We start from the raw sequence: 224,974 nt of genomic DNA on the forward strand, positions 1-224,974 counted from the left end.
CAGGGAATTCGACACTCCGGTGCCGGCGGCCGACGAGGTGCTGGTGCGGGTGCACGCGGCCTCGGTCAACGCCTACGACTGGCACCTGATGCACGGCGACCCGAAGATCGCCCGTCTGGCCTTCGGGCTCTCCAGGCCGAGGGCCAGGATCCGGGGCCGGGACTTCGCCGGCCGCGTGGAAGCCGTGGGCAGCGGGGTCGTGGGGCTCGAACCCGGCGACGAGGTGTTCGGGGAGGCCGACGGCGCCTTCGCGGAGTTCGTGTGCGCCAAGGACTCCATGGTGGGCCCGAAGCCGGCCGACCTGACCTTCGAGCAGGCGGCCGCGATACCCCTGGCGGGGAACACCGCCCTGATCGGACTGCGGGACGTGGGCCGGGTGCAGCGGGGCCAGACGGTCCTGGTCAACGGCGCGTCGGGCGGGGTGGGCACGTTCGCCGTGCAGCTCGCCAAGGCGTACGGCGCCGAGGTGACCGCGGTGTGCAGCACGAGGAACGTGGACCTGGTCCGCTCACTCGGCGCCGATCACGTCATCGACTACACGCGCGAGGACTTCACCCGGAGCGGCCGACGCTACGACGTCGTACTGGACCTGGTGGGCAACCACTCGCTGGCCGCGTTCCGGCGTGCGGTCACTCCCACCGGCACCCTCGTGCTGTCCGGCGGCGGCGTGTACGAGGGCGGCAGCGTCGTCGGACCGATGGGGCTCTTCTTCAAGAGGCGGCTGGCGGCGCCGTTCACCCGCCAGCGGCTGCGCGAACTCCCGGCCAGGCAGAGCAGGGCGAACCTCGCGGCGCTGCGCGAACTCGCCGAGTCCGGGAAGATCGCCCCGGCCATCGAGCGGACGTATCCGCTGAGCGAGGCGGCCGAGGCGATCCGGTACGTGGAGGTGGAGCACGCGCGCGCGAAGGTCGTCGTCACCGTGTGACGAGCCGACGAACCGGCGCGGAGCGGCCGGTACTACGTCTTCGCGTACTCCCTCGCCATCACTTCTTCGCGTACTCCCTCGCCGTCTGTCCCTGGAAGTCGTAGAGCACGACCTGCTCGTCACCCACGACCCAGGCGTCATGCCCGGGCGAGCAGACGAAGACGTCTCCGGGGCCGACTTCCTGTTCGCCGCCCTCATCCATGCGGATGTGCAGACGGCCCTGGAGCATGTAGCAGTTGTGGTGCATCTGACAGCTCTCGGTGCCCGCGATCGGGCCCACGGACTCCGTCCAGCGCCAGCCGGGCTCGAAGGTCGCCACAGCGAAGTCGAGATCCGTCATGTGGACGGCTTCGAGGTGGCCGCGGGGGAAATCACGGCGCTCGTCGGGCTTTTCGAGCGGCTTCACTTCCAACACCATGACGCGCTCCCTTCCGGCCGCGGCTCACCGCGGCCTGGGCCGGTCTCCCCGGCGGCCCTGGGCATCGCCGTCGGCGGTCCGGCCCCCTACCACTCCATCGTCCGCCCGTCCATCCGTGGCCGCCAATCGGGGAACGCCCGCTCAGGCCCGCTTCCCGCAAAGTTCGGCGAAGCGCTCGGCGTCGACGTTGCCGCCGGAGACGATCACGCCGACCCGGCGCGGCAGCGCACCCGCCCGGCCGGTGAGCAGGGCGGCCAGCGGGGTGGCCCCGCTCGGCTCGACGACGATCTTCAGGCGTTCGAACGCGAACCGCATCGCGTCCCGGATCTCGTCGTCGCCGACCAGCGCGATCTCGTCGACGAGCCGCCGGTTCACGGAGAAGGTCAGCTCCCCGGGTGTGTGCAGGGCCTGCCCGTCGGCGATGGTGTACGGCACCGGGATGCTGATGCGCCGCCCCGCTTCCAGGGACCGCTTGGTGTCGTCGCCGGCCTCCGGCTCGACGCCGATCATCCGGATGTCCGGGTGCAGGCCCTTGGCCACCGTGGAGCTGCCGGCGATCAGTCCGCCGCCCCCGACCGGCGCGATGAGGGCGCCCAACTCCCCTACCTCTTCGAGCAGTTCGAGGGCGGCGGTGCCCTGACCCGCGATGACATGCGGGTGCTCGTAGGGCGGGATGAGGGCGAGGCCGCGCTCGGCGGCCAGGGCCTCGCCGATCGCGACGCGATCGCCGGTGTAGCGGTCGTAGGTGACGATCTCGGCGCCGTAGCCGAGGGTCGCCGCCCGCTTCGACGGCGGGGCGTCCACGGGCATGACGATCACCGCGGTGGTGCCGAGCTCCCGGGCGGCCAGGGCGACGGCCTGGGCGTGGTTACCGGAGGAGTAGGCGGCGATTCCGCGGGCGAGCTGCTCCGGCGTCAGCCGCGAGGCCGCGTTGTAGGCGCCGCGGAACTTGAAGGCGCCGACGCGCTGGAAGTTCTCGCACTTGAGGAAGACCTCGGCACCGACGAGTTCGTCGAGGGTGCGCGAGCGCAGCACCGGCGTGCGGTGCGCGACACTCCTGAGCCGCGCGGCGGCATCACGGACGTCGTCGAGGGTGACCGGCGGGGTGGTGGTCGTCACGCGTGTCCTCCAGGGGATGTCTCGTCGGTGACTGTGCGATCGGTCGCACGGTGGGTCGCGCCGTCCGGCGCTCGATCGGCCGCGCCGTCTGCCGCCGCCCGGTCCGTCGCCGTCCGGGCATCGGTTCGCGCCTGCGACAGATAGCTGTAGGCGGACGCGCGGGAGATGCCGAGCCGTGCCGCGACCTGTTCGATCGCGCGCCGCACGCCGAAGACGCCCCTCTCGTCCAGGCCACGGAACAGCTCCAGGCGCTGCGCGCGGTCGAGAGCGGCCCAGCTGCCGTTCTGCCGGAGCCGGTGGGCGTCGAGGATGGCCTCGACGACGGAGTCGATGTCGTTGCCGAAGGTGGTGACCGGCACGTCGGCCGGGGTGCCGCCGATGCCGGCGAGGGCGCCGAGCAGGGCGTGGGTGTCGGCGACGGCGGTGACGTCGAGGTTGACGCAGAGGGCGCCGAACACGGTGCCCGTGGAGTCCCGCAGCACCATGGTGGACGCCTTGACCAGCTTGCCGTTACGGGTCCGGGTGACGTAGTTCAGCTCATCGCCGGCCCCGTCGCCGCGCGCGACGATCCGCATGCCGATCTCGCTCATCGCCCCGCCCACGGCCCGCCCGGTCACCGAACCGGCCACGGCGACCACGGACTTCTCCGGCCGCCGATAGTCGTGCAGGACCACCTCGCACATCGGCCCGAACGTGGCCGCGAGCCCGTCGACGACCGGCGCCAGCGCGGCGACGATCGCGTCCCGCTCGGATTCCAGGGCCTGTTCGGCCGCCATCACGCACTCCCCGTCCGCCCTCGACACCGCCCTCTGTCCATCGAGCGACTTCTAGACTACATGTCCAGAATCTGTACTGACAGTCCAGAAACGCGCCACCCGCGATCATCGGAGCCTCCCGCCGAAGAGTGCCGCACGGATCTTGACGAGCGGCGTGATGTTACCGGTAACATCACGCTCCATGACAGCAGTGCCGCCGGCACCCCCGCATCCCCGGGCGGTCCGGGTCTTCAGCCCCGCCGCCGTGGTCGCCTCCTGTGTGGGCTTCATCCTCATGGGCGCCCTCCAGGCCCTGTACGGCCCCGCGATTCCCGCTTTCCGCGAGGAGTTCGGCCTGTCCCCGTCGGCGGCCGGCCTCGGGCTGAGCGCGCACTTCGTCGGTGGGGTGGCCGGCGTGCTGCTCTTCGACCGGCTCTACGGCCGGATCGGCAACCGGCGGATCCTGGGCGCCTCGTATCTGCTGATGGCCGTCGGCGCGGCCGGCTTGGCGCTGGCGCCGAACTGGCCGACCGCCCTGGTCATGGCCCTGCTGGCCGGGATCGGGTTCGGCGGTATCGACTACGGCCTCAATCAGCTGTTCGCCGTCGGCTTCGGCCACCGCTCGACCGCCATGCTCAACATCCTCCACGCCCACTTCGGCATCGGCGCGATCCTCGGCCCGGCCCTGATCGCCGTGGTCGGCGCCGCGCACTACCCGGCCGTCTTCCTCGGCTTCGCGCTGGCCAACCTGCCGCTGCTGCTGTGCCTGCGCGGCGTGCGCGACCGGGCGCCGCAGCCGTCCGAGGCGGCCGGCGAGTCGAACGGCGGCCAGGTACTGGCTCGCAGTCTCGGCTCCGTACTCGCCGTGTTCATCGCCCTGTACGTCCTGCACGTCGGCATCGAGGCCGGTGTCGGCGGCTGGGAGCCGACCCATCTGGAGACCGTCGGCCACAGCGCCGGATTCGCCGCGACCGCGACGTCCGTGTTCTGGCTGATGATGACCGTCGGCCGCTTCCTGGTCGCCCCGATCGCGCTGCGTTTCTCGGCCCAAGCCATCATCACGGTCTCGTGCGCGGGCATGACGGTGTGCCTGCTGCTCGCCGCGGTCCCGGCACTGGCCCCGTACGCGTACGCAGGTGTCGGCCTGTTCATCGCGCCGATCTTCCCGACCGGGCTGCCGTGGCTCAACCGGGCGGCCCCGCAGGCCCGCAGAGCGGGAGCGGTGGTCATCGCCGCCTCCATGGCCGGCGGGGTGGTGGCGGGCCCGGCGTTGGGCAAGGCCATCGAGTGGTCCGGGATCCGCGCGGTCCCGCTCCTGCTGTCCGGTGTCTCGGCCCTGTGCCTGGCCGCCACGCTCTGGCTGATCCGCAGTACCCGAACTCGTTGAACCCGCTGCGCACTTCATGGTGAAGGGAAGCTTCCGTATGTCCGCTCTGACGACGTCACCCGACGGTTTTCTGCTGCACGGCGAGCCGTGGCGGATCATCTCCGGCGCCATGCACTACTTCCGGATCCACCCCGACCAGTGGGCCGACCGACTGCGCAAGGCCCGCCTCATGGGACTCAACTCGGTGGAGACGTACGTACCGTGGAACCTCCACCAGCCCGATCCGGACGGCCCGCTCGTCCTCGACGGCTTCCTCGACCTGCCCCGCTATCTGCGCCTGGCCCGCGACGAGGGCCTGCACGTCCTGCTGCGACCGGGTCCGTTCATCTGCGCCGAGTGGGACGACGGCGGTCTGCCGGCGTGGCTGGTCGCCGACCACGACATCCGGCTGCGCACCAGCGACCCGCGTTTCACCGAGGCCATCGACCGCTATCTCGACGCGCTGCTGCCCCCGCTGCTGCCGTACATGGCCGCGGCGGGCGGTCCGGTGATCGCCGTGCAGGTGGAGAACGAGTACGGGGCCTACGGCGACGACTCCGCCTACCTCAAGCACCTCGAACAGGCCTTCCGCTCCCGGGGCGTCGAGGAGCTGCTCTTCACGTGCGACCAGGCCAACCCCGAGCACCTGGCGGCCGGCGGCCTGCCCGGTGTCCTGGCGACGGCCACCTTCGGCAGCCGGGTCGCCCAGAACCTGGCGGAGCTGCGCAGGCACCAGCCCGAGGGCCCCCTGATGTGCGCGGAGTTCTGGATCGGGTGGTTCGACCACTGGGGCGGGCCCCACCATGTGCGCGACGCCGCCGACGCCGCCGCCGACCTGGACCGTCTGCTGTTCGCGGGCGCCTCGGTCAACATCTACATGTTCCACGGCGGCACCAACTTCGGCTTCACCAACGGCGCCAACCACAAGCACGCCTACGAGCCCACCGTCACATCCTACGACTACGACGCGGCCCTCACCGAGTGCGGCGACCCCGGCCCCAAGTACCACGCCTTCCGCGAGGTCATCGCCCGCCACGCGCCGGTACCCGCCGAGCCCGCGCCCACCCCCGCGCCCAAACTCCCGGTCACCACAGTGGAGTTGGACCGCCGGGCCGCGCTCCTCCCCCACGCGTCCGCCCTCGCCGAGCCGGTCCGCACCGACGACCCGGCCACGATGAACGAGCTGGACGTGCAGACCGGTTACGCCCTCTACCGCACCACCTTCGAGGCGGCGGGTGACGGCCTGCTGCACTTCGCGGGCGGTGTCGGCGACCGCGCCCAGGTCTTCGTCGACGGCGCCCCCGTCGGCGTCCTCGAACGCGAACGCCAGGACGAGACCCTCCCCGTACGCGTCCCGCGCCCCGGCGCCACGCTAGAGGTGCTCGTCGAGAACATGGGCGGCGTCAACTACGGTCCCCGCATCGGCGCTCCCAAGGGCCTCCTCGGCCCTGTCTCCTTCCACGGCACGGCGCTGCGCGGCTGGGACTGCCACCCGCTGCCCCTCGACACCCTGGACGCCGTGCGGTTCGAGCCGTCCGAGGCGACCACGGCCGCCGAACCCGCCTTCCACCACGGCACCTTCGACGTCGACAGCCCGGCGGACACCTTCCTCGCCCTGCCGGGCTGGACCAAGGGCCAGGCCTGGATCAACGGCTTCCACCTCGGCCGCTACTGGAACCGGGGCCCGCAGCACACCCTGTACGTCCCCGCCCCGGTCCTGCGCCCGGGCACGAACGACCTCGTCGTCCTGGAACTGCACGCCACCACCGCCACCCGCGTCCAGCTCACGGACACCGCCGACCTCGGACCGGAGAACACGTGGTGACCCGCCCGCACCGCCTGCGCATCCCCACACCCGCCGCTCCCCCGCTGACGGGTCACCTCCCGTTCGCCGACGCGCCCGGCGTCACCGACCCGGTCGAGGTGACCAGCCGCTGGCTCACCCGCGGCGGCCGCCCCTGGTTCCCGGTCTCCGGCGAGTTCCACTACTCCCGCTACCGGGCCGGGGAGTGGGAGGAGGAACTGCTGAAGATGAAGGCGGGCGGCGTGACCGCCGTGGCCTCCTACGTCATCTGGATCCACCACGAGGAGATCGAGGGCCGCGTCCGCTTCGACGGCGACCGCGACCTGCGCCGCTTCGCCGAACTGTGCGCCCGCCACGGCCTGGACTTCATCCCGCGCATCGGCCCCTGGTCCCACGCGGAGGTCCGCAACGGCGGCCTGCCCGACTGGCTGTCGGCCCGCGACTGCACACCTCGCACCGACGACCCGGCGTACCTGGAGCCGGTGCGCGGCTGGTTCGCGGCCGTCGCCGAGCAGCTGCGCGGCCTCGACCGCGGCCACGGCGGCCCGATCATCGCGATCCAGATCGAGAACGAGCTCTACGACCAGCCCGGCCACCTGCGGACGTTGAAGCGCCTCGCCCAGGAGGCCGGCCTGAGCGCACCGGTGTGGACGTCGACCGCGTGGGGCGGCGTCCAGCTCCCGGGCGACGAACTGCTCCCGCTGTACGGCGGCTACTGCGAGGCCTTCTGGACCGAGGCGGACGGCGGCTGGCCCGACACCTGCCGCAAGCACTTCTTCTTCACCCACCAGCGGGACGACGAGGGCATCGGCGCCGATCTGCGGCCGGCCACCGTCCGGGGCGGCGCTCCGGACGCCTTCGCGGGCCGATTCCCCTGGGCCACCTGTGAGTTGGGCGGCGGCATGGCGGTGGCCTACCACCGGCGGCCGCGTGTGGACGCCGCCGACATCGGCGCGCTCGGGCTCACCAAGATCGGCTGCGGCTCGGTGTGGCAGGGCTACTACATGTTCCACGGCGGCACGAATCCGGCCGGGGAGCTGACCCCACTCCAGGAGTCCCACGCCACGGGCTACCCCAACGACCTGCCCGTCCTGACGTACGACTTCCAGGCACCGCTCGGCGAGTACGGCCAGTACCGCCCCTCGTACGACGAACTACGCCTCCAGCACCTGCTGTTGGCGGACTTCGGCCACCTCATCGCCCCGATGGAGTCCGTGCTGCCGCAGGACCGGCCTGAGGGCCAGTACGACCGGGACACGCTGCGCTGGGCGGTGCGCGCGGACGGCACCTCGGGCTTTCTGTTCGTCAACAACCACCAGCCGCACGAGCCCCTGCCCGACCGCCCGGACACCTCGTTCACGGTCGAATTCCCGGGCGAGGCAGGGACGTTGACGCTGCCCAGCTCGCCGGTGTCGGTGCCCGCGGGCGCCTACTTCTGCTGGCCGTTGCGGCTCGACGTCGCGGGTGTGCGGCTGGAGTGGGCGACCGCGCAACCGGTGTGCACGGTCGGCTCGGGCGGCCGTTCGCTCCTGGTGCTGGCCGCCACCGACGGCATCGCGCCCGAACTCGCCCTGGACGCGGGCACGGTGAAGTCGGTGAGGGCGCCGTCCGGGCAGGTCGCCGAGGCCGACGGGCGGATCCTGGTGACCGGGCTGCGGCCCGGCACCGACGCGCTGGCCGAGGTGGAGGCGGTGGACGGCCGGCGGGTCGGTCTGCTGGTGCTGGACGCGGCGACGGCTCGTACCGTCTACCGGGGCGAGGCGTGGGGCGCCGAGCGGCTGGTGCTGTGCGCGGACGGAGTCGTCTTCGACCGCGACGAGGTACGGGTCCACAGCACTGCGGTACGGCCGTCGTTCGCCGTGCTGCCCGCGCCGGAACATGCGCTGGTGGTCGACGGTCGGACGGTGGCCGGCGAGGCGGACGGGGTGTTCGTCCGCTACACCGTCGGGGGCGGCGGCGTGGAGGGTGAGGGCTGCGCGGTGCCGGCCGCCCTCGTCCGGCCCGCCGGTCCGGCGCCCGAGCCCTCGACGGGCGTGCTGAAGCGGGCGAGCGTGCCCGCCGACAAGTACTTCGACACGGTGGCCACCGAGTACCGCGTCGACGTACCGGAGGACCTCCCGGCGGGGGCCGTGCTGCGGCTGCACTGGAGCGGGGACGTGGGGCGGGCGTACGTGGGGAACGCCCTGGTCGCCGACCAGTTCTTCTCGGGGCGGGTCTGGGACATCGGGCGGCTCCCGACGGGAGCGGTGCTGCGGGTGCGGATCCTCCCGCTGCACCCCGACGCCAGGGTGGACGTGCCGCAGGACGCCAGGGAGGCGGCGCGGACGGCTGCCGTGACACGTGCCGAGTGGATCAGCAGCCGGACGTGGGCGGTCCGGTCTGCGGCCTGAGCCGCGCCCGTCCAGAGTCTCGCCCCGCGGGCCTGCCTATGCTGGGGGTCTGCCGGGGCGGGACACCACCGCCGTGCCGACGTCGAGGAAACAGCCATCATGACCCGCAGCTCCGCCGACGGCACCGCTCCGAGGGGGCGCAGCAGACGGAACTTCGCGGGCTCGCGTCCGGTGATGGACGACGTGGCCAGGCTGGCCGGTGTCTCCAAGCAGACCGTCTCGCGCGTCCTCAACGACCATCCGTCGGTGCGGCCCGAGACCCGCGAGACGGTTCTGGCGGCCATGCGGACGCTGGGCTACCGGCCGAGCCGCAGTGCCAGGTCGCTGGCCAGCGGGAAGACCCGGATGCTCGGCGTGATCTCCTTCGACGCCGCCCGCTATGGTCCCGCCTCCATCCTCACCGCGATCAACACCGCGGCCCAGGAGGCCGGTTACCTGCTGAGCTCGATCGCGCTGGACACCGCCGAGCCCGACACCGTGGTCGAGGCGGTGAACCGGCTGTCGGCCGAGGGCGCGGACGGCGTGCTCGCCATCGCGCCGCAGCTGTGGGCGGGCAAGGCACTGGCGGACACCCGCCTCGACACCCCGCTGGTCGTGCTGGAGAACGGCCTCGACGCCGACACCCAGCAGGTCACCGGCGACTCCCGGACCGGCGCCCGCAAGGCCACGGAACATCTGCTGGGGCTCGGCCACCGCACCGTCTGGCACCTCGCGGGCCCGACCGGCTGGACCTCCGCCGACTACCGCACGGGCAGTTGGCAGGCGTGTCTGGAGGCGGCCGGCGCCGAGGTCCCGGCCCCGCTGATCGGCGACTGGAGCGCCGACTCCGGCTACGAGCTGGGCCGACAGCTGGCCCGGCGCCCGGACGTCACGGCCGTGTTCGCCTCCAACGACCAGATGGCCCTCGGCCTGCTGCACGCCCTGCACGAAGCCGGGCGCTCGGTACCCGACGACGTCAGCGTGGTGGGCTACGACGACATCCCCGAGGCCGCGCACTTCCTGCCCCCGCTGACGACCGTACGCACGGACTTCGCCGAGATCGGCACGCGTTCGCTGCGCCTGCTGCTGGAGCGGCTCGACGGCTCCGCCGAGCCGCTCCGGGTCGACTCCCTGGTCCCGGTGGACCTCGTGATCCGTCGCAGCAGCGGCCCGGCGCCGGGGCACTGACGGGCCTCCTCCGACAGCGCCCGGACGCCAACGGCTCTCTGCCCCCCCCCCGACGGGGGCCCTCTCACCTCCGGCGGCGGCCGGAATTCCCCTGCGGCCGGCGGTCGCTGCGACTGATCCAAAGGAGCCGACCAACACCGACGCTCGTCAGCCGGCGCCTCCGCCGGTCGCGTCGGTCGCCGCCCGCTGCCAGGCCGCCTCGCGCAGCAGGCGCAGGCCGTTCAGGCCGACGAGGACCGTGGAGCCCTCGTGGCCCGCGACGCCGAGCGGCAGCGGAAGGGTGCCGACCAGGTCCCAGGTGACGAGGCCGGCGATGAACACACCGGCGATGACGAGGTTCTGCACGACCAGCTTCCGGGCCCGGCGGGAGAGGGCGACGGTGGCGGGGACGGCGGCGAGTTCGTCGCGGACGATCACCGCGTCGGCGGTCTCCAGGGCGAGGTCGGAGCCCGCCCGGCCCATGGCGACGCCGACATGGGCGGCGGCCAGGGCGGGAGCGTCGTTGACGCCGTCCCCGACGACCATCACCTTGCGGCCCGCGCCCTCCCACTCCTTGACCGCGCCCGTCTTGTCCTGCGGCAGCAGCCCGGCCCGCACGTCCTCGATGCCGGCCTCGGCGGCCAGACGGGCGGCGGCCCTGGGGTTGTCGCCGGTGAGCAGCACCGGGGCGGTGCCGGTGAGTGCGGTGAGGGAGGCGACGGTGGCGGCGGCGTCGGGACGCAGCCGGTCCGCGATGCCGAGCACTCCGGCGGGGGCACCGTCGACGACCACGAGGACGGCGGTACGGCCGGACTGTTCCAGCTCCTCGGCGAGCGCGGCGACCGGGCTGCCGTCGCCGTCGACGGCGTCGAGCAGGCGGGCCGGGGCACCCACCTCGACCGTGCGCCCCGCGACGAGGGCCCGTACCCCGACGCCGGGCGTGGAGGCGAAGTCCTGCGCGGTGGGCAGCTCCAGTCGGCGCTCCTGGGCCGCGGCCACGACGGCCCGGGCCAGCGGGTGTTCGCTGGGGTGCTCGGCGGCCGCGGCGAGCGTCAGCAACGCCTCCTCGTCCAGCCCGCATCCGGGCAGCGGCCGTACGTCGGTGACGCGCGGCGTGCCCTCGGTGAGGGTTCCGGTCTTGTCCAGCGCGACGGCGTCGACCTGGCCGAGGCGTTCCATCGCCACCGCCGACTTCACCAGGACGCCGTGCCGGCCGGCGTTGGCGATGGCCGACAGCAGGGGCGGCATGGTGGCCAGGACCACCGCGCACGGCGAGGCCACGATCATGAACGTCATGGCACGCAGCAGCGCGTCGGAGAACGCCTCGCCGAAGGCGAGCGGGACACCGAACACGGCGAGCGTCGCGGCCACCATGCCCAGCGAGTAGCGCTGTTCGACCTTCTCGATGAACAGCTGGGTGGGGGCCTTCGTCTCGGACGCCTCCTGCACCATCCGCACGATCCGGGCGATCACGGAGTCGGAGGCATCGCGTTCGACGCGGACGCGCAGCGCGCCGGTGCCGTTGAGGGTGCCGGCGAACACCTCGTCGCCGGGCGCCTTCGCCGCGGGGAGCGGTTCGCCGGTGATGGTCGCCTGGTCCACCTCACTGGCGCCGTCCAGCACGCGGCCGTCGGCTCCGACGCGCTCGCCGGGCCGCACGAGGACGGTGTCGCCGACCGCCAACTCCTCGACGGGGACGGTCTGTTCGGTGCCGTCGGGGCCGATGCGGGTGGCGGTGGCGGGGGCGAGGTCGAGCAGTCCGCGTACCGAGTCTGCGGTGCGGGCGGTGGCGAGCGCCTCCAGGGCGCCCGAGGTCGCGAAGATGACGATCAGCAGGGCGCCGTCCATCACCTGCCCGATCGAGGCGGCGCCGAGCGCGGCGACGACCATCAGCAGATCGACGTCGAGGGTCTTGTCCTTGAGCGCCTTGAGCCCCTCCCAGCCCGGCTCCCAGCCGCCGGTGACGTACGACAGCGCGTACAGCGGCCCCCAGGTCCAGGCGGGTGCTCCGGCGAACTGCAGGGGCAGCGCGAGCAGGAACAGCACGGTGGCCGCGGCGGCCCAGCGGACCTCGGGCAGCGCGAGGAGCCGCGTACGCCGCCGGGGGACGGTGCCGGGCCGTGCGGACACGGCTCGGTCGGCCGAGGGCGAGGTGAGCGTGGAAGTCATGCAGGGCACGATACAGGAATAGATGAAGACCCCTTCATGTCTTCATATCGAGAGCCCGAAAGCGCAGGACCTCATGTCAGACAGCGGCTCGCGCGGCTCCCCACCGCCGTGCCCGGTACCTTCCCACCGCCCTGCACAAGAGGTAGATCGTGAACGAGATCGTGGTGACGTACGGGCTGATGGGGACGCTGCTGCCCAGGGCCAGCAGGATTCCGCCCTCGATCGAGGCCACCGCGAACACCACGCTCAGCGTCGGCAGAAGCACCGGTGAGGCCGTGATCCGGGCCGCGGCGGCCGCGGGCGTGACGACCAGGGTGAGGACCAGCAACGCCCCGACGATCTGCACGGACAGCGCGACCGCGAGCCCCAGCACGATCATGAAGGCGAACGACAGCCCTCGTACGGGCACCCCCCGTGCCTCGGCCACTTCCGGGTCGGCGCTGGCGAAGGCGAGCGGCCGCCACATGACCGCCAGCGCCACCAGCACCACGGCCGAGGTGCCGAGCAGCCAGGACATCTGCGGGGTGTCGACGGCGACGATCTGCCCGGTGAGCAGGCCGAACTTGTTCGCCGCCCGCCCCTTGTACAGGGCGAGGAAGAGCACACCCAGGCCGAGGCCGAACGGCATGATGATGCCGATCACCGAGTTGCGGTCCCGGGCACGCGAACCGAGCAGGCCGATGGCTCCGGCCGCGATCAGGGAACCGACGATCGAGCCGGCCACGATGTTCGCGTCCAGCAGCAGCGCGGCCGAGGCACCGGCGAACGACAGCTCGCTGATCCCGTGCACCGCGAACGGCAGGTCCCGCATGATCACGAAGACCCCCACCAGACCGCCGACCAGGCCGAGCGCGACGCCGGCGATCAGGGAGTTGCGGACCAGGGCGAGCAGTTCGCCGTAGTTGTCGAAGTCGAAGATCTGCCGCCAGATCCCGTCGGCGAGGTTCATGACCGTACTCCGTGCTGCTGTTCGGGGTGATGCGGCGGCCGCGCCACCTCGTCGGGCGCGCCCACGACCGTGATCCGGTCCCGGACGCGGATGACGTCGACCGGCGTGACGTACAGCTGCGACAGCGCCTCGGAGGTCAGCACCTCGTCGGGTGTGCCGACCCGGAATCCGCCGCGGGCGAGGTACAGCACGCGGTCCACCAGCCCAAGCACGGGGTTGATCTCGTGGGTCACGAAGACCACCGCCGTGCCGTGGGAGCGGCGCCGGGCGTCCACCAGTTCCGTCACGGCCCGCTGGTGGTGCAGGTCGAGGGAGAGCAGTGGCTCGTCGCACAACAGGATGCGGGGGTCGGTGGCCAGTGCCTGTCCGATGCGTACGCGCTGGCGTTCGCCGCCGGAGAGCAGGCCGACGGGGACGTCCGCGTACGCGGTGGCGCCGACCGAGGCGAGGATCTCGTCCACGCGGCGGCGTACGGCGCCGGTGCGCAGCCGGGGTCCGAAGCCGTGCCCGTCGATGCCGAAGCGGACCAGGTCCCGGGCGCGCAGCATGGCGTGTGCGGACAGGGTTCCCTGCTGGGGGACGTAGCCGATGTGCCGGCTGCCGGACCGGGGCGGACGGCCCAGGACCGTCAGCGTGCCGGCCGACAGCCGGCGCCCGCCCAGCAGGGCGCGTACGAGGCTGGTCTTGCCCGATCCGTTGGGGCCGAGCACGGCCAGGAACTCCCCCGGCCGTACGTCGAGATCGAGGTCCCGCCACAGCACGCGTTCGCCGTAGGAGAGGGCCGCCGCGCGCAGGCTGATCACCGCTGTGTCCGTGCGCGGGTCAAAGGGGCCGGGGCGCCTCACTTGGCCAGCGCGTTCGCGAGGGCGTCGACGTTGGCGGTCATCCAGCCGAGGTAGTCCTCGCCCTTGGGCAGGGTCTCCGTCACGGGGACGACCGGAATCCCGGCCGCCTTGGCCGCCTGCTCGGCCTTCTCGGTCTGCGGGCCGGAGGTCTGTTCGTTGTAGACCAGCGCCTTGACCTTCTTGCCGGTGAACAGCGCCAAGGTGTCCCGCAGGGTCCTCGCGGAGACGTCGTCGCCTTCTTCGATGGCTTCGCTGAACGCGGCGGGCGTCGCGTTCTTCAGTCCGCTCGCCTCGATCATGTACAGCGGCACGGGCTCGGTGATGGCCACGGCCTCGCCGCCGTGGTCGGCCTTGATCTCGGCTTCCTTCTGCTCCAGGGGCTTCAGCTTCTCCTCGAAGTCCTTGGCGTGCTTGGTGAAGGTGGCGGCGTCGTCCGGGTCGGCCTTGGCCAGGGCGGTGGCGATGCGGTCGGCGAGCTTGGCGACCGTGGGGAAGTCGTACCAGACATGCTCGTTGAGCTCCCCGCCCGCCGGGGCGCCCTTGCCGGAGACCTTGACCGCGTTGATCACCTGGGCGGACGAGTTGCCGCCCGTCTTCAGCATGCGGTCGATGAAGTCGTCGTAGCCGCCGCCGTTCTCGATGACGACCTTCGCCTTGGACAGCGCCAACTGGTTCTGGGTGTTGGCCTCGTAGGAGTGCGGGTCCTGGTCGGGGTCGCTGATGATCGAGGTGACCGCCACCTTCCCGCCGCCTATCCGCTCGGCGATGCTCCCGTAGACGTCCGTCGAGGCCACCACCGGGATCACGGAGGCCGCGGCGGGGCTCTGCGCGGCGCCGGTGCCGCTTGTGGAGTCCGACGAACTGCCGCAGCCCGCCAGGAGGATCAGGCAGGCGCCGGTCATCACCGGGGCGAGACGTCGGGACGAGAACGCGGGCATGGATACCTCCGGGGCACGGCGAATGGTCCGCCGAGCTCCGTCCGTCCCGGCTTCGGCCCCACGCTAGATGAAAACGGATGTCAAAAGCGCCTCTCGGGCGTCCGCAGGAGCAACCCTTACCGAGAACTCACCTATGCCCTGCTCCGCTCAGGGGGCGGGGACCTCGTCCAGGAGCTGGGGCCCGTTGTTGCGGACGCTGTTCACGGCGGGAGAGACGGGGCGGGCATCCAGGTGGCCGTCTGCCGGTGGGGTGAGCAGGGTGCGCAGGTCGTCGGTGGCCCGGTGACGGGGGTCGAGCCAGGCGTCGTAGTGGTCGGGGGTGAGCGCGAGGGGCATACGGGGGTGGATGCGGCCTGCGGCGTCGGTGGCCTCGGTGGTGATGATGGTGCAGGTCAGCAGCCAGGCGGCCGGGTCGTCGGAGTTCTTGATCTCCGGATCGCGCCAGAACTCGTACAGACCCGCCAGCGCCATCACCTCGCCGTCCTGCGGGTGGATGAAGTAGGGCTGCTTGCGGACCTTGCCCGACGTCCGGTCCTTGACCTCGTCCCACTCGTAGAAGCCGTCGGCCGGCAGCAGGCAGCGGCGTTCGGCGAACGCGCGGCGGAAGGCGGGCTTCTCGTGCACCGTTTCCACCCGGGCGTTGATCAACCGCGCGCCGATCTTCACGTCCTTCGCCCACGAGGGCACCAGTCCCCAGCGCAGGGGCCGCAGCCGGCGCCGGGGCGGCTCGTCCTCGGCGGCGCCGCGTGGCGTGCGCTCCAGGACGGCCCACACCTCGTCGGTCGGGGCCACGTTCCAGCTGGGCGCGAGGGTTTCCTCCGGATGCCAGTCGGACACCTGGAACAGCTGGGCGAGGTCCTGAGGGCTGCGGGTGGAGGCGTAGCGGCCGCACATACTGCCACTGTGCCGCATGGGAGAGGGGGCCGCGCTCCGGCTCGTCATCCCTCCACGCCGGTCGCGGTGTGCGCGGCGCCGACGGGCTTGGACTCCGGGGAGCCGCGCTGGCGCAGGTAGATCGACAGGACGACCATCGACGCGACCGCCAGCAGCTCGGACTGCCAGTTCTGCAGGGTGCGGTTCCAGAAGTCGGCGCAGGTGAGGTACTGGGCCCAGGTGACCGGGGCCTGCAGGCCGCGCAGTTGCTCTTCGTTGTAGGCGGCCGTGCCGGTGACGGACTGGGCGAGCCAGGACATCAGGAACACCGCCCCCATCACCAGGCCCAGGGACCGCGAGTACACCGCCAGCCGCCAGCCACGGGCACGTGCCCAGCGTGGGGCGTCGGCGGGGGCGTGCTCCCCCACGAGCTGGTCCTCGTCGGACTCCGGGCCTGCCCTGTCCAGTTCCTTGGACTCCGGGGAGCCGCGCTGGAGGAGCCAGACGGTGACGAAGATGTAGAGGAAGAACTGCAGGTACTCGGACTGCCAGTTCTCCGTCACGTCGACGGCGAAGTCCGACGAGGTGAGGTAGGAGCCGATGCCGATGGGCTCCATTCCGTCGCTGACCAGCCGGTTGTTGAAGTCGGCGTGACCCGCGATCGTCTGTCCGAACAGGCTCAGCAGGAAACCGGTGCCGAAGGCGAGGCTCAGGCCGTTCTCACGCAGAAAGCGACGCATGGCGTGGTCACCTCCCGCCGGCCTGTCCTGCCGCCCTCTCCCGTCGTCCCTCTCCGGTCTTCCTCTCCCGTCGTCATCGGTGCGTCAGCCCCACCGTCATGAAGTAGGCCAGTCCGCCGATCACGCAGACCAGGCACAGGGTGAACATGGTCCGCACCGGCCCTCACCCACCCTTGACCTGGCAGTCGTACGGCTGCTCCGGACGGGGCGTGCATCCGGCGGCGGTCACCTTCCAGCCGGCCGAGAAATGGGCCAGGAACAGCGTGTCGTCGGCGAGGACCACCCGGGCCTGATCGCCGTACACGTCCACTTTCCGCACCACGTCACCGGCCGGCAGCTGTTCCTGGGTCACCGCCCGGTCGCACGGCGTCCGCTCGGACTTCTCCAGTTCCTCGAGGGTGCGGGGCGCCAGCAGAGCGCACGCCTGTCCGCCGTCCCCCTGTCGCAACGCGTCCGTGAATCCGGTGGCGGCCGCGGCGGCGTCCTCGCCGCGTCCGCCCGGAGCGCCGCAGCCGGTGCTCACGGCGAGCGCGGCGAGCAGAGCGCCGCGGCACCATCTGCTGATCGACATCGCGCATCGCTTCCGCTCACGTCCGGACCTCTGTGGCGTGGAGGACCAGCGTCAGCGACGCGCTGACGGCCCGCACGGTGAGGGGTTCCGGACGGGTGACCGTCAGCGGAGGACCACCGTGCGCCTGCCCAGGACGAACACCCTGCCTTGGCAGTGCCAGCAGACCGCTCGGGCCAGTGCCGCCGACTCCGCGTCGCGGCCGATGGCCGCGAGGTCCTCGGGGGTGTGGCTGTGGTCGACGTCGATGACCTCCTGGGCGATGATCGGGCCCTCGTCGAGATCGGCCGTGACGTAGTGCGCTGTCGCCCCGACGAGCTTGACGCCGCGCTCGTGCGCCTGGTGGTACGGCTTGGCGCCCTTGAAGCTCGGCAGGAACGAGTGGTGGATGTTGATCATCCGGCCGGACAGGCGCCCGCACATGTCGTCGGAGAGCACCTGCATGTACCGCGCCAGCACGACCAGGTCGACGTCGAAGGAGTCGACGATCTCCAGCAGTCGCGCTTCGGCCTCCGGTTTGGTCGCGGCGGTGACCGGCACGTGGAAGAACGGGATGCCGTGCCAGGCGACGAGTTCCTCGTGGTCGCGGTGGTTGGAGACCACCGCCACCACGTCGATGGGCAGGTCGCCGCTGCGCGTGCGGAAGAGCAGATCGTTCAGGCAGTGCCCGTAGCGCGACACCATGACCAGGACCCGGCGCCGGGTGCTCACCGGTTCCAGATGCCACCGCATGGCGAAGGGCTCGGCCACGGCGGCGAAGTCGCGGCGCAGGGTCTGGGTGATGTCCTCGCCGCCGAGGGTGGCGAAGCGCACCCGCATGAAGAAGTGGCCGACGCGGCGGTCGCCGAACTGCTGGTTGTCGATGATGTCGCAGCCGTGCTCGACCAGGTACCGCGAGACGGCATGGACGATGCCGGGAGCCTCGGGACAGTCGACGGTGAGCACGTGCTCGACCTGCGCCGCGGCGGGGCCGTCGGCGGGCGGGTGAGCGGGGGACGCGGCGGGAGCCGGGATCTGAGTCATGGTGTGAGCAATCGACGACGTTGACGGCGAGGCCGCTGCGGCCTCCTTGCAGGTGCCCTCGGCGGGGGCGTCACGCTCGGCCCCCGTCAGGGCACCTCCGGGCCCCGGTACTCGCTCATCGCGTCGATGAGCCAGCGCGCCAGGTAGTCGGCGAACGAGGACCGTGGGAACAGCCGGTAGGTGGGCGTGTCGTCGGCCTGCCAGAGCAGTACGGCGATGGGCCCCACCGTGGTCGAGACGGCCTGGCCGGGTGCGAAGGACCGCGGATGCAGGTCCAGCGGGCAGCCCTTCTCCAGCACCTGCCGGGCGGCCGGGCCGCTCAGCTCCAGCGTGGTGCGGTTCGCGGAGACGTCCACGACCGAGCCCGGGTCGCCGTCGAGCGCCTCTCGCAACTCGTCGGTCACCGCGGCCACTTCGGCCTGGGACAGCACGAGCCACTCGTCCGGGCCGAGCCACAGGACCGTGTGGGGGCCGAACGAGGTGGTCTGGCCGCACCGCCCGGGGAGCGGCGCTCGCAGCACCTTCGCGATGCGGTCGGCCGCTTCGGAAGCTGGGTCGGCCCGGAGGTCGACCATGGTGAGGAACGGCCACTCGGTCAGCGCGACGCCGCGCGCGCCGGTGACGGCGGCGGCGCGCATCCGCTCTTCCATGTGCGCCAACGGGCTCACCCGTGCGTCGATCGTCGGCTCAGCCATCGCGCTTGGTCCCTTCGGGGTCGTAGAGGACGAAGTCGGTCACCTCGACGGGCACCAGTTCCTCGCCCACCGGGGCGAGCAGGGTCTGGCCCTTCCGTGTCTGCCCGTCGGCGACGAGGGCGAGGGCGAAGGGGCGGCCGAGGGCCGGACTGTGGTAGCTGGAGGTGACGTGGCCGAGCATCGGCACGGGCACCGTCTGCAAGTCGGCGTCGGGCGCGACGAGTTGGGTGCCCTCGGGCAGCCGGGTCGTGCGGTCGCTCGGCAGCAGGCCGACCAGTTGCTTGCGGTCGGTGCGGGCGGTGTCGGCGCGGGAGTAGGACCGCTTGCCGACGAAGTCCTTCGCCTTGGAGACCACCCAGGACATGCCCGCGTCCTGCGGGGTGACGGTGTCGTCGGTGTCCTGGCCGACGATGATGTAGCCCTTCTCGGCCCGCAGCACGTGCATGGTCTCGGTGCCGTACGGGGTGATGCCGTACGGCTGTCCGGCCTGCCACACCTGCTCCCAGACGGTCAGGCCGTACCAGGCGGAGACGTTGATCTCGTAGGCGAGTTCGCCGGAGAAGGAGATCCGGCAGATGCGGGCCGGGATGCCGGAGGCCAGGGTGGTCTCGCGGAAGGCCATGAAGGGGAACGCCTCGGCGGACAGGTCGACGTCGGGGGCGAGCCGGGCGACGACCTCGCGCGACTTGGGGCCGACGACGGCGATCGTCGTCCACTGCTCGGTCACCGAGGTGCAGTGCACGTCGAGTTCGGGCCACTCGGTCTGCAGCCACTCCTCCAGCCAGTCCAGCACTCCGGCGGCGCCGCCGGTCGTGGTGGTCATGAAGTAGCGGTTGTCGTCGAGGCGGAGGGTCACACCGTCGTCGAAGATCATGCCGTCCGGCTTGCACATGACGCCGTAGCGGGCCATGCCGGGCTTGAGCTTCTTGAAGGCGTTGGTGTAGATGCGGTCGAGGAACTCGCCCGCGTCCGCGCCCCAGATCTCGATCTTGCCGAGGGTGGAGGCGTCCATGAACGCCACCCCTTCGCGGGCCGCCCTGCACTCGCGGGCCACGGCCGTGTCCATGTCCTCACCGGGCTGGGGGAAGTACCAGGGGCGCTTCCACTGTCCGACGTCCTCGAACAACGCCCCGTGCGCGACATGCCAGCTGTGGAGGGAGGTGGTGCGCTCCGGGTCGAACAGCTCGCCGCGCTCCCGTCCGGCCAGGGCGGCGAAGGCCACGGGCGTGTACGGCGCCCGGTAGGCCGTGGTGCCGATCTCGCCGGGCGCCCCGCCCGCGCCGAGCGCCTCGGCGATCACGCCGATCGCGTTGACGCCGGAGGTCTTGCCCTGGTCGTTGGCCGTGCCGAGCGAGGTGTAGCGCTTGACGTGCTCGACGCCGCGCATGCCGGCGCCGGTGGAGCGCCGGACGTCGGCGACGGTGACATCGCGTTGCAGGTCGACGAAGTGGGTGTCCCAGGTGCCGGGTTCGCCGTCGGGGGCGGGGACCAGCCAGAGGGCACGCGCCGGGCCCGCGGACCGGACATCGCCGGGCGAGGGTACGGGCACCGGGAACCCGGCGTCGGTCGCGGCCCGCGCACCGGCCCGCGCTCCCTCGGCCAGGCAGCCGTCGAGGTCGTAGGTCCCCCGGGCCGCACCGACGACCTGCTGGTCGCGTACGGCGCCATCGGGCACGAAGGCGACCAGCTCCTCGTCCCAGCGCAGCCGCCCCTGACGCTGGCTGTGCAGGTGGACCACCGGGCTCCAGCCGCCCGAGACGGCGAGCAGGTCGCAGTCGAGCGACTGTGGAGCGCCGGTGAGTTGACCGTCGGCGTCGAGGGCCTGGACGGCGACGCCGGTGAGCCTGCGGTCCCCCGCGGTGTCGACCACCGCACTGCCGGTCAGGACCCGCACCCCGGTCGCCACCGCCACTTCGGCGGCCCGGTGGGACAGCTCGGGGCGTGCGTCCACGACCGCGGCGATGTCGATGCCGGCGGCGTGCAGGTCGGCGACCGTGTCGTAGGCGCTGTCGTTGGTGGTGGCGACCACGGCCCGGGAGCCCGGCGCCACGGCGTACCGGTTGAGGTAGGTGTGGACTGCCGCGGCGAGCATGACCCCGGGCCGGTCGTTGCCGGCGAAGGTCAGCGGACGCTCGTGCGCGCCGGTCGCCAGGACGACCTGGCGGGCCCGGATGTGCCACAGCCGCTGGCGCGAGACGCCTTCGGGGGCGTCGGGGGAACAGTCCCACCACCTCCTCGGCGTGGGCGGGCAGGGACCAGGCCCGGCGGGGCCCGACCGCGGCACGTGCGCCGGGCTGTACGCGGTAGGTCCGCCAGATGCGGTTCACCGTGCTCTGGCTCAGACCGGTCTCGGCGGCCATCGAACGCGTCGACCAGCATTGCCTCGCACCCGACGGCGGTGGGGTCAGGGTGCGGACCAGGACGTGCGCCACGGTGTCGTCGTCGGCCGTGGGAGGCCGCCCGGGCCGGGGCTGCTCGTCCAGGCCGTCCAGCCGCTCGGCGAGGAAGCGGGCGCGCCACTTGCCGACCATGTCCCGGGACACCCCGAGACGCCCGGCCACGGCCGTGTTCGTGGGCTCGTCCGCGCACGCCAGCACGATGCGCGCCCGCAGGGCCCGGGCCTGGGAGCAGGTGCGGCTGCGGGACCAGGACAGGAGCGTGGCCCGTTCGTCCTCGGTGAGGACCACGGCGTCGCGGACGGGCAATGACGGTCGGGAGCCCGGCAGTTCGGGTTTCAGTCCTCGCGCGGCTCGTAGTCGAACCAGTCGAAGTGGACGGTTCCGGCCGAGGCGTACATGCCGATCACCCGGCCGGTGAAGCCGCCGGCGACCTCGGTGGACAGGTAGCGGCCGTCGAGCGCCGCCAGCTCGACGAACGTGCCCTGCGCATCCTCCACGCCGAGGGTGACGGTGTCCGGTCCCTGGCGCGCGTCGGTGACCTGCCGAGTGGCGGCCATCTCGATCCTGAGCACCAGCGGTCCGGCGGCCGTGGGGTGGGATGCCACCACTGATCGCAGGGGGCCGATGCGGGCGAGGACCCGCACCTGGCCGGGCGTCGCCTCGATCTCGTAGTGGTGCTGCTCGTCGAGTCGGACGGCCACGCCGCCGCTTCCTTCGGCCGGGTCGACCAGAACCCGTGTGCGGCAGGAGAGATGCTGCTGGCGGCGACCGACGAACGTGACGTCGGGATCGTCGAGCGACTCCCCTCGGGCGCGCAGGCTCAGCCAGCCGGACCGTTCCTTCGTGGTGCAGCTCTGCGCGGGCCGGGAGCGGGGCGAGATCCAGCCGGGGCCGAGTTCACTGAGGTCGAAGTCGTCCCGGACCGGCACGACGGCAGGCTCTCGCAGCGGCCATGGGGGCGCTGCCATCGCGGATGCGACCTCGCCGACGACCGGCCAGTCGTCGACCCAGGTCACCGGAGCCAGGAAGGTCTCCCGGCCGAGTACGTGCCAGCCCGGCGTGCCGCCCCGCGGTCGGACTCCGAGGAACACCATCCACCACGAACCGTCCGGCCCCTGCACCAGGTCCCCGTGGCCGGTGTTCTGGATGGGGTTGTCGGTGCCCCGGTGGGTCAGGACCGGGTTGGCCGGGCAGGGCTCGAACGGCCCGCCCGGCGTGCGGCCGCGGGCGATCGAGACGCCGTGGCACCGCTCGGTGCCGCCCTCGGCGATGAGCAGGTACCAGTAGTCGCCGATGTGGTACAGGTGCGGAGCCTCCGGGGCCTTGGCTCCGGGAGCGCCGGACCACAGCCGCCGTGGCTCACCGAGGGTCTGCCCGGTGTGGGGATCGATGCGGACCTGGCTGACTCCCGCGACGGTGCACCAGCAGTTGCCGTCGTCGTCCCAGGCGAGATCCGGGTCGATGCCGTGCACGCCGGGCAGCCTGATCGGATCGGACCAGGGGCCGGCCGGGTCGGTGGCCGTGAACAGCACATTGCCGTCGCCGCTCACGTTCGTGACGATCAGCCAGAAGCGGCCGTCGTGGTAGCGCAGGGTGGGTGCGTAGAGCCCGCCGGAGGAGTTGGTGTCGGGCGGCAGGCGCAGTTGACCCGGCCGGTCGAGGGCGTTGCCGATCTGGGTCCAGTGCACCAGGTCCCGGCTGTGGAAGACGGGCACGCCGGGGAAGTATTCGAAGCTGGAGCACGCGAGGTAGTACTCCTCGCCCGCCCGGCAGATGCTCGGATCCGGGTAGAAGCCCGGGATCACGGGGTTGTTGATGGTGGCGCCCGTCTCGGGCCTTCTCGACATCCTCATCGAGTCCTTTCACTGGTTGCCGGAGGTTTGCGGTGTGCGTGGCGGGAATTCGGATGGTTTCCGGCGGAGGCCTGCGACAGCCCCCACCCCGGTCCGTGGCCTCGCGAATCCTTCCCGTACGGAACGGCCTGGACACGCCGGAGAGCGCCACGGCACCGGCGCTGGGCGCCCAACGGTTGGGTGTGGAGCACAGGTTCGCTCCTCTCCCCGGCGGCGACTGCGCGCTCGCCGAGCGAGGGCCGGCTAGTTCTCCCGTGCCCACGGCCGCAGCTTCTCCGGGTTGCGGACCGCCCAGATGCGGGTGACGAGCCCGTCCGAGACGTCGAACGAGGCCACGGTCATGACGACGCCGGCCCGCTGGGCGACCAGACCCGGCACACCGTTGACCGACCGCTCCAGGAGTTCGAGTCCCGGAGCCTTGTCGGCGATGGCGACCATGTAATGGGCGATGCGCGCGCCGCCCTCGACCGGGCGCAGGACGGCACCGACCATGCCGCCGCCGTCGGCGGTCATCACGGCGGCCGGGTCGAGGAGACCGACGAGGGTGGCGATGTCCTTGGTCTCCCACGCCTCTTTGACGTGCCTCACCATGTCGGCCCGGCCGGTCGCCGTCACCGGATCACGCGCGACGCTCACCCGCCGCCGGGCGGAGGCCGCCAGCTGCTTGCAGGCGGCTGGAGTCCGGCCGAGGATCTCGGCGATCTCGGCGAACGGGTACCGGAAGACGTCGTGCAGGACGAACGCCACCCGCTCGGCGGGCGTCATCGACTCCAGGACGACGAGGAACGCCATGGACACCGACTCGTCCAGCACGATCTGGTCGGCGGGGTCCACAGGGCCGGTGGGGCCGGCGCCGCCCGCGTGGTCCCACTCGGTGCGGTCGGGCAGCGGCTCGGGCAGCCACGCGCCGACATAGCGTTCACGGCGGGCCCGCGCCGAGCCGAGCAGGTCCAGGCAGATGCGGCTGGTCACCGTCGTCAGCCAGGCGCCGGGAGACAGGATCTCCTCCTGCCGGCTGCGGGGCAGCGCGTACCAGCGTGCGTAGGCGTCCTGTACGGCGTCCTCGGCCTCGGTCACGGAACCGAGCAACCGGTAAGCGACATTGATCAGTTGGCGTTGCTCGCCGGCTATCTCATCCGTGCCGGCCCCGACAGTCCCCATGCTTCCGGCCGCCCCCTCGCCTTACCTTTCGCAGGCCCGCGTCGTCGGGCTGGTGAGACCTTATCGATCTACTGCCCGAATACGGGAAAAGGGGACCGTGACATGGCCACTCAGGTGACAGCGACGGCGAACGCACAGCGCAGCGCCTCCCTCCTGCGGATCGCGATCGCCCTGCAGACCCTGACCATCTTCCTTCAGGCGGTCTCCGCCGGACTGCTGCTGACCTCGTCGTACGGGGAGATGCTGCACAGTGTCGGCGCCCGGGTGATGTACGGGGCGTCGATGCTGTACGTGCTCGCGGCGGTGCTGGCGTGGAAGCCGGGCGGCGGCTCGCCCCGGCCCGTCTGGCACGCGTCGGGTTTCCTCGCGCTCGCCTCGGTCCAGGTCGTGGTCGGCATCGCGCACGTACCGTCGGTCCATCTCCCCCTGGGCGTCCTGATGTTCGGCCTGAGCGTGCTGGCGCTGGCCCGGCGCTGAGGTCGGATGAGGGGGTCGCCGGGGTCAACCTGCACGAGCACGTACAGCGCATGTCATATATGGCGTACGAGATGCCCGACTGAGCGTACGCGCAGGCTCCGAGAGCGTCGGACGCCGCCCCGGCCGCCCCCAACTGCCGTACGCGGCAACCGCATTCCTCAGCGGCCACCACCGACGAATCGCAGCGCGCGGTGTTGACGGTTGCCTCGGACGGTTCTACGTTGCGACGCCATACGACGTACTTCATACGCCATATATGACATGCGCCCTTGAGTCATCCGCCCCACGCTCGATGTCAGGAGGCTTGCATGACCGGCACTCAGGTGCGTCCGCGCCCGGAGGAGGCGCCGGGCGACGGGCGGCGCTCCGCGAGTGCGCAGGAGGCCGACCGGGCACGCAGGCGGCGGCGACGCAGAGAGGCGCTCGCCGCGTACCTCTTCCTGACGCCGTGGTTCGGCGGGCTGCTGTTCATCACCGCGGGGCCGCTGCTGGCGTCTCTCTATCTGTCGTTCACGGACTACAGCCTCATCGGCGGCTCGGACTGGATCGGCCTGGACAACTACACCCGGATGTTCAGCGACGACCCGCGGTTCCTGAAGGCGTTGCGAAACACCACGATCTATGTCTTCGTCTCGGTGCCCCTGCAACTGGCCTTCGCGCTGCTGCTGGCGCTGGTGCTGGACCGGGGTGTGCGTGGCCTCGCCGTCTACCGCTCGGTGTACTACCTGCCCTCGCTGCTCGGCAGCAGCGTGGCCATCGCGATCCTGTGGCGGAAGGTCTTCGGGGACGACGGCCTCTTCAACCACTTCCTCGGTCTGTTCGGCGTCGACGGGCACAGCTGGATCGGCGACCCGTCCACCGCGCTGGGCACGCTCATCGTGCTGAACGTGTGGACCTTCGGCTCACCCATGGTGATCTTCCTGGCCGGGCTGCGGCAGATCCCGGTCAGCTACTACGAGGCGGCCGGAATCGACGGAGCGGGCAAGGTGCGGCAGTTCTTCCACATCACGATGCCGCTGCTGACCCCCGTCATCTTCTTCAACCTGATTCTGCAACTGATCGGCGCCTTCCAGTCCTTCACCCAGGCGTTCGTGGTCAGCGGCGGAAACGGAAGTCCCTCGGACTCGACGCTCTTCTACACGATGTACGTGTACACCAAGGGCTTCAACTCCTTCGAAATGGGCTACGCCTCGGCGATGGCCTGGTTCTTGGTCATCATCATCGCCTGCCTGACCGCACTGAACTTCCTGATGTCGAAGTATTGGGTGTTCTACGGTGACAACTGAGGTGAAAACCGAAAAGGCCTCCCCGGCCGGGCTGAACGACACGCTGCTGGCCAGGGCATTGCTCGCGCTTCGGGGGAAGAAGCTCCTGATCCACCTCGGCCTGATCCTCTTCGGCCTGGTGATGCTCTATCCGCTGCTGTGGATGGTCTCCAGCTCCCTCAAACCGGAGGGGCTCATCTTCCGCGAGCAGGGACTGATTCCCAGCAGTGTCACGGGAGAGAACTTCACCGACGGCTGGAACGCGCTCAGCAGCCCCTTCAGCCACTACCTGGTCAACTCACTGATCATCACGGGCGGCGCCGTACTGGGGAACCTGGCCGCCTGCTCGCTGGCCGCGTACGCCTTCGCGCGCATGGAGTTCCCGCTGAAGCGCTTGTGGTTCGCGCTCATGCTGGGCTCCATCATGCTGCCCCTGCAGGTGGTGATCGTCCCGCAGTACATCCTCTTCAAGCAGCTGGACTGGATCAACACGTTCTACCCGCTGATCGTCCCGAAGTTCCTCGCCACCGACGCCTTCTTCGTCTTCCTGATGGTGCAGTTCATCCGGACACTGCCGCGCGACCTGGACGAGGCCGCGCGGATCGACGGGGCCGGCCACTGGCGCATCTTCAGCCGGATCATCATGCCGCTGTCACTGCCGGCACTGGCCACCACCGCCATCTTCACTTTCATCTGGACCTGGAACGACTTCCTCAGCCAGCTGATCTTCCTGACCGATCCGGACAAGCACACCGCGCCGGTGGCCCTGCGCACCTTCCTCGACTCGTCGGGCCAATCCGCCTGGGGGCCGATGTTCGCGATGTCGGTGCTCTCCCTCGGCCCCATCTTCGGTTTCTTCCTGGCGGGCCAGAAATACCTGGTCCGCGGGGTCGCCGTCACCGGCCTGAAATAGCCCAGCAATTCCGCACCCGGCAATTCCGCACCCGCTGATTCCGCCCACCCGGTACGCACCGAAGGAGAGATTCCCGTGCTTCATCGAAAGAGGACGGCAAGACTCTGCGCGGCACTCGCGGCCACCGGCGCCCTGACCGCCACCGCCGCCTGCGGAGGCGACTCGGGGTCCGGCGACGACGGCAAGGTCACGCTCAAGGTCAGCTGGTGGGGTGAGGCCAGCCGCCACAAGATCACTGAGCAGGCCATCGACGTCTTCGAGAAGCAGAATCCGGACATCACGGTGAAGTCGTCGTACTCCGACTGGACTTCCTACTACGACCAGTTGACCACCAAGGTGGCCGCCGGGGACGCCCCGGACGTCTTCGCCATCGAGATCCGCAAGCTCGGCGAGTTCGCCCGCAAGAACACGCTCGCCGATCTGAAAGGGCTCGTGAACACCGGTGATCTCGATCCGAAGCTGCTCGCCAGCGGCGCCGTGGAGGACACCCAGTACGCCATCCCCACCGGCGCCAACGCCTGGGCCTTGATGGCCAACACCTCCGTCTTCGAGAAGGCGGGGGTGAGCCTGCCCGATGACGCGTCCTGGACCTGGAAGGACTACGAGGACGTCAGCAGCCGACTCACCAAGGCGGGCGGCAGCGGCATCCACGGCACCCAGATCAACTTCAACGACGCCTACCTGACCGCCTTCGCTTCCCAGCGCGGCGAATCGCTCTACGACAACGGCAAGATAGGCGTCTCGGCCGGCACCCTCGCCGACTGGTACCAGCTCAACGTGGACATGATCAAGAGCAAGGGCTCCCCCGACGCCGCCCTCAGCAACGAGCTGGACGCCAACAGCATCGAGCAGTCCCTCATCGGCACCAACAAGGGCGGCATGGGGATGTTCTGGACCAACCAGCTCAGCGCCGCCAGCGTCGCCTCCGGCGAGAAGATCGAGCTGCTGCAGATGCCGCAGGCACCGGGGGCGTCGAGCAGCGGCATGTTCCTCCAGCCGGCGATGTTCTGGGCCGCCAGTGCGCACAGCGAGCAGCGGCAGGCGGCCGGCAAGCTCATCGACTTCCTCGTCAACGACCCGCGGGCCGGCAAGATCCTGGGCAGCGACCGTGGCCTGCCGATGAACAGCAAGGTCCTCGACGAGATCCGGAGCGACCTGCCCGCGGCCGACCAGGCGTCGCTCGACTTCGTCGACAAGGTCCGCGACCGGCTGGCCGACCCGCCCTCGGCCTATCCGGACGGTGCCGCCGACATCCCGGACATGCTGAAGCGCTACGGCCAGGACGTCATCTCCGGCAACAAGACCCCGCAGGACGCCGCCGAGGGGTTCCTGGAGGAGGCGAACAGCACGCTCGGCTGAGCGCCCCGCACCGCTGACGCCCGGCGTACGTGGCGTGAACCGCCTGAACCCGAAGACCCGCGTTTGAGGAGCCGCCTGTGGAATCGCCTGTGGAATCGTCCGGGAAACGCCGCTACGCCGTCGTCGGGCTCGGCCACCGCGCGCAGATGTACGTCGACGCGCTGCTCGGTGACTGGAGCGACACCGGAGAGATCGTCGCGCTGTGCGACGTCAACCGGACCCGGATGGACTTCTACAACCAGCGCATCGCCGCGACGGGCCGCAGGCCCGTGCCGTGCTTCGGCCCGGACGGCTTCACCGCGATGCTGGAGGGTGCCGACGCGGTGGTGGTGACCTCTGTGGACGCCACCCACGCCCACTATGTGTGCGCCGCCCTCGACGCCGGGGTGGACGTCGTGGTGGAGAAGCCGCTCACCACCGACGCGGCGGGCTGCGCGGCGATCGCGGCCGCGGCCGAGCGCAGCACCGCCCGGACCATCGTCACCTTCAACTACCGCTATTCGCCGAGGAATACGGCGCTGCGGCGACTCCTCGCCGACGGCGCCGTCGGCGAGGTGACCTCCGTCCACTTCGAGTGGGTGCTGGACACGCTCCACGGCGCGGACTACTTCCGGCGCTGGCATCGGGACCGGGCCCGCTCCGGCGGGCTGCTGGTGCACAAGTCCACCCACCACTTCGACCTGGTGAACTGGTGGCTGGACGCCGATCCCGAACTGGTCTTCGCCCAGGCGGACCTGCTCTTCTACGGCAGTGAGAACGCCCGCGGACGAGGCCTGGGTCCGCGGCCGGCGCGCGGCACCGGCGCGCCCTCGGCCGCCACCGACCCCTTCCTGCTGGACATGTCCCGCGACGAACGGCTCGCGCGGCTCTACCTCGACGCCGAGCACGAGGACGGCTACCGGCGGGACCAGGACGTGTTCGGGGACGGAGTGACCATCGACGACACCATGGCGGTGCTGGTCCGCTACGACAACCGCGCGATGCTGACCTACTCGCTGCACGCCCACGCACCCTTCGAGGGGTACCGCGTGGCGGTGAACGGCACCGAGGGCCGGGCCGAGTTGGAGGTCTGCGAACGCGCCTGGACGCCGCCACACGCCGCCGTCGACCCCTCGGCGCGGGACAAGGAGCACGCCGAAGGAGCGTGGGAACGACTCACCCTGCAACGGCACTGGTCCCCGCGTGAGGAGATCACCCTGGAGGGCGAAGGCGACGGCGGCGGACATGGCGGCGGGGACCGGCTGCTCCTCGACGACGTCTTCCGCGGCCCCGCCCGGGACCCCCTGGGTCGGCAGGCGGGATACCGCGACGGCATCCGCAGCGTGCTCGTGGGCGTCGCGGCGAGCACCTCGGCCGCCACTCACCGACCGGTGAGGCTGGTGGAGAACGGCACCCGCCTCGGATGACCGCCCGATGCCGCCCCCGAGCCCTGGGAGCTGTTGCCGCATGAATGCGTCCCTGCCCGGCCCCACACCGGCCGTTCCCATCCCCTCCCGGACCCAGTTCGTCCTCGAACACCTGACGCAGGCCATCCTCACCGGCCAGCTGCCGCCGGGACAGCCGCTGGTCGAGATCGAGCTGGCCGGGCGGTTCGGGGTGTCCAAGACGCCCGTACGCGAAGCGCTCAAGACGCTGGCCGGACGCGGCCTGGTGGTGATGAGCGAGTTCAAGGGCGCGGCAGTGCGCGCGGTGGACGCGACCATGGCGCGCTCCGTCTACGACGTACGGCTGATGCTCGAACCTGAGGCACTGCGCCGCAGCACGCTCGCGCATTCGGGATTCGCCGGCGCCCAGGAGGCCCTGGACCGCGCCGACGCCGCCGAGGACCGGGCCGAGCGCTCCCTGGCCAACCGCGATTTCCACCGCGCGCTCTATCACCCCTGCGGCAACCCGCTCCTGGTACGCATGCTGGACGACCTGCGCGACCAGGCGGCACTGGTCTCCGTGGTGGCCTGGGAGTCCACCCCGAGCTGGGAGCGGGAGGCGGAGGAGCATCGGCGGATCCTCGCCCGCGCACTGGAGGGCGACGCGAGCGGCGCCGCGCATCTGCTGTACGACCACATCGCGGAGTTCGTACGCCGCGCCTTCCCGCAATCCGCGACGGGAGAGGGGCGGGAGCCGGACATCGCAGCCCGGCCTGACGCGATCGGCCGGTAGGGGGCCGTACGGAGGGGCGCCGCACCAGCCCGGCCCCAACCGGACGGCCGCACCGTGCAATCGCCCGCAGGGTGAACGAAATTGGAGCGGGCTCTACGTTCCGCCGCCCCCTCCTGCCCACGGCACTGACCCGCCTGGTGGCAACTCATCAGCTACTCATCAACACCTCATCAACAAGGATGACTTCGCTCCGCACAGGCAACGCACAGCACCCGTTCCGCCTCATCCTCTTCGACGGGGGACCACCGTACGGAACGAAGGGAAGCGATGTGCGCACGAGAAACGCTGGACGAGTGGTGCTCGCCCTCACCACGACGGGAGCGGTGCTGACACCTCCGGCGCTCGCATACGCGGCGGAGCCGCCGCGCGTCGACCTGAGGGCGGACGTCAACCGCGACGGGCGGATCGACCTCACCGGCGGCACCGACGCGGCCGGCGAGGACACCTGGTCCGTCGCGCGGGGAGCGGTCTTCCTGCCCAACATCGACGACGACAGCAAGCGATGCCCGACCACCGGCCCGGGCGGCCGCCCGCTCTCCGACGCCGCACTGGCCGTCTGCAACGACGCCTCCGACAAGAAGGTCAACGGCAGGGCCGACGCCGCCGACCTGGCCCGGGTGCGCTCGGCACCGATGCGGAAGCTGCCCTCCGACGCCAAGGGCAGTGTCAAGGTCACCAAGGGCGCCGCGCAGACCAGGGTCTTCGTCAAGCAGAACGGCGCCTGGAAGCCGGTGACTTCGCAGACCCGGCTGACGCGGGCCGAGCTGCGCGCCGGCGTCGAGTTCGGCGTCGAGGGCAAGGACGTGATCCGCGACAGCGCGAAATGGGACGGCCGCACGGCGATCCGCCTGGAAGTGACCTCGTCCGCCGGCACCGCCTCCGACACCGTCACCCTGCGCGCGGCCCCGCTGCTCACCCACCACGCCCTGCAGAACACGCAGCAGTTGCTGGTCACCAAGGTCGGCGGCAGCGACCCCTGGGCCAAGCTCCAGCGAAAGTTCGTCAAGGACCTGGAGAAGGAGGCCCAGCAGGCCGGCATCACCAAGCCGCTGGTGACGTTCGAGAAGTACGGCGACGTCTGGGCCCAGGACTTCGTCGAGCCGGCCTACCTCAACATGACCGGCGCGGACGGCAAGCAGCGGACGATGCGCGTCATGCTGCGCTCCGCCCAGGACCGCGAGGCCGGGCGCGAGCTCTACGAGAAGCTGCGCGGACCGAACATCGGTGTCGTCCAGGCCAAGGGCCGCGACATGCAGGGCTGGGAGACCCTGAACTCCTACGGCAACCTGGAGACCATCCCGCCCCACGTGCACAACGGCAAGTCGTTCCCGGCCGGCCGGATCATCATGGGAGAGCGCAGGGACGGCAGCGGAGTGCGCCCCTCGAAGGAGATACGCACGCTGCTGAAATCCCAGGGCCTGCAGGACCCGCTCCTGCTGGACACCTCATGGCTGCACGTGGGGCACGTCGACGAGTTCGTGCAGTTCCTGCCCGCCGACACCCCGCGCGGCTGGCGGATCGGCGTCGCCGACCCCGAGGCCGGACTGCAGCTCCTGCGCGACGCACGGCAGGGCGGCCACGGCGCGACCAAGATGTTCTCCGTCCCGGGCCTCGACGGAGTACAGGCCCCCACGGAAACCGTCGACCAGGCCCTCGCCTCCCGCCACCTGGTGGCCGACAACGAGATGGCCGACAGGAAGATCGCGGCCAACCTGGAGATCCTGAAGCGGGAGACGGGCGTCACCGACGAGGAGATCGTCCGGGTGCCCGCCCTGTACACACGGGGCATCGACAGCGGCGACGGGGGGACCCGTGTGCCGCTGCTCCGCCGTCTCGGCGGCAGCGCCGCCCCGGAGGCCGCCGAGAAGCACGGTCAGCAGCGGTTCCTCGACCGCGCCGACGAGCCGGCCGCCGGAGGCTCTCCCTCCGCCGCCCGGGCTCCCGGGACCGTCATGACCAGTGCGTACGTCCCGGGAGCCGTCAACGGCATCCTGCTCTCCCGCGACCGCTACCTCGCCCCGCGCCAGTGGGGTCCCGTCATCGGCGGCAAGGACATCTTCACCGAGGCCGTCACCGCCGCGTACACGCGTGCCGGCATGCGGGTGTCGTACGTCGACGACTGGTACACGTACCACCTCGGCATGGGCGAGATCCACTGCGGCACCAACACCTTGCGCGACGCCTCCGCCGCCTGGTGGAAGCCGTAGCCGCACCGCCCCGGAGCGACCGGGTCCCAAGTGCCGGCCTGCTGACCCCGGGCCGGCAGGTCGTCCTGCGCCGCGGCGACCGCCGCCTTCCAAGCGGGCGGTCCGCTACGCCGACCGCGCAGCGGGCTTCAGGAACAGAAGTCGGTGATGGTGGCGGTGAGGATGTCGGTGAGGCGGTCCAGCGAGGCGAGGTCGACGTACTCGGTGGCCGCGTGGGCGCCTTCGCCGTCGACGCCGAAGAGCAGGCAGGGGATGCCGGCGCGGTCGAGCAGGGCGCAGTCCGTCCAGAAGGGCTCGACCCGTACCACCGGTGGATGGCCGAGGGCCTGTTCGGCGTGGTGGGTGAGAGTGCGGACGATGTCGGCCTCGGGGTCGGCTTCGAAGGGGGCACGGTGCAGACCGCGGGTCAGGCGGTAGCGGAAGTCGGGGACCGTGGCCGCGAGTTGGTCGAGTACGGCGGTCAGTTCGCGCTCCACGCTGTCGGCGTCCTCGCCGGGGACAGTGCGGCGCTCCAGGGTGATGTGGCAGCGCGCCGGGTAGGTGGACGGCTCCTCACCGCCCTGGATGACGGAGGCGTGCACGGTGCCGGTGCCCAGGAGGGGGTGGGCCGGGCCCTGGGCCAGGCGCCGGCCCAGGTCCTCCAGGGCGACCAGGAAGTGCCCGGCCTTGGCGATGGCGTCGATGCCGAGATCGGGCCGGGAGCCGTGGGCCGCGCGGCCTTCGATCCGTACGTCGAACCAGGCGAAGCCCTTGTGGGCGAGGGTGACTTCGAGGTGGCTCGGCTCGGTGACGATCGCCGCGTCGGCGGTGAAGGACTCCAGCACCTCCTCGGTGCCGAAGCTGCCGTGTTCCTCGTCGGCGACGCAGGCGAGGATGACGTCGCCGCGCAGCGGGCCGTGGGCGGTGGCGCGGGCGGCGGCGACCATCATGGCCGCGATGCCGCCCTTCATGTCGAAGGTGCCGCGGCCGTACATCCTGCCGCGCGGATCTGCGGGTCGAGCGGGTCGCCGTCGTAGTCGGCGAGGCTGACGGTGTCGAGATGGCCGTTGAACATGAGGGACCGGCCGCCGCCGGGGCGCCGGGACGCGCATGCCACGGCAGCGTACGGGGGGAGGAAGCAGTCTCAGTCACACGACGAGAGTGCGGCGCCCGCATGCGATCGGTCCAGCGAATGTTTCCGACCTATACTCATCGACAAAACCGATCATTAGGGTGCGTCGGACGGCGGCGAGGAGAGCGGGTGCCCATGTTCGACCTGCACCGGCTGCGCCTACTGCGGGAACTGAAGCACCGCGGCACCCTGGCAGCCGTCGCCGCCGCCCTGTCCTACGCGCCCTCCTCCGTCTCCCAGCAGCTCTCGCAACTGGAGGCCGAAGTCGGCGTCCCGCTCCTCGAGCCGGTGGGGCGGCGGGTACGGCTGACCGAGCAGGCCGAGATCCTCGTCGCCCACACCGAAGCGGTCCTGGAACGCCTGGAGCGCGCGGAGGCGGACATCGCCGCCTCTCTGACCGACCTGACCGGCACGCTCCGTATCGCCTCGTTCCAGACGGCCGCCCTGGCCCTGGTTCCCACCGCGCTGAGCCTGCTGCGCGACCGGCACCCGCACCTCCGGATCCACCTCACGCACATGGAACCGGAAAAGGCCCTCCCCGCCCTGCAGGCCCGCGACTTCGACCTGGTGCTCGCCGAGGAATACCCGGGCAACCCGAACCCGCGGCCCGCCGAGCTCGAATAGGAAGACCTGCTCGACGACCCCCTCCATCTGGCACTGCCCAGGCCGCCGGACGGATCGGACACGGCCGGCGATGGCCCGCTGGCGGCGCTGCGCTCACTCGGCGACCACCCTTGGGTGATGGAACCCGAAGGCACCGCCGCCCGGCACTGGGCCATGACCCTGTGCCGCAACGCCGGCTTCGAACCCGACGTACGGTTCGAGACCACCGACCTCCTGCTCCACCAGCGCCTCGTCGAGCAGAACCACGCCGCGGCCTTCCTGCCCGGCCTCGTCTGGAGCGGACAGCCTTCGACCGTCCCCCTGCGGCAACTCCCCCGCGGCCAGCGCACACGCCGCATCTTCACCGTCGTACGCCAAGGCCGCAGCCGACACCCTGCCATCCAGGCGTGCCGGGGCGCCCTCCACCACGCGGTCACCCTCCGCTCCGAACAGGCATGAGCGACGCGCGATGCGGTGTCGGCCACAGCAACGACGGCAGCAGGCATCGTCCGGGGTTGGCTGCCGTGTTCGGGCCGTCCGGCAGCGGCAAGTCGTCCCTGCTGCGGGCGGGGCTCATTCCGAGATTGTGCCGCCGCCCTGGACGACATGGCGTTCACCGGCGACGGCGGACTGCGGGTGTCCTTCGACTGCGGGGAGGTCGGTCCCTCGGGCGCCGGGGCCTACATGGTGACCGTCCCCAAGAAGACGGTCACCCCCTGGCTGTCCGGTTTCGGAAAGCGTGCCCAGCAGCAGCCCCTGACGCCCAGCCGCTCGCTCGACCTGGGCACGGCCGACGTCCCCGAGCCGGCCGTCCCCTCCCACACCGCCTCCGACGACGACACCGACTGCAAGAAGGTCAAGTGCGTCGCCCTGACCTTCGACGACGGACCGGCGGTGCCGGAGACGGCGACCCTGCTGACGTACCTGGCGCAGTACAAGGCGCGCGCCACCTTCTTCACCACGGGCCAGAACGTCGCCGCCCACCCCGACCTGGTCCGCGCCGCCGCCCGCGCCGGGAACGAGATCGGCAACCACTCCTGGAACCACCCCGACCTCACCAAGCTCACCCCCGAGCAGATCGCCTCCCGGCTCAACCGGACCAACACCGCCGTCAAGGCCGCCCCCGGCCAGGAGCCCACCCTCTTCCGTCCTCCCTACGGCGCCATCAACACCCAGGTCCGGGCCGCCACCCGCCTCTCCCCCGTGCTGTGGGACGTGGACACCGAGGACTGGGAGTACCCGCGACGCCGCCAAGGTCGCCCAGACGGTCATGGCCAAGACGCAGGCCAACGACGTCGTCCTGATGCACGACATCCACCCCACCTCGGTGGCCGCCGTCCCTCAGATCCTGCGCACCCTGACCGCCCGCGGCTACCACTTCGTCACCGTCAGCCACCTGCGCGCCACCCTCTGACCGGCCGCCCGCCGGCTGGATGACGACAGCCCGCCTCGTCGGCGGCGATGCCCGACTGCTCCGACCCGACGCGGCCCCGTTCCCAGTGCTCCTGGGAACGGGGCCACGCAGGCCGGCGGATATGACTTACAGCGCGGACGCGGCGCTGTGGAGGTTCTTGGCGGCCAGGGCGAGGCCTTCGGTCTGGGAGTAGGCGGCGTCCTCGTGCTCGATGTTGACGGCCATGTCGGGGTCGATGTCGGCGAGGGCGCGCAGGAACTCGGTCCAGAAGGGGACGTCGTTGCCGAGGCCGACGGCGACGAACTTCCAGGCCGGGTTCTCGGGCCAGGCGTTGCACCAGAAGCCGTAGCCGGTGGGGACCTTGCCGTCGGCGTCGGCGGGGACGCGGGTGAAGGAGGTGTCGAGGACGCCGCGGATGTCGGCGCCGGGGCAGAGGGTGGCGTCCTTGGCGGCGGCGTGGAAGACGAGTGGGCCCAGCCACTTGATGGAGGCGATGACGTCCATGCCCTGCCACATCAGGTGCGAGGGGTCCATCTCGGCGCCGACGTTCGTCAGGCCGCCCTCGTCGACGAGCCGCTTCAACGTGACCGGGGAGAAGACGACGTTGTGCGGGTGCATCTCGATGGCGACGCGCACGTCGTTCTCCTGGGCGAGGGCGTCGATCTCCTTCCAGAACTCGACGGCCACGCCCCACTGGTAGTCCAGGACGTCCATGTACACGCCGTCCCACGGATTCACGACCCAGGAGGGGTACTTGGCGTCGGGGTCGGAGCCGGGGGTGCCGGACATGGTGACGACGTGCTTGACGCCGAGGAGGCCGGCGAGGCGGATGGTGCGGCGCAGGTCGTCGGCGTGCTTGGGGCCTACGCCGGGCAGCGGGTTGAGCGGGTTGCCGTTGCAGTTGAGGCCGGTCAGTTCCATGCCGCGCTCGGCGAAGGTCGCGAGGTACTCGTCGCGGGCGGTGGCGGAGGAGAGCAGGAGGTCGACGGGGCAGTGCGGCGAGGGGATGAAGCCGCCGGTGTTGACCTCGACCGAGGTCAGGCCGTTGGCCTTGAGGATGTCGAGGGCTTCGGTGAGGGTGCGGTCGTGGAGACAGGCGGTGTAGGCGCCGAGCTTGAGGGCCATGAGTCTTTTCCTTCGGTAGGAGGGGTCAGGCGACGGGCGGGACGGGGGCGGCGGCGCCACCGTTCTGGGAGGACTGGACGACGGCCCGGATGATCTCCATGGTCCGCAGCGCGTCGGCGAAGGTGGCGCAGGCCGGCAGCGGCTCGGCGACGCCCGCGACCTGGTCGAGGAACGCCCGTGCCTGGTAGGTGAAGTTGTCACCGTTGGCGGCGCCGACACCCGGAGCTTCCATCGGGACCCCGCCCGCGAAGTACGGCAGCTGCGGGCCGGCGATGACCTGCCGGGCGCCGCGGGTGCGGGCGTCGGGCTGGGCGTCGTCGAAGAGGTACTCGGCAGGACGGTGCTGGTCGAACGCGGCCCGGCCGCCCACGCCGAGGACGTCGAAGAAGAGCCCGTTGGGCAGGCCGAAGCCGGTGCGCGTCACCGAGAAGGTGCCGACCAGGCCGGACTCGAAGCGGGCGGTGAAGGTGGCGGTGTCCTCGTTCTCGACCTCGCCGAACTCGTCGGAGACCGGGGCGGCGTTGTGCCCGACGACCGCTCCCAGCGGCAGCGGCCGCTCGGTGATCTGCGTCGACAGCGAGGCACCGGACACCGAGACGACGGGACCGGCCACGTACTCGGCGACGTCGATGACGTGCGAGCCGATGTCACCGAGCGCGCCGGAACCCGGTCCGCCCTTGAACCGCCAGCTCAGCGGCCCCTTCGGGTCGGTGGCGTAGTCGCACCAGTAGCGGCCGCTGAACAGGGTGAGGTCGCCCAGCTCACCGCGGACGACGTGGTCGCGGATCGCGGCGATGCCCGGAGCCCGGCGGAAGGTGTACCCGACGGCGGTCACCACCTCGGCGGTGGTCTCCAACTCGGCCATGGCTCGGGCGTCTTCGAGCGACCCGGCGAGCGGCTTCTCGCACAGCACATGCTTGCCGGCGGCGACCAGCGCCTCCGCGATCGGCCGGTGCAGGGCGTTGCCGACGACGATGCTGACGGCGTCGATCGTCGGGTCCTCGACGACGGCCTCCCAGCTGGGGAGCGCCTTCTCGAAGCCGTAGCGGCGGGCGGCGTCCTCGCCGAGCGCGACGTTGGCGTCGGCGATCGCGGCCAGCCGGACCGGCGGCAGACCGGCCCCGAAGACCGTGTTGACGTTGCGGTATCCGGCGGCGTGGCTGCGGCCGGCCATACCGGCCCCGATCACCGCGACGGACAGGGGTTTGGCGGAGGTGGTCATGGCGGTGCCTTTCGAAGCGAAGAAGTGACCTAGGCGGCGAACTGCCGGCGGAAGTGGGACTCGTTGGCCTCCATCGAGCGGTCCCGGGTCTCAGGAACAGTGCGGACGTAGTAGGAGAACGTGGCGGCGTTGATCGCGGCGAAGAGCAGGAAGGTGACTCCGCCGACCGCGTCGATCAGCGGCGGGAACACCAGCGTGACCGCGAAGTTGGCCATCCGCCGTCTCGGCGATGACCGCCTTGGACGTGTAGGCCAGGAGCTGACCGGTCACGATCATCAGCTCGTTCTGGGTGACGAGCCGGCCGCGGTGCTCGGCGGGCGCCGGCTCCGCGATGAACACCGGCACCGTCGCGGACGAGCCACCCACGGCGAGTCCCCGCAGCACACGGAACAGCACCGTCACCGACAGGTCGGGTGCGAGCCCGGTGCCCAGCGCGCCGGCGAAGAACAGGACGGCGAGTGCGAGGATCGTCCGCTTGCGCCCGTGCCGGTCGGCGAGCCGCCCGCCGTACAGGGCTCCGAAGGCGGCACCGAGGACGAGTGAGGAGGCGACGATTCCCTCGGTCAGCGGGGTGAGGCCCAGCCCGCCCTCCTCGGGCGAGAGGGCCGTGAAAGGGAGTGCACCCGAGATGACCCCGGTGCCGTAGCCGAAGAGCAGTCCGCCGAACGTGGCGATGACGGTGATGGTCCGCAGCCGCCGGTAGACCTCGCGAGAGGCGTGGTCGCTGACGGCCGGGTTTGTGGTGGGGGCCTCAGTGGCGTCGTCCCTGACGTCCACGGCCACCTCCTACGGATCGGGGCGTGTGGGGGGAACCGGGTCTCAGCTGGAGGTGGGGAAGTTGAAGCCGGCCGTGAGCTGCTGCTCGGTCCGGGGCCAGCGGGTGGTGACGACCTTGGGGCGGGTGTAGAAGCGGATGCCCTCGGGGCCGTGGATCGGCGAGTCGCCGATGAGGGAGTCCTTCCAGCCGCCGAAGGAGTAGTACGACATCGGGACCGGGACGGGGACGTTGATGCCGATCATGCCGACGTTGATCCTGCGCTGGAAGCGGCGGGCGGCCTCGCCGGAGGCGGTGAACAGGGCGGTGCCGTTGCCGTAGGGGTTGGCGTTGATGACGTCGATCGCCTCATCCAGGCTGTCCACGCGGAGAATCGCCAGGACCGGGCCGAACAGCTCCTCCTTGTAGGCGTCCATCTCGGTGGTGACGTGGTCGAGGAGGGAGGGGCCGGTGAAGAAGCCCTCCTCGTGCCCGTCGACCTTCAGCCCGCGGCCGTCGACGACGACGGTGGCGCCCTGGGTGGCGGCGGTGCCGACCGCGTTCTCGACGCGCTCCTGAGAGGCCTTGGTGACCAGCGGGCCCATCTCGGTGCCGGGGGCGTCACCGGGGCCCACCTTCACCTCGCGGGCCTTGCGCTCCAGGATCTCCACCAGCCCGTCCGCCGCGTCCCCGACGGCCACGGCGACGGAGACGGCCATGCAGCGCTCGCCCGCGGAGCCGTAGGCGCCGGCGGTGATGTGGTTGGCGGCGAATTCGAGGTCGGCGTCGGGCAGGACGACGGCGTGGTTCTTGGCGCCGCCGAGGGCCTGGACCCGCTTGCCGTGGCCGGTGGCGGTCTCGTGGACGTACTTGGCGATGGGGGTGGAGCCGACGAAGGAGACCGCCTGGATTCCGGGGTGGGTCAGGATCGCGTCGACCGCGTCCTTGCCGCCGTGGACGACGTTGAAGACGCCGTCGGGCAGACCCGCCCTCTTGTACAGCTCGGCCACGAAGTTGGCGGCGGAGGGGTCCCGCTCACTCGGCTTCAGCAGGAACGTGTTGCCGGTGGCGATGGCGATGGGGTGCATCCACAGCGGCACCATGGCCGGGAAGTTGAACGGCGTGATGCCCGCGACGACACCCAGCGGCTGGCGGAAGTTGTGCACGTCCACGCCACGGGAGACCTGGTCGGAGAAGGAGCCCTTCAACACGTCGCCGAGGCCGCAGGCGAACTCCACGACCTCACGGCCGCGCGTGATCTCGCCGCGCGCGTCGTCGACGGTCTTGCCGTGCTCGGCGGAGATGATCCGGCCCAGCTCCTCCTCGTGGTCGACGAGGAGCTGGCGGAAGGCGAACATCACCTGGGTGCGCTGGGTGAGGGACGACTCCGACCAGGTCTCGAAGGCCTGCGTGGCGGCGGCGACGGCGGTGTCCACGTCGGCGGCGCCGCCCAGGACCACCTGGGCCTGCTCGGCACCGGTGGCCGGGTTGAACACCGGCTGGGTGCCGGCGGCGGAGCCCGGGACGGGGCTGCCGTTGATCCAGTGCTGGATGGTCTTCACGGTGCGGGTTTCCTTTGCGGGGACGGGACTTACAGGTAGTGGCGCTGGGCCCGCTTGTGGGCGGCGTACGTCTCGTACGCGCTGCGGGTGGAGTCCAGGGCGGAGGTCTCGCTGACCGGGACGTCCCACCAGCCGTGGCCGGGCGGGTTGGGGCCGTAGAGGTCGGTCTCGACGTGAACGACCGTGGTGTACTGGGCGGCCTTGGCCTTCTCCATCGCGGTACGGAACTCGTCGACGGTGGTCGCGTGCAGGACGTCCGCGCCGAGGGAGGAGGCGTTGGCTGCCAGGTCGACGGGCAGGATGCCGCCGTCGAGCTGTCCCGAATCGTCGTTGCGGAAGCGGTACTTGGTGCCGAAGCGCTGCGAGCCGAGCGACTCGGAGAGAGCGCCGATGGACGCGAATCCGTGGTTCTGGACCAGGACGATGATGACCTTCAGGCCCTCGGAGACCATGGTCACGATCTCCTGAGCCATCATCAGATACGAGCCGTCACCGACGAGGACGACGACCTCGCGTGACGGGTCGGCCATTTTGGCGCCGACGCCGGCGGCGACCTCGTAGCCCATGCAGGAGTAGGCGTACTCGACGTGGTAAGCCTTCGGATCCCGCGCCCGCCACAGCTGTTGCAGGTCGCCGGGCATGGAGCCGGCCGCGTTGATGACGACCGCACGGTCGTCGAGGACGTCGTTCAGCGCGCCGAGGATCTGGGTCTGGGCGGGCAGTTCGCCGGTGTTGCGGTCGGGCGCGAAGCACTCCTCCTCGATCTCCCGCGTACGGGCGATGAGTTCGCGGGTGCGCGAGCGGTACTCGGGCTCGACCTCCCAGTCCGCGAGCGCCCCCGCCAGTGCCTGGATGCCGAGCCGGGCGTCGGCCACCAGCGGCTGAGCCGAGTGCTTCACGGCGTCCAGGCGAGCCACGTTGAGGTTGACGAACGTGACGTCCGGGTGGCCGAAGACCGTGTGGCTGGCGGTGGTGAAATCGCTGTAGCGGGTGCCGATGCCGAGGACGACGTCGGCCTCGCGCGCGAGCTCGTTGGCGGCGTACGCGCCGGTGGAGCCGATGCCGCCGACCGCGTACGGGTGATCCCACGGCACCGCGCCCTTGCCGGCGTGGGTGTCGGCGACCGGGATGCCGGTGGCCTCGGCGAAGGCCCGCAGGGCGGTCTCGGCACCGGAGTAGACGGTGCCGCCGCCGGCCACGATGAGCGGCTTCCTCGCGTTGCGGAGCAGCGCGGCGGCCCGCTCGACGGCGGCCTGTTCCGGCACCGGGCGGCCCACGTGCCAGACCCGGCGGCGGAAGAAGGAGACGGGCCAGGCGTAGGCCTCGGCCTGCACGTCCTGCGGCAGCGCGAGGGTGACGGCGCCCGTCTCCACCGGGTCGGTCAGCACCCGCATCGCCGCGAGCGCGGCCGGGATCAGCTGCTCGGGGCGCTGGATCCGGTCGAAGTACTTCGATACGGCGCGGAAGGCGTCGTTGACGGTGACGTCCCCGCCCCGGGTGTCCTCCAGCTGCTGGAGCACCGGGTCGGCGGCGCGGGTGGCGAACATGTCGGACGGCAGCAGCAGCACCGGAAGGCGGTTGGTCGTCGCCAGGGCCGCGCCCGTGATCATGTTCGTCGAGCCGGGGCCGGTCGATGCCGTGCAGGCGAAGGTGGCCAGCCGGTCACGCATCTTCGCGTACGCCACTGAGGCGTGCACCATGCCCTGCTCGTTGCGGGCCAGGTAGTAGGGCAGATCGGCCTCTTCGGTGACGGCCGCCTGGAGCAGCGCCTGGCCGATGCCGGCCACGTTGCCGTGCCCGAAGATGCCCCACACGCCGGGGATGAGGCGCTGCTCCTGGCCGTCGCGCTCGCTGTACTGGTTGGCCAGGAAGCGGACCAGTGCCTGGGCGGTGGTCAGCCTGATCGTTTCCATCACTCGTTCTCCTCGGCCGCGAACGGCAGCCGGTCGTCGATGTCCTGGGCGTCCCAGGTCCCCCGCACCCAGCCGTGGGCGGGATCGTCACAGATCAGCCAGGCGCGGTCCGGTCCCGGGCCGGCCATGACGTTGAGGTAGTACAGGTCGTATCCGGGCGCGGCGATCGAGGGGCCGTGCCAGCCGTGCGGGATGAGCACGGTGTCGCCGGAGCGGACCTCGGCGAGCACGTCGATCGGCCGCTCGGGGGTGCCGTAGACGCGCTGGTAGCCGAAGCCGTTCTCGCCGCCCGCGACCTCGAAGTAGTAGATCTCCTCCAGCTCGGACTCGACCGGGTTGCCCGCGTCGTCCGTGCGGGCCTCGTCGTGCTTGTGCGGCGGGTACGACGACCAGTTGCCGCCCGGGGTGAGCACCTCGCACACCAGCAACTGCTCGGCCTCGAAGGTGCCCGGCAGGCAGTAGTTGTTGACCTGCCGCGAACACGCCCCGGCGCCACGCAGTTCGACGGGTACGTCCTCCTTGCGCCCGTACCGAGCCGGTTGACCTCCCCGCTCGGTACGGGCGGAGGGCAGCGCGAACCGTCCACCGGCCGCGCTGCTGATCAGGGCCTCCGACTCCCGGGGGAGATGGGCGAAGTCGGTGGCCGAGGCGAACACGCCCGTCCGACCGGCGAGTTCGAAGGCCGCCCCGCCGTCCGTGGTGACGGTGCACGAGCCCGTCAGCGGCAGGACCAGGAACTCCGAGTCACCGGTGGACAGGGCGTGCGCCTCTCCCGGGCCCAGGGTCAGGATCCTGAGCCCGGAGTATTCCCAGCCCGCCGACTCGGGCGTGACCAGGACGTCGTAGGGGCCGTCGGCGGAACTGCCCTTCGGCAGGTGGTACTTGTTCGTCGACGTCACAGCAGGCTCACCGCCCGGTCCACGGCACCGGCGACATCGCCGTCCGAGGGGTAGAGCAGGGAGCGGCCCACGACCAGGCCCTGCGCGGTGGGCTGCTTCAGCGCCTTGCCCCAGGAAGCGAAGGCGGCGTCCGCGTCCTTGACCTCGCCGCCGAGCAGCAGCGCGGGCAGCGTGGAGGAGGCGAGGACACGCTCCATGTCGTCGACGACCGGCAGCTTCAGCCAGGTGTAGGCGGTGCGGCGGCCCAGTCCCGACGCGATGGTGATCGACTTGATGACGGCATCCGTCGAGAGGTCGTTGCGGATGCGGCCGTCCTGCCACGACGAGAGGAACGGCTCCACCAGCGCGATCAGTTGACGGTCGTTGAGCTCGTCGACCGCGCGGGCGGTGTTCTCCAGCACCGAAGGGGTGGCGGGATCGTCCAGGGCGATGCGGGTGAGCATCTTGCCGCCGTCGAAGCCCATCTCGGCGATCGTGGCGGCGTCGTACCCGGTGAACCGGTCGTCGATCTCGAAGACCGAGCCCGCGAGGCCGGCGCGGTTCATGGAGCCGAAGACGCTCTTGCCGTCCAGGACGCCGAGCAGCAGCAGGTCTTCGATGATGTCGGCGGTGGCCAGCACGCCGGTCACGCCGGGGCGGTCCAGGGCGACGCAGAGGCGGTCGAGGAGCCGGGAGCGGTCGGCCATCGCGCAGGGGTCGGCACCGACGGCGTTGGCGCCGCGCGCCGGGTGGTCGGCGGCGATGATCATGGCCTTGCCGTGCTCGCCGAACATCGAAGTGGCCTTGACGCGGCGGGTGGCGGCGGCCGCGACGGCGCCCGGGTCGCCCACTCGGGCGGTCACGATCCGGCTCAGGTGGTCGGACATCACGTCGTCAGGCCTTTCGTTCGGGGGAAGCGTCGGTGGAAACCTCGATGGAGGCTTCGGTGGGGGCGCCAGACGCTTCCTGGAGCTTGGTGTCGACCTCGGTCTCGGTGGGCATCGCGTCGGAGCAGGACAGCCGGCCGGCCACGATCGCGCCGGCGGCGTTGGCGAAGGTCACCGCGCGGCGGGTGTCCCAGCCGGACAGCAGCCCGTGACACAGCGCCCCGCCGAAGGCGTCACCGGCACCGAGGCCGTTCACCACATCCACCGGAACCGGCGGGATCTCGGCGACCGAGCCGTCGCGGTCCATGGCCAGCACGCCCTTCGGGCCCTGCTTCACCACCGCCAGCTCGACTCCGGCGGCAAGCAGTGCCTCGGCGGCGGCGTACGGCTCGCGCTCCCCCGTCGCGACCTCGCACTCGTCGAGGTTTCCGACGGCGACGGTGGTGTGCCGCAGGGCCTCGGCGTACTGGGCGCGGGCCTCGGCCGGGTCGCTCCAGAACATCGGCCGCCAGTCCAGGTCGAACACGGTTGTGCCCGTCTCCGCCCGGTGCGCCAGCGCGGCGAGGGTGGCCGAACGGCTCGGTTCCTCGCTCAGCCCCGTCCCCGTGAACCAGAAGACCGCCGCGTCCCGCACCGCGCCCAGGTCCAGCTCATCGGCCCGGATGTCCAGGTCAGGAGCCTTCGGCAGGCGGTAGAAGTACAGCGGGAAGTCGTCCGGCGGGAAGATCTCGCAGAACGTCACCGGCGTCGGCGCGATGTCCGACGTACCGACGAACCGGCTGTCGACGCCGTAGCCGTCCAGGGCCGAGCGTACGAAGTCGCCGAACGGGTCCCGGCCCGTCTTGGTGATCACGGCGGCGGAGTGCCCGTACCGGGCGGCGGCCACGGCGACGTTGGTCGGGCTGCCGCCGAGGTACTTGCCGAACGAGGTGACCTCCGCGAGCCCCACGCCGGTCTGGAGTGGATACACATCCACTCCGACGCGGCCGATGGTCAGCACTTCGAACGGCATTTCATGGGTCCCTTCGCTCCGGGTGTCCGGGGAGTGATGAGCGAGCTTAGAGCGCTTTAAAAGCGCTCGGCAGCACGATGCCTCGCGGCCAAATGTCATGTCAATAGGTTGTCAACGCAAGATTGTGTGAGCAGGCCAGGACGCCGCTGATGAGGGCTGCCCCGGGAGGCCGTGGCCCCGTCGGCGGCGTGCGGGCCGCCGACGAGGCCACGGGGTAGGTCACGACCAGGTGGCGAGGTATTCGTCGATCTTGCCCCGCTTGAACACCGAGGACTCCTTGGCCCGGTCCTCCCAGGCGAAGACACACGCCGTGAGGGTGCCGTCGAAGCCGTTCGCGTGCAGCTCGCGGAAGAGCTCGTCGAAGTCGACCTCACCCTCCCCGATGTCCAGATGCCGATGGACACGGGCCGCAGTGCCGGGCGGGTTGAGGATGTAACGGTTGCCGGAGGACGCCGTGTGGTCGAAGACGTCGGCGAGGTGGACATGGGTGAGCAGATCGCCCGCGTGCTTGATGATGCCCGGAGCGTCGTTGCCGATGTGGAAGGTGTGCGGGGCGCAGTACAGGAAGGTGACGTTGGGGTGGTTGATGCCCCGGATCAGGTTGACCGCGTCGAAGCCGTTCTCGATGAAATCGTCCGGGTGCGGTTCCAGCGCGAGCTTGATGCCCTCGCGTTCGAACACCGGCAACAGCTCCTCCATCGACCTCCAGAACTGCGCCTCACTGCGGTCGGGGTCCTCGGGCCGCCCGTTGAACTCCGAGATCATGCTGTCCACGCCGAGGTCCGCCGCGATCTGGATCGACCGCTTCCAGTACCGTACGGCGGCCTGCCGCGCGTCCTCGTCCTGACCGGACCAGCGGAACAGCGGCAGCAGCGAGGAGATCCCGACGCCGGCCACGTCGAGGGCCTCGCTTCCGAGGCCGTCACCAACGGGGCGACCCACGTTCGAGAAGAGGCCTGTGCTGAACCGGTTCGGCTCGTTGTCCGCCCGAGCGGAAGCCCCCAGACCGTGGCCTGGGGGCTTCATGCTGTCCGGTTCGAACGGATGGTGGCCGTGCCGCAGGCAGCGAAAACCTCCGGTGCGTGCCGCGAGTGTGGGCCAGGTCACGTGACCGTGCGATACGCGGTCGGCAGGGTCTCGGTCACTGTGTTGCCGTCGCGGTCCGCGAGGGTGGCCTTGAGTCCGACCGTGGTGGGGTGGTTCGGGTGGGTGAGGGTGAGGTATCGGTCGCCACCCTGCGACGTGCGCGCCTTGGTGGGCTTCCAGGTGCGGCCACCGTCGTACGACACCTGCACCGTCAGGGACTTGACCGCGCCCTTCTTCGCCGCCGGGCCCTGGATGCCGATCGGCACCGTGAGTTTGGTGCCTGCCTTCGCGATGCTGGTCAGAGACAGCTTCGGGGTGAAGCTGACCACCTAGAGGGGGAGCCGTCCCTCGGACTCATCGCCGACGACTCCCGGGACGCCTTCGTCGCGGACCTGGAGAAGCGGGAGGGGGTCACTCCGAAGACCGTCGACATGGCGCTCGGCGACCAGGAGGGCCGCGACGCCTACCTGGACGACATGGCCTTCAACGCCGACGGCGATCTGAAGGTGGACTTCGACCGGGGCACGGTGGGTGTCCCTCCGGCCGGCCGCATCTCCGTCATGCTCCCCAAAGCGACCGTCACCCCGTGGCTGTCCGACTTCGGCAGCCGCGCCCGGCACCAGGCCACCGACCCGGACGACAAACTCGACCTCGGTGCCGCCCACACCCCCGCCGCGACCGTTGCCGCGCAGCCGCACCCGGGCGAGGACGCGACGGACTGCTCCAAGGTGAAGTGCATCGCGCTGACCTTCGACGACGGCACTGCGGCTCCCGAGACCGGAACGCTGCTCAAGTACCTCGCCCAGCACAAGGCCCGGGCCACCTTCTTCGTCGTCGGCCAGAACGTCGCCGCCCACCCGGACATGGTCCGCGCCGAGATGAAGTCAGGCCACGAGATAGCCAACCACTCCTGGAACCGCCCGGTTCTCACCAACCTCACCCCCGCCCAGATCCGCTCCCGGCTGGAGCGCACCAACGCGGCGATCAAGGCCGCAACGGGCAAGGAACCGACGCTGTTCCGTCCTCACCTACGGCGCGATCGACAACAGAGTCCGGGCAGCCACCCGCCTCTCCCTCGCCCTGCGGGACGTGGACACCGAGGACTGGAAGTACCACGACCCCGCCAAGGTCGCCCAGACCGCCATCACCCAGGCCGAGCGCAACGACGTCGTCCTGATCCACGACATCCACCCCACCTCGGTCGCCGCCGTCCCCGAGATCCTGCGCACCCTCACCGCCCGCGGCTACCACTTCGTCACCGTCAGCCACCTGCGCGCGACCCTCTGAGCCGCAGGGAGGCTCGCCGTCCGCACCGGTCCCGATCCCGCAAGGCGCGTGAGCCGAGGATGCGCCCTTGCGCGCTTCAGAACGGCGACCGAACCCGGCGGCGCAACCTCGCCGTCACCTATTGACGCGCCCCAGAGGGAGACATAGCCTCCGCCTACCTTGTTCGGCACACGGACTTTAGTGCGCATTGCGCACACACCCGTTCCCCTCAGGAGGGCCCCTATGCGAAGGCGCGTTCTAGGGCTTGCTGTAGCGGTGCTGACGGTCGCGGGAGCGGCCGGATGCGGATCCTCGTCGTCTGCGACCGGTGCCTCGTCGTCGGACGGTGGCAAGACCACCGAGGTCAAGGTCGGGATCATTCCGATCGTCGACGTGGCGCCGCTGTATCTGGGGAAGGAGAAGGGCTTCTTCAGCAGTCGCGGCATCGATCTGAAGATGGAAGCCGCCCAGGGCGGCGCCGCCATCATCCCCGGCGTGGTCAGCGGTCAGTTCCAGTTCGGGTTCAGCAACGTGACCTCCCTGATGATCGCTCAGACCAAGGGCGTACCGATCAAGTCCGTGGTGAACGGGGCCGCTTCCACCGGTGACACCGGCAAGGACATCAGCGGGGTCGCCGTCAAGAAGGACAGCTCGATCAAGTCGGGCAAGGACCTCGCCGGCAAGACGGTGGCGGTCAACACCCTGCAGAACATCGGCGACACCACGGTCCGTGAGGTGGTGCGCAAGGACGGCGGCGATCCCTCGAAGGTCAAGTTCGTCGAGATGCCGTTCGACCAGATGCCGGCCGCGCTGGACGGCGGCCAGGTCGACGCCGCGTGGATGGGCGAGCCGGCGCTGACCATCGCCCAGGGCCAGGGCGCCCGCGTGGTGGCGTCGCCGTTCTCCGAGACCGACCCGAACCTCACCATCGCGACGTACTTCGCCTCCGCCCAGCTGGCCCAGGAGAACCCCGACCTGGTCAAGAAGTTCACCGAGGCGGTGACCGAGTCGCTGAAGTACGCCTCCGAGCACCCGGACGAGGCACGACAGACGCTCACCTCCTACACCAAGATCGACAGTGAGGTGCTGAAGAACCTGACGCTGCCGACCTGGCCGGCCGAGTACGACATGGCCTCCCTCGAGAAGCTGGCCGAACTCGGCGAGCAGGACGGCATCTTCAGCGGCAAGAAGCCCGACCTGGACGCCCTCTTCTCATGAGCGCGACCGGGAGCACTCCTGTACTGACGAAGCCCGCCGCGACCGCTGCCGGTCCCGGCGGGCCGGGCGGCGGCCGCATCCGGCGCGCAGTGGACGCGGCGGGCACCCCGTTGCGGGGCCTGGCGGGCCTGGCCGGGCTGGTGGTGTTGCTCGAGGTGCTGCCGCACACCGGTGTCGTCTCCGCCGACTACCTCCCGCCCGCCTCCGAGATGATCCGGGCCCTCGCGCAGATGCTCGGCGAGGACGCGTTCTGGACCGCGCTCGGCGACACCCTCACCGGCTGGGGCCTGGGCCTGGTCATCGCCGTGGTGGCCGGCGTGGTGGCCGGCGTGGTGATCGGCTCGGTGCCGGTACTGCGGGCGGTGACCGCCTCCACCATCGAGTTCCTGCGCCCCATCCCGTCGGTGGCCCTGATCCCGGTGGCGGTGCTGCTGTACGGCACCGACCTGGAGTCGAAGCTGCTGCTGGTCGTGTACGCCTCCTTCTGGCAGGTGCTCGTCCAGGTGCTGGCCGGCACCCAGGACGTCGACCCGGTCGCCGAGGACACCGCCCGCAGTTACCAGATGGGCGGTTGGGGGCGGGTGCGGTACGTCCTGTGGCCCACCGCGCTGCCGTACGTGATGACCGGCGTACGGCTGGCCGCGACCGTGGCACTGGTCCTGGCGATCACCGCCGAACTCGTCATCGGCGCACCCGGCCTGGGCAAGGAACTGGCGGTCGCGCAGACCTCCGGCGCCGTGCCCCGGGTCTACGCCCTGGTCCTGGTCACCGGATTCCTCGGAGTCGCCGTCAACCTGCTGGCCCGGGCGGTCGAGCGACGGGCACTGCACTGGCACCAATCGATGCGCAGGGAGGGACAGTGACCACCGTCCTCACACTGGCCCGGCGGACCGGGCTGGTCCTGGGTCTGCCCGCGGTCCTGTTCGCCGTGTGGTGGTTCGCCACCGCGGGTAGCACCGACTTCTACGTCCCCCCGCTGTCCACCATCCTGGGCAGGTTCGGGGACGTGTGGACGGGCGAACGGCTGCTGTCGGACGTCGTACCCAGCCTGGTCCGCCTGCTCACCGGATACCTCCTCGCCGTCGCCGTCGGGGTCGGACTCGGCCTGGTGGTCGGCATGCACCGGTGCGTGCGTGACGTCCTGGAGCCGGTCCTGGAACTCTTCCGGGCCATCCCTCCCCCGGTGCTGGTGCCCGTCATCATGCTGTTCGCCGGCATCGGCGACACCATGAAGGTGATCGTCATCGTCAGCGGCTGCGTGTGGCCGATCCTGCTCAACACCGTCGAAGGCGTCCGCGCCGTGGACGAGGTGCTCGGCGACACCTGCCGCTCCTACGGCATCACCGGCCCCTCCCGGCTGTGGCACCTGGTGCTGCGCTCGGCCAGCCCGCAGATCGTCACCGGCATGCGGCAGGCCCTGTCCATCGCGATCATCCTCATGGTCATCAGCGAGATGTTCGCCGCCAGCAACGGACTCGGCTTCACCATCGTGCAGTTCCAGCGGTCCTTCGCCATTCCCGAGATGTGGAGCGGTGTCCTGCTGCTCGGCCTGCTCGGATTCGTCCTCTCCCTGCTCTTCCGCCTCGCCGAGAACCGGGTCCTGGCCTGGTACCACGGCCTGCGCCGGGCCCAGCGCAACCCCTGACAAGGAGACGTCGATGCTCGACGTACGCAACCTGCAGAAGATCTACACCGGACGGAACCGCAACGTCGAAGCACTGCGGAACCTGACGTTTCACATCGGCGCCGGTGAACTGGTGTGCCTGGTAGGGCCGTCCGGGTGCGGCAAGACCACGCTGCTGAAGTGCATGTCGGGGCTCCTCACCCCGACCAGCGGCGAAGTGAGCCTGGACGGCCGCCCGGTCGACGGACCCCCGCCCGGCATGGCCGTGGTCTTCCAGGAGTACGGCCGCTCCCTGTTCGCCTGGATGAACGTCCGCGACAACGTCGCCCTGCCCCTGCGCCGCAAGAAACTCGGCAAGGCCCGCGAGAAGGAACTGGTCGACCACGCCCTGGAGGTGGTCGGACTCGCCGACGCCCACGAGGCGTACCCCTGGCAGCTGTCGGGCGGTATGCAGCAGCGCGTCGCCATCGCCCGGGCCGTCGCCTTCGAACCGAAGGTGCTGCTCATGGACGAGCCGTTCGCCGCGGTCGACGCCCAGACCCGCGCCGAACTGGAGGACCTCATCCGGCAGTTGTGGCGCGACCTGGGCGTCACCGTCCTGTTCGTCACCCACGACATCGACGAAGCCGTCTATCTCGGCCAGCGCACCATCATCCTGTCCACCTCACCGACCGTGGTGCAGGAGGACCTGACCATCGATCTCCCCGACGAGCGCGACCAGTTGCACACCCGCTCCAGCACCCGCTTCGCCGAACTGCGCGCCCACGTCTACGAACAGATCCAGCGCGCCAAGCACCACAACGGCGACACGGACACGCCGGTGGCCGACCGCAGTGGTGACCTCGCCCTGCAGAAGGCCGAGTCGTAACACCTCGAGAACCGGAGCCGCAGCGCATGGACGAGAAGGAGCACGGGCGGTACTTCGTGCAGTCGCTGGAACGGGGTATCGCCGTCATCCGTGCCTTTCGTGCCGACACACGCGAGATGACCCTCGCGGAGATCGCCAAGGCCACCGGCATGAGCCGCGCCACCGCCCGGCGCTTCGTGCTCACCCTGACCGATCTCGGCTACATGGCCGTGGCCACCGACGGCCGGCACTTCCGCCTGACCGCCCGGGTCCTGGAGCTGGGTTTCGCCTACCTGTCCAGTCTGTCCCTGGCGGAGATCGCCCTGCCCCACCTGGAACAGCTGGTCGCCGAGGTCCAGGAGTCCTCGTCGGTGGCGGTGCTCGACGGCGACGAGGTGGTGTACGTCAGCCGGGTGCCCACCCGGAGGATCATGTCGGTGTCCATCAGTATCGGCACCCGCTTTCCCGCCCACGCCACCTCCCTGGGCCGGGTCCTGCTCGCCGACCTCGACGACGAACGGCTGCGGACCTACCTGGACAAGGTGTCCCTGCGCCCGCTCACCGCCCGCACCATCACTTCGCGGGAGACGCTCCTCGCGGAACTGGAGAAGGTGCGGGCGCAGGGCTGGTGCCTGGTGGACCAAGAGCTCGAAGAGGGCGTGATCTCGATCGGCGCGCCCCTCCGCAACGAGGCAGGACAGGTGGTGGCCGGAGTCAACCTGGCCACCCATGTCCGACGGGGAGACGCCCGCTGGGTACGCGAGACTCTGCTGCCCCCGCTCCTGGCCACCGCCGCCCGTATCGAGGCAGAGCTGCACATCGCCGGCTAGCGCCGCCACAGGGGGATGTCCTCGTGCGCCCGCGACTGCGTACGAGGACGCCACTCACATCATGGAGATGCGCGCGAAGCGCCCCGCGACATGCAGATCCGCCTCGATACGGGCCGCCGTGTCGCGCAGGTCGGGGAGGACCTCGGCCACGCACTGCTCGGGGGTCCGTCGCGTTGTGTGCATCGCCACGCTCACCGCCGCGACGACCCGGCCCGTACGGTCGCGCACCGGGACCGCGACGGACCGAAGCCCCTCCTCCAGTTCCTCGTCCACCAGCGAGTAGCCCGCCTGGCGGACCTGCTCCAGGATCACCGTCAGATCGGCCGGGTCCGTGGTCGTGCGCGCGGTCATCCTGCGCAGGTTCAGCGTGCGTTCGGCAGGCGGGAGGTCCGCCAGGATGACGCGGCCCACCGATGTCGCGGATGCCGGAAGACGGGTGCCCACCGTGAGGCTCGCGCTCATGATCCGGCTGACGGGGACGTGGGCCGTGAACTGGACGTCCTCGCCGTCGAGCACCGCCAACGCCGTCGAGTCGCCGACCCGTCCTGCGAGGTCGGCGAGATGCGGCTGGGCGATGCGGGACAGCGTCGTACGGGACAGGGGAGGGAAACCGAGCGCGAGGACGCGCGGGGTGGGGCTGAACGTACGGTCGCGCGCGGCGACGTAACCGAGGTGCTCAAGGGTGATCAGTGCCCGCCGCGCTGTGGCCCGTGCCAGTCCGGTGGCCTGCGCCACCTCACTGAGCGTCAGTGCGGCCCGGCCTTCCCCGAAGGCGGTCAGCACGGTCAGACCCCGCGCGAGCGACTCGATGAAGTCCTGTCCCAGCTCCTGCTTGGAGGTTCCCGTCCACACGGCGAGGTCTGACGGGATGTGCAGGCCTTCGGGTTCGGGGGCTTCGCGCAGCTCCCGTTCCATCGCGTCCGCGGTCGCCCGCAGCCGGGGCATCAGCGTGTTGCGGAGCGAGGCCGCCGTGTGCCGGCTGGTGTGGCTCACGACACTGGCGACGCAGGCGATGCCGGGCTCCGAAGGCCTTGCGCGTACGTCGCGGACGGGTATGGCGATCGCGACCAGACCGGGCTCGATGAGCTGGTCGTCCAGGGCCCAGCCCTGAAGGCGCGCCTCCCGGGTACGGATCACGAAGTCCTCGTCGGGCGGCCCGTCCGCGCGCGGCGGTACGGCCGGAAACCGCTCGTCGTGCGGGTCAGCCGCCCTGCGCTCCCGCCACCGCGCCCACTCCCGCTCCCCCCACCCCGTCGCGAACAGCGGTCCGGGCGCGGTCCGCTCGGCGGGCAGCAGGTCGCCGATACGGAAGCTCAGCGACATCGCCCGGCGACGGGTCGCCTGGTGGATGAAGCGGATGCCGTCCCCATCGCCCACCGCGAGCGACACCGACTCGTCGAGCTCGTCCGCGAGGGCATCGGCGTGGGCGCTCAGCAGGCTGGGCAGCCGCAGCGCCGAGAGGTAGGCGTTGCCCAGTTCCATCAGCCGCGGGGCCAGGATCGCGTCTCTGCCGTCCAGGCGTACGTATCCCATGTGCGCGAGGGTCGCGGTGATCCGGTCCACGGTGGAGCGGGCCAGGCCCGTGGCCCGCTCCAGCCCGCTCAGACTCAGAGTGCCCTCCGCCTCGCTCAGTTGCAGCAGTACGCCGATTCCGCGCATGAGGGGGGCCACGGCCTCGGCCGGTACAGGGGCCACCTGCGGCGGGCCGGCTTCGTCCCGTGTCGGAGAGTCATGGGGAACTGTCGTGGTCACGGAGCTGCCCGGCACGGCTCTTGCTGACATGCACACTCCGATGAGGCTGCGGACCAGGGTTCTCGGAAGGCAACCGTAATGCGTCGTTTCGTTTCCCGGACCATCGGTGTTCATGTCCGCCATTTACTTGGTCATCCGGGGTGTCCCGGATGTGGGCGACGAGGCGGACCACTCCCCTCGACCAGCGAATTCGGCGCTCCATCGACCTGTCCGTGGCAACCCTGCACGACGGTCGACCCGGCGCGTTCGGCCATGAACTCCTGCACCTGGGCCGGAGTGGCGTTGTCCGCGGTGCCCACCACGGCCCACGACGGCAGGCTGCGCCAGGCCGGGGCGCCGGAGAGTTCGGCGGTCAGGGCCTGCACGCGCACCGAGCGCTGGGTGACCGCGAGGACATCGGTGGTCTCGGTGGGCAGGTCACCGGCGATGACGTCCTGGTAGTGCTCGGGCAGGATCCGCAACTCCGGCTCGCCCTCGTGCTCGATGGCGATGGTGGTGTCCGGGCCCATCTTGGCACCGGGGAAGCAGGAGGCGTTCTCCAGGGCACTCTCGCCCTCGTCGGGGGCTTCGGCCGGTCCATGAGTGGCTGGGCGGCTTCGAGCGGTTCTGGAGCGGGAGCTTCGACCGGCTGGACGAGTACGTGCAGGACCTGAAACAGGCAAGGCGGGAGGAACCCCGAGATGGCGACGACCAATAGCGGCGGAGGGCCCGACCACGCGACCGTGGACCGCGAGATCGTGATGTCCCGGGTCATCGGGGCACCACGGGAGCTGGTGTTCGAAGCATTCACGCAGGTCCGGCACCTGTCGCGGTGGTGGGGACCGGAGGGATTCTCCACCACCACGCGGTCCTTCGAGTTCCGTGTCGGCGGGGCCTGGGACTTTGTGATGCACGGGCCGGACGGGACCGACTACCAGGAGTGGATCACGTGGCGGGAGATCGTCCCGCCGGAGCGGATCGCGCTGCTGCACGGCGAGTCCCTAGACGACCCCAACGCCTTCGAGTCGGTCCTGGCCTTCGAGCCGGTCGGCGACGAGACCCGGATCGTGATGCGCACGGTGTTCCCCACCAAGGAACTCCGTGACGAGGCGGTGGAGAAGTACCACGCGATCGAGGGCGGCGAGCAGACCCTGCGCAACCTGGCGGCCTACGTCGCCGAACTCACCCGGAACGGCACCGACCGGAACGAGACCCCCTCGAACGGGAGCACTCCGAAGGGGGCGCAGAGCTGATGGCCGGGAAGGTCTTCTTCAGCGTGACGATGTCGCTCGACGGTTTCATGGCGCCCGAGGCCGTGCCGGCGGAGGACGCGTTCTCACCCGAGAAGCAGGACGACCCGGGCGTCAGGCGCTGGGCGACACAGTGGTCACAACTGCAGGCGTGGGCGTTCCCGCAGCGCTGGTTCCGCGAGAACCTCAAGCTCGGCGAGGGCGGCGAGGAAGGACTCGACAACGACATCGCACGGGCGATGTACGACCGCACCGGCGCGAGCGTCATGGGAAAGCGCATGTTCGACCTCGGCGAGCAGTCATGGCCGGCGGAGGCGCCGTTCCACACCCCGGTGTTCGTCGTCACCCACACCAAGCGTGAGCCATGGGAGCGGCCGGGCGGCACCACCTTCCACTTCGTCAACGACGGCATCGACAGCGCCCTCGACCAGGCCCGCGAAGCCGCCGGCGACCGCGACGTCCGCATCTCCGGCGGCGCCGAGACCATCCAGGCGTACCTGGACAGCGGCCTGATCGACGAGTTCTCGATCACGCTCGCGCCCGTGGTGCTGGGCACCGGCATCCGCCTGTTCGACCGCCCGGATCCCGACCGCCTGGCCCTCGACCAGACCCGCACGGACGCGTCATCCCGAGTGACCCACCTGACCTACACCGTCGCGAAGCGACAGCCGCCCCGCCGCGGCGGCCAGAAGTCAACCGCCGCCACCTGAACGAAGATCGGTGACTGCGGGTTCCGTACCCTGGCGGCATGCGCATGCGCCCCACCCTGAGCTGGACGCCTGACGAGGACCTGCCTCCCGGCACCACGGATCCGGCGCCGCTCCTCGATGCCCTGAGGACCGGCGGTGTGCTGGTGCTCAGCGGAGCGGGCATCTCCACGGAGTCGGGCATCCCCGACTACCGGGGTGAGGGCGGCAGCCTCGGCCGGCACACGCCGATGACCTACCAGGACTTCACCGCCAGTGCCCAGGCCCGCCGCCGGTACTGGGCGCGCAGCCACCTCGGCTGGCGCACCTTCGGTCGGGCCCGCCCCAACGCCGGACACCGGGCCGTGGCCGCGTTCGAGCGGTCCGGACTGCTCTCCGGTGTGATCACTCAGAACGTCGACGGCCTGCACCAGACCGCCGGCAGCGAGGACGTCGTCGAACTGCACGGCAGCCTGGCACGGGTCGTCTGCCTGTCCTGCGGGGCCGTCAGCACGCGCCGTGAACTCGCGCTACGCCTGGACGAGGCCAACCCGGGCTTCGAGCCGGTGGCTGCGGGCATCAACCCCGACGGCGACGCCGACCTCACCGACGCGCAGGTCGGGGACTTCCACGTGATGCCCTGTGTGATCTGCGGCGGCGTCCTCAAGCCGGACGTCGTGTTCTTCGGTGAGGCCGTCCCCGCACCACGGGTCGAGCACTGCCGTCAGCTGGTCCGTGAGGCGACATCGCTGCTGGTCCTGGGCTCCTCGCTGACGGTGATGTCCGGGCTACGGTTCGTCCGCCAGGCGTCCGAGGCCGGCAAACCGGTGCTCATCGTCAACCGGGACGCCACCCGGGGCGACCGGCACGCCCTCACCCGCGTCGCGCTCCCCCTGGGGTCGGCCTTGAGCAGTGTGGCCGGTCAGCTGAACCTCCGTGTCGACGCACAGGAACAAGGGTCCTGACCACGCCGTCGCCGCCGCACGGCCGGGAAGGACCGTGCGGCGGCGACGGGGTGCCCGGCGGTGCGGGTGTCAGGAGGTGTGCGGGCAGTTGCCGCGGAACTCGACGATCGTCAGGCTCGCCGGCGGCAGCGGGCACAGGAACTGCTCGTAGCGGGTGTCGTTGTCGATGAACCGCTTCAGCCAGGAAATGCTGTACTTCGCGATCGTCGTGTCGGAGGTGTTCGGGGTGAAGTGGGTCGCGCCCCGCAGCTCGAGATAGGCGCGGTCGGTGGTGGCGGGCAGGCTCGCGTAGAACGGCTCGGAGTGCGTCGCCACGGGTGCGATGGTGTCGCCGTCGGCGCCGACGACCAGGGTGGGAGTCGTGATCTCCGGCCAGCTCTTGTCCAGGTTCCAGCCGGTCAGCGGGATGGCGGCCTGCAGCGAGGGGCGGGACTTGGCCGCTTCGACGGTACCGCCGCCGCCCATGGAGTGGCCCATCACTCCGAGGCGTCCGGCGTCGACGCTGTTGCGGACGGCACTGCGGTCGACCAGGTAGTCCAGTGCGGCCAGCAACTGCGTGCCGCGGCTGGCCGGCTGGTCGGAGGCGGTGAGGGTGTCGATCGTGAAGACGACGAAGCCCTGGGAGGCGAGCCGAGGACCGAGCCAGGCGATCGAGGACTGGTAGGCGGTGAACCCCGGTGACACCGCGACCGCTCCGAACGTGCCGTCGGCGGTGCTCGTCGGGTAGTAGATGGTGCCTCCACCGAAGCCGCTCCCCGCGAGCCGCGACACGCTGGCCTCCGAGACGGCGTAGGGGCCTCGGGCGGCCTCGATGCTCGCCGTGGTGGGTGCCGGGCCCCGCTCGTACCCGCCTTCATCACGGAACTGGTCGTCAGCGAGCTGGTCACCAACGCCATCCGGTACGGCAGCGGCCCCATCCGCCTCACTCTGATCAAGGACGAGACCCTGATCTGCGAGGTCTCCGACGGCAGCAGCACCAGCCCTCACCTGCGCCGCGCCCGCGTCTACGACGAAGGCGGCCGCGGCCTGTACATGGTCGCCGAGCTCACCCAGCGCTGGGGCACCCGCTACACCCACGACGGCAAGACCATCTGGGCGGAGCAGCCCCTGCCCAGGCCGTGACCGGCGGTCGGCTCAGCCCCGGTACTCGGCCTGTCCCTCCCCCACGACGACCGCGCTGGTGCGGTTGGTGGAGGCGTCCTCGATGCAGCCTGGGCGCCACCTCGGGCCCGACGCGAGAGTGGCGGGTACCGGTTCACCGGTACCCGCCACTCCCCTCCGCGCGACCCCACGCCGCTCAGTCGTCCTGGAATTCACCCGCGAACGCGGCGGCCAGGCGCAGCCAGGGACCTGCCTCGTCATGCCGCCCCTGGCGTTCCAGGGTGCGCCCCAGCATCAGGTGGGCGTAGTGCTCCACGGGGTCACGGTCGATGACCTTGCGCAACTGCTCCTCCGCACGGCCCAGTTGAGCGGAGTGATAGTAGGCGCGCGCCAGCAGCAGCCGGGGGCCGCCCTGCTCCGGTGCCTCCTCGACGACGGCGGCCAGCAGCCGGGCGGCGCCGATGTAGTCCTTGGCGTCGAAGAGCAGCTGAGCCCGCTCCCAGCGCTCGACGGTGGTCTCCTCGTGCGGCACTCCGGGACCGTTGTCGAACAGGTGCAGCGCGCTCGCCCAGCGGTCGGGCGCCACACCGTCGTAGGCCGGGTACTCGTTGAATTTCTCGTTCATCACTTCTCAGCCCTCCCTCGGGGCTCCCGCGTGTCCGACACGCGTCTTCACGCCGACCGGAGTGCGGCCAGCTGTTGTTCGAACGGGACGACGACCTCGGCGGGACCGGCCACGGCCGGGCGGCCGCCCATCAGCCCGGCCAGCTCACCGCCGGCCCGGTGGATCCGGGCGGCGAGACCGTCGGTACGGCGGTCACCGGCCGCACCCCAGTCCTCGGACGCCCCGTACACGCCGGTCGGTACGACGACCGCGCGCAGGTACGCGAAGAGCGGACGCAGCGCGTGCTCCAGGACGAGCGAGTGCCGGGAACTGCCACCGGTGGCGGCGACCAGCACGGGCTTGCCGACGAGCGCGGTGTTCTCCAGCAGGTCGAAGGACTTGAACAGCCCGCTGTACGAGGCCGAGCTGCATCCATTGGCGCGCCTCCGACACGACCCAGGCGTCACGGCGATGACGCCATCCGCCCCCTCGACGGCCTCCAGCGCACCGCGCAGCGCGGGCCCCGGGAAGCCGTTGACCAGGTTGTGGGCGATGTCCGTGGCCAGGTCCCGCAGTTCGACCACCTGAACGTCCACCTCCCGCCCGGCGTCCGTCAGGCTCTCACGGGTGGCGTCCGCGAGCCGGTCGGCGAGCAGCCGGGTGGAGGAGGGCAGGCTCAGGCCCGCCGAGACGACCACCAGCTTCAAGGGGTTCATCGTCAGGTCCCTTCGTATCCCTTGTCGTTGGGCTCAGGCCACCGGGTCGGAGGCCTGCGCGCGCCCGGACTCACGGGCCGCCAGCAGCGAGGCGTGGGTGGGCGCCTCGGGAACACCGGCCGGCCGGTCCTTCGCGAACTCCTTGCGCAGCACCGGTACGACCTCCTCGCCGAGCATGTCCAGCTGCTCCAGCGCGGTCTTCAGCGACAGGCCGCCGCCGTCCACGATGAACAGCTGGCGCCGGTAGTCGCCGGCGTACTCGCGGAAGGTCAGCGTCTTCTCGATGACCTGCTCGGGGGTGCCGACGGTCAGCGGGGTCTGCCGCATGTACTCCTCCATGGACACCCCGCCACCCATCACGGGCGACTGGTCGAAGACCGGGCGGAACTCACGGAGGGCGTCCTGCGAGTTGGGGCGCATGTAGACGTGCCCCCCGAGCCCGACGATCGCCTGCTCGGCGGTGCCGTGCCCGTAGTGCGCGTACCGCTCGCGGTACAGCTCGATCATCCGCTGGGTGTGCTCCTTGGGCCAGAAGATGTTGTTGTGGAAGAAGCCGTCGCCGTAATAGGCGGCCTGCTCGGCGATCTCCGGCGAGCGGATGGAGCCGTGCCAGACGAACGGCGGTACGTCGTCCAGCGGCCGCGGCGTGGAGGTGAACCCCTGCAGCGGTGTGCGGTAACGCCCCTGCCAGTCGACCACGTCCTCGCGCCACAGTCGGCGCAGCAGCGCGTAGTTCTCGATGGCGAGGTTGAGGCCGTCGCGGATGTCCTTGCCGAACCACGGATAGACGGGACCGGTGTTGCCGCGCCCCATCATCAGGTCCACCCGGCCGTCGGCCAGGTGCTGCAGCATCGCATAGTCCTCGGCGATCTTCACCGGGTCGTTGGTGGTGATCAGGGTGGTCGCGGTGGAGAGCATGATCCGCTCGGTGCGCGCGGCGACGTATCCGAGCATCGTGGTCGGTGACGAGGGCACGAACGGCCGGTTGTGGTGCTCGCCGGTCGCGAAGACGTCGAGCCCGACCTCCTCGGCCTTCTGCGCGAGGGCGACCATGGCCTTGATCCGCTCATGCTCGCTCGGGGCGCGTCCCGTCGTCGGGTCGGGCGCCACATCGCCGACGGTGAAGATGCCGAACTGCATCGTCTTCAGCCTTTCCCTAATGTTGATGCATCAACTAATACCCTCCAACGAGGCCTTGCCCGCCTCCATTCCGACCGCTCCGGACTACGGGGACGGCGAACTCTCGACGTGCTCGATCACCCGGTCGGCGATCCTGGCGAACTGGCGAAGCTCCTCCGGCGCCAGGACGTCGACGAACAGCTCACGCACGACCTCCACGTGACGGGGTGCGGCCGCCCTGATCGTCGCCATACCCTCCTCGGTGATCACCACGAACGCGCCGCGCCCGTCCTCCGGGCACTCCTGGCGAGTCACCAGCCCTCGCTTCGCCATCCGGGAGATCTGGTGGGACATCCTGCTCTTCTCCCACTCCAGGCACTTCGAGAGGTCCACGTGGCGCTTGCGGCCGTCCGGCGCCTCGCCGAGATCGACGAGCACGGCGAAGTCGGCGGGGGACAAATTGACATCCTGCTGAAGGTGACGGGAGAGCCGGCCGACGAGCTTCTCGTACATACGGATAACACCGCGCCAGGCGTCCTGCTCCTCCGGGGTGAGCCATTTCGGTTGTTGAGTCATACAACCAGGGTACTCGATTGTTGACTCATCACCTACCTCTTAGGATGTGACACCTCTCCAATCCGGCCCCCTTGACGATTGCGGCCACGACCGGCCATGCCCTTCGACCCACCAGATCGAGGACGAGCGCGGCGATGTTCCACACATCGTCCTCGCCTCGGCGATGACGTCCCTCGAGCGGCAGTCCGGCGATCCGCAGGGCATGGTCCATGCCGGGTTTCCCGCGCAGCCCGTAGGCCGCGGCGAATACGACCTTGGCGTCGGTGTGGGTGCGCTCCGTCGGACAGCCGAACGGGTAGGCCACCCCGTCGGCCCGACTCTGCCGGGCGAACTGCCGACGGTCGTACTCGTCCCAGCCGCGGAAGTCGCTCACCGTCGACCAGGCAGGTCGGACCAGGACACGATGCCGGGACACACGGCGCCGTGCCGCCACGTCCACGACGGTCAGGCCGATCTCGATGATCTCGTTCACAGAACCGGGCGGCGGTTGCCCGTCCCAGCAGTTGGCTTCCACGTCGATGACGTTCAGCGGGGCGGATTCGTGGGGCATGGGCCGAGAGTGGGAATGCGGGCCGGGATCCGGCACCCCAATTTCTGTTCGCCGGGCACCATCGCCCGCCCGCACGGCCAGGTCGTCAGGTCAGGACGCGTCCTCGTCCAGCTTCTTGACCACGCGCTCGGAGATCTGGCCCAGCACACGCAGCTCCGAGGGAGTGACATGGTCGATGAACAGCGCCCGTACGGCCCCCACATGGAGGGGGGCCGCCGCCTCGATCGCCGCGCGCCCCTGATCCGTGATCACCACGAACGCGCCGCGCGCATCCTCGAGGCACTCCTCCCGCACGACCAGACCGCGCCCGGCCATCCGCGCGATGTGGTGGGACATCCGGCTCTTCTCCCACTCCAGCGCCCGGGCCAGATCCTGATAACGCTGTCGGCCCTCCGGCACGTCCGTCAGATTGACCAGCACCGCGAAGTCGGCAGCCGACAGATTCGACTCCGTCTGCAGCAGACGTGACAGGCGGCCGCCGAGCTTCTCGTGCAGCCGGACGAAGCTCCGCCAGGCATGCTGCTCCTCCGCTGTCAGCCAACGCACGTTTTCCTCCATACAGAAAGTGTAAACGTGGTTGACAGCTCACCAAACCTACGCTCAACCACCCACCGGGTTCAGCACGAGCCCGCCACGACGCGCTTCTGGGCCCGTCGGCACACTTTCCCAACCATACGTTGACACGTCATCTAGATGACCGTTAATTTAGATGATGCATCAATCAACTGCGAGGCCTGCATACGCCCGGTCCGCACACCCAGCCACAAGAGGTATCCATGAACGTCACCCTGTGGGTCGTCGCGGCCCTGCTCGCCCTCGTCTTTCTCGCCGCCGGCGCCATGAAGCTCACCAAGTCGAAGGAGCAACTCCTCGCCTCGGGACCGGCCATGGCCTGGGCCGAGGACTTCTCACCCGGCATGATCAAGATGATCGGCACCTTCGAGGTGCTCGGTGCGATCGGGCTGCTGCTGCCCCCGGCGGTGGACATCGCCACGGTCTTCGTCCCCCTGGCCGCAACCGGCCTGGCACTGGTCATGATCGGTGCCGCGATCGAACACGGCCGCCGCAAGGAGTACCAGTCCATCGCCGTCCCCGTGGTCCTGCTCGCCCTGGCCGTGTTCGAGGCCTGGGGCCGCTTCGGGCCGCACTCCTTCTGACCGCCATCGCAAGAGACGGAGAGACCCATGCCCGCGATCACCGTGGACGACGTGCTCGTCCTGCCTCGCCTGCCCGAACTGGACCCGGCAGGCACGCGCTACCGACCCGTCCGCCGACTGGCTAAGGCGGAGCGAGGGTTCGAGGGCGAGGGTTTACCGGTGCGCCGGGCCTTCGCCGGGGTGCCGCTGCCGGAGCTCGACCCGTTCGTGCACATGGACCACCTCGGCGAGGTCGAGGTGGCGTCGGGCGAACCCGTGGGCACGCCCTGGCACCCGCACCGCGGCTTCGAGACCGTCACCTACCTCATCGACGGCGCCGTGGAGCACCAGGACTCCAACGGCGGCGGCGGAAAACTCACCGACGGCGACACCCAGTGGATGACCGCGGGCGCCGGAATCCTGCACATCGAGCAGCCGCCGGAGCAGCTGGTACAAAGCGGCGGGGTCCTGCACGGCGCACAGCTGTGGGTCAACCTCCCCCGCGCCAAGAAGATGAGCCCGCCGCGCTACCAGGACATCCGCGGCAAGCACACGGGCCTGATCACCACCCCCGACGGCGGCGCCCTGATCCGCGTGATCGCCGGCGACATCGCCGGGCACACCGGCCCGGGCGTCACCCACACCCCGATCACCGTCGCCCACCTCACCCTCGAACCCGGCGCCCAGGTCGACCTGCCGTGGAACCCCGCCTACAACGCGCTGGCCTACGCCCTCGCGGGCCACGGCACCGTCGGCACCGAAGCCCGCCCGTTCAAGGAGGGCCGCCTCGCCGTCTTCGGCCAGGGTGACGCACTGCGGCTGACCGCCGACCGCCGCCAGGAGTCCCGTACCCCCAAGCTGGAGCTCTTCGTGCTGGGCGGCCTGCCCATCCGCGAACCCGTCGTCCAGTACGGCCCGTTCGTGATGAACACCCCTGAAGAGGTCCAACAGGCCTTCGCCGACTACCAGGCGGGCCGCTTCGGCGTCATCCCCGCCCAGCACCTCCCTCACACTTCCTGAACCGCGGTTCAGGAAAGCACCACAATCCGTTGTCCAGCTGAGGAAATCCATGACCAGGATCGGCATCATCCTCGGCAGCACCCGCCCCAACCGCAACGGCGAGCAGGTCGCCAAGTGGGTTTACGACATCGCCTCCCGCCGCAGCGACGCAGTACCAGGGCGAGCACACCAAGAAGTGGGCGGAGAAGATCGCCTCCTTCGACGGGTTCGTCTTCGTCACCCCGGAGTACAACCACAGCACCTCCGGTGTCCTGAAGAACGCCATCGACTTCCTCTACAACGAGTGGAACAACAAGGCGGTCGGCTTCGTCTCCTACGGCGGCGTCGGCGGCGCCCGCGCCGTGGAACACCTGCGCCTCGTCGTCGGCGAGCTCCAGATGGCCGACGTACGCCAGCAGGTCGCCCTGTCGCTGATGACCGAGTTCGAGAACTTCAGCGTCCTCAAGCCCGGCGACTACAACATCCAGGCCGTCGGCACCATGCTCGACCAGGTCGTCGCCTGGAGCGGTGCCCTGGCCCCGCTCCGCGCGGCCACCGTCACCGCCTGAGCCGTAGGCGGCGGAAGCCCTCGTGATGCCGGGTCCGGTACCGCCGGGCCCCGCATCACCTGCGTGGACAGAGCCGGTGGACAGGGCCGAGTGATGCCGCGCACATACCCCCTGGCCTGCGCCGACCCCGTGTTAGCGTCCGGCCGTGCTCTTCCCGGCTCTGGATGTACCCGCACCCCGCAGCGCAGCGGCAGGTACCGGCCCGACGGCCGGCCCCAATTCTCCCGGCACCCGTGACCCGCTCGGTCTGCTCGACCTGTTCGGCGCCCCGTTCGTCCGCGACCCCTATCCCTGGCTGGACCTGCTGCGGTCCGAGTCTCCCGTGCACCACGACCCCGTCACGGGGCTGTGGCTGGTCAGCCGGCACGAGGACGTACGCCACGTACTGCTGGATCCGGAAGTCTTCCTTCCGGACAACGCGCAGAACGCCGCCACCCCGCTGCCCGTCCCCGTGCTGCGGGTTCTCGTCCGGGCAGGCTTCACGCTTCCTCCGGCGCTCGCCAACAACGGCACCGCGAGCCACTCCGGTCTGCGCCGAGTGGTCACCCGGTTCTTCAACGCGCGGTGCGTCGCGGCCGCCGTACCGGTGATCGAACGCATCGCCGACGAGCTGCTCGACGCTGCGCGGTCCCAACTCGACTCGACGGGCAAGAGCGACCTGTTCACCTCGTTCGCCCAAGTACTCCCCAGCAGGGTGCTGATGGAGCTCCTCGGCATCCGGGGCATCGACCCGGCCACGCTCATCCGCTGGAGCGACGCCGCGCTGGAGCTGTTCTGGGGCAGGCCCGCACTCGAACGGCAGCTGGAGCTGGCGGAGCTCGTCGTGGACTTCCACCGGTGGCTCACCGAGACCGTGAACGGCGGCACGGCCCCTGCCGACTCGTTCATAGGGGAACTGACCCGCCACCGTCTGCCCGACGGCAGTCCGCTGGACGTCGCGACCGCGGTCGGCACGTGCTTCTTCGTCTTCGTCGCCGGTCAGTCCACCACCGGACAGCTCATCGCCACCGCGCTGCGCCGGGCGCTGGCCGAGACCGGTATGTGGCAGCGAGTGGCCTGCGAAGCGGGTCTGGCCGAGGCCTGGGTGCAAGAGGTCCTCAGGCGCGAGCCGCCGGTGACCACCTGGCGCAGAGTCACCGCGCGGGCCACGGCGCTGGGCGGGACGCGTCTGCCGGAGGGTGCGCAACTGCTGCTGATGCTGATGGGCAGCGGATCCGACCCGGAGGTCTTCCCGCAGCCCGAACGCATGTGCCCGCACCGGGAGAACATCCGCCACCACCTGGCCTTCGGAGCCGGCCGCCACCGCTGCCCAGGCGCTTCCCTGGCCCATACGGAGGCGGTTGTGGCCCTGCGGGCGGCGGCCCGCCACCTGCCGCGCATACAGCCGGCGGCGGGAGCGGCGGACGCCCCCATGCTGGGTCTGCTGTCCTTCCGCGCTCCCCTGCGGGTGGCGGTGGAGCAGCGGTAGCCGCGCAACCACACCGCGGGTAGTTGACATATCAATAGAGGTTGATGTGCCATCTTCATAGCGCGGAACCCATGTCCGCCCGAGGAGCTGCCATGAGCACGTCGTCGACGAGCGGTCTCGTCGCACCGCCGATGCCCGACGAGAGCGTCCTGCTGCTGATCGACCACCAGCCGCTCCCGTACCTGCACAGCCACGACGCGACAACGGTGTCCGGCGCCACACGGGAACTGGCCGAGGCAGCCAGGGAACACGGCGTCCCGACGGTCCTGACGACCGTGCTGGAGGAATACAACGGCCGCCTGTTGCAGCCCCTCCAGGACCTCTTCCCCGACCGGAGACCGATCCAGAGGCAGCACATCAGCCCCTGGGAGGACCACCGCACAACCGACGCCGTCGCCGCCACCGGGCGCACGAAACTGGTCATCGCCGGGCTGCACACGGAGGCCTCCGTGACCATGGCCGCACTGCCGGCGGCCGCCGCAGGCCTCGACGTGTACGTCGTGACCGACGCTTGCGGAGGCGTGATGGCCGAGACCCACGAGCTGGCCGTACGGCGCATGGCCCAGGCCGGCGTCACCCCGGTCACCTGGTCGACCCTCGGCCCCCGGTGGCGGGGCACGGGGACCTGGGAGACGACCGCATCCGCGCCGGACAGGACCGCGGAGTGGAGCGGCGACGGCACACTGGCGGCCTTCTCCTGGGCACGCCGACTCCTCTCCGTCCCCGCCGCCGGTGCGTAAGGCCTCGACGGGCTTGCGGGGGCAGCCGCGACCGTCCTCGCGCACGCCGTCCCAGGCCGTCGATCCAGGAGGTACAACCGCCATGACCAACACACCGACCACGCCCCCGACCGTGCCTCCGAAGCTGGTCGCCACCGATCTCGACGGCACGCTCCTGCGCAGTGACGGGACGTTGTCGCAGCGCACCCGGGCAGCGTTGGCGGCGGCCGAACGGGCCGGAATACCGGTCGTCCTCGTCACCGGCCGTCCACCGCGGAGCGTGCCGGCCCTGCTGCGGCACATCGGGCCTCACACCGCCATCGCCGCCAACGGCGCCGCGGTCCACTCCCCCGACGGGACCATCGCCCGCACCTCCCCCATCCGGCTTCACACAGCACTGCGACTCGCGCAACGGATGCGCGCGGCCATCCCCGGCGTGGCCTTCGCCCTCGAGTTCGACAGAGCCTTCGGTCACGAAGCGGCCTACCCGGACTGGTCGTTCGACGACGAGGCGGTGGAACTGGTCGGTTCGGCCGAGGAGATCCTGGCCCACGCCGCTCCGGGCGGCCCCTTGCTGAAGATGCTGGCCCATCACCCGGCGCTTCCGCTCGACGCCTTCTACGAGCAGGCACGTCACATCGCCGGCCGGGACGCCGAGACCACACACTCCACGTCGACCGTGCCGCACAGCGCGACCTCGTCGAGCGCCGCCCCGATCCGACCGACCGGCGCGCGGTCCGCGTGGCGCTCACCGGGAGCGGCGAGGAGGCGATCGGCCGGTTCCATCGCGGAATCACCGAGCGCCTGGAGGGCCCCCTGTCGGACCTGCCCGCGGCCGAGCGCGAGAGCTTCCACCACACCCTCACGAAGCTCACAGCAGACGCACCGGCCGTCTTCGTCGCCTGAGCCGGCGAGGCGCAAGCATGGTCGCACCGACCCCCTCCCGACCGTGCTGGATGCAGCCCCTCTCGAGGGGCTATTGTTGTCGCATCAACTAACCGCGGCATGAAGGCGGACCGCTCCCGGAGGCGCGAAGTGAGTGAGCACGGCAACGGATCCGCACCACAGAGGATCTTCATCGACAAACAGAGCCCACAGGCTTTCCACGCCCTGGTGAAGACCTCGGAGGCGGTGAGCGCGGCGGCCACGGAGGCGGGGCTCGACCGCACGACCGTGGAACTGATCAACCTTCGGGTGTCACAGCTGAACGGCTGCACCTTCTGCCTCGACCTGCACACCCGAAGGGCCCTGCGCGCGGGCGAGTCACCGCAGAGACTGGGCGTCCTGACGGCCTGGCGGGACACCGGCGCATTCACCCCCTCGGAGCGTGCCGCGCTGGCGCTGACGGAGGCGACGACCGATCCGACGGACTCCGCCGCGCAGGAATCCGCATACGAGACGGCCCGCCTGGCCCTCACCGACGACCAGATCTCAGCCGCGATCTGGGTGGCGATCACCATCGGCGCGTTCAACCGCGTGTCCGTCATGAGCAAGCATCCGGTACAGGCGCTCCGCCAGGCCCCCGCATCACTTAATTGACGAGTCATCTACCTTGTCTCTAAGGTTCCGGCGTTGACGCATCAACCACAACCGCGGTCTACCGTTTCGGACGCAGGCCGCCCGGAAGGAACCGATCCATGTACGTCAGCGCCGCCATTCTCAGCGTGCTCCTCGCCCTCGGGTCGCTCGCCGCGGGTGCACCCAAGGCGCTGCTGAAGGGCGACGTGCCCGCCGAGCTCCAGTCCCACATGGGGCTGAGCGCGGGGTTCGTCCGCTTCATCGGTCTGACCGAGGTCGCCGCCGCCGCAGGACTGGTCATCGGGCTGTTCTGGCAGCCTCTGGGCATCGCGGCCGCGATAGGCCTCGCCATCACCATGATCGGGGCGGTGGGCTTCCACGCCAAGGCCGGCGACTACGCGGACCCTGCCACCCGGAACAAGTCCCTGAGCGCCGTCGCCTTCCTGCTCCTCACCGTGGCCGCGGCTGTGACGCTCGGACTGGCCATGTGAACAGGGTCCGCCGATGACGGGTCGGACCCGTTCACGACCGTGCGAACACCGTCGTCCCGGCGGGCCTGGTGGGCCCGCCGGGACGACGGCTCTTGCGGGTGGACGGCGCCGCGTCAGTCCACCGGGATGTCGGCGGCGTTCTCCGCCAGCCAGGCGTCGAAGCTCTTCAGCTCCGGGTGGATGTCCCGGATCCGGTCCAGGTCGCGGGCCCCGGTGAACTCCTGGTCGAAGTCGCCGTAGTACTGGAACATGTTGGCGATCTCATCACCCGCCGGCACACCGAGGGTGCGGAAGACGTCGTAGGGCACCGACTGGAAACGCACCGGCTCGCCGATCGCGGCGCCGATCTTCTCCGCGTACTGGGCGCCCGTCAGGTGGTCGCCCGCCAGGCCGACGGTGTGGCCGATGAAACGCTCGCCGTTCTTGAAGATGGCCAGGGCGGTGCGGCCGATGTCGTTCACGTCCACGCCCGACAGCAGCTTGCCGTCCTCGAAGGGCAGCGTCAGCGTCAGCACGCCGTCCTCGGCCCGCTTGGGGCCCATCACCGACAGGAAGCCCTGGAAGAAGAAAGTGGTGTTCAGAAAGGTGGTCGGCACTCCGGCCTGGCGGAACAGCTCGTTGGCCTCGCCCTTGGCGTCGAAGTGCGGCACGTTGTACTTGTCCTGCAGGACCGGCATCCGCTCGTCCTCCAGCGGCAGCAGCTCGCGGGCGTCCTCCAGGGTCGACCACACCACGTGCCGCAGGCCGGTGGCCTTGGCCGCGCGGACGAGGTTCTCGACCTCCTCGGTCTCCTTGGCCGCCGATCCGTGCGCCCAGAAGTTGGTGACGAGGAAGGCTCCGTAGGCACCCTCGAACGCCTTGTGCACGGTGGGCTCGTCGTAGAAGTCCGCGTGCACGACCTCGGCACCGAGCTCGGCCAGCTCCCTGGCGGCGGGCGAGTCGGGATTCCGGGTCAGCGCACGCACAGTGAAGCCCGAATCCGGATCGGCCAGGATCGCCCGTGCGGCGCCGCCACCCTGCGAGCCGGTGGCTCCCGCGACCGCGATGACCTTCTTCTCGCTCATGCCAACTACTCCTGTCCGGAGAGATCGTGATTGGAGCGCCGTCATCGACGCGTGACCGGCGGCCGGTCTTCCCGGTCCAGGACACCTCGGCGTAGGCGCGGGCGACCAGCGTCGGCTTGCCCGACAGGCCCCAGCGCTTGGACAGCTGCTTGAGGTGGTAGTTGACGCCGTCCGGCGTCAGATCCGCGCCGCCTTGAGGACAGGCTGGACATCACCGAGTTGATGACCACGTACGACCTGGCCGTGGACGCGGACCAGTGGGACGAGGTCGGGGGGCTCTGGCTGGACGAAGGTACCTACGAACTGGATGGGATCGGCGCGTTCGTCGGCCCGGAGGGCGTGAAGGAGATGCTCACGCGCCCGGCCCACACCCATATCCGGGAGAACCACGGGGGTCACCGGCTCGGCAACCCCGTGATCCTCCTCGAAGGCGACCGTGCGGTGGCCACCACCTACGGGCAGATCCTGACTCGCCAGGAGGGCCGCCACCAGATATTCCGCTTCTTCGTCACCCGCTGGGAGCTGAGGCGGACCACCGCCGGATGGCGCGTCTCACGACGGATCAACAAGCGGTTCGACAACGACGGTGACGCCCGCGACTTGGCGGGGCGGCCCGTCAGTGGGAGTGGCAGCCCGACAGTGGGACGGCCGCTCAGTCCTCCTGACCGCCGGCGTTGTGGTTCCGCACCAGTTCCCGGTACCACAACGCGCTGTCCTTGAGGGTGCGGCGCTGGGTCTCGTAGTCGACGTGGACGATGCCGAAGCGCTTGGCGTAGCCGTAGCCCCATTCGAAGTTGTCCATCAGGGACCACACGAAGTAGCCCCGCAGATCCACGCCCGCGGCGAGCGCCCGGTGGGCGGCGTCGAGGTGGCGGCGGATGTAGTCGACGCGTTCGGGGTCGTGCACGGTGTGGGTGCCCTCGGGGCCGACGGTGACGTGGTCCTCGAAGGCGGCTCCGTTCTCGGTGATGACCAGCGGCTGACCGGGGAAGCGCGCGTGCAGGTCCAGGAGGAGTTCTTCGAGTCCGTCGGGGTCGATGTTCCAGCCCATGGCGGTGTGCGGGCCGTCCGTCGCGTGGAACTCGACCTGAGGTGAGCCGGGCCAGGCCGAACCGCCCATGTCCTTGTGCCCGTCGTTGTTCTGACGGGTCGTCCCGCCGTCCCAGAGACCGACCGTGGTGGTCGCGTAGTAGTTGACGCCGAGCAGGTCCAGAGGCTGGTGGATCCGCTCCAGGTCACCGTCCGCCACGAACGCCCAGTCGGTGACGGCGGCCGTGTCCTCGATGAGGTCCTGCGGGTAGTGGCCGCGCAGCAGGGGTTCGGTGAAGGCCCGGTTGGCGAGTGCGTCGATACGGCGTACGGCTTCCTCGGCACCCTCGCCCTTCCCGCGCAGCACATGGAAGTTGAGGGTGATCGAGTACTGCGGGTCGTTGGTGGTGACCGCCCTGAGCTGCTGAACGGCCAGTCCGTGGGCCAGGTTGAGGTGGTGCACGGCGGTCAGCGCCGCGGCGCCGTCGGTGCGGCCCGGCGCGTGCGCCCCGGAGCCGTAGCCGAGGTAGGCGGAGCACCAGGGTTCGTTGAGCGTGGTCCAGATCGCGACCCGGTCGCCGAGGGCTTCGCCGACGATACGGGCGTAGTCGGCGAAGGCGTACGCGGTGGCGCGGTTCGTCCAGCCGCCTTCGTCCTCCAGGGCCTGGGGCAGGTCCCAGTGGTAGAGGGTCGCGATTGGGGCGATGCCACGGTCGAGCAGACCGTCGACCAGGCGGCTGTAGAAGTCCAGGCCCTTGGGGTTGGCCGGGCCGCGGCCGGTGGGCTGGATGCGCGGCCAGGCGATGGAGAACCGGTAGGCCCGCAGGCCCAGGGACGCCATGAGGTCGAGGTCGGCTTCGAGGCGGTGGTAGTGGTCGGCGGCGACGTCACCGGTGTCGCCGTTCCACGTCTTGCCCGGCGCGTGGGAGAACGTGTCCCAGATGGAGGGACCGCGCCCGTCCTCGGTCGCGGCGCCTTCGATCTGGTACGCGGCGGTCGCGGAGCCGAGGAGGAAGTGCGCGGGGAAGGACGGGGGTTGGGCTGTCGGCATGCGGACTTCTTTCTGAGGGTTCTCAAGAGTGGCGGCCGGGAACCACGGTGATGTTAACGTTAACAAGCTGTCAAGGCCCTCGCCCCGACGAATCCCGCTCCCACCTCGCCTGCCTCGGAGTGCGCCCGTGCCGACCTTCTCCAACCCCGTTCTCTCCGGCAGTCATCCGGACCCGTCGATCTGCCGGGTCGGGGACGACTTCTACCTCGTCACGTCATCGTTCGCGCACTTCCCCGGGCTGCCCGTCCTCCACAGCCGCGACCTGGTCAGCTGGCGGCCGCTGGGGCATGTGGTGGACCGCCCCTCGCAGGGTCGCTGGACGGACTCGACGTCTCGGACGGCCTGTGGGCCGCCACGATCCGCCATCACCAGGGCACCTTCTACGTGGTCGTGGCCCTGGCGAGAGGCCGACAGGGCAGCACCACATACCTCTTCACCGCCTCCGACCCCGCCGGTCCCTGGTCGGAACCGATCGTCCTGGAGGCGGACGGCATCGACCCCTCGCTCTTCTTCGACGACGACGGCCGCTGCTGGTTCACCGCCTGCCGCGACGCGGCCGAACCGGCCGTGACGGGCCCCGGCGAGCTGTACCTGCGCGAACTCGACCTGGATACGCTGGCGTTGACCGGCCCGACCATGCGCTGTGGTACGGCTCGATGCGCGGCGCCTGGGTGGAGGCGCCGCATCTGTACAAGCGGGACGGCGTGTACTGGCTGATCGCAGCGGAGGGCGGCACCGAACACCATCACGCCGTGACCGCGGCCCGCGCCGACGCCGTCACCGGTCCCTACGCCACCGACCCCCGGAGCCCGCTGCTCACCCACCGCCACCGCGGCGCGGCCGAACCGATCCACAACGTCGGCCACGTCGACCTCGTCGACACGCCGTCCGGGGAGACCTGGGCCGTGGCTCTGGCGGCGCGGCCGATCGAGGGCACGCACACGCTGGGCCGCGAGGTGTTCCTGGTGCCCGTCGAATGGACGCCCAGGGGGCCCGTGTTCGCGCCGGACACCGGGCGAGTGCGTCTGACGGAGCGGCTGCCCGCCGGAACCACCGCGAGCCCGCGTCGGGACACGCCGGTGCGGTACGACTTCGACGGCCCCGCGCTCGGGCAGGAGTGGAGCAGCCTGCGCGGACCGGTGGACGCCCTCGTCTCACCCCGCCCCGGAAAGGGCGGCGTGACCATCCGCCTCTCCCCCGAGCGCCTCACCTCCACCTCCGGCACCCCCGCGTTCGTCGCACGCCGTCAGCAGCATGTGCGCCTGCGCGCCGCCACTCGTATGCGCTTCACCGCCGCCGCGCCGACACAGGAAGCGGGGCTGGTCGTCTTCCAGAACCATCACCAACACGCCACTGTGGCGCTCACGGTCGACGCCTCCGGAACCCCGCAGGTCGTGCTCACCGCCGTCGAGGCGGGCACCCCCACCCGCCACGGCGCGGTCACCGTGGCGGAGAGCGAGGTCGTCCTCGCGGTCGACAGCGACGAGAACGGCTACACCTTCAGCGTCGAGGACGAGGGCACCTGGACCACCCTGGGCAGCATCGAACGGCCCTTCTTCAGCACGGAACGAGCGGGCGGCTTCGTCGGCGTCCACCTGGGTCTCTACGGCACCGGGGACGCCGGCGAGGCACACGTGCGCTGGTTCGAGTACACACCCGGCTGCCCCGGGCAGGGCGGTGCGCGTCACTCCGGGCGTACGCCGTCGTCGGGCCGGTAGGCACGGGAGGCGCCGCGGGCGTCGGGAGCGGTGTCGGGGGCACTCCAGCTGGCAAGCAAGGCGAGTGCCTCGGCGGAGGCCGAACCGGGTTCGGCGGTGTACACGCACACCGTCTGGTGCGGATCGGAGGGCAGGGCGAGTGTCTCGTGGTGCAGGGTGAGTTCGCCGACCACCGGGTGCTGGAAGCGTTGCGTGCCGTGGGCGCACACGGCCACTCGGTGGCTGCGCCACCAGCCGGCGCACTCCGGGACCTTGACGACCGCCTCGCCGATGAGCTCGTTCAGCCGGGTGTCGTCGGGATGGCGTCCGCTCACCAGGCGCAGATCGGCGACGACGCGTTCCGCCACCTCCTCCCAGTTGAGGTAGAGCGCGCGGGCGGCGGGGTCGAGGAGCACGTAACGGGCGAAGTTCCGCTCGCGGTAGGGCAGCGCGTCCCAGTCCGTGATCAGGGCGCGGGCCAGCGGGTTGGCGGCCAGCACGTCCTGCCGGTGGTTGGCGACGAAGGCGGGCGTGACACCGTTCAGGACCTCCAGCATCCGATGGACCTCGGGCCGTGCCCGCTGGACCCGCTCCGGGCGGCGCCCGGGGCGGGCCGTGCGGGGCCGCGCGAGATCGAGGAGGTGGGCGCGTTCGTCGTCGTCCAGACGCAGGGCGCGGGCCACGGCGTCCAGGACGGCTTCGGAGACGTTGGGGTGGCGGCCCTGTTCGAGGCGGGTGTAGTAGTCCGGGCTCACGCCGGCCAGGTGCGCGACCTCCTCGCGGCGCAGGCCCGGCACCCTGCGCGTGGCACCGCTCGGGGCCACGCCCGCGTCGGCGGGGCTCAGGCGTGCCCGGCGGGCGCGAAGGAAGTCTCCCAGCTCGGCGTTCTGCTCCATCCCTCCAGTATTCGCCCGCGCCGCGCCGATCGCCCGCCCCAGGGTGGCCCAGCCGGACCCAGGCTCAGCTGAGCCATTTTCGCGGGCGGATACGCCCTTCTGCGGCACGAACCTGGAGAGCACGGCGGTCCGACCCAGGGAGCACACCCCCACCATGCCCTTCATCGTGTACGTCCTCGGGTTCGGCGCCTTCGCCCAGGGCACCTCGGAGTTCATGCTCTCCGGGCTGTTGCCCTCCATGGCCGGTGATCTGGACGTCTCCCTCTCCGAGGCGGGGCTGCTGGTCTCGGCGTTCGCCCTCGGGATGGTGCCCGGAGCGCCGCTGCTGGCGCTGGCCACCTTGAAGTTGCCCCGCCGCGCCGCGCTGGTCGGTTTCCAGGTCGTGTTCGTCGCCGGGCACGCGGCCGCCGCGCTCGTGCCGCACTTCGGCTTCCTGCTGGTCCTGCGAGTGGTCACGGGGATGGCGTACGCGGGGTTCTGGGCGCTGGCCTCGGTCACCGCGGTGTCCCTGGTCTCCGCCGACCGGCGCGGCAAGGCCATGTCGGTGGTCGTGTCCGGGCTGAGCTTGTCCATGATTCTCGGCGTTCCGGCGGGCACCCTGCTGGCCCAGCACGTGGACTGGCGAGCGGCGTTCTGGGCGGTGGCCGTGATGACGGCGCTGTCCACCGCGGCGGTGCTGCTCGCGCTGCCCGCCGGGCACGACACCACGGCGCCGCGGCTGGGGCTGCGCGAAGAGCTGCGCTCCCTGGCCGTACCCCGGCTCTGGGTCGCCTACGCCACCACCGCGCTGACCGTCTCCGCCACCATCGCGGTCTTCTCCTACCTCGGTGCCCTCCTCCAGGACATCACGGGTCTGTCCGAGGGGCTGGTGCCGCTGGTGCTCGGGCTGTACGGCGTGGGGGCGCTGACCGGTCTCACGGTGGGCGGGCGTCTGGCCGACCGGGCGCCGTTCGGTGTGCTGCTGACCGGCATTGCCACCGTCGCGGTCGTGGCCACCGCCCTCGCGCCGGCCGCGGGCGTCCCCTCGCTGGTGGTCCCGCTCGCGGTGCTCCTCGCCGCCGGGGGCTTCGCGACCAACCCGGCGGTGAACGCCCGGGTGTTCGGCATCCTGGGCGAGACCAGGACCCTGGGCGGGGCGATGAACATCGCCGCCTTCAACGTCGGTATCGCCGTCGCCCCTTGGGTGTCCGGACTGGTCATCGACGCGGCCCCGGGCCTGGCGGGCATCGGCTGGGTCGGCGCGGCCTTCGCCCTGGCGGCGGTCGCGAGCACGCTGCTGGACCGGCGTCTCACCCGCCGGGACCGGCGCGCGGTGCCGGTCCCGGCCGGTCCCGAGGTTCGGCGGTCCACCACCGCCTCCCGGTGAGCCGCACGTGACGGCGGCGTGCCGGAAGACGGATCAGCCGTAGAAGTTCTTCTGCCAGCGGTGCCCGGTCAGCAGGGAGAGCTCCGCGGTGGTCAGTGGTGGCGCGTCGGCGATCGCCGCGTTGCGTTCCACGTTCGTCAGGGAGCGCATCCCGACGATGACGGTGGAGACCGCCTGCCCGGCGAGGGCGAACCGCAGGGCGGTGGAGGGGAGTTCGCCGGCCTCGATGCGCAGATCGGTGAGGAGTGCGTCCACGCGCTCCTCGACCTGGGCGGGCCGGTCCTCCCGGAAGTACCAGTTGCGCCAGTCGCCTTCGGGAAAGGTGACGCCCTTGCGGATGGCTCCGGTGAGGGCCCCTTCGTCGAGGGCGACCCGGACGATCACGCCGACGCCGTACTCCTCACAGGCGGGCAACAGGGCGTCGGACGGGGCCTGTTCGAAGACGTTGTAGATGACCTGGACCGTGTCGATCACCCCGGTGCGCAGCACGGTGAGCACGTTCTCGGGCTGGTGGTCCTTGACGGAGATGCCGAAAGCCCTGATCCTGCCCTCCTGTTTGAGGGCGGCCACGGTCTCCAGCCAGTCGCCGCGGCCGGTCCACTCGTCCTCCCAGGTGTGCAGCTGGAGGACGTCGACGTGGTCGCGGCCGAGTTCGCGCAGGCTGGTCTCCAGGCTCTCGCGCAGATGCGCGCCCGGGAACGCCTCCATGACGTCGAGCCCGCTCGGCGACAGGGAGACCGGCACCTTCGGCCCGACCTTCGTCGCCACGTGCACGCCGTCCCCGCCGCCGGGAAGCTCCTTGAGCGCCCGTCCGACGACGCTCTCGCTGCGGTCATAGGCCCGTGCGGTGTCGATGAAGGTGACGCCCAGGTCGAGGGCGCGGTGCAGGGCGCGGACGCCGGAGTCGTCGTCGGCGCCGACCCAGGCGCCCTGGCCCAGCCCCCAGGCTCCGTAGCCGATCTCGGACACGGTCAGCCCGGTGCGGCCGAGTTCCCGATAACGCATGTGCTGTTCGTACTCCCCGGGTGAAGCCCCTGGTGAGGGGCCGCTCTTCTGCGCTGCCCGACGGCATCACGATTTTCCTGCCCGACGCTACAGACGGTGCCGGCCAGGGCGACAGCGAAGCAGGGGAGCGAAACTTTCGAATCGGTGGCGTGCGTCAGGAGTCCGTACGGGGTACGGCGGTGCTGCGCCGTACCACCAGCCGTGGGGTGAGCCGCTGCCGCTGCGGTGGCTCACCACCCAGCATCCGCACCAGCAGTTCGATGGCGCTCTCGCCGAGGTGGGCGAAGTCCTGTCGGACCGTGGTGAGGGCGGGGACCAGGTATCCGGTGCCCTTCAGGTCGTCGAAGCCGACGACCGACACGTCGTGCGGCACCCGCACTCCCCGCTCCGCGAAGGCGGCGAGCACCCCCATCGCCATCTGGTCGTTCCCGGCGAAGACAGCGGTGGGCAGGCCGGTGTCGTGGTCGCACAGCTCGTGGGCGAGGCGGAATCCGCTCTCCGCACTGAAGTCGCCTTCCAGCAGGGCCCCTTCGGCTCCCGCGGCGACGAGTTCGGCCCGCCAGCCGTCCACGCGGGCCCGGGCGTCGAAGGTACGCAGCGCACCTGTGAGATGGGCGATGTTCCGGTGCCCGAGGCCGACGAGGTGGCGAACCGCGAGACGGGCGCCGAGTTCCTGGTCGACCTCGACGAAACTCAGGTCGGGATCGGGTGCGCTGCCGGACATCACCACCGCCACCGGCACCCCGAGGGAGAGGCTGGACAGGGCCTCCACGGCGACGGGCCGGTCGGCGACCACCGCGATGGCCTCCACCGACTGGTCGGTGAGCCGTTGCAGCGTCTCCGTGAGGTCGCCGGTGGTGCTCTCGCCCTGCCGGCTGGCCAGGCTCACCCAGTAGCCGGCCCGCTTGGCGGCCGTCTCCACACCGAGGAGGATGCGCGGCAGCTCGAACAGGTCCGACCCCACGATCACCACGCCGATCGTCGAGGAACGGCGGCTCTTGAGGGCCCTGGCGACGCTGTTGCGGCGGTAGCCCAGTTTCTGGATCGCCGCCTCGACGCGACTGCGGGTCTCGGGCCGGACCGAAGGATGGCCGTTGATGACACGCGAGACGGTGATGTGCGAGACCCCGGCCTCCCGGGCCACGTCCATCATGCCTGGCGGCCGGTCCATGTCACCCGTCCTCTGCCCTCGACCCAGCAGGCGACCTCGCGCCCGTCGCCGATACTTTCACAGGCGTGGGGCCCCGGTCGGGGCAGTGCATCGGCGGAGCAAGCACCGGTCATGCTCCGGCGGCCATCGGCGCGAGTCTGCGGATCAACCGGGTGACCGAGGCGTCGGTGTACTCGGCCACGGAAGTCATCCGGCGCACACGTGCCCCCGGTGCTGATCACCGCTGTGGCGTCTGACGAGAACCTGCCTTCCCGTTTCATGCTTCGGGCGGGTCGCCGGGGCCGCCCCCACCACCCGGTGCTACCGGCTCACGTCCTGTCGGTCATGTGCGCGCCTTCTCGACCAGCTCGCGTACGGCGGGGGCCACTTCCTCGCCGAACTGCTGGATGGTGGTGGGGTCGTCGCCCGCCAGGATGTAGCCGGTCATGCCGTGCTCAAGGGTGATCTCCGCGAGCTGTTCGGTCCACTCGGCGAGCGGGCCGGTCAGGTTCGTGGAGCCGTCCGGGGTGAAGTGGTCGCCGATGTTGAGCAGCCGGCGGATGGAGGCGGGGTCGCGCCCGGCCGCCGCGGCACCCTCGTCGATGTGCCGGTTGGCCTCGGCGAGCCCGGCGAGCCCGCCGTCGAGGTAGCTCAGGCTGGGCACCCAGCCGTCGGCGACGCGGCCGACCAGACGCAGGATCCGCGGCCGGTACGCGCCCACCCAGATGCCGACGTCATGGGCGGGCGCGGGCCCGCGCTTGGCGCCGGCGACCCGGTAGTGGGTACCGTCCACGCGGACTCCGCCACGGGTGTCGGTGTCCCAGATCTCGCGGATGACGGTAATGGCCTCTTCGAGGGCGTCGATGGACTCACCGGCACTCAGGCGTCGGCCGCCGATCGCCTCGATGGCGTCCCAGAACCCGCCGGCGCCCAGCGCCAGTTCGACGCGCCCCGCGGTCAGCAGGTCCAGCGTCGCGGCACTGCGGGCGATCACCACCGGCTGGCGCATCGGCAGATTCATCACGTTGGGCGCCAGTCTGATCCGGCTGGTCGCCGCGGCCAGGTAGGAGATCAGCGTCCAGGAGTCCAGCAGCCGTGGCTGGTACGGGTGGTCCTGGAATGTGGCCAGGTCCAGTCCGGCCCGCTCCGACAGCTGGGTGAGCGCCACCACCTGCTCGATGTGGTCGGCCCTCGGCGTGATGAAGCTTCCGAAGAGCAACTCGTTCGGCTGTCCGGTCATCTCCTACGACCTCCTCGAAAGGCCCGGTCCATGCTGCCGCCCATTCCAGGACGCATGATAGTTGACATAACAACATCCCGCCACACGAACCACCCCGCCGACGAGGTGGAGTCGAGCACTAGTTGACATATCAAGGACTGCCCAATAGTTTTGTGGACGCGTCAACAAAGTCTCCAGGCTTCAAGGAGAGCAAGATGAGAGTCAAGGTCGCCGACGTACCGGAGGCACGCCGCTACGAGGCGCGAGTGGACGGGAGCTCCGAGGTCGCCGGGTTCTCGCAGTACCTCCGGACAGCGGAACTGATCGCGTTCGTCCACACGGAGGTCGCGCCGACGTACGAGGGACGGGGCATCGGCTCCGCGCTCGCCCGGGCCTCTCTCGACGAGGCCAGGGCCGCCGGGCTGCGGGTGCTCGCCACCTGCCCCTTCTACGCGGGCTGGATCGACCGCCACCCCGAGTACGCCGACCTGCTCTACCAGAACCAGAGCACGGTCAACGGCTGAGCGACCCGCGGAGCCCGACAGAGGCAGCCGACACGAGCGGCACACCCCACGAGAAGACCTACGCGACGGTGGCGTCAGGCCGGGACGACCGCGCCCGCCCTCAGGAATAGATGATGCATCATCCTGTTGGTTTCACATGCACGGCCCCGCGAAGCAAGGAGTTCCACGATGCAGTTCGGCATCTTCAGCGTCGGTGACATCTCGCCCGACCCGACCACCGGTCAGACCCAGAGCGAGGCCGAGCGGATCAGCAACATCGTCAAGGTCGCCCGGCGCGCCGACGAGGTGGGCCTCGACGTGTTCGCACTGGGCGAGCATCACAACCCGCCCTTCGTGCCGTCCTCTCCCCCGGCCGTCCTCGCCCACATCGCGGCCCTGACCGAGCGGATCATCCTGAGCACGGCCGTCACCCTGATCACCACCAACGACCCGGTGAAGATCGCCGAGGACTATGCGATGGTGCAGCACCTCGCCAAGGGACGCCTGGACCTGATGATCGGGCGTGGCAACACGGTCCCGGTCTACCCCTGGTTCGGCAAGGACATCCGGGAGGGCGTGGCGCTGTCCCTGGAGAACTACAACCTGCTGCACCGGCTGTGGCGCGAGGACGTCGTGGACTGGGAGGGCCGGTTCCGCACCCCGCTGCAGGGCTTCACCTCGACCCCGCGCCCGCTGGACGACGTACCGCCGTTCGTGTGGCACGGCTCCATCCGCACCCCGGAGACGGCCGAGCAGGCGGCTTACTACGGCAACGGGTTCTTCGCCAACCACATTCTGGCGCCGAACTTCCACTTCAAGCCGCTGGTCAACCTGTACCGCAAGCGGTTCGAGCACTACGGCCACGGCACGGCAGAGCAGGCGTTCATCGGCCTCGGCGGCATGGCGTTCATCGCCAAGCGGTCCCAGGACGCCGTCAACACCTACCGCCCCTACTTCGAGAGCCACCCCATCTTCCGCGGCATGAAGCTGGAGGACTACATGGCCGCCACCCCCATGACCGTCGGCAGCCCGCAGGAAGTGATCGACAAGGTCCTCACCTGGCAGGAGGGCTTCGGGGACTACCAGCGTCAGCTCTTCGCGGTCGACCCGGGCGGCCTGCCGGTCGAGATGGCACTGGAGCAGGTCGAACTGCTGGGCACCGAGGTGGTGCCGGTGCTCCGCAAGGAGATGGCGGCGCGCCGCAAGCCCGGTGTCCCGGACGCCCCGACGCACGCCTCCCTCATCAAGGCGAAGTACGGCGACGCCGAGCCGCGCCAGCCGCGTCCGAACCCGAACCGCGGCGACAACCTGTCCGGCACCTCGCCATACCAGGACAGCGACCCGGCCGTCGAAGCCGCCTTCCCGGCCGCGTTCTGACGGCCGGCCCCGGCCGCCCGACACACCACGGCACCCGCTAGGAGCCCCGCATGAACGCCCCCTCCCCCACTGCGGCCTCGGCGACGATCGCCATCGTCAACGCCGGCGTCAGCGACCCGTCCTCCACCCGGCTGCTCGCCGACCGCATCGTCCAGAAGACGGTCGACACTCTCCGGGAGGCGGGCACCCCGACAACCGTGCGCGCGATCGATCTCGGCCCGCTCGCCACGGACATCGCCCAGGGCATCGTGAGCGGCATGCTCACCCCGAAGGTGCGGTCCGCCATGGACCTGCTCGCCTCGGCCGACGCGGTCATCGCCGCCACCCCGGTCTACAAGGCGGGGATCAGCGGTCTGTTCAAGTCGTTCGCCGACCTGATCGACAACGACCTGCTGATCGCCCGACCGGTCGTCCTCGCCGCCACGGGCGGCAGCGCACGGCACGCCATGGTCGTCGACGAGCACCTGCGGCCCCTGTTCGCCTTCCTCCGGGCGATCCCGATGCCGACGTCCCTGTACGCCGCCCCCGAGGACTGGGCGTCGACCGACCTCGGCAAGCGGATCGCGCGGGCCGCGCAGGAGCTCTCCGTCCTGCTCCGCAGCGGCGCCGGGCGGCAGATCGCCGACGGCAACTGGGGCGGCTACCAACACCAGTTCGGCGGCAACGCCGCACGGGCGGAGCGGTCTTTGGAGGACGTCGACTTCGACACCGACCTCATGCGCCTCGCCACCGGCGGCAGCGCTCGCCCGCAAGGGAGTGAGCAGGCCCATGCACACTGACGGTGGGCGTGCGACGGTCGTGGTCATCGGCGGCGGGCAGTCCGGGCTCTCGGCCGGCTACCACCTCAAGCGGCGCGGCTTCACCAGCGCCCTGACCGACCCGGACGGCGACCGGACCTTCGTGGTCCTGGACGCCGAACCGGCGCCCGGCGGGGCGTGGCGGCACCGCTGGGAGTCGCTGCGGATGAACACCGTGAACGGCATCTTCGACCTGCCCGACTTCCCGCAACCGCCTGTCGACCCCGACGAGCCCAGCCGTACGGCGGTGCCGCGCTATTTCGCCGCATTCGAGCAGGCGACCGACCTGCCGCTTCTGCGGCCGGTGACCGTCAGCGCCGTACGGCCTGTGGACGACCGGCCCGACGGAGAGCTGGCGGTGGAATCCAGCGCGGGGACCTGGATCACGCGGGCGGTCATCAACGCCACCGGCACCTGGACCAACCCGGTGCGTCCCCACTACCCGGGCCAGGAGAGCTTCACCGGCATCCAGATCCACACCCACGACTACGTCTCCGCCGACCGGTTCGCGGGCCTCAGGGTCGCCGTCGTCGGCGGCGGCATCTCGGCGCTCCAGCAACTGGAGGAGATCTCCCGGGTGGCCACCACGTACTGGTACACGCGGCGCGAACCCGTCTTCCTCGAAGGCGGGTTCAACCCCGAGGTCGAGGGCCGCCAGATCATCGCCAAGGTCGCCGCGGACGTGGAGGCGGGCCGGCCCACCGGAAGCGTCGTCTCCTACACCGGACTTGGCTGGACCCCGTACGCCCTGGCGGCGAAGGAGCGTGGTGCCCTCGATCGCCGTCCCATGTTCACCGCGATCGAACCCGGCGGCGTGCGCGAGGCGGACGGTTCCTTCACGCCGGTCGACGCGATCCTGTGGGCCACCGGCTTCAAGGCCGCGCTGGCCCATCTGGACCCGCTGCGGCTGCGCAACGAACTCGGCGGGATCCCCATGCAGGGCACCCAGGTGGCCGGCGAACCGCGCGTGCACCTGGTCGGCTTCGGACCCTCCCAGTCCACCGTCGGCTCCAACCGGGCGGGCCGTCAGGCGGTCAACAGCCTGCTGCGGCAGTGGAAAGAGGCGTCGACACGAGCGTGGCCGACGCCCGCGCCGGAGGCCGTTTCCTGCTCAGCCCATCAAAGAGACACGCCTTAGGTCCCGACACTGCCTCAACTACAGCGACGCCGGGGCCGACCACCTGGCGCTTATCGGCCCTGCCTGATGGCCAGCGGGGGACTGCCGCATCCTCCGTTGCCTTCTTCGCGGTCCTGCAAGCGGACCGCTGGCCTCCGGGCCCGGCATGACTGTTCCCCCTGTCGAAAGGATGACCTGGGGGGCCACCCGGGCCCGAGAGGTGCTGTAGGAGACGCTAATGAGTGGTTCGACTACCGCCCGCCCGAGCGCGACGCCTGGCCGCCTGCGGGCGGAAGGTCTGCATACGGTGGGTGCGCGCACGACACCAACGCCAGGCCAGCACGCACGACGCTCGTTCGGGAGGACGGCTGGAACGACAGCGACGAGATAGGCGTCTTTCTCGGCCTGGACGTAGCAGGAGCGGCCACCACGGGCGTGGCCTCACCCTGACCGGCAAGAAGGTCTTCACCAAACAACTACCCAACACCGAACGGAAGTTGGGCGACGTCTATACCAAGCTGAAGACCAAGTTCGGCACCGTCTTGGTGATCGTGGACCAGCCCGCCTCGTCGGCGCCCTGCCCCCGACGGTCGCCCGCGACGCGGGCTGCAAGGTTGCTTACCTGCTCGGACTCGCCATGTGGCGGATTGCCGATCTGTACCCCGGCGAGGCGAAGACCGACGCGAAGGACGCCGCGGTCATCGCCGACGCGGCCCGCACAATGCCGCATACCCTGCGCTCGCTGGCCGCTCACTCCCCCGACCAGCGGAACCACCCCCGCCGACAGGCCGGACTCCGACCATCCGAAAGTGGGACGCGTTGCACCGACGGCGGCACCGTTGCCCGGAAAACCGCACCAAATGCTCAGTCAGAGAGGCAGGCCGCTCTCATCAGGCAGCACACCCGGCGTCGCGAGTGATCTCGACATCGACCACCCGCGCTCCGCCACGCTCTATGCGCCGGCGAAGGAGCCGCTCCTTGTGGCGTGACCGCCGATCGCGGCTGCGACCAGCCGGCTCTCGAAGGACCGCAGTATCTGTTCGAGATCCGTCGCGTCGAACGACGTCGCATCCGTCCCGAGACTGATTCCGGCCGACTCGGACATGCCCCACACATCGAAGGAGAGGTTTCCGGAGTACGCGTCGACGGGTTTGGGGAATCGTCGGTAACGGCTGGATGCCATGGCTCGGTCGAGGTCCTGCGGTGCCCTGTCCTCGCGAGCCCGGATCAGCGTGCGGGGCGCTATGGGGCGGATGTTGACCACGTACGGGTTGTGTGCGGAGCGGCCCAGTTCGGCGGAGACCTCGTCCAGGGATCTGGCGTAGCGGTCGGGATCTCGCAGGCTGACGGAGGTGGATCTGACGAGTGCCGCGTCGACGGCTCGGCACAGCGCCGGGAACCGGTCGCTGCCCAGGGACGTGTCGACCGGGACGAGGGCCCTGCCGGCGATATGGGCCACCGCCTCGCGGGCGAAGGTGGTCTGCCGGTTGGGCATCACTGTGTTGAACACGCAGCTGCCGATGCCGAGGTGCTCGGCGAGCGTGCACGCGTATGCGGCTTGCAGGACGGCAGCCGCGGATGTCCGGTACTGCTTCGCCAGACCGGCTGCCGCGAGGGCGACCGCCGCGGAGTCGAGGCATACGAAGTTGTAGACGGCGGCCCTGTGGCCCGGGGGCGCCTGGAGTTCGGGCATGGCGGACCGACGGAGCATGGCCCGGTCATGGGTGTCGACACGATGGGCGTGCCGCCGCCCCGAGGGACTGGATTCGAAGCTCGCGATCTGCCGCGGCTGCCACCCCGAGCCGAGGTCGGCGCCCGGATCGGCGGCCAGTCGGGCTATGTGTTCGGCCGCGATCCGAGCGCTCGTCGTGTCCGCCGAGAAGTGGTGCAAGGACAGCGCGATGTGGATGGGTCTGCCGTCCACGGTGATGACGGCGGCCCGCAACGGCAGGTCGTCCGGGGCGAATCCGGGCTCGGCCACGCGGAGCGTGAAGGCGCTCAGCTCGTCGTAGGTCGGCGGGGCGTCGGAGGCGTACTCGTCGATCTGGAGTACGCCGGAAGCCACGACGACCGCGCGCGGGTGCCCGTCCGCGTCACGTGGATAGAGCGTGCGCAGCGCCTCGAAGTGAGCCATGACCGCGGCGAAGGCATGCAGCACCGCGGACATGTCGGGCCGGCCGTCCAGTGCCCGCCCCATCCGTACGTTCCTGTTGCGGGGTCCGTGGAGATGGGGGTGACATCCTTCGCGTTCATGGGCCTTCTGCGACCAGGTCAGTTCATGCTCTCCGGCGGTGCCGGCGACGAAGACGACGTCATGGCGTGCGGTCTGTCGCATACCCGCCCCGGCCCTCCTCCGGTACGGACCCCGATCCTCCACACCGTCCGGCGGCACGACGCCGCGGCCGGAGCCCGGGTGCCCCCTGCTCAGGCAGAGGATAGATCCGCGCGGGCCGCGTGCGTCAATGGTCGGAAAGTGTGGAAAGCGGCGGCGGACCGTCTCCGTGCCGCGTCCCACCGCTCCTTACCGCGTCCCGCCGGCGATCGCGGCCAAGTGGACACCGCCCCGCAGAACGAGATGCAGATCGTGCACCCCGGTCACCTCCTCCGGCATCCGCGCGCTGACCGTGCGCCAGTCGTACCGGCCGTCGGTGCCGGTGGTGACACGGAGGGCGGCGAGCAAGGTTCCGGCACCGGGAGCGCCGTCGGCGTAGATCTCGACGGTCGCGTCCTCCTCCGTCGCGCACGACACCTCGACCGTGATGACCCGCGGCCCGTCCGCCGGGCTGCCCAGGTCGACTGAGCCGTAGCGCAGTGCGCAGTGGATGTCACCGGTCGCCGGGGTGACCGCCTCCCCCTTCTCCCGGCTGGCGTCGACGAGCGTGCCGCCCTCGCACTCGTCGAAGTCGACGGCCTCCAGTCGTCCGCCGAGGAGACTGCGCGCGGGGAGGGCCGGCCCCGTCACGGTGAGGGGCTCTGTCAGGGCGATGGCTTCGGCCGAGTGCCCGATCAGGATCTCGTACGGTCCCGGGTCCACGGCGAAGGCGCCGGCTGAGACGGACCAGTGGGCCAAGGCCGCGACGGGCAGGTCGAACTCCAGCCGCCGCCGTTCACCGGGGGCGAGGGAGACCTTACGGAAGTCCGTCAGTCTGCGCCTGGGCGCGCGGTGGCGGGCGGCGAGCGCGCGGGTGTAGAGCTGCACGGTCTCGGTGCCCGTGCGCGTCCCGGTGTTGGTGAGCTCGACGCTCACGGCCAGGGTGTCGTCCTGCGCCGCTTCCCGGGCGGACAGCCGCAGGTCGGAGTAGGCGAAGCTGGTGTAGGACAGGCCGTGCCCGAAGGGGTACAGCGGTGCGGCCTCGTGGTACTGGTACGTCCAGCCGGCGCTGATGATGTCGTAGTCGAGGCGGCCGGGCAGCGGGTCGTCGCCGCGGTACCAGGTCTGCGGGAGCCGTCCAGAGGGTTCGGCCTCGCCGAGCAGGATCGCGGCGAGTGCCCGGCCCGTCTCCTGCCCGCCGTGGGAGGTCCACACCACGGCGGGCAGGTGCTTGTCCGCCCAGTCGACGGCGTACGGGTAGCTGCTCATCACGACCAGTACCGACTCTGGGCGCTCGGTGGCGACGGCACGCAGCAGGGCCTCCTGCGCGGGCGGCAGCGAGATGCCCGTACGGTCCTCGGTCTCGCGGCCGTTGATGTGCGGGTCGTTTCCGAGGACGACCACGGCGACATCCGCCGAGGCGGCGGCCGCGACGGCTTCGGCGATTCCGTCCCTGACGACCGTTCGGGTCCAGCGTTCCGCCTGCTCGGGGGCTTCGGCTGAGAGGGTGACGCGGCCGGTGGCGGGGTCCACGGCGGCGTAGCGGCCGTTGCTGATGTTGCGCAGCAGTTCCGTGCCGTCCGGCTGGGGTTCCAGCCGGACGGTCTCGTGGACGAACCAGCCGTTCGGCTGCCTCTGGTCGGCGGCGAGAGTGAGGTCGCCGTCCTTGAGGGTGACGTAGCGTTCCGTGCGGGCGTTGCGGAGGGTCAGCACACCTTCACCCCAGTCGAACAGGTCGTGGCAGGCGTTGTCGCCCGTCTCCTGCTCGTCCGAGTGAGCACCGGCCACCATGGGCCCGCCGGGGTCGAGCGCCGGCACGCGCAGAAGGCCTCCGGTGGACGCGGCGCGCAGCGTGATCCGGTCGACTCCCTCCGCGCGGACCGCTTCGGCGCCGCGCTCCTTGAGTGCCGACTCCAGGCCGGTGGCAATGGTGATCCGGTACGGCATGGTGCCGCTGTACCAGTCCTCGAAGAGGGTGTCCGCCAACGGACCGACGAGCGCGACGCGCCCGCCGGGGGCCGGTGACAGCGGCAGTGCGCCGTCGTTCTTCAGCAGCACCACCGACTCGGTGGCGGCGCGCAGGGCGAGCGCCCGGTGGGCGGGGCTGTCCACGACGTCGTCGCGGATGCCGGCGTAGGGGTCGAGGTCCGGATCGAACTCGCCGAGGCGGAAGCGGATCGACAGGTGGCGGCGCGCGGCGCGGTCGATGTCGGCCTCGGTGAGCAGCCCGCGGTCGACCGCCGTGCGGAGCCGGTCGAGGGTGATGCTGCCGTCCTCGTCCAGTTCGGTGATGCTGTCGACGCCGGCGCGTACCGCCGCCGCGTGGGAGATGGGGTGGTCGTCGAAGTAGTGCTCCGATTCGGCGAGGTTGGTCACCGCTCCGGCGTCGCTGCAGACGAACAGCTCGTGGCCGGTGGGCTCGGCCCAGCGCCGTACCTCGGTCTCGATCAGTGGACTGACGTGGCAGGGGCGGCCGTTGATGAGGTTGTAGGCCGGCATGACGCCGGTGGCGGCGCCCGACGCGATCGCCGGGCGGAAGGCGGCGAGGTCGTATTCGTGCAGCACCCTGGGCGGCACCACGGAGGAGGTGATGTCGCGCTCGTCCTCGTTGTTGTAGGCGAGGAAGTGCTTCAGGAGCGGTGCCGTGCGCAGGTAGACCGGGTGGTCTCCGGCCAGCCCGCGGCAGTAGCTGACGGAGAGCCGGCCGGTGAGCAGCGGATCCTCCGCGTACCCCTCCTCGTTGCGGCCCCAGCGGGGGTCGCGCAGCAGGTTCACCACGGGGGCCCAGACCTGGAGGCTGTGCCGGCGGCCGTCGGCGGCGGGGCGCTGGTGGAAGTCGCGGGCCTCGGTGCCGACGGCCGTGGCGACCTCGTGCAGCAGCTCCTCGTCCCAGGTCGCTCCCAGGCCTACCGCCTGCGGGAACACGGTGGCCGGCCCCAGCCAGGACACGCCGTGCAGTCCTTCGGTACCGGTCTTGAAGGGGGCCAGTCCGAGGCGCGGGACTCCTGGTGAGTACTGGTAGAGCAGCTCGATGCGCTCGTCGAGCGTCAGCCGGGAGACCAGGTCGTCGACTCGCTGTGCGAGGGGTAGCGCGGGGTCGCGGAACGGCAGGTCGGTGGTGGGCGGCTCGGGGGGTGTGGCGGCGGTACTCACCTGAGATGTCCCTTGCAGGAGGTCGAAGGAGAAGGCGTGGGAAGCGTGGCGACTGCGCGCCCGGGCGGCGTACGGCTTTCCTCGATCACACTGTCATGCAGTCGAAGCGCTTCGACGTTGACATGACGCTGAGTCGTGTGTCAATCACAGGTAACTCAGCCGTCGCAAGGCGTCTTTCCAGCGTTGGCGTACCTCTCTGAGAGGTCGCCCAGAAGGCCAGCTCACCTGGGTCAGAGCCGCATGGAGGGCGGGGGCATTGTCGCCCTCGATCGTGTCTGTTACCGGAAAGTGACCTGTACGGCCCGTTGTCGTGGCCGGAAACACAGTCTTAGTGTCGCCGAAACGTCGAAGCGCATCGATTCGGATCGATTCGGATTCCTTCCGCCCTCAGTCCTTCGGGCGACTCCGCGTCGGCCCGCCCGCCGGTCGGCTCCACGAAAACGAAGGGCCGCAACGACATGAGCACGGAGACGAACCGCCGAGCCGTCCTGCGAACAGGCTCCGGCGCACCAGCAGCAAGAAGGACTTGGCCGCCGCGCTGCCCGCCCATCTGACCAGCACGGTCGGCCGGCCGGACATCGCGTCCGTCGGACTCCCCAACGGAGCGGTCACGGAGCCGGGTTACCTCACTTTTCCCGCGCACCAGAAAGGTAAGGACGCGTCATGACCCATGTCCCGCACTTCTCCCGCCGAGGACTGCTGGCCGCCGGCGCGGCCGCGGCCGCACTCCCTGTGCTCGCACCGTCCGCTGCCTCCGCCGCATCCGCTGCCTCCGCCGCGTCCGCCGGCGCGACCGGCAAGGTCCGACGCACGCCCTACACCTTCCGTAACGCCGAGATAGTCGGCGGCGGCTTTGTCACCGGCATCGTCTTCAACCAGAGCGAACCCGGACTGGTGTACGCCCGTACCGACATCGGCGGCGCCTATCGCCTCGACACGGCGTCCCGGCGGTGGATACCCCTCACCGACTGGATCGGCTGGGACGAGTACGGACACACCGGCATCATCAGCATCGCCAGCGACGAGGTCGACCCCGACCGCGTCTACCTGGCGGCGGGCACGTACACCCTCCCCGACTGGGACCCGAGCATGGCGGCGATCCTGCGGTCGACCGACCGCGGCCGCACCTGGAAGACCACCCCTCTGCCGTTCCGGCTGGGCGGCAACATGCCCGGCCGGGGCATCGGCGAGCGGCTGGTGATCGACCCCAACCGCAGCAGGATCCTCTACCTGGGAGTGCGCGGGGGCCACGGACTGTGGCGCAGCACCGACCACGGCAAGACCTTCGCGAAGGTGGCCAACTTCCCCAACGTCGGCAACTTCGTCATCGACCCCACCGACCCCGACGGCTACAACGGCGACAACCTGGGCGTGCTGCAAGTCGTCTTCGACAAGCGCACCGGCAGAGCGGGCAGGGCCACCCGGACCCTCTATGTCACTGTCGCCGACAAGGACAACATCCTGTACCGGTCCACCGACGCGGGAGCGACCTGGGAACGCGTACCCGGGCAGCCCACCGGCTACATCCCGCACCACGCGGTCTTCGACCACGTCGGCGGCTACCTGTACCTGGCGACCAGCAACACCGCCGGCCCATACGACGGCTCCAAGGGCGACGTGTGGAAGCTGGACACCGCCACCGACACCTGGACCCGCATCAGCCCGGTCCCGTCCACCAGCGACGACAACAGGTACGGATACAGCGGCCTGACCATCGACGGCCAGAACCCGGACACCCTGATGGTGTCCACCCAGGTCAACTGGTACCCCGACTGCATCCTCTTCCGCTCCACCGACGGCGGCGCGAACTGGACCCGCGCGTGGGACCTGGGCCCGAACTCCGAGCGCACCCTGCGCTACGACATCGACATCTCCGCCGCCCCCTGGCTGACCTGGAACGCCTCGCCGTCGCTGCCCGAGATCGCGCCGAAGCTGGGCTGGATGATGGAGTCCGTCCAGATCGACCCCTTCGACTCCGACCACTTCATGTACGGAACCGGGGCGACGATCTACGGCGCGGACAACCTGACCGACTGGGACAGCGGCGGCACGGTGCACCTGTCCGTGCGGGCCCAGGGGCTCGAGGAAACCGCTGTCATGAGTGTGATCAGCCCGCCCGCCGGCGCGGCGCACCTCTTCTCCGGCGTGGGCGATGTCGGCGGCTTCCGGCACACGGATTTCCGCAAGGCGCCGAAGATGTACGACAGTCCGACCTTCGGCGGCACCCCGGCCCTGGACTACGCGGAGCTGGCGCCCCACACCATCGTGCGGGTCGGCCATCCCACCAGCGGCTGGACCCAGCACTTTGCCATCTCCACCGACAGCGGCGACACCTGGAAGCCGTCGCGCAGTGAGCCGGCCGGCGTCACCGGGCCCGGCGTCGAGGACCAGGCCGTCGCCATCAGCGCAGACGGCAGGCGGATCGTCTGGTCACCGGCCGGTGCGCCGGTCAGCTGGTCCGACGACCACGGCGCGACCTGGACGGCGTCGAAGGGGCTGCCGGCCGGGGCCCCCGTACGCTCCGACCGGGTGAACCCGGCGACGTTCTACGCCTACGACGCCGGCGTCTTCTACCTCAGCGCGGACGGCGGCAAGAGCTTCGAGGCCACGGCGGCGACCGGTCTGCCCACCGCGGGGAACGTCCGGTTCAAGCCGGTACCGGGCCACGAGGGCGACATCTGGCTGGCCGGCGGCACTACCAAGCCCACCACCCCCACACCGTACGGGCTGTGGCGGTCGACCGACTCCGGAACGTCCTTCACCAGGTTCGAAGCGGTGGACCAGGGCGACGTCGTCGGATTCGGCAAGGCCGCGCCCGGCGCCAAGTACCCCGCCGTCTACACCAGCTCCAAGATCCACGGCGTGCGCGGCATCTTCCGTTCCGACGACGCGGGCCGGACCTGGATCCGCATCAACGACGACCGTCACCAGTACGCCTGGACCGGCAACACCATGACCGGAGACCCTCGGGTCCACGGTCGCGTCTACTTCGGGACCAACGGACGCGGAGTCATCTACGGCGACCCGAAGTGAGGTCCGGCTCCCGGTCACCGCGATCCGCACCCGCCGTCCCGAAGGGGAGACCGACGTAGCCCTGCCGCCAGGGCAGGACGACCGACTTCTCCTCTCCTGTGTGATCCCCCCACTCAGCACACATTCCGGAGGGCTGATGAAATTCCGTATCGGCTGGGCCGCGCTGCTCGCGGCTCTGGCTCTCGTCTTCACCCTGCCGAACTCGGCAGTGGCAGCGTCACAGACGTACTGGTTCAAGCACTACTCGACCGGCGGCAACGCCTCGACGTGGTACGCCAACGACAACTCCTGGGGCGTGAACGCCTCGACCGGCACCGGCTTCGTCGCCATGGTCAACGGCAAGGACTGGGGCTGGTCGTCCCCGGTGACCACACTCCCCAAGAAGATCGGAGCCGTAAACCCCAACAACAACTCGTGGTTCAGCCAGTCGGCGTGGCCGAAGTCCGGCTCGCGCTACAACGCCACGTACGACATCTTCATCGACCCCTACCCCGAGCCGAACAACCGCAACTCCAAGACCGAGCTGATGATCTGGCTCAACTGGTCCAACACCCAGCCGCTGGCCGACCGCTACGACGGGAACGGCAACGCGATCCCGACCGTGACCAATGTCAGCCTGGGCGGCCGCAGCTGGGACATCTACGACTACAACTGGCCGAACGGCGACCACACCCTCAGCTTTCTGGACAGGAGCAGGTCCGGCTGGTGGTCCGGCAGCCTCACCCCGTTCTTCAACTACGGCCTGAACAAGGGCCTCTACACCAACGACCACTACCTCAACAGCGTCATGGCCGGCTGGGAATTCGGGCCGGGCGACTACACGGCTCACTCCTGGGGCGCCGTGGGCTTCTGACGCACACCACCGTCCTCGCCGTCGCAGCCGACGGCGAGGACGGCCTGTATCCCCCTCGCGACGTACCCACCGGCCCCACGGCCCACGAACTGCCGCCCGGCGGCTGCGCGGTCCCGCGCGGCCACTGACCTGGAAAGGACACCATGGAGAACGAACAGCGGAGCTTCCGCTGGGGTCACGACGCCCTGCATCTCGAGTTCGTCCTCGGCGACGACGGCAGCACCCGCCTGACGCATCTCGGACTGCCCGGCGAAGGGGGCAGCGACCCCGGTGCGTCCCTGCCGCTGGTGGAGGTGACGGCCGCGGGTCACGGCCGTGACTGGTCGGGCAGCCGTCTGATCGGGACCGCTCTCGGCGGGCGGCTGCGCCACCGGGCCCACCACGCGGCCCGCGACGGCGACTGGCACACGCTGACCGTGCATCTCCACGACCCGGAAACCGGGCTGGCCGCGGAGGTGACCTACCGGTCGCCGGACGGCATCCCCGTGCTCCGCAGCGAAGTGACCCTGCGCAACGAAGGGCGGACCACACTGCACCTGGAGTCGGTCAGCTCGCTCGCGGTGGGCTGCCTCACCCCGCGGGACCCGGCGGCCGTCGACGCCGCCGACCTGCTGTGGGCGGACAACGACTGGCTCGCCGAGTGCCGCTGGCAGCGACAGCCGATGCGCCGGACCACACCCGGCGTCAGCGGACGCGTGAAGTACGGGCACGGCAAGGCCGGCTTCGCCCTGAACGGCCAGGGCACCTGGTCCAGTTGCGGACATCTGCCCATGGGCGGACTGACGGACCGGCGTACCGGCCGCACCTGGGTGTGGCAGATCGAGCACAACGGAGGGGGCTGGCGCTGGGAGTGCCAAGAGCACGACCGGGCCGCCTACGTGGCACTGTTCGGGCCCACCGACGCCCACCACGGCTGGCGCCACCCCCTGGAACCCGGCGCCGCCTTCCGCACCGTACCCGCCGCCCTGTCCTTCAGCGCCGACGGCGGCCCCGACGCCGCGTTCGCCGCGCTGACCCGCTACCGCCGCGCCCACCGCCGCCCGCACGCCGACCACCGGCGCCTGCCCGTCATCTTCAACGACTACATGAACTGCCTGATGGGCGACCCCACCACCGACAAACTGCTGCCGCTGATCGACGCGGCGGCCGAGGCCGGCGCCGAGTACTTCGTCATCGACGCGGGCTGGTACGACGGCGACAACGGCGGCTGGTGGACCACCGTCGGCGCCTGGGAACCGGCCGCCTCCCGCTTCCCCGGCGAGAAGGGGATCCACGAGGTGCTGGACCGCATCCGGGAGCGCGGCATGGTCCCCGGCCTGTGGCTGGAGCCGGAAGTCATCGGCGTCGACAGCCCCATGGCCAAGTCCCTGCCCGACGAGGCGTTCTTCCGCCGCGACGGCGTCCGCCTCACGGAGACCGGCCGGCACCACCTGGACCTGCGCCACCCGGCCGCCCGCGCCCACCTGGACCAGGTCGTGGACCGCCTGGTCGGCGAATGGGGCGTCGGCTATCTCAAGCTCGACCACAACATCGACCCCGGCTCCGGTACCAGCGCCCACCCCGGCGAGACCCCGGGCGCCGGTCTGCTCGGCCACAACCGGGCGCACCTCGACTGGCTCGACGGCATCCTGGACCGCCATCCGCACCTGGTGGTGGAGAACTGCGCCTCGGGCGGCATGCGCTGGGACCACGCCCTGCTGTCGCGGCTGCAACTGCAGTCCACCAGCGACCAGCAGAACCTGGAACGCTACGCGCCCATCGCGGCCGCAGCGCCCACCGCCGTCACGCCCGAGCAGGGCGCCGTGTGGGCCTATCCGCAGCCGGAGGACTCCCTCGACGAGGTCGCCTTCACCATGGTGAGCGGCCTCCTCGGCCGCATCCATCTCTCCGGCCACCTGCCGGAACTGGGGCCCGAGGCCCGCGCCCTGGTCCACGAGGCGGTCGCCGTGTACAAGGCAGTCCGCGCCGACCTGCCGGGGGCCGTGCCGTCCTGGCCGCTCGGCCTTCCCGCCTGGGACGACCCCTGGATCGCCCTGGCCCTGCACACCCCCGCCACCACCTACCTCACCGTCTGGCGCCGCCCGGGCGGCGAGGCCACCACCACCCTCCGGCTGCCCGAACAGGCGGGCGGCGCGCCCCGTGCCGAGGTGCTGTACCCCGCCGCGGGTCAGGCCGTTGCCGTCTGGAACCGGGACACCGCCGACCTCACCGTGACCCTACCCACCGCGCCCTCCGCGGCGCTGCTGCGCATCACCCGCACGGAGCCGGACGCTCGCTGAGCGCCGTCCCTGCTGTCCACCCGACGAAAGGACGACGAGGCTGACGGCTGCGGGCGGCCGGTTTGCTCAGTACGGCACCACGGGGCGCGGAAGCCGCCGCCCGAGTCCACGAACCGAAACCGCTGGTTGGCCACATACGACGCGTTCGTATCCACGGTGGCCGCCTGCGCCGTACCCGCGGCGCCCAACCCGGTCACAGGCGCCACCAGCAGGGCGATCACCGTAGTGAGCAGCGCCGTACAACTCCCGTATCTCCGCTACGCAACCCCGAATGTCATATACACGCCCTTCATTCGTTGCACCATTTTGTCGAAGCGCTTCGAAGATAACCGGGCCGCAGCAATCTCTTTCTCGAGACGGTCAACACGAGGGTGAGGCAGATAAACGCAGGGAGTTCTGTCGAGGCGTTTGGACTGCGTCAAAGGCGAAGGCCGTCCTCCACCTTCTCGAAGAAGAACTCGTGCTTCAGGAAGGAGACGTCGTACTCGTGACCGGGCTGCGGGGGCAGCAATTGGGAGGCCTGGAACAGGCGCCACCCGTCGTGCAGCGCGGCAAGCCCGGTGGGATAGGGCGGCTCGTCGCTGTCACCGGTCGTCGGACGGGTCCGGCCGGTCCCGTCGTAGCGCGACCAGCCGACGACGTCGGAGTCCAGCACCGACGTCGCGAGATAGAGGACCAGGACCTGCTGTCTCATGCGCGACTCCTCAAGGTCTGGCCTGCACGGCCGCCCAGGTCATGAGCCAGGAACCCTGCGCAAGCGCCAAGCGCGTGTTCTGGATCGTCGGCAACGGCTCCTGGAGTCGCGGTCAGACGGCGGCGGGTCGGCTCACCGCAGCGTTCCCGAGCACGGTCTGGTCCACACCTGAAAAAGCGATCAAGGCCGGCCGGTAGCCCTCAGCGAGCGTCGAAGCGCGCCACTTAATGACTCGAGTTAATGAGAATTCCATGCTGAAACAGAGGAATGGAGGCGATGCAACCTTGCTTCCCGCCAGGCATTGACACCACGCCCAGAACAATGGAAGCGTCGAAGCGCTTCACCACCCGGTCATTCCCCCGGCCGCGCCGGATTCCAGAAAGGACACCGTCATGTCCCGGAAGTCCAAAAAGAGAAGCGTCAGAGATGTACTGGTAGCCCTGCTGATGGCGATCTCGCCGCTGATCGCGGCACTCGGACTGACCGGCGCCTCGGCCACCACCGCGTCGGCCGCGTCACTGACCGAGGTGACCAACTTCGGCAGCAACCCCGGAAACCTGCGGATGTACGTCTACAGGCCCGACAACGCTCCGGCTCGCCCGGCGGTGGTGGTGGCAGTGCACTACTGCACCGGCACGGGGCCCACCTTCTACGCCAACACGGAGTTCGCCCGCCTGGCCGACCAGCACGGGTTCATCGTCGTCTACCCGGACGCGAACGTCAGCGGGCAGTGCTTCGACGTCTCCTCGCCCCAGGCGCTCAAGCATGACGGGGGCAGTGACCCCACGAGCATCGCCTCGATGGTCCGATACACCCTGCAGAACATGAACGCCGACCCCGGCCGGGTCTACGTCACCGGCGCCTCGTCCGGCGCGATGACGACCAATGTCCTGCTCGGCGACTACCCCGACCTGTTCAAGGCCGGTGCGGCGTTCATGGGCGTGCCGTTCGGCTGCTTCGCCACCACCGACGGCTCCGGCTGGAACAGCGACTGCTCCACCGGCAAGATCACCAAGACCCCACAGGAGTGGGGCGGCCTCGTCCGGGGCGCCTACCCGGGGTACACCGGCCCCCGGCCACGGATGCAGCTGTGGCACGGCACCGAGGACGAGGCGCTGAACTACGTGAACTTTGGTGAAGAGATCAAGCAGTGGACCAATGTGCTCGGAGTGAGCCAGACTCCGGTCTTCACTGACTCCCCGCAGTCCGGCTGGACCCGCACCCGCTACGGCTCCGCCGGCGCGCAGGCCCCGGTCGAGGCGAACAGCTTCCAGGGTGTCGGGCACTCCCTGCCCGCCAGTGGCATGGCGGCCCGGGCCATCGCCTTCTTCGGACTCGACGGCTCCGGCGGGACCACCACAGGTCCGATCCGCGCCACCGGTTCAGGCAAGTGCCTGGACGTGCCCGGCTCTTCGCAGACCAACGGCACCCAGACGCACATCTGGGACTGCAACGGCGGCACGAACCAGACCTGGACCGGCACGTCGACCAAGCAGCTCCCCGTCTACGGCGGTGCGAAGTGCCTCGACGCGACCGGCACCACAGCCGGCGCCAAAGTCGCGATATGGGACTGCAACGGCGGCACCAACCAGCAATGGAACCGCAACTCCAACGGCACCATCACCAGCGTCCGGTCAGGCCTGTGCCTGGACGTGACCGGCGCCTCCACCGACAGCGGCGCACTGGTCCAACTGTGGGACTGCAACGGCGGCAGCAACCAGCAGTGGCGCCTCGGCTGACACCACCGCCCAGGGCTGAGAGAGCTTCTCGAAACCACCCTCGGTTTCGAGAAGCCCTCCAAGCTCACACCCCGATACTGCCCTCCTCCCCCGCCCGCGCACCGCGGGCAGACGAGCGACCCGTACCAGACCGTGATGGCCCGCCCCAGCACACCATCGGCCCCTGCGCCACTTCGCGAACCGAATCCGCCCCTCGGCCGGCCGTCACCACCTCCCGCAAACCCCCGGACGGGACGCCCGTGATGCGTCCGGTCACCACGCAGCGCGATCAGATGCGCGTAACCGTGCGCCAAGGCCGAAGCAACGGCCGTGACCAGGAGCCACTGGGCGCTGCTGAAGCGCGGTCGGCGGGCGCCGTCTCGCCCTGCTCCGTCAGGGCGGCCACCATGGAACTGGCCAGTACCGGCCCGTACACGCCCCTGAACAGCACATGGGGCCGCGCCGCACAGCGGCGCGGAGCGCGGGCAGGCTGAATGCGATTCCGAGGCACCTGACGGCTGCTGCCACCTTGTGTTCGATTCATTCGGTTCCTAATGTCGTCATCGCCCCTGCGGATGTGCTCTGATCTGCGGGATTGCCGACGCAAGCGCTTCGACGACCGTGTGCCGACCGGGCCCGTCGACTACGCGCACGTCCCACCGTTCCCTCCCGATGGTTTCTGAAGGCTGGAGATGTCATGCAATTGTCACGCCGTGGCGTTCTGATCCTGGGCGCAGCCAGCGCGGCCCTCGCCGGAGGCCTTCCCACGGGCTCGGCCCGGGCCGCCGAGGCCGAGACGGCCGACGGAACGGACGCTTCCACGCGCACCGAGCGCCTGTATCTGTCCGGCGAGGACGCCGACAACCCGGTCGACTGGGACTTCCTGTGCACCAGCGGGCGGCGCAGCGGCAGTTGGGGCAGCATCCCGGTTCCGTCCAACTGGGAGTTCCACGGATACGGCACGTACAACTACGGGTGGAATCTGCGCCCGGAGGAGAAAGGCCGCTACCGGCACACCTTCACGCCGCCCGCCCACTGGCGTGACAGACGCGTCTTCCTCATCTTCGAGGGGTCGATGACCGAGACCGAGGCGTGGATCAACGGCGAGTCGGCCGGGCCCGTCCACCGCGGCGGCTTCTACCGGTTCCGGCACGAGGTGACCGAGAAGCTGCGTCCGGGCCAGGACAACCTCCTGGAGGTGACGGTCAGCAAGGAGTCCACCGACGACTCCGTCAACCGGGCCGAACGCCTGGGCGACTACTGGAACTTCGGCGGCATCTACCGCCCCGTCCATCTCGAGGCGTTCCCGCTCCAGCACATCGAACGCATCGCCGTCGACGCCCGCGCCGACGGCACGCTGCGGATCGACGCCCATCTGTCGGGTACCGGTGCCGCCGACCGTCTCGTCGCCCGGGTCACCGACCTCTCCGGGCGCCCGGTCGGCGCCCCGTTCACCGCGGCCGTCGCTCCCGGCGACACGACGGTGACCCTCAGGACCGCTGTCGACTCCCCCCGCCAGTGGACGGCGGAGACCCCGCACCTCTACCGCGTCGAGGTCGCGCTCCGCGCCGGCGACCACCGCACCGTCCACCGCGTCGACGAGAGATTCGGCTTCCGCACCGTCGAGGTCCGCCCCGGCGACGGCGTGTACGTCAACGGCGTCAAGGTCCTCCTCAAAGGAGCCAACCGGCACACCATCTGGCCCACGTCCGGCCGGGCGACCAGCGCGCGCATCAGCCGCAAGGACATCCTCCTGATGCAGGAGATGAACATGAACGCGGTCCGGATGTCCCACTACCCGCCGGACACGCACTTCCTCGACCTCGCCGACGAACTCGGGCTGTACGTGCTCGACGAACTGGCCGGCTGGCAGAAGTCCTACGACGAAGCGGCAGGCAGACCCCTCGTCACCTCGATGGTCACCCGCGATGTCAACCACCCGTCGATCCTGTTCTGGTGCAACGGCAACGAAGGCGGCTGGAACACCGCCCTCGACGCCGACTACGCCCGCCACGACCCCCAGCAGCGCACCGTCCTGCACCCCTGGGCGAACTTCGGCGGCATCAACACCGACCACTACGAGACGTACGACAGCACGCGCCGCATCCTCCAGGAACAGGGCGACGTCTTCATGCCCACCGAGTTCCTCCACGGCCTCTACGACGGCGGCGCCGGCGCGGGGCTCGACGACTACTGGAAGCTGATGGGCCGTGAACGGCTCTCCGCCGGAGGCTTCCTGTGGTCACTGATCGACGAGGGCATCGTGCGGGACGACCTCGGCGGCGCCATCGATGTGGCGGGCAACGCCGCACCCGACGGCATCCTCGGCCCCTTCCGCGAGAAGGAGGCCAGCTTCTACACGATCAAGGACATCTGGTCTCCCGTACAACTCGCCGAGCCGGAGCGGTTCACCTCCGGCCTGCCGGACGACTTCGACGGACGGATCCACCTCACCAACCACTACGCCTTCACCAACACCCGGACCTGCCGCTTCACTTGGCGGCTCCTGAACTTCCGCACCCCCTCGCAGCGGCGGGACGGCCACACCGTGCGCGCCCAAGGCACCGCCTCCGCTCCGGACATCGACCCCGGCGCACAAGGAGTGCTGCGCCTGCCCCTGCCGTCCGGCTGGCGACGCGCCGACGCCCTGGCACTCACCGTCACCGACGCCGACGGCCGCGGGATCCGCCGCTGGACATGGACCATCGCGTCCGCCGCCGAACAGGCCCGACGGCTGGTACGGACGGGCCCGGGACCAGCCGTACGCGGCCGGCTCGCCGACGACAGGCTCACCCTCGCGTCCCGCCACACCACGGTCACGCTCGACGCCACGACGGGCATGCTGGCCGGCGTCACCCACCGAGGGACGGACTTCGCGCTGTCCCGCGGCCCGCTGCCCACCACCGGAACGGCCGACCTCACCCGCCTGACGCACGGGTCCGACGGCAACGGCTACACGGTGGAGGCCGAGTACTCCGGCGTGCTGCGGCATGTCCGGTGGCGTCTGCACCCCAGCGGCTGGCTGCAGTTGGACTACCGCTACCACCTCACCGGCGAGCACGACCTCTTCGGCATCGGCTTCGACCATCCCGAATCGCAGGTGACCGGCGTGACATGGCTCGGCCACGGACCGCACAGGGTGTGGAAGAACCGGCTGCGCGGCGTCGCGACGGACGTCTGGACGAAGCAGTACAACGACACCGCGACCGGTGCCGACGGCTGGGTGTACCCGGAGTTCAAGGGCTACCACGCGGACGTCCGCTGGGCGTCCCTGCACACCACCGCCGGACGCATCACCATGGTCTCCGAGGACGAGAACCTCTACCTTCGCCTCTTCACCCCCCGGTTCGGCCCCGACCCCCGCCACACCGCGCCGACCTTCCCGAAGGGAGACCTGTCGTTCCTCGACGCCATCCCGGCCATCGGCACCAAGTTCGACGCACCGTCCGCGCTCGGCCCCAGCGGCGGCCCCACCACGGCGACGGGCGACTACGGTCGGACCCTGTACTTCTCGTTCTCCCAGTAGCACCTCCACTCCCTCGCCGACGCGCACTCCGACACCCACAGGCCGCAAGCAGCGGCCTCATGGCCCGTTGTGGTGCGCGCCCTCCGCCCCCGGGTCTGGACAATAGACAACCCCCGGGTCCATGACCTGGGGGTTCGTGTGGGAGCGGGTGACGAGAATCGAGATGCCGTCGTTCGCGACGGACGCGGCGACCCAGGACGAACGCCAGAGGTCGCCCTGGGCCGCGAGGACGGTGGGCCTGAACACCACCTTGACCGTCGAGGTCCCCGGGCCGACTGTATGAGCCGACCGCAGCCGGTGCCGTCCCCAGCGGGACCCGGCACCGGTGTCCTCCCGGGATCTGAGCCCGGAAAGGGCTCAGATCCCGGGCGCGGGGTTCATCCGGTGGTCAGAGTGGTCCACTTCTGGTTGGAGCCGCCGTTGCAGTCCCACAGCACGAGCTGCGTGCCGTCGGCCGTGGAGGAGCCCGGAACGTCGAGGCAGCGGCCGGAGGCGGGGTTGCGGTAGCCGCCGTTGTAGGGCTGCCAGACCTGGTTGGCGCCGCCGTGGCAGGACCAGATCTGCACCTTGGTGCCGTTGGCGGTGGCCCCGCCGGCGGCGTCGAGGCACTTGCCCAGGGAGCGCAGGGTGCCGTCGGTGTAGGCGGACCAGTACTGGTTGGCGCTATCGCCGCAGCTCCACGTCTGGACGGCGGTCCCGTTGGCGCTGTTCGCACCGTTGACGTCCATGCACTTGCCGGCCACGCCGGACTGCACGCGAGCGGGCGCGGGGGCGGGGTTCTTCAGCCACCCGGCGCTGTCCGCGGACCGGACACCACGGTGGAAGGCGTCGGCCATCTTCTGATAGCCCGAGTCGTTGGGATGCAGGGGGTCGGCCAGGTCGGCCGTGGTCAGGCTGCTCATGTCGACGAACGCGACGCGTTTGCCTGCGGCCTGCGCGTCGCTGACGATTTGCCGGGTGGCCTGGTTGTACGTGCCCCGGAACCGCTCCTCCGAGCTGCTGGTGGACACGACCAGGGAGGCGACGAGGACGGTGGCGTCGGGGACGTCGGCGGTGATCTGGTTGACCAGCGACCTCAGCCGGGCGATGGCGCTGTCGACCTCGGAGGCCCCCTGGAGGTCGTTGGTACCGATGTGCAGCGTCACCACGTTGGGCCGGTAGCGGGTCAGCGAGGCGTCGGCGAGCGCGGCGATCTGGTCGGTGCGGTACCCGGAGTGGCCTTCGTTGTCCGGATCGGACATCGAACCGTTCCGCACCGTGCCCACGAAGTCCAGCGGATGGCCGTCCGCCGCGAGCCTGTTCCACAACGGCCCCCGGTAGCCGTTGCCCGTACTGCTTCCCACACCCCACGTTATCGAGTCGCCCAACGGCATCACCCGCAAAGGCGTGTCGGAGGCGGCGGAGGCAGGGGCCACACCTGTCGCTGTCACCCCGAGCGCGGCGGCGACAAGCGTGATCAGGGGGAGAATCCAAGACTTTCTCATGGAGTTTCCTTCTCTGTTGCGAGTGATTGCTGAATCAGCGGGGCTGATCGCCGCCCGGCCGTACCAGGGTGTGACCGCCCCCCTCGGCTTCCGGCTCTCCGAAGGCGAGGGCGCCGTGGGGGCTCGTGGTCATGGCCGGAGCACCGCCACGCCGTAGCGGCCGAGGGGCACCCCGTCGGTGACGGTCTCCGCTGTCAGCAGGTCGTGGTGGGTGCCCAGGTCGGGCATCAGGCGGGCTCCCCGTACTGCACGCCGCGGCCGTTGGTGGAGAGGTAGACCCGGCCGTACACGCGCGGGTCACCGGTGATGGCGGCTCCGGTCCAGCCCCACTGGTGCTGGTCGTCGTTGATCCGCACCCAGGTCTTCGCCTCGTCGTCGGAGCGGTAGACGGCGTTGAAGCTCTCGATGGCGCCGACCATGTAGATCGCCGGGTAGGAAGCGCCCTCGGCGGCCTTGCCGAAGCCCACGGTGTGTGAGGCATGGCAGCTGCTGACCTTGGTGAAGGTCGCACCTCCGTCGGTGGAGCGGTACAGCCCGTTTCCCTTGAGGCTGAGCCACAGGTCGCCGGTGCGGCCCGGAGCAGCCGTCAGCTGGAACTCGCTGTCGCCCGTGCTCAGGCCGGTGGCACGCGCGGTGAACGTCAGGCCGCTGTCGGTGCTGGCGAACAGCGTGCCGGTCGTGGTGTCGAAGGCGTAGAAGCGGGTCGGGTCGACGGGGTCCGCGATCGGGGCGGCGCCCTTCGGGAAGGAGGCGACCTCGGACCAGGTGGCGCCGTTGTCGGCCGAGCGGTATCCGGGGTTCGCCGTGCCGAAGGACCACAGCAGCACGCTGCCGTCGGCGCTGGTGGCGATCGGCCCCGGCGCGTCCTTGGCGACGGCGGGCTGCGCCTCGAAGGGTGCCCAGGCCTTGCCGCCGTCGTTCGAGTAGGCGCCGTTGCCGTGGTTGCCCCAGCCCGCCCGGACCACGTACGACGGCTTGGCCGCGGCCAGCGACAGACCGGTGGAGGTGCCGAACACCGGGTTCGACGCCATGCCGCGCGACGGCGACGCCGTGAGCCGCTCGTGGTACATCACACCGATGTCCCCGGACCCGCTGAGCAGGTGCGCCTCACCGGTCGGAGGCGAGACCAGCTGGCGGATGGCCGCCTCCTCCAGGCCGCGGATCTGCGGGGCCCAGTGCTTGAGGTCGCGGGTGCCGTAGATGGTCGCGCCGGTGCCGTAGACGATGTGCCGGGAGTCGTACGGGTCGAGGGCGAGGGCCTGGATCCACCAGCCGAACTTGGGCTTGTCCCCGCCCCACTTGAGGTACGGGGTCTCGGAGACGTCGAGGACGGCCGTGTCCTTCAGGGAGGTCCAGGTGCGGCCGCCGTTCGTGGAGCGGAAGACGGTGTCGATCTCGGCCCACCGGTTGTTCGTGGAGACGACGAGCGTGCCGGGGCGGCGGGCGTCGACGGCGACACCGCCGTAGCCGAAGGTGTCGGCAGACCCGTCCGTCGCGGTTCCGCCCGGCTTCACGGGCGTGACCTCGGTCCACTTCCCATTGGTGGTGCGCAGCTTGTGCACACTGCCGTCGGACTGGCCGTTGGGCCCTGGGGCGTTCGCGTACGTCACGTACAGCTCGCGCGTGTGGCGGTCGTACGCGGCGCGGATCGGCACCCTGGCGGCGGTGCCGGTGGGCCGGCCGGGGACGGGCTCCCAGGTCTTGCCGTCAACGGTGCGGTACAGGTTCGGCTTGCCGGCCGTGCCGTCGGAGTCGCCCCAGCCGGCGTAGACCGTACGGCCCACGGCGACGAGGAGGGTGACGCCCTGACCGGTGGCGCTCGGGGCGGCCGGGAAGTCCGCGGGCTGCCAAGTGGCGCCACGATCGGTGGACTTGAGCAGCCCGTCGTGCCGGGTGCCGAGCCACAGGGTGTCGCTGTCGCGCGGGTCGACGAGCAGCCGCTCGCCACATCCCCGCCCGTCCTCGTTGCCGCCCAGCTTCACGGTGAGGTCGGTGCGCTTCCAGGTGGCCCCGCGGTCCTCGGACCGCAGCACAGCCCCGTTGCCGGCCCAGGACTGCGTGTACGCGCCGAGGGTCAGGTACACCCGGTTCGGGTGGGCCGGATCGACGGCCATGGCCTCGACGCCGAGCAGGTTCCAGTCGTCCCACCCGAGGTGGTCGGTCAGCGGGATCCAGCGGTCGGTCCGGTCGTCCCAGCGGTAGGCGCCGCCGATGTCGGTGCGGGCGTAGGCGAGGCCGCGGCAGGAAGGGTGGAAGAGGAGGCCGGTGACGAATCCGGTGCCGCCCTGGACGGCGTTGCGCCAGCGGTAGGCGGGGGCGGCGGTCTCGGTGCCATTGTCGGCGGCCTGCGCACGTCCCTGGAGCACCGGCAGGGTGGCGGCCGCGGCCGTGGCAGCGGTTCCGGCAAGCACACCTCTTCTGCTGAGATGGAGCGTGCGCATGACATACCTCTTTCTTGTGCAAGGGAAAGGGAGAAAGTGACGCCCTCAGAGGCGCGGGGCGTTATCGCTGTGCGGCTCCCCCGCGTGGGCACGACCGGCCACAACGAAGTTGCGGACCTGGGACCGACGGTTCCACGGCGCGGGGCGGGTCGAGGGCTCAGCCCTTGATCGCGCCGGTGAGCATGCCCTTCTTGAAGTGCCGCTGGACGAACGGGGAGGCGACCGCGACGGGGATAAGGGCGAGGACCATGACGGCCATCTGCAGCCCCAGTGCGGAGAGTTGTCCGGTGTGGACCGCCTGCTGGAGGCCGGTCGGGGCCTCGGTGTTCTTCTGGACCAGTTGGATGAGCACGTTCTGCAGGGGCATCATCCGCTGATCGGTGAGGTAGATGGAGGCGTTGAACCAGGCACTCCAGTAGCCGACCGCGTAGAACAGGGAGATGACGGCCAGCACGGCACGCGACAGCGGCAGGATGATGGTCAGCAGGATGCGCAGGTCACTGGCCCCGTCGATCCGTGCGGACTCGGTGAGTTCTGGGGAGATCCCCATGAAGAAGGCCCGCAGGACGAGGATGTTGAAGACACTGACCGCGCTCGGCAGGATCAGCGACAGATAGGTGTCAGTGAGCCCCAGCGTCTGTACCAGAAGGTAGGTCGGGATGAGGCCGGCGCCGAAGAACATGGTCGCCATCATGGTCATCAGGAAGAACCGGTGGCCCAGACTTCCCGGCCTGGACAGGCCGTAGGCCGCGAGTATCGACACCGTCATCGAGAACAGCGTGCCGAAGAGCGTGACGCCGACCGAGATCATGATCGCGCGGCTGACCTGGCCGCCGCTGAGGAGTTCGGTGTAGTTGACGAAGGTGATGCCCTGGGGGATCACGACGAGGCCGCCGACCCGGTCGATCACAGGTTTGGGAGAAAGGCTGGTGACGATCACGATCCACAACGGACCGAGCACCCCCAGGCAGCACAGCACCAGGAAGGCGCTCTTGGCGGTGAGTCCTGCCTTGCTCGGCGGCTCCTCCCACACGGGGCGGGCGGGCGCCTTCAGGCTGCGGATGAGCTGCGTGTTGAGGCTCATTTCTTGTACACCCCCTGCTCGCCGAGCAGGTGCGCGAACTTGTTCGCGCCCAGGACGAGACAGACTCCGATGACTCCCTTGACAAGGCCGACCGCGGCCGCGTAGCTGAAGTCGCCGTTCTGGATACCCATGTTCCACACGTACGTGTCGAGGACCTCGCTGGCCCCCACACCGACCGCGTACCGCTGGAGCAGGAACTGCTCGAATCCGACGCTCAGCGCGTCGCCCACCCGCAGGACCAGCAGCAGGGCGATCACCGGGCGCAGTGCGGGCAGTGTGACGTGCCACATGCGCCGCCAGCGTCCCGCGCCGTCCATGGCGGCGGCCTCGTACAGATCGGTGCTGACGGCGGACAGGGCGGCGAGGAAGACGATGATCCCCCAGCCTGCGTCCTTCCACACGGCCTGCGCGGTGACCAGATACTTGAAGAGGTCGGCGTCGGTCATCAGGTCGAAGCCGCTCCACCCCTGCTTCTCCAGGGTCTGCGCGATGATGCCCGCGCCGCCGAGGATCTGCTGGAAGACGGTGACCACGAGGACCCAGGAGAAGAAGTGCGGCAGATACATGATCGCCTGCGCCACGGCCCGCACCCGGGGCCGGATCACGCTGTTGATGACCAGCGCGAGTGCGATGGGGACCGGGAAGAACAGCACCAGCTGGAGCAGGAACAGGACGATGGTGTTCTTCGCGGCGTCCCAGAAGAGCGGGTCGTCGATCATCCGCGAGAACTGCTCCACGCCCACCCAGGGGCTGTGGAAGATCGCCGTGATGCCGTTGCTGGAGACGTACGGGTCGTACTCCTGGAAGGCGACGACGTTACCGAGCAAGGGGACGTAGTTGAAGATCAGGAGCAACACGATCACGGGCAGCGTCATCAGGATGAGCGCGCGGTCGCGGCGCAGCCGGATCCGCCAGGGGACCTTGCCCGTCTTGCCGGCCTTGCTCGTCCTGCGTGGGATCCGGTCGTTCACTGCTGCCGCGGCGACCGCTGCCGTCGGCTCCTCGACGGCAGCGGGGGGACGACTCCCGTCGGGCCTGCTCCCCGCCGTGAGCGACATCAGTTGCCACTGCCGTTCTTGTCGAGGAGCTTCTTGTACCAGTCGCGCAGCTTGTCGCCGCCGGAGGACTTCCAGGTGGAGATGGCCGCCTGCACGTCGGACATCTTCTTGTGGCCCCGCACGTAGTCGAGTTCCAGCTGCTCGAACTGGCTCCGGAGATTGGCGTAGCGGCTGGGCTCGACGATGTTCATGCCGTACGTGGACGTCTTCTTCATGAAGGCACCCATCCGCTGCTGCCACTCGACCTGCTTGCGGGCCACGTCCGGGAGGTCCGGGTGGGCGAAGTAGGGAGCCGGCGCCGCCAGCGACGTCCAGGCGTTGATCACCTCGGAGTTGCCCCGCTCGTTCTTGACCGGGACGCCGTCCTTGACCGTGTAGTGGGTGCCCTCGACGCCGTAGTCGACGAGCATCCGCTCCTTGGTGCCGTAGGGCGCGGCCGCGAAGTTGGCGGCGGCCAGCGCGTTCTCGATCGTCTCCTTCGAGGCGCCCTTGCGGATCAGCGACCAGAGGCTGGCGGGCTGGGACGCGTACAGCGTCGGGTTGCCGCCGTCGGCGCCGAAGTAGTCCATCGCGTCGATCTGGAACTCCGGGTTGGCCTGGGCCTGTTCGGCGGTCTTGGTGTACCAGGCGGACATGTCGCTGTTGAAGACCAGGATCTGTCCGGCGGTGAACCGCTGGCTCGGGTCGCCGGAGCGCGCCCTGTCGTCGGGGTGGACCACGCCGGCGGCGAACAGCTTGCGGACCCACTCCAGGAATTCGAGGAATTCGGGATGCTCGATGCGGTAGGTCACCTTGCCGTCGTCCTCGATGTTCCAGCCGAGCGTCCCGGCGGGGCGGACGCCGAAGATGACCTGTGCACTCCAGCTCATGTCACCGCAGGCGTACACCTTGGCCTTGGCGCTGGTGACATCCTTGGCCCAACTGAGGAACTCATCGGGCGACTTGGGAACGGACCAGCCCTTCTCGTCGAAGATGTCCTTGCGGTAGTAGGGCACGATGAAGCTCGCGGGGGCCGCGGAAATCGGTATGCCGCGCAGGGCGCCGCCGAAGATGGACATGCGCCAGGCGTCGGAGGGAATCGCGGCCAGGTTCGGGTACTTCTTGACCTTGTCGCCCGCCAGATAGAGGCCGAGGTCCATGAACTTCGCGGTGACCGCGTTCGGGATCTTGCCACCCAGCTCCCAGCTCGGAACGACCACCATGTCGGGTATGGAGCTGGAGGCGAGGACGGCGCCGAGCTTCTCGCCGTAGGTGTTGCCGTCCTGGTTCTGCCAGGTGACCTTGGTGCCCGCCGCGGCGTCCAGCGCCGTGTAGTAGGCGTTTCCGGGCTTCGGCGGGGCACCCCAGAACGGGGACATGATCTTGAAGGGGGCGCCGGTGCCGAGCTTGTCCGGGACCGAGGTGGCGAGGGCCGCGAGATCGACCTTGCCGGTGTAGCCGGCCGCCGAACCGTTCTTCGACGGCAGGTCCGGCTGGGCGGCCGTGCTGGCGACGTACGTCGGGAGCAGCTTGTCCGCGGCCTTGCCCGACGTGGACCCCTCACGTGAGCCGGTTTCCGAACCGCCGCAGGCGGCAAGCAGCGGCATCCCACCGGCCACCGCCGCTGTTGCGACCGCCGTGGACGCGAGGAAACTTCTCCGACTGGGTTCTGAGGAGGTGGAGGCGTTCGGCGTCATTGCGTCAACCCTTCATGGCGCACCTGGACACCCGGCGGTGGGCCGTCGGCTGCGGTGTCGTGACTGAAACTGGCTGAGCTGGAAGAGGACATCCCATCACTGTGACGTGATGCGCAGTCGAAGCGCTTCGATGCTGCGAGGTTAAATGAACGCCCATGGGCGCACAAGGGTCGCTTCAAAGATTCCTCCACCAAGGCACTGGAGGGGAATCTCCCTGCTATCTGCGCGATGAACGATGTCGATCTCTTGACGCTTCCCTAGTGCTCCGACATGCATCGAAGCGCTTCGAAAGCACTCTCCGCTCCACCGCAAGGGAATCCCATGTGTCTGCCACACGCGGCGCACACACCACGCCGTTCCACGCCCACAGCTGGCTTTCGCGAAGCGCATCGACGACCTTCTGTCGCGGCTCACCTTCGACGTAAAGATGGGATGCCTGCAGCAGTTCTCGCCCAGGCGGTCATCCTCGGTGCGACCTGGAACACCAATCTCGTACGGTGGGCCGGCGAGGCCGTCTCCAGGGAGACCCGCGCGATGCGCGCCCGCGACGACCGGGTGGGCCTGAACGTCAGGTCCCCGCAGACACGCTCGGTCGATCTCTTCGCGGGCGACAGTCCGGTACTGGTGGTGCTCACGCTCTTGCCGGGTACGGCCGAGCCCCACGGCTTCGCCGATTGAGCGCTCCCGCTGTCGGCGGCCAGCGGTGCGAACACCTTCAAGCGCAGGTAGCCGGGGTGTTCCGTCAGCCGGCCATTCGACGCCTACGCCCCTGCTTGACCGGACTACGCATCAGGTGGCCTGACCAGCGCCCACAGTATGCCTGACACCCCATCAGAACGAGCGTCACGAGCGTCATTTCAGCGTCAAAATATCGCCCGTAACGCCCACACCGCACATAATACGCATGCACAAAAGAGCAGGTCAGGAGCCCTTCGCGGCCGGTTCAAGGATCGCAACGCACTCCACATGATGCGTCATCGGAAAGATGTCAGCCTGCGCGAGTCACGGAAAAGGCCCCTCCAGAATCCCCTTTGCCGGCTCGTTGTCCCGTACGTGGACGCGTGAGCGTCAAACGAGCGTCATGACCAACAGGCCCATCTCCCCTTCTGGCGGAACGGGCTGTCACGATCAGCCCCCTGTACGAGCCCGCTGCCACCAACCCCGGACGCAAGCACGTAGCTCATGCAGTGCACCACTTCTCCGCCGCACCGGTGGACGCCCGCAGCGACGGACCCACGGGGCCCGGCGGATGACCGGCCGAAACTCCCGGCCGCTGGAGAAGCTACGCGATCCGGCGCGGGGGTCATGAAGTCGCGGGCTGCCTGCCCTCGGCCGGACGAAGCCCCGGCTACGGGAAGCGGAGGCGGCCGACCGGTGGGTTTGTTTGATCAGCGCCGCCCATAATGAGACAGCCGACCTGGAGAAGCAGCTGCCGTTTTCTCGTTCTTGCCGCCCTCGCTGCCGGATGCCGGTCCCCTTGCCTGTTCGAAACCAACGGTGCCCTATCCCATCGCTGCGTCGCCGGTTGCACCTGCGGGTGACGCTCGGTCAAGTGGTCCGAGGAGAGCCGTCCGCCTGTTCGAGATCTCCCGGACAGGATCTGACCTCGGGAAACGACCGGTGACCGCCCTGTTGTACAGCGAGCCGCTGCTTACGCTCAGTCGCAAGGGGTGTCCGCCCCTGTGACGAACTCTCGAGGCTGAGGAGCACTGACTTGACGGACCTCGTACTGCTCGCGGGCGGATCTGTGACGATGACCCACCACATCACCGGCACCTACTTCATGTGCAACGACTGGCACGACGGCGTCGGCAACCACACCCAGACCTGGGCACAGGACCCGTTCGCCAAGGACAACACCTCGCACCGATGGTTCCTGCGGCAGCACAACGACGGCACCGTGCGCATCGAGTCGTACGCCAACCGCCGCTGCCTCACAGCAGGAGCCAACCCGCCCGACACCGTGACCCTCCGAGAGAGCACCGACAGCCTCAGCCAGCACTGGCGGCTGATCGCCCACGCAGAGCGAGGCAACGACTTCTACCTGGTCTCGGTCGTGCACCCGCGCTACGCCCTGGCCATCGCCGACCACCTCCAGGGCAACGACCGGCTGGTCGGCCTGACCCGCATGTGGGGCGGACCCAACCTCTCCCAGCTGTGGCGGATCTACCCCTCGTCAGAGGACCGGGACTGACACCGGAGGAGCACGCGCCGAAGACGCCTTCGTCGTACGGGCCCCCGCTGCGGGCGTGATCGGCGCCCTCTCCAGCAGCGACCGCACTGATGACTGCCGCCGCGCAAGCTGGCATGGAGAGCACCGCCCTCCCGTCGGAGGGCGGTGCTCTCCATGCGGTTCTCATCCGACGGTACAGTCGGGGCAGGCAACGCCGGCGGCCTGAGGAACGGCCACCAAGACCGCCGTGAGGGGTCCTGCGCGTCTCGACAGCCAGAGGAACCCGTCCTCATCGCCTCCCGCACTGACGCCTCCGCGCCGTGGACGTCGCACGCTCGTGGCCGCGTACGCCGCCTCACCGCCCCCGTGCCTGCACCGGTGCAGACCCCTGAGGCCGGCACGACGGTCGACGCGGCGTGCACTACGAGCACGCTGCTCGTGCCGGCCTGGCCTACGGCCCGGCGTTCCAGGTCCTGACCGGCCTGAAGGTGACCGACACAGCGATCACCGCCGGCTACCGGCTGCCTCCTGCGGGCCACGGAAGGCAGTGCTGAGCTGGAAGCGCACCGCGCGGTGTGCGACGGTGCGTTGCAGGCAACCGCACCGCTCTTCGCCCATGCCGCCGACGGCCGCATGTTCCTGCCCGCGGCGATCGAGTCCGCCCGGCTCTGGCAGCAACCTCCGGCCCACGGACTGATCCACGTGGCGCTGCGCCACTTGACCGCTTCGGACGCCGTCGTGGACGTCACCGTCAGCCAGGAGGACGGCACAGTCGCCGCCCAGCTGACCGGCCGCCGCCTGCACGCCGTCACGACACGGACCAGCTCCAGGAGCTGGCGACCGTACTGCGTTACGCACCTCCCCTGGCCACCTCCCGTCGAACACCCCGGGCTTTTCCGCCGCGGAAGGGCGCTGCGACGATGCCGACCTCGTCGCGTCGGCCGTCGATCGCGCGGCCGAGGACCTCACCGGTGTCGCCGTAACCGTCGGCGGTGTCCAGGCGGGTGACGCCGAGCTCCGCGGCTGCTTGGAGGATGGCGCGGGCTGCGGCGCCCCTGTCGGCCGTGCGGTCGGGCAGGACGTCGATCGGCTCATGGGTCTCGGCATCGATCACCACCGTGGCGTAGCGGTACCGCCGACGCGGGACGAAGTCGTCGACGCCGATCACGCGGGGCGCCCGTCCGACGGGCAACGGGATGCGCAGGGCCGCGCCAGGCCCACCGCGAGTATCGTCGGCACACGCGATCCAGCCCGGCCCGCCGACTCCGTGACTACGGGCCTTGACCTGGACCTGCCTGGCCAGATGGACCGTGCGGCGCTGGTATCGCTCCAGCACTCCGGGCATCTGCTCGCGAAAGGTCTGCCGGCTGCCGCGTGTGGGGCAGCCCAGACGCCGCACCCGCACACGGACACCACCCGGCGGTCGTCGACCGGCACGTCGGCGACTGTCCGCCAGGAAGGCCCAGGAGGAAGGCATTACGCCGCCCATCACAGGCTCGACGTCCGGGTGGCCACCCTGGCGCAGCGCATCGAGCGGGCCGAGCCGGGTTCGAGAGCACTGTGGCTGGTCCATACCCCCGACGGGCCGGTGCGCACGAATGCGGTAGTGGTGGCCACCGGCCGCTGCCATACCCCGCACCTCCCTCACTGGCCGGGGCGTTCGTCCTTCACGGGCAGGCTGCTGCACTCGGCCCACTACCGTTCTCCGGCGCCCTACCGCGGGCAGCACGTCCTGGTGGTCGGCACCGGCAACAGCGGTACCGAGATCGCGAGCGTCCTGGCCGGGGCCGGAGTCGAACGGGTATAGATCTCAGTCCGTACGCCGCCCAACATCCTGCCCCGCTCCAGTGCCCGTTGGCATGCGGTCGGCCGGCTGACGGAGGCCCTCCCGCTCGCGTGGCGCGACCGCACATCCCTGCTCACGCAACGTCTCTCGGTGCCCGACCTGACCTCGCGGGGACTGCCGCGGCCCCGTACGGGCCTGTACACCCGCAATGCCCGCGAAGGGGTGAGCCCGGTACTCGACAACGGCTTCGTGGACGCCGTCCGCTCCGGGCGGGTCGAGCCGGTCGCGGCTGTCCAGGCGTTCGACGGCCCGGACGTGGTACTGGCCGACGGCATCCGACTGCGGCCCGACACAGTCATCGCCGCCACCGGGTACCGGTCCAACCTGCAGGGCCTGGTCGGGTCCCTGGGCGTACTCGACGAGGCCGGGCATCCCCTCGCCGTAGGGGCACAGAACCATCCCGCAGCCCCCGCCTCTACTTCGCCGGATACACCAATCCCCTCACGGGTGTCCTTCGCCAGGCGGGCATCGAGGCGCGCGCCATCGCCCGCGCGTTCCGCCGTGAGAAGGCGTGAGCGCCCCTTCTCGCCCCCCAGCTTGGTGACCGCACGGCCGACGCACTCGACAACGGGCATGCTCCGAGCTGACGGAGCCTCGGAAGCCTGACCGTTCAGCGATTCGCCCAGCAGGGCGATCGGACGCCGCGGTGACGGTCGGGGGCAGGCGTGGACGCTTCGGCGGAGAGCAGCGCAGGGGCATGGATACGGTGGTCACTTCGATCGGGGCCGCCCGCTCGTGCCGCGTCGGTGTGGCGGCGGAAACAGGGGCGGCTTGATCCATGGCCGTGACCGCCGGCATGACTGCGGCCTCCCCGAGCCACCGGCGATGGCGCCGTGCGGCTGTCGCGGCAGCCGCGCTGTGTGCCACGCTGAGTGGTGCTCTGGGCACCGCGACGTCCGCGGTGGCTGAGTGAGGTGCCCGGCAGCGTCGGCGAGGTCTGCAACGCCAGCTCCGGTCGGCACATCGGCACCTACGGCAACTGCGGTCAGGTGCACCCGCGTTCGTTGATGCGCACTGGCCGGCCTTCTCCGACCGCAGCTGGACCTTCACTCCGCGCGAGCACGGCAGGTACCACGGCTTCCAGAGCACCACCGAGGGAACCTGTTGGAACCGCAGCCAGAAACCGGCGGCCGGCGGCGACCGGGACCGATGCGGCCACGGCTTGCCACCCTGGCGCCGTGCAGCCCGAACGCGACGAACCAGCAGTCCCAACTGTGGTCGAAGCCCTACCCGGCCGTCACCGTGCGGGAGCGTCCCACCGGAGAGCTGCTGCGCCGGCGTGACGCCGTCCTCCAGCGCAGCCCGGACGCACGCGATGCCCTGCGGCTGGACGGCGAAGCCACCGGTGGTTACCGCATCCGCTGCACTGAAGAAGCGCAGGAGCAGCTACGACAGCAATATTTCAGAAGGCAAATGGGCATGGTCCAGTGGGTAGTTTCCCGTGAGGTGCTGGTGTGATCAGGCCGTCGGTCCCGCGCGACCGTGGCCGCCTTCAGGTAGCCGTCGTCCGCCACGTCCTGCGCGCACGCGACGGTCAGTTCCCGCACCCGAATGTACGACCGCACCACTTCGTCCCTGCGGCAGTCAGGAACGATGTCAAGACGCGTAGCCGGCTGCGCAGTCGCGGGCCTGGGCCGGAAAGCCAGTCCCGCTCAGAAGGAGCGAGTGGAGGAGACACCAGCTCTTTGCACCGGCGGCAGGGCCGGCCCGCCGGTCCCGCCGCATCAGGCGTCTGTACTCTCCGCTCACCCGGCACGACGCGCGGCCGGCTGTGATCTGGCCTGAGCTCAGGTCAGCGGGGTGTTGGCCAGAACCCGGCGCAGAATACCCCAGGAGAGGTCGGACTCGGTGTCGAAGGAGCAGCGCTCCTTGGACTTCTCGTCGATGTAGTCGAAGGAGTCACGGTTGTAGCTGTCACCGTCGTCGTCCTCGATGGCGGTCTGCTCCGGGTTGAGGTAGACGTGGAAACTGGCGCCGAATTCGGCGGTGGAGTTCATGTAGCCGGGGCCGGTGGTGCCGCCGCCGCCGTCGATCGGGCAGTACACCCGGTGCACGGCGTAATTGTCCGCTGAAAGCCAGGCGCACTGGCCGGGGGTGAGGGTGAGCAGGCCGAGCTTGCGGGCGTCCCACTTGAGATGTTCGTAGACCATGACGTCGAGCTGGCCGGCGAGGCAGAAGACGATGCCGGTGGTGTGGCCGTGGGAGTGGATGGGTGAGTAGTGCTGCGCCGGCCAGATCTCCAGGACCACGGGCGAGCCGATGTCGCCCTTCGGGTGGTCGTCGTGGTGGAGGTGGCCGTGTTCGCTCGCCAGATCGTCGTAATCGCCACGGCCGGAGCAGGCGACGCGAATGTAGGGCGGATGGGTGTCGTCCTTCTTGTACTTCTCCACCAGGATCTGACGCAGGAGCCCGACCTTGTCACCAGGTTCGGCGGCGGGGGCGAGGTGTTTGCGCATGGCTTCGACCTCCCAAGCGGACAGGCGCAGGTCCTCGGCCTTGCGCGCGAGGTCCATGACGGCTGGCGGAATCATCAGCTGGCGGGCGTACTCGTCGAAGGAGGTGGCCTGTCCGATCACCAGCGACGGTACGGCCTCGGCGCCCTTGAGGCGCAACTGCCGTTCCTCCTCCTTGGTGATGTGGAAGGGATACTTCGCCCTGCCGTACTCCGGGCGGTCGGCGGCGGTCCGGGTGGTGGTCAGGCTCATGAGATGACTCCTGTTTTGGGGCGACGCGGCGCTGGACGCGCCACGTCGGCTGGGGTAATGGGCGACTCTCCGTAGGCGACGCAGCGGCGTGAGCGCATGTTGCAGGGGACTTCGCCAGCTGCTCGACACGTTCGGGGAGTTGGGCTCACCCCTCGGATGAGCCGGTGCGAACCCGGAGCTCTTGAGCGCTGGGCGCTCAGCAGCCGGTGAACGTAACCGGCGACGGTGATGGTGCAGGTGTGCGCCAGATGACGCCTGGGACCGGCCGGCGGCGAGTCCAGGGTGACTTGATCAGCGGCTGGGCAGGCGTGTGGCCTTGAGGCCGTCGAGGAGGTACTCCTGGGGCAGGTGAGCCGGGTCCCCCGGGACAGTGATCTGTACGGTGATCGGCCGGGAGCTGCCCGCGGCGAGGAACTGGTCGTTCTCGGCTTCCAGGTACACCTTGCCGTCCTGGGCGATGACATGTACGCCGGATGCTTCGGCCTTCGCGCCCTTCACCGTGGGCAGATCGAAGGAGATCCGGAACCTCCTGACGTCCTCGGCCTTGCCGCTGTCCTTGCTGACGGCGGTGAGCGTGAGGTCGAAGCTGTACACCCTGCCCCGGGGTTCGCTGTTCTCCCATGTCCGGTTGAACTTCTTGGACACGGCAATCTCGTCGTAACTGGGCGGGACAGGCATAGGGGTGATACGCCCGGCGCCGTTCATGATTTCCAGGGCGCCTACGGGTACCCTTCCCCGCCCGATGCGCTGCGAGTGGTCGGGGATCGTGGCCGTGGTCAAGTCGAGGTGGTTGACGTTGCCCGCAGAGTCGACGGCGTAGAAGTTGCCGTCCTGGTCGAAGAAAGTGGCCGAGTACGACTTCCGCGAGCCTGCTGCGGCGCTGGCTTCCGCCGGTGGGAAGACCCCCCTCTTGAGGACGGTCTTCATGGGCTGCCTGCTCGGATCGACGAGCAACAGGTCGCCGTTGTCGCCCTCCACCGAGATCAGCCGCCCGTCCCTGGGGTGGTAGGCGAAGTCGTCCCACCGGCCGCTTCCCGGGGCGTTGCGAGGCATGGCCTTCAGGGCCGCCACATCGATGGCATAGCTGTGCACCTCGGGGTTGCTGACGACGAAGAGGATCTTCCCGTCGGGGTCCATGTCACCGTCGAACCAGGGCCCGCTCGGCAGCCCGTCGATGACCTGGTCCTTCAGGGTGCCGGCCGCCACGTCGATGGTGATGAGCTTGTTGTGGCTCACTGCCAGTAGCAGGGGCTCCTTGTCGTCGCCACGGTACTGCGCACCCATTGCGGTGTAACCGGGCTCGTAGGGCGGCACGTTCGCGACGACGCGGGTGTCACCGTCGATGGGGTCGAAGCGGTAGATCCGGGTGTTGGTCCTGCCGACGGCGAGATACACCTTGCGGTGAGCCATGCGCTGGACGTCCTTCCACGAGCGATTGAGGGACCACTCATGATTTGCGCGCGCCCACCCGCACCACAAGCACTCTCTGTATCCGTTCGAACACAATGAGCCACCCCGGCCTGGCAGCTTGCTAAGCTCCTGCGGCCCCCGGTCGGATCGCACAAGACTGCGCCCGCGTTTCCCCGCGCGACACGTCCGAACATTCGGAGGCCCTCCGGCGCAGGCTCCACAGCCCGGCCACCTTCAGGAGACTGATTGCTGCTCAGGCGGAACGGTCGTCCATGCGTGAGCAGTGCAGCGATGACGGCGACGACACGCGCCGACGAGCGCCGCACGCCTGGCCGAACACAGAAGATCCCTCGGGCTGTGACGTCTTCCAACGGCCCCAGTTGATGAAGATCCGTTGTCTCCTGGACGTCTTCAAGTGGCCCCCGGGATTGGTCATCGCCGGGACCACTTGAGGGGCCTGCCCTCTTCTTCCGGGAGCTCGGGGCGCCTGCGGCTTTGGTCGTAGGTCGCAGGTCGGTGGTGAAGTGATCGGCGGCAACGGAAGATTGGAGCTGTGGAATCTTCTCGTTTTGATGTGGACGCATTCCTGCAGCAGCCGCTCACCGCTCGTATCGCGACGAGCGGGCCGACGGTGCGGCCTGTCTGGTTCCTCTGGGAAGAGGGAGCCTTCTGGACCTTGACAGGCCCTTGGGCCCGGTTGTTCGACCGCGTGAAGGATGACCCGAACGTCGCCCTCGTGGTGGACGAGTGCGATCTCGCGACGGGGTGTGTCCGGCAGGTGATCGCTCGGGGCCAGGCTGAGCTGGTGCCCTTTGACGTGCCGAGGGGGCGGCGCAAGCTCGCCCGCTATTTGGGTGCGGACGAGGCGTTGTGGGACGAGCGTTTCGTGCACTACCTGCACGATGATCCGGGCGAACGAGGCACGATGTGGCTGCGTTTGGTGCCTGCCTCGCTCACCGCGACTGATCTCAGCTACTCCGTGGCGTCGTGACGGTGTGCTTGGCAGCGTCGTTCCTGTGCGCCTTGGTGCGGGCCAGGCGGTAGGACTCGGTTCCGGTCTCGATGATGGTGGCGTTGAACGTGAGGCGGTCCACGATCGCCGCGCAGAGCCGTGGGTCACGGGCGGCTTGCACCACAGGACCTCCGGGGTCGCTCATTTTCATTGGTCAGGGCGACGCGCGTGATGTACCACGATCAGACGAACAACCTGCTAGTCACCCTCCCGGGCAGCACCTTCGGATCGGACGCAAGCGGCGCTGCCGAGAGACAGCGGCGACAACGGAATGTGGTGGAACCTCAACAAGGCGGCAGTGTGAGCAACGCCGTCCCTCCTCAACGCCTGACTCGACCGCCAGCCAGGTCAGCATCGTTCCGGACGTCACCGAAACCGCAAACGCCTCCGCAAGTCCCGAAGCTGGGGAAAGAGCCCCTCACCCGAGCCTGACGAGGCGTCAGCAAAGTCAGCATCAGGTCAGCAAGAGTCCTGCCACAGCCGCCCACAGACAGCCACACCGTGGAATCGCCAACCGCACCGGCCTGAGCCAGCCGGCTGTTTGGACGCCTTCCGGCAAGCAGGTGGAAGACAGTGTGAATTACCCGACCACCTTCCGCCCTGAGACCACCAACGCTGGCGCGTTTCCGCAGGTCAGCGCACCCTCCCCCGCGGTTTCAACGGGACCGACGGCAGTTCCGGTGCGGGCAGTGGAGCCCCGTCGTACCCCTTCACTTCTCCGAACCGGGAGCCTTCCATCCAGTCCTGACGGGCCTGCACGATCTCTTCTTGAGACCGCCCGATCCAGTTCCAAAACATGATCAACTCCTCCTCGAACGGTTCACCGCCGAGGAGCATCAGCCCGGCGTCCGACTCCGCCCGCAGCGGGAGTTCGGTGCGGCCGCAGCCGAGGTAGAGCATCGAGCCGGGCAGCACCGGTACGCCGTCCACGTGGGCCTCGCCGGACATGGACAGGACGGCGTACTCGAAGTCGGGTTCCAGGGGGAGGCGTACGTCGGCGCCGCGCGAGAGGGCGAGGTCGGCGCCGACGATCGGGGTGTATGTCGTACCGGGTGAGGTCGCGCCGTCGAGGCCGCCGAGGATCAGCGTGGCCCGCAGGCCCGGCGCCGTGACGACCGGCAGTTCGGCGTGGCGTTCGAAGTGCGGGTCGGTGTGGCGGTGGCTGTCCGGGAGGGCGACCCAGAGCTGGGCGCCGTGCAGGTAGCGGGCGTGGGACTTCGGGCTCTCCTCGGAGTGGCTGATCGCCCGGCCGGAGGTCATCAGGCCCAGCTCGCGCGGGCGGATCGTCTGGAGGCTTCCCGTCGAGTCGCGGTGCAGCACCTCGCCCTCGTGCAGCCAGCTCACCGTCTGCAGCCCCATGTGCGGGTGCGGCGGCACCTGCATGCCGGGCTCGTCGGCGATGTCGTCGGGGCCGTAGTGATCGACGAAGCACCAGGCGCCGACCATGCGCCGGCCCAGGTTGGGCAGCAGGCGGCGGACTTCGGTGGACTCGCCGAGCTTGACGCGGCGAGGGCTGAGGAGTTCGCGTACGGGCTCCGCCACGACGAAACCGCGGCCACCGCAGATGGCGGGCACCGCGTCGCGATCAAGATTGCTCATGTCGCCCAAACTAGCCCCGCCGGGGTCGCTTCGTCAGTCCGTCACCCGGGCCTGTCTCGATGCATTCCCGACGCATTCCCGACGCATCCCCGATGCGCCCCCGAAAACAGTAGCCATGTACATAGTAGCTATGTACTGTATTCGCCATGAGCAAGGGTTCCGAGAACGTCTCGCCCGGTTTCCTGGTGTGGCGCCTGTCCACGAAGTGGCGGGTCGCGGTCGACCGGGCCGTGACCCCGCTGGGGCTCACCCACGCGCAGTACGCGCTGGTGGCCTCGCTGTACGGCATGCAGCACCGCGGAGAGCGCCCCAGTCAGCGGCGCCTCGCCGACCACACCGGGCTCGAACCGCTGTACGTCTCCAAGCTGGCGCGATCCCTGGAAAGCGCCGGCCTTCTCGAGCGCACCCGGGATCCCCGCGACCCGCGCGCGGTGCAGCTTGCGCTGACCGACCAGGGACGCGAGCGGACCCGGCAGGCGATCGAGGTCGTCCAAGGGCTTCTGCGACAGCTGCTGGAGCCGCTCGGCGGCCTGGACAGTGCGCGGACCCGGGAGTTCACCCGCGACCTGGCGACCCTGCTCGACGCACCTCTCGACCCGCTCGCCACCGACAGTGAGTCCGACAAGGAGCAGTCATGACCGCCACCACTCCCCTGGTCAACCCCCGAGTCATAGCTCTGGCCCACTACGCCGCCCGCGCCGTCCTCGAGCGCGCACTGGACCACCACGGCGCGACATTCCAGCAGTCGGTCACGCTCCGGCTCGCCGCCGTCGCCGACGGGCCGGTCGATCGGGACCACGTCATCGACGGTGTCGTCGGCGCCCTGAAGATCGACGCCGCGCAGGCACAGTCCGTGGTCGACGAGCTGATCGCCGCCGAGCTGCTGGCCCCTCAGGGGCCGTCCCAGGTCCGGATCACGGACGCGGGACGGGAGCTGTACGACAGGACCTCCGCCGCGACCGCCCCCATCACCGCCCGGATCTACGCCGGTATCCCGGCCGAGGACCTGGCCGTCGCCGGGCGGGTGCTGACCCTGATCACCGAGCGGGCCAATGCCGAACTGGCCGCAGTGCCGCAGTGACCCAGAAGCCGTCTGCCCGCGTGGCCCACTAGTGGAATATTGAACCAACGTGCTCCGTTAACGGCGTCGAAGTACGAAGGAGGCACGAGTGGACACGACGTACTACGACCACGGAACACCGGCCGAGCGCTGGGAGCGCGCGCAGATGTTCTTCGACGCCAAGGACTACGCCGCCGCCGCGCGCGTTCTCGGCAAGCTGGTCGAGGAGGCCCCGCAGCAGACCGGAACGCGGCTGCTGCTGGCACGCGCGTACTACCACTCGGCCCAACTGCGGCGCGCGGAGGACGAGTTGCGCGTCATCGTCGAGCGCGACCCGGTCGAGCACTACGCCCGGCTGATGCTGGGCCGCACCCTGCAACGGCAGGGGCGGCACGAGGAAGCCGAGCCGCACCTGCGCCTCGCCTCGGCGCTGGCGGGTGACTTCGAGCGGCTCTGAAGAGTGCGAGCGATGCTTGGGGCCCGGTTCACCCCGGAACCGGGCCCCAAGTCCTTCCTCCCGCTAGTTCACCTCCGCGGGCGTCCGCTTCCCCCGCCGGTGGGCCACCTCTCCGAGGACGACGTCCACCACGATGAAGGCGGCCAGTGACACGCCGAACAGCGGCACGAGGTAGCCGAGTGCGGCGACGACCGCCACCAGCGGCACCAGGATCTGCGGGGGCACCTGCTGCCAGGCGCCCCGCGGGATGGGGCGACCGAACGCCGAACCCCGGCCGCGCTGCCACCACATGCGGTAGCCCCACACGATCAGCACGATCAGCGAGAGCGCGAGCAGCATCAGGGCGATCTGGTTGGCCAGGCCGAAGAGGACGCCCGTGTGCAGGTCGATGCCCCAGCGGGTCAGCTTGGCCAGCACCGGGTAGTCGGCGAACCGCAGCACGTCGGTGACTTCGCCGGTGGACGGGTCGATCGCGGCCGCGTCCTGCTTCGTCGGCCAGCTGCGCTGCACCTGCTTCACCACGTACGCGGACGAGGCGTCGGCGGGCGGCACGATCTCCACCGGGTCACCCAGGCCCTCGGCGCGCGCGGCCGCCAGGACCTTGTCGAGGCCGACGCCGTGCTCGCCGCTCCCTCCGGTGCCCGCGGCGGCGCCGTGAGCCGCGTGGTCGCCGCCCGCCGAGGACGAGACGGACGGGGTGGCCTGGCCGAGCGAGGTGCGCAGCTCGTCGATGTTGGCGCCGGCGTACGCCGACCAGGTCAGGCCGGTCGCCGAGAGGAAGAAGAACCCGGCCGCGGCCCAGACGCCGACCGTGCCGTGCAGACCGAGCGTGCGGCGGCGCCCGCTGGTTCCGCGCACCTTGCGCAGGGCGCGGCGGCGGGAGAACCACAGCACCAGGCCGCCGCCCGCGATCACCCACAGCCAGCTCGCGGCGAGCTCGCTGTAGAGGCGGCCGTTCTCGCCGAGGTGCAGGTCGCGGTGGAACTCGTCGATCCAGGTGCGCAGGGGCAGCGCGCCGGTCGAGCCGTACTGTTCGAGGGCGCCGCGCACCTTCGCGGTGTACGGGTCGACGAACACGGCGAGCGTGTGGTCGGCGTCGACGCCCTTGACGCCGGACAGCAGAACCCTGGTGGCGGCGTCGTCCGCCGGGGAGGGCCGGATCGCGGAGACCGTGCCCTCGGGGTGGGCCTTGCCCGCGGCGGCGACCTGCTCGGATATCGGCAGCTTCGCGTCGCCGACCGGGACGGTCATCTCGTGGGCGTACACGATCCTCTCGGCCTGGAACGCACCGGCGTACAGGAAGCCGGTGGCCGCGGCGACGAGCAGGAACGGCGCGACGAGCACTCCGGCGTAGAAGTGCAGACGCAGGACGAGCGGGCGCAGCGGTGCCCATCTGCGGGGCGCCGAGGCCAGGGCGTCGGGCTGCGTCGTCTCCTCGGTGACGGTCGAGGGAGCGGTGGACATCGGCGGCATCTCCGGGGGTGGGACGGGGAGTGGGGACGTTCTCTGTCTGCGGTGGCGATCCAGTAGTCGGGCGGAGGGGCCGTCGAGTTCCCGGCTTGTTAAGTGGCGTACGTCACAGGCGAGTCGGCGGCTGGTGGATACGCCGTGGCATGCTGGCGCGATGGCAACTCCGAACGATCGCGCACCCCTGGCCGAGCAGGTCGAGCAACTCCTCGCCGTCGAGGGCCCGTTGGCCATCGTGGCGGCCGGAGACCCGGTGCTGCGGCGGCCCACCGAGCGCTTCGACGGCCAGCTGGACCCGGCGCTGCTGGCCCGCTTCGTCGAGGCGCTGCGGATCACCATGCACGCGGCGCCGGGCGTCGGCCTCGCCGCACCGCAGGTCGGCGTGGGACTGCGGATCGCGGTGATCGAGGACCCGGCACCGGTGCCGGAGGAGGTGCGGCTGGCGCGCGGGCGGGTGCCGCAGCCGTTCCGGGTGCTGGTGAACCCGTCGTACGAGCCGGTCGGCGCCGCTCGTGCCGCGTTCTTCGAGGGCTGTCTGAGCGTGCCGGGCTATCAGGCGGTGGTGGCCCGGCACGCCGAGGTGCGGCTGACGGGCGAGGACGAGCACGGGCGGGCGGTCGACGAGGTGTTCACGGGGTGGCCCGCCCGTATCGTGCAGCACGAGACGGACCACCTCGACGGGGTGCTCTACCTGGACCGGGCCGAGTTGCGCTCGCTCGCCTCGAATCAGGCGATCGCGGAGCGCTGGGCGGGGCCGACTCCGGCGCGGGCCGCCGAGGCGCTGGGCTTCGAGCTGCCGTGACCGAGAAAAATCGAAGGCGTCCGGCCCGGCGCCCGCGTTAGCCTGACCGCATGTCTACGCCCCGAATTTCCTAGCTGAGGACCCGCTTCCACGCCACCCGTGTGTCCTCTTGCTCGTTCGGATTGCTTTTTCGGAGCGTCTTCTCATGATCACCGTTAGTGGTGTCGACGTGCGCGTGGGCGCGCGTCTGCTGCTGTCCGACATCTCCTTCCACATCTCCCCTGGCGACCGCATCGGCCTGGTCGGCCGCAACGGCGCCGGAAAGAGCACCCTGTTGAACACCCTGGCGGGCACGCTGCCGCCGGCCGCCGGGACGGTGACCCGCACCGGTGAGGTGGGGCATCTGCCCCAGGACTCCCGCGCCGCCGACCCGGCGATCACCGTCACCGACCGGATCCTGTCCGCGCGGGGCCTCGACGGGGCCGTACGCGACCTGCGCCGTGCCGAGGAGGCCATGGCCGACGGTACGCGGCGCGCGATGGACGCCTATGTGCGCGTCGAGGCCCGATTCCAGGCCGCCGGCGGGTACGCAGCGGAGGCCGAGGCGGCGCGGGTGGCCGCGGGTCTCGGACTTCCCGCCAGGCTGATGGGCCGGCCGTTGGGTGCGCTGTCGGGCGGCCAGCGCCGTCGCGTGGAGCTGGCCCGCATCCTGTTCGCGGGGCACGGCACCCTGCTGCTGGACGAGCCGACGAACCACCTGGACGCGGACTCGGTCGCCTGGCTGCGCGCGTTCCTGGCCGGACATCCCGCCGGGCTCGTGCTGATCAGCCACGACACGTCCCTGCTCGCCGCCACGGTGAACCGGGTGTTCCACCTGGATCCGCGGCGCGCCACGATCGACGTGCACAACACCGGCTGGGACGCCTACCTCGCCCAGCGGGAGGCCGACGAGCGGCGGCGGGCCCGGGAACGGGCGAACTCCGAGCGCAAGGCGGCGTCGCTGCACGCCCAGGCCGAGAGCATGCGCGCCCGCGTGGCGACGGCCGTGGCCGCGAGGAACATGCTCCGCCGCGCCGACCGTATGCTCGCCGACCTCGAACCGGTACGGCGCAGCGAGAAGGTGGCCAGGATCCGGCTGCCCGAACCGGAGCCGTGCGGCCGTATCCCCCTGGGCGCCGTCGGCCTCAGCAAGGCGTTCGGCGCCCAGCGCGTGCTGGCGGGCGTCGATCTGGCCGTCGACCGGGGCAGCCGTCTGGTCGTTCTCGGGCCCAACGGGGCGGGAAAGACCACGCTGTTGCGCATTCTGGCCGGTCAGGAACGGCCCGACGGCGGCCGGGTGGTCCACGGGCACGGACTGCGCCTGGGCTACTTCGCCCAGGAGCACGACACGTTGGACCCGGATGCGACGGCGAGCACCCAACTGGCCTCGGCGGCACCGCATCTGACGCACGGTGAGGTCCGGCGTGTCCTCGGCGCGTTCCTGTTCAGCGGCGACGACGCCGACAAACGGGTCGGTGTCCTCTCCGGCGGGGAGAAGACCCGCCTGGCCCTGGCGGGCCTGGTCCACTCCGGCGCCAACGTGCTGCTCCTGGACGAGCCCACCAACAACCTCGACCCCGCTTCCCGGGCCGAGGTCCTGGCGGCGGTCGGCACGTATCCGGGCGCGATCGTCATGGTCACCCACGACGAGGGCGCCATCGAGGCGCTGCGCCCGGACCGGGTTCTGCTGCTACCGGACTGCGAGGAGGATCTGTGGAGCGAGGACTATCGGGAGTGGGTGGCTGGATGAGGCGGGCTCAGTTGTCGCGATAGGACTCCAGCAGCCGCAGCCAGACCTCGCTGATCGTCGGATACGACGGAACCGCGTGCCACAGCCTGCTGATCGGTACCTGTCCGGCGACGGCGATGCTCGCCGAGTGGATGAGTTCGCCGACGCCGGGACCGACGAAGGTGACGCCGAGGAGGATCTCGCGTTCCAGGTCGACGACCATGCGGGCGCGGCCGCGGTAGCCGTCGGCGTACAGGCCCGCCCCGGCCACCGAGGAGAACTCGACGTCGACGGCGCGGACGCGGTGGCCGGCCTGTTCGGCCTCCGCCAGGGACAGGCCCACGGCGGCTGCCTCGGGGTCGGTGAAGACGACCTGCGGGACGGCGGCGTGGTCGGCGGTGGCGGCGTGCGCGCCCCAGGGGTCGGACTCCAGCAGGGGCACGCCGGAGGCACGGGCGGCGATGGCGGCGCCCGCGATACGGGCCTGGTACTTGCCCTGGTGGGTGAGGAGGGCACGGTGGTTGACGTCGCCGACCGCGTACAGCCATTCGCTGCCGGTCACACGGAGGCTGTCGTCGACCTCCAGCCAGGAGCCGGGTTCCAGGCCGACCGTGTCCAGGCCGATGTCGTCGGTGCGCGGGGTGCGTCCGGTGGCGAAGAGGATCTCGTCGGCCTCGATGCGGTCGCCGCCGCCGGTGACGACCAGGACCGTGCCGTTCTCCCGGGTCACCGCCTCGACGGAGGTGCCGGTGCGGACGTCGACGCCCGCCTCGGTGAGCGCCTCGGCGACCAGTTCGCCGGCGAAGGGCTCCATGCGGGACAGCAGGCCCTTGCCGCGGACCAGGAGGGTGACCCGGGAGCCGAGGGCCTGCCAGGCGGTGGCCATCTCGGTGGCGACGACGCCGCCGCCCACGACGACCAGCCGGCCGGGCGCGGCCTTCGCGCTGGTGGCCTCGCGGCTGGTCCATGGCTTGACCTCGGCGAGTCCGGGCAGGTCAGGCAGTTGGGCGCCGCTGCCGGTGCAGACGACCACGGCGTGCCGGGCGGTCAGGACGTGGCGTACGTCGTCGGAGCCGGTCACCTCCACGGTGCGGGGTCCGGCGAGGCGGCCGTGGCCGCGGTAGAGGTGGGCGCCGATGCCGTCCAGCCACCCGACCTGGCCGTCGTCCTGCCAGTGCGAGGTGTACTCGTCGCGTCGGGCGAGGACCGCGGCCGCGTCGAGGGTGCCCTGTACCGACTGGCTGAGGCCCGGCAGGCGGCGGGCGTCGGCCTGGGCGATGACCGGGCGCAGCAGCGCCTTGCTGGGCATGCACGCCCAGTACGAGCACTCGCCGCCGACCAGTTCGCTCTCCACGACCGCGGTGGAGAGGCCGGCCGCACGGGTGCGGTCGGCCACGTTCTCCCCCACGGGCCCGGCCCCGAGCACCACGACGTCGTACGCGATGGAATCCGTTTCCGTCATGGGGTCAGTCTTACGGGTGGTGTGCGGCCTGGCCACACGGGTACGCGCGCCGAGATACGACGGAATACACAGCCGTACGGTCGCGTTGTCGCCGACGGCTTCGCCCCGACACCAGGAAGAGGGAATACGCCATGAGCAGCACCGTGGAGCTCACCAAGGAGAACTTCGATGAGACGGTCACGGACAACGAGTTCGTCCTGATCGACTTCTGGGCGTCCTGGTGCGGGCCGTGCCGTCAGTTCGCCCCGGTCTACGAGAAGGCCGCCGAGGAGAACCCTGATCTGGTGTTCGGCAAGGTCGACACCGAGGCGCAGCCGGAGCTGGCCGCCGCCTTCGGGATCCAGTCGATTCCGACGCTGATGATCGTCCGTGACCGTGTGGCCGTGTTCGCGCAGCCCGGGGCGCTGCCCGAGGCCGCCCTCGCGGACGTCATCGGGCAGGCCAGGAAGCTCGACATGAACGAGGTCCACCAGGCCGTGGCCGCTCAGCAGGCGCAGGCCGAGCAGAACGGCCAGTAGAACCGCGGTCTAGAAGGGGTACGCCGCCACGTCGCCGCGCACCGTCGTCCAGCGCACGTCGGTGAACGCCTCCAGGTTGGACTCGCCGCCGAACCGGGCTCCGGTGCCGGAGGCGGCGATGCCACCGAAGGGCGCGACGGCCTCGTCGTTCACGGTCTGGTCGTTGATGTGCACGATGCCGGTCGGGATGCGCTCGGCCAGGTCGAGGCCGCGGGCGGCGTCAGCGGTGACGATGCCCAGGGAGAGGCCGTAGGAGCTCGCCGCGGCGAGGGCGGCGGCCTCGTCGGCCGTGGCGAAGGGGCGTACCGGCGCGACGGGGCCGAAGACCTCCTCGGCGTACGCGGGGGTCTGGTCGTCGACGCCGGCGAGCACGGTCGGCCGGTAGAAGAGCCGTTCGTGGGTGCCGCCCGCGGCGAGCTTGGCGCCCCGGGAGGTGCTGGCCTCCACCAGTCCGTGCACCTTGTCCAGCTGGCCCGGGTCGATGAGCGGGCCGAGGTGGACCTCGGCGCGGTGCGGGTCGCCGACGGCGAGGGAGTCGGCCTTGGCGGCGAGCCGCTCGACGTACTCCTCGTACAGGGACTGGTGGACGAGGTGGCGGCCGGTCGTCATGCAGATCTGGCCCTGGTGGAAGAAGGACCCCCAGGCGGCCGTGGAGATCACCGCGTCGATGTCGGCGTCCTCCAGCACGATCAGGGCGGAGTTGCCGCCCAACTCCAGGTGCGCGCGCTTGAGATGGCGTCCGGCGGCCTCGCCGACGGCACGGCCCGCGCCCGTGGACCCGGTGAAGGAGATGACGGGCACGCGCGGGTCGGCGACCAGCGCCTGGCCCACCTCCGGGCCGCCCGGCAGGACGTGCAGCAGCCCCTCGGGCAGGCCCGCCTCGGCGAAGATCGCCGCGAGGGACAGACCCCCGCAGACCGCCGTGCGCGGGTCCGGCTTCAGCACGACCGCGTTGCCGAGCGCGAGGGCCGGGGCGACGGAGCGGATGGAGAGGATCAGCGGGGCGTTGAACGGGGAGATCACGCCGACGACGCCGACGGGGACCCGGCGCGTGTACGACAGCCGGGGCGCCTCGCTGGGCAGGATGTGCCCGGCCGGGCGGGAGGCGAGGGCGGCGGCCTCGTAGCACTCCTGTGAGGCGACGTGCAGCTCGAAGTCGGCCTTGCCGGGGATCGAGCCGGACTCGCGGACGATCCACTCGCGCAGTTCGTCGGCGTGGGCCGCGAACAGGTCGCCGGCCTTGCGCAGCACGGCGGCGCGGGCGAAGTGCGGGAGGCGGGCCCACTCGGTCTGGGCGACGCGGGCTGCCTCGGCGGCCGTACCGACGTCCTCGGCGCCGGCCAGGGTGACGGTGCCGAGCGTGTCGCCGGTGGCGGGCTCGGTGACGGCGTACTCATCTCCCGCCAGGGAGCTGGACTGCCAGGCCTTCGGGTCGAGCAACGGCATTGCGACTCTCCGTTCGATCACCGGCGGGACTCACAGGGGGAGCGGAAGTCCCGAGTAGTTCGCCGCCAGTTCGGCGGCCGCGTGACGGGATGCCGTGATCCGGCGCAGACGCGTGAGCTGCATCCGGTGGTCGAACGCATCCCCGTCTGGTTGAACATGCAACATCCTAGTCATGTCGTCCGAGAAACGGGTGGCCTGCCACACCCTCTGGAGACACAACTCGGAGCACCTGTCCAAGAGTTGTGTGCTCCCTGTGCGGTGCAGCTCGATGAGGCCGCGGGCCAGGACCCGTACGTCCGACACGGCGAGGTTGAGGCCCTTGGCGCCCGTCGGCGGGACGATGTGGGCGGCGTCCCCGGCGAGCAGGAGCCGTCCGTGGCGCATCGGTTCGTGGACGTAACTGCGCATCGTCGTCACGGACTTGGCGCTGACGGGTCCGCGATCGAGGCTCCAGTCGGCGTCGACGGCGAAACGCGCGTCGAGTTCGTCCCAGACGCGGTCGTCGGGCCAGTCGTCGGGGTCGGTGCGGTTGGGGACCTGGAGGTAGAGCCGGGAGACCGACGCCGACCGCATGCTGTGCAGGGCGAAGCCGCCTTCGCCGCGCGCGTAGATCAACTCGTCGCAGGACGGCGGCACTTCGGCCAGGATCCCGAGCCAGGAGTACGGATATTCGTGCCCGTACGAGCGGCTCGCCCCGGCCGGGAAGGCGTCGCGGGAGATGCCGTGGAAGCCGTCGCAGCCGGCGACCCACTCGCAGGTCAGCGTCTGCTCGCGGCCCTCGTGCAGGAACCGTACGACGGGCGTCGCGCTCTCCGGCTTCTCGACGGCGAGCGCCTCGGCCCCGAACAACAGCGGGGGCCCGTCGGCGAGTTGGAGGGCGACGAGGTCCTTCACGATCTCGGTCTGGGCGTAGATCGTCACCGTACGGCCGCCGGTGAGGGCCGGGAAGTCGATGTGGTGGCGTTCCCGGTCGAAGCGCAGCTCGATGCCCTGGTGCACCAGTCCCTCGGCCGTCAGCCGCTCGGCGGCGCCGGCCTCGCGCAACGCGTCGACGGTGCCCTGCTCCAGCATCCCGGCCCGCTGGCGCCGCTCGACGTACTCACGGGTGCGGCTCTCCAGGACGACGCAGTCGACGCCGGCGCGGTGCAGCAGACGGGCGAGCAGCAGTCCCGCGGGGCCGCCTCCGATGATGCCGACGGTCGTGCGCATGTCCCGCCTCCCCTGGGTTCAGCTGGATTCGCGGTGCACCACCGTCGCTCCCAGCACCTTGTGCGTCTCGGGTGGGGTGCCGGGGTTACGCACCGCGCGGTCGACCAGTTCCGCGAGCTCACGGCCGGACGGCAGCTCGATGTGCACGGTGCTCAGCCTAGGCCGCAGCAGCCGTCCGAGCATCAGGTCGTCGGCGCCGATCACGGCCGTGTCGGCGGGGACACGGACGCCCTCGTCCTGCAGGGCGCGCATCAGCAGCATCGCGTACTCGTCGTTGTAGGCGAACACGGCGTCGAGGCCGAGGTCGCGCCAGCGGGCGGCCAGCCGCGCGGCGGACTCCTCCGTGTAGGCGAGGGGCAGCTCGGTCACGGTGGCGTCCGTGCCGTGCAGGGCGCGCCGTACGCCTTCGAGGCGGGGCGTGGAGAAGGACTCCAGGCCGTCCTCCTCGGGCACGACGACGCCGATGCGGCGCCGGCCGCGGTCGTACAGGTGACTGCCCGCGCAGTGCCCCACGGCCTCGTAGTCCATCAGCAGGGCGTGGGCGCCCTCGACGGAGTCGGGGCCGAGCGAGACCACGGCCCGGACACCGGAGCGCTTGAGCACCGTCACACCCTTCGGGCCGAGGCCGGAGCCCGACACCAGGACGGCGACGGGGCGCAGTTCGGCCCAGGCACGGGCGGCCTCGTCGCCGTGCAGGCCGACGCTGCCGTGCTGCACGACGGTGTAGTCGAGGCGGCCGAGCGCCGTCTGGAGGGCGCCGAGGAACTGGCCGTACAGGGAGCCGACGGGGAAGCTCGGCGCGGGCATCAGGACCATACGGCTGTGCCCGGCGCGCAGGCTGCGGGCGGCCGCGTGCGGGACGTAGCCGAGTTCCTTCGCGGCGTCGTGGACGCGGCGGCGCGTGGGTTCGCTGATCCGGACGGCGCTGGTGTTGTTGAGGACGTAGGAGACGGTCGCGCGCGAGACGCCGGCCAGGCGGGCCACATCGGCGCTCGTGGGTACCGAGCGCTGTGCGGGGGAAGCGGGCGCGGGCGTTTTCGGTATCTGCACCATGACGTACGGCATCTTTGCAGAGCCTGTGGGCGGGGCCCGGGTCAGGGTCTGCCGGTGTTCACGCCCCGGTGCGTGTCACACGGTCGACGAGGTCGAGCCAGCCCTTCTCCAGTCGCTCCATGGGCATGCCGCACTGCTTGGTCAGGTGGTGGACCAGGGCGGGGTCGAGGTACGCCATCAGCGTCTGGGCCAGGAGATCGCAGTCGGCGTCCGGCAGGATCTGCCGCAGCAGCACCGTGACATGGGCGTACAGCGCCCGGACCGACGGGTGGGAGTAGCGACGGGTCGGCTCCGGCTGGGCGGCCAGTTGCAGGTCCAGCTGTTCCGCCGCGCGGTACAGCACCGCCACGCCGAACGCCCGCAGCCGCTCGACCGGCGGCGCCCCGGGGCCCAGCGGCGGCGGGCCGCCGAGGAAATCGGCCTGCAGCTTCCTCGCGGAGTGGTCCAGCAACGCCGTCAGCAGACCGGTGCGGTCGCCGAAGCGGCGGAAGACTGTCCCCTTGCCCACCCCGGCCTCCGCGGCCACGGCCTCCATGGTGACCCCGGCCGCGCCGTGCTCCGCGATCAGCCGGGCGGCGGCCTCCAGCAGCCTGGCGCGGTTGCGGGCCGCGTCGGCGCGCAGGCAGGGCTCGTCGGCGGCGGAGCCGACCTCCAGCAACTGAGGTTTGTCGACGGGCTCCTGGGGCTGGGGGAAGGGCGGCAGAACGGCGGACATGAAGCCAGCGTAAAGCATGGGGAATGAAACTGGACCGCGGTCCGGTTAAGGTGCTAGAAAGTTAAGCGGACCTCGGTCCGGATCGTAACGGCAGTGTTTCAGCACCCTTGGAGTTCGCATGTCTGTTCGCATCCTCGCGCTCGTCGGCAGCCTTCGCGCCGGTTCGCACAACCGCCAGCTGGCCGAGGCGGCCGTCAAGCTCGCCCCCGAGGGCGCTGAGGTCGTGCTCTTCGAGGGCCTCGCCGACATCCCCTTCTACAACGAGGATATCGACGTAGAGGGCAGCGTCCCCGCCGCCGCCGCCAAGCTGCGCGAGGCCGCGCAGGCCGCCGACGGGTTCCTCCTCTTCTCGCCCGAGTACAACGGCACCATCCCGGCCGTGCTGAAGAACGCCATCGACTGGCTGTCCCGCCCGTACGGCGCCGGCGCCTTCGGCGGCAAGCCGGTCGCCGTGGTCGGCACCGCCTTCGGCCAGTACGGCGGCGTGTGGGCGCAGGACGAGACCCGCAAGTCGGTGGGCATCGCCGGCGGCAAGGTGCTGGAGGACGTCAAGCTGGCGATCCCCGGCTCGCTGACCCGCTTCGCCGAGACCCACCCGGTCGACGACGCCGAGGTCGCCGCCCAGCTGACCGAGGTCATCGCCCGCGTCCACGGGCACGCGGGCGAGGCGGCTGCCGCCTGATCGGACCGAAGGTCCCCCGCAGAGGCCGGAGCCCAGAGCTCCGGCCTCTCTGCGTGTCGGGGCACGTCTTCATGTCGGGCCACGGCTTCGTGGGTGACCGCCCCTTCGCGTCAGGCCACCGCCGTGACCGCGAGCTCCCGCAGCTCCCCCAGCGCCGCCTTCACCGCCGGGCGTTCCCGGCAGCCCCGGCGTGTGCAGGTGAGCACCTTGCGATGGGGGTTGCCCGTGCAACGCACCCGGGTGATCGGCAGGTGCGGGGTCAGCCGGGCCAGCCGTGGGATCAGGGCGACGCCCAGCCGGTGGGCGATCAGCTGCACGGTGACGTTCCAGTCCACCGCGTGATGGACCATGGTGGGGGTGAATCCCGCCGCCGCGCACGCCGACATCACGTGCGGACGACAGGCGCTCTCCGGCATCGGCCCGATCCAGTCGTCGTGCGCCGCCTCCGCGAGGTCGACGCTCTCGCGTCCGGCCAGCGGATGGTCCTCGTGGACGACGAGGTCGTACGAGTCGTCGAGGAGCGGCTGCTGGTCGAAGCGCGCATCGCTCAGCGGCGGGTTGTGCGGGGTGACCTCCACCACGGCCAGGTCGATCTCCCCCTCGAAGAGCAGGTCGAAGCATTCCGGCACCCCCGTCTCCTGAATCCGTACGGTCAGCCGCGGATGCCGCTCCCGCAGCCGTGCGGCCATGGGGGCCAGCAGCACCGACGCGGCCGTGGAAAAGCCGCTGACGCGCAGCTGTCCGGCGGGCGCACTGTACTCGGCGCGCAGGTCGAGCTCGGCCTCCTCCCAGCGGGTCTGGATCGCGTCCGCGTGTGCGAGCAGGCTCTCGGCGGCCGCGGTGAGGCGCACCCCGCGCCCCTGCGGCTCCAGCAGGTCGACGCCGAGATCGCGGGCCAGCTGCCGGATCTGCTGGGAGGCGGCGGAGGGCGTGAAGTGCAGGGCGCGGGCGGCCGCGGTGACCGTGCCGTAGTGGGCGACGGCCCTGAGGACGTGCAGTCGGCGCAGGTCAATCATGAAGCCCACGCTTCAAGATGAGGTCCAGAAAGTCAACCTGGACGTGTACGAAGTCCGCACCGCACCCTTGGTTGTGTCGCGACGGTCAACCAGCCACGACGTACGAGGAGTCGCCATGACCAGCACCACCGGCACCGTCTGCCCGCACTGCGGATGGCCCGACGGGGCCGAGCCCTTCCAGGTGGTCTCCCGGCACGGCACGACGGGGGGCAGCACGGTGTGGACGCGGTGCGGCTGCGGCTCACTGCAGGTTCGGGTCGTCGACGCCCGGGGGATGCGGATCGTCTCGCGCAGCCGCCCGGCCGACGCCCGGTCGGACGTGCCGTGCCGTTGAGCGCGGCGGATCAGTCGAGTCCGGCCAGCCGCCGGACCGCCGGGGCCGCGAAGTCCTCGATGAACGCCGCCGGTTCGCCGGTGCGCGGGCCGAGGATCACCGTGTCGATGCCGAGCTTCGTGTAGCCCATGATGTCCCGCGTGAAGGCGTCGAGGTCGCCCTCGGTGGCCGCCTCGCCCGTGTAGACGACGGTCTTGCGGATCTCGTCGTAGTCGCGTCCCTCGGTGTCGCAGTGGCCGCGCAGCACGTCGAGCTTGTGACCGACCTCCTGCGGGGAGGTGGTGAACAGGTTGCACGCGTCGCCGTAGCGGGCCACCAGCCTGAGTGTCTTCTTCTCCCCGCCCCCGCCGATCATGATCTCGGGGTGCGGGGCACTCATCGGCGCGGGCACGCACAGGGTCTCGGCCAGCCGGTAGTGCTTGCCCTCGAAGGGGCCGTCGGCCCGCGGGTCCCACATCTGGAGGCAGATCCGCAGGGTCTCCTCCAGCCGCTCGAAGCGCTCGGCGACCGACGGGAACGGCACGCCGAGCCCCTCGTGCTCCCGGCCGTACCAGGCGGCGCCGATCCCGAGGGTGGCCCGGCCGCCGGACAGCACGTCGAGCGTGGTGGCGATCTTGGCGAGCAGGCCGGGGTGGCGGTAGGTCACGCCGGTCACCAGGGCGCCGAGGCGGACCGTGGAGGTGTGGGCGGCGAGGTAGCCGAGGGTCGTGTAGGCCTCCAGCATGGGGTCCTCGGCGCGGTCGTTGAACTCCATCTGGAAGTAGTGGTCCATCACCGACAGCCAGCTCACGCCGGCCGCCTCGGCGGCGGCGCCCGCGGCGGCGAGTTCGGCGCCGAGCGCGGGGCCTCCTCCGGGGTGGTCGAACCGGTTGATGTGCACGCCGACCCGCATGGTCCGTCTCCGTTCACCCGACCTGATGCCAACTCCGACGACGCTAGGACTTCGAGCGCTCTCGAAGTCAAGCCCGGTCGGCGAGTCGGTCGCGCTGGTCAGTGCCGCGGTGCCTGCGTGGGGTCTGTCGCCGCGCGTTCGGCCGCTGCCTGCTCCTGCTTCTTCGAAGCGCGCAGGCTGGTCACCGTCGTGACCGCGAGGACGAGCACGATGAAGCCGAGCGAGAAGGGGATGCTGATCTCGGGGACGTGGACGCCGGACTCGTGCAGCGCGTGCAGGACGAGCTTGACGCCGATGAAGCCGAGGATGATCGACAGGCCGTAGCTGAGGTGGACGAGCTTCTTCAGCAGGCCGCCGATGAGGAAGTACAGCTGCCTCAGGCCCATCAGGGCGAAGGCGTTGGCCGTGAAGACGATGTACGGGTCCTGCGTCAGCCCGTAGATGGCGGGGATGGAGTCCAGCGCGAACAGGACATCGGTGGAGCCGATCGCGAGCATCACGACCAGCATCGGGGTCATGATCCGCTTGCCGTTCTCGGTGATGAACAGCTTGGTGCCGTGGTAGCGGTCGGCCACGCCGAAGCGCTCCTCCGCCATCTTCAGCAGCTTGTTCTCCTGGTACTCCTCCTCGTGCTCCTCCTTGCGGGCGTCCTGGACCAGCTTCCAGGCGGTCCAGATCAGGAAGGCGCCGAAGAGGTAGAACACCCAGGAGAACGCGGAGATGATCGCCGCGCCGGCCGCGATGAAGCCGGCGCGCAGCACCAGGGCCATGATCACGCCGACCATCAGCACACGCTGCTGGTACTGCGTGGGCACCGCGAACTTCCCCATGATCAGGACGAAGACGAAGAGGTTGTCGACGCTCAGCGACTTCTCGGTGATGTACCCGGCGAAGAACTCGCCCGTCGGCTTGCCGCCCCCGTAGATGAACAGACCGAGGCCGAACAGACAGGCCAGGACGATCCAGACGACCGTCCACGTGCCCGCCTCCCGGATGGAGACGTCGTGGGGCTTGCGACCGATGAAGAAGTCCACGGCGACGAGCGCGCACAGGGCGACGATGGTCAGCAGCCAGACGGAGAGGGAAACGTTCACTGGTGGTACTCCTGGTGCAGGTGGGGCCTTGACAGGGTTGTCGCCGCCGGTGATGACTTCCACCTACGGCAGGTGAACAGCGGGTCATGTCCTGGCAATCTCCGGGTGACGCGGGTGCCACCCGCCGTACGGCGGGCAGGTTCCGCCGAACGGCGGCCCCCCGGTCGGGGCCGGTGCGCTGATCATGACGTCAGAGCCGCCGGGCATCCACGTGCCCCCGTGTGAGGAGAAGCCATGACCCAGGCCCCGCCCCCGTTCGATCCCGAGCTCGCCGCCGCCCTGGAACTCATCAAGGACGTCATCTCGCCCGGCCTCACGATGGGCGACATAGCCGAGGTCCGCCAAGGGCCCGGGATCCAGATGCTGGCCCAGCTGGATCTGACCATGGACGGCTTCTTCGAGGTCGAGGACAGGGCGGTGCCGGGTCCCGCGGGCGCGCCCGAGATCTCCCTGCTGATCTGCCGGCCGGCCGCCCCGCCGGCCGCGGGACCACGACCGGTGATCTACCACGTCCACGGCGGCGGTCTGGTCATCGGCAACAACCGCGTCGGTGTCGACGTGCCCCTGGCCTGGGCGAAGGAGCTGGACGCGGTCGTGGTGTCCGTGGAGTACCGGCTCGCTCCCGAGCACCCGTATCCGGCGCAGATCGAGGACGTGTACGCCGGTCTGGAGTGGACGGCGAAGCATGCCTCCGAGCTCGGCGGCGACCCGCAGCGGATCGTGATCGCGGGTGCGAGTGCCGGCGGCGGGCTCTGTGCGGCGCTGGCCCTGCTCACCCGGGACCGGCAGGGCCCTGAGCTGATCGGCCAGATGCTCATGTGTCCGATGCTGGACGACCGCAATGACACGCCGTCCGTCCATCAGATGGCGGGACTCGGTGTCTGGGACCGTACGGCCAACGAGACGGGATGGACGGCGTTGCTCGGCGAGCGCCGCGGGGGGACCGACGTTCCGGCGTATGCGGCGCCGGCCCGCGCGGAGGATCTGTCCGGGCTGCCCCCGGCCTTCCTGGACGTCGGTTCCGCGGAGACGTTCCGGGACGAGGTCGTCGCCTATGCCTCGCGGTTGTGGCAGGCCGGTGGGGTGGCCGAGTTGCACGTGTGGCCCGGCGGGTTTCACGGGTTCGACGGCTTCGCCCCTCAGGCGGTGCTGTCGCAGGCGTGCCGGGGGGCGCAGGTGGCGTGGCTGACGAGGTTGCTGAGCAGCTGAAACGCGGGGGGGGCGCGGGGCGGAGGCTGTGGTGCGCCTATTCGTCTGCCGAGTTGGGGGGCGTCGCGGGTGCGGGTTGGGGGTGGCTTGTCGCGCAGTTCCCCGCGCCCCTTGGTGGGTTCGGTTGCCTGGCGGCTTGAAGCGGACGTTGCTCCGCGCGCCGCTGGGGTGGGCCGGCCCTCCCGGCGCCTTCCAGCGGACGCCGTTCCCCGCGCCCGCTGGGCGGGCCAGCCCTCCCCCCGCCTACAAGCGCACGCCCCTCCCCGCGCCCCTTGCGCGGGCCGACCCTCCCGGCGCCTTCCAGCGGACGCCGCTCCCCGCGCCCCTTGGGCCGGCCGGCTTGTCCGGCGCCTTCCAGCGGACGCCGTTCCCCGCGCCCGCTGGGCGGGCCAGCCCTCCCCCCGCCTACAAGCGCACGCCCCTCCCCGCGCCCCTTGGGCGGGCCGGCTTGTCCGGTGTCGCTCAGGGGATGTGCGGTGCGGTGCGGAATGTGGGCGGGGTCCCGGGGGCTTGACGGCATGGCGCACGATGGGCCTATGAAAGAGCTGGCCGGACGTCTTACCGCGTTGGATCCGGATGCCGGTGCTGCCGTGCGGGTCATCGCGTACTTCGATCGGCTCGCCGAGTCGCGGGCCGGGCTGGAGGCGCTGGTGCGCGGTGCCGCTGTGCTGGCCGGGGTGCCGGCGCGGCTGGTGGACGCGGATCGGCGGGTGCATGTGCGGGTCGAGGCCGACGGGACGCGGCGGGAGAGCGAGCTGCCGCCGGACGCCGCCTGGCCCTCCGCCGCGCTGACGCCGGGCGGCGCCGCGGCGCTGTGGCTGGAGCGGGCTCAGGAGGCGGAGCCGAGTGTCGTCGACGCGGTGATCCTGGAGCGGGCCGCCGGGGCGATACGGCTCGTTCTCGACCGGACGCGCGGGCGGGCGGCGGCCGATGATCCCGCGCTGGTCGAGACCGTACTCGACGCCACGGCGCCGGAAGCGGCCCGGCTCCACGCGGCCCGCCGTCTGGGCCTCGACACCGCCGCTCGGGCCCGTGTCCTCGCCCCGCTGGAGGGCCGGCCCCGCATCGTCCCCGCGCTCCCCGACATCGAGCCGTCCGCAGGCCGCGTGGGGGTGGGCCCAGCCGTCCCCGTGCTCGACCTGCCGCGCTCCTGGTCGCAGGCTCGCATCGCACTCCGGTTCACGGCCGAGGGCACCGCACAGGACCCGGGCCCGGGCGTCGTGCACGCGGACGAACTGGGCGATGTCGCGCTCCTCGCCGGCCTGGTCGTACCGGGCGCCGAGCCGCCGCCCGACGTGCGGGCCCTGGAGGAGGCCGCGGCGGCCGCGCCCTGGCTGCTCACCACGCTGCACGCCGTCGCCTCGACGGTGAGCCTGCGGGCGGCGGCGGCCGAGATCAACGTCCACCACTCCACACTCCAGGAGCGACTGGCCCATGCCGAGCACCTGTTGGGCTGGCCGCTGCGCACTCCGCCGGGCCGGTTCCGGCTGGGTCTGGCGCTGGCGATGCGGCACCTGGCGCGGCCCTGAGGCAGGCCGCGAACTCAGGCGGTCGGCGCCGTCACCGGAACTCGTGCACGACTTCGATCGTGCCGACGATATGGGCGTTGAACGCGTCGAGTTCCTCGGCGGGCACCCACAGCTCGAGAATCGTCTCGCCGCCCGCCTGCCGGACGGGGTACCGGCGCAGGAACGCCGACTCGACCTCGAACCGGGTCACGAAGCCGGCGCCGTCGTGCTTGACGTTCCAGTCCCGGGCGATCTTCACCGCGTAACCCTCGTTGAGTACCGGGTAGAAAATCGGCTGTTCGGGCAACCGCGGCGGCCAGGCACGCCAGTCACGTGCGCGCACCAGGTCCAGCTCCTCGGGGCCGGTGGGTCGCCACAAGGTGGTGGTCGGGCGCGGGCTGATCATGGGAGCCGACGATACCTACGCCGCGGGCGCGACGGCCACGGAGTTTCACGGACTTCGCGGCGATCGTTGCAGGCGCTCCCTACACGCCTTAGCTGGAAATTTCACGTATGGCATATCCTGGACGTCATTCACCTCGGGACGGAGGACACCGGCGCCATGACCGCCACGGACCCCGCGCTCACCGCCCTCGCCCAGGGCTGGTGCGCCCTCTCCCTGCTGCACGGCAGGATCGAGGCGCACATCGAGCGCGCCCTGCAGACCAAGCACGACCTGAGCGTGCGCGAGTACTCCCTGCTCGACGTGCTCGGCCGCCAGCACGACGGCGAAGGCGGGCACCTGCAGATGAAACAGGTCGCCGACGCCGTCGTCCTCAGCCAGAGCGCCACCACCCGGCTCGTCACCCGCCTCGAGGACCGCGGCCTGCTCTCCCGCTACCTCTGCCCCACCGACCGCCGCGGCATCTACACCGACGTCACCGACGCAGGCCGCGAACTCCTGGAAGAGGCACGGCCGACCAACGAGGCCGCATTGCGCGAAGCCCTCGACGAAGCCGCCAAGAACCCCGAACTGACCCCGCTGGTGCGGGCCGTGGAGACGCTCCAGGTGCCCGCCTGACCTGCGGCCCGTTGACGGACCCTCTGACCGGCACGTACTAATGGCCCGCATGAGCGCGCCCCCTCTCCCCTTGTCCGGCATCACCGTGGTCAGCCTGGAGCAGGCCGTGGCCGCCCCGTACGCCACCCGGCAGCTCGCCGACCTCGGAGCGCGCGTGATCAAGGTCGAGCGGCCCGGGGAGGGCGACTTCGCCCGCCGCTACGACACGACGGTGCACGGGCACTCCAGCTATTTCGTGTGGCTCAACCGGTCCAAGGAGTCCCTCACGCTGGACCTCAAGGATCCGCGGGGCCAAGAGATCCTGCACCGAATCCTCGACGACGCCGACGTGTTCGTGCAGAACCTGGCGCCGGGCGCCGCCGACCGCCTCGGTCTGGGTGTCGAGGCGCTCGGCGAGCGGTGGCCGCGGCTGATCCCGTGCACGATCTCCGGATACGGCACGTCCGGGCCGTGGTCCGACCGGAAGTCGTACGACCTGCTGGTGCAGTGCCAGACGGGTCTGGTGTCGCTGACCGGGACGCCCGAGGAGACCGCGCGGGTCGGCATCTCCGTCGCCGACATCGCCGCCGGGATGTACGCCTACAGCGGCATCCTCACCGCCCTGTTCACCCGCGCCACCACGGGCAAGGCCCACCCGGTGGAGGTGTCCCTGTTCGAGGCGCTGGCCGAGTGGATGGGCCAGCCCGCCTACTACACGCAGTACGGCGGCGGCCAGCCCCGGCGTCTGGGCACCCAGCACCCCACCCTCGCGCCGTACGGCGCCTTCACGGCCGCCGACGGGAAGCAGGTGCTGTTCTCGATCCAGAACGAGCGCGAATGGGCCGTCCTGTGTGCGCAGTTCCTCGGCCGGCCCGAGCTGACCGACGATCCGCGCTTCGCCACGAGCTCCGCCCGGGTGGCCCATCGCGACGAGCTCAACGCCGTCGTCGCCGAGCGCTGTGCCCGCTCCGGCGCCGAGGAGATCCTCAAGGACCTGGAGTCCATCGGCATCGCCTGCGCCGGGGTCAACGACGTCGCCGCGTTCCTGGACCACCCGGTCCTCGCCGGCCGCGACCGCTGGCGCGAGGTGGCCGTGCCCGGGGGCGCGACGGTGCGGGCCCTGCTGCCGCCGGCCGACCTCGCGGGACTGCCCGCGCGCATGGAGCCGGTGCCTGCGGTCGGCGAGCACACCGAGGCGATCCTCACCCGACTCGGGCGTACCGGCGAGGAGATCGAGGCCTTGCGCGCCGACGCCGTCATCTGAGGGGCACGGAGTGCGTCGCTCGGCACGACGTCACCAGGGCAGCGGCCCGTCGATGTCGAAGTAGCCTCCGGTCGGGCCGCCGGGACCGAGCTGTGCCATGCGCACGATGATCTCGGCGCCCTCCTCGACGGTCTGGGTGCCGGTGCGCCCGTTCAGGTCGGTCGCGGTGAAGCCCGGCTCCACGGCGTTGATCCGCATGTCCGGGAACGCCTTCGCGAACTGCACGGTGATCATGTTCACGGTGGCCTTCGAGGCGGGGTACGCGACGCCCGGGTAGGCGTACGCGGGGTGATCCGGGTCGCAGACGTGGGTGACCGAGCCCAGGCCGCTGCTGACGTTGACCACGACCGGCGCGGCCGACTTCCTCAGCAGCGGCAGGAAGGCGTGGGTGACGCGGACGACGCCGAAGACGTTCGTCTCGAACAGCGTCCGCAGGGCGTCGGCGGTCAGGTCCGCGGCACCGGGCACGCCGTTGTTCTCGTCCCGGTATTCGATGCCCGCGTTGTTGACGAGGACGTCAAGGCCTCCATCGGCCTCGATGGTCCGCACGGCGGCCTGGACGGAACTGTCGTCGGTGACGTCGAGCAGGACGTACCGGGCGCCGAGCCGTTCGGCGGCCCGGCGTCCGCGCTCGGCATCCCGGGCGCCGACATAGACGGTGTGGCCTGCGGCCACGAGCCGGCGGGCGGACTCGAAGCCCAGCCCCTTGTTGGCTCCGGTGATCAGTGTTGTCGTCATGCCGCCACGGTGCTGTACGGCCGGCCGGGCAGCCAGGAGACCCTTCTTCCTGGGACTCCCAGTACCAGGCACCTCCGCCGACGGCGGTGTTCACTGGGGGCATGACGGCGACGGAACTGGGACAGGCGCTGCGCCGCTGGCGTGACCGCGTCGCCCCGCGGACGGCCGGGCTGCCCGTCGGCGGACAGCGGCGCGCGGCCGGGCTCCGGCGCGAGGAACTGGCCCTGCTGGCGGGGATATCGGTCGACTACGTCACCCGCCTCGAACAGGGCAGGGCGGCCAACCCGTCCGGGCAGGTCGTCGAGGCCCTGGCCCGGGCACTGCGGCTGTCGGGGGACGAGCGGGCCTATCTGTTCCAGCTCGCCGGGCTGGCGTCGCCGGGGCCCGACACCGTCCCCGCGCACATCACGCCCAGTGTCCAGCGGCTGCTGGACCGGCTGGTGGACACGCCCGTCGGCGTCACCGACGCGGCCCACACCCTGCTGCTGGCCAACCCGATGTACGCGGCGCTGATGGGCGACCCCCGGGGCGCGCGCGGCTTCGAGCGCAACGGGGCATGGCGCAGCTTCCACGGTGCGCCGACCCGGGTCCGGCACACACCCGAGGAACAGCGCGCCTTCGAGGTCGGCATGGTCGCCGAGCTGCGCGCGACCGCCGCCAGATATCCCGCCGACCGTCAACTGCGGCGCCTCATCAGCGAGTTGCGCGCGAGCAGCGAGCGGTTCGCGCAGCTGTGGGAGGCGGGCGTCGTCGGCCGGCTCGAGGCCTCCCGCAAGACCATCGACCATCCGCGGGTGGGCCTGCTGACACTGGACTGCGACCTGCTCCGCGTCGAGGGCAACGACCTGCGCATCCTCGTGTATTCGGCCGAGCCGGGCACCGAGGCGGCCGAGAAGCTGGCGCTGCTCGCCGTCCACGGCCCCCGGTCACTGGTCTGACCGAACGCGGCGCGCCCCGAGTGCGTCACAGTGTCGGGACGGCTCGACACCGTCGTCCCCGCTGCCGCGTCCATCGCTGTCCGTTCGGGGGAATCCATGCGTACGACCACCTCACGCACCGTCCAGTTGCTCACCGCGCTCGGTCTGCTCACCGCCGGATGCGGCGTCGGCGCGGCGGGCTCGGGCACATCCGAACCGGCGCCGGAGACCAGGGCCCGCGCCCTCGAAGTGGCCGAGGCGTGGGACGGTTCGCCGGCCGCCGAGATCTGGAGCAGGGGCTACTACCCGATGGCGGACCCGGTCCGACTGCCCGAGGACGCCTTCCACAACGACGCCGACAAGGAGGCGTACCTCACCCAGAACTTCGTGCTGCGCGGCGACCTCCCCGAGACTCCGGAGAAGGACGCGAAGGTGACATGGCAGGACGGCGACTCGCTCACTCTGCCGCTCATGGGGGCATGGGAGGCGTACGAGCAGCTGGACGGCGACGACTCCCCCGCGCCGCATCTCACCGTGACCGGGGCGAAGCTGAGCGAGACGACGCTGGCCACCAGCCGCGGCCCGGCCACCGTGCCGGTCTGGCAGTTCACCATCGAGGGCTACGACACCCCGCTCACGCAGGTCGCCCTCACCCCCTCGAAGCCTCCGAAGCCGCCCATCGGACCGGTCGGCCAACTCGGCAACGAGCTGTGGGAACTCGGCAAGCTGGTCGAGGTGGCCCCCGACGGCAGGTCCGTCACCGTAATGGCCCACCACGGGGCCTGCGACGACGGACCCGCCGTGGACGTGCTGGAGACGGACGGCAGCGTGGTCCTGTCCGGCTACATCGTCGGCACGAGCGACGGTTCCTGCACGCTCCAACTGCTCGCCAAGAAGGTGACGGTCGAACTGGACGACCCGCTCCGCGACCGGGTCCTGCTGGACGCGTTCACGGGCCGTCCCGTGCGCGGCACCGACTGAGTCCCTGTTCCTGCAGGGGACTCGCCGTACGTCACCGCGTCAGGGCCGCCCTGGCCGCCGTGAGGGCCTGTTCCGCGTAACCGCGGCCGAAGAGGACGGCGTGCACCAGGAGCGGGAAGAGTTGGTGCAGGGCGATGCGGTCGGTCCAGCCGTCGGCCAGGGGGGCCGTCCGCTGGTAGCCGTCCAGGATCCGGTCCAGGTGGGGGCAGCCGAAGAGGTGGAGCATGGCCAGGTCGGTCTCGCGGTGGCCGCCGTGCGCGGCCGGGTCGATCAGCCAGGCGTGCCCGTCGGCGCCCCACAGCACGTTGCCGTTCCAGAGGTCGCCGTGCAGCCGGGCGGGCGGCTCGGCGGGGCCGGCCAGTTCGGGGAGCCGCTCGCAGACCTGCTCGATCACGGGCGCCTCCGCACTACGGACCGTGCCGTCGTCGACCGCGCGGCGCAGATACGGCAGCACCCGGTGCTCGGCGTACCAGCGGGGCCAGTCGGGGCCGGTGACATTGCGCATCGGGGCGAGCCCGATGTACGCGTCCTCGGGGCCGCCCGGCGGTGGGGCGCCGAACGCGGGGGCGCCGGCGGCGTGCAGGGCGGCCAGGTCGCTGCCGAGGTGTTCCGCCGCGTCCGCGCTGGGCCGGCCGGTCGCCACGCGGTCGGTGACCAGCCACTGCTCGTCGTGGCCGTGCACGGCCGGGACGCGGGCCGTGCCGGCGTCGGCCAGCCAGCGCAGCCCGGCCGCCTCTGCCTGAGCGGCGCGGGGGCCGTCGCCGCGCTTGACCATCACCACCTTGCCGCCGTCTAGGCTGACTTCGGCGAGCGCTGCGGAGAGCCGGCGTTCCCCTGTGGCCGCGAGTCCGGTGAACCGCGCCGCCGTGGCGCCCGGGCCGTCGAAGGTGTTGTACACGGCCCTCAGGGTACGGCGCCCCCTGGCCGTACTGAAGTCACCTGGTCAACTGCCCGCGGCCTTCTTGATCGCCTCTCGGATCCGGGAGTAGGTGCCGCAGCGGCAGACGTTCTCGATCCGGTCGATGTCGGCGTCCGTCGGCCGGGGCGTCTTCTTCAGCAGGGCGGCCGTGGCCATGATCTGGCCCGGCTGGCAGAAGCCGCACTGGGCGACGTCGCAGTCGAGCCAGGCCTGTTGGACGGGGTGGAGCTTGTCGCCGTCGGCCAGGCCCTCGATGGTGGTGACCTTGCGGCCGGCGCAGTCGGCGACCGGGACGACGCAGGGCTGGATCTCGTCGCCGTCGAGATGGCTGGTGCAGGCGCGGCAGGCGCCCACGCCGCAGCCGTACTTGGGGCCGGTGACGTTCAGCAGGTCGCGCAGCACCCACAGCAGGGGCATGTCGGCGGGGGCCTCGACGGTGACGCGCTTCCCGTTGAGGGTGAAGGAGTAGGACGGCATCGGTACCTTCTCGAAGAGTGGCTCGGAAGCCGAAGGCGGCTCAGAAGTCGAGGGGGAAGCGGCGCGGCTTGGTGCCGGTGGCCCGGGCGTAGGCGTTGGCGACGGCGCCGGCCGCGGCCGGGACGCCGAGTTCGCCGGCTCCGCCGGGGTCGCGCCGGGAGGGCATGATGTGCGCCTCGAAGTGCTGGGGGGCGTGCCGCTGGCGGGCGTAGTGGAAGTCGGCGAAGCTGCTCTCGCGCACGGCGCCCCGGTCGATGTGCAGCCCGGCGCTCAGGATGGTGGAGATCCCGTCGACGGCCGTGCCCATGAGCTGGGCCTGAAGGCCGCGCGGGTTGACGGCCGTTCCCACGTCGGCCGCCATCACGACCTTGGTCACCCGGGGGTTCTTCGGATCGACGGCGTCGATCTCGACGAGACAGGCCACGCAGGACCCGTACTCCTCGTGCAGGGCGACGCCCTGGGCGTGCCCCGCCGGCATGGTCCGGCCCCACTTCCCGGCGGTCGCGACCTTGTCCAGGACGGCTTTGACGGTCTTGCTCCGCAGTGTCGTACGACGGAAGGCGACCGGGTCCTCGCCGAGGCTGCGGGCGACCTCGTCGACGACGATCTCCTCGGCGGTGCGTACCGTGCCGGAGTCCACCGAGCGCCAGGCTCCCATCGGGATCGCGAGGTCGACCGAGCCCGAATCTCCGGACAGGCGGCCGAAGTTGTAGAGGCCGCTGTCGCTGGGGAGCGGGGCCGCCGCGGGGGCGCGGACGGCGGAGCGGACGCCGCCTTGAGTGGACAGGCCCTGTTTCTCGAAGGACTCGTTGACCGAGGCCGTCGTATGGGCGAAGGCCACCACTCTGCCCTGGGCGTGGCTGGCCCGGATCCGGTGGTGGGTGGCCGGGCGCATTCTGCCGTGCCGGATGTCGTCGGCCCGGCTCCACATCAGCTTCACCGGCCGGCCCGCCTTCTTGGAGATCAGGGCCGCCTCGATCGCGGCGTCGTAGTTCAGGCGGCGTCCGAACGAGCCGCCGCCGCGCAGGACATGGACCCGGACCTTCGGCACCGGCAGTCCGGTCACTGAGGCGATCTCCTCGCGCGCCGACTGCGGCGTCTGGGAGGAGAACCAGATATCGGCCCGCTGTGCGCGTACGTCCGCCACGGCGGTGAGCACCTCCATCGGCGCGTGGCTGACGAAGGCGAACTCGAACTCGGCCTCGGTCTGCGCGGATCCGCGCGGCGGGGTCGGAAGTTTCGGGACGGCGGCGCGCAGCCGGGAGCGGATCCGGTCGTCGGAGAGGTTCGCCAGTGGGCCCGGCGCCCACTCGATCCGGAGGGCGTCCCTGGCCTGGAAGGCGTGGTGGAAGGTGTCCGCGACGACGGCGACGCCGCCGTCGATCCGGACGACCGCGTGGACGCCGGGCAGGGCGCGGGCGGCCCGGGAGTCGACCGAGACGGCCTTCCCGCCGAGGGTCGGCGGCCTGGCCACGACCGTCGGCTTCGCTCCGGCCACCGCGAGGTCTCCGGTGTACTTCGCCTTGCCGGTGATGAGGTCACGGGCGTCGATGCGGGTCGTCGGCCGTCCGATCACCCGATGCTCGGTCACCGGTTTGGGCCGGGTCGACACGGTCGGCCGGGTGATCCGGGCGGCGCTCCTGGTCAGCGATCCGAACGTAGCGGTGCGTCCGTCCGGGGCGAAGACCCGGGTGCCCCGGGTGCGCAAGGTCCGCGCGGGGACGTGCCAGCGGCGGGCGGCCGCGGTGAGGAGCTTGGCGCGGGCGGTGGCGGCCAGTTGCCGGGCCGGTCCGTACAGCGAACTGACCGAACTGGAGCCCCCGGTGAACTGGTTGCCCTCGCTGCGGGCGTCCGCGAGCGGGATGTCCACGTCGGCGAGCCGGGCGTCCAGCTCCTCGGCGATCATCATGGCGACGGCGGTGGTGACGCCCTGGCCGACCTCGACGCGCGGCAGCCGTACGACGACCCTGTTGGCCGGGGTGACCTCCAGGACCAGCATCTCCGCGTCGGTGCCGGTCACCAGGACGTCGGACGATCCACGGCCGCCGTCCGCGGGTTCCTCGGCGCCTTCCGCGGTCGAGCCGTCACAGCCGAGCGGGGCCGCGACGGTCAGGGTGGTCGCCGCGAGCGAGTAGACCACGAACTGGCGGCGGGACAACTGGCGTGCCAACAGGCGCTCCTCTCCGCGAACCGGGCTGGTTCGACCTGTATGAGGGGCCGGTGCGCTCCGGGGTTGCGCCGGTTGGCCGCTGCATCGATTACCGCGTCGGTCTACGGCGCGAGTTGTCGGAGATCGGTGCCCCACTCCAGCTGACGTATGAGCTCGTCGTCGCCCGGCCGGTTCGCACGCGCGCCTCGGGGGCCGGGGCCCGAGGGGGTGTGGGTGCCGCGGGAGATGCTGCCGCTGACGGTGATGTTGTGTTCCACGCGGGGGCGGCGGAGGCTCTCGTAGAGCCGGAGCGCGGCGTCGGTGTCCGGCGCGTCGCGCAGGGACTTGGCGAGGACGACGGCGTCCTCCATGGCCATCGAGGCGCCCTGCCCGGTGGCGGGGGACGCGGCGTGGGCGGCGTCCCCGATGAGCAGGGTCCGGGCGGAGCGCCAAGGTGTCCCGGTGGGGAGTTCGGTGGCGTTGGTGACCATGAGGTGATCGGGGGTGGCCGCGACGAGGTCCGCGGCGGGGGTGGAGTCCTTGCGCAGCAGCGGCAGCAGCAGGTCGCGCCAGCGGGCGGGGGTGCCGTGCGCGAGGGCGTCGGCGGTCAAGGGGGCGTCGGAGACGCGTGCGAACCAGTAGGTCTCCCCCTCCGGCGACACCGCGTACCCGAAGGCGACGGTGCTGCCGCGCACCATGGTGATGGTCTCGCCGTCGCCAAAGCCGGGTGCGGCGCCGGTGTAGCCGTAGAAGACGTACTGGCCGGCGTAAGCGGGGCGTACCTCGGGGGCGGTGAGCCGGCGGACGGTGGAGTTCAGGCCGTCGGCGCCGATGAGCAGGTCGCCGGTCGCCGTGCTGCCGTCGGCGAAGTGGGCGGTGACGCCGTCCGGGCCCTCCTCGACCGACGCGAGACGGGCGCCGTGCCGCAGGGCGATGCCCCGGCGCCCGACCTCGGCCTGCAGGGCGGCGTTGAGGTCGCCGCGGCGCAGGCACCGGTATCTGAGGTGCGGGGTTTCTGCCTCGCCGAGCGGAACGTGGGCCACCTCGGCCCCCGTGTCGTCGAGGACCCGCATCGACGTCAGCGGGAAGCCGGTCGCGGTGACCGGCGCCGAGGCGTCGAGCTGGGCCAGGGCGCGCATGCCGTTGCTCGCGAGCGTGAGGAACGCGCCGATGTCCTCGGCGGATTCGGGGTGCGCCTCGTGCACCGCGACGTCGAATCCGGCCTTGTGCAGGGCGAGAGCCGCTCCGGCACCGGCGATCCCGCCCCCGATGACGATCAACCGCGTCACATCGCCCCCCTGGTACGCGTGCCGCCCCCCGTGAGCAGCAGCCGTCCCTCGTGGAACGTCCCGGGCCCGGTGCGGGTTCCCGAGCGAGCCGCCGATCGTTGTACAGCCCGGACCGATGACCTCCGGAACGGTGCAACCATTCCGCCGACCCGAATGTCTTGCCTAATATCAGACACACCACCCTTCTAGGGGACGCAATGGGACGAAACAGAACCGCATGGGCGACGACACTCGCGCTCATGGCCGCCACGCTGGGTGTGGCGGCGGTCCCGGCCGACGCCACGACGGCCACCACCACCCAGACCACGGCCTGCCCCACCGGCTGGGGCAGTCAGGCCAAGACCCGCTCCGCCGCCACGACGGAGTCGGTGACGAACATCAGGACCGGCCGGCACGCCTGCTTCGACCGCATGGTCGTCGACGTCCCCGGCGCGGGCACCCGCGGCCTCGGCTACTCCGTCAGGTACGTCAGCCGCCTCTACCAGGACGGTTCGGGCAACCACATCCCCGTCGGCGGCGGAGCCGTCATCGAGGTGCGGGTGGCCGCCCCCGCCTATGACCCGGACACCGGGCAGCCCACCTATCCCGTGCGCGCGGGTCAGCGCCTGAAGGGCGTGGACCTCACCGGCTACCGCACCTTCAGGGACGCCCGGTTCGCCGGGAGCTTCGAAGGGGACACGCAGATCGGGCTCGGCGTCCGCGCACGGCTGCCGTTCCGGGTGTGGGTGGCGACCGACCGGATCGTGGTCGACGTGGCGCACAACTGGACGGGGGCGCGCTGAGGGCCGCATCTGGATCGGGCTGGGGGGCGATCAGGACTTCCGGACCGGGCTGGAGGCGATCAGGACTTCTGGGTGATCGAGGCGTCCCGCCCCTGGTACCCCCGCAGCTTCCGGTAGAGGGTCGCCCGGGCGATCCCCAACGCCGCCGCGGCGCGCGCCTTGTTGCCGCCGTGGCGGCGCAGCGCCTCCAGGATCGCGGCCCGCTCGGCGAGCTCCATCGGGCTGAGGTTGCGTCCCGCGGGCCCCTCCCGGACAGGATCGGGCAGTTCGCCGCGCCGCACCGGCCCGCAGACCCGCCGCCTGCTCGCCAACGCCCTTACGAGGTGGGCGAGTTCAGTGATGTTCCCCGGCCAGGGGTGCTGCTCCAGCGCCCGCAGTGCCTCCAGTGTCCAGGTCAGCGGCGGGCTGCCGGGTGCCGGGGCGGGCACGAGGGCGGGGAGCAACTCCCTGATGTCCTCGGGGCGTTCCCGCAGGGCGGGCAGGGTCACCGAGCGGGCCGCGAGGGTGTCGAGGAGGCGCTGCAGACAGGGGCCCGGCGCGGGGCCGGGCGTGTAGGTGGCGACCAGGTGGGCGTCGGGGCGTTCGTCGAGGAGGGAGTTGAGGGCGGCGACGTCCGGCTGGGCCAGCCGTTCGGCGTGCCGCAGGAGCACAGGGCGGTCGTCGCCCCTCCCCCAGTCTTCGGCCGGGAAGGCCCCCGTGTCGCTGCGCCCGTCGTTCCTGAGGCCGAGGTCGGGTGATGCGGCGGCGTCCACGACCAAGGGGGCCCTGCCGTCGAGGAGTTCGAGGGCGAGCGTGGTCTTGCCCGTTCCCCGCTCGCCCACGATGAGCAGGGGTCCCCTGGTGCGGGCCAGGGCCGTCGCCTGCGCGACCGCGTGCCGCCACGGCACCGAACTCCCCACCTTGGCGCTGCCCGGACGCGGCAGCGGCGTCGCCGGCTCCACGGCGCGCGGTGCGAGCACGGCGACCAGGCCGAGGGTGCGGCCCTCGTGCCGTACCGGAGTGATCTCGGCGGTGCAGCCGGCGTCCTCGGGAAGCGCGATCTCGTACGACTCTCCGGCCGCCCGCCCACGTCCCTTCCCGCTCCCCCATGCCCGCGCGCCGCGCTCCAGCGCCTCCAGCACCTGCGGTGAGGCAAGGCGTGCCGCCGCCTCGCTGACCAGGCGGTCGCGGCCGTCCAGCGCGACGACCGCCCGCTCGCGCCCCCGCGCGGCACGCTCGTAGGCGTCGAGCAGCGCCCGTTGCGGGGTACGCGCGCGTGCCCGCAGTTCCGCCTCCACCGCCGTGGCGGCCGCTTCGGCGAGGGCGGCGCCCGGGTGCGGGCGGCAGCCGGCGCACAGGCCGGAGGCGACCGTCACCGTGCCGAGCGCCTGTCCGGTCCCCGGGGAGTGCAGCGGCACGCTGACCGCGCAGACGTCCTGCCACACGTCGAGGAAGTGCTCGGGGCCGTGCACCTCGGCCCGGCGCCGGGTGCGCAGGGCGAGCGCGGCGCTGTTGTGGCCGACCTCCCGCTCGGACAGGTCGCGGCACGCGTCGTCGCCGGGCGCGCTGCCGGCCGACCACAGCACCCTCAGCCGCTCGTCGGTGAGCACGAGGGCCGACCGTCCGGCGTCCAGGGCCTGCGCGATACGCGTGAGCACGGGACGCGCCGCCTCCAGCAGGGGCGAGTCGACGGGGTGCGCCGGCTCCCCCACCGGGCCGTCGAGATCGGGCCGTACGCCGAAGAACCGGGCGCGCCGCCAGGCCGCGACGACGTCCTCGGGCACGCCGTCCGGGAGCGGGCGCCCCGTCAGGAACCGTTCGCGCGCATGGCGGAGAGGGGCGAGGGCAGGAGGATGTCCGGCGGTGGTCATGGCACCGCTCACCGTATCCGGGGCGTCACGCGCGCGACGACGGTGGGTTGTCTCGTATTGAGACACCCACGACCGGCCGCACCGCTCCATGATCTTGAAAGGCCGGAGTCCGTAGGCCGCGTCTCCCGTCCCCCTCTCCTGTCTCATCTCCTGGAGCGTTCTGTCGTGCACACCGTTGTCGAGACCGACGTACTGATCGTGGGCAGCGGCCCGGCGGGCGCGTCGGCCGCGCTCGCCCTGAGCACCTACGGCGTGCGCAACATGGTCGTCACCCGGTACGCGAGCCTCGCCGACACGCCCCGCGCGCACATCACCAACCAGCGGACCATGGAGGTGCTGCGTGATCTGGGCGTCGAGGACGAGGTGATCGCCAAGGCGACGCCGCAGCACCTGATGGGCAACACGACCTTCTGCACCAGCCTGGCCGGTGAGGAGCTGGGCCGGGTGCGCTCCTGGGGCAACGACCCGCTCGTCCAGGCCGCCCACGAACTGGCCAGTCCGACCCGCATGTGCGACATGCCGCAGCACCTGATGGAGCCGGTGCTGGTGAACGCGGCGATCGACCGTGGCACCGACTTCCGGTTCAGCACGGTCTACAAGTCGTTCGTCCAGGACGAGGGCGGGGTGACAGTCACCGTCGAGGACCGGCTGCGTGGCGACGAGTACGCCATCCGCGCCCGGTATTTGATCGGCGCCGACGGCGGGCGGTCCAAGGTCGCCGAGGACGCCGGGCTGCCGATGGGCGGTCAGATGGGGGGCGCGGGCAGCATCAACATCGTCTTCGACGCGGATCTGAGCAAGTACACCGCGCACCGCCCGTCCACGCTCTACTGGGTGCTCGCGCCCGGCGCCACGGTCGGCGGGATCGGCGCGGGTCTGGTCCGCTGTGTGCGGCCCTGGAACGAGTGGCTGATCGTGTGGGGCTACGACGTGAGCGCGGGCGCCCCCGACCTCACCGAGGAGTACGCGCTGTCCGTCGTACGGCAGTTGGTCGGCGACGACGAGATCCCGCTGACCATCAAGTCGTCCTCGGCGTGGACGGTCAACGAGATGTACGCGCAGACGTACGCCAACGGCCGGGTGTTCTGCGCCGGTGACGCCGTGCACCGCCACCCGCCGTCCAACGGGCTCGGCTCCAACACCTCCATCCAGGACTCCTACAACCTGGCCTGGAAGCTGAAGCTCGTCCTCGACGGGGTCGCCACGCCCGGTCTCCTCGACACGTACACCGTGGAGCGGGCGCCCGTCGGCCAGCAGATCGTGACCCGCGCCAACAAGTCGATCGCCGAGACCGCCCCGATCTTCGAGGCGCTCGACGGGCTCTCGCCGCAGACGCCCGAGCAGCTGTGGGCCAACATCGCGGCCCGCAAGGACGCCACCGAGGCCGCCGCCAAGCAGCGGGCCGCGCTGCGTGAGGCGATCGCCTTCAAGGTGTACGAGTTCAACGCGCACGGCGTCGACCTCAACCAGCGCTACACCTCCGCCGCGGTCGTCCCCGACGGCACGCCCGACCCCGGCTTCACCCGCGACCCCGAGCTGCACCACCAGCCCACCTCCCGCCCCGGCGCCAAGCTCCCGCACGCCTGGATCACCTCCGGGACACGCACCCTGTCCACCCTCGACACCGTCGGCAAGGGCCGCTTCACGCTGCTCACCGGAATCGGCGGCGAGGCGTGGCTGCGGGCCGCCGCGGCCCAGCCGCTCGACATCGCCACGGTCGTCATCGGACCGGGCCAGGAGTACGAGGACCCCTACGGCGACTGGGCGGACCTCAGCGACATCTCCGACGCGGGTGCCCTGCTCGTACGCCCCGACGGGTATGTGGCGTTCCGGCACGCCGATGCGGCCGAGGACGCCGAAGGGCTGCTCACGCGGGCGCTGCGGCGGATTCTCGGGCACGGTTGAGATGAGGGCGCGGGAAGGAGCAGGCATGGGCGGCGAGGGCACGACGGTCACGGACGAGGTGGTCGCCAGTCTGCGGGGCACGGACGATCCGCGGCTGCGGGAGCTGCTGACGGGGCTGGTCCGGCATCTGCACTCCTTCGCGCGCGAGACGCGGATGACGCAGGAGGAGTGGGAGCGGGCGATCGGCTTCCTGACGGCGACCGGGCAGGCCTGCACCGACTCCCGGCAGGAGTTCATCCTGCTGTCGGACGTGCTGGGGCTGTCGATGCTCGTGGAGACGATCAACGAGCGGCAGGGCCCCGGCGCCACCGAGTCGACCGTGCTGGGCCCGTTCCACATGACCGCCTCGCCGGTGCGCGAGCTCGGCGCGGACATCGACCTGGTGGGCGGCGGCGAGCCGTGCGTGGTGAGCGGGCGGGTGCTGTCCCGGGACGGCGCCCCGCTGCCCGGCGCGGTCGTCGACGTGTGGCAGGCCGACGGCAACGGCTTCTACGACGTGCAGCAGCCGGACGTGCAGCCCGCGGGCAACGGGCGTGGCCTGTTCACCGCGGACGACGAGGGGCGGTTCTGGTTCCGTACGTGCGTGCCGAGCCCGTACCCGATCCCGACGGACGGGCCGGTCGGCGGGCTGCTGCGGGCCACCGGACGGCACCCCTACCGGCCCGCGCACATCCACTTCATCGCCTCGGCCGACGGGCACACCCCGGTGACGACGCACATCTTCGTGGCGGGGAGCGACTACCTGGACTCGGACGCGGTGTTCGCCGTCAAGCCGGGCCTGGTCACGGACTTCGCGTCGGTCGACGACCCGTCGGCGGCAGGGGAGTTCGGCGTGGCGAACCCCTTCCGGCACGCCCGCTTCGATCTCGTACTGGAGCGCGCGTGAAGGGCGTTCTCGACTTCTCCTACGAGGCCCGGCCCGTGCGGGTCGTCTTCCGGCCCGGTGCGGCGGTGTCCGCGACGCCGGACGAGGTGGGGCGGCTCGGGCTGCGGCGGGTGCTCGTGGTGTGCGGGACGCGGGGCGCGGACACCGCGCGGGCGGTCGCCGACGCGCTCGGGCCGGCCTGCGTCGGAGTGCACGACCGGGCCCGGATGCACGTGCCCGTCGAGGTCGCCGACGTGGCCGTCCAGGCGGCTCGCGCGGCGGGCGCCGACGGGTGCGTGGCGGTCGGCGGCGGCTCGTCGATCGGGCTCGGCAAGGCGATCGCGCTGCGCACCGGTCTGCCGCTCGTCGCGGTGCCGTCCACGTACTCCGGCTCGGAGATGACCCCGGTCTGGGGCCTGACCGAGCACGGCGCCAAGCGCACCGGCCGCGACCCCAAGGTGCTGCCCCGCAGCGTCGTCTACGACCCCGAGCTCACGCTCTCCCTGCCCGTACCGCTCTCCGTCACCAGCGGGATCAACGCCGTCGCGCACGCCGTCGAGGCCCTGTACGCCCCCGACACCTCGCCCCTGATCGCGCTGATGGCCGAGGAAGGCGTACGGGCGATGGCGCGGGCGCTTCCGGAGCTGGCCGAGGAGCCGACGTCCCTGGAGGCCCGCGGGCGCGCCCTGTACGGAGCCTGGCTGTGCGGGTCCTGCCTGGGCGCCACCACCATGGGCCTGCACCACAAGCTCTGCCACGTCCTGGGCGGCACCTTCGGGTTGCCGCACGCCGAGACGCACACGGTGGTGCTGCCGCACGCCCTGGCCCACAACGCGCCCGCCGCCCCGGACGCGGTCGCGGCGGTGGCCCGCGCCCTGGACGCGCCGGACGCGCCGACCGCCCTGTGGGAACTGGCCGGACGTCTCGGCGCGCCCCGCTGCCTCGCCGAACTGGGCCTCGGTGAAGCCGACTTGGCGACCGCCGCCGCCCAGACCGCGGGCGACGCGTACGCCAACCCGCGCCCCGTCACGACCGACGGCGTACTCGCCCTGCTGCGGGCGGCGTACGAGGGCACACCACCGCCGACCGCGGCCGCCCACTGACCATCCCCCTCCCCCACGCTCGAAGATGCCCCCACGCCGGAAGAAAGGTGATCGCCATGCCCCTCGGTCTGCTCAGGAGCCGGAACTCCCGGGGGAGTCGACGCTCCCGAGGGGCGCCAGGTGTCCCGTTGCCCGTGCCTGCCGGTGCGGGCGTCGTGGGCCGCGAGATCCTGGACCCGGTGGGGCTGCCGATGCGCGGCGCCGACGTGACCGTGACCGCGCTGGACTCGCACCAGGTCGTGGCATCCGGTACGACGGACCCGTACGGCCTGTTCTTCGCCGCCCTGCCCCCGGGCCGCTACAGCCTGATGATCACCGCGGAGGGTCTGACGCCGCACCGGGAGACCCTGGACGTCGTCGCCGGTCCGCCGCTGCCCACCACGCGCGTTCAGCTGACGTCGGCCCGGCAGCTGGAACTGCCGGCGGCCGGCACCTGGCTGTTCGACCCGCCGCACACGGCGATCCGGTTCATCGCCAAGCACGTCGGCATGGCCCATGTCCACGGCCGCTTCGAGCGCTTCACGGGCGGCATCCAGGTGGCGCCCGACATGGCCGAGTCCCGGGTGTCGGTGCGCATCGACGCGGCCAGCATCACGACGGGCAACAACACCCGGGACAACCATCTGCGTTCGGCGGACTTCCTGAACGTCGAGCGGTACCCGTACATCGACTTCACCAGCACGCGGTTCGCCTACCGCAGCGGCGCCAAGTGGACCCTGCACGGCTCGCTCACCATGCACGGGGTGAGCCGCTCGGTGGAGCTGGACACCACCTACCTGGGGTCGGTCAACGGCGGCTACGGCGAGGAGCTGCGGTGCGCGGCTCTGGCCAAGGCGGAGCTGCACCGGGAGGACTTCACCCTGAACTGGCGGAGCATGCTGGCCCGCGGGATCGCGGTCGTCGGTCCCACGGTCCAGCTGGAGCTGGACGTGCAGGCGATGTACCGCACGCACGACACACCGACGCCGCCGGACTAGCCGAGGTCCGCGCCGTCCTCACGGTCGGCTACGGGCCGCTGTCAGACAGCTCACGCCCCGGTTACGAATCGCTCAACCTCTGGTTGCGGCGCGATGATCGGGTGACTATGGGGTCATGACACCGGCCCAACGCGCCATGGAACGACTGGAAGTCTGGCCCGACCTCAGCTCGGGCCCGGCCAGTTGCGGCGCAGGACGGGCGCTGCGCTCCGTCCACAGCGACATCGTGCACTTCCACTCCGACCGGGACGTGGACCTGCATCTGACGGTGTCGGCCATCCGGCGCTTCCATGACGACCTGCGGGAGTCGACCGCGATCCGGCTGGTCCCCGGCTCGGACTGGGTGACCGTCCATCTCGACTGCGACACGGATGTGGACCTGCTGATGAGCCTGGTCAGCGCCGCGCTCAAGGCCCATCAGAACCGGCCCTCCCCCGCCGGGCGCCCGGCGGGGAACGAGTGCAACTTCCATCGCGTCACGGTGCTGCCCCGCGGCTGAGCGCTCCGTCAGTCGTCCTCACCCGCCTCCAGCAGGCCCGCGGCCGCGCCGACGATCCGGGGGTCGGGGATGCCGACGACCTCCTCGTCCTTGTCGGTGTAGTCGAAGCGGGCCAGCACACTGCGCATGGCCTCGACGCGGGCCCGCTTCTTGTCGTTGCTCTTCACCACGGTCCAGGGCGCGTGCTCGGTGTCCGTCTCGCGGAACATGGCGACCTTGGCGGCGGTGTAGTCCTCCCAGCGGTCCAGCGACGCCAGGTCCATGGGGCTGAGCTTCCACTGCCGTACGGGGTCGACCTGGCGGATGGTGAACCGGGTGCGCTGCTCCCCCTGGGACACCGAGAACCAGAACTTGATCAGGTCGACGCCGTCGTCCACCAGCATCCGCTCGAAGGCCGGGGCCTGCCGCATGAAGCGCCGGTACTCGTCGTCCGTGCAGAAGCCCATCACGCGCTCCACACCGGCCCGGTTGTACCAGGAGCGGTCGAACAGGACGATCTCGCCGGCGGTCGGCAGATGCTCGACGTACCGCTGGAAGTACCACTGCCCGCGCTCACGCTCGGTCGGCTTCTCCAGCGCCACGACGCGGGCGCCGCGCGGGTTGAGGTGCTCCGTGAAGCGCTTGATGGTGCCGCCCTTGCCGGCCGCGTCCCGCCCTTCGAAGACGATGACGAGACGGCGGCCGGTCTCCTTGATCCAGCTCTGCAGCTTCAGCAGTTCGATCTGCTGCAGCCGCTTGTGCCACTCGTACTCCGGGCGCTCCATGCGCTGCTGGTACGGGTAGTTCTCGCGCCAGGTGTCCACCGGGCTGCCGTCCGGCCGGATCAGTACGGGGTCGTCCTGGTCGGTGTAGTCGACGCGCAGCCCTGACAGCAGTTCGGTGTCCATACACACCCATGCAAGCGAGCGCTTTCATACGTGCGGCGAACCCCAGGCAAAGATCACGTATAGGTGATGTCCGACGAGCCGTACCGGCAGTGCGTGCCGTCCGGGCCGCTGCCGGTCTCGCTGGGCTCGGCGCCGGAGTCGTTGCCCTCGAAGCGGGCGCAGACGGTGATGTCCCGGCCGCCGTCGCCGACGATCCGCACGCCCGAAAGGGTCGCCGTGTCGCCGTAGTTGGTGTTGATCCCGGCGAGGGCGTTGCCGGGGCCGGTCGCCTTCACGTTCCTGATGACGACATGCCGTTCGTACTGCGTGTCGCAGTTTCCGCACGAGCGGTACAGCTTGCCGAAGTCCTCGACCTGGAAGTTCTCGATGGTCAGGGTTCCGGCGCCGTTGTGCTGGAAGACCTTGTCGTCCGCCTTGCGCGCGCCGCCGCCGGTCACGAGGTACGTCGCCGACGCCGACGTGCCCTTGAAGGTCGCCGCGTCCTCGCCCACGTCCTGCCACCACACGTTCCGCAGGGTGCAGCTGCCCAGGCAGTGCACGCCGTCGGCGGCCGGGGAGCCCAGGATCACGTTCTGCAGGGTGGCTCCGTCGGCGAGTTCGAAGAGCGGTCCCTGGTCCTCGTCCTGGCCGTCGCCGCCGAGGGCTCCGGAGCCGTGGAAGCGCTTGAGGCCGCCGTCGTAGCTGCCGGAGACCTCGATGGTGGTGGTCACCGGCTTGTCGGCGGTGGGGGTGGGCCAGGCGGCGAGGCGGGTACCGGTCGACCGCGCCGGGGTGGCGGACGGGGAGGGCTTGGAGCTCTTGCGCGGGGTGGCGGAGAGGGAGGCGGAGGGTGATGCCTTCGAGGGTGACGGGGATGCCTGAGCGGATTTCGTGGGCGACGACGGCGAGGCGCTCGGCACGGCCGGTGTCCGGCTCGTGCCGCCGGCCATGTCGTCCTCGCCGGGCCCGGAGGTGAGCGAGGTCAGCAGCACACCGGCGGTGACGGCCACCGCTACGACGGCCGTCGCCGCGGCACCGACCAGCACGTGGCGGCGGTGGCCGGGTCTCTTGCGGTGCGATCCTCGGGTCGTTGCTCTCGTGCTCATGCGGTGGCTCTCGTTCTCGATCGGGGAGGCCGGGAGGCCCCTCGACCGGTCAGTCGCCACCGGGCGCGCAGAGGTTGCCGGTCAGTTCTCCGAGGAGGTCACCGCGGTTCGGCCTCCACGAGCCGGGCCAGGTTCGCGAGCGACATGCGCATGCCCGTCTCGTTGTCCTGCGGTGGCACGGCGTCGGGGACCCCCTCGTGGACGACGAGGACGTCCGTGCCGCCGCCGTCCGCGTCGGTGAGGGTGGTGGTCATCCTCATCGTGCCGCGCAGCGCGGGGTCGTCGGTCTCGAACTCGGCCTCCTCGACGACCTGTTCGTCCGGCACGAGTTTCACGAAGCGGCCGTGGTAGGTGTCGGTGTGCGCGTCCGACTTGCCCGTGCCGGTCGGCACGTCGTAGGTGAGCGAGACGCGGAACGTCCCGCCTTCCCGGCCGTCGAACTCGTGCACATGCCCGGTCATACCGTCCGGTACCCGCCACTTGGCGATGGCGTCCGCCTCCAGCAGAGCCCGGTACACGGCCTCGCGCGAGGCGTTGACGTGCCGGGAGACCCGCGTCGAGTACATGACCTCACGATAGTGGCGGGAGTACGGAACGGCAGCCGGACGGAACCGGACGACATGAAGGCCCGGCCCACGCCCGCCTCGGGGCCCCAGGGCGCATCGCCGCCGCGGCCTGCGTGAATCCGTCCTCGCCGAGCAGCGTCCGCGCCTCCGCGTCGCACCGGTCGACCTCCGGCTGCGCGGCGCCGGGCGCGGCAGTCCCGTCACCGGTCAACTCCGGTACCACCGCCCGACGTTCGCGCGGATGCGGCCGCCTGACGACCAGGCCTGGATCGGAGATTCAGCGCACCAGACAGGGCCGCTTCGCATCGAAGGTCCAGCCGTCGATCAGGTACCGCATCCCGACGGCGTCGTCCCGGCCCGACAGGGCCTTCTCCTCGTACAGTTGCCGCGCCGTCAGGAGCCGGTCCTGGTCCAGCCGGACCCCCAGTCCGGGCGTGTCCGGCACGGCGACCTCGCCGCCGGTGATCGTGGGCGGCTCGACGGTGAGCCGTTCCCGTCCCTCCTGCCAGATCCAGTGCGTGTCCAGGGCGTTGTACTCGCCCGGGGCCGCCGCCCCGCAGTGGGCCATCATCGCCAGGGAGATGTCGAAGTGGTTGTTGGAGTGACATCCCCAGGTCAGCCCCATGGCGTTGCACAGCTGGGCGACGCGCACCGAGCCCTGCATGGTCCAGAAGTGCGGGTCGGCGAGCGGGATGGAGACCGACTGCAGGGCCAGCGCGTGGGCCAGTTGACGCCAGTCGGTGGCGATCATGTTGGTCGCCGTGGGCAGCCCGGTGGCCCGGCGGAACTCCGCGAGGATCTCCCGGCCCGAGTAGCCGCCCTCCGCCCCGCAGGGGTCCTCGGCGTAGGCGAGCGTGCCGACGAGCGGGCGGCACAGCTCGACGGCCTCGCGCAGGGACCAGGCACCGTTGGGGTCGAGGGTGATTCGTGCCTCGGGGAAGCGCTCCTTGAGGGCCTGTACGGCCTTGACCTCCTGCGCGCCCGCCAGGACACCGCCCTTGAGCTTGAAGTCACGGAAGCCGTAGTGGTCGTAGGTGGCCTCGGCCTGCCGGACGATCGCCTCCGGGGTCAGCGCCTCCTCGTGCCGGATGCGGTACCACTCGACGTCCGCTTCGGGTTCGCGGACGTAGTCCAGGTCGGTCCGGTCCGGGTCGCCGACGTAGAAGAGGTAACCGAGGACCCGTACGGCGTCGCGCTGCTTGCCGTCGCCCAGCAGGGCGGCGACCGGGACCTCCAGGTGCTGCCCGAGCAGATCGAGGAGCGCCGACTCGACGGCGGTGACCGCGTGGACCGTCGTCCGCAGGTCGAAGGTCTGGGCGCCGCGGCCGCCCGCGTCACGATCGGCGAAGGTCGCCTCGATCGCGCGCAGGACGCGCTTGTAGTCGCCCACTCGTGCGCCGACGACCAGGGATTCGGCGTCGCGCAGGGTCCGTGTGATCTTCTCCCCGCCGGGCACCTCACCGAGGCCCGTGCGCCCTTCGGAGTCCTCGATGACGACGACGTTGCGGGTGAAGTACGGGGCATGCGCGCCGGAGAGGTTGAGGAGCATGGAGTCGTGGCCGGCGACCGGATGGACGGCGAACTTCGTGACGACGGGTTGGCTCATTGCGGGGCCGGTGCCCTTCTCGTGAGTGGCGACGGGGTGGAGTGGGGCGGGGCGGAGAGGGTCAGATGTTCAGGGCGTCCAGGACTTGTTCCAGCACCAGTACGCCACCCAGACCGAGGATCGCGAGCACCGTCGTGTACGTCGTGCGCGCCTTGATCGCGTCCAGGACGGACAGGTTGAAGTACTCCTTGAACATCCAGAATCCCGGGTCGTTGACATGGGAGAAGGCGATCGAGCCGCAGGAGACGGCGAGGACCATCACCTCGGGGTGGACGCCGCTGCCCGCGAGCAGGGGCAGCGCCACGCCGGAGGCGGTGACGACGGCGACGGTCGCGGAGCCGAGGGCGACGCGGAGGATGGCGGCGATCAGCCAGGCGAGGAGGATCGGGGAGATGGACCAGCCGTCGGTGGCGTCCTTGATGTAGTCCGATATCCCGCCCTCGACCAGGACGTTCTTGAAGGCACCGCCCGCGCCGATGACGAGCAGGATCATCGCCATCGCCTGGGCGGCCTCCTTGCACGAGGCGCTGACCTCGGCGAGGCTGCGGCCGATGCGCGGGCCGAACGCCCAGACGGCCACGAGCAGGGTCAGCAGCAGGGCGATCGGCGCGGAGCCGATGAACGCGACGAAGTGCAGCGGTCCGCTGTCCCCGGAGGCGGCCAGGTCGGTCACGGCGGCCCCGGCGATGAGGACGACGGGCAGCAGGGCGATGGACAGTGACCAGCCCAGGCCGGGCATCTCGTCGTCGTCGAAGACCCGCTCGCTCACCAGGCCCTTGGGGAGGGCGGGGTTCATCGCCCGGACGAAGGGCAGGCGCGGCCAGAGCAGGGCGATGAGCGCGCCGGCCGGGACGGCGATGAACAGGCCGTAGAACAGGGTGAGTCCGACGGAGGCGTGGAAGGTGGCGGCCACCGCGGTGGGGCCGGGGTGGGGCGGCAGGAAGCTGTGCATGGTGGACAGGGCGATCGACATGGGCAACCCCACCCACAGCAGGTTCGAGCGGGTGACCCGGACGAGGGTGAAGGCGATCGGCACGATGATCACGAAGGCCACCTCGTAGAACATCGTCACGCCGATGAGCATGGCCGTCAGCACCATGGCCACCTGCACCCAGCGCGGCCCGCACACATCGAGGAGCCGGCCGGCGATCCGCTGGGCGGCGCCGGAGTCGCCCATCACCCGGCCGACCATGGCACCGAGCCCGATGGTGAGCATGGTGTCGCCGATCTGGTCACCGATGCCCTCGGCGAGGACGTCCGGGATCTTCTCCAGCCCGATCCCCTGCACCAGGCCGACGCCCACGGCCACCAGGAGCAGGGCGGCGAAGCCGTTCAGCCTGAGCTTGGTCATCAGCACGAGCAGGACCAGAACACTGATCCCCACCACCACGAGCGGCATGTTGCGGTTCTCCTTTGAACGTCGGCCGCGTTCACCCCGACGAACGGGGTCCTCATATAAAGACGTCGTCTACATATGAGGACGGAGATTATGTTCGTGGCCGGGCAGGGGTCAATGGGTCTGCGGGGCCGGATTCGCGGGCGCACACGCGCCGACCCACAAGGGCGGGCGCACGCGCCGGTCTACGAGGCCCGCCAGCCGCTCCAGCGGACAACGGTGATCACGATCGCCGGGCCCGCCGGGGGCTGATTCCGGTACTGGGGGTACTTGCGCCGCAGCAGTCCGACGGCGACGGCGTACTCGTCCCGCGTCCGCTCGTCGGACGCGTCGGGCAACAGGGTCCGGGCGTCGCCGTCGGCCCGGACCCACCACAGACGGGCCCAGTCCTCGTCGTACACGTCCACGAGCAGACTGACCGCCGGGTGCCCGGCGATGTCGCGCAGCCGCCCGAGCCGCTCGGAGCGCTTCGGCTTGCGGTCGACGGCGGTGACGATCCGGTCGCCGCGCCGGGCGAACACCACGGGCACCAGGTGCGGGCGTCCCATCGGGTCGACCGTCGCCAGTCGCGCGACCCGGGCAGCGGCGAACCGGCGGCGCGCCTCGTCCTCCTCCATGTCCGGCACGGTCCGCTCCTTCGCCCTCAGCGGTACGGGTGCCCCCACGCGGGTACCCCTATCGGCGTACGCCCCTCGTGGGAGACGACCTCCTGGGCCTGGCCGGCCGAGTGGATCAGAGGTGAGTGCAGATGGTCGGCGACACCGACGACGACATCCAGACACGACGGCTCGGCGCCAGCGGCCACCGGGCGGTGCCGCACACGGCCGACGTCCGCGTCGAGGCGTGGGGCGTGAGCCGGGAGCGCTGTCTGGTCGAGGCCGCGCTGGGCATGGTGGAGTGCTTCGCGGACGTGACGGCTGTACGGCCCACCTCGGTGGAGCGGGTGCGGCTCGAACAGGACAGCGACGAGGGCCTGCTGACGGCGCTCCTGGACGAGGTCGTCTTCCGCCTCGACGTGGACGGCCGCGTGCCCGTCGACCTGGAGGCCGACACGACGGACGGCGACCTCGACGTACGCCTCGCGCTCGTCGAGCTGACGGACGTGGAGGTCACCGGCGCCTCCCCGAAGGGCATCTCCTGGCACGGGCTGCGCATCGGGCCGGACCCGTACGGGTGGTCGTGCGCGGTGACCGTGGACGTGTGAGGGGTACAGGTCCGCAGCGGCTACGAGAGCCGTACGGCCGGGTACGACCGCCCGCTCCCTCCTCAGCCCTTCACCACCCCCAGCGGCACCAGCCGGGCCACGGTCCGGCACAGCCGTGCCCCCTCGCTCGCCGCCACCACCTCGCTCACGTCCTTGTACGCCTCGGGTGTCTCCTCCGCGAGGCCTCGGAGCGACCGCGGGCGTACCGCTATGCCCGCCGACTCCAGCCGGGCCCGCAGTTCACGGCCGCCCACCGCGCGGGCGGCCCGGTGGCGGCTGAGGACGCGGCCGGCACCGTGGCAGGTGGAGGAGAACGCGTCTCCGCCCGCCACGCCGACCAGAACGTACGAGGCGGTGCCCATCGTGCCCGGGATCAGCACCGGCTGGCCGACCTCGCGCAGGTCGTCGGGCAGGTCCGGGTGGCCGGGCGGGAAGGCGCGGGTGGCGCCCTTGCGGTGGACGCAGAGAGTGCGGCGGGAGCCGGCGACCGGGTGGGTCTCGATCTTGGCGAGGTTGTGGGAGACGTCGTACACCAGGGACAGCCGGATGCCCGTGGTGTGGCGGAAGACCTTGCGGGCCGCGTCGGACAGCAGCTGACGGTTGGCGCGGCCGTAGTTGGCGGCGGCGGCCATCGCGCCGAGGTACCTCTGTCCCTCCGGCGACTCGACCGGCGTGCAGGCCAGCTGGCGGTCGGGGACCTTGATGCCGTAGCGGGTCATCGCGCGGTCCATCAGCCGGACGTGATCGGTGCAGATCTGGTGACCGAGGCCGCGGGAACCGCAGTGGATCATCACGCACACCTGGCCGACGGCGATCCCGAACGCGGCGGCGGCCGTCTCGTCGTACACCTCGTCGACGCGCTGCACCTCGAGGAAGTGGTTGGCGGAACCGAGGCTCCCGACCTGCCCGAGCCCGCGCTCCCTCGCGCGGGCGCTCACCTGGTCCACGTCGGCGTCGGCTACCGCACCGCCGTCCTCGCAGCGCGTCAGGTCGCGGTCCTCGCCGTGCCCCTCCCCCACGGCGTACCGGGAGCCGCCCCGCAGGATCCGCTCCAGTTGGCCGGGGCCGGTCAGGTGCCACACCCCGCCGGGGCCGGCGCCGCGCGGGATGGCCCGGTCCAGTCCGTCCATCACGTCGGTCAGCGCGGACCCGAGCCCCGCCCGGTCGGTGTCGGCGGCGAGCAGCCGTACCCCGCAGGAGATGTCGAAGCCGACCCCGCCGGGCGAGACGACCCCGCCTTCGGCCACGTCGGTCGCCGCGACGCCGCCGATGGGGAAGCCGTAGCCCCAGTGGATGTCGGGCATGGCGTACGACGCGCCGACGATGCCCGGCAGCGTGGCCACGTTGACCACCTGCTCCAGTGACTTCTCGGCGTCGTTCAGCAGCTTCCGGGACGCGAACACCACGCCCGGCACCCGCATGGGGCCGTGCGGGTCGATACGGAAGCGGTGGGGAGCTTCCTGGACCAGTTCCATGGCAGCCTCCCGCACTTCGGCTCGGCGGTCTCCCGCACTTCGGCTCGGCGGTCTCCCGCACCGGCATCGCAGGTGCGGGGTACCCGCGTGGGGGGCTCCGTATCGCGGGGGGCTGGGGCATCCGAGGTGCCTGCCGGGGCGGTGCAAGGTGGGGAGGTGACGTGCGGGGCGACGCGGCCGGGGAGGTGCGGTCCATGGGGCCGGTGACTCACGGGGCCCACGGGTCCGGGACCTGGGGGTCCAGGCGTCCGGGACCGTACCGTTGAGACATGAGCGGCGGCACGGTGACGCTGTTCGTCTGCGGTGACGTGATGCTCGGACGCGGCGTCGACCAGATCCTGGCCCGGCCCGGCGACCCGGTGCTGCGGGAGGGGTACGTCACGGACGCCCGGTCCTACGTGAGCATGGCGGAGGCGGTGAACGGCCCGATCCCGGCGCCGGTCGATCCGTCCTGGCCCTGGGGCGAGGCGCTGCGGCTGCTGGAGGCGAGCGAACCGGACGTGCGGATCGTCAACCTGGAGACGTCCGTCACGCGCAGCGACGCGTTCGAGCCCGGCAAGGCGGTCCACTACCGCATGCATCCGGCCAACCTGCCCGCGCTCACGGTGGCCCGGCCCGATGTCTGCGTGCTGGCCAACAACCATGTGCAGGACTTCGGCCGCGCGGGCCTGGAGGAGACGCTCGACGTGCTGCACGGGGCGGGCCTGCGGACGGCGGGCGCGGGGCGCAGCGCCGACGAGGCCTACGCGCCCGTGGCGCTCCCGCTCCCCCACGGCGGCCGCGTGCTCGTGTTCGCCCTCGGTGCCGGCGACAGCGGCATCCCCGCCCACTGGGCCGCGACGGCGGACCTCCCCGGCGTCGCCTACCTGCCCGAGCTCTCGCCCGCCACGGCCGCCGCCGCGGTCCGGCACATACGGCAGGTGAAGCGGGCCGGCGACATCGTCGTCGTATCCGTGCACTGGGGCTCCAACTGGGGCTACCTCGTCCCCCGCGAGCATCGCCGCTTCGCGCACGCCCTGGTCGACGGCGGCGCCGACGTCGTCCACGGCCACTCCTCGCACCACCCCCGCCCCGTCGAGGTCTACCGGAACCGGCTGATCCTGCACGGCTGCGGCGACTTCGTCGACGACTACGAGGGCATCCCCGGCTACGAGCATTACCGCGACGACCTGCGCATCGCCCACCTGGTCACGGTGGCGGCGGGCACGGGCGAACTCACCGAGCTGCGGATGGTGCCCCTGGTCGCCCGCCGCATGCGCCTGGAGCCCGCCGCGCCCGAGGACCGCACCTGGCTGCACACCACCCTCGACCACATCAGCCCCGGCGTCCCCCTCGCCCTCGGCGCGGACGGCGTGCTCAGCTTGAGTTTCAACCTCTGACTACGTGTCGGGAGTTGCTGCGCGGCACGAACGGGCAGGTCGCATTCGGTGTTCCATGTCTAATGATCTGCGTGCTGCCCGTGCGAGGTCTCGGGTTGTATATACGTTCTGGTCGGCCCACCAGCGGCGGAAGTCCTCATCCGCGATCGAGAGTTCGCCGACGAGTTCGGCCGGCAGTGGATCGTGGGGATGGCGTCCGGCGTCGCGCCGGAGCGAGGCGACGATGTCCTGGGCGTGGGTGTCCCAGTGCGTAGCCAGCGAGCTGGCGGTCTCGTCGCAGAACATGAACCGCATCAGGTTCCGCTCGCGGTGCGGCAGCGCGTCGAAGTCGGTGAGCAGCGCACGCGCCATCCGGTTGGACGCAAGTACGTCCAGTCGCCGCCCCAGCACCAGGGCGGGGGTGTGTGGGCCGAGCTGTCGGCCCACATGTTGGCCCGGTGTCTGGTGGAGGGTCACGGGGGCCGTTGCGCCGAGCTGGTGGCCGAATCTCCGGGTGGCCGCGCGGTGGCCCCGCCGAGTACCGGCAGACGGGGGCTCTTGCGAGGTACCGGATCCCCTGACGCCCAGTTCCTGCAGACGCGACGGTGGTGATGGTCCCGTTGATCGCGGGACCATCACCACACCCAGGAACAACGCCGCCCACGCCGCGAGAGGGGCGAACGTCACGTTCCTCGCAGCTCAGCGACTCGGACGTTGGGACCCGGCACGACGCGTGCCGCTTCGACGAGCTCAGGTTCAGACCTTCGGCGATATGCCGAGGTTCACACCATTGGCGATCCCCACCGAGTCCACCGAGCCGCTCTGCGAGAGGGTCTGCCCGAAGCAGACCGACCACGAGTTCGCCCCGACCCCCGAGGACGAGCAGACCCACTCGCCCAGCTTGCCGGAGGAGTTGTACAGGTCCATCGCTGCCGCGACGGAGTAGAGGCTGGACCGGTTGTTACGCACGATCACCGCCCCCTGCACGGAGCCCCCGCTCGCCGACCTGACCGCGCAGACCTGCGCGCCCACATCGGTGGCGAGCGCTTTGGTGCCGGCGCAACGCCACGTACTGGAACTGGAGGTGATCGGGTTCGTGTTGCCGTAAGCACGCCAGCTGCCGGTGGCTGCGGCGGCAGGTGTCGCGGTGACCAGCACGCTGCCGCCGACGATCACACCGGTCATGGCCAGGGCGGCCAGTTTCTTCATAGTGCGGTCCCCTCATGGTTGTTGCCGTCACGGTTCGTGAGGGCTTCACCATGTTCGGGTGCCGCGCTGAAGCGAAGTACCTCCAACTGTTCAGGTTGAACGTACGGCGTCAATGTGCCGGTGTTCGGCCGGCTCAGGGGGCGTCCTGATGCGACCGCCGAGCTCCAGCGGGACGGCGGCCCTGGGACCTGTCACAGCTGCTCACCCTGGACCCTGGCGAAGACCCTGCCCGCCCCACCGCATGAACCGCCCCCGCCCGGCCGGTCCTCCTCGGCGTCGGGCGTGGGGCGTGGGGCGGCGGAGCCTCAGTCGCCGCGCAACGCCTCCAGCACATCGGCGTCGGTCAGCTGGCCGAAGTCCTGGTACCACTCACCGACCGCGCTGAACAGCCTCGGCTGGTGCAGACAGACGAACTCGTCGACCAGGTGCCGCAGTTCCTCGGCCGCCTCCGGTGCGCAGACCGGTACGGCCAGGACCAGTCGCTCAGGCTCCTGTTGTCGTACGGCGCGCACCGCGACGCGTGCCGTGGAGCCGGTGGCGACGCCGTCGTCGACGACGATGGCGGTACGGTCGCGCAGCTGTGGCGCCGGTCGGCCCTGCCGATAACGCTCCTCGCGCCGCCGCAGCTCCTTGCGCTCCCGCTCCACCACCGGCGCCAGATCGGCCTCGCTCAGCCCCAGCCGGTACAACGTCTGCTCGTCGAAGAGCGGAGGGCCGTCGCCCGCGAGCGCGCCGACCCCGAACTCCTCGTGGAACGGGGCCCCGATCTTGCGGACGACGAGCACGTCCAGCGGGGCCTGAAGCACCCGGGCGATCTCCCTCGCGACCGCGACGCCGCCGCGCGGCAACGCCAGGACCACGGGATGCGCAAGGATGCCCTTCTCCTGCCGGATGCGCAGCTGCTCCGCCAGCTCCTGCCCGGCCTCCCTGCGGTCACGGAACTGCATGGGTTTCCCCTTCCGTCCGTCGCCGCGTACCCCGCCCTCCGGCACCGGACACACCACAGGCCTCGCCCGGCTTCCGGCACCGCGGGGTCTGGACCGCTCGGACGGGCTGGCCTAGGGTTCGGGATGGCAAGCGCTTTCTAGCCTGACCATGCCAACGCGCGCCACGCCACCGCACCCACGCCCCCGCACGCCCTGTCAACGCATGCCACGCTCACGTACGCGCGGAAAGGAAGCGTCTCGTGCCGCACCCCGAATCGCCCCGCCCGTCCCGCCTGTCTCGCCAGCCCCAGCAGTCCCAACCGTCCCGCAAGGCGTTCCTGCGGGGACTGGCCGCCGCCGGAGCGGCCCCGCTGCTGCCCGGCGTCCTCGCCACGGCCGCCCCCGCCCGGGCCGCGTCGCGCCGGCCCGACTTCCCGCTGGTGCGGGGCGGCGCCGCCGTCGACCTGTACGTCGACGCGGCGGACGACCCCGCGGTGATCCGCGCGGCCGGCGATCTCCAGGCGGACGTCGAACGGGTCAGCGGAGTCCGGCCCCGGCTCGGTCACACGCTCCCGGAGGCTGGCGCCGCGGGCCTGGTCCTGGTGGGGACCCTCGGCGCCAGCCCGGTCGTCGACCGGCTCGTGGCACAGGGACGTCTGGACGTCTCGCGGGTGAAGGGGCGCTGGGAGGCGTCGGTGTCGCAGGTGGTGGAGCGTCCGCTGCCCGGCGTGGAGCGCGCCCTGGTGATCGCGGGCAGCGACCGGCGCGGCACGGTCTACGGCATCTACGACACCTCGGAGCGCATCGGCGTCTCCCCGTGGTACTGGTGGGCCGACGTCCCGGTCGAGCGGCGTGACACCGTGACGGTGCCCGCGGGCCCGCTCAAGCGGTACGAGCCGTCCGTCCGCTACCGGGGCATCTTCATCAACGACGAGCAGAACCTGACCACTTGGTCGCACCGCACCCAGGAGCCGGACAAGAACATCGGCCCCGAGACGTACAAGCGCGTCTTCGAGCTGCTGCTCCGCCTCAAGGCCAACTACCTGTGGCCGGCGATGCATCCGTACTCCGACTTCTTCAACAAGCACCGCGAGAACCCCGAACTGGCCGACCGCTACGGCATCGTCGTCGGCTCCAGCCACCCCGAGGCCCTGCTGCGCAACGGCGTGCACGAGTGGGAGCCGTGGGCGCAGGAGCACCGGGGCGCGGACGGCACCCTGCCGGTGTACGACTACACGGTGAATCCGGCCGTCATCTCCGACTACTGGAGAGCCCGGGCGAGACAGAACGCCATGTACGAGAGCAGCTGGACGATCGGCATGCGCGGCCTGCACGACAGCGCGCTGGAGACCAAGTACGCCACGACCGTTCCCGAGAAGGTCGCGGTGATGAACGACATCATCGCCGACCAGCGCCGCATCCTGGCCGAGGAGGTCGGGGCGGCCGTCGAGCCGCAGATCTTCATTCCGTACAAGGAGGTCCTGGAGCTGTACAACGCGGGCGTGAAGGTCCCCGACGACGTCACGCTGATCTGGCCGGACGACAACCACGGCAACATGCGCCAGCTGCCGAACGACGCCGAGCGGGGGCGTGCGGGCGGCAACGGCATCTACTACCACCTGTCCTACTGGGGCCGCCCGAAGAGCTATCTGTGGCTGGACACCACCCAACTCGCCAAGGTCTGGCAGGAATTACGGCGGGTGTACGAGCACGGCGTCGACCGGATGTGGATCTTCAACGTCGGTGACGTCAAGTCGATCGAGACCGGCCTGTCCTTCTCCATGGACATGGCCTGGGACGTGGACCGCTGGGACGCCGACGACGTCGAGGACTTCCTGGCCGAGTGGGCCGGGCGGCAGTTCGGCCGCCGGTACGGCCGGGAGATCGCCACGATCCGTACCGAGTACTACCGGCTCGCGGCGGAGCGGCGCCCGGAGTTCATCGACCGCGGGGTGTTCTCCGTGATCCACCACGGCGACGAGGCGGGCCGCCGCATGGCCGCGTACGAGCGGCTGCTCGCCCGGGTGCGGGCGGTGGGGGCCAAGGTGCCCGAGCGGTACCGGGACGCCTTCTTCGAACTCGTCGAATACCCGGTGCACGGCGCGTACTTGATGAACCTGAAGTACTACTGGGCGGACCGCAACGCGCTCGCGGTCCGGCAGGGACGCGGGGCCGGGACCAACCGCTTCGCGGACCTGGCCGAGGCGGCCCATGCCGAGGAAGCGGCGCTGACCAAGCGGTACAACACCGAGGTGGCGGGCGGGAAATGGGACGGGATCGTCAACCCGTACCCCTCCCAGATTCCGAAGGCGCCCGGCCGGCCGCCCGTCACCCGGGTCGCCCGGCAGGCGACCTCGGGACTCGGCGTGGCGGCCGAGGGCAACGAGACTGGCGCCGACCGCCCGCTGTCCTTCTCCTCCTACACCCGGGACCGGCGTTTCCTCGACGTCTTCAACACCGGCTTCCTGCCGCTCGACTGGTCGGCCGAGGCGAGCCACCCCTGGGTGCTGCTCAGCTCGACGGGCGGCTCCCTCACCGAGCAGACCCGGGTGTGGGTGGAGCTCGACTGGGCGCGGATGCCGGAGGGCGCCTACGACGCCACGGTCGTCGTCTGCGGGTCGGGGCAGCGGGTCGAGGTGCCGTTGCGGGTGGTCAACGACGGTGAGCGGACACGCCGACGGGCCCGGGGGTTCGTGGAGGCCCACGGGTACGTCTCGATCGACGCCGTCCACGCCGACCAGCGGGTCGCGCGGGACGGGGCGCACTGGCGGGTGGTGCGTGGGCTGGGCCGCCGTACAGGCGCCTTGGAGGCGGTGCCGTCGACGGCGGCCCCCGTCACCGCCGACTTCGCCACCAGGGCGCCGGAGTTGAGGTACCGGGTGCGCTTCGGCCGGGCCGGTACCTTCCCGGTCACCGTCTTCCGGCTGCCGTCCCTCGACGAGCGCGGCCACCGCCGGCTGGCCGTCGCGCTCGACGACCGGCCCGCCACCGTCCTCGCGGGCCAGTCCGTCGCCACCGGCAACCGGGGCGACGCCTGGGCCCGCAACGTGGAGGACGGCGTCGAGAAGCTGACCGCCACGGTGACGGTGGACGAGCCCGGTGAGCACATTCTGCGGATCTTCATGGTCGACCCGGGCATCGCCGTCGACCAGATCGTCATCGACACCGGCGGGCTGCCAGTCAGCTATCTGGCGCCGCCGGAGAGCTATCACCCCGTGTTCCGTCCCCACCCGGATCGGGCACTGGACCTGTAGCCGCTACCGGGGTGGCCTCGCGCTGTACGAGGGCGGTGTCCGCGTTCACCCGTTCGGCGTATCAGGTGTGTCGGGTGCTTCAGGTGCGTCGGGAGATTCCGTGTCGTTCCAGTCGTACGGTCCGCCGCCCCGCCACTCGATCAGCTCGGGGTCGTCGACGGCCCGGTCCTCGCCGGGCAGGCCCGCGCGGTGCAGCAGGTCCAGCACGTCGAACAGGCTGTACGCGATGCCGGCCGGCTCTCCGCGGATCGTCACCTGACGCCCGCCGTCCGACGCGGGCGGCTGCACCACCACTGGGGGACGCGTGCTCATGCCACCACCATGCGCTCTGCGCGGCGCGTGCGCAGCCCGGCGTACCGGCCGGATGGGCGGCCGTCAGCGTTGGTAGAGGCCCACGAGTGTTCCACTGGCCAGCTGCTGCCGGTCGAGCACCTGGTGCGCCTCCTCGGCCGAGGCCGCCTCCGGGACGGAGACGGGCCCCGGAAGGGCGTAGAGGCGGAAGTAGTACCGGTGCGCGTCGTCGCCGACCGGCGGCAGCGGGCCGCCCCATCCCGATTCTCCGAAGCCGTTCCTGTGCGGGTGGCTGCCCGGGGTCGTCTCGCCCGCCGGCAAGCCGTCCGTGTGCGGATCGATGCCGGTGACCAGCCAGTGGACGAAGGTTCCCGACGGCGCGTCCGGGTCCTCGCACAGCAGGGCCAGCTCCGCCGCCTCGTCGGGCACTCCGGACCAGGTCAGGGGCGGTGAGACGTTCTGTCCCTCCAGGGCGTGACGACGCGGGATCATCGCGTGATCCTCGAACGCTGGGCTGGTGAGTTCGATGTCAGTCATGCGCGCCGCAGTACCCATCCGGGCGCGGGCGACACGCGATGCCGGACCCATATGCGGCCAGGCGGGCCGGTGGCGGCCGTGGCCCTGTTTCGCCGCGTCCCGCGCCGGGAACTCGGCGGGCTGCGCCGACCACGAGGGGATGAGCGCCGTGCCATTCCGCGACCGTACCCACGCCGGACGGGAACTCGCCCTGCGGCTGGTCGAGTGGGCCGACTCCGGTGACCTGATCAATCTGCTCGTGCTGGCCCTGCCGAACGGCGGCGTGCCCGTCGCCGCGGAGGTGGCCCGGGCCCTGCACGCTCCGCTGGACGTGCTGGTCGCCCGCGAGATCAGCACCCCGATCCGTCCGGAGACGGTCATCGGCGCGATCGTCGCCGACGATCCTCCGCTGTACGACCGGCAGGGCCTGGCGATGATGCATCTGTCCGAGGACCGGCTCGGCGATGTCGTCGCGAGCGAACGCAACGAACTGCATCGCCGCGAGTACGTGTACCGCGGCCGCCGCCCCGCCCCGTCCGTCCACGGGCGCACGGTCGTCCTCGTCGACGACGGCCTGGCCACCGGCCTGACGGCCACGGCGGCGCTGCGCTTCCTGCGCCGCCACGGTCCGGCCCGGCTGATCCTGGCGGTCCCCGTCGGCAGCCCGCGGACGACGGCCGCCGTCCGCGGCGAATGCGACGACCTCGTGTGCCTGGTGCAGCCGTCGTCCCTGCACGCGGTCGGTGAGTGGTACGAGGACTTCGGCCAGGTCTCCGACACGCGGGTCGCGGACATGCTGCACGCGTTCCACGCCCCGGCGTGACGACCGAGCCGTGCGCGTGCGCCCGGCCGCGTGACAGGGTGGTGCCATGGCCATTGAGGTTCGCCCGGCTTCCGTCTTCGAGGACGTCCGTGCGGTGCTGGGTCCGAAGTCGCCCCAGGCAAGCGTGTGTTGGTGCCTGAGCTACCGGATCCCGTCCAAGCTCAACAACGAACTGCGCGGGCCGGCCCGCGGTGAGTACGTCGCCGGGTTGTGCCGGGCCGACCCTCCCCCGGGGGTGCTCGCCTACGACGGGGACGAGCCGGTCGGCTGGGCCGCCGTGGCGCCGCGCTCGGCGACGTCCTTCGCGCGGGGCCGCAAGATCCCGCACGTCGACGACCTGCCGGTCTGGTCGCTGTGGTGCATCCGCGTCCGCCCCGGCCACCGCAAGCAGGGGATCACGCACGCCCTCATCGCCGGCGCGGTCGACTTCGCCCGCGACCGGGGCGCGCCGGTGATCGAGGCGTACCCCGTCGACAACGGTGACGCGAAGGTCGACCTGACGATGGCGTACGCCGGGCTCCGGAAGAACTTCGAACGCGCCGGGTTCGTCCACGCGGCCGACACGACCTCGGTCCTGGCCGGTCATCCCCGCATCCTGATGCGGCTGGACCTGCGGGACTGACCGATCGGTCTGCTTGGTCCCCGGCCGGGCTCAGTGCACGGAGAACCCGCCGTCGACGAAGATCGACTGCCCGGTGACGTACGCGGAGGCACGGCTCGCGAGGAACACCGCCGCACCGGCGAAGTCCTCGGCCAGTCCGTTGCGCCCGACCATCGTGCGCGCGGCGAGCGCCGCCACCTTCTCGGGGTCGGACGACAGGCGTGCGTTGAGGGGCGTCATCACGAAGCCCGGCACGAGCGTGTTGCACGTGACGCCGTACGGCGACCATGCCTCGGCCTGGGACCGGGCCAGCGACTCCAGCGCCCCCTTGGAGACGCCGTAGGCGCCGCTCTGCACGAACGCCCGGTGCGCCTGCTGGGAGGTGATGTGGATGATCCGCCCGAAGCCCCGTTCGGCCATGCCGGGCCCGAACCGCTGCCCCAGCAAGTAGGGCGCTTCCAGGTTCACGGCCATCGTGGTGTCCCACACGTCCTCGCCCGACTCCCCCAGCGGGGGCCGCAGGTTGATCCCGGCGCAGTTGACGAGGATGTCGGGCTCGCCGAACGCGCCGACCGCTTCCTCGGCCGCCGCGCGCACGCCGTCGCGTGTGCTCAGGTCGGCGCTCACCCGGGCCGCTCGGCAGCCGTGGGCCGCCAGTTCGCCGACGGTCGCGGCCAACTCCGCCTCTCGGCGGGCCACGACGACGACGCTCGCTCCGGCGCGTGCGAGGGCCTCGGCGATGGCGCGGCCGATGCCGGAACTGCCGCCGGTCACCACGGCGACCCGGCCGTCCAGCGAGAAGAGTTCGGAGAGGTAGGGCTGCGAGGTCATGCCCGCACCCTAGGCCGCGCGCTCACCGCGCCGACGCTCGGGGCGTCAAGTGGCCGGTGGGTCAGCCGCGTTGCGACACGGGTTCCCGTGGGTCCAGGCTCAGGTGGGCGCCCTGGCGCCGCAGCGCCCGCTGGACGAGGTGGTAGGGCACCTCGCGGGGACTGCGCCCGAGCCGTACGGACAGGGCGGCGCAGACCCCGGCCGCCTGGCCGGTCGCCATGGAGATGGGCATGACGCGGTAGGACGAGTGCGCCACGTGCGAGCCGGAGATGCAGCGCCCGGCGACCAGCAGGCGGTCGGTGTCCTTGGGCAGCAGACAGCGCAGGGGGATGTCGTAGAACCGTCCGCGCGGGACGCGTTTGAGGACCGTGCCGCTGCCCCTGGGGTTGTGGATGTCGACGGGGTAGGCGCCGTGTGCCACGGCGTCCGGGAACGCGCGCGCCGCGAGGATGTCATGGCCGGTCAGGTGGTAGTCGCCGAGGATGCGGCGGGTCTCCCGTACGCCGATCTGGACCCCGCTCTGCGCCACGTACGACTTCTTGAAGCCGGGCACGTGCCCGCGCAGGAAGCGGTCGATCTGTTCCATCTGGCGGCGCGCGACGTACTCGGCGCGGCTGAGGTCCCACACATCGGTGCCGAGCGCCCGGGTGACCCGGGTGCTGTTGACGCTGACCTCGCGGGGGTGCGGGGTGCCGAAGAACAGCATGTCCTCACGCGGCAGGCGCAGTTCGCCCGCCTCGGTGGCCTCCTGGACCAGGTCCCACAGCCCGTGCACGCCCCGCCACTGGTCGGGATGCTCGCCGACGTACTCGGAGAAGCGTGGCTGCAGGAAGTCGACGACGCGGAACATCAGCGTCATCGGCTGCACCAGCCCGTCCTCCGGCCGCCCGATCTCGTACGGCGCCCCGCAGGCGACGGCGATGTCACCGTCCCCCGTGCCGTCGACGACGACACCGGCGTCGATCACCACCGGGCCCGACTTGGTCTCGAAGACCACCCGCCAGCCGTCGTCGAGGGGCAGCGCGGCGGAGGCGAAGGAGTGGAACAGCATGCGCACGCCCGCCTCGTCGAGCAGGTCGAGGAGGACGAGTTTGTAGATCTCCGGGTCGAACGGCACGGTGTAGCCGGTCTCGGGGGACGGCGGGATGCAGCCGCCGCGTGCGGTGAGCCGGTCCAGCAGGAGCCACAGGAAGCCGGCCACCACCGGATCGCCCTCGCCGTGGTCGGTGGGCAGCAGCCTGCTGTGGTCCCCGCTCTCGTCGAACACGGCCTGTTTCTGCTCGTTGTGGAAGGACATCAGCGGCATGACCAGCGCCACGGTGGCGTTGCCGCCGAGGAAGCCGTAGCGCTCCACGAGGACGACGTCGGCGCCGGCGTCGGCCGCCGCATAGGCCGCGGCGGTGCCGGCCGGGCCGCCGCCGACGACCAGGACGTCCGCCCGGCCGCCGTGGCGGGCCTCCCGCGGTGGCAGGGTGACGGTCCGGACGGGGCGGGATGGTTCCAGGATCGGCATCGCTTCTCCCGTCGACTGGGTCGGTTGCGGACGGCGCGTTCCGTTACGGCCGCCGGCCCGCGGCGCTGGCCGGTGTCAGGCCCCGGGGCCGCTCGGGTCGGCCGCCGGCGTGCCCGGGGTGAGGATCAGGTCGGCACCCTGCGCCCGTCCCGCGGCGCGCGTGCCGCCGTCGAGGTCGATGGAGTCCAGGAGGGCTCCGCAGCGGGCACACGTCTCCCGGGCCAGGGTCCGCAGCCCCTGCACCCGGGCCTTCATGTCCTCCTGCCGCCGCGGGAACTCGTCCCAGAGCCGGTCCACCTCGGCGAGCAGCAGACCGGCCTGCTCCCGCGCCACACCGACCAGCGCGGGTGCCCCCGTGCGACGGGCGAAGTCGAAGACCTTGCCGGAGTACGGCAGCGGCAGCACGGGCAGGCCGGAGAGCGCGGCGAAGATCACGACGTGCAGGCGCATGCCCACGACCAGGTCCAGGTGGCTCATGAAGCCGAGGATCTCGCCGGGGCTGTAGGTGTTGTGCAGGATGCGGCCCAGGTCCGGGGCGCTCATCCGGGAGAGCACGCCGTGGGCGTGCCGGACGTCCTGGCGTTCCATCGGCACGAAGACCACGTGGGCGTCCAGGCGCCGGGCGAGGAAGTCCGCGACGTCGGCGAGCAGCGCGTGATAGTCGTCCTCGTCGAGTTTCTCCGCCGCCCGGCCCGGCTCGCGCACGGACATCCCGACCAGCCGGGTGTCCGGGGGGAGCCCCTCCTGCCGCATCATCTGCTCGGTGAAGGGCTGCGGGGTGAGCAGCAACGCCGGGTCGGCGGTGACGGTGAGCTCGCGCTCGACGCCGACCTCCTCCAGGACGAGGCGTGACTCCTCGTCGCGTACGACGATCTCGGTCATCTCCGGCAGCACGGTGCGCACGGCCTCCCGGTCGTCCGCGTCGCGCAGCGGGCCGGCGCCGACGGCGTAGGCGAAGGTGGGTACGCCGCGCTCGTGCGCCGCCTTCACCAGCCGCAGATAGCGCCGCGCCTCCCCGTCGTAGAGGATTCCGCCGCCGCCCAGCACCAGCAGATCCAGTCCGGCGAGGGCGTCGAGGACGGGTTTCTGGGGCACGCCCTCCCAGTCGACCACCTCGTCGGCCTCCCACTGGTGGGTGCGGGTGTGGTCGGCGTTGCGGCTGAAGACCACGAGCCGGGCCTGCGGGCGATGGGCGCGCAGACAGCTCAGTACACACATCAGGATCGCTTCGTCGCCGATGTTGCATCCGCCGTACGAGCCGAGCAGGCCGATCCGCAGATCCGACGGGACGGCCGGGACAGGCGACGGGTGCTGGTTGATCGTCATCCGGAACTCCCGTTCGAAGTCGGCGGTGCCGCGAGCGGAGGAAACCTCACCTGGGACTTTGGTGGCCGCCGGCCAGGAAGGGCGACCCGAGCACAGGCGGGCATATATGCCGATATGTACCCGTAGAGCCAGTATGGGCGCTCACGCACCGCCCGTCCTTCCGCCGCCGAGCCCTGCTGTCCGGGGCCGGGTACCCGTCAGGCGGGGGCGATGCGCGCCGAGGGGCGTCGTGTCGTCGTCGGAGCGAGGGGGTACCCGGTCGTGCGCTCGACGGTGCCGGATCCCTCCCCGCCCCGAGGAGGGCCGACCGACCGTCCCGTTACGCAGGAGGGACGACACGATGAGCGTGAGCCACCACACCCCGTCGCAGGCCGAGGGCGAGCGCGAGGACGCCGACATCCCTCGGGCCGACCATCCGACTCCCGAGTACACGACGCCCTCCCAGGCCGAGGGCGAGCGTGACGACGCCACCGAAACGCCCCTGGACGCCGACCGGCTCGGTGGAAGTGACCGACGCGAGTGAACCGGGCGGCCGCGGGCACGTGGCGACGTCATCGGCGCGCTGATGACCGGTCACCGCGAGGCCGAGAGCTCGTCGGCCCCATCGAGACGCTTCCGCCCGGAGACAAGGACCGCGAGCTGTACGCCGACCGGGCCACGATCGAGCTGGGCCGGCACTCGGTCGCCGAGGTCGCCTACCTGTCCGGCTGTGCGGAGCACCTGGCGAACGGGGACGCCCTGGACGGCGACAAGGAGAACGACACCACTCCCGGGCCGAGCAGCTGATGAAGGACCTGGAGGCGTACGACGCCGATGATCCCGAGTTCGAGCGGCTCATCGGGATGCTGACGCAACCGAGATCGGCTGGCACGCTGGACGCCCTGGGCGACACGGTGCGGCAGGCGATAGGCCGACACGGCCCGCCGCCCGCATCCGTCCGCGCCGGACAAGTCGTCGGCCGACAAGCCGCCGACCCCGGGAGCGGGCCTGACCGACCGCGTGCGCGACGCGCGGACAGGGCGCGACGAGAAGGAGCACCCCGCTCAGGCGATGAGGGCCCGGCCCGGGTCGAGGCGCTCGTGGAGTGCGGGGCGGTGCAGGGCGGCCACCGGGGCGACGAGGTCGGGGTGGCGCAGCAGGGCCGCCGCCTGACGGTCCCGCGTGTCGGGTGACACCAGGCGGCGGAACTCGACCGGCGCACCTCTCGCGTGGCCGCCGTCGGCGAGCGCGGCGACCGCCAACCGGGCCAGCTCGGCGTCGCTGAGCAGACAGGCCGCCCAGCTCGCCACGACCTCGTCCACCCAGGTGCGCCAGGCGAAGTCGTCCGCCTCGTCGTGGGCGGCCGTGTCCGCGCCGGTGATCCAGTCCAGGCCGGCCGAGCCGCCGGGCCCCGCCATCCCGACCAGCGCGGCGTCCGTCGGCGTCGGGTAGCGCAGCCACGCCGCGACCGTGACGGCCTGGCGGGCCTGCACCTCGCCGAGGGCGGCGGCCAGCGCGCCACCGCACGCGGGGTAGGAACGCGTGAGCCACTGGGTGGTCGCCGCGATGAGCGGGGAGAGATCTGCGAGCACTGCCGGGCCGTCCGAGGTACTGGCGAGCAACGGGAATCCATCAAAGGTAGCCCGCGGCCCCGGGCCGCGAACATGCCCGCGACCTCGTGGGCGGCGTGGCCTCGCCCACACCGCGACACCGCTGCGCAGGCGTACGGCAGCGACGCGACGACCCGCTCGGCGACCGGCTCAGCCCGTCCGGCCGCCCGACGCGCCGGCCGGCGTCCGCTCGGGCCCGGCGAGGTGGTAGACGTGGAACGCCCGGCCGATGACCGGCTGCGCGACGTTGCGCACTTTCACGCCGCCGCTGGTCATGCCGTGTTCCGTGCCCAGATGTGCGTGCCCGTGGACCGCGAGGTCGGCGCCCGCCGTGTCGATCGCCTCGGCCAGCAGATAGCTGCCGAGGAACGGGTAGATCTCGGGTGCCTCGCCGGCCAGCGTGTCCGGGACCGGGGAGAAGTGGGTGAGGGCGATGCGTACGTCGCAGTCCTGCTCCCGCAGTTCCAGCAGGGAGTCCCGCAGGGTGTCGGCGCGCCGACGCGAGTACCGGACGAACTCCTTCATGACCGGCTCGCCGAACTCACCGGCGCAGCGGCCCACGAACCCGCCGCCGAACCCCTTCGTACCGGCCACGCCGATACGCGCCTCGCCGTTGCCCACCACGGTCGCCTGCCCCTCCAGGACGTGCGCGCCCGCGTCCCGCAGCACGGCGGCGACCTCCTCGGCGCAGTCGGCGTGGTGATCGTGGTTGCCCAGGACCGCGACCACCGGGACGGCCAGCCCCTCGATCTCGCGGGCGACCACCCGGGCCTCCTCCGGGGTGCCGTGGCGGGTGAGGTCCCCGGCGAGCAGCAGGACGTCGGCGCTGTCGGGCAGGGTCTCGAACGAGGGGCGGAGCCGGCCCTTGCTCTCGGGCCCCATGTGGATGTCCCCGACGGCCGCTATCCGGATCATTCGACCTCCTCGGCGTGGTCGGGCGCGGAGGCGTCCGCGACCACGATGTCGCAGTGGACGGGGGTTCCCGGCAGCTCGTCCCGGGCCATGTGCAGGACGTCGTCGCGACACTGCGCGGACGGCACGGTGCCGGTCAGCAGAACCGCCTCGCCGCGGATCTCGATCCGCACGCCCAGCTCGCCGAGGTCCCCGGCGGCGAGGTGGTCGGCGAGATGGGCCACGCGGTAGTCCAGGCTCTGCGCTCCGCCGGCGGCGGGAGCGGGGCGGGCGGCGTATCCGCTCATCGGGGCTCCTTCCGTGGGGCGATGACGTTCAGGCGTTCCAGGAGGAAGAAGAACGCGGCGGGCATCGGTCGGTCCCCGCAGGACCGTCGTACGTCCTCCCAGTCGACCTTCTCGCGCAGGGCGCGGGCCGCGGCGAGCACCGGCCCGAAGTCGCAGTGGTGCTCCGAGAAGGGCTCGATCAGTGCCCGCATGAGATCCGTCGCCGCCAGGACGGGCATGTGCACCGAGTCGACCGGGAGGTCCTGGGCCCTGGCGAGCATGTCCGAGGTGACGGGGCGGTGCCCGAGCTCGAAGAGGAGGTCGACCTCCTGTCCGAAGCACGTGGTCTTCAGCAGCCAGTCCTCCGGCGGGGTACGGACCGTCAGGCCCGCTTCGGTCAGCGTGGCCGCCACCGCTTCGGCGTCCGCGCGGCGTACGCAGAAGTCGGCGTCGTGCCGGAGGTGACCGCTGCCGCCGTGGGCGTAGACGGCCACGCTTCCGGCCAGGGCGAACGTGTGCCCGTTGGCTTTGAGGAGCGCGCCGACCTTTTTCGCCGCCTCGAGGATCGCCTGGCTGCGATCATGGGGCGGTTCGTGGTTGTTGTGCGTGTGCGCTTCCCGCGGCAACGGCTGGACTGTGCTCTCCCTGACCGGGTGCAGCCGGGGAGCCCCGGCTCGCCGAGGGGGCGTCGCGCTCTCCGGGTTCCGCGTCATGACGACTCCGTTCGCCGTCCGGCCGTCCGGCGCGGACCCCTGCCGGGGCCCGAGGCGGGCGGGAAAGGCTCCGGGTACCCCACCACCGCGGCTTCGATACGGCGCCCCGTCGTATCGCTGTGTTCTTCCGTGCGGGACAGTGCCGGGGCGGTGCCGGCACGTCCGCTCACGCCGCCGTGTAGCCCAGCTGCCGTCTCATGTACGGGGTCATGAGGGTCTTCGCCTTGGCCAGGGTCGTGGTGCGGCTGCCGAGGACCGCCGTTTCGCCGCCCGGCACGGGCAGCATCGTGACTCCGTCGGCCGGGCCGAACGGCACGATGAGCGGGGTGCGGTGGACGGGCCGGTAGAAGCGGGGCTCCTTGCGGTGCTTGCCGCCGCTGTTCAGATAGGCGCGGATGTTGTGGGCGGCCAGGTCGGCCTGGGCGAGCGCGGCCGGGGTGATCTTGACCTCGGTGGCGTCGTTCACGTCGCCGACCGCGAACACCTCCAGCGATCCCTGGACGCGCAGCGCCCGGTCGACCTTCACGTGTCCCGTCTCGTTCAGCCAGTCCCCGTGCCCGGCCAGCCGCAGCCAGAGCGTGTTGGGCGTGGTTCCGGTCGCCCAGAAGGAGCGGTCGGCGTCGATGACGTTTCCACGGGCGTCGCGGTAGGTGCCGAAGTCGTTTCCGGGGGACATGAAGGCGTCCAGCCGCACCTGCACGTCATGGGACTCCAGCCAGGTGCGTGCCTTGCGCCCGGCCCGGGCACTTCCCGTGGAGTGCAGCAGCTCCGGTCCGGAGTGGGCGAGGGTGACCCGGGCGTCGGGCCGGGCGAGGCGGATCTCGGCGCTGAGCTCGATCCCGGAGGGGCCGCCGCCGACGACCAGGATGTGCTCCGCCGAGGCGATGTGCTGCTGGTGCGTGGCGAAGGACTTCACCGCCTCGTCGGTGGTGGTGCCGGAGAAGCGGGCCGGTTCGGGGTAGTCGGCGCCGGTGGCGATCACCAGCACGTCGTACGGGAGCCGCTCCCCCGTCGCGAGCATCACCTGCCGCTGCGCGGTGTCGATGCGGACGGCCTTGCCCACGACCACGCGGCCGTTGCGCAGCAGCCTGTCGTACGGGATGAAGGGGCTGTGCGACCAGTCCGGGCGCACTCCGGCGCGCAGGGAGGCGATGCGGTGGAAGAAGACCTCCTTGCGGTCCACCAGCGTGACCCGCGCCGTCGCGTCCAGTCGCTTCGCCAGACGGACGCCCGCATAGCCGCCGCCGATCACCACTACGTCGCCGTCACTCACGCCGGGTCTCCTGTGCTGGTGGGGGGAGAGAGGGAGGTGCGGCACGGCGGGTGGGCCGCCGTCGGCCACTCCCCTGTTTCGGCGAGCTTATCGTTTGAAACTTAAAGAGTTTATGGAGCGCAGTGTGCGTTCTGTGAAAGGTGTGCCTTGTGGGGCACCCGCGCACACGAAAACGTCCAGGCCGACCCGTGCGGGCCGGCCTGGACGTCCTGTTCGGAAAGGATCAGACGAGGTCGAACCGGTCCAGGTTCATGACCTTGACCCAGGCCTCGACGAAGTCGGTCACGAACTTCTCCTTCGCGTCGTCGCTCGCGTAGACCTCCGCGAGCGCGCGCAGCTCGGAGTTCGAGCCGAAGACGAGGTCGGCACGGGTGCCGGTCCACTTGACCTCGCCCGAGGCGTCACGACCCTCGAAGGTCGTCTGGTCCTCGGACGTCGACTTCCAGGTCGTGCCCAGGTCGAGCAGGTTGACGAAGAAGTCGTTGGTCAGCTTGCCCGGCGTCTCGGTGAGCACGCCGTGCGTCGAGCCGCCCTGGTTGGCGCCGAGGACGCGCAGGCCGCCGACGAGGACGGTCAGCTCGGGGGCGCTCAGGGTGAGCAGGTTGGCGCGGTCGAGCAGGAGGTACTCGGCCGGCAGCCGGTTGCCCTTGCCGAGGTAGTTGCGGAAGCCGTCCGCGGTCGGCTCCAGCGCGGCGAAGGACTCGACGTCGGTGTGCTCCTCGGTCGCGTCCACCCGGCCCGGCGTGAAGGGGACCTCCACGGCGACGCCGGCGTCCTTGGCGGCCTTCTCGACCGCGGCGGAACCGCCGAGGACGATCAGGTCGGCCAGGGAGACCTTCTTGGCGCCGGAGTTGAACTCGGCCTGGACGCCCTCGAGGACGCGCAGGACCTGGGCGAGCTGGTCGGGGTCGTTGACCTCCCAGCCGCGCTGCGGCTCCAGGCGGATACGGGCGCCGTTGGCACCGCCGCGCTTGTCGCTGCCGCGGAACGTCGAGGCCGACGCCCACGCGGTGGAGACCAGCTGCGAGACCGTCAGGCCCGACTCCAGGAGCTTGGCCTTGAGGGCCGCGACGTCCGCGGCGTCGAGGGCCTCGCCCTCGGCCTGCGGCAGCGGGTCCTGCCACAGCAGCGTCTCCTGCGGGACCTCCGGGCCGAGGTACAGCGACTTCGGGCCCATGTCACGGTGGGTCAGCTTGTACCAGGCGCGGGCGAAGGCGTCCGCGAACTGGTCCGGGTTCTCGTGGAAGCGCTTGGAGATCTCGCCGTAGATCGGGTCGAAGCGCAGCGAGAGGTCGGTGGTGAGCATCGTGGGCCGACGCTTCTTCGACGAGTCATGGGCGTCCGGGATGATCTCCTCGGAGTCCTTGGCCACCCACTGGTTGGCGCCCGCGGGGCTCTGGGTGAGCTCCCACTCGTAGCCGAAGAGGATGTCGAAGAAGTCGTTGCTCCACTGGGTGGGCTTGGTGGTCCAGGTGACCTCGAGACCGGAGGTGATGGCGTCGCCGCCCTTGCCGGTGCCGTAGGTGGACTTCCAGCCCAGGCCCTGCTCCTCCATGGAGGCGGCCTCGGGGTCGTTGCCCACGTGGTCGGCCGGGCCGGCGCCGTGGGTCTTGCCGAAGGTGTGACCACCGGCGATCAGCGCGACGGTCTCCTCGTCGTTCATCGCCATGCGGCGGAACGTCTCACGGATGTCGCGGGCCGCGGCCAGCGGGTCCGGGTTGCCGTTCGGGCCCTCGGGGTTGACGTAGATGAGGCCCATCTGGACGGCGCCGAGCGGGTTCTCCAGCTCACGGTCGCCGGTGTAGCGCTGGTCGTCGAGCCAGGTGGTCTCGGGACCCCAGTACACGTCCTCGTCGGCCTCCCAGACGTCGGCGCGGCCGCCGCCGAAGCCGAAGGTCTCGAAGCCCATCTGCTCCAGGGCGACGTTGCCCGTGAGGATCATGAGGTCGGCCCAGGAGATGGACTGGCCGTACTTCTTCTTGACCGGCCACAGCAGACGGCGGGCCTTGTCGAGGTTGCCGTTGTCCGGCCAGCTGTTCAGCGGCGCGAAGCGCTGCTGGCCACGGCCACCACCGCCGCGGCCGTCACTGATGCGGTAGGTGCCGGCGCTGTGCCAGGCCATACGGACCATCAGCGGTCCGTAGTTGCCGAAGTCCGCGGGCCACCAGTCCTGCGAGGTGGTCAGCACCTCGGCGATGTCCCGTTTCACGGCATCCAGGTCGAGGGCCTGGAACGCCTTGGCGTAATCGAAGTCCTCGCCCAGCGGGTTCGCGACGACGGGGTCCTTGGCGAGGATCTTCAGGTTGAGCCGCTCCGGCCACCACTGACGGTTGCCACCGCCCTGCGTCGGGTGGGGGGCACGATCGTGCGCGACGGGGCAGCCACCGGTGCCTTCCGTCTTCGCGTCAGTGACGATCGCATCGGGGTTCTCAGCCATGGGAAACCTTCCGAACTAGGTGGATCACAGTGCTCGGGGTGCACTGCCGGCAGTGGAACAGTCGGGGCACAGGCCCCAGTAGATGACCTCGGCCTCGTCGATCGCGAAGCCGTGGTCGTCGGACGCGGTCAGGCAGGGCGCCTCACCGACCTCGCAGTCGACGTCGGCGACGACACCGCACGACCGGCACACGACGTGGTGGTGGTTGTCACCGACACGCCCCTCGAACCGGGCCGGGCTGCCGGCCGGTTCGATACGGCGGATGAGCCCTGCCGCCGTGAGTGCGTGGAGGCCCTCGTACACGGCCTGCAGGGAGACATGGCCTACGCGATCACGCACCCCGGAGGCGATGGCCTCGACACCGAGGTGGTCACCGGCCCGGACGGCCTCCAGCAGCGCGACACGCGCGGCGGTCACCCGCAGGCCGGCACCGCGCAGCTCCTCGGCGGGGGTCGGGGTCTGGGATGCGGTCATGGCAGACAACCTACCTCGCCAAACACGAATGATTCAAGAAAACGAATGATGAAAGTCTGGCGCACTCCACCTGGCCTGGCGCCATGGCAGTGGTGCACATGGCACCACCCGAAGTCCCCCATAGCGCGAAAAAACATCTCCTACGGCATCGGTGCACGGCATTCCGTCAAGGACTTGAGCTGGTCGAATCCCACTCGTACTCGATGGAGGTACATCGCATGCTCGGCAGACATACCGCGGCCGGTCGCCGCGCCGCCGTGGCCGCTCTCGGCGCTCTCGTGCTCACCGGGGTCCCCTCCGCCGGCGCGGCCGAGCCGCCGCCCGCGTCCAGCGCCGCCCAGACACTCGGTGCCGACCGGCCACCGGCGGCGGTGCTGCGCGCCCTGGAGCGCGACCTGAAACTGAAGCCCGGTCAGGCGGCCGAGCGGCTGGTCAACGAGGCGGAGGCGGGCGTCCGCGCGGGGCGCCTGCGCAACGCCCTGGGCGAGCACTTCGCGGGGGCCTGGCTGAGGGGAGCGACCTCCGCCGAGCTCACCGTCGCGACCACGCACGCCGCCGACGTGTCCGCCATCAAGGCCCAGGGCGCGAAGGCCGCGGTCGTCAAGCGGCCGTTGACCGAACTCCGCGCCGTCAAGAAGAAGCTGGACACGGCCGCCGCCCGCGTGAAGACGCACGACACGCCGGTCTGGTACGTCGACGTACCGGCGAACCGGGTCGTCGTCCAGGCGACCAAGCGGTCGGCTGCGACCGCCTTCATCAAGGCCGCCGGCGTCGATGACAAGGGCGTCGGCGTCCGGGTGTCGGCGAAACGGCCAAGGCTGCTGGCGGACCTCGTCGGGGGCGACGCCTACTACATCGAGGGCTCCGCGCGCTGTTCCATCGGGTTCTCCGTCACCAAGGACCAGCAGCAGGGCTTCGCCTCGGCGGGCCACTGCGGAGGCCCGGGCGACTCGACCGCCGGCTCCAACATGGCCGAACAGGGCACGTTCCAGGCCTCCACGTTCCCCGAGAAGGACATGTCCTGGGTCGCCGTCAACAGCGACTGGACCGCCACGGCCGACGTGAAGGGCGAGGACGGTCAGCGCACGCAGGTCACCGGCTCGGTCCAGGCGCTCGTCGGGGCGTCGATCTGCCGCTCCGGCTCCACCACCGGTTGGCACTGCGGCACCATCGAGCAGCACGACACGAGTGTCAGCTACTCCCAGGGCACCGTGAACGGCGTGACGGAGACGACCGTGTGCGCCGAGCCGGGCGACTCCGGCGGCCCGTACGTCTCGGGCACCCAGGCGCAGGGCGTGACCTCGGGCGGCTCGGGTGACTGCACGGACGGCGGGACCACCTTCTACCAGCCGATCAACCCGATCCTCAGCGACTTCGGGCTCGTCCTGAAGACCGCGTCCGCCCAGGCCGGCACTCCCGCTCCGGAGGACAACGACGCGGCGGAGACATGGACCGCGGGCCGCGTCTACGAGGCCGGCACGACGGTGACCCACGCGGGCGTGCGCTACCAGTGCGTGCAGAGCCATCAGGCGCAGGGCGCGTGGTCGCCGGGCGCCACCCCCGCCCTGTGGCAGCGATTGTAGGAGTCGTACGTCGTAGGAACGTCGTGAAGACGTCGTAGGACTCTGCCGGTGCGGGGCCCCGCCCCGCACCGGCCGCTCCGCAGGGGCTTCGGGGCGCCGGGGGCTTCGCGGGGGCTTCGGGGACTAGTCCTCCGCGAGAAGCGCGTACGCGGTCGCGATGAAGGAGTCGCGGTCGCGGAAGCGGCGGGTGCACAGGGCGACCAGGGCCGTGCCCGTGTCGGGCCGGAAGCCCAGGAAGGCCTGCTGGCCGAGGGTGGCCCCGCTGTGGAAGTACATCGGGCCCCCATCGGTGGGGTGCCGGAACCACGCCATCGTGTGCACGTGCCGGTGACCCGGGCCGCGTCGGAGCACGGGCGTGCGCACCGCCCGCAGGGCGTCGGCCCACGGGGAGCCGGCCGGATCGAGGTGCGCTTCGAGGAAGGTGAGCAGGTCGTGCGGGGTGGCTCGGACGGCACCCGCCGCCTGGAAGCCGCCCGCGTCGAAGGCGAGGGTGGGCGTACGGCCGTCCTTGCCGTGCCCGACGGCGTCGGTCTTCGGGTCCTCCGGCCGCAGCGCGGTGCCGCTCAGGCCGAGCGGCCGCAGCACATGCGCGCCGAGCAGTTCCTCCCACGGCGTGCCGGTCGCTGCCACGACGGCGTGGCCGAGCACGGCGACGCCGAAGTTGGAGTAGTGCCACCGGGTGCCGGGCCGGTGCCGGGGGCGGTGCCGCAGGAAGGCGTCGGCCACCCGCTCGGCCGGATAGCGGCCGTAGGGGTTGGTACGCCAGGCGGGCAGCGCCCGCGGGTAGAAGTCGGCCGGCAGGGCGGGCAGTCCGGCGGTGTGCGTGACGAGGTGGGCGAGCGTCACCGGGTCCGCCTCGGCCCGCCGGACCGGGTCCAGACAGGCGGTGGCCGGCTCGCCCCCGGTCAGCACGCCGCGCTGGATGAGCTGGGCCAGCAACAGGCCGGTGAACGCCTTGGAGGCCGAACCTATCTCGTAGCGCAAATCCTGCCGGGGCACCGGTGGGGGTGGGGCGGTGCCCCCGCAGTGCAGGATGCGGCGGCCCGCCCGGGACACGGCGAAGACGGTGTCGGGCGCGTCGACGGCGCCGACGGCGCGCTCCAGCCGCTCCCGCCAGGTGCCGTCGGTGCCGGGAAGGCCCACCGCACGGGAGGGGGCCATGTCGTCCTCGGCGCCCGGCCAGTGCGTGGCGGGGCCGCTCATGAGGCCGCGTGCGTCAGCTCGGTGAGGGACCGGGAGGTGGCCAGCACCGAGGCGAAGGCGGCGACCAGCGTCGGGTGGTAGACCATGTCGAACACCTCGTCCCACTCCCCCTCGGGCATCGTCCGTACGGCGGGCATGGCGCCGTCGGGCTGCTGCGCGGCGGCGAAGCCCTCCCAGGCCCGTTCGTCCAGGGTGGGCCGGGGCAGGCAGGCGTCGACGACCAGGAGTTCGCCGAGCAGGTCCCAGCGTTCGAGGTCCAGCCAGTCGTCGATCCAGACCGGCAACCACATGGCGAGGTAGTCGGCGATGTCCGGCGGCAGGCCCTCGGGGTGCTCTCCCCAGTCGGTGAGGTGGAACACCGTGTGGGTGACGTCGTAGGCGATGTGCCCGCCGACCGTCCAGGGCTCGGGGGTGCGGGCCAGCCAGGTCGAGCCGACGATGTCCGCCTCGGGTGTGCGGGGCGTGAGGCCGAAGCGGCGCTGGAACGCGGAGAGTCCGAGGCGCCGGGTCGGGTCCAGTTCGAGCGCCGCCCAGCTGTCGAGCCGGTGGTAGAGGACGGTGGCGCGCTCCACTTCGGGCTCGCTGTACCCGAGTTCCTTGTAGGGGAGGTACACCTCGAAGGGGATGGGCGAGAGCGGCTCGATGCGCTGGCCGCGCACCAGCATGCGACCGCCGTCGAGTGTGTGCCGCCAGGTGTGGTCGAGGAGCTTGCGGGCCAGTTCGGCCTGCCGTGATCCGGCCACGCCCTCGCGGAACAGGACCCGGCAGATCAGGGCCAGTTCGCCGACCGGTTTGAAGCGCTCCAGGAAGCCCACTTCCGGATCGACGTCGGGCTCCAGGCGGAAGCCGTCGCGATGGGCCCACAGCCACTCCAGGGCGCGGACGCCGACGGTGTGCATCAGACGGGTGTCGGTCATCCGGGCACTCCTTGTCCCTCGTACACGGCGTCAGCGTCTTCACAGCCCTCACCAGTGAGGTACTTGACGGTCTGTGCCGCCGCGAAAGCGGCCATCAAGGTGGAGTGGTAGCACTGCAGGAAGTCCGGCTCCCGGTCCGCTTCCGCGTCGCCCGGCTGGACCGGGGCCTGCTGCGGAAGCGCGCCGGAGTCGTGCTGGGCCCGCGCGATCCGGGCCCAGGCGTGCCGAAGGGTCGCGCGGTCGGGCGGGCACGGGAGGCTCGCGGCCACGACCAGCAGCTCGCAGCCGAGGTCCCACATCCCGGCGTCCAGGCAGGTGTCGAGCCAGGGCGGCAACCAGTGGGCCAGGTAGGCGGCCAGGTCGGCAGGGACGGCCTCGGGGGTGCGGCCCCAGTCGGTGAGGTGGAAGACGACGTGGGTGAGCGCGTACCCCGAGGAGCGCTCGAACGTCCACGGTTCCGGCAGTCCGCCCAGCCAGGTGCGCCGCAGCACCTCCGCGTCCCGCTCCGGGCGCCGGATGCCGCTGCGCCGCTCGGCTTTCAGCACACCGAGCCTGCGGGTGGGGTCCTGCTCGGTGAGCCGCCAGCTCCGGGTGCGGGCCGTGATGGCGGCGGCGGCCTCGTATCCGGGATGCCGCAGCCCGGCCGAGGCGAAGACGGAGTAGATCTCCAGGGGGTACGTCGCGAACGGCTCCGTCTGCTGGAGTCGAAGGAAGAGCTCGCCCCGGCCGGTCTGCTGCCAGGCGAACCGCAGCAGATCCGCCGCGCACGCGTGCAGCGGATCCGACGGCGGGGTGTGCGCGCGTACGCTCTCGCACGTCTGGGCCAGTTCGCCGAGCGGTTTCCAGGTGGCGTCCACGTGGCCGTCCGCCGTGAGCGCGTCCTCATCCAACGCGAAGTCGCCCCGGTGCGCGGACAGCCAGGCCAACGCGGCGGCACCCACCTCGCGGATCTCGCTGACGCCGAGGGCGGTCATACGAGCGCTCCGGCCGCCCGCATGACCCGTGCCGCCTGGACCTGAAGGGCCACCCGGGGGTCGCTGCCGCCCATCAGTTCCACGAAGTCCAGCCCCGCTTCGAGGCCGAGGGTGTCCGGGACCCCTTCGAGCTGGGTCAGCCAGCGTCCCGCGCCGGCCGCCTGCTGCCAGTCCCTGCGACGCACGGCCCGTACGAAGCCCCGGGCCACGTCGACCGGGCGGCGGCGGGCGGCGCGGGCCACCGCGCAGTCCTCACCGGGCACCGCGAGCGGGGCCAGGACCGCGAGCTGGTGCGTCAGCACCTGCCACGTCGCCTCGTCGAGCCAGCCGGCGTCCGGTTCCGCGGGCCGGTCCGCGGCGGGCCCGCCGGGCATGGACGGGTCGAGCCGTCCCAAGGTCCGACTCATCGCCCAGTGGCTCCACTTGACGGTGGGCGCCGCGTCGGCACGCGGCGGGAAGGCCTCCACCGTCCTGCGGAACACCGCAAGTACCTCGGCGGCGGGCGGAGTCGGAAAGAGTACGTGCGGCAGCAGCAGGTCCGCTCCCAACACGCGTACGGCCGCGAGAGCGAAATTGCCCTCGATGTCGTCTGTCGCTCCCGTGCCGGACATGCGCACGTGGTCTCCGCCCCGGAGGGCGGAGACCACGTCGGACGCAAGGTCCTGCACAGCGCCCTGCAAGAGGGCCGAAGTGCCTGACTGCTCCATTCAGCCGTCTCCCGTCAGTCCACTAGCCCTTCTTGGGGCGAGGGGTCGGCGGGGAGAGCAGCAGCTTGGTGTCTGCGGAGAGCAGTGCCAGGGCTGCGCACTCACGGCTGTCACGGAAGACACCGTCGGGCTCGGCGGGGTCAAGTGCCGCCTCTAGGTCGCTCCGGACGCCCGTGATGTCCTTGATCGCCTTGTCCATGGAAGGCATATCACCATCTCCTCTGGGGTCAGCCATAGCCTCCACAACCAAGGTCACCACATGGCCACAGAGCGCGCATCTTTTCCCAGAAGCCCCGATACGTCACATTCACGCCGTTCCCTGCGTGGCCGCGGTGCGTCAGCGGCGCAGCGGGAGACGGCTGCCGCCGGGCAGGGCGGGGCCGGAATCGGCGGCAGCCGACCGGCAGTTCCGGTACTGCTGCCGGCGGCCTTCGGGATCGCCGCCGCGCAGACCGCCGCCGTCGCCGCGCTGCCTGTCTTCGTCCGCGACCTCGGCGTCAGCCTTGACGGCGGCCACCTGGCTGCTCGCCGCCTTCATGCTCGCCTCCGCCGTGGCCACCCTGATCGCCCGGCGCCTCGCAGACCAGTACGGCCACCGTACGGTGATGGCGGTCGGGCTCTGCTGCCTGGCCGCCGGAAGCGCCCTGGCCGGGGTCGGTTCCCATGTCGGCCGGTTCACCGTGCTGTTGGCGGGCGCGCCGTACAGGGACTGTCCGGGGGCGTGTTCCCGGCCGCGTTCGGCCCGGTCCGGGTCGTCGCCGCGCCGGAGCGCCTCGGAAAGGCCGCCGCCACTCTGAGCACCCTGTTCGGCGTGGGAGGTGCCGTCGACATGGTGGTGTCCGGCCCGATCGTCGGCGTCACCACGCCGGACTGGCTCTTCCGAGGGCTGCCTCACCATCGCCCTCGCCGCACTGGCCGGTACTTCGCGACTCCCCCGGGCCGGAGCGTCGCACGGCAGAACGCGGATCAACGCCGTGTCCGGTGCCCTGCTGCTGACCACCACGGCGGTTGGCCCGCTCCTGACGATCAGTCAGGGGCGCATTTGGGGCTGGCACTCGCCCCCAGTCCTCGCGCTCGTCGCTCTGGCTCTTTGTGCGGAGCCGGGTTCGTCCTGGCGCAGTCGCGGACCGTGAGCCCCTGATGGATCTCCGCGTCCGGATAGGACCGCGGCCTGCCGCGACCAGTTTCGCCACGCTGGTCGTCAGCGTCGGCATGTTCGCCCCGGTGGCACTGCTCCCGTCTCTGACCCAGACGTCCCGCGCCGTCGGCTACGGCTTCGGTTACCCCCCGCCGAACCGCCCTTCCCCTTCTGTCCGATCGCGGCGTTCATGGTCCGGCGGCGCCCCTCGCCGCCCGGCTCACGGCGCGGCTCGGGGCGAGAGCCACACTCCGGTGCGGCGCCACTCTCGTCGCCGTGGCACTGCTGCCCCTCGGGTTCGCCCACCGCCATCCGTGGCAGGTCGCGCTCGCGGGGGGCGGCGTTCGGCGCGGCCTGCGGGCTGGCCTTCGCCCGCCCTCGGGACCCTGGTCGTAAGCGGTCGAGCCCGGGATCACCGGAATCGCCACGGGTTCAACACCATCCCGCGGGCCATCGGCGGCGCACTCGGCGCCCAGCTCGCAGCCGCGACCCCGGCTGGCGCCGCCCCCGCGCACTCCCCCTACCGTCCGAGTCCGGCTACAACATGGCGTTCTTCGTCGCCGCCGCCATCGCGCTGATCGCGTTGCCGACCGCGGTGCGACGCGGCGCGGGGCGAACCGATCATGCCGAACAGACGCGCAGGTGAACGCGGTCGAGGACCTCAGACCAGTGGGCTCCTGCCTGCCGCCCGGCCCAGTTCACAGCCGACACGCACGGGCCGGGGCGCGGGTCAGCCCCAGGGGCACTGCGGTGACCTGTGCGGTAGCTCCATTGCCCGGGACCGCGTGCACCTCATCGCCTGCACCCTGGCGGCGAGCTCGGTGCACGGGACGCGCACGATGAGCCGGCAGGCAAGCAACCGCTTCGCGCAGCCATGATCGACGTCGCGGCCGACGGGTCAGGGCGGGGCTCAGCGCGGCCTGACTGACTACCGCCGCCATACGGCGATTGCCGACGTCGCCAACAGCCACTGCTGCTCCGGCGCCCTGGAGATCATGACGGACGTACGCCGGCAGGCGCCCGCAGTCGACCTCATGGGCACCGGGGAAACCGCTCCCCTACTGGCCTGGGCGAACGTTCCTTCCAGCGAGTCGGCTCAGGGGCCTGACGGACAGTCGTGGCATAGCCCGTGCCAGGCCTCCGCCGTGGCCGGCATCGTGAGGGGGGCATGCGGGGCAGTGCCCGGAGAACTGACTGACGTCACCTTCCACGAGTGGCTCCAGGAGGCGCCGGCGCACTATCCGGACGCGATGCCGATGCGAGCACTGCACAGAGCGTCCGTGGCAATGGGTGGAGTGCGCGTACCGAATACGGCGAGGAATCCGGCCGCCCCTGAGGGCGCGACGGTCACCAGCTGCTACGGCGTGGGCGGCGTGCAGGCGACGGCCGACAGGGCGAGCAGGAGCGGCTTCGTCAGGATGGTCATCTCGAGCGGCCTCCGCGGGCATCCGCGCTGCAGCCAGTCGGCGGCCACGCCGAGAAGCGCGCCGGCGGCGAACGCCGCAGGGACGTCATGCGGGATGTCGGACGGGCCGGCCGCATCCGGCGGCGGGGCGTCGTCCGTCGCGCCAAGATACGCGGAGGAGTGCGCGGCCGCCGTGGTGCGCAGGCGTACGTGCTCGATGACGCGCGCGCTTCCCGTGGGGCCCAGCAGGCCCGCGTGCTCGGCGATCGCCGGGACGACCGCCGCGCGCAGTGACGGCGCCGGGTCCCACTTCCTGAATACGGTCCGATCCCGGGCGTCGGCCGCAGCCTGGCCAGTGATCGACGGGGTCGTCATCGCCGAGAGCGATGCCCTGGCGGTGACCGCCGCGATCCTTGCCCGCACCGCGATCATTCCTGCCCGTGCAACTCCCTGGCCGCCTCCGGCGGTTGGGGGTAGCCCTGCCTCCTGGCGCGGGTGGCCAGCGGCACGGTGTCGGCCGCATCCCGAAGCTCTACTGCTCGTAGCGCCTACGCGCGAGATGGGCGGTGATGTCAGCGGCAATCTCGACCACCTCAGGCAGCACCCGCCCAATCTGGGCAAATACCTGTTCTTGTGCCGGGGGCGGCAATACGAGGTAGGCCGAGACGGTCGAGAGATAACCAACATAGTCACGTGCACTCATCGTCAAGCGCCGTTCGATCACCGACTGTTGAACATCGGTGAACCACTCGGACCGTAGGAGTTCCGTACCCGGCCACTGCATCTCATGCTCCGGAGGCGTCCCGTCCGGGGACGGAACCTCATCGCTCTCCAAGAACGGTGCCCGTGCCGCGCGGACGGCTTCCTCCACGGCCGGGTCGGCCAGCCGGACCGGCCCGCCGAAGGAGGCGAACACGCCGCCCGGCTCCAGGAGCGCGGCCATGCGTGACCACCGGCCCTCCGGGTTCGTCCAATGCAGTGCCGCTGCGGCGTAAGCCAGGTCGTACCTCTCCCCCGGTCGCACGTCCTCGAACGCGGCTTGCACTGTTTCCACGTTCGTCGGCACGTGCTTGCGCAGCTCGGCGAGCATGGCCCCATCAGGCTCGGTCGCGGTGACCCTGACCCCCCGTTGAGCGAACAGCCGGGTGGCTTTGCCAGTCCCGGCGCCGATCTCGAGAGCAGTCCGAACCGGATGACCCGCGTACGCCGTCACCATGCCGAAAAGCTCCGAGGGATACCCGGGCCGGAACCGTTCGTACGCTTCCGCCATCACTCCGAAGCTCAGCGCGCGACAAGACATGCCGAGCATCCTGACACGAGCAGCACCGTCACTGCTTGCTCTATTCGCTCGACCACACCGCGTTCTGTTCGTGATCGGGCGGGCGCCGAGGTCTGCGAACCCTCTGGGACGGGTTCGCGGTCGGTGTGACCCATCCCAAGACCCTCGTGTGCTTCGCCGCCGTGCTGCCGCAGTTCGTCGCCCACGCAGCTGGTCGATCCGGCCGGAGCGGGCGATGGTCTTGGTGCCCTGCTTGTCGTCGGCGGTCTCGACGAGTTCGTCGACGTGCTCGGCGGCCGGCACGTGGACGTCGTTCCTGATGGAGCACCGAGAGTCTCATCCCAAGCACAGGGGGATGGCGATGGTGAGGAGGCAGTGGTCGGTGCCCTGGTTTCCGCGTGGGCTCGACTGGCCGACCGTGCTGGTCGCGGCGTCCTGGCGGGCGGACGGCGCAGCCACGGCGGATACGGCCGTCACCATCCCGGATGCCACGGCGATGACCAAGGTGGTGCTGAGTGCGCGTAGCGGCAGACCGAGCCTCTTCGGCCGTTCCATCTGTGTGTTCACCTGTGTGTCCAGCTGGATGTTCATGGGGCCATCGTGCGGGCCCGTGCCGCACAGTGCTCCCCGAGCACGACTGATCGGTTGAGGCACACAGGCCGAACGGGGCATGCTTTGGCGACCTTGCCGTACGAGCGGAAGCGGCCTTGGCCTACTTGCCCGACGACGGCCAGCCGGACCCCCAGGTAGGTGTCCAAGACGCGACGGCACATGTCGCGGGTGGCCGGCCGTGCGTGCCGGGCTACTTCTTGGTGCCCGTCGTGGACCACGAGCCCTTGCTGCGCATGGCGGCGCGGACGCGTTCCTCGGCCAGACCGCGGCCCGCGATGTGCGGGATGGTGGCACGGCGCCGGGCCTCTTCGAGAACGGTGACGGCGTTGGCGCGCAGCCGCTTGGAGATGGTCTCGAAGATGGTGGGGGTTTCCGGCCGGAAGCCGGAGTAGCGGGCGTCCATGGCGAAGGCGGCGGCGACGACGCCGCCGGCGTTGGCGACGAAGTCGGGCAGCACGGCGATTCCACGTTCCGCGAGGACGGACTGCGCCTGGGGTGAGGTGGGCAGGTTGGCGCCTTCCACCACCAGCTTGGCCTTGATCCGGTGTGCGGTGGCGTTGTCGATGACGTCCTCCAGCGCCGCCGGGACGAGGACATCGCAGTCGACGGTGAGTTCCTGGCCGGGCGGTATGCGAAGGCCCTGATGGTGGCGGGTGACGAAGGCGTCGCCGTGCTCTTCTCGTGCGGCCAGCAGGGCGGGCACGTCCAGTCCGCCGGGGTCGTGCACGGCTCCCCTCGCGGTGGACACGGCGACGACGGTGGCGCCGAGTTCGGCGAACCGCAGGGCGGCGGCGTGACCGACCGCTCCGAATCCCTGGATGGCGACCCTGGCGCCGTCGAGGGGCAGTTGGAGGTACTGGGCGGCCGCGTCGGCGGCCTCGGCGATCCCGAAGCCGGTGACGCCGAGCTTGTCGTAGGCGACCCCGCCGAGGTGGTCCGGGGTGCCGACGGCCGCGCCACGGTCGCCGAGTTCGTCCTGGACGATGGCCGCGTCGTCCTCGGTCAGGCCCATGTCGAGGCCCATGACGTACTCGCGGGGCACCTCGTTGGACAGGGCGCGGGCGAACGCGCGCAGGATCGCCTCCTTGTCGGGCGAGGCCGGGTCGGCGACGATGCCGGCCTTGGCGCCGCCGTAGAAGAGGTCGACGCCGGCCCATTTCCAGGTCATGACGCGGGCCAGCCGGGCCACTTCGCCGACGGAGACCGTGGGGCTCATACGAGTGCCGCCCTTGCCGACACCGCGCGCCGTGTTGTCGATGACCAGGACGCCCTTCATGCCGGTGCGCCGATGGGAGACGACGACGATCTTCTCGGGGCCCCAGTCGTCGACGAGGGAGAGGGCGTCAGTCACGGTTGTGTTCCTCCGGTAGGGCACGGGCGATGAGTTGGGCGAGGTGGGTGCCGTCGCGGTCGGTCCGCTGGCTGATCTGGGTGCGGCAGCTGAAGCCGTCGGCCAGGACGACCGTGTCCGGTGCGGCGGCGCGCACGGCGGGCAGCAGGGCCTGCTCGCCTGCCGCCACGGACACGTCGTAGTGGCCGCGTTCGAAGCCGAAGTTCCCGGCCAGGCCGCAACAGCCGGAATCCAGCACGCTGTTGTCGACCCCCATCGCCGCCAGCAGCGAACTGTCGGCGGTGAAGCCGCTCGTGGCGTGCTGATGGCAGTGGGTCTGGCTGAGGGACCGGGCGTCGATCCGCGGTGGTTGCCAGCCGGGGGTGTGGTGGAGGAGGAGTTCGGCGAGGGTGCGGGTGGATACGGCGAGCGCACGCGCGTCGGTGTCGCCGTCCAGGAGCTCCGGCAGATCGGATCTCAACGCCGCGGTGCAGCTGGGCTCCAGGCCCACGACCGGAATGCCGGCGCGGGTGGCCGGGGCGAGCGCTCCGGTGGTGCGGCGGGCGATACGCCGGGCGATGCCGAGCTGTCCGGTGGTGATCCAGGTGAGGCCGCAGCACTGGGTGCCGTCCGGGACCCGGACCCGGTATCCGGCGTGTTCCAGGACCGTCACTCCGGCTTTGAGGACGTCGGGCGTGAAGTGGTTGTTGAAGGAGTCCACCCACAGCACGACCGGGCCGCGGTGTCCGTCGCCCCGCGGAGTACGCGCGCGGAACCAGGTCAGGAAGGTCCGGTCGGCGAAGCGGGGGACGTCGCGTTCGGCGGCGATGCCTCCCAGCCGCTTGATCGCCGGTGCGAGACGGGACGCCATGACCGAGTTGACCAGTCGGGGCATACGAGCGGCGAAGCGGGACAGCAGGGGCAACCAGCCCATGGAGTAGTGGGAGGCGGGCCTGAGACGCCTCTTGTAATGGTGGTGCAGGAACTCCGACTTGTACGTCGCCACGTCCACGCCGACCGGGCAGTCGGCGCCGCACCCCTTGCACGACAGACACAGATCGAGCGCGTCCCGCACCTCGGCCGACCGCCAGCCGTCGGTGATCACCTCGCCCTGCGTCATCTCGTACAGCAGGCGGGCGCGGCCTCGGGTGGAGTCCTTCTCGTCCCGGGTGACGCGGTAGCTGGGGCACATGACGCCGCCGCTCGGGGTGGCCGTACGGCATTTGCCCACACCGACGCACCGGCGGGTGGCCTTGGCGAAGTCGCCGTCGTCGGCGTGGAAGGGGAAGACGGTCGCGAGGGGAAGGGGGGTGCGGTGGGTGCTGATCCGGAGGTTGCCGTCCAGGGGCAGTGGATCGACGATCATCCCGGGGTTCAGGCCGTTGTCGGGATCCCAGGCGCTCTTGAAGCGCTCGAACAGGGCGATGACGTCCGGACCGTACATCAGGGGCAGCAGCTCGGAACGGGCCTGGCCGTCGCCGTGCTCGCCCGAGAGCGAGCCGCCGTGGGCCGCGACGAGTTCGGCGGCTTCGGTCAGGAAGGCGCGGAATTCGGCGGTGCCGTGTGCGGTGGTGAAGTCGAAGTCGATGCGGACATGGAGGCAGCCCTCGCCGAAGTGGCCGTAGACGGCGCCCTGAAGCCGGTGGTGGGCGAGCAGTTCGGTGAACTGCCGCAGATAGGGGCCGAGTCGGTCCGGCGGGACGGTCGCGTCCTCCCAACCGGGCCATGCCTCTGAGCCGTCGGGCAGGCGGGTGGCCAGACCGGCCCCGTCCTCCCGGATGCGCCACAGCTGCCGGGCCCGTACGGGATCGGTGACGATCTCGTGGCCGACGCACCCCGCCGCCGCCACGAGCTCCTCGGCCAGCCGGGGCAGTTCGTCCTCCTGCCCGCCGAGTTCGGCGAACAGCCACGCCTGGGTGCGGGGCAGGGTGTCGATCGTGCGTCGGGTCTCCGGGCGCGTGACGATGTCGGTCAGGGACCGGTCGAGCCCTTCCAGTGCCAGCGGCTGGTGCTTGAGGAGGGCGGGGACGGCGTCGGCGGCTGCGATGGCGTCGGGGTAGCCGAGCACGACCAGGGCCCGGGCGGGCGGTGGCGCCACGAGCCGGACGGTGGCGGAGAGGATGACGGCGAGGGTGCCCTCGCTGCCGACCAGGGCCCGGGCGAGGTTGAAGCGCCGCTCCGGCAGGAGGTGTTCGAGTGCGTAGCCCGAGACCTGCCGGGGGAACTGCCCCAGCTCGGTGCGCAGGGTCGCCAGGTTGCGGTCCGCCAACTGGTGCAGGGCCGCGATGAGTTCGCCGCGTTCGTCACCGACGGCGATGGCTTCGTCGATCTCCGCCCGGGTCATCTCGCCGAGCCGCAGTACGGTGCCGCGGTAGGTGACCACTTCGAGTTCCAGCACGTTCTCCGCGGTGCGTCCCCAGGCGAGAGAGTGCGAGCCGCACGCGTTGTTGCCGATCATGCCGCCGAGGGTGCAGCGGCTGTGGGTGGAGGGGTCCGCGCCGAAAAGCAGGCCGTGTTCACCGGCGGCCTTCTGCAGTTCGTCCAGGACGATGCCGGGCTGAACCGTCGCCGTGCGCGCGTCGGGGTCCAGCGTCAGCAGTCGGTTGAAGTAGCGGGAGAAATCCATGACCACGCCGGAACCGACGGCCTGGCCAGAGGTGCTGGTGCCCGCGCCGCGCGAGGTGATCGGCACGCCCAGGCGGCGGCACACGGCGAGCGCGTTGAGCACGTGCCGGCGCTCACGCGGGAAGACCACGGCCAGCGGGATCCGACGGTAGTTGGAGGCGTCGGCCGAGTACTGGGCCCGCCGTCCGGCGTCACCGTGCACCTCGCCGCAGTCGCCCTGGGCGAGCGCCTCGGTCACGGCGGCCGCGTCGAGACGTTCCCGGTCCTGCGCTGTCGTCGTCACCGCGGTCGGTCCCTCTCGCTCGCTGGCCTCGTCACCGCCACGATCCGTGCCCGCGTCCCGCCTCCACAAGACCCAGCAGCACGACAGAAATCACCGGTCAGGGCAAGCGATGCTTATGCTCGGGCTGCATGTGGCAGCGAGTTCGCCAGGAGGAACACCGTGCTGAAACCGCAGCATCTGCTCACCTTGAGGGCCGTCCTGCGCACCGGCTCGTTCGTCCTCGCGGCCCGCGAGCTCGGCTACACCGCCTCCGCGATCTCCCAACAGGTCTCGGCCCTGGAGAAGGAGACGGGGCTGGTGCTGTTCGAGCGGGAGGCGCACGGCGTCCGGGCGACCGCGGCGGCCCACCGGCTGGTCGAGCTCAGCGTTCCGGCGCTGGCCGCCATGGACGACCTCCGCCACCAGGTGCACGAGCTCGCCACCGGCGCCACCGGCCGGCTGAGACTGGGCAGTTTCCCCACGGCCGGTGTCCGGCTCGTACCGCCCGCGCTGTCGGCTCTGACGGCAGCCCACCCCAGGGCGCAGATCCAGCTGGAGGAGGGCGAGCCGGAGGAACTCGTCGCCGCGGTGAACGACGGCGATCTGGATGTGGCGCTGGTCTACGAGTATGGGCTCAGCCCCCGGCAGTGGCCCGACGGCATGGCCCGCCACCACCTCGTACGAGAGGACCTCGTGCTGCTCAGGGCCCGCGACAGCGGCCTCGGCGCACGTCTGGCCGGGCTGTCCCGGGCCCGCTGGATCACCAGCGGGGAGGGAACCGCCGGTGCCCTGTCCCTCACCCGGCTGTGCGCTGCGGCCGGTTTCGAGGCCGACGTCGCCTTTCGCAGCAACAACTACGACGTCGTACGGGAGTTGGTGTCCGCGGGTCTCGGCGTGGCCGTCGTGCCGGGGCTCGGTCATACGCCCAGCGACGCGGTGAAGGCGTCACGCCTTCCGCAGCGCTCGGCCTTCCGCCGCGTGCTGGCCCTGCATCGCGGCGAGAACAGCAACCCGCTGCTGGGCACGGCGATCCGCGCCCTGCGCGGTGCGGCGCCGGTCGGCGAACCGTATGTCCACCCGGCGCAGGACGAACAGGAGGGGTAGGCGGCAGCGGCGCCGTCAGAACTCGGGCATGGCGAAGCGGGCCATGTTGCCCATGCGGCGCCGGCTGTCGGTGACCACGCGGGTCGCCTCCGCGAGGATCGCGCGATCGACCGGCGGGAGACGTTCCAGACGGACGACGTCGGTCGGGGTGCGGCCGGCCGTCGTCTGCTCCATCTGCCAGGCGAGCCTGATGCCCTGGACGGCGTCGAAGGCGTCGGCGAGTGCGACGGCGTCGCTCTCGCTGAGCATGGCGGATCCGCCGGCCGCCAGGAGCCGTTGGTCCGTCGGCAGCGCCGTCGAGCCCACGCTGAGGGCGGCCCAGCGCGCGATGTTGGCGATCGGGAGGAGGAACTGGGCCTTCAGGTCGATCTTCTTCCTGCGCCACGGGGTCGGGCGGCTGCTCTGCGCGATCGAGGCCGCCAGCAGCATGGACATCGTGCGCGGATGCATCCGGAGGTCCCCGAAGACCCGGGCGACTTCGGGCAGTCCGCGATCCCCGTGGATCGGGCGGCCGTCGACGAGCAGGCAGGTCATGATGACGGCGTCGTCGGCTTCGGGTGCGGTGATCCAGTCCCGGCCCGCCCGGGCCCAGTCCGCGTGGGTCCGCGCGAACTTCGCGTTGACCGGGCTGACCCCGTGCCGGTCGTGCGCGAGCCCGGCCTGCTCCAGCACTTCGGCGACCTTCAGGAACATGGGCCGGTACTCGGCGATCTCGGCGGCGTCGAGGGCGTTGTCGAAGGATGCCGCCGCGTCGATGTCCGACGACAGCAGGGCCTCCCGACGCCCGTTGCTGCCCAGCGAGAGCCAGGTGAACGCGTCGGGCCGCAGGTGCGGATACCGCTCCGAGACGAGCTCGATGGTCCGGCGTACCGCGGCGTCGATGATGGCCGAGTGGACGGTGATGATCCGGCTCGGAGCCAGTCCCTTGGCCATGAGGCCGGTCAGCAGGCCCGGCACCGACCGGTAGCGCTCCTTGAGGTCGTCGACCGTCTCGGCACGGTGGATCTGCTCGTGCAGGGAGGCTCCCGCGGTGGTCGACGAGACCACGAAGTCGCGTGCGGCGACGGCACCCCGGAGCTGGTCGGCACGGTCGGTGACGAGCACGACGTCGCCTTCGGACTCCAGCACGGTGATGAGGGCCTCGGCGGCGGAGGCCCCCAGCCGGATCGACGGTGCGTCGGTCTGCATCGCGGTGCTCACCGGGTCGGTGACCGGCAACGCCGAGGCCACGGCCCGCCGGATCCCGGCATCGGTGAGGATGCCGTGGCCGCCGTTCTCCTGCCGTACGGCGACATAGGGCAGCCCCGTCTCCTCCATCCGGGCCGCCGCCTGCGCGATGGTCGTGGTCGGTTCGACCAGCAGGGGGGACGCCACGATCAGGTCGTCGACGAGGGTGTAGGTCGGGATGGAGCCGTGCGCCATCATCCGGCGGCTCATGTCGACTTCCCGCGCGAGGAGTTGGGCACCGTGCCGCGTCGCGAACACCGGATCGACCAGGTCGGGGTCGAGGCGGACGACGACGGTCTCCCCGGACGCCTCGACGCGCGGGCCCACCGCCTCGCCGAGCAGGGTCGCCACGTACCCGAACATCTCGGTCGGGCCGAGGTGGTAGGCGGGCAGTTCCCGGATGCGGTCGGGGTTCGTCCAGACGGAGACCCGGCCGTGCCACACGACATGGAGGCCGCGCTCGGGCCGGGCGAAGGCGTCGAGGACCACGTCGCCCGTGCCGTAGGACGTCACCGTGGCACGCTCGGCCGCCCGGGTGAGGCGCTCCGCGTCGAGGGTGTCGAGCGGCGGGCAGAGTCTCAGGAACTCCACCAGTGCGGGGACGTCGACCGGGTGGGCGGAATTCATCGTGGGCTCCTTGGAACGAACAGGCGACCGGAGATCGACGACCGAGCGGCCCCGCGGGATCGCGGGGCCGCCTCAGGGACGGGCCCACCGCTGAGCGGGGCCGCGCCGTTCACGCCATGGCATCGGCCTCCTGCTCCGCCCGCTGATGGGCCAGAACCTGGCTGAGCTCCTCCGTCGGGCCGCCCGATCGCACCGCCCAGACGAAGCTGCCGACGGCGATGAGCGCCATCACGATCAGGTCGGTCGGACCGTCGATCGCGGGACTCTCCATCGGGCCGTACTCGCCGAGGTACGAGACGAGCAGCATCGCGAGGAAGGTGCCGACGATCCAGACGCCGCTGCGCACATGTCGCCGGCCCTCGGCCGTGCTCACGGCGTAGAGCCCGGCCATGAAGGCGGCGACGGCCACGGTCATCGCGGTGAAGTACACGGGGAAGCTCCACCCGTCGGCGGCCTGCTTCTGATCGCGGTTGAACAGCCAGCCACCGCCGGCCGCGATGAAGATCCAGGCGACGCTGAACACCCCGGACACCACCCAGCTGCCCACGGCCTTGCTCCAGCCGTTCTGCACGCTGTTGTACGCGCCGTAGACCGGCAGGGCGAGGAACACGATCGTGAACAGGTTGATCAGGGAGACCCAGCCCGCGAAGTAGATGAGCATCAGGCTCGCGACGAAACCCGCGATCGCCCAGAAGTACGCCCACTTGACGCGGACCGGTCGGTGCATGTCGGGTGCGGTGCGCCGGAGAACCATCATCACCGGGCCGCCCATGACGTAGGACAGCGTGAGCGCGACCGACACCTGGGAGACGAACGAGTACCAGCTCGGCGCCGGGAAGAAAAAGAAGAAGCCGAGCAACGTGCACACCAGGAGTCCGACGATCGGTGTGCCGTACTTGTTGATCTTCTGCGCGCCCTTGGGCAGCTCACCGTTTACCGACATGGAGTACACCGAGCGAGCGCCGATGCCCAGCCACACCCAGCCGGTCGCCGCCGGGGACAGCGCCGCGTCGCTCAGCAGAACCGTCGCGAACCAGGCGAAGCCGGCTGCCGTGACGGCGTTGAGCAGCGGGGAGGACGCCCAGTCGCTGGTCATCAGGCCGCTCCAGTCGCCGGGGGCGACCTGTGCGTCGTTCCAGTTGACGGCACCGAGGAAGCCGATCTGCAGAACGACGTAGATCACGAGTGGAATGAGCAGGCCGCCGACGATCATCGCGATCGGGATGTTGCGTTGCGGGTTGACCGCCTCACCGCCGAAGTCGAGGATCTGCCGCAGTCCCGAGTAGGCGAACACGATGCCGCCACCCGCCAGGGCCCCGAAGATGGCGCCGGACCCCTGCGGCGCGAAGCCGCCGCCGATCGTGAAGTTGGCCGACGAGAAGGCCGTGAACATCAGTCCGGCGGTCACGACCGGGATGACGAGCTTCCACACCGTGACCCACTTGTTCGACTCGCTGAGCAGCTTGGCGCCCATCGAGTTGAGGAAGAAGAACACGAACAGCAGGCCGAACCCGACGAAGATGCCCTTCGGCCACGACAGCACCATCGTGCCGCCGCTCTCGGTGAGCCAGCCCAGTTGCGGCCAGTGGCCGCCGACGTAGGTGATGACCGCCTGCACCTCGATCACCGGCAGCGCCAGTGTGGCGATCAGATAGCCCCAGCCGTTGAAGAAGGAGAGGAAGGCGCCGTGCGTGAGCCGCGGGTAGCGGACTCCGGCGCCCGACCTCGGCATCATCGTGCCGAGTTCCATCCAGGTGACCCCGATGACGGCGAAGAACACCGCGCCGAGAACCCAGGTGATGATCGAGGCCGGCCCGGCGATGCTGGCGGCGGCGAGTGTCGCCAGCAGCCAGCCGGACCCGATCTGGACGCTCACGGCCAGGGCGATCAGCCCGACGAGGCCGATCTGTTTCTTCAGGTGCGCGTCACTGGCCTCATACGCGCCCTCGACCGGCACCGATGCCTGCGTGTCTCTCACGATGACTCCCTTGTCCGCTGTGCGAGTCGATTGCCTTGTCGACGCCAGGGCAGCGGCGGTCTTCAGCACCCATCCATGGCGCGCAGATTGTCGGACAATCTCGCGGGAAAGTACGGCCCAACGGAAGGCCGGGTCAACAGTGGCGGCAGAATCTGTTGCAGATTGTCAGACGATGGTGGCCGATGATCTCAGCGTGAGGAGCCCGATCCCGCGGAGGCACTCAGGATGTCGACGAAGGCGGCGAGCGTCGGGCGCTGCGCGGCGAAGGAACGGAACACCACCACGATGTGCCGCTCCATGGCCTCCCGCAGAGCGAGAACATCGAGGCGGGACGGCCGCAGACGCAGCATCAGATCCGTCACCACGCTGACCCCGACGCCCGCCTCGACCAGGGCGAGGGTGGCGGCGGTGTCCGTCACCTCGTGCAGGACCTGGGGCTCGAAGCCGGCCCGGCGGCACGCGGTGAGCACCGCGCGGCCGTAGTAGCTACGGATCGAAGGCATGATCCATCCCTGGTCCCCGGCGTCCGCGAGGGAGATGCTCCGCCGCCCCGGCATGGCACCGACCGGAACCGCGAGCGAGAAGCGCTCACGGGACAACTCCCGCACCCGCAGGGACGGATCGCGCGGAATGGGCACGTCCGGGTAGTCGAGGCCCAGCGCCAGATCCACGGTTCCGCCGGCGACCGCGTCGTACACCTCGTCCACGTCCATGTCCCGGCTGCGCACGGTGACGCCGGGATGCTTCTCGCGTACCTGCCGCAGGGCGGGCGGCAGGATCTCGGCGGCGGCCGTGGCGAAGAGCCCGACCCGCAGCGTCCCGGAGATCTCGTTGCGGGTGCGTTCCAGCGCTTCGACGGCTTCGGCCTCGGTGGTGAGGATGCGTTCGGCGTGCAGGGCCAGCGTCGTCCCGGCATCGGTGAGTTCCACGCGGCGGCCGACCCGCCGCAGCAACTGCATCCCGGTGGCCTTCTCCAGCGCGGCGATCTGCTGCGACACCCCTCCGGGCGTGTAGCCCAGGGCTTCGGCGACGGCGGTGACGGTGCCGCGCCGGGTCAGTTCCACCAGCGACCGCAGCTGCGCACTCGTCCAGTCCATATAGGAATCCTAAAAGATCGGAAGCACCAACCGTTGATGGACGTCAACGGTTCGGTTGCTGCACGATGACGCACAGACAGCTGCTCGGCATCGCAATGCACTGACAGCCCCCTCGCCCTTCAGTAGGGCGGCTCCTGGAAGGGAGTGGCCTGTTGTCCTCCTCCTCCGCCTTCCGCACCGTTCCGCCCACCGCCGACGTCGTGATCATCGGTGGCGGCGTGATGGGTGCGAGCACCGCGTTCCACCTCGCCGAGGCCGGTGTGCGGAACATCGTCGTCATCGAGCGCGGTGAGCTCTGCTGCGGCAGCTCCGGCAAGCCGATCGGTGGTGTGCGCGCCCAGTTCTCCGACCCGCTCAACATCGAACTCGGCAGCCGCAGCCTGCGCGCCTACCGGGACTTTCCCTGCCGACCCGGCACCGACATCAAGCTCGACACCGTCGGTTATCTCTTCCTGCTCGACAGCGAACAGCAGGTCGCCGACTTCGAGGCCGGCGTCGAGCTCCAGAACAGCCTGGGCGTGGCCAACCGCATGATCGGCCCCGACGAAGCGCAGCGCCTGTGTCCCTACATCAGCACCGACGGGCTCGTGGCCGCCGCCTACTCCCCGGCCGACGGGCACGCCCGCCCCGCACTCGTCGTGGAGGGGTATGCGCAGGCCGCCGCCCGGGCCGGCGTCACCATCGTGACCCAGACCGCGGTCGCGGGCATCGACACGGCCGGGGACCGCGTCACCGGTGTGCACACGAGCCACGGCCGTATCGCGTGCGGCGCCGTCATCTGTACGGCGGGCGCCTGGTCGGGACTGATCGGCGAGATGGCCGGCGTCCACCTGCCCATCCGGCCGGTGAGGCGGCAGTTGGCGTTCACCGCGCCGCTCACGCCGCCCGCGCCGCGCATCCCGTTCACCATCGACTTCTCGTCGTCCGCCTATTTCCACAACAGCGACGACGGGCTGCTGTTCGGGCTGGCCGACCCCGACGAGAAGGACGGCTTCGACACCACCTGGACCCCGCGGTGGCTGGAGCTGTTCCGCACCGTCGCCCGGCGCCGCGCCCCCGCCCTGGCCGACATGGAGACCGTTGGCGGATGGGCCGGCCTGTACGAGGTCACTCCCGACCACAACGCGCTGATCGGCCGCTCCGGCGAACTGCCCAACTTCCTCTACGCCGCCGGGTTCTCCGGGCACGGCTTCCTCCAGGCACCCGCGGTCGGCGAAGTGCTGCGCGATCTGTACCTGGAGCGCGAGCCGTTCACGGACATCTCCCCGCTCAGCGCCGACCGGTTCCGCCACGGCGCCGAGATCCGCCCCGAAGCCCACGTGGTCTGAGCCCCGACCTCCCGACCGAAAGGCCGAACCATGTCGACGATCAGCCAGTGGCAGCTGCGGGCCGCGTTCGCGGCACGGCTGTCGCAGATGTACGGGCAGGAGGTGCCCGCCTACACCACGCTCGTGGACGTCTCGCGGGAGGTCAACGAGGACGTCCTGCGCGCGCGGGGAGCCGACGCCGAACGTCTGGGGTCCATCAGCCGGGTGACCGCCGAGCGGCACGGCGCCATCCGGGTCGGCACACCGCGGGAACTGGAGCAGGTCGCCCGCGTCTTCGCCGCTCTCGGCATGCACCCGGTCGGCTTCTACGACCTGCGGGAGGCCGCCGCCAGTGCGGTCCCCGTCGTCTCCACCGCCTTCCGGCCGGTCGACGGCGAGGAACTGGCCCGCAACCCCTTCCGGGTGTTCACCTCCATGCTCACCCCGGCCGACCCCCGCTTCTTCACCCCCGACCTGCGCGCACGCCTGGAGACCTTCCTCGCCGGCCGCGAACTCTTCCCGCCGGAACTGCTCGCCCTGGCCGACCGGGCCGCCGCCGAGCGGGAACTGCCCCAGCAGGAGGCCGAGCGGTTCCTGCGGCTCGCCGTGCAGGCCTTCGAACTGTCCTCGGAGCCGGTCGACCGTGCCTGGTACCAGGAGCTGGAGCGGGTCTCCGCCGTCGCCGCCGACATCGGCGGCGTCCGCAGCACCCACATCAACCACCTCACCCCGCGCGTCCTGGACATCGACGAGCTGTACCGCCGTATGACCGACCGCGGCATCGAGATGATCGACACCATCCAGGGCCCGCCGGCCTGGAAGGGCCCCGACGTCCTGCTGCGGCAGACCTCGTTCAGGGCCCTGGCCGAACCCCGCGCGATGCGCCTCGCGGACGGCAGCGTCGAAAGCGGCGCGCTGCGGGTCCGCTTCGGCGAGGTGGAAGCGCGCGGCATCGCCCTGACACGGAAGGGCCGTTCCCTCTACGACGACCTCCTCGGCCGTGTCGACGAGCAGGCGTCCCGGAGTCCCGCCGAGGCCCGCGGCGAGGTCGCACGGGCCGTCTGGGAGCAGCACATGCCGGGCAGCGAGGAGGAACTGGCCGCCCAGGGACTGGCCTACTTCACCTACGTACGCGCGGAAGGCCGGCCCCGCGACGGCGGCGGGCCGCCCGCCGGTCTCACCGAACTGGTGCGGCAGGGCTGGGTGAGCGCCGAGCCCATCGTCTACGAGGACTTCCTGCCCCGCTCCGCCGCCGGCATCTTCCAGTCCAACCTCAGCGGCGAGGGCACCCGCGACAACGACCAGGAAGGCGCCGCCTACGACGCCGCCTGGCTGTCCGGCGCCATCGGCCGCGACGTGCTGGACCCCTACGCGCTCTACGCACAGCAGCAGGACCGCTCCCTCGCCCGGGTCGCCCGCGAACTCGGCCTCACCGACGCCCTCGGCTGACCTCACACCTTCAAGGACCACCATGACCAGCACCGCACTGCCCACCACTGACGACCTGCGCGCCCGCGCCCGCACCGCCCTGCGGCACATCGGAGTCGACGTCCCCGAGGGCAGCGACCTCCATGCCCGCACGCCCATCACCGGCGAGAACCTCTTCGGAGTGAAGGCCGCCACCCAGACCGAAGCCGAAGACGCCATCGCGGCCACGCGTGCGGCCTTCCTCACCTGGCGCACCACCCCCGCTCCGCGCCGCGGTGAACTCGTGCGCCGCCTCGGTGAGTTGCTGCGCGAGCACAAGAGCGACCTGGCGGACCTGGTCACCATCGAGGCGGGCAAGATCCGCTCCGAGGCGCTGGGCGAGATCCAGGAAATGATCGACATCTGCGACTTCGCGGTCGGCCTGTCCCGCCAGCTCTACGGCCGTACGATCGCCTCCGAACGCCCCGGCCACCGCCTCGCCGAGACCTGGCACCCCCTGGGCGTGGTCGGTGTCATCTCCGCCTTCAACTTCCCCGCCGCCGTGTGGTCCTGGAACACCGCCGTCGCCCTCGTCTGCGGCGACACCGTCGTCTGGAAGCCCTCGGAGCTCACCCCGCTGATCTCCCTGGCCTGCGACCACCTGCTCGCCCGGGCCGCCGACGAGGTCGGCGCACCCCGCGACGTGCACCGTCTGCTCCTCGGGGACCGTGCGGTCGGCGAGCGGCTCGTCGACGATCCCCGCGTGGCGCTCGTCAGCGCCACCGGCTCCACCCGCATGGGCCGCGAGGTCGGCCCCCGCGTCGCCGCGCGCTTCGGCCGCAGCCTGCTCGAACTCGGCGGCAACAACGCCGCGATCGTCGCCCCGTCCGCCGACCTGGACCTCGCCGTCCAGGGCATCGTCTTCGCGGCCGCGGGCACGGCGGGGCAGCGCTGCACCACCCTGCGCCGCCTCATCGTCCACCGCGACATCGCCGACACGCTCATCGAGCGGCTGACCTCCGCGTACCGCAAGCTCCCCATTGGCGACCCGTTCGACGCCACCACCCTGGTCGGCCCGCTCATCTCCACCACGGCCCTCGACGCCATGACGGACGCCGTCACCCGTGTCCAGGCCCAGGGCGGCAAGGTCCTGGCCGGCGGCAACCGGCGCCTGACCGAGGCCGCTCCCTCGGCCGCCTACACCGAGCCGGTTCTCGTCCGCGTCGACGAGCAGACCGACGTCGTACGGGAGGAGACCTTCGCGCCGATCCTGTACGTCCTCACCTACGACACCCTCGACGAGGCGATCGCCCTCCACAACGACGTCCCGCAGGGCCTGTCGTCCAGCATCTTCACCCGCGACCAGCAGGAGGCCGAGATCTTCCTGTCCGCCGCCGGCTCGGACTGCGGCATCGCCAACGTCAACATCGGCACCTCCGGCGCCGAGATCGGCGGCGCGTTCGGCGGTGAGAAGGACACCGGCGGCGGCCGTGAGTCCGGCTCGGACGCCTGGAAGGCCTACATGCGCCCGGCCACCAACACCATCAACTACTCCAGCGAGCCGGCTCTCGCCCAGGGGGTCAGCTTCCTCTGATCGGGCCCTGGTGAACGCACCGTTCAGGGGGATGCCGGTGACGGCATCCCCCTACCCCTCGTCGGCGGTGCGCTGCCGCTCGGCGATCATCTCCAGCAGTTCGTCGGCGCTCGCCCGGGTGTGGCGCTCGACTTCGGCCGCGATGGTGTCGGGGTCGCCGCCGAGGATGGCGTCGATGAGGCGTTCGTGGACGTGCAGGGCGCGGTCGGGATCGGAGCGGGTGCTCTCGTCGACCGTGATGGCCAGGTTGATCTGGGCCTCCACGGTGGGCCAGATCCGCTTCAGCATGGCGTTGTCGGAGGCGTCCCAGATGGTGCGGTGCAGGGCGATATGAGCCTGGTGGAGACGTCCCGAGTCCTGCGCCCGGTGTGCTGCCCGGTACTCCTCCCAGACACTTTGCAGCCGCGCCCGGCGGGACCCGTCGGGATCATCGGCCAGGGCGCGCGCGGCGAGGGTCTCCAAGGCGACCCGGACGGCGGCGGTGTCGGTGATGAACTTCTCGTCGATGGCGGTGACGATGACGCCGCGGTACGGCTGCTGTTCGAGGAGCCCTTCGTGGATGAGCTGGTAGATGGCCTCGCGCAGGGTGGGACGGCTGACGCCCAGTTGCGACGCGATGTGGACCTCGCGCAGTGGCTGCCCGGCCTTGAGCTCACCGGCCATGATCGCCCGGCGCAGCTCGTCCACCACCGCGCCCCGGCGCGTCTGGGTGCTGACCGGCCTGGGGCCGGCGGCCTGGGCAGCGTGCTCGCTCATAAGTCCTCCGCAGATTGTCAGACTGCATTCTAGAGGGAGGCCGGACGCGGAGGCCCGCGCCCGGCGGCTGCCACTGCGGGTTTCAGGCCCCGTGCTCGGTGACGCGCTCGGCCCTGATGGTGACGACCACCCGGGGTGTCGTCGCGGTCTCCTGCCAGGGCCGGCCCGCGTACTTGTGGGAGAGCTCGTCGATCAGCTCCGGACCGCCGTCCCGGGTCATGGTGACCGGACCGCGGACCACAGCGTAGGCGTACGGGTTGTCGCGGTCGGTGATCAGGACGCCGGCCCGGGGATCGCGCAGCAGGTTGAGGTGTTTGACGCGGCCCTCGACGGTGGAGAAGGCGATCCCGTCGTCGGTGGCCTTCACCCACACCACGCTCTGCTGGGGCAGACCGTCCTTGCCGATCGTGGCGATCGTCGCGTAGTTCGGTCCGGAGGCCAGCTTGCGTGCGAACTCGGTGAGCCGGGACATGTGCGAAAACCTTTCAGGTGGAGGGATGGGGGGAACGCGGACGCAGCCCCGCTCGGACCGGCGCAGCGGAGTCCGGTCCGGTGCGGTGAGCGGGGCTGCCGTTCCAGCAGGGCGATCAGAAGCGAACGGCGTCGATGAATGCCTGAAGCCCTGGTGTCTGCGGGTCGTTGAAGGCCTGCTCCGGTGGCACGTCCTCCTTGATGAGGCCGTCCTCGAAGAAGCAGATGCGGTCGGCGGCCTTGGAGGCGAAGGCCATGTCATGGGTGACGATGCCGCAGGCGATGCCGTCCTCCTCCTTCAGCTTGGTCAGCACGCCCAGCACCTCGGCGGCCACCGGCGGGTCGAGTGCGGAGGTGATCTCGTCGCACAGCAGCAGGCGCGGGCGCATCATCAACGCCCGGGCGATGGCGACCCGTTGGCGCTCGCCACCGGACAACTGGGTGCAACGGCTGCGCAGATGGTGGGCCATGCCCACGTCGGTCAGGGCCTGTTCGGCCCGTTCCAGCAGTTGGGCCTTGGACTCGCCGAGTGCCAGGCGGGGAGCGATGGTGAGGTTGTCGAGGACGTTCATATGGGGCCACAGCGTGTAGCTCTGGAAGATCATCCCGACCTGGCTCCGGAGCTCGTTCCACGCCTCCTGGTACTCGCCGTCGCGGACGACGGCCTGTCCGGCGAGGTCGATGTCGCCGGCGTCCGGCTCCTCCAGGCCGGCGATCACCCGCAGCAGGGTGCTCTTGCCGGAGCCGCTCTTGCCGATGAGGACGGCGATCTCGCCGCTGCCGATCCGGAAGTCGGCCTCCTTGAGGACGGGGCGGCCGTGGAAGGACTTGCAGACCCCGCGCGTGCGCACGAACGCGCCGTCGAGCCCGGCGTCGGGGTACGCGTCCGTGACCGTGTCCGATGCCTTGTCGAGGGTCGGGTTGGTCTCTGTCATCGTGATCAGACACCTTCCGGCTTGAGCAGGGACTTCAGGGCGGGGTTGGCCAGGGCGGGCGGCCGCTGTCCGGGGCGCAGCCGGGTGAGGGTGCCGAGCAGCCCGGCCGAGGGCGGCTGGGCGCCGCGCGAGCCGCTGGTGAGCAGACGTCGCTCGACGTAGCTGGTGAACAGCGTCGCGGGGAAGGCGATCGCGAAGTAGATGACGGCGACCAGCGTGAAGATCTCCATGGGCCGGTAGGTCTGGCTGGAGAGGATGTTGCCCTGGAAAGTGAGGTCGGCCAGGCCCAACGCGGAGACCAGGGAGGTGTCCTTGAACATGCTCACGTTCAGGGACAGGATCGTCGGGATCTGCTGGCGGAAGGCCTGCGGCACGATGATGTGCCGCAGGATCTGCACCCGGTTCAGGCGCAGCATCCGGGCCGCCTCGATCTGCTCGACGGGCACCGACTGCATGCCCGCGCGATAGGTCTCCGACATGAACGCGGTCAGGTGCGCGGTGAGCGCGATGATGATCGAGAGCTCACCGGGCAGGTCGACGCCGAGGAGCGCCGGAAGGGCGTAGAACACCCACAGCAGCTGGATCAGCAGAGGGGTGCAGCGGAACACCTCGATGTAGAACTGCGCGGGCCAGCGGATGACCTCGATCTTCGACATGCGGGCCACGGCGAGGGGGAAGCCGAGGACGGCGCTCGCGACGATCACGATCGTCGAGATCTTCAGGGTCAGCCACAGCCCGTCGAGCAGGGTGGGCAGCGCGGGGCCGATGACGCTCAGATCGAATTCGTAGGCGAGGTTCACGGAATGCATCACGGACTACCTCCGGGAGGACGGCGAGACCAGGTCAGGACTTGATCTCGAGGTCGCCCAGGGCGTCCACGTCGCGGTATCCGGCCTCCGCGAAGGCCCGGTCGATCTCACCGCTGGCCACCGAGTTGTCGATCGCGACGTTGAGGATCTCCATGGAGCGGGCGTCGATGCCGGAGGGAACGCCGTAGGCCACGTGGTGCACGAAGATCGCCGGGTCGGGGACGACGATGCCCATCGACTTGTCCTTGGTGGCCATGTCCACGGCGGTGCCCAGGTCGGCGAAGATGCCGATGGCCTTGCCCGCCTTCACGCCCGCGGCCGCGTTCTGGTAGGTGTCCACGCGCAGTTCCTTGGCCCCGGCCTTCTGAAGCGCCGCGTCCAGCGCGGAACCCTGCGTGGTGGCGATGGGCTTGTTCGCGTCGAGGATCTGCTCGCTGCTGGTGTAGTCGCTGTCCCGCTCCACCAGGAACACGCCCGGGTAGGACCACGAGCCGTGGGTGAAGCGGATCGCGAGGCTGCGCTCGACGGTCTGGTCGAGGTCGGCGGCGACGTCGTACTTGTCGGCCTGGAGCCCGGCGACGATGTTCTGCCAGGTGGTCGCCACCGTCTTGACCTTCACACCTATGCCGTCCGCGAAGTTCTCCAACGGAATCAGGTCGGGTCCGCTGCAGGTGCCGTCCGACTTGACGACGATGGTGGGCGGGGCGTCGGCGCAGCCGACCCGCAGCACACCCGCCTTCTTGATCTTGTCGACCCAGGCGGCCTTGCCGGAGTCACCGGAACTGGCGACGGTCTGGGTCGAACCGCCGTCCGAGCCGGCCTTCCCCCCGAAGTAGCCGGCCAGCCAGGCCAGGATGAGTACGCCGACCACGTAGAAGGTGTATCTGCTCTGCTTGGTGAGGGCCATGGCTGGTGCTCCAGTGCTAGAGGACGAGTGGTGCAGCGTGCGGCATGGGGGGATTGGTTCGATCCAGGACCTGCGGGCTTTGGGCGCTGCGGTGAAATGAGCGGGCTCGGGTGACGCGGCAGTGCCGCCGCGGTCGATACCGCTTGAGACGGGACGCTCCCTCTGAGAGCCGCCCGAAGATTGTCTGACAAGCGACGGGATGCCGGAAGGCTAGGGACGCGGCCCCGCCGTGTCAATAGCCGAAATCGTGATGTACCGATACGGCGCTCAGCCCGAGCAGAGTCGGCCGAATCTTCAGCCTCCAGGCATTGACCGCGACGGGCGCTCCCGTCTAGCGTCCCCACCAAGCCGCCGATTGTTTGACAATCTGCGATCTCGAAAGGAAGGCCGGCCATGAGGTTCAGTCGCGCCTTGAACGTGGTGGACGCCCATGCCGAGGGGGAATCCGGCAAGGTCGTCGTCGGAGGAATCGGGCAGGTCCCGGGCGAGAGCCTCTTCGACAAGATGCGCTCCTTCGAAGAGCACCACGACCAGCTGCGCAGGCTGCTGCTCCAGGAGCCGCGCGGAGCGATGTGGCACAACGCCAACGTCGTCCTGCCGTCCAACGACCCACGGGCCGACATGGGGTACGTCATCCTGGAGTCGACGGAGTATCCGGTGATGTCCGGCTCGAACACCATGTGCGTGGCCACGGTGTTGCTGGAGACCGGGATGCTCCCGATGACCGAACCGGTCACGCACCTCACGCTGGAGTCCCCGGCCGGTCTGATCCGGGTCGAGTGCGAGTGCGCCGACGGCAAGGTGCGGCGGGTGACGCTGGTCAACCAGCCCGCGTTCGTCTACCACCACTGCGCCGATCTCGACGTCGACGGTCTCGGCCGGGTGACCGTGGACATCGCCTACGGCGGGATGACCTTCGTGTTCGTGGACGCGGAGGCACTCGGGTTCAAGCTCGACGTGAGCGAGGAGGCGGCCCTGTGCGAACTCGGACAACGCCTCAAAAGGGCGGCCGTGCGCCGGCTGGACGTGAGCCACCCGGAGAACCCGCTCATCCCCGGCATCACCAACACCGTCTTCACCGGCCCGCTCCACCACGAGCAGGACGAGGACGGCACCGAGATGATCCGCTCCCGGAACGCCACCGTCGTCTCCCCCGGCCGGATCGACCGCTCCCCGTGCGGCACGGGCACCTCCGCCCGCCTCGCCGTTCTGCACGCCTCCGGACTGCTGAAGCCGGGGCAGCTCTTCCGGCACGAGTCGCTCATCGGCAGCCGGTTCGACGCCCGTATCGAGTCCACGACCACGGTCGGGCCGTACGACGCCGTCGTACCCAGGATCTCCGGGCGGGCCTGGATCACCTCCTTCAACCAGCTGGTCCTCGATCAGACGGACCCGTTCCAGCACGGCTTCGTGGTGGGGCGGCCGTGGGAGCCAGAGGTCTGACCGGTGCCTGCTCGACACCAGACATTTCTTCAACCGTGCGCGGTTCAGCGACCCGAGAGGCGCCTGAAAGCGCCTGTCAGGAGGTATAGGACGCCATGCGGACCATCGTTGTGGGGGCCGGGGCGGTCGGCCTGTCCGCCGCCTACCGGCTGGCCAAGGCCGGCTGCGAGGTCACTGTTCTCGACGCCCGGAGCGCCGGCTCCGCCGCCTCGCACGGCAACGCGGCCAAGATCGCCCTTGCGGAGAGCGGCCCGGTGCCCGCGCCCGGCGTGATCCTGCAGTCCCTGAAGTGGATGCTGAAGCCGGACAGCCCGCTGTACGTCAAACCCTCGCTGAACCCGTCCTTCGTGAAGTTCATGCTCACCATGGCCCGCCACTGCACCACCCGCGACTTCCGCCAGGGCCTGGAGACCACCCTGCGCCTCGCCGAGGGCACCATGGACCTCCTCGACGACTGGACCCGCGACGGCATCGCCTTCGAGATGCACCGGGCCGGCGTCCTGCTCGCCTTCGAGACCCGCGAACGCTACGAGGAGCAGCTGGCCTCCCTCGACATCTTCGAGAGCTTCGGCATGGTGGCCGAACACCTGCACGGGGACGCGGTACAGGCCAAGGAGCCGGTGCTGAACAGCCGTATCAGACACGGCCTGTTCTTCCCCGACGACCGCCAGGTCGAGCCCGACTCCCTCACCCAGGGCCTGCTCAAGCGGTGTACGGAACTCGGCGTCGAGATACATGAACACACTCCCGTACGACGCTTCCTGCGCCGAGGCGACGCCGTCACCGGTGTCGTGACCGGCAAGGGCGAGTACACCGGCGACACCCTGCTGCTGGCCGGCGGTGTCTGGACCGCCCGCATGGCCGCGCAGCTCGGTGTCCCGTTGCCGATCCGGCCGGGCAAGGGATACAGCGTCGACTACTCGCCCTCGCCGGTACCGCTGCGCACGCCCCTCACGCTGGAGGACGCCCGCGTCGCGGTGACCCCGCTGGGCGGCTACCTGCGGCTGGCGGGCACGATGGAGTTCGGCGGCCTGGAGGAGAACATCAACCCCCGGCGCGTCGCCGCCATCAAGCAGGCCGCCGCCGACTCCCTCACCGGCTGGGGCAACCCCCCGGGAGAGGCCGCTCCGTGGGCCGGGCTGCGCCCCATGACCCCGGACGGACTGCCGGTCATCGGCCGCCTCGACCCGCTCCCCAACGTCTACGTCGCCTCGGGCCACGGCATGCTCGGCCTCACCCTCGCCCCGGCCACCGCCGAGATCATCACCGAGGCGATCACCACGCGCCGCCTTCCGTCCGTCGCCGAGGCCGTCTCACCGCGCCGCTTCAGCCGACGCTGACGGCCACCGGTCCCCCGCTGCCACCCCGTTTCCTCCATGCTGATCTCAGGAGTCCCTTCATGAGCGTCCCCCAGTTCACCGGTATCCTCGCCGCCGTCGTCACCCCGCTGACCGCCGATGGCTCGGCCGTCGACGCCGACGGCGTCAGGCGCCAGGCCGACCACATCATCGGCGGTGGCATCCACGGCCTCGTGCCCGGTGGCAGCACCGGCGAGTTCACCACGCTGAGCCTCGACGAGCGCAAGCGGGTCACCGAGCTGTACGTCGAGGCCGCCGACGGACGCGTCCCCGTCATCGCCGGAACGGGCGCGCTCAGCACGGCGGACACCGTGGAACTGAGCGTGCACGCCGAGAAGGCCGGAGCCGCCGCTGTCATGATCGTGCCGCCCTTCTACGACGCGCCCTCCTTCGAGGAGCTGCTCGCGTACTTCGGCGCGGTGTCCGAGGCGATCGACATCCCGATCATGTACTACAACATCCCCTCCGCGTCCGGCGTGCAGCTCACCCCCGAGCAGCTCGCGCAACTGGCCCGCCAGACCGCGATCACCTCCTACAAGGACACCGGCGGCGACTTCACATGGCTCTCCGCCGTCCAGCAGCAGCACGCGGCGGACATCACCGCCCTCAACGGCTGGGACACCCTCACCTTCGCCGCCCTCGCCAGCGGTGCGAAGGCGGGCGTGTGGGGCACCGCCAGCGTGATCCCCCGACTGTGCGCCGACCTGTACGACGCCCTCGCCGTGCGCGGTGACCTGCACGCCGGACGCGAACTGTGGAAGAAGATCTTCCCGATCTGCCAGTTCCTGGAGTCCCACAACTACGCCTGCGGCATCAAGACCGGCCTCGACCTGGTCGGCGTCGGCGCCGGCCCGACCCGCCGCCCGGTGCTGCCGCTGGCCCCGCAGTACGTCGCCGAGTTGCGCGAGCTGCTCGTCGCGGCCGGTGTCGCCGTGGCCGAGGACAGTGTGGCCGCCTGATGGGCACATACCGCCGCATCCACGCGATCGACGTCCACGCCGAGGGCGAACCGGGCCGCGTGCTGATCGGCAGCCATCTGCACGTCAAGGGCGCCACGATGGCCGAGCGGCTGCAGTACTGCGAGAAGCACCTCGACGACCTGCGCCGGCTCCTGCTCCAGGAGCCGCGCGGCTACCCGGCCCTGTGCGGCGCCCTGGTGCTGCCCCCGGCCGACCCGTCCGCCGACTTCGGCCTGGTGGTGCTGGAACAAGGCGGCTTCCGCCCCATGTCCGGCTCCAACCTCATCTGCGCGGTCACCGCGCTGGTCGAGGCCGGCGCGGTACCGGTGAGCGAGCCGGTCACGGAACTCACCGTGGACACGGCCGTCGGGCTGGTCCGGGTCCGCGCCGAGGTGTCCGGCGGCAGGGCCACCCGGGTCACCTTCGCCAACGTGCCCGCCTTCGCCGTAGCCCTCGACCATGAGCTGGATCTGCCCGAGTACGGGCGGGTCCCGGTCGACATCGTCTTCGGCGGACAGTTCTTCGTCCAGGCCAGGGCGGCCGACCTGGGCCTGGTCGTGGAGCCGAGGGCCGCGAAGCAACTCGCGCGCGCCGGAGCGGTGTTGCGTACAGCGGCCCAGCAGCAGTTCCCGGTGCGCCACCCGCTCAACCCGGACATCAACCAGATCGCCCTGACGATGATCCACGGCCCCTCGCCCACCTCCGGTGCCTCGGGCCGCAACACCGTCATCCTGCCGAACGGACCGGTCGACCTGGCCGATCCGGCCACCTGGACCGGATCCCTGGACCGCTCCCCGTGCGGCACCGGCACCTGCGGACGCATGGCCGCCCTGCACGCGCGCGGCGAACTCCCCCTCAACACCCCCTTCGTCCACGAGTCGATCATCGGAACGACCTTCACGGGCACGCTCCTCGACGCCACCCGAGTCGGGCCGTACGAGGCCGTCTCACCGACGATCAGCGGACGCGGCTGGATCACCGGATTCAACCAGTACGTCCTGGACGACACCGACCCCTTCCCGTACGGCTACACGCTCGGCGACCTGTGGGGCGCCACCGGACAGGAGCGCTGATGGAGACCACCGGCATGCAGTTCATCGCGGGCAGGCGACGCCCCGGCACATCGGGCCAGGAGCACGCGGTGACCAACCCGGCCACGGGTGAGGTCCTGGCGACCGGCACCCTGGCCGGGCCCGAGGACGTCGAGGAGGCGGTGGCCGCGGCGCGCGCCGCCTTCGCCGACTGGTCGCGCACCACACCCGTCGAGCGCTCCGAGGCCCTCCTGCGCTGGGCAGACCAACTCCAGTCGCGGGCCGATGAGTTCGCCGGCGTCGAGAGTCTCATCGGCGGCAAGCCGATCCGGCTGACGACCGGCTTCGACATCCCCGGCACCATCGACAACGTCCGCTTCTTCGCCGGCGCCGCCCGCAACCTGGAGGGCCGCGCATCAGGCGAGTACTCCGGCGACCACACCTCCACGATCCGCCGCGAACCCGTCGGCGTCGTCGGGTCCATCGCGCCCTGGAACTACCCGCTCCAGATGGCTGCCTGGAAGATCCTCCCCGCGGTCGCCGCCGGCAACACGATCGTCCTCAAGCCCTCCGAACTCACCCCTCTCACCTCGGTGATGTTCGCCGAGGCGGCCCAGGCGGCGGGCATCCCGGACGGCGTCGTCAACATCGTCACGGGCACCGGACCGGTCGCCGGGCAGGCACTGGTCACCCACCCCGACGTGGCCATGGTCTCCTTCACCGGCTCGACCGCCGTCGGCCGCCAAGTCGCCGCCCAGGCCGCCGGGTCGGTCAAGCGCGTCCACCTGGAACTCGGCGGCAAGGCGCCCTTCGTCGTCTTCGACGACGCCGACCTGGAGGCCGCCGCCCGCGGCGCCGTCGCCGGATCCCTCATCAACGCCGGACAGGACTGCACGGCCGCGACCCGCGCCTACGTCCAACGGCCGCTGTACGACGCGTTCGTGACCCGGGTCGCCGAACTCATGGACGGCGTACGCCTCGGCCCCGTCGACGACCCCGACACCGACATGGGCTCCCTGATCTCGTTCCGCCAGCGCGACAAGGTCGCCGGCATGGTCGAGGACGCCCGCCGCGCCGGAGCCACCGTCGTGCGCGGCGGCAGGATCCCCGACGGGCCGCTCGGCCGGGCCGCCTACTACGAGCCCACCCTCATCACCGACGCCGCCCAGGACTCCGCCATCGTCCAGCGGGAGATCTTCGGACCGGTCCTGGTCTGCCTGCCCTTCGACACCGACGACGACGCCCTCCGGCTCGCCAACGACACCCCGTACGGGCTGGCCGCGTCCGCCTGGACCACCGATGTCTACCGCGCCGGGCGCGCGAGCCGCGAGATCCGGGCGGGCTGCGTCTGGATCAACGACCACATCCCGATCATCAGCGAGATGCCGCACGGCGGCTACAAGGCCTCCGGCTTCGGCAAGGACATGTCGGCGTACTCCTTCGACGAGTACACCAACGTCAAACACGTCATGTCCGACATCACCGGCGCCCAGCACAAGTCCTGGCACGACACCGTCTTCACCAGCCGCTGAGCCATCCCGCAAGGGGCATCATGGCCGACTCGGTCACTGCTTCCCGCTTCTCCGGGAAGGTGTGCGTGGTCACCGGTGCGGGAGGGGGTATCGGATCCGCGATCGCACGGCGACTGGCCCGCGAAGGGGCCATCGTCGTGGTCTGCGACGTCGACGGTGCCACGGCGGACGAAGTCGCCTCCGGGATCACGAGGGAGGGCGGCAGGGCCGAGGTCTCGCAGTTCGACCTCGCCGATGCCGGCGCCTGCGGGCAGGCCGTCGAGGACGTGGTCGCCCGTCACGGTCATGTCGACGTACTGGTGAACAACGCCGGCGTCAACCGGCGCGGCGACCTCCTCGCGCTCTCCCCCGAGGACTGGGAGAGCAGCTTCGCCGTCAACGTGCACCCGCTGTTCCACCTGTGCCGGGCGGCACTGCCGCACATGGTGTCCCAGGGTGGTGGAGCCATCGTCAACACGGCCTCGCAGTGGGGCCTGCAGCCGGCGCCGGGACACCTCGCGTACAACGTGACGAAGGCCGCCGTCGTCGCCTTCACCCGCAGCCTCGCCCGGGACCACGCCCACCGGGGCGTCCGGGTCAACGCCGTGTGCCCGGGAGAGATCCGTACGCCGATGGTGGAGGCGAACCTCGCGCGGACGGGACGCACCGTCGCCGAACTCGACGCCCTGGTGCCGTTCGGCCGCATCGGGACACCGGAGGAGGTCGCGGCGCTGGTGGCGTTCCTGGCCTCGGACGAAGCGCCGTACATGTGCGGATCCATAGTCGAGATCACCGGAGCACAGGCAGTCGCATGAACGACGAAACGCCTTCCCCAGGCAGCCGGCTGCTCACCGGACGCACGGTCCTCGTCACAGGGGCGTCGCGCGGCATCGGGCGGGCGACCGCACTCGCCGCCCACCGCGAAGGCGCTCACGTCGTCGCGCACTGGGCCAATGACGAGCAGGCCGCGCTCGATCTCCAGCACCTGCTCGCAGACCGCGGATGCCTGGTCCGCGCCGACCTGCGCGACACGGATCAGGCGGAGACCCTGTGGCGGGAGGCCCTGGCCTGGCGCGGCCATGTCGACGTCCTGGTCAACAACGCCGGAGTCTGGCTGGGTTCGCCGCTCGACGACCCGGCACAGTGGCGCCGGGGCTGGGCCGGGAACCTGGCCCTCAACCTCCTCGGTCCGGCGGACCTCAGCCGCAACGCCGTGCTCCACTTCCGTGAGCGCGGCGGGGGCATCGTCGTGAGCGTGTCCAGCCGTTCCGCCCACCGGGGCGACGACGCCGAACACCTGGCCTACGGTGCCGCCAAGGCCGGCTTGCTGGCCTTGACCAAGGGCATCGCGCGGGGATTCGCCGCCGACGGTGTCCTCGCCTACTCCGTGGCACCCGGGTGGGTCGCGACCGACCTGGCGGACGCGGGCGAAGCGGACGGCGCGAGCGTGCCCCTGGGGGAGATCACCCCGCCACAGGATGTGGCGGAGATGATCGTGTTCCTGGCCTCCGGCCGCTCCCGTCACACGACGGGCGCCACGGTCGACATCACCGGCGCGGACTACGTCCGCTGAGAAGGTGCAGGTCAGGCCCAGGCCGTCACCGGCACGAACGAACTGTCCTGCCGGAACAGGTCCGTTCCGTCCGATCGTTCCACCCGCAGCTGATAGCTGTAGTGCCGCAGGTAGTAGCCGGGATAGTTGTACGACTCGAAGCGGATCGAGCCGCTCGACGTGCCCGTGCGGGCGACGAACGTGGCGTCCTTGGCGAACGTCGACGTCCCGTCGTTGGCGTCGAAGCGGGCCCGGAAGTCCCAGTGGCGGAGGTACCTGCCGGAGGAGTCGCGGAAGGAGTAGCCGTTCGCGTCGGCGAGGCCGGGCACGACCGTGAACGTCGAGGCCTGCTTCTCGGCGGTGGCGCTCGAGCCGCTGACCACCGGGAGGTTGAGCAGGGAGGACTGCACCTGCCAGTAACGGGTGGAGTAGTTGGCCGACTGGAAGGAGCGGGTGACGTTCTTCGCCAGGGCCGGGCCGCCCGAGACGGTCTCCTTGATGACCGTGAAGTGGCGGGCCGTTCCCGAGACGGCGGGCAGGGCCGCCGGGGCGGACCAGGTGGCGAAGGTGTCGTAGCTGTCGCTGTAGTAGTAGGTGCCGTCGCCGTAGCCGTCGAAGAAGAGCCGCCAGCCGCCGTTGTCGAGCTGTACCAGCGCGGGGCCCTCGCGGTAGCTGCCCCAGCCCGCCCAGTTGCCGGTGCGGGAGATCGTGTAGGGGCCGGTGAGGTTCGAGGCGGTGGCGTACTCGATGTACTTCGTCGTCTCGTTCTTCGTGAAGGCGTGGTAGGTGGAGCCGATCTTCACGATGAAGGTGTCGATGTGGTTCGCGCCGATGCCGGACAGCGCCACCGGTGAACTCCACGCCGTCAGCGAGGAGTTCGTGGCCTTCAGCAGATACGGCGTGAAGATCCACTGGTCGTTGGTGGTCGAGCAGGACACGATGACGTTCACGCTGCCGTCGCTGTCGACGAACCACTCCGGCGCCCACGCCCGGGAGAGGTTGGCGATCGGGACCGTGTAGTCGTACAGGAACGTCCAGTTGACCCGGTCGGTACTGCGCGCGAAGCCGATGGTGGTGCTGGTGTCCTGCCAGGTGTGGGTCGTGTAGGTGATGTAGTAGTAGCCGTTGGTGTGCTTGAAGATGCTCGCGTCGCGGATGCGGTTGCTGGGCGGCGTGTAGGCGGAGGCCTTGGCCAGCCGGAAGTCGGTGGCGTCGTCCGACTGATAGACGTTCACGGTCCCGTCGTTGCTGTTCAGGAACGGCACGATGGTGTAGCGGGTGGCCGAGCCGCTGGGCGGTGCGGCCGCCAGTGCCGTGCCGAGCAGGCCGGGGGCCTCGCCCAGGATCAACGCGGAGGCGGGCAGGGCGGCCATCGCGCGCAGCACGCTGCGGCGGGACGGGGTGTGGGGACGTCTGTTCACGGGTGGCTCTCCCTCAACACGGTTCGATATCACGAACGCAGTTCGGAAATTCGATCAGAAGGTAGGGGGGAGGTGCGGGCGCGTCAATGGTTTGCGCAGCGGGAGGGGGGACCTGGGAGAAACCTGTGGTGAACCTGGGAGCCGCACCGGGCGTAAACGTTCCGCCTCCGACCCGCTGGAGGTTACCGTTCGGTAGACAACGTCGTCCCGGAGGTGCCCGTATGACACCCGACCGTGCCGTAGGTCTCGCCGAGTCCGTCCGCGCGTTGGCCGACGGGGAGGTGACCTCGCGGGCGCTCGTCGTTCAGGCGCTGGCGCGGATCGAGGCGACCCAGGGGTCCGTCAACGCGTTCCGGGTGGTCCGGGCCGAGGCCGCGCTCGCCGAGGCGGAGGCCGCGGACGAGGAGCTCGCCGCCGGAGCGCGCCGACCGCTGCTCGGCGTGCCGGTCGCGGTGAAGGACGACATGGACGTGGCGGGCGAGCCGACCGCGTTCGGCTGCAGCGGGGAGTTCCCGCCGGTCACCGAAGACGGCGAGGCGGTGCGGCGGCTGCGCGCGGCCGGTGCCGTGATCGTCGGCAAGACCAACACCTGCGAGCTGGGGCAGTGGCCGTTCACCGAGGGGCCCGCCTTCGGCGCGACCCGCAATCCGTGGCACCCGGACCACACGCCGGGCGGCTCGTCCGGCGGATCCGCGGCCGCCGTCGCCGCCGGTCTGGTGCCCGCCGCGCTCGGCTCGGACGGCGCCGGCTCGGTGCGGATCCCCGCCTCCTGGACCCATCTGATCGGCATCAAGCCGCAGCGCGGCCGCATCTCCACCTGGCCGCGCGGCGAGTCGTTCCAGGGCATCACCGTCAATGGCACCCTCGCCCGTACGGTGGCCGACGCGGCCCTGCTGCTGGACGCGGCCGCCGGCAACCACGACCTCGACCCGCACCGGCCTCCGGCGATCAACGCCTCCGAGGCGGTGGGCCGCGACCCCGGCCGGCTGCGCATCGCACTCTCCCTCAAGCCGCCGTTCACCGCCGTGCCCGCCCGGCTGCAACCCGAGGTGCGGGCCAGGGTCGTCCAACTCGCCAAGAAACTGGGCGGGTTGGGGCACCTCGTCGAGGAGGCGGATCCGCCGTACGGCCAGATCGGGCTGACCTTCGTCCCCCGCGCGACGGTCGGCATCGCGGAGTGGGTGAGCGCGACGCCCTTCCCCGCGCTGCTCGACCCGCGCACCCGGGACGCCGCCCGGCTGGGCCGGCTGCTCGGCGGGGTTCCACTGCGGGCGGCCCGGCGGGCCGAAGCGCTGCTGCACCGTCGTATCGGCGCGTTCTACGAGTCGTACGACGTGATCCTGGCCCCCACCACGGCCGCTCCCCCGCCCCGGATCGGGGCGATGCTCGAACTCGGCGGCTTCGCCACCGACCGCGCGATGATCGCGGCCTGCCCCTACGCCTGGCCGTGGAACGTGCTGGGCTGGCCGGGCATCAACGTCCCGGCCGGATTCGTCGACGGGCTGCCCGTCGGCGCCCAGTTGCTGGGACCGGCGAACAGTGAGCCCCTGCTGATCTCGCTGGCCGCGCAGTTGGAGGCGGAGCTGCGCTGGCACGAGCTGTGGCCGCCGCAGCAGGGCGAGGAAGAGACCGTCGCGGTCGTCTGACGGGGCGTACGCCGAGGGGCGTCGCCGTCCGGTTGTCGGCGTCCGGTTGTCGCCGTCCGTCGCGATGGACCGGAACGGGCGGGTGTCGGGCGGGACTTCCCCCCGGCACATGCCCTGCTCGACGGGCTCGGCCGGAACCAGAAGGCGCCGGCGGACGAGAAGTGACCCGGCGGGTTCGCGCGCGGGGGCAGCCTCTAGGGTGCCCCCGTGAGCATCTCCACCGACGAGAACGTCCCGGGCCGGTTCGGTCCGTCCGCCACCTCCGAAGCCGACCCCCGCCGGGTCGGCAAGGTGCGCACCGAGTACTCCCCCGCGCACGACGGCGACCCCGACCCCGGGGAGATCGTCTGGACCTGGGTCCCCTTCGAGGAGAACGACGGGCGGGGCAAGGACCGCCCCGTGCTGGTGGTCGCCCGGGAGGCCGCCGGCACCTTCCTCGCCGTGCAGTTGTCGAGCAAGCGGCACGATGGGGACCGTGAGTGGGTCGCCATCGGCAGCGGGCCGTGGGACCGGACGGGCCGCGACTCCTGGGTGGACGTGGACCGCATCCTCCGGCTGCACGAGCAGGGCATGCGCCGGGAGGCGTGCGCGCTGGACCGGGGGCGGTTCAACCTGGTCAGGCACCGGCTGCACGAACGCTACGGCTGGACCTGACGCTCCGGGAACGCCCGGGCGAACGCGGCTCGCACCTGGCTCTGGGGCGTGCGGTCCAGGATGCCGAACACCACGTGCTCGAAGGCCCCGGCGAGCCGCCCGCCGGGCGCGAGCAGCCCCCGGAACGCGCCTGCCACCTGCGCCGGGTCGTTCTGGAACACCCCGCAGCCCCACGCGCCCAGCACCAGCCGCCGGTACCCGTGCGCCGCGGCCGTCTCCAGCACGCGTTCGGCCCGTACGGCCAGCGCCTGCGGCAGCTCGGCCGTGCGCTGCGGGGCCGTACGCCGGACGACGCCCGCGTTCGGCGCGGCGGCGGTCAGGAAGCCGACCGGGTACGGCTCGTCCAGCAGACGGCCGCGGTCGTCGCGGAAGACGGGCACGCCGGCTGAGTGGATGACGCGGTCCGTGTAGAAGGGGTCGCGGTGGGCTCGGTGGTGGTCGTAGAACGCGCGGGCCTGGAGCAGGCAGGTGTGCAGCGCCGAGGCTCGGCACAGGGCCTCCTCCTGGGCCTGGGCGCCGTTCAGATAGCCGCCGCCGGGGTTGCGGGCCGAGGCGAAGTTCAGCACGGCCGGCTCGCCGCCGAGCCGGCGGGCGGCCTCCAGGCTGCTCTCACCGGTGACCTCGAAGAACGTCTCGGCCTCGGGTGTCCGCGGCACCGGCACCGGGTCCGGCCCGTACATCCGCGTGCCGTCCCGGGCGGCCTCGACGGCCGCCGCGATCGACACCTCGCGCCCGTCGGACGTGCGGTACGCCCCCGCCGCGACGATCTGTTCCGTCTGCTGTGCGATGCCGCGCAGACGCGCGCTCATGGCGCCACCCCCGTGCGCGCCATGACCGCGCTCCGCGCGATCTCCCCCGTCGTGCTCATGCACCGATCCTGGGCGATGCTGGTGATGCGGTGCAACGGAGTTTCCCGCTCCGCGGACGTGCGCGAACGACCGGGAAAGCCCCTGGAAACGCCCGGAGAGCGGAGGTTACCGACCCGGAACGTGCCGGTACGCACCCTTGTGCGATGCGACGCGAGCGTCTTGGGTGGGACGAGTGTGCCGGCCCGCCCACAAGATCCGGGCCGGGCGGCATCGTGGACTCTCAGGAGGATCCCGACATGTCAGATTCGGTGAGTGACTGTAAGGAGCAGCCTCGCACCGCAGTCACCGAAGCCGAGGTGGAGGCCCTGGTCAGGGGCATCTGCTTCAAGACCGGCCCGCCCCGCACCCTCGGGGTCGAAGTGGAATGGCTCGTCCATGAGCTGCGCAGTCCGCGGCTCCCCGTATCACCCGAACGACTCGAAGCGGCCTACGCCGCACTGCGGACCGTGCCCCTGAGGTCGGCGCTCACCGTCGAGCCCGGCGGCCAGCTGGAGCTGAGCTCGCCGCCCGCCGCCTCCCTGATGGAGTGCATCGGTACCGTCTCCGCCGACCTCGACGCCGCCCGCGCGGTACTGCGCGAACACGGTCTCGGTCTCCACGGCATCGGCAACGACCCCTGGCGCTCGCCCCGCCGGTTCCTGCGCGAGCCGCGCTACGACGCCATGGAGGCCTGTCTGGACCGCACGGGCCCGGCCGGCCGCGCCATGATGTGCACCTCGGCCTCCGTGCAGGTGTGCCTGGACGCCGGATACGAGGAGCCCGGTCCGCTCGGGCACGGGCGACGCTGGTGGCTGGCGCACCAGCTGGGCGCGGTCCTGGTCGCCGCCTTCGCCAACTCCCCGCTGGCCGGGCGCGAGCCGACCGGCTGGCTCTCCACCCGGCAGCTGCTGTGGATGGAGATCGGCGCGGGCCGCGCGGGCGCACCCCCGCTGGACGGCGATCCCCGGGCAGCCTGGGCGCGGCACGTGCTGGACGCGCCGGTGATGTGCGTACGGCAGGACGGCGGAC

202 protein-coding genes and 14 pseudogenes (2 of these 216 running past the window's edge) are annotated in these 224,974 nt (G+C 70.9%); 99 read left to right on the forward strand and 117 right to left on the reverse strand.

Going from position 1 to position 224,974, the window contains the following annotated elements; translation table 11 throughout:
- Positions 1–925, forward strand: partial view of an NAD(P)-dependent alcohol dehydrogenase gene (locus ACIREI_RS10460; RefSeq protein WP_403330003.1) — the 3' portion only. It extends 50 nt beyond the left edge of the window; the window shows 925 of its 975 coding nt (coding positions 51–975); its start codon lies off the left edge, out of view; its stop codon occupies positions 923–925.
- A gap of 58 nt (positions 926–983) precedes the next feature.
- On the opposite strand, the gene ACIREI_RS10465 is transcribed toward ACIREI_RS10460, so the two are convergent.
- From ACIREI_RS10465 to ACIREI_RS10475, 3 genes are all read right to left on the reverse strand, one after another.
- Entirely contained in the window at positions 984–1,340 is a 357-nt protein-coding gene (locus tag ACIREI_RS10465; RefSeq protein WP_403330880.1) for a cupin domain-containing protein, read from the reverse strand.
- Positions 1,341–1,484: 144 nt separating this feature from the next.
- A complete protein-coding gene (locus ACIREI_RS10470) occupies positions 1,485–2,462 on the reverse strand; it encodes a pyridoxal-phosphate dependent enzyme (RefSeq protein ID WP_403330005.1) in 978 nt (325 codons plus the stop codon).
- Positions 2,459–3,238, reverse strand: a complete 780-nt coding sequence (locus tag ACIREI_RS10475; protein ID WP_403330006.1) for a transcriptional regulator — start codon at positions 3,236–3,238, stop codon at positions 2,459–2,461. The genes ACIREI_RS10470 and ACIREI_RS10475 overlap by 4 nt, the downstream gene beginning before the upstream one ends.
- A gap of 181 nt (positions 3,239–3,419) precedes the next feature.
- Here ACIREI_RS10475 and ACIREI_RS10480 point away from each other — a divergent pair, with 181 nt between their 5' ends.
- The 4 genes from ACIREI_RS10480 (at position 3,420) to ACIREI_RS10495 (ending at position 9,944) form a co-directional block, all read left to right on the forward strand.
- The gene (locus ACIREI_RS10480; RefSeq protein WP_403330009.1) at positions 3,420–4,604 is read left to right on the forward strand and encodes an MFS transporter; all 1,185 of its coding nucleotides are present in this window, start codon (positions 3,420–3,422) and stop codon (positions 4,602–4,604) included.
- Between the two features lie 37 nt (positions 4,605–4,641).
- Positions 4,642–6,408, forward strand: coding sequence for a beta-galactosidase (locus ACIREI_RS10485; protein ID WP_403330012.1), 1,767 nt, complete (start codon positions 4,642–4,644; stop codon positions 6,406–6,408).
- Positions 6,405–8,777 carry a beta-galactosidase gene (locus ACIREI_RS10490; RefSeq protein ID WP_403330015.1) on the forward strand — a complete coding sequence of 791 codons (2,373 nt, stop codon included), beginning with the start codon at positions 6,405–6,407 and terminating at the stop codon, positions 8,775–8,777. The genes ACIREI_RS10485 and ACIREI_RS10490 overlap by 4 nt, the downstream gene beginning before the upstream one ends.
- Positions 8,778–8,876: 99 nt before the next feature.
- Entirely contained in the window at positions 8,877–9,944 is a 1,068-nt protein-coding gene (locus ACIREI_RS10495) for a LacI family DNA-binding transcriptional regulator (protein ID WP_403330018.1), read from the forward strand.
- Positions 9,945–10,091: 147 nt separating this feature from the next.
- Here the strand turns inward: ACIREI_RS10495 and ACIREI_RS10500 are convergent, their stop codons facing one another.
- The 13 genes and pseudogenes from ACIREI_RS10500 to sigJ form a co-directional block, all read right to left on the reverse strand.
- Positions 10,092–12,092 (reverse strand): heavy metal translocating P-type ATPase, encoded by a 2,001-nt coding sequence (locus ACIREI_RS10500; RefSeq protein ID WP_403330021.1) that lies wholly within the window; start codon positions 12,090–12,092, stop codon positions 10,092–10,094.
- 76 nt (positions 12,093–12,168) lie between these two features.
- On the reverse strand, positions 12,169–13,041 hold the full coding sequence (locus ACIREI_RS10505) for a metal ABC transporter permease (protein WP_403330024.1): 873 nt from the start codon (positions 13,039–13,041) through the stop codon (positions 12,169–12,171).
- Positions 13,038–13,844, reverse strand: coding sequence for a metal ABC transporter ATP-binding protein (locus ACIREI_RS10510; RefSeq protein ID WP_403330027.1), 807 nt, complete (start codon positions 13,842–13,844; stop codon positions 13,038–13,040). Before ACIREI_RS10510 ends, ACIREI_RS10505 begins: the two co-directional genes overlap by 4 nt.
- 38 nt (positions 13,845–13,882) lie before the next feature.
- Positions 13,883–14,824 carry a metal ABC transporter solute-binding protein, Zn/Mn family gene (locus ACIREI_RS10515; RefSeq protein WP_403330030.1) on the reverse strand — a complete coding sequence of 314 codons (942 nt, stop codon included), beginning with the start codon at positions 14,822–14,824 and terminating at the stop codon, positions 13,883–13,885.
- A 147-nt stretch (positions 14,825–14,971) separates the two neighbouring features.
- A complete protein-coding gene (locus ACIREI_RS10520; protein ID WP_403330033.1) occupies positions 14,972–15,718 on the reverse strand; it encodes an SOS response-associated peptidase in 747 nt (248 codons plus the stop codon).
- Between the two features lie 44 nt (positions 15,719–15,762).
- Positions 15,763–16,437, reverse strand: coding sequence for a DUF6766 family protein (locus ACIREI_RS10525; RefSeq protein ID WP_403330035.1), 675 nt, complete (start codon positions 16,435–16,437; stop codon positions 15,763–15,765).
- A gap of 163 nt (positions 16,438–16,600) precedes the next feature.
- Positions 16,601–17,008, reverse strand: coding sequence for a hypothetical protein (locus tag ACIREI_RS10530; RefSeq protein WP_403330038.1), 408 nt, complete (start codon positions 17,006–17,008; stop codon positions 16,601–16,603).
- Positions 17,009–17,110: 102 nt separating this feature from the next.
- Complete coding sequence (purU, locus tag ACIREI_RS10535) at positions 17,111–18,028, reverse strand: formyltetrahydrofolate deformylase (protein WP_403330041.1); 918 nt, start codon at positions 18,026–18,028, stop codon at positions 17,111–17,113.
- Positions 18,029–18,114: 86 nt separating this feature from the next.
- Complete coding sequence (locus ACIREI_RS10540) at positions 18,115–18,723, reverse strand: sarcosine oxidase subunit gamma (protein WP_403330044.1); 609 nt, start codon at positions 18,721–18,723, stop codon at positions 18,115–18,117.
- A complete protein-coding gene (locus ACIREI_RS10545; RefSeq protein ID WP_403330047.1) occupies positions 18,716–21,007 on the reverse strand; it encodes a glycine cleavage T C-terminal barrel domain-containing protein in 2,292 nt (763 codons plus the stop codon). The genes ACIREI_RS10540 and ACIREI_RS10545 overlap by 8 nt, the downstream gene beginning before the upstream one ends.
- 88 nt (positions 21,008–21,095) lie before the next feature.
- Positions 21,096–21,410 (reverse strand): annotated as a pseudogene (locus tag ACIREI_RS10550) (helix-turn-helix domain-containing protein); the annotation flags it as partial.
- 47 nt (positions 21,411–21,457) lie between these two features.
- On the reverse strand, positions 21,458–22,969 hold the full coding sequence (locus tag ACIREI_RS10555) for a glycoside hydrolase family 43 protein (RefSeq protein WP_403330049.1): 1,512 nt from the start codon (positions 22,967–22,969) through the stop codon (positions 21,458–21,460).
- 249 nt (positions 22,970–23,218) lie between these two features.
- Complete coding sequence (gene sigJ / locus ACIREI_RS10560; protein WP_403330052.1) at positions 23,219–24,136, reverse strand: RNA polymerase sigma factor SigJ; 918 nt, start codon at positions 24,134–24,136, stop codon at positions 23,219–23,221.
- Positions 24,137–24,238: 102 nt separating this feature from the next.
- Between sigJ and ACIREI_RS10565 the strand changes: the two genes are divergently transcribed.
- From ACIREI_RS10565 to ACIREI_RS10595, 7 genes are all read left to right on the forward strand, one after another.
- Entirely contained in the window at positions 24,239–24,613 is a 375-nt protein-coding gene (locus ACIREI_RS10565) for a hypothetical protein (RefSeq protein ID WP_403330055.1), read from the forward strand.
- 308 nt (positions 24,614–24,921) lie between these two features.
- Entirely contained in the window at positions 24,922–25,899 is a 978-nt protein-coding gene (locus tag ACIREI_RS10570; RefSeq protein WP_403330058.1) for a carbohydrate ABC transporter permease, read from the forward strand.
- Between the two features lies 1 nt (position 25,900).
- Complete coding sequence (locus ACIREI_RS10575; protein WP_403330061.1) at positions 25,901–26,791, forward strand: carbohydrate ABC transporter permease; 891 nt, start codon at positions 25,901–25,903, stop codon at positions 26,789–26,791.
- Between the two features lie 75 nt (positions 26,792–26,866).
- Positions 26,867–28,150 (forward strand): ABC transporter substrate-binding protein, encoded by a 1,284-nt coding sequence (locus ACIREI_RS10580; RefSeq protein WP_403330064.1) that lies wholly within the window; start codon positions 26,867–26,869, stop codon positions 28,148–28,150.
- A 77-nt stretch (positions 28,151–28,227) separates the two neighbouring features.
- Positions 28,228–29,556: a Gfo/Idh/MocA family protein gene (locus ACIREI_RS10585; RefSeq protein ID WP_403330066.1), complete on the forward strand. Its 1,329-nt coding sequence runs from the start codon at positions 28,228–28,230 to the stop codon at positions 29,554–29,556.
- A gap of 40 nt (positions 29,557–29,596) precedes the next feature.
- Positions 29,597–30,307, forward strand: a complete 711-nt coding sequence (locus tag ACIREI_RS10590; protein WP_403330068.1) for a GntR family transcriptional regulator — start codon at positions 29,597–29,599, stop codon at positions 30,305–30,307.
- 269 nt (positions 30,308–30,576) lie between these two features.
- Positions 30,577–32,514 carry a protein-arginine deiminase domain-containing protein gene (locus tag ACIREI_RS10595; RefSeq protein WP_403330071.1) on the forward strand — a complete coding sequence of 646 codons (1,938 nt, stop codon included), beginning with the start codon at positions 30,577–30,579 and terminating at the stop codon, positions 32,512–32,514.
- A gap of 128 nt (positions 32,515–32,642) precedes the next feature.
- Here the strand turns inward: ACIREI_RS10595 and ACIREI_RS10600 are convergent, their stop codons facing one another.
- The gene (locus ACIREI_RS10600) at positions 32,643–33,488 is read right to left on the reverse strand and encodes a M20/M25/M40 family metallo-hydrolase (RefSeq protein ID WP_403330074.1); all 846 of its coding nucleotides are present in this window, start codon (positions 33,486–33,488) and stop codon (positions 32,643–32,645) included.
- Between the two features lie 272 nt (positions 33,489–33,760).
- On the opposite strand from ACIREI_RS10600, the pseudogene ACIREI_RS10605 reads away from it, so the two are divergent.
- From ACIREI_RS10605 to ACIREI_RS10615, 3 genes and pseudogenes are all read left to right on the forward strand, one after another.
- A pseudogene (locus ACIREI_RS10605) lies at positions 33,761–34,687 on the forward strand (LysR substrate-binding domain-containing protein).
- Positions 34,684–34,818, forward strand: a pseudogene (locus ACIREI_RS10610) (hypothetical protein); the annotation flags it as partial. The pseudogenes ACIREI_RS10605 and ACIREI_RS10610, both read left to right, overlap by 4 nt.
- Positions 34,819–34,834: 16 nt before the next feature.
- Positions 34,835–35,665: a polysaccharide deacetylase family protein gene (locus tag ACIREI_RS10615; RefSeq protein WP_403330077.1), complete on the forward strand. Its 831-nt coding sequence runs from the start codon at positions 34,835–34,837 to the stop codon at positions 35,663–35,665.
- Between the two features lie 103 nt (positions 35,666–35,768).
- Here the strand turns inward: ACIREI_RS10615 and ACIREI_RS10620 are convergent, their stop codons facing one another.
- The 12 genes and pseudogenes from ACIREI_RS10620 to ACIREI_RS10675 form a co-directional block, all read right to left on the reverse strand.
- Positions 35,769–36,767 carry a sugar phosphate isomerase/epimerase family protein gene (locus ACIREI_RS10620; RefSeq protein WP_403330080.1) on the reverse strand — a complete coding sequence of 333 codons (999 nt, stop codon included), beginning with the start codon at positions 36,765–36,767 and terminating at the stop codon, positions 35,769–35,771.
- Between the two features lie 25 nt (positions 36,768–36,792).
- Positions 36,793–37,989, reverse strand: coding sequence for a Gfo/Idh/MocA family protein (locus tag ACIREI_RS10625; protein WP_403330082.1), 1,197 nt, complete (start codon positions 37,987–37,989; stop codon positions 36,793–36,795).
- Positions 37,990–38,018: 29 nt separating this feature from the next.
- Complete coding sequence (locus ACIREI_RS10630; protein ID WP_403330085.1) at positions 38,019–38,204, reverse strand: MFS transporter; 186 nt, start codon at positions 38,202–38,204, stop codon at positions 38,019–38,021.
- Positions 38,203–38,766, reverse strand: a pseudogene (locus ACIREI_RS10635) (MFS transporter); the annotation flags it as partial. The gene ACIREI_RS10630 and the pseudogene ACIREI_RS10635, both read right to left, overlap by 2 nt.
- Positions 38,767–38,808: 42 nt before the next feature.
- A complete protein-coding gene (locus tag ACIREI_RS10640; RefSeq protein ID WP_403330087.1) occupies positions 38,809–40,305 on the reverse strand; it encodes a CoA-acylating methylmalonate-semialdehyde dehydrogenase in 1,497 nt (498 codons plus the stop codon).
- Between the two features lie 29 nt (positions 40,306–40,334).
- Positions 40,335–42,218, reverse strand: coding sequence for a 3D-(3,5/4)-trihydroxycyclohexane-1,2-dione acylhydrolase (decyclizing) (gene iolD / locus ACIREI_RS10645; protein WP_403330090.1), 1,884 nt, complete (start codon positions 42,216–42,218; stop codon positions 40,335–40,337).
- Positions 42,218–43,117 (reverse strand): 5-deoxy-glucuronate isomerase, encoded by a 900-nt coding sequence (gene iolB, locus ACIREI_RS10650; protein ID WP_403330093.1) that lies wholly within the window; start codon positions 43,115–43,117, stop codon positions 42,218–42,220. The genes iolD and iolB overlap by 1 nt, the downstream gene beginning before the upstream one ends.
- Positions 43,114–43,983: an aldolase gene (locus tag ACIREI_RS10655; protein WP_403330096.1), complete on the reverse strand. Its 870-nt coding sequence runs from the start codon at positions 43,981–43,983 to the stop codon at positions 43,114–43,116. Before ACIREI_RS10655 ends, iolB begins: the two co-directional genes overlap by 4 nt.
- Before the next feature lie 7 nt (positions 43,984–43,990).
- Positions 43,991–44,995: a 5-dehydro-2-deoxygluconokinase gene (gene iolC / locus ACIREI_RS10660; protein ID WP_403330099.1), complete on the reverse strand. Its 1,005-nt coding sequence runs from the start codon at positions 44,993–44,995 to the stop codon at positions 43,991–43,993.
- Positions 44,996–45,214: 219 nt separating this feature from the next.
- Complete coding sequence (locus ACIREI_RS10665; RefSeq protein ID WP_403330102.1) at positions 45,215–45,937, reverse strand: sugar phosphate isomerase/epimerase family protein; 723 nt, start codon at positions 45,935–45,937, stop codon at positions 45,215–45,217.
- Positions 45,938–46,098: 161 nt separating this feature from the next.
- Positions 46,099–46,410 (reverse strand): hypothetical protein, encoded by a 312-nt coding sequence (locus ACIREI_RS10670; protein WP_403330105.1) that lies wholly within the window; start codon positions 46,408–46,410, stop codon positions 46,099–46,101.
- Entirely contained in the window at positions 46,411–46,938 is a 528-nt protein-coding gene (locus ACIREI_RS10675) for a hypothetical protein (RefSeq protein WP_403330929.1), read from the reverse strand. It abuts the gene before it with no gap.
- Between ACIREI_RS10675 and ACIREI_RS10680 the strand changes: the two genes are divergently transcribed.
- From ACIREI_RS10680 to ACIREI_RS10705, 6 genes are all read left to right on the forward strand, one after another.
- On the forward strand, positions 46,825–47,493 hold the full coding sequence (locus tag ACIREI_RS10680) for a polysaccharide deacetylase family protein (protein WP_403330882.1): 669 nt from the start codon (positions 46,825–46,827) through the stop codon (positions 47,491–47,493). The two genes, ACIREI_RS10675 and ACIREI_RS10680, sit on opposite strands and share 114 nt — an antisense overlap.
- Positions 47,494–47,590: 97 nt before the next feature.
- Complete coding sequence (locus ACIREI_RS10685; protein ID WP_403330108.1) at positions 47,591–48,565, forward strand: ABC transporter substrate-binding protein; 975 nt, start codon at positions 47,591–47,593, stop codon at positions 48,563–48,565.
- Positions 48,562–49,428 carry an ABC transporter permease gene (locus tag ACIREI_RS10690; protein WP_403330111.1) on the forward strand — a complete coding sequence of 289 codons (867 nt, stop codon included), beginning with the start codon at positions 48,562–48,564 and terminating at the stop codon, positions 49,426–49,428. The genes ACIREI_RS10685 and ACIREI_RS10690 overlap by 4 nt, the downstream gene beginning before the upstream one ends.
- Positions 49,425–50,210: an ABC transporter permease gene (locus tag ACIREI_RS10695; protein ID WP_403330114.1), complete on the forward strand. Its 786-nt coding sequence runs from the start codon at positions 49,425–49,427 to the stop codon at positions 50,208–50,210. Before ACIREI_RS10690 ends, ACIREI_RS10695 begins: the two co-directional genes overlap by 4 nt.
- Positions 50,211–50,223: 13 nt before the next feature.
- Positions 50,224–51,057, forward strand: a complete 834-nt coding sequence (locus tag ACIREI_RS10700; protein WP_403330117.1) for an ABC transporter ATP-binding protein — start codon at positions 50,224–50,226, stop codon at positions 51,055–51,057.
- Between the two features lie 26 nt (positions 51,058–51,083).
- Positions 51,084–51,866: an IclR family transcriptional regulator C-terminal domain-containing protein gene (locus ACIREI_RS10705; RefSeq protein ID WP_403330120.1), complete on the forward strand. Its 783-nt coding sequence runs from the start codon at positions 51,084–51,086 to the stop codon at positions 51,864–51,866.
- Between the two features lie 54 nt (positions 51,867–51,920).
- Here ACIREI_RS10705 and ACIREI_RS10710 read toward each other — a convergent pair whose 3' ends face one another.
- Complete coding sequence (locus ACIREI_RS10710) at positions 51,921–53,525, reverse strand: IclR family transcriptional regulator C-terminal domain-containing protein (protein WP_403330885.1); 1,605 nt, start codon at positions 53,523–53,525, stop codon at positions 51,921–51,923.
- A gap of 224 nt (positions 53,526–53,749) precedes the next feature.
- Positions 53,750–54,127: a hypothetical protein gene (locus ACIREI_RS10715; RefSeq protein ID WP_403330123.1), complete on the reverse strand. Its 378-nt coding sequence runs from the start codon at positions 54,125–54,127 to the stop codon at positions 53,750–53,752.
- Positions 54,128–54,298: 171 nt separating this feature from the next.
- On the opposite strand from ACIREI_RS10715, the gene ACIREI_RS10720 reads away from it, so the two are divergent.
- From ACIREI_RS10720 to ACIREI_RS10730, 3 genes are read left to right on the forward strand one after another with little or no spacing between them, the layout of a single operon-like run.
- Complete coding sequence (locus tag ACIREI_RS10720; protein ID WP_403330126.1) at positions 54,299–54,850, forward strand: SRPBCC family protein; 552 nt, start codon at positions 54,299–54,301, stop codon at positions 54,848–54,850.
- The gene (locus ACIREI_RS10725) at positions 54,850–55,557 is read left to right on the forward strand and encodes a dihydrofolate reductase family protein (protein WP_403330129.1); all 708 of its coding nucleotides are present in this window, start codon (positions 54,850–54,852) and stop codon (positions 55,555–55,557) included. Before ACIREI_RS10720 ends, ACIREI_RS10725 begins: the two co-directional genes overlap by 1 nt.
- A gap of 38 nt (positions 55,558–55,595) precedes the next feature.
- Positions 55,596–56,498, forward strand: a complete 903-nt coding sequence (locus ACIREI_RS10730) for an NAD-dependent protein deacetylase (protein WP_403330132.1) — start codon at positions 55,596–55,598, stop codon at positions 56,496–56,498.
- A gap of 69 nt (positions 56,499–56,567) precedes the next feature.
- Here ACIREI_RS10730 and ACIREI_RS10735 read toward each other — a convergent pair whose 3' ends face one another.
- Entirely contained in the window at positions 56,568–57,485 is a 918-nt protein-coding gene (locus ACIREI_RS10735) for an alpha/beta hydrolase family protein (protein WP_403330888.1), read from the reverse strand.
- Between ACIREI_RS10735 and ACIREI_RS10740 the strand changes: the two genes are divergently transcribed.
- Complete coding sequence (locus ACIREI_RS10740) at positions 57,414–57,620, forward strand: ATP-binding protein (RefSeq protein ID WP_403330891.1); 207 nt, start codon at positions 57,414–57,416, stop codon at positions 57,618–57,620. The two genes, ACIREI_RS10735 and ACIREI_RS10740, sit on opposite strands and share 72 nt — an antisense overlap.
- 175 nt (positions 57,621–57,795) lie before the next feature.
- Here ACIREI_RS10740 and ACIREI_RS10745 read toward each other — a convergent pair whose 3' ends face one another.
- From ACIREI_RS10745 to ACIREI_RS10770, 6 genes are all read right to left on the reverse strand, one after another.
- Positions 57,796–58,224, reverse strand: a complete 429-nt coding sequence (locus ACIREI_RS10745) for a tetratricopeptide repeat protein (protein WP_403330135.1) — start codon at positions 58,222–58,224, stop codon at positions 57,796–57,798.
- Positions 58,225–58,271: 47 nt separating this feature from the next.
- Positions 58,272–58,919 carry an FMN reductase gene (locus ACIREI_RS10750; RefSeq protein ID WP_403330137.1) on the reverse strand — a complete coding sequence of 216 codons (648 nt, stop codon included), beginning with the start codon at positions 58,917–58,919 and terminating at the stop codon, positions 58,272–58,274.
- Between the two features lie 33 nt (positions 58,920–58,952).
- Entirely contained in the window at positions 58,953–60,059 is a 1,107-nt protein-coding gene (locus tag ACIREI_RS10755; RefSeq protein ID WP_403330139.1) for an LLM class flavin-dependent oxidoreductase, read from the reverse strand.
- Positions 60,060–60,143: 84 nt separating this feature from the next.
- The gene (locus ACIREI_RS10760; RefSeq protein WP_403330142.1) at positions 60,144–60,614 is read right to left on the reverse strand and encodes a MarR family winged helix-turn-helix transcriptional regulator; all 471 of its coding nucleotides are present in this window, start codon (positions 60,612–60,614) and stop codon (positions 60,144–60,146) included.
- Between the two features lie 28 nt (positions 60,615–60,642).
- Positions 60,643–61,164, reverse strand: a complete 522-nt coding sequence (locus ACIREI_RS10765) for a DNA polymerase III (RefSeq protein WP_403330145.1) — start codon at positions 61,162–61,164, stop codon at positions 60,643–60,645.
- 90 nt (positions 61,165–61,254) lie between these two features.
- Positions 61,255–61,722, reverse strand: a complete 468-nt coding sequence (locus tag ACIREI_RS10770; protein ID WP_403330148.1) for a MarR family winged helix-turn-helix transcriptional regulator — start codon at positions 61,720–61,722, stop codon at positions 61,255–61,257.
- A 218-nt stretch (positions 61,723–61,940) separates the two neighbouring features.
- Here ACIREI_RS10770 and ACIREI_RS10775 point away from each other — a divergent pair, with 218 nt between their 5' ends.
- From ACIREI_RS10775 to ACIREI_RS10810, 8 genes and pseudogenes are all read left to right on the forward strand, one after another.
- Positions 61,941–62,321, forward strand: coding sequence for a DoxX family protein (locus ACIREI_RS10775; RefSeq protein ID WP_403330151.1), 381 nt, complete (start codon positions 61,941–61,943; stop codon positions 62,319–62,321).
- A gap of 27 nt (positions 62,322–62,348) precedes the next feature.
- The gene (locus tag ACIREI_RS10780) at positions 62,349–63,320 is read left to right on the forward strand and encodes a pirin family protein (RefSeq protein ID WP_403330154.1); all 972 of its coding nucleotides are present in this window, start codon (positions 62,349–62,351) and stop codon (positions 63,318–63,320) included.
- Between the two features lie 49 nt (positions 63,321–63,369).
- Positions 63,370–63,868, forward strand: a pseudogene (locus tag ACIREI_RS10785) (NADPH-dependent FMN reductase).
- Between the two features lie 145 nt (positions 63,869–64,013).
- Positions 64,014–65,336, forward strand: a complete 1,323-nt coding sequence (locus ACIREI_RS10790; protein WP_403330157.1) for a cytochrome P450 — start codon at positions 64,014–64,016, stop codon at positions 65,334–65,336.
- 92 nt (positions 65,337–65,428) lie between these two features.
- Entirely contained in the window at positions 65,429–66,076 is a 648-nt protein-coding gene (locus tag ACIREI_RS10795) for an isochorismatase family protein (RefSeq protein WP_403330160.1), read from the forward strand.
- 82 nt (positions 66,077–66,158) lie between these two features.
- Positions 66,159–67,064 carry an HAD family hydrolase gene (locus tag ACIREI_RS10800; protein ID WP_403330162.1) on the forward strand — a complete coding sequence of 302 codons (906 nt, stop codon included), beginning with the start codon at positions 66,159–66,161 and terminating at the stop codon, positions 67,062–67,064.
- 26 nt (positions 67,065–67,090) lie between these two features.
- On the forward strand, positions 67,091–67,594 hold the full coding sequence (locus tag ACIREI_RS10805) for a carboxymuconolactone decarboxylase family protein (RefSeq protein WP_403330164.1): 504 nt from the start codon (positions 67,091–67,093) through the stop codon (positions 67,592–67,594).
- 98 nt (positions 67,595–67,692) lie between these two features.
- On the forward strand, positions 67,693–68,064 hold the full coding sequence (locus tag ACIREI_RS10810) for a DoxX family protein (RefSeq protein WP_403330167.1): 372 nt from the start codon (positions 67,693–67,695) through the stop codon (positions 68,062–68,064).
- 113 nt (positions 68,065–68,177) lie between these two features.
- Here the strand turns inward: ACIREI_RS10810 and ACIREI_RS10815 are convergent, their stop codons facing one another.
- Positions 68,178–69,128, reverse strand: a complete 951-nt coding sequence (locus tag ACIREI_RS10815; RefSeq protein WP_403330170.1) for an NmrA/HSCARG family protein — start codon at positions 69,126–69,128, stop codon at positions 68,178–68,180.
- A gap of 198 nt (positions 69,129–69,326) precedes the next feature.
- On the opposite strand from ACIREI_RS10815, the pseudogene ACIREI_RS10820 reads away from it, so the two are divergent.
- Positions 69,327–69,848: pseudogene (locus ACIREI_RS10820) on the forward strand (nuclear transport factor 2 family protein); the annotation flags it as partial.
- On the opposite strand, the gene ACIREI_RS10825 reads toward ACIREI_RS10820, so the two are convergent.
- Positions 69,781–71,208, reverse strand: coding sequence for a GH1 family beta-glucosidase (locus ACIREI_RS10825; protein WP_403330173.1), 1,428 nt, complete (start codon positions 71,206–71,208; stop codon positions 69,781–69,783). The pseudogene ACIREI_RS10820 and the gene ACIREI_RS10825 overlap by 68 nt on opposite strands.
- A 127-nt stretch (positions 71,209–71,335) precedes the next feature.
- Between ACIREI_RS10825 and ACIREI_RS10830 the strand changes: the two are divergent.
- From ACIREI_RS10830 to ACIREI_RS10840, 3 genes and pseudogenes are all read left to right on the forward strand, one after another.
- Positions 71,336–71,476, forward strand: a pseudogene (locus tag ACIREI_RS10830) (family 43 glycosylhydrolase); the annotation flags it as partial.
- 122 nt (positions 71,477–71,598) lie between these two features.
- The gene (locus ACIREI_RS10835) at positions 71,599–71,925 is read left to right on the forward strand and encodes a family 43 glycosylhydrolase (RefSeq protein WP_403330176.1); all 327 of its coding nucleotides are present in this window, start codon (positions 71,599–71,601) and stop codon (positions 71,923–71,925) included.
- The gene (locus ACIREI_RS10840) at positions 71,865–72,926 is read left to right on the forward strand and encodes a family 43 glycosylhydrolase (protein WP_403330179.1); all 1,062 of its coding nucleotides are present in this window, start codon (positions 71,865–71,867) and stop codon (positions 72,924–72,926) included. Before ACIREI_RS10835 ends, ACIREI_RS10840 begins: the two co-directional genes overlap by 61 nt.
- Here the strand turns inward: ACIREI_RS10840 and ACIREI_RS10845 are convergent.
- Complete coding sequence (locus tag ACIREI_RS10845; protein ID WP_403330182.1) at positions 72,893–73,801, reverse strand: helix-turn-helix transcriptional regulator; 909 nt, start codon at positions 73,799–73,801, stop codon at positions 72,893–72,895. The two genes, ACIREI_RS10840 and ACIREI_RS10845, sit on opposite strands and share 34 nt — an antisense overlap.
- 154 nt (positions 73,802–73,955) lie before the next feature.
- Here ACIREI_RS10845 and ACIREI_RS10850 point away from each other — a divergent pair, with 154 nt between their 5' ends.
- The gene (locus ACIREI_RS10850; RefSeq protein WP_403330185.1) at positions 73,956–75,167 is read left to right on the forward strand and encodes a Cmx/CmrA family chloramphenicol efflux MFS transporter; all 1,212 of its coding nucleotides are present in this window, start codon (positions 73,956–73,958) and stop codon (positions 75,165–75,167) included.
- A gap of 33 nt (positions 75,168–75,200) precedes the next feature.
- On the opposite strand, the gene ACIREI_RS10855 is transcribed toward ACIREI_RS10850, so the two are convergent.
- The 3 genes from ACIREI_RS10855 to ACIREI_RS10865 form a co-directional block, all read right to left on the reverse strand.
- Entirely contained in the window at positions 75,201–76,172 is a 972-nt protein-coding gene (locus tag ACIREI_RS10855) for an aldo/keto reductase (protein WP_403330188.1), read from the reverse strand.
- 154 nt (positions 76,173–76,326) lie between these two features.
- Positions 76,327–77,343, reverse strand: a complete 1,017-nt coding sequence (locus ACIREI_RS10860) for a LacI family DNA-binding transcriptional regulator (protein ID WP_403330191.1) — start codon at positions 77,341–77,343, stop codon at positions 76,327–76,329.
- Positions 77,344–77,665: 322 nt separating this feature from the next.
- The gene (locus tag ACIREI_RS10865; protein ID WP_403330194.1) at positions 77,666–78,562 is read right to left on the reverse strand and encodes an LLM class flavin-dependent oxidoreductase; all 897 of its coding nucleotides are present in this window, start codon (positions 78,560–78,562) and stop codon (positions 77,666–77,668) included.
- 194 nt (positions 78,563–78,756) lie between these two features.
- Between ACIREI_RS10865 and ACIREI_RS10870 the strand changes: the two genes are divergently transcribed.
- From ACIREI_RS10870 to ACIREI_RS10890, 5 genes and pseudogenes are all read left to right on the forward strand, one after another.
- Positions 78,757–79,065 carry a GNAT family N-acetyltransferase gene (locus tag ACIREI_RS10870; RefSeq protein WP_403330197.1) on the forward strand — a complete coding sequence of 103 codons (309 nt, stop codon included), beginning with the start codon at positions 78,757–78,759 and terminating at the stop codon, positions 79,063–79,065.
- Positions 79,066–79,233: 168 nt separating this feature from the next.
- Positions 79,234–80,421 carry a CE1758 family FMN-dependent luciferase-like monooxygenase gene (locus tag ACIREI_RS10875; RefSeq protein ID WP_403330200.1) on the forward strand — a complete coding sequence of 396 codons (1,188 nt, stop codon included), beginning with the start codon at positions 79,234–79,236 and terminating at the stop codon, positions 80,419–80,421.
- A gap of 50 nt (positions 80,422–80,471) precedes the next feature.
- Positions 80,472–81,200 (forward strand): CE1759 family FMN reductase, encoded by a 729-nt coding sequence (locus tag ACIREI_RS10880; protein ID WP_403330203.1) that lies wholly within the window; start codon positions 80,472–80,474, stop codon positions 81,198–81,200.
- Positions 81,190–82,356 (forward strand): flavin-containing monooxygenase, encoded by a 1,167-nt coding sequence (locus ACIREI_RS10885; protein ID WP_403330206.1) that lies wholly within the window; start codon positions 81,190–81,192, stop codon positions 82,354–82,356. The genes ACIREI_RS10880 and ACIREI_RS10885 overlap by 11 nt, the downstream gene beginning before the upstream one ends.
- Before the next feature lie 366 nt (positions 82,357–82,722).
- Positions 82,723–83,080: pseudogene (locus ACIREI_RS10890) on the forward strand (IS110 family transposase); the annotation flags it as partial.
- A 207-nt stretch (positions 83,081–83,287) separates the two neighbouring features.
- Here ACIREI_RS10890 and ACIREI_RS10895 read toward each other — a convergent pair.
- Positions 83,288–84,670, reverse strand: a complete 1,383-nt coding sequence (locus ACIREI_RS10895) for a condensation domain-containing protein (RefSeq protein WP_403330209.1) — start codon at positions 84,668–84,670, stop codon at positions 83,288–83,290.
- Positions 84,671–84,856: 186 nt separating this feature from the next.
- Positions 84,857–87,799: a glycoside hydrolase family 3 C-terminal domain-containing protein gene (locus tag ACIREI_RS10900; protein ID WP_403330212.1), complete on the reverse strand. Its 2,943-nt coding sequence runs from the start codon at positions 87,797–87,799 to the stop codon at positions 84,857–84,859.
- 663 nt (positions 87,800–88,462) lie between these two features.
- On the opposite strand from ACIREI_RS10900, the gene ACIREI_RS10905 reads away from it, so the two are divergent.
- From ACIREI_RS10905 to ACIREI_RS10915, 3 genes are all read left to right on the forward strand, one after another.
- Positions 88,463–90,832, forward strand: a complete 2,370-nt coding sequence (locus tag ACIREI_RS10905; RefSeq protein WP_403330215.1) for a xyloglucanase — start codon at positions 88,463–88,465, stop codon at positions 90,830–90,832.
- A gap of 136 nt (positions 90,833–90,968) precedes the next feature.
- Positions 90,969–91,685 carry a cellulase B precursor gene (locus tag ACIREI_RS10910; RefSeq protein WP_403330218.1) on the forward strand — a complete coding sequence of 239 codons (717 nt, stop codon included), beginning with the start codon at positions 90,969–90,971 and terminating at the stop codon, positions 91,683–91,685.
- 143 nt (positions 91,686–91,828) lie between these two features.
- On the forward strand, positions 91,829–93,964 hold the full coding sequence (locus ACIREI_RS10915) for an alpha-galactosidase (RefSeq protein ID WP_403330221.1): 2,136 nt from the start codon (positions 91,829–91,831) through the stop codon (positions 93,962–93,964).
- 418 nt (positions 93,965–94,382) lie between these two features.
- On the opposite strand, the gene ACIREI_RS10920 is transcribed toward ACIREI_RS10915, so the two are convergent.
- Entirely contained in the window at positions 94,383–94,658 is a 276-nt protein-coding gene (locus tag ACIREI_RS10920) for a hypothetical protein (protein WP_403330224.1), read from the reverse strand.
- Between the two features lie 392 nt (positions 94,659–95,050).
- Between ACIREI_RS10920 and ACIREI_RS10925 the strand changes: the two genes are divergently transcribed.
- Positions 95,051–96,397, forward strand: coding sequence for a PHB depolymerase family esterase (locus tag ACIREI_RS10925; protein WP_403330227.1), 1,347 nt, complete (start codon positions 95,051–95,053; stop codon positions 96,395–96,397).
- A 236-nt stretch (positions 96,398–96,633) separates the two neighbouring features.
- Here ACIREI_RS10925 and ACIREI_RS10930 read toward each other — a convergent pair.
- Positions 96,634–96,920 (reverse strand): annotated as a pseudogene (locus ACIREI_RS10930) (hypothetical protein); the annotation flags it as partial.
- A 153-nt stretch (positions 96,921–97,073) separates the two neighbouring features.
- Between ACIREI_RS10930 and ACIREI_RS10935 the strand changes: the two are divergent.
- Positions 97,074–99,902: a glycoside hydrolase family 2 TIM barrel-domain containing protein gene (locus ACIREI_RS10935; protein ID WP_403330230.1), complete on the forward strand. Its 2,829-nt coding sequence runs from the start codon at positions 97,074–97,076 to the stop codon at positions 99,900–99,902.
- A gap of 121 nt (positions 99,903–100,023) precedes the next feature.
- Positions 100,024–100,185, forward strand: a complete 162-nt coding sequence (locus tag ACIREI_RS10940) for a hypothetical protein (protein ID WP_403330232.1) — start codon at positions 100,024–100,026, stop codon at positions 100,183–100,185.
- Positions 100,186–100,279: 94 nt separating this feature from the next.
- Here ACIREI_RS10940 and ACIREI_RS10945 read toward each other — a convergent pair whose 3' ends face one another.
- From ACIREI_RS10945 to ACIREI_RS10970, 6 genes are all read right to left on the reverse strand, one after another.
- Positions 100,280–101,386 carry a ricin-type beta-trefoil lectin domain protein gene (locus tag ACIREI_RS10945; RefSeq protein ID WP_403330235.1) on the reverse strand — a complete coding sequence of 369 codons (1,107 nt, stop codon included), beginning with the start codon at positions 101,384–101,386 and terminating at the stop codon, positions 100,280–100,282.
- Positions 101,387–101,515: 129 nt separating this feature from the next.
- On the reverse strand, positions 101,516–101,614 hold the full coding sequence (locus ACIREI_RS10950; protein ID WP_403330237.1) for a Beta-galactosidase C-terminal domain: 99 nt from the start codon (positions 101,612–101,614) through the stop codon (positions 101,516–101,518).
- Positions 101,614–103,827, reverse strand: a complete 2,214-nt coding sequence (locus ACIREI_RS10955; protein WP_403330240.1) for a 1,4-beta-glucanase — start codon at positions 103,825–103,827, stop codon at positions 101,614–101,616. The genes ACIREI_RS10950 and ACIREI_RS10955 overlap by 1 nt, the downstream gene beginning before the upstream one ends.
- A 157-nt stretch (positions 103,828–103,984) precedes the next feature.
- Positions 103,985–104,911 (reverse strand): carbohydrate ABC transporter permease, encoded by a 927-nt coding sequence (locus tag ACIREI_RS10960; RefSeq protein WP_403330243.1) that lies wholly within the window; start codon positions 104,909–104,911, stop codon positions 103,985–103,987.
- Complete coding sequence (locus tag ACIREI_RS10965; RefSeq protein WP_403330246.1) at positions 104,908–105,969, reverse strand: ABC transporter permease; 1,062 nt, start codon at positions 105,967–105,969, stop codon at positions 104,908–104,910. Before ACIREI_RS10965 ends, ACIREI_RS10960 begins: the two co-directional genes overlap by 4 nt.
- A complete protein-coding gene (locus ACIREI_RS10970; protein WP_403330249.1) occupies positions 105,969–107,645 on the reverse strand; it encodes an extracellular solute-binding protein in 1,677 nt (558 codons plus the stop codon). Before ACIREI_RS10970 ends, ACIREI_RS10965 begins: the two co-directional genes overlap by 1 nt.
- A 316-nt stretch (positions 107,646–107,961) precedes the next feature.
- On the opposite strand from ACIREI_RS10970, the pseudogene ACIREI_RS10975 reads away from it, so the two are divergent.
- The 4 genes and pseudogenes from ACIREI_RS10975 to ACIREI_RS10990 all read left to right on the forward strand — a co-directional run.
- A pseudogene (locus ACIREI_RS10975) lies at positions 107,962–108,224 on the forward strand (hypothetical protein); the annotation flags it as partial.
- A 1,135-nt stretch (positions 108,225–109,359) separates the two neighbouring features.
- A complete protein-coding gene (locus tag ACIREI_RS10980) occupies positions 109,360–109,839 on the forward strand; it encodes an RICIN domain-containing protein (RefSeq protein WP_403330252.1) in 480 nt (159 codons plus the stop codon).
- A gap of 395 nt (positions 109,840–110,234) precedes the next feature.
- Positions 110,235–110,372: a hypothetical protein gene (locus ACIREI_RS10985; RefSeq protein WP_403330255.1), complete on the forward strand. Its 138-nt coding sequence runs from the start codon at positions 110,235–110,237 to the stop codon at positions 110,370–110,372.
- A 19-nt stretch (positions 110,373–110,391) separates the two neighbouring features.
- The gene (locus ACIREI_RS10990; protein WP_403330258.1) at positions 110,392–110,826 is read left to right on the forward strand and encodes a polyketide synthase dehydratase domain-containing protein; all 435 of its coding nucleotides are present in this window, start codon (positions 110,392–110,394) and stop codon (positions 110,824–110,826) included.
- A 49-nt stretch (positions 110,827–110,875) separates the two neighbouring features.
- Here the strand turns inward: ACIREI_RS10990 and ACIREI_RS10995 are convergent.
- A pseudogene (locus ACIREI_RS10995) lies at positions 110,876–111,282 on the reverse strand (ISL3 family transposase); the annotation flags it as partial.
- Between the two features lie 43 nt (positions 111,283–111,325).
- Here ACIREI_RS10995 and ACIREI_RS11000 point away from each other — a divergent pair.
- On the forward strand, positions 111,326–111,625 hold the full coding sequence (locus ACIREI_RS11000; RefSeq protein WP_403330261.1) for an NAD(P)-binding domain-containing protein: 300 nt from the start codon (positions 111,326–111,328) through the stop codon (positions 111,623–111,625).
- Between the two features lie 1,188 nt (positions 111,626–112,813).
- A complete protein-coding gene (locus ACIREI_RS11005) occupies positions 112,814–113,122 on the forward strand; it encodes a hypothetical protein (protein ID WP_403330264.1) in 309 nt (102 codons plus the stop codon).
- A gap of 329 nt (positions 113,123–113,451) precedes the next feature.
- Here ACIREI_RS11005 and ACIREI_RS11010 read toward each other — a convergent pair whose 3' ends face one another.
- Both ACIREI_RS11010 and ACIREI_RS11015 read right to left on the reverse strand, forming a co-directional pair.
- Entirely contained in the window at positions 113,452–114,369 is a 918-nt protein-coding gene (locus ACIREI_RS11010; RefSeq protein ID WP_403330267.1) for a hypothetical protein, read from the reverse strand.
- A gap of 291 nt (positions 114,370–114,660) precedes the next feature.
- A complete protein-coding gene (locus ACIREI_RS11015; RefSeq protein ID WP_403330270.1) occupies positions 114,661–115,779 on the reverse strand; it encodes a hypothetical protein in 1,119 nt (372 codons plus the stop codon).
- A gap of 553 nt (positions 115,780–116,332) precedes the next feature.
- Between ACIREI_RS11015 and ACIREI_RS11020 the strand changes: the two genes are divergently transcribed.
- The gene (locus tag ACIREI_RS11020) at positions 116,333–116,770 is read left to right on the forward strand and encodes a pyridoxamine 5'-phosphate oxidase family protein (protein ID WP_403330273.1); all 438 of its coding nucleotides are present in this window, start codon (positions 116,333–116,335) and stop codon (positions 116,768–116,770) included.
- 654 nt (positions 116,771–117,424) lie between these two features.
- On the opposite strand, the gene ACIREI_RS11025 is transcribed toward ACIREI_RS11020, so the two are convergent.
- A complete protein-coding gene (locus ACIREI_RS11025; protein ID WP_403330276.1) occupies positions 117,425–118,390 on the reverse strand; it encodes a pirin family protein in 966 nt (321 codons plus the stop codon).
- 146 nt (positions 118,391–118,536) lie between these two features.
- On the opposite strand from ACIREI_RS11025, the gene ACIREI_RS11030 reads away from it, so the two are divergent.
- From ACIREI_RS11030 to ACIREI_RS11040, 3 genes are all read left to right on the forward strand, one after another.
- Positions 118,537–119,028, forward strand: coding sequence for a MarR family winged helix-turn-helix transcriptional regulator (locus ACIREI_RS11030; protein WP_403330279.1), 492 nt, complete (start codon positions 118,537–118,539; stop codon positions 119,026–119,028).
- Positions 119,025–119,471 carry a MarR family transcriptional regulator gene (locus ACIREI_RS11035; protein ID WP_403330282.1) on the forward strand — a complete coding sequence of 149 codons (447 nt, stop codon included), beginning with the start codon at positions 119,025–119,027 and terminating at the stop codon, positions 119,469–119,471. Before ACIREI_RS11030 ends, ACIREI_RS11035 begins: the two co-directional genes overlap by 4 nt.
- Before the next feature lie 88 nt (positions 119,472–119,559).
- Positions 119,560–119,907 (forward strand): tetratricopeptide repeat protein, encoded by a 348-nt coding sequence (locus tag ACIREI_RS11040; protein ID WP_403330284.1) that lies wholly within the window; start codon positions 119,560–119,562, stop codon positions 119,905–119,907.
- Between the two features lie 63 nt (positions 119,908–119,970).
- Here the strand turns inward: ACIREI_RS11040 and ACIREI_RS11045 are convergent, their stop codons facing one another.
- On the reverse strand, positions 119,971–121,371 hold the full coding sequence (locus ACIREI_RS11045; RefSeq protein WP_403330287.1) for a PepSY-associated TM helix domain-containing protein: 1,401 nt from the start codon (positions 121,369–121,371) through the stop codon (positions 119,971–119,973).
- Between the two features lie 160 nt (positions 121,372–121,531).
- On the opposite strand from ACIREI_RS11045, the gene ACIREI_RS11050 reads away from it, so the two are divergent.
- Both ACIREI_RS11050 and ACIREI_RS11055 read left to right on the forward strand, forming a co-directional pair.
- Positions 121,532–122,176 carry a peptide deformylase gene (locus ACIREI_RS11050; RefSeq protein ID WP_403330290.1) on the forward strand — a complete coding sequence of 215 codons (645 nt, stop codon included), beginning with the start codon at positions 121,532–121,534 and terminating at the stop codon, positions 122,174–122,176.
- 145 nt (positions 122,177–122,321) lie between these two features.
- Positions 122,322–123,905 (forward strand): ABC-F family ATP-binding cassette domain-containing protein, encoded by a 1,584-nt coding sequence (locus tag ACIREI_RS11055; RefSeq protein ID WP_403330293.1) that lies wholly within the window; start codon positions 122,322–122,324, stop codon positions 123,903–123,905.
- A gap of 7 nt (positions 123,906–123,912) precedes the next feature.
- On the opposite strand, the gene ACIREI_RS11060 is transcribed toward ACIREI_RS11055, so the two are convergent.
- Positions 123,913–125,346, reverse strand: coding sequence for a dihydrolipoyl dehydrogenase family protein (locus ACIREI_RS11060; RefSeq protein ID WP_403330296.1), 1,434 nt, complete (start codon positions 125,344–125,346; stop codon positions 123,913–123,915).
- Between the two features lie 131 nt (positions 125,347–125,477).
- Here ACIREI_RS11060 and trxA point away from each other — a divergent pair, with 131 nt between their 5' ends.
- A complete protein-coding gene (gene trxA / locus ACIREI_RS11065) occupies positions 125,478–125,864 on the forward strand; it encodes a thioredoxin (RefSeq protein WP_403330299.1) in 387 nt (128 codons plus the stop codon).
- 9 nt (positions 125,865–125,873) lie between these two features.
- Here the strand turns inward: trxA and ACIREI_RS11070 are convergent, their stop codons facing one another.
- The 4 genes from ACIREI_RS11070 to ACIREI_RS11085 are packed head-to-tail and all read right to left on the reverse strand — an operon-like array spanning position 125,874 to position 130,305.
- Positions 125,874–127,310: a benzaldehyde dehydrogenase gene (locus ACIREI_RS11070; protein WP_403330302.1), complete on the reverse strand. Its 1,437-nt coding sequence runs from the start codon at positions 127,308–127,310 to the stop codon at positions 125,874–125,876.
- A gap of 30 nt (positions 127,311–127,340) precedes the next feature.
- The gene (locus ACIREI_RS11075) at positions 127,341–128,519 is read right to left on the reverse strand and encodes a 4-hydroxybenzoate 3-monooxygenase (protein ID WP_403330305.1); all 1,179 of its coding nucleotides are present in this window, start codon (positions 128,517–128,519) and stop codon (positions 127,341–127,343) included.
- Positions 128,520–128,537: 18 nt separating this feature from the next.
- Positions 128,538–129,584: a LacI family DNA-binding transcriptional regulator gene (locus ACIREI_RS11080; protein ID WP_403330308.1), complete on the reverse strand. Its 1,047-nt coding sequence runs from the start codon at positions 129,582–129,584 to the stop codon at positions 128,538–128,540.
- Between the two features lie 46 nt (positions 129,585–129,630).
- Positions 129,631–130,305, reverse strand: a complete 675-nt coding sequence (locus tag ACIREI_RS11085; RefSeq protein WP_403330311.1) for a TetR/AcrR family transcriptional regulator — start codon at positions 130,303–130,305, stop codon at positions 129,631–129,633.
- Positions 130,306–130,405: 100 nt separating this feature from the next.
- On the opposite strand from ACIREI_RS11085, the gene ACIREI_RS11090 reads away from it, so the two are divergent.
- Positions 130,406–130,969, forward strand: coding sequence for an NAD(P)H-dependent oxidoreductase (locus ACIREI_RS11090; RefSeq protein ID WP_403330314.1), 564 nt, complete (start codon positions 130,406–130,408; stop codon positions 130,967–130,969).
- Positions 130,970–131,079: 110 nt separating this feature from the next.
- Here the strand turns inward: ACIREI_RS11090 and ACIREI_RS11095 are convergent, their stop codons facing one another.
- On the reverse strand, positions 131,080–131,985 hold the full coding sequence (locus ACIREI_RS11095) for a LysR family transcriptional regulator (RefSeq protein WP_403330317.1): 906 nt from the start codon (positions 131,983–131,985) through the stop codon (positions 131,080–131,082).
- Positions 131,986–132,100: 115 nt separating this feature from the next.
- Here ACIREI_RS11095 and ACIREI_RS11100 point away from each other — a divergent pair, with 115 nt between their 5' ends.
- Positions 132,101–132,319 carry a hypothetical protein gene (locus ACIREI_RS11100; RefSeq protein WP_403330320.1) on the forward strand — a complete coding sequence of 73 codons (219 nt, stop codon included), beginning with the start codon at positions 132,101–132,103 and terminating at the stop codon, positions 132,317–132,319.
- A gap of 10 nt (positions 132,320–132,329) precedes the next feature.
- Here ACIREI_RS11100 and ACIREI_RS11105 read toward each other — a convergent pair whose 3' ends face one another.
- Both ACIREI_RS11105 and ACIREI_RS11110 read right to left on the reverse strand, forming a co-directional pair.
- Positions 132,330–133,211 (reverse strand): LLM class F420-dependent oxidoreductase, encoded by an 882-nt coding sequence (locus ACIREI_RS11105; protein WP_403330323.1) that lies wholly within the window; start codon positions 133,209–133,211, stop codon positions 132,330–132,332.
- Positions 133,212–133,309: 98 nt separating this feature from the next.
- Positions 133,310–134,305: a TerC family protein gene (locus tag ACIREI_RS11110; RefSeq protein WP_403330325.1), complete on the reverse strand. Its 996-nt coding sequence runs from the start codon at positions 134,303–134,305 to the stop codon at positions 133,310–133,312.
- 234 nt (positions 134,306–134,539) lie between these two features.
- Here ACIREI_RS11110 and ACIREI_RS11115 point away from each other — a divergent pair, with 234 nt between their 5' ends.
- Both ACIREI_RS11115 and ACIREI_RS11120 read left to right on the forward strand, forming a co-directional pair.
- Positions 134,540–135,514, forward strand: a complete 975-nt coding sequence (locus ACIREI_RS11115) for an alpha/beta hydrolase (RefSeq protein ID WP_403330328.1) — start codon at positions 134,540–134,542, stop codon at positions 135,512–135,514.
- A 536-nt stretch (positions 135,515–136,050) separates the two neighbouring features.
- The gene (locus tag ACIREI_RS11120) at positions 136,051–137,043 is read left to right on the forward strand and encodes a helix-turn-helix domain-containing protein (protein WP_403330331.1); all 993 of its coding nucleotides are present in this window, start codon (positions 136,051–136,053) and stop codon (positions 137,041–137,043) included.
- Positions 137,044–137,074: 31 nt separating this feature from the next.
- On the opposite strand, the gene ACIREI_RS11125 is transcribed toward ACIREI_RS11120, so the two are convergent.
- Positions 137,075–137,428, reverse strand: a complete 354-nt coding sequence (locus tag ACIREI_RS11125) for a hypothetical protein (protein ID WP_403330333.1) — start codon at positions 137,426–137,428, stop codon at positions 137,075–137,077.
- A 156-nt stretch (positions 137,429–137,584) separates the two neighbouring features.
- Here ACIREI_RS11125 and ACIREI_RS11130 point away from each other — a divergent pair, with 156 nt between their 5' ends.
- A complete protein-coding gene (locus ACIREI_RS11130) occupies positions 137,585–138,043 on the forward strand; it encodes a MarR family winged helix-turn-helix transcriptional regulator (RefSeq protein ID WP_403330336.1) in 459 nt (152 codons plus the stop codon).
- A 49-nt stretch (positions 138,044–138,092) separates the two neighbouring features.
- The gene (locus ACIREI_RS11135) at positions 138,093–139,286 is read left to right on the forward strand and encodes a CaiB/BaiF CoA transferase family protein (protein ID WP_403330338.1); all 1,194 of its coding nucleotides are present in this window, start codon (positions 138,093–138,095) and stop codon (positions 139,284–139,286) included.
- Between the two features lie 30 nt (positions 139,287–139,316).
- Here ACIREI_RS11135 and ACIREI_RS11140 read toward each other — a convergent pair whose 3' ends face one another.
- Positions 139,317–140,024, reverse strand: coding sequence for an SDR family NAD(P)-dependent oxidoreductase (locus ACIREI_RS11140; protein ID WP_403330341.1), 708 nt, complete (start codon positions 140,022–140,024; stop codon positions 139,317–139,319).
- A gap of 101 nt (positions 140,025–140,125) precedes the next feature.
- Between ACIREI_RS11140 and ACIREI_RS11145 the strand changes: the two genes are divergently transcribed.
- Positions 140,126–140,962 carry a helix-turn-helix transcriptional regulator gene (locus ACIREI_RS11145; protein WP_403330344.1) on the forward strand — a complete coding sequence of 279 codons (837 nt, stop codon included), beginning with the start codon at positions 140,126–140,128 and terminating at the stop codon, positions 140,960–140,962.
- 96 nt (positions 140,963–141,058) lie between these two features.
- On the forward strand, positions 141,059–141,922 hold the full coding sequence (locus ACIREI_RS11150; protein WP_403330347.1) for a hypothetical protein: 864 nt from the start codon (positions 141,059–141,061) through the stop codon (positions 141,920–141,922).
- 31 nt (positions 141,923–141,953) lie between these two features.
- On the opposite strand, the gene ACIREI_RS11155 is transcribed toward ACIREI_RS11150, so the two are convergent.
- The 4 genes from ACIREI_RS11155 to ACIREI_RS11170 form a co-directional block, all read right to left on the reverse strand.
- On the reverse strand, positions 141,954–142,820 hold the full coding sequence (locus ACIREI_RS11155) for a fructosamine kinase family protein (protein WP_403330349.1): 867 nt from the start codon (positions 142,818–142,820) through the stop codon (positions 141,954–141,956).
- Positions 142,821–142,865: 45 nt separating this feature from the next.
- Positions 142,866–143,318 carry a (2Fe-2S)-binding protein gene (locus ACIREI_RS11160; protein ID WP_403330352.1) on the reverse strand — a complete coding sequence of 151 codons (453 nt, stop codon included), beginning with the start codon at positions 143,316–143,318 and terminating at the stop codon, positions 142,866–142,868.
- A gap of 40 nt (positions 143,319–143,358) precedes the next feature.
- Positions 143,359–145,458: a molybdopterin cofactor-binding domain-containing protein gene (locus tag ACIREI_RS11165; protein WP_403330893.1), complete on the reverse strand. Its 2,100-nt coding sequence runs from the start codon at positions 145,456–145,458 to the stop codon at positions 143,359–143,361.
- 131 nt (positions 145,459–145,589) lie between these two features.
- Positions 145,590–146,756 (reverse strand): FAD-dependent oxidoreductase, encoded by a 1,167-nt coding sequence (locus ACIREI_RS11170; RefSeq protein ID WP_403330355.1) that lies wholly within the window; start codon positions 146,754–146,756, stop codon positions 145,590–145,592.
- A 239-nt stretch (positions 146,757–146,995) separates the two neighbouring features.
- Here ACIREI_RS11170 and ACIREI_RS11175 point away from each other — a divergent pair, with 239 nt between their 5' ends.
- Positions 146,996–147,538, forward strand: a complete 543-nt coding sequence (locus ACIREI_RS11175) for a hypothetical protein (RefSeq protein WP_403330358.1) — start codon at positions 146,996–146,998, stop codon at positions 147,536–147,538.
- 59 nt (positions 147,539–147,597) lie between these two features.
- Here the strand turns inward: ACIREI_RS11175 and ACIREI_RS11180 are convergent, their stop codons facing one another.
- On the reverse strand, positions 147,598–149,388 hold the full coding sequence (locus ACIREI_RS11180; protein WP_403330361.1) for a helix-turn-helix domain-containing protein: 1,791 nt from the start codon (positions 149,386–149,388) through the stop codon (positions 147,598–147,600).
- Positions 149,389–149,553: 165 nt separating this feature from the next.
- On the opposite strand from ACIREI_RS11180, the gene ACIREI_RS11185 reads away from it, so the two are divergent.
- The 5 genes from ACIREI_RS11185 (at position 149,554) to ACIREI_RS11205 (ending at position 154,737) form a co-directional block, all read left to right on the forward strand.
- Positions 149,554–151,293, forward strand: coding sequence for an FAD-dependent oxidoreductase (locus ACIREI_RS11185; RefSeq protein ID WP_403330364.1), 1,740 nt, complete (start codon positions 149,554–149,556; stop codon positions 151,291–151,293).
- 25 nt (positions 151,294–151,318) lie between these two features.
- Positions 151,319–152,179, forward strand: a complete 861-nt coding sequence (locus ACIREI_RS11190) for an intradiol ring-cleavage dioxygenase (RefSeq protein ID WP_403330366.1) — start codon at positions 151,319–151,321, stop codon at positions 152,177–152,179.
- Entirely contained in the window at positions 152,176–153,261 is a 1,086-nt protein-coding gene (locus ACIREI_RS11195; protein WP_403330368.1) for a maleylacetate reductase, read from the forward strand. Before ACIREI_RS11190 ends, ACIREI_RS11195 begins: the two co-directional genes overlap by 4 nt.
- A gap of 56 nt (positions 153,262–153,317) precedes the next feature.
- The gene (locus tag ACIREI_RS11200; RefSeq protein WP_403330371.1) at positions 153,318–154,238 is read left to right on the forward strand and encodes a YceI family protein; all 921 of its coding nucleotides are present in this window, start codon (positions 153,318–153,320) and stop codon (positions 154,236–154,238) included.
- Positions 154,239–154,353: 115 nt separating this feature from the next.
- Positions 154,354–154,737, forward strand: a complete 384-nt coding sequence (locus ACIREI_RS11205) for a luciferase family protein (RefSeq protein ID WP_403330373.1) — start codon at positions 154,354–154,356, stop codon at positions 154,735–154,737.
- Positions 154,738–154,745: 8 nt separating this feature from the next.
- On the opposite strand, the gene ppk2 is transcribed toward ACIREI_RS11205, so the two are convergent.
- From ppk2 to ACIREI_RS11235, 6 genes and pseudogenes are all read right to left on the reverse strand, one after another.
- Positions 154,746–155,624: a polyphosphate kinase 2 gene (gene ppk2, locus ACIREI_RS11210; RefSeq protein ID WP_403330376.1), complete on the reverse strand. Its 879-nt coding sequence runs from the start codon at positions 155,622–155,624 to the stop codon at positions 154,746–154,748.
- Positions 155,625–155,677: 53 nt separating this feature from the next.
- The gene (locus tag ACIREI_RS11215) at positions 155,678–156,709 is read right to left on the reverse strand and encodes a pectate lyase (RefSeq protein ID WP_403330379.1); all 1,032 of its coding nucleotides are present in this window, start codon (positions 156,707–156,709) and stop codon (positions 155,678–155,680) included.
- A gap of 98 nt (positions 156,710–156,807) precedes the next feature.
- Positions 156,808–157,275, reverse strand: coding sequence for an SRPBCC family protein (locus ACIREI_RS11220; RefSeq protein WP_403330381.1), 468 nt, complete (start codon positions 157,273–157,275; stop codon positions 156,808–156,810).
- A gap of 277 nt (positions 157,276–157,552) precedes the next feature.
- On the reverse strand, positions 157,553–158,881 hold the full coding sequence (locus ACIREI_RS11225) for an enolase C-terminal domain-like protein (protein WP_403330383.1): 1,329 nt from the start codon (positions 158,879–158,881) through the stop codon (positions 157,553–157,555).
- 61 nt (positions 158,882–158,942) lie between these two features.
- Positions 158,943–160,295 (reverse strand): annotated as a pseudogene (locus ACIREI_RS11230) (gluconate:H+ symporter); the annotation flags it as partial.
- A gap of 167 nt (positions 160,296–160,462) precedes the next feature.
- Complete coding sequence (locus tag ACIREI_RS11235; protein WP_403330386.1) at positions 160,463–160,903, reverse strand: TIGR03668 family PPOX class F420-dependent oxidoreductase; 441 nt, start codon at positions 160,901–160,903, stop codon at positions 160,463–160,465.
- Positions 160,904–161,025: 122 nt separating this feature from the next.
- Here ACIREI_RS11235 and ACIREI_RS11240 point away from each other — a divergent pair, with 122 nt between their 5' ends.
- The gene (locus tag ACIREI_RS11240) at positions 161,026–161,481 is read left to right on the forward strand and encodes an archease (protein ID WP_403330389.1); all 456 of its coding nucleotides are present in this window, start codon (positions 161,026–161,028) and stop codon (positions 161,479–161,481) included.
- A 62-nt stretch (positions 161,482–161,543) separates the two neighbouring features.
- On the opposite strand, the gene ACIREI_RS11245 is transcribed toward ACIREI_RS11240, so the two are convergent.
- Positions 161,544–162,956, reverse strand: coding sequence for an RtcB family protein (locus ACIREI_RS11245; protein ID WP_403330391.1), 1,413 nt, complete (start codon positions 162,954–162,956; stop codon positions 161,544–161,546).
- 269 nt (positions 162,957–163,225) lie between these two features.
- Here ACIREI_RS11245 and ACIREI_RS11250 point away from each other — a divergent pair, with 269 nt between their 5' ends.
- Positions 163,226–164,335, forward strand: coding sequence for a CapA family protein (locus ACIREI_RS11250; RefSeq protein ID WP_403330394.1), 1,110 nt, complete (start codon positions 163,226–163,228; stop codon positions 164,333–164,335).
- On the opposite strand, the gene ACIREI_RS11255 is transcribed toward ACIREI_RS11250, so the two are convergent.
- The 3 genes from ACIREI_RS11255 to ACIREI_RS11265 form a co-directional block, all read right to left on the reverse strand.
- Positions 164,336–164,791 (reverse strand): hypothetical protein, encoded by a 456-nt coding sequence (locus tag ACIREI_RS11255; protein WP_403330395.1) that lies wholly within the window; start codon positions 164,789–164,791, stop codon positions 164,336–164,338.
- A gap of 279 nt (positions 164,792–165,070) precedes the next feature.
- The gene (locus ACIREI_RS11260) at positions 165,071–165,523 is read right to left on the reverse strand and encodes a hypothetical protein (RefSeq protein ID WP_403330398.1); all 453 of its coding nucleotides are present in this window, start codon (positions 165,521–165,523) and stop codon (positions 165,071–165,073) included.
- Between the two features lie 305 nt (positions 165,524–165,828).
- Positions 165,829–166,470 carry a phosphoribosyltransferase gene (locus ACIREI_RS11265; protein WP_403330401.1) on the reverse strand — a complete coding sequence of 214 codons (642 nt, stop codon included), beginning with the start codon at positions 166,468–166,470 and terminating at the stop codon, positions 165,829–165,831.
- A 326-nt stretch (positions 166,471–166,796) separates the two neighbouring features.
- Here ACIREI_RS11265 and ACIREI_RS11270 point away from each other — a divergent pair, with 326 nt between their 5' ends.
- On the forward strand, positions 166,797–169,703 hold the full coding sequence (locus tag ACIREI_RS11270; protein ID WP_403330896.1) for a glycosyl hydrolase 115 family protein: 2,907 nt from the start codon (positions 166,797–166,799) through the stop codon (positions 169,701–169,703).
- A 45-nt stretch (positions 169,704–169,748) separates the two neighbouring features.
- Here the strand turns inward: ACIREI_RS11270 and ACIREI_RS11275 are convergent, their stop codons facing one another.
- On the reverse strand, positions 169,749–170,015 hold the full coding sequence (locus tag ACIREI_RS11275) for a hypothetical protein (protein ID WP_403330403.1): 267 nt from the start codon (positions 170,013–170,015) through the stop codon (positions 169,749–169,751).
- 63 nt (positions 170,016–170,078) lie between these two features.
- Positions 170,079–170,531: a YbhB/YbcL family Raf kinase inhibitor-like protein gene (locus tag ACIREI_RS11280; protein WP_403330406.1), complete on the reverse strand. Its 453-nt coding sequence runs from the start codon at positions 170,529–170,531 to the stop codon at positions 170,079–170,081.
- Between the two features lie 148 nt (positions 170,532–170,679).
- On the opposite strand from ACIREI_RS11280, the gene ACIREI_RS11285 reads away from it, so the two are divergent.
- Positions 170,680–171,333 carry a phosphoribosyltransferase gene (locus ACIREI_RS11285; RefSeq protein ID WP_403330899.1) on the forward strand — a complete coding sequence of 218 codons (654 nt, stop codon included), beginning with the start codon at positions 170,680–170,682 and terminating at the stop codon, positions 171,331–171,333.
- A 46-nt stretch (positions 171,334–171,379) separates the two neighbouring features.
- Positions 171,380–171,955, forward strand: coding sequence for a GNAT family N-acetyltransferase (locus tag ACIREI_RS11290; protein WP_403330409.1), 576 nt, complete (start codon positions 171,380–171,382; stop codon positions 171,953–171,955).
- 30 nt (positions 171,956–171,985) lie between these two features.
- Here the strand turns inward: ACIREI_RS11290 and ACIREI_RS11295 are convergent, their stop codons facing one another.
- The 3 genes from ACIREI_RS11295 to ACIREI_RS11305 form a co-directional block, all read right to left on the reverse strand.
- Positions 171,986–172,765 carry an SDR family NAD(P)-dependent oxidoreductase gene (locus ACIREI_RS11295; RefSeq protein WP_403330412.1) on the reverse strand — a complete coding sequence of 260 codons (780 nt, stop codon included), beginning with the start codon at positions 172,763–172,765 and terminating at the stop codon, positions 171,986–171,988.
- Between the two features lie 61 nt (positions 172,766–172,826).
- Complete coding sequence (locus tag ACIREI_RS11300; protein ID WP_403330414.1) at positions 172,827–174,278, reverse strand: FAD-dependent oxidoreductase; 1,452 nt, start codon at positions 174,276–174,278, stop codon at positions 172,827–172,829.
- A gap of 75 nt (positions 174,279–174,353) precedes the next feature.
- Positions 174,354–175,604 (reverse strand): polysaccharide pyruvyl transferase family protein, encoded by a 1,251-nt coding sequence (locus tag ACIREI_RS11305; RefSeq protein ID WP_403330417.1) that lies wholly within the window; start codon positions 175,602–175,604, stop codon positions 174,354–174,356.
- Positions 175,605–175,944: 340 nt separating this feature from the next.
- On the opposite strand from ACIREI_RS11305, the gene ACIREI_RS11310 reads away from it, so the two are divergent.
- Positions 175,945–176,127 carry a hypothetical protein gene (locus tag ACIREI_RS11310; protein WP_403330420.1) on the forward strand — a complete coding sequence of 61 codons (183 nt, stop codon included), beginning with the start codon at positions 175,945–175,947 and terminating at the stop codon, positions 176,125–176,127.
- A gap of 42 nt (positions 176,128–176,169) precedes the next feature.
- Positions 176,170–176,636 (forward strand): annotated as a pseudogene (locus ACIREI_RS11315) (hemerythrin domain-containing protein); the annotation flags it as partial.
- 11 nt (positions 176,637–176,647) lie between these two features.
- On the opposite strand, the gene ACIREI_RS11320 reads toward ACIREI_RS11315, so the two are convergent.
- The 7 genes from ACIREI_RS11320 to ACIREI_RS11350 form a co-directional block, all read right to left on the reverse strand.
- On the reverse strand, positions 176,648–177,175 hold the full coding sequence (locus tag ACIREI_RS11320; protein WP_403330901.1) for a hypothetical protein: 528 nt from the start codon (positions 177,173–177,175) through the stop codon (positions 176,648–176,650).
- 168 nt (positions 177,176–177,343) lie between these two features.
- Positions 177,344–178,108, reverse strand: a complete 765-nt coding sequence (locus ACIREI_RS11325; protein ID WP_403330423.1) for a metallophosphoesterase — start codon at positions 178,106–178,108, stop codon at positions 177,344–177,346.
- Positions 178,105–178,392 (reverse strand): BON domain-containing protein, encoded by a 288-nt coding sequence (locus tag ACIREI_RS11330; RefSeq protein ID WP_403330426.1) that lies wholly within the window; start codon positions 178,390–178,392, stop codon positions 178,105–178,107. The genes ACIREI_RS11325 and ACIREI_RS11330 overlap by 4 nt, the downstream gene beginning before the upstream one ends.
- A complete protein-coding gene (locus ACIREI_RS11335; RefSeq protein WP_403330428.1) occupies positions 178,389–179,084 on the reverse strand; it encodes a hypothetical protein in 696 nt (231 codons plus the stop codon). The genes ACIREI_RS11330 and ACIREI_RS11335 overlap by 4 nt, the downstream gene beginning before the upstream one ends.
- A 166-nt stretch (positions 179,085–179,250) precedes the next feature.
- Positions 179,251–180,357, reverse strand: a complete 1,107-nt coding sequence (locus tag ACIREI_RS11340; RefSeq protein ID WP_403330431.1) for an NAD(P)/FAD-dependent oxidoreductase — start codon at positions 180,355–180,357, stop codon at positions 179,251–179,253.
- A gap of 223 nt (positions 180,358–180,580) precedes the next feature.
- Positions 180,581–182,794, reverse strand: a complete 2,214-nt coding sequence (gene katG, locus ACIREI_RS11345) for a catalase/peroxidase HPI (RefSeq protein WP_403330434.1) — start codon at positions 182,792–182,794, stop codon at positions 180,581–180,583.
- 24 nt (positions 182,795–182,818) lie between these two features.
- Positions 182,819–183,268 carry a Fur family transcriptional regulator gene (locus tag ACIREI_RS11350; RefSeq protein WP_403330437.1) on the reverse strand — a complete coding sequence of 150 codons (450 nt, stop codon included), beginning with the start codon at positions 183,266–183,268 and terminating at the stop codon, positions 182,819–182,821.
- Between the two features lie 218 nt (positions 183,269–183,486).
- On the opposite strand from ACIREI_RS11350, the gene ACIREI_RS11355 reads away from it, so the two are divergent.
- A complete protein-coding gene (locus ACIREI_RS11355; protein ID WP_403330440.1) occupies positions 183,487–184,851 on the forward strand; it encodes an alpha-lytic protease prodomain-containing protein in 1,365 nt (454 codons plus the stop codon).
- Between the two features lie 123 nt (positions 184,852–184,974).
- Here ACIREI_RS11355 and ACIREI_RS11360 read toward each other — a convergent pair whose 3' ends face one another.
- From ACIREI_RS11360 to ACIREI_RS11395, 8 genes are all read right to left on the reverse strand, one after another.
- The gene (locus ACIREI_RS11360) at positions 184,975–186,054 is read right to left on the reverse strand and encodes a serine hydrolase domain-containing protein (protein WP_403330443.1); all 1,080 of its coding nucleotides are present in this window, start codon (positions 186,052–186,054) and stop codon (positions 184,975–184,977) included.
- A complete protein-coding gene (locus tag ACIREI_RS11365) occupies positions 186,051–186,971 on the reverse strand; it encodes a DUF6895 family protein (RefSeq protein WP_403330446.1) in 921 nt (306 codons plus the stop codon). Before ACIREI_RS11365 ends, ACIREI_RS11360 begins: the two co-directional genes overlap by 4 nt.
- Positions 186,968–187,945 (reverse strand): DUF6895 family protein, encoded by a 978-nt coding sequence (locus ACIREI_RS11370; protein ID WP_403330448.1) that lies wholly within the window; start codon positions 187,943–187,945, stop codon positions 186,968–186,970. Before ACIREI_RS11370 ends, ACIREI_RS11365 begins: the two co-directional genes overlap by 4 nt.
- Positions 187,942–188,652, reverse strand: coding sequence for a hypothetical protein (locus ACIREI_RS11375; RefSeq protein ID WP_403330451.1), 711 nt, complete (start codon positions 188,650–188,652; stop codon positions 187,942–187,944). The genes ACIREI_RS11370 and ACIREI_RS11375 overlap by 4 nt, the downstream gene beginning before the upstream one ends.
- 22 nt (positions 188,653–188,674) lie before the next feature.
- Positions 188,675–188,860 carry a hypothetical protein gene (locus ACIREI_RS11380; RefSeq protein ID WP_403330932.1) on the reverse strand — a complete coding sequence of 62 codons (186 nt, stop codon included), beginning with the start codon at positions 188,858–188,860 and terminating at the stop codon, positions 188,675–188,677.
- A gap of 129 nt (positions 188,861–188,989) precedes the next feature.
- On the reverse strand, positions 188,990–189,550 hold the full coding sequence (locus ACIREI_RS11385) for a hypothetical protein (protein ID WP_403330454.1): 561 nt from the start codon (positions 189,548–189,550) through the stop codon (positions 188,990–188,992).
- A 1,597-nt stretch (positions 189,551–191,147) separates the two neighbouring features.
- Positions 191,148–191,618 (reverse strand): hypothetical protein, encoded by a 471-nt coding sequence (locus ACIREI_RS11390; protein ID WP_403330457.1) that lies wholly within the window; start codon positions 191,616–191,618, stop codon positions 191,148–191,150.
- 109 nt (positions 191,619–191,727) lie between these two features.
- Positions 191,728–192,465 (reverse strand): class I SAM-dependent methyltransferase, encoded by a 738-nt coding sequence (locus ACIREI_RS11395; RefSeq protein ID WP_403330459.1) that lies wholly within the window; start codon positions 192,463–192,465, stop codon positions 191,728–191,730.
- A gap of 119 nt (positions 192,466–192,584) precedes the next feature.
- Here ACIREI_RS11395 and ACIREI_RS11400 point away from each other — a divergent pair.
- Positions 192,585–192,689 (forward strand): annotated as a pseudogene (locus ACIREI_RS11400) (LysE family translocator); the annotation flags it as partial.
- Between the two features lie 121 nt (positions 192,690–192,810).
- On the opposite strand, the gene ACIREI_RS11405 reads toward ACIREI_RS11400, so the two are convergent.
- From ACIREI_RS11405 to ACIREI_RS11415, 3 genes are all read right to left on the reverse strand, one after another.
- A complete protein-coding gene (locus tag ACIREI_RS11405) occupies positions 192,811–193,065 on the reverse strand; it encodes a hypothetical protein (protein WP_403330462.1) in 255 nt (84 codons plus the stop codon).
- 211 nt (positions 193,066–193,276) lie between these two features.
- On the reverse strand, positions 193,277–194,437 hold the full coding sequence (locus tag ACIREI_RS11410) for a Glu/Leu/Phe/Val dehydrogenase (RefSeq protein ID WP_403330465.1): 1,161 nt from the start codon (positions 194,435–194,437) through the stop codon (positions 193,277–193,279).
- On the reverse strand, positions 194,430–197,324 hold the full coding sequence (locus ACIREI_RS11415; RefSeq protein ID WP_403330468.1) for an FAD-binding and (Fe-S)-binding domain-containing protein: 2,895 nt from the start codon (positions 197,322–197,324) through the stop codon (positions 194,430–194,432). The genes ACIREI_RS11410 and ACIREI_RS11415 overlap by 8 nt, the downstream gene beginning before the upstream one ends.
- Positions 197,325–197,483: 159 nt before the next feature.
- Between ACIREI_RS11415 and ACIREI_RS11420 the strand changes: the two genes are divergently transcribed.
- A complete protein-coding gene (locus ACIREI_RS11420; RefSeq protein ID WP_403330471.1) occupies positions 197,484–198,407 on the forward strand; it encodes a LysR substrate-binding domain-containing protein in 924 nt (307 codons plus the stop codon).
- A gap of 15 nt (positions 198,408–198,422) precedes the next feature.
- On the opposite strand, the gene ACIREI_RS11425 is transcribed toward ACIREI_RS11420, so the two are convergent.
- The 3 genes from ACIREI_RS11425 to ACIREI_RS11435 all read right to left on the reverse strand — a co-directional run bounded on the left by ACIREI_RS11425 (position 198,423) and on the right by ACIREI_RS11435 (position 203,336).
- Complete coding sequence (locus tag ACIREI_RS11425) at positions 198,423–200,261, reverse strand: putative nucleotidyltransferase substrate binding domain-containing protein (RefSeq protein ID WP_403330474.1); 1,839 nt, start codon at positions 200,259–200,261, stop codon at positions 198,423–198,425.
- Positions 200,262–200,370: 109 nt separating this feature from the next.
- Complete coding sequence (locus ACIREI_RS11430; protein ID WP_403330476.1) at positions 200,371–202,239, reverse strand: APC family permease; 1,869 nt, start codon at positions 202,237–202,239, stop codon at positions 200,371–200,373.
- Between the two features lie 188 nt (positions 202,240–202,427).
- A complete protein-coding gene (locus ACIREI_RS11435) occupies positions 202,428–203,336 on the reverse strand; it encodes a LysR substrate-binding domain-containing protein (protein ID WP_403330479.1) in 909 nt (302 codons plus the stop codon).
- A 152-nt stretch (positions 203,337–203,488) separates the two neighbouring features.
- Here ACIREI_RS11435 and ACIREI_RS11440 point away from each other — a divergent pair, with 152 nt between their 5' ends.
- The 3 genes from ACIREI_RS11440 to ACIREI_RS11450 are packed head-to-tail and all read left to right on the forward strand — an operon-like array spanning position 203,489 to position 207,644.
- On the forward strand, positions 203,489–204,664 hold the full coding sequence (locus ACIREI_RS11440) for an NAD(P)/FAD-dependent oxidoreductase (protein ID WP_403330482.1): 1,176 nt from the start codon (positions 203,489–203,491) through the stop codon (positions 204,662–204,664).
- A 30-nt stretch (positions 204,665–204,694) separates the two neighbouring features.
- On the forward strand, positions 204,695–206,092 hold the full coding sequence (locus ACIREI_RS11445) for a 2-oxoadipate dioxygenase/decarboxylase family protein (protein ID WP_403330485.1): 1,398 nt from the start codon (positions 204,695–204,697) through the stop codon (positions 206,090–206,092).
- 22 nt (positions 206,093–206,114) lie between these two features.
- A complete protein-coding gene (locus ACIREI_RS11450) occupies positions 206,115–207,644 on the forward strand; it encodes an aldehyde dehydrogenase family protein (RefSeq protein ID WP_403330488.1) in 1,530 nt (509 codons plus the stop codon).
- Between the two features lie 51 nt (positions 207,645–207,695).
- Here the strand turns inward: ACIREI_RS11450 and ACIREI_RS11455 are convergent, their stop codons facing one another.
- The 5 genes from ACIREI_RS11455 to ACIREI_RS11475 all read right to left on the reverse strand — a co-directional run bounded on the left by ACIREI_RS11455 (position 207,696) and on the right by ACIREI_RS11475 (position 211,522).
- Positions 207,696–208,400, reverse strand: coding sequence for a GntR family transcriptional regulator (locus ACIREI_RS11455; RefSeq protein ID WP_403330491.1), 705 nt, complete (start codon positions 208,398–208,400; stop codon positions 207,696–207,698).
- Between the two features lie 82 nt (positions 208,401–208,482).
- Entirely contained in the window at positions 208,483–208,872 is a 390-nt protein-coding gene (locus tag ACIREI_RS11460; protein WP_403330494.1) for a PPOX class F420-dependent oxidoreductase, read from the reverse strand.
- Between the two features lie 115 nt (positions 208,873–208,987).
- The gene (locus ACIREI_RS11465) at positions 208,988–209,806 is read right to left on the reverse strand and encodes an amino acid ABC transporter ATP-binding protein (RefSeq protein ID WP_403330497.1); all 819 of its coding nucleotides are present in this window, start codon (positions 209,804–209,806) and stop codon (positions 208,988–208,990) included.
- A 5-nt stretch (positions 209,807–209,811) separates the two neighbouring features.
- On the reverse strand, positions 209,812–210,615 hold the full coding sequence (locus ACIREI_RS11470; RefSeq protein ID WP_403330500.1) for an amino acid ABC transporter permease: 804 nt from the start codon (positions 210,613–210,615) through the stop codon (positions 209,812–209,814).
- Between the two features lie 34 nt (positions 210,616–210,649).
- On the reverse strand, positions 210,650–211,522 hold the full coding sequence (locus ACIREI_RS11475) for a transporter substrate-binding domain-containing protein (RefSeq protein ID WP_403330502.1): 873 nt from the start codon (positions 211,520–211,522) through the stop codon (positions 210,650–210,652).
- 393 nt (positions 211,523–211,915) lie between these two features.
- Between ACIREI_RS11475 and ACIREI_RS11480 the strand changes: the two genes are divergently transcribed.
- The 7 genes from ACIREI_RS11480 (at position 211,916) to ACIREI_RS11510 (ending at position 219,397) form a co-directional block, all read left to right on the forward strand.
- The gene (locus tag ACIREI_RS11480; protein ID WP_403330505.1) at positions 211,916–212,965 is read left to right on the forward strand and encodes a proline racemase family protein; all 1,050 of its coding nucleotides are present in this window, start codon (positions 211,916–211,918) and stop codon (positions 212,963–212,965) included.
- 95 nt (positions 212,966–213,060) lie between these two features.
- Positions 213,061–214,305, forward strand: coding sequence for an NAD(P)/FAD-dependent oxidoreductase (locus tag ACIREI_RS11485; protein WP_403330508.1), 1,245 nt, complete (start codon positions 213,061–213,063; stop codon positions 214,303–214,305).
- Positions 214,306–214,364: 59 nt separating this feature from the next.
- Entirely contained in the window at positions 214,365–215,282 is a 918-nt protein-coding gene (locus ACIREI_RS11490; protein WP_403330511.1) for a dihydrodipicolinate synthase family protein, read from the forward strand.
- Positions 215,282–216,355 (forward strand): proline racemase family protein, encoded by a 1,074-nt coding sequence (locus ACIREI_RS11495; RefSeq protein ID WP_403330514.1) that lies wholly within the window; start codon positions 215,282–215,284, stop codon positions 216,353–216,355. Before ACIREI_RS11490 ends, ACIREI_RS11495 begins: the two co-directional genes overlap by 1 nt.
- The gene (locus ACIREI_RS11500; protein ID WP_403330517.1) at positions 216,355–217,845 is read left to right on the forward strand and encodes a gamma-aminobutyraldehyde dehydrogenase; all 1,491 of its coding nucleotides are present in this window, start codon (positions 216,355–216,357) and stop codon (positions 217,843–217,845) included. The genes ACIREI_RS11495 and ACIREI_RS11500 overlap by 1 nt, the downstream gene beginning before the upstream one ends.
- A gap of 20 nt (positions 217,846–217,865) precedes the next feature.
- Positions 217,866–218,639, forward strand: a complete 774-nt coding sequence (locus ACIREI_RS11505; protein WP_403330520.1) for an SDR family NAD(P)-dependent oxidoreductase — start codon at positions 217,866–217,868, stop codon at positions 218,637–218,639.
- Positions 218,636–219,397, forward strand: coding sequence for an SDR family NAD(P)-dependent oxidoreductase (locus tag ACIREI_RS11510; RefSeq protein ID WP_403330523.1), 762 nt, complete (start codon positions 218,636–218,638; stop codon positions 219,395–219,397). The genes ACIREI_RS11505 and ACIREI_RS11510 overlap by 4 nt, the downstream gene beginning before the upstream one ends.
- Positions 219,398–219,408: 11 nt before the next feature.
- On the opposite strand, the gene ACIREI_RS11515 is transcribed toward ACIREI_RS11510, so the two are convergent.
- Positions 219,409–220,797, reverse strand: a complete 1,389-nt coding sequence (locus ACIREI_RS11515) for a glycoside hydrolase family 43 protein (RefSeq protein ID WP_403330526.1) — start codon at positions 220,795–220,797, stop codon at positions 219,409–219,411.
- Positions 220,798–221,018: 221 nt separating this feature from the next.
- Between ACIREI_RS11515 and ACIREI_RS11520 the strand changes: the two genes are divergently transcribed.
- Entirely contained in the window at positions 221,019–222,443 is a 1,425-nt protein-coding gene (locus ACIREI_RS11520) for an amidase (protein ID WP_403330529.1), read from the forward strand.
- A 207-nt stretch (positions 222,444–222,650) separates the two neighbouring features.
- Positions 222,651–223,097: a type II toxin-antitoxin system PemK/MazF family toxin gene (locus tag ACIREI_RS11525; protein WP_403330531.1), complete on the forward strand. Its 447-nt coding sequence runs from the start codon at positions 222,651–222,653 to the stop codon at positions 223,095–223,097.
- Here the strand turns inward: ACIREI_RS11525 and ACIREI_RS11530 are convergent.
- The gene (locus ACIREI_RS11530) at positions 223,082–223,906 is read right to left on the reverse strand and encodes a TIGR02452 family protein (protein ID WP_403330534.1); all 825 of its coding nucleotides are present in this window, start codon (positions 223,904–223,906) and stop codon (positions 223,082–223,084) included. The two genes, ACIREI_RS11525 and ACIREI_RS11530, sit on opposite strands and share 16 nt — an antisense overlap.
- Positions 223,907–224,202: 296 nt before the next feature.
- Here ACIREI_RS11530 and egtA point away from each other — a divergent pair, with 296 nt between their 5' ends.
- On the forward strand, positions 224,203–224,974 hold the 5' portion of the coding sequence (gene egtA, locus ACIREI_RS11535; protein ID WP_403330536.1) for an ergothioneine biosynthesis glutamate--cysteine ligase EgtA. The gene runs 533 nt beyond the window's last position; only the first 772 of its 1,305 coding nucleotides appear in the window; its start codon is at positions 224,203–224,205; the stop codon falls past the right edge of the window.

Source organism: Streptomyces sp. NPDC093591, from assembly GCF_044764885.1.
Classification (GTDB): domain Bacteria; phylum Actinomycetota; class Actinomycetes; order Streptomycetales; family Streptomycetaceae; genus Streptomyces.

What these genes read in the sequence shown, in the direction of transcription:
- ACIREI_RS10475 (WP_403330006.1), bottom strand. Translation starts at nt 3,238, where the DNA reads ATGGCGGCCGAACAGGCCCTGGAATCCGAGCGGGACGCGATCGTCGCC.
- ACIREI_RS10480 (WP_403330009.1), top strand. Translation starts at nt 3,420, where the DNA reads ATGACAGCAGTGCCGCCGGCACCCCCGCATCCCCGGGCGGTCCGGGTC.
- ACIREI_RS10485 (WP_403330012.1), top strand. Translation starts at nt 4,642, where the DNA reads ATGTCCGCTCTGACGACGTCACCCGACGGTTTTCTGCTGCACGGCGAG.
- ACIREI_RS10495 (WP_403330018.1), top strand. Translation starts at nt 8,877, where the DNA reads ATGACCCGCAGCTCCGCCGACGGCACCGCTCCGAGGGGGCGCAGCAGA.
- ACIREI_RS10500 (WP_403330021.1), bottom strand. Translation starts at nt 12,092, where the DNA reads ATGACTTCCACGCTCACCTCGCCCTCGGCCGACCGAGCCGTGTCCGCA.
- ACIREI_RS10505 (WP_403330024.1), bottom strand. Translation starts at nt 13,041, where the DNA reads ATGAACCTCGCCGACGGGATCTGGCGGCAGATCTTCGACTTCGACAAC.
- ACIREI_RS10515 (WP_403330030.1), bottom strand. Translation starts at nt 14,824, where the DNA reads ATGCCCGCGTTCTCGTCCCGACGTCTCGCCCCGGTGATGACCGGCGCC.
- ACIREI_RS10520 (WP_403330033.1), bottom strand. Translation starts at nt 15,718, where the DNA reads ATGTGCGGCCGCTACGCCTCCACCCGCAGCCCTCAGGACCTCGCCCAG.
- ACIREI_RS10525 (WP_403330035.1), bottom strand. Translation starts at nt 16,437, where the DNA reads ATGCGTCGCTTTCTGCGTGAGAACGGCCTGAGCCTCGCCTTCGGCACC.
- ACIREI_RS10530 (WP_403330038.1), bottom strand. Translation starts at nt 17,008, where the DNA reads ATGTCGATCAGCAGATGGTGCCGCGGCGCTCTGCTCGCCGCGCTCGCC.
- purU (WP_403330041.1), bottom strand. Translation starts at nt 18,028, where the DNA reads ATGACTCAGATCCCGGCTCCCGCCGCGTCCCCCGCTCACCCGCCCGCC.
- ACIREI_RS10540 (WP_403330044.1), bottom strand. Translation starts at nt 18,723, where the DNA reads ATGGCTGAGCCGACGATCGACGCACGGGTGAGCCCGTTGGCGCACATG.
- ACIREI_RS10555 (WP_403330049.1), bottom strand. Translation starts at nt 22,969, where the DNA reads ATGTCGAGAAGGCCCGAGACGGGCGCCACCATCAACAACCCCGTGATC.
- sigJ (WP_403330052.1), bottom strand. Translation starts at nt 24,136, where the DNA reads ATGGGGACTGTCGGGGCCGGCACGGATGAGATAGCCGGCGAGCAACGC.
- ACIREI_RS10565 (WP_403330055.1), top strand. Translation starts at nt 24,239, where the DNA reads ATGGCCACTCAGGTGACAGCGACGGCGAACGCACAGCGCAGCGCCTCC.
- ACIREI_RS10570 (WP_403330058.1), top strand. Translation starts at nt 24,922, where the DNA reads ATGACCGGCACTCAGGTGCGTCCGCGCCCGGAGGAGGCGCCGGGCGAC.
- ACIREI_RS10590 (WP_403330068.1), top strand. Translation starts at nt 29,597, where the DNA reads ATGAATGCGTCCCTGCCCGGCCCCACACCGGCCGTTCCCATCCCCTCC.
- ACIREI_RS10600 (WP_403330074.1), bottom strand. Translation starts at nt 33,488, where the DNA reads ATGTACGGCCGCGGCACCTTCGACATGAAGGGCGGCATCGCGGCCATG.
- ACIREI_RS10615 (WP_403330077.1), top strand. Translation starts at nt 34,835, where the DNA reads ATGGCGTTCACCGGCGACGGCGGACTGCGGGTGTCCTTCGACTGCGGG.
- ACIREI_RS10620 (WP_403330080.1), bottom strand. Translation starts at nt 36,767, where the DNA reads ATGGCCCTCAAGCTCGGCGCCTACACCGCCTGTCTCCACGACCGCACC.
- ACIREI_RS10625 (WP_403330082.1), bottom strand. Translation starts at nt 37,989, where the DNA reads ATGACCACCTCCGCCAAACCCCTGTCCGTCGCGGTGATCGGGGCCGGT.
- ACIREI_RS10630 (WP_403330085.1), bottom strand. Translation starts at nt 38,204, where the DNA reads ATGGCCAACTTCGCGGTCACGCTGGTGTTCCCGCCGCTGATCGACGCG.
- iolD (WP_403330090.1), bottom strand. Translation starts at nt 42,218, where the DNA reads ATGGAAACGATCAGGCTGACCACCGCCCAGGCACTGGTCCGCTTCCTG.
- ACIREI_RS10655 (WP_403330096.1), bottom strand. Translation starts at nt 43,983, where the DNA reads ATGTCCGACCACCTGAGCCGGATCGTGACCGCCCGAGTGGGCGACCCG.
- iolC (WP_403330099.1), bottom strand. Translation starts at nt 44,995, where the DNA reads ATGCCGTTCGAAGTGCTGACCATCGGCCGCGTCGGAGTGGATGTGTAT.
- ACIREI_RS10685 (WP_403330108.1), top strand. Translation starts at nt 47,591, where the DNA reads ATGCGAAGGCGCGTTCTAGGGCTTGCTGTAGCGGTGCTGACGGTCGCG.
- ACIREI_RS10690 (WP_403330111.1), top strand. Translation starts at nt 48,562, where the DNA reads ATGAGCGCGACCGGGAGCACTCCTGTACTGACGAAGCCCGCCGCGACC.
- ACIREI_RS10700 (WP_403330117.1), top strand. Translation starts at nt 50,224, where the DNA reads ATGCTCGACGTACGCAACCTGCAGAAGATCTACACCGGACGGAACCGC.
- ACIREI_RS10705 (WP_403330120.1), top strand. Translation starts at nt 51,084, where the DNA reads ATGGACGAGAAGGAGCACGGGCGGTACTTCGTGCAGTCGCTGGAACGG.
- ACIREI_RS10710 (WP_403330885.1), bottom strand. Translation starts at nt 53,525, where the DNA reads ATGCGCGGAATCGGCGTACTGCTGCAACTGAGCGAGGCGGAGGGCACT.
- ACIREI_RS10715 (WP_403330123.1), bottom strand. Translation starts at nt 54,127, where the DNA reads ATGGGCCCGGACACCACCATCGCCATCGAGCACGAGGGCGAGCCGGAG.
- ACIREI_RS10720 (WP_403330126.1), top strand. Translation starts at nt 54,299, where the DNA reads ATGGCGACGACCAATAGCGGCGGAGGGCCCGACCACGCGACCGTGGAC.
- ACIREI_RS10725 (WP_403330129.1), top strand. Translation starts at nt 54,850, where the DNA reads ATGGCCGGGAAGGTCTTCTTCAGCGTGACGATGTCGCTCGACGGTTTC.
- ACIREI_RS10730 (WP_403330132.1), top strand. Translation starts at nt 55,596, where the DNA reads ATGCGCATGCGCCCCACCCTGAGCTGGACGCCTGACGAGGACCTGCCT.
- ACIREI_RS10745 (WP_403330135.1), bottom strand. Translation starts at nt 58,224, where the DNA reads ATGAACGAGAAATTCAACGAGTACCCGGCCTACGACGGTGTGGCGCCC.
- ACIREI_RS10750 (WP_403330137.1), bottom strand. Translation starts at nt 58,919, where the DNA reads ATGAACCCCTTGAAGCTGGTGGTCGTCTCGGCGGGCCTGAGCCTGCCC.
- ACIREI_RS10755 (WP_403330139.1), bottom strand. Translation starts at nt 60,059, where the DNA reads ATGCAGTTCGGCATCTTCACCGTCGGCGATGTGGCGCCCGACCCGACG.
- ACIREI_RS10760 (WP_403330142.1), bottom strand. Translation starts at nt 60,614, where the DNA reads ATGACTCAACAACCGAAATGGCTCACCCCGGAGGAGCAGGACGCCTGG.
- ACIREI_RS10765 (WP_403330145.1), bottom strand. Translation starts at nt 61,164, where the DNA reads ATGCCCCACGAATCCGCCCCGCTGAACGTCATCGACGTGGAAGCCAAC.
- ACIREI_RS10770 (WP_403330148.1), bottom strand. Translation starts at nt 61,722, where the DNA reads ATGGAGGAAAACGTGCGTTGGCTGACAGCGGAGGAGCAGCATGCCTGG.
- ACIREI_RS10775 (WP_403330151.1), top strand. Translation starts at nt 61,941, where the DNA reads ATGAACGTCACCCTGTGGGTCGTCGCGGCCCTGCTCGCCCTCGTCTTT.
- ACIREI_RS10780 (WP_403330154.1), top strand. Translation starts at nt 62,349, where the DNA reads ATGCCCGCGATCACCGTGGACGACGTGCTCGTCCTGCCTCGCCTGCCC.
- ACIREI_RS10795 (WP_403330160.1), top strand. Translation starts at nt 65,429, where the DNA reads ATGAGCACGTCGTCGACGAGCGGTCTCGTCGCACCGCCGATGCCCGAC.
- ACIREI_RS10800 (WP_403330162.1), top strand. Translation starts at nt 66,159, where the DNA reads ATGACCAACACACCGACCACGCCCCCGACCGTGCCTCCGAAGCTGGTC.
- ACIREI_RS10810 (WP_403330167.1), top strand. Translation starts at nt 67,693, where the DNA reads ATGTACGTCAGCGCCGCCATTCTCAGCGTGCTCCTCGCCCTCGGGTCG.
- ACIREI_RS10815 (WP_403330170.1), bottom strand. Translation starts at nt 69,128, where the DNA reads ATGAGCGAGAAGAAGGTCATCGCGGTCGCGGGAGCCACCGGCTCGCAG.
- ACIREI_RS10825 (WP_403330173.1), bottom strand. Translation starts at nt 71,208, where the DNA reads ATGCCGACAGCCCAACCCCCGTCCTTCCCCGCGCACTTCCTCCTCGGC.
- ACIREI_RS10840 (WP_403330179.1), top strand. Translation starts at nt 71,865, where the DNA reads ATGCGCGGCGCCTGGGTGGAGGCGCCGCATCTGTACAAGCGGGACGGC.
- ACIREI_RS10845 (WP_403330182.1), bottom strand. Translation starts at nt 73,801, where the DNA reads ATGGAGCAGAACGCCGAGCTGGGAGACTTCCTTCGCGCCCGCCGGGCA.
- ACIREI_RS10850 (WP_403330185.1), top strand. Translation starts at nt 73,956, where the DNA reads ATGCCCTTCATCGTGTACGTCCTCGGGTTCGGCGCCTTCGCCCAGGGC.
- ACIREI_RS10855 (WP_403330188.1), bottom strand. Translation starts at nt 76,172, where the DNA reads ATGCGTTATCGGGAACTCGGCCGCACCGGGCTGACCGTGTCCGAGATC.
- ACIREI_RS10860 (WP_403330191.1), bottom strand. Translation starts at nt 77,343, where the DNA reads ATGGACCGGCCGCCAGGCATGATGGACGTGGCCCGGGAGGCCGGGGTC.
- ACIREI_RS10865 (WP_403330194.1), bottom strand. Translation starts at nt 78,562, where the DNA reads ATGACCGGACAGCCGAACGAGTTGCTCTTCGGAAGCTTCATCACGCCG.
- ACIREI_RS10870 (WP_403330197.1), top strand. Translation starts at nt 78,757, where the DNA reads ATGAGAGTCAAGGTCGCCGACGTACCGGAGGCACGCCGCTACGAGGCG.
- ACIREI_RS10875 (WP_403330200.1), top strand. Translation starts at nt 79,234, where the DNA reads ATGCAGTTCGGCATCTTCAGCGTCGGTGACATCTCGCCCGACCCGACC.
- ACIREI_RS10880 (WP_403330203.1), top strand. Translation starts at nt 80,472, where the DNA reads ATGAACGCCCCCTCCCCCACTGCGGCCTCGGCGACGATCGCCATCGTC.
- ACIREI_RS10885 (WP_403330206.1), top strand. Translation starts at nt 81,190, where the DNA reads ATGCACACTGACGGTGGGCGTGCGACGGTCGTGGTCATCGGCGGCGGG.
- ACIREI_RS10895 (WP_403330209.1), bottom strand. Translation starts at nt 84,670, where the DNA reads ATGCGACAGACCGCACGCCATGACGTCGTCTTCGTCGCCGGCACCGCC.
- ACIREI_RS10905 (WP_403330215.1), top strand. Translation starts at nt 88,463, where the DNA reads ATGACCCATGTCCCGCACTTCTCCCGCCGAGGACTGCTGGCCGCCGGC.
- ACIREI_RS10910 (WP_403330218.1), top strand. Translation starts at nt 90,969, where the DNA reads ATGAAATTCCGTATCGGCTGGGCCGCGCTGCTCGCGGCTCTGGCTCTC.
- ACIREI_RS10915 (WP_403330221.1), top strand. Translation starts at nt 91,829, where the DNA reads ATGGAGAACGAACAGCGGAGCTTCCGCTGGGGTCACGACGCCCTGCAT.
- ACIREI_RS10920 (WP_403330224.1), bottom strand. Translation starts at nt 94,658, where the DNA reads ATGAGACAGCAGGTCCTGGTCCTCTATCTCGCGACGTCGGTGCTGGAC.
- ACIREI_RS10925 (WP_403330227.1), top strand. Translation starts at nt 95,051, where the DNA reads ATGTCCCGGAAGTCCAAAAAGAGAAGCGTCAGAGATGTACTGGTAGCC.
- ACIREI_RS10935 (WP_403330230.1), top strand. Translation starts at nt 97,074, where the DNA reads ATGCAATTGTCACGCCGTGGCGTTCTGATCCTGGGCGCAGCCAGCGCG.
- ACIREI_RS10940 (WP_403330232.1), top strand. Translation starts at nt 100,024, where the DNA reads ATGACCTGGGGGTTCGTGTGGGAGCGGGTGACGAGAATCGAGATGCCG.
- ACIREI_RS10945 (WP_403330235.1), bottom strand. Translation starts at nt 101,386, where the DNA reads ATGAGAAAGTCTTGGATTCTCCCCCTGATCACGCTTGTCGCCGCCGCG.
- ACIREI_RS10950 (WP_403330237.1), bottom strand. Translation starts at nt 101,614, where the DNA reads ATGCCCGACCTGGGCACCCACCACGACCTGCTGACAGCGGAGACCGTC.
- ACIREI_RS10955 (WP_403330240.1), bottom strand. Translation starts at nt 103,827, where the DNA reads ATGCGCACGCTCCATCTCAGCAGAAGAGGTGTGCTTGCCGGAACCGCT.
- ACIREI_RS10960 (WP_403330243.1), bottom strand. Translation starts at nt 104,911, where the DNA reads ATGAGCCTCAACACGCAGCTCATCCGCAGCCTGAAGGCGCCCGCCCGC.
- ACIREI_RS10965 (WP_403330246.1), bottom strand. Translation starts at nt 105,969, where the DNA reads ATGTCGCTCACGGCGGGGAGCAGGCCCGACGGGAGTCGTCCCCCCGCT.
- ACIREI_RS10970 (WP_403330249.1), bottom strand. Translation starts at nt 107,645, where the DNA reads ATGACGCCGAACGCCTCCACCTCCTCAGAACCCAGTCGGAGAAGTTTC.
- ACIREI_RS11005 (WP_403330264.1), top strand. Translation starts at nt 112,814, where the DNA reads ATGCGGCCACGGCTTGCCACCCTGGCGCCGTGCAGCCCGAACGCGACG.
- ACIREI_RS11010 (WP_403330267.1), bottom strand. Translation starts at nt 114,369, where the DNA reads ATGAGCCTGACCACCACCCGGACCGCCGCCGACCGCCCGGAGTACGGC.
- ACIREI_RS11015 (WP_403330270.1), bottom strand. Translation starts at nt 115,779, where the DNA reads ATGGCTCACCGCAAGGTGTATCTCGCCGTCGGCAGGACCAACACCCGG.
- ACIREI_RS11025 (WP_403330276.1), bottom strand. Translation starts at nt 118,390, where the DNA reads ATGAGCAATCTTGATCGCGACGCGGTGCCCGCCATCTGCGGTGGCCGC.
- ACIREI_RS11030 (WP_403330279.1), top strand. Translation starts at nt 118,537, where the DNA reads ATGAGCAAGGGTTCCGAGAACGTCTCGCCCGGTTTCCTGGTGTGGCGC.
- ACIREI_RS11035 (WP_403330282.1), top strand. Translation starts at nt 119,025, where the DNA reads ATGACCGCCACCACTCCCCTGGTCAACCCCCGAGTCATAGCTCTGGCC.
- ACIREI_RS11045 (WP_403330287.1), bottom strand. Translation starts at nt 121,371, where the DNA reads ATGTCCACCGCTCCCTCGACCGTCACCGAGGAGACGACGCAGCCCGAC.
- ACIREI_RS11050 (WP_403330290.1), top strand. Translation starts at nt 121,532, where the DNA reads ATGGCAACTCCGAACGATCGCGCACCCCTGGCCGAGCAGGTCGAGCAA.
- ACIREI_RS11055 (WP_403330293.1), top strand. Translation starts at nt 122,322, where the DNA reads ATGATCACCGTTAGTGGTGTCGACGTGCGCGTGGGCGCGCGTCTGCTG.
- ACIREI_RS11060 (WP_403330296.1), bottom strand. Translation starts at nt 125,346, where the DNA reads ATGACGGAAACGGATTCCATCGCGTACGACGTCGTGGTGCTCGGGGCC.
- trxA (WP_403330299.1), top strand. Translation starts at nt 125,478, where the DNA reads ATGAGCAGCACCGTGGAGCTCACCAAGGAGAACTTCGATGAGACGGTC.
- ACIREI_RS11070 (WP_403330302.1), bottom strand. Translation starts at nt 127,310, where the DNA reads ATGCCGTTGCTCGACCCGAAGGCCTGGCAGTCCAGCTCCCTGGCGGGA.
- ACIREI_RS11075 (WP_403330305.1), bottom strand. Translation starts at nt 128,519, where the DNA reads ATGCGCACGACCGTCGGCATCATCGGAGGCGGCCCCGCGGGACTGCTG.
- ACIREI_RS11080 (WP_403330308.1), bottom strand. Translation starts at nt 129,584, where the DNA reads ATGCCGTACGTCATGGTGCAGATACCGAAAACGCCCGCGCCCGCTTCC.
- ACIREI_RS11085 (WP_403330311.1), bottom strand. Translation starts at nt 130,305, where the DNA reads ATGCTTTACGCTGGCTTCATGTCCGCCGTTCTGCCGCCCTTCCCCCAG.
- ACIREI_RS11090 (WP_403330314.1), top strand. Translation starts at nt 130,406, where the DNA reads ATGTCTGTTCGCATCCTCGCGCTCGTCGGCAGCCTTCGCGCCGGTTCG.
- ACIREI_RS11095 (WP_403330317.1), bottom strand. Translation starts at nt 131,985, where the DNA reads ATGATTGACCTGCGCCGACTGCACGTCCTCAGGGCCGTCGCCCACTAC.
- ACIREI_RS11100 (WP_403330320.1), top strand. Translation starts at nt 132,101, where the DNA reads ATGACCAGCACCACCGGCACCGTCTGCCCGCACTGCGGATGGCCCGAC.
- ACIREI_RS11105 (WP_403330323.1), bottom strand. Translation starts at nt 133,211, where the DNA reads ATGCGGGTCGGCGTGCACATCAACCGGTTCGACCACCCCGGAGGAGGC.
- ACIREI_RS11115 (WP_403330328.1), top strand. Translation starts at nt 134,540, where the DNA reads ATGACCCAGGCCCCGCCCCCGTTCGATCCCGAGCTCGCCGCCGCCCTG.
- ACIREI_RS11120 (WP_403330331.1), top strand. Translation starts at nt 136,051, where the DNA reads ATGAAAGAGCTGGCCGGACGTCTTACCGCGTTGGATCCGGATGCCGGT.
- ACIREI_RS11125 (WP_403330333.1), bottom strand. Translation starts at nt 137,428, where the DNA reads ATGATCAGCCCGCGCCCGACCACCACCTTGTGGCGACCCACCGGCCCC.
- ACIREI_RS11130 (WP_403330336.1), top strand. Translation starts at nt 137,585, where the DNA reads ATGACCGCCACGGACCCCGCGCTCACCGCCCTCGCCCAGGGCTGGTGC.
- ACIREI_RS11135 (WP_403330338.1), top strand. Translation starts at nt 138,093, where the DNA reads ATGAGCGCGCCCCCTCTCCCCTTGTCCGGCATCACCGTGGTCAGCCTG.
- ACIREI_RS11140 (WP_403330341.1), bottom strand. Translation starts at nt 140,024, where the DNA reads ATGACGACAACACTGATCACCGGAGCCAACAAGGGGCTGGGCTTCGAG.
- ACIREI_RS11145 (WP_403330344.1), top strand. Translation starts at nt 140,126, where the DNA reads ATGACGGCGACGGAACTGGGACAGGCGCTGCGCCGCTGGCGTGACCGC.
- ACIREI_RS11150 (WP_403330347.1), top strand. Translation starts at nt 141,059, where the DNA reads ATGCGTACGACCACCTCACGCACCGTCCAGTTGCTCACCGCGCTCGGT.
- ACIREI_RS11160 (WP_403330352.1), bottom strand. Translation starts at nt 143,318, where the DNA reads ATGCCGTCCTACTCCTTCACCCTCAACGGGAAGCGCGTCACCGTCGAG.
- ACIREI_RS11175 (WP_403330358.1), top strand. Translation starts at nt 146,996, where the DNA reads ATGGCCGCCACGCTGGGTGTGGCGGCGGTCCCGGCCGACGCCACGACG.
- ACIREI_RS11180 (WP_403330361.1), bottom strand. Translation starts at nt 149,388, where the DNA reads ATGACCACCGCCGGACATCCTCCTGCCCTCGCCCCTCTCCGCCATGCG.
- ACIREI_RS11190 (WP_403330366.1), top strand. Translation starts at nt 151,319, where the DNA reads ATGGGCGGCGAGGGCACGACGGTCACGGACGAGGTGGTCGCCAGTCTG.
- ACIREI_RS11200 (WP_403330371.1), top strand. Translation starts at nt 153,318, where the DNA reads ATGCCCCTCGGTCTGCTCAGGAGCCGGAACTCCCGGGGGAGTCGACGC.
- ACIREI_RS11205 (WP_403330373.1), top strand. Translation starts at nt 154,354, where the DNA reads ATGACACCGGCCCAACGCGCCATGGAACGACTGGAAGTCTGGCCCGAC.
- ppk2 (WP_403330376.1), bottom strand. Translation starts at nt 155,624, where the DNA reads ATGGACACCGAACTGCTGTCAGGGCTGCGCGTCGACTACACCGACCAG.
- ACIREI_RS11215 (WP_403330379.1), bottom strand. Translation starts at nt 156,709, where the DNA reads ATGAGCACGAGAGCAACGACCCGAGGATCGCACCGCAAGAGACCCGGC.
- ACIREI_RS11220 (WP_403330381.1), bottom strand. Translation starts at nt 157,275, where the DNA reads ATGTACTCGACGCGGGTCTCCCGGCACGTCAACGCCTCGCGCGAGGCC.
- ACIREI_RS11225 (WP_403330383.1), bottom strand. Translation starts at nt 158,881, where the DNA reads ATGAGCCAACCCGTCGTCACGAAGTTCGCCGTCCATCCGGTCGCCGGC.
- ACIREI_RS11240 (WP_403330389.1), top strand. Translation starts at nt 161,026, where the DNA reads ATGGTCGGCGACACCGACGACGACATCCAGACACGACGGCTCGGCGCC.
- ACIREI_RS11245 (WP_403330391.1), bottom strand. Translation starts at nt 162,956, where the DNA reads ATGGAACTGGTCCAGGAAGCTCCCCACCGCTTCCGTATCGACCCGCAC.
- ACIREI_RS11250 (WP_403330394.1), top strand. Translation starts at nt 163,226, where the DNA reads ATGAGCGGCGGCACGGTGACGCTGTTCGTCTGCGGTGACGTGATGCTC.
- ACIREI_RS11260 (WP_403330398.1), bottom strand. Translation starts at nt 165,523, where the DNA reads ATGAAGAAACTGGCCGCCCTGGCCATGACCGGTGTGATCGTCGGCGGC.
- ACIREI_RS11265 (WP_403330401.1), bottom strand. Translation starts at nt 166,470, where the DNA reads ATGCAGTTCCGTGACCGCAGGGAGGCCGGGCAGGAGCTGGCGGAGCAG.
- ACIREI_RS11275 (WP_403330403.1), bottom strand. Translation starts at nt 170,015, where the DNA reads ATGAGCACGCGTCCCCCAGTGGTGGTGCAGCCGCCCGCGTCGGACGGC.
- ACIREI_RS11280 (WP_403330406.1), bottom strand. Translation starts at nt 170,531, where the DNA reads ATGACTGACATCGAACTCACCAGCCCAGCGTTCGAGGATCACGCGATG.
- ACIREI_RS11290 (WP_403330409.1), top strand. Translation starts at nt 171,380, where the DNA reads ATGGCCATTGAGGTTCGCCCGGCTTCCGTCTTCGAGGACGTCCGTGCG.
- ACIREI_RS11295 (WP_403330412.1), bottom strand. Translation starts at nt 172,765, where the DNA reads ATGACCTCGCAGCCCTACCTCTCCGAACTCTTCTCGCTGGACGGCCGG.
- ACIREI_RS11300 (WP_403330414.1), bottom strand. Translation starts at nt 174,278, where the DNA reads ATGCCGATCCTGGAACCATCCCGCCCCGTCCGGACCGTCACCCTGCCA.
- ACIREI_RS11305 (WP_403330417.1), bottom strand. Translation starts at nt 175,604, where the DNA reads ATGACGATCAACCAGCACCCGTCGCCTGTCCCGGCCGTCCCGTCGGAT.
- ACIREI_RS11310 (WP_403330420.1), top strand. Translation starts at nt 175,945, where the DNA reads ATGAGCGTGAGCCACCACACCCCGTCGCAGGCCGAGGGCGAGCGCGAG.
- ACIREI_RS11325 (WP_403330423.1), bottom strand. Translation starts at nt 178,108, where the DNA reads ATGATCCGGATAGCGGCCGTCGGGGACATCCACATGGGGCCCGAGAGC.
- ACIREI_RS11330 (WP_403330426.1), bottom strand. Translation starts at nt 178,392, where the DNA reads ATGAGCGGATACGCCGCCCGCCCCGCTCCCGCCGCCGGCGGAGCGCAG.
- ACIREI_RS11335 (WP_403330428.1), bottom strand. Translation starts at nt 179,084, where the DNA reads ATGACGCGGAACCCGGAGAGCGCGACGCCCCCTCGGCGAGCCGGGGCT.
- katG (WP_403330434.1), bottom strand. Translation starts at nt 182,794, where the DNA reads ATGGCTGAGAACCCCGATGCGATCGTCACTGACGCGAAGACGGAAGGC.
- ACIREI_RS11350 (WP_403330437.1), bottom strand. Translation starts at nt 183,268, where the DNA reads ATGACCGCATCCCAGACCCCGACCCCCGCCGAGGAGCTGCGCGGTGCC.
- ACIREI_RS11355 (WP_403330440.1), top strand. Translation starts at nt 183,487, where the DNA reads ATGCTCGGCAGACATACCGCGGCCGGTCGCCGCGCCGCCGTGGCCGCT.
- ACIREI_RS11360 (WP_403330443.1), bottom strand. Translation starts at nt 186,054, where the DNA reads ATGAGCGGCCCCGCCACGCACTGGCCGGGCGCCGAGGACGACATGGCC.
- ACIREI_RS11365 (WP_403330446.1), bottom strand. Translation starts at nt 186,971, where the DNA reads ATGACCGACACCCGTCTGATGCACACCGTCGGCGTCCGCGCCCTGGAG.
- ACIREI_RS11370 (WP_403330448.1), bottom strand. Translation starts at nt 187,945, where the DNA reads ATGACCGCCCTCGGCGTCAGCGAGATCCGCGAGGTGGGTGCCGCCGCG.
- ACIREI_RS11375 (WP_403330451.1), bottom strand. Translation starts at nt 188,652, where the DNA reads ATGGAGCAGTCAGGCACTTCGGCCCTCTTGCAGGGCGCTGTGCAGGAC.
- ACIREI_RS11380 (WP_403330932.1), bottom strand. Translation starts at nt 188,860, where the DNA reads ATGCCTTCCATGGACAAGGCGATCAAGGACATCACGGGCGTCCGGAGC.
- ACIREI_RS11385 (WP_403330454.1), bottom strand. Translation starts at nt 189,550, where the DNA reads ATGGTGAGGCAGCCCTCGGAAGAGCCAGTCCGGCGTGGTGACGCCGAC.
- ACIREI_RS11395 (WP_403330459.1), bottom strand. Translation starts at nt 192,465, where the DNA reads ATGGCGGAAGCGTACGAACGGTTCCGGCCCGGGTATCCCTCGGAGCTT.
- ACIREI_RS11405 (WP_403330462.1), bottom strand. Translation starts at nt 193,065, where the DNA reads ATGAACATCCAGCTGGACACACAGGTGAACACACAGATGGAACGGCCG.
- ACIREI_RS11425 (WP_403330474.1), bottom strand. Translation starts at nt 200,261, where the DNA reads ATGAATTCCGCCCACCCGGTCGACGTCCCCGCACTGGTGGAGTTCCTG.
- ACIREI_RS11435 (WP_403330479.1), bottom strand. Translation starts at nt 203,336, where the DNA reads ATGGACTGGACGAGTGCGCAGCTGCGGTCGCTGGTGGAACTGACCCGG.
- ACIREI_RS11445 (WP_403330485.1), top strand. Translation starts at nt 204,695, where the DNA reads ATGTCGACGATCAGCCAGTGGCAGCTGCGGGCCGCGTTCGCGGCACGG.
- ACIREI_RS11450 (WP_403330488.1), top strand. Translation starts at nt 206,115, where the DNA reads ATGACCAGCACCGCACTGCCCACCACTGACGACCTGCGCGCCCGCGCC.
- ACIREI_RS11455 (WP_403330491.1), bottom strand. Translation starts at nt 208,400, where the DNA reads ATGAGCGAGCACGCTGCCCAGGCCGCCGGCCCCAGGCCGGTCAGCACC.
- ACIREI_RS11460 (WP_403330494.1), bottom strand. Translation starts at nt 208,872, where the DNA reads ATGTCCCGGCTCACCGAGTTCGCACGCAAGCTGGCCTCCGGACCGAAC.
- ACIREI_RS11465 (WP_403330497.1), bottom strand. Translation starts at nt 209,806, where the DNA reads ATGACAGAGACCAACCCGACCCTCGACAAGGCATCGGACACGGTCACG.
- ACIREI_RS11470 (WP_403330500.1), bottom strand. Translation starts at nt 210,615, where the DNA reads ATGCATTCCGTGAACCTCGCCTACGAATTCGATCTGAGCGTCATCGGC.
- ACIREI_RS11475 (WP_403330502.1), bottom strand. Translation starts at nt 211,522, where the DNA reads ATGGCCCTCACCAAGCAGAGCAGATACACCTTCTACGTGGTCGGCGTA.
- ACIREI_RS11480 (WP_403330505.1), top strand. Translation starts at nt 211,916, where the DNA reads ATGAGGTTCAGTCGCGCCTTGAACGTGGTGGACGCCCATGCCGAGGGG.
- ACIREI_RS11485 (WP_403330508.1), top strand. Translation starts at nt 213,061, where the DNA reads ATGCGGACCATCGTTGTGGGGGCCGGGGCGGTCGGCCTGTCCGCCGCC.
- ACIREI_RS11490 (WP_403330511.1), top strand. Translation starts at nt 214,365, where the DNA reads ATGAGCGTCCCCCAGTTCACCGGTATCCTCGCCGCCGTCGTCACCCCG.
- ACIREI_RS11495 (WP_403330514.1), top strand. Translation starts at nt 215,282, where the DNA reads ATGGGCACATACCGCCGCATCCACGCGATCGACGTCCACGCCGAGGGC.
- ACIREI_RS11500 (WP_403330517.1), top strand. Translation starts at nt 216,355, where the DNA reads ATGGAGACCACCGGCATGCAGTTCATCGCGGGCAGGCGACGCCCCGGC.
- ACIREI_RS11505 (WP_403330520.1), top strand. Translation starts at nt 217,866, where the DNA reads ATGGCCGACTCGGTCACTGCTTCCCGCTTCTCCGGGAAGGTGTGCGTG.
- ACIREI_RS11510 (WP_403330523.1), top strand. Translation starts at nt 218,636, where the DNA reads ATGAACGACGAAACGCCTTCCCCAGGCAGCCGGCTGCTCACCGGACGC.
- ACIREI_RS11520 (WP_403330529.1), top strand. Translation starts at nt 221,019, where the DNA reads ATGACACCCGACCGTGCCGTAGGTCTCGCCGAGTCCGTCCGCGCGTTG.
- ACIREI_RS11530 (WP_403330534.1), bottom strand. Translation starts at nt 223,906, where the DNA reads ATGAGCGCGCGTCTGCGCGGCATCGCACAGCAGACGGAACAGATCGTC.